The 224327-nt window shown below is 68.8% G+C and carries 216 protein-coding genes, 1 tRNA gene and 1 pseudogene (2 of these 218 cut by a window edge); 111 read left to right on the top strand and 107 right to left on the bottom strand.

Annotated features, from left to right (window positions below; genetic code table 11):
- From ACQ4LY_RS08675 to ACQ4LY_RS08700, 6 genes are all read left to right on the top strand, one after another.
- Positions 1 to 732: the 3' portion of a Gfo/Idh/MocA family protein gene (locus ACQ4LY_RS08675; protein ID WP_431075615.1), read on the top strand. Its footprint begins 432 nt before the window's first position; only the last 732 of its 1164 coding nucleotides appear in the window; its start codon lies off the left edge, out of view; its stop codon occupies positions 730 to 732.
- A 2-nt stretch (positions 733 to 734) separates the two neighbouring features.
- A complete protein-coding gene (locus ACQ4LY_RS08680; RefSeq protein WP_431075616.1) occupies positions 735 to 1907 on the top strand; it encodes a dihydrodipicolinate synthase family protein in 1173 nt (390 codons plus the stop codon).
- The gene (locus tag ACQ4LY_RS08685) at positions 1904 to 2767 is read left to right on the top strand and encodes a sugar phosphate isomerase/epimerase family protein (protein ID WP_431075617.1); all 864 of its coding nucleotides are present in this window, start codon (positions 1904 to 1906) and stop codon (positions 2765 to 2767) included. Before ACQ4LY_RS08680 ends, ACQ4LY_RS08685 begins: the two co-directional genes overlap by 4 nt.
- Before the next feature lie 182 nt (positions 2768 to 2949).
- The gene (locus ACQ4LY_RS08690) at positions 2950 to 3708 is read left to right on the top strand and encodes a sugar phosphate isomerase/epimerase family protein (protein ID WP_431075618.1); all 759 of its coding nucleotides are present in this window, start codon (positions 2950 to 2952) and stop codon (positions 3706 to 3708) included.
- Between the two features lie 84 nt (positions 3709 to 3792).
- Positions 3793 to 4851, top strand: a complete 1059-nt coding sequence (locus tag ACQ4LY_RS08695; RefSeq protein WP_431075619.1) for a LacI family DNA-binding transcriptional regulator — start codon at positions 3793 to 3795, stop codon at positions 4849 to 4851.
- Positions 4848 to 5948 carry a glycerate kinase gene (locus tag ACQ4LY_RS08700; protein WP_431075620.1) on the top strand — a complete coding sequence of 367 codons (1101 nt, stop codon included), beginning with the start codon at positions 4848 to 4850 and terminating at the stop codon, positions 5946 to 5948. Before ACQ4LY_RS08695 ends, ACQ4LY_RS08700 begins: the two co-directional genes overlap by 4 nt.
- 743 nt (positions 5949 to 6691) lie before the next feature.
- Here ACQ4LY_RS08700 and pgm read toward each other — a convergent pair.
- Positions 6692 to 8335, bottom strand: coding sequence for a phosphoglucomutase (alpha-D-glucose-1,6-bisphosphate-dependent) (gene pgm / locus ACQ4LY_RS08705; protein WP_431075621.1), 1644 nt, complete (start codon positions 8333 to 8335; stop codon positions 6692 to 6694).
- 62 nt (positions 8336 to 8397) lie between these two features.
- On the opposite strand from pgm, the gene pheA reads away from it, so the two are divergent.
- A complete protein-coding gene (pheA, locus tag ACQ4LY_RS08710; protein ID WP_431075622.1) occupies positions 8398 to 9348 on the top strand; it encodes a prephenate dehydratase in 951 nt (316 codons plus the stop codon).
- Between the two features lie 26 nt (positions 9349 to 9374).
- Here pheA and ACQ4LY_RS08715 read toward each other — a convergent pair whose 3' ends face one another.
- The 11 genes from ACQ4LY_RS08715 to ACQ4LY_RS08765 form a co-directional block, all read right to left on the bottom strand.
- Positions 9375 to 11483 carry a molybdopterin oxidoreductase family protein gene (locus ACQ4LY_RS08715; RefSeq protein WP_431075624.1) on the bottom strand — a complete coding sequence of 703 codons (2109 nt, stop codon included), beginning with the start codon at positions 11481 to 11483 and terminating at the stop codon, positions 9375 to 9377.
- A complete protein-coding gene (locus ACQ4LY_RS08720) occupies positions 11480 to 13024 on the bottom strand; it encodes an FAD-dependent oxidoreductase (protein WP_431075625.1) in 1545 nt (514 codons plus the stop codon). Before ACQ4LY_RS08720 ends, ACQ4LY_RS08715 begins: the two co-directional genes overlap by 4 nt.
- A gap of 2 nt (positions 13025 to 13026) precedes the next feature.
- A complete protein-coding gene (locus tag ACQ4LY_RS08725) occupies positions 13027 to 14418 on the bottom strand; it encodes an MFS transporter (RefSeq protein WP_431075626.1) in 1392 nt (463 codons plus the stop codon).
- A gap of 125 nt (positions 14419 to 14543) precedes the next feature.
- Entirely contained in the window at positions 14544 to 14828 is a 285-nt protein-coding gene (locus ACQ4LY_RS08730; RefSeq protein ID WP_431075627.1) for a DUF6457 domain-containing protein, read from the bottom strand.
- On the bottom strand, positions 14825 to 15679 hold the full coding sequence (mobA, locus tag ACQ4LY_RS08735) for a molybdenum cofactor guanylyltransferase (protein ID WP_431075628.1): 855 nt from the start codon (positions 15677 to 15679) through the stop codon (positions 14825 to 14827). The genes ACQ4LY_RS08730 and mobA overlap by 4 nt, the downstream gene beginning before the upstream one ends.
- Positions 15676 to 16941: a molybdopterin molybdotransferase MoeA gene (locus tag ACQ4LY_RS08740; RefSeq protein ID WP_431075629.1), complete on the bottom strand. Its 1266-nt coding sequence runs from the start codon at positions 16939 to 16941 to the stop codon at positions 15676 to 15678. Before ACQ4LY_RS08740 ends, mobA begins: the two co-directional genes overlap by 4 nt.
- 66 nt (positions 16942 to 17007) lie before the next feature.
- The gene (locus tag ACQ4LY_RS08745; protein ID WP_056313719.1) at positions 17008 to 17217 is read right to left on the bottom strand and encodes a hypothetical protein; all 210 of its coding nucleotides are present in this window, start codon (positions 17215 to 17217) and stop codon (positions 17008 to 17010) included.
- Between the two features lie 491 nt (positions 17218 to 17708).
- A complete protein-coding gene (locus tag ACQ4LY_RS08750) occupies positions 17709 to 18659 on the bottom strand; it encodes a hypothetical protein (RefSeq protein WP_431075630.1) in 951 nt (316 codons plus the stop codon).
- A gap of 398 nt (positions 18660 to 19057) precedes the next feature.
- Complete coding sequence (locus ACQ4LY_RS08755; RefSeq protein WP_431075631.1) at positions 19058 to 20098, bottom strand: LLM class flavin-dependent oxidoreductase; 1041 nt, start codon at positions 20096 to 20098, stop codon at positions 19058 to 19060.
- A gap of 59 nt (positions 20099 to 20157) precedes the next feature.
- Positions 20158 to 20394 (bottom strand): DUF2795 domain-containing protein, encoded by a 237-nt coding sequence (locus ACQ4LY_RS08760; RefSeq protein ID WP_431075632.1) that lies wholly within the window; start codon positions 20392 to 20394, stop codon positions 20158 to 20160.
- A 101-nt stretch (positions 20395 to 20495) separates the two neighbouring features.
- Positions 20496 to 20918, bottom strand: coding sequence for an Hsp20/alpha crystallin family protein (locus ACQ4LY_RS08765; protein ID WP_053097741.1), 423 nt, complete (start codon positions 20916 to 20918; stop codon positions 20496 to 20498).
- Between the two features lie 122 nt (positions 20919 to 21040).
- Here ACQ4LY_RS08765 and ACQ4LY_RS08770 point away from each other — a divergent pair, with 122 nt between their 5' ends.
- Positions 21041 to 21325, top strand: coding sequence for a MerR family transcriptional regulator (locus tag ACQ4LY_RS08770; protein ID WP_431075633.1), 285 nt, complete (start codon positions 21041 to 21043; stop codon positions 21323 to 21325).
- 62 nt (positions 21326 to 21387) lie between these two features.
- Entirely contained in the window at positions 21388 to 23118 is a 1731-nt protein-coding gene (locus ACQ4LY_RS08775; RefSeq protein WP_431075634.1) for a cation:proton antiporter, read from the top strand.
- Positions 23119 to 23221: 103 nt separating this feature from the next.
- Here the strand turns inward: ACQ4LY_RS08775 and ACQ4LY_RS08780 are convergent, their stop codons facing one another.
- Both ACQ4LY_RS08780 and ACQ4LY_RS08785 read right to left on the bottom strand, forming a co-directional pair.
- Positions 23222 to 24655 (bottom strand): dicarboxylate/amino acid:cation symporter, encoded by a 1434-nt coding sequence (locus ACQ4LY_RS08780; protein ID WP_431075635.1) that lies wholly within the window; start codon positions 24653 to 24655, stop codon positions 23222 to 23224.
- A gap of 143 nt (positions 24656 to 24798) precedes the next feature.
- The gene (locus ACQ4LY_RS08785) at positions 24799 to 25131 is read right to left on the bottom strand and encodes a hypothetical protein (RefSeq protein WP_431075636.1); all 333 of its coding nucleotides are present in this window, start codon (positions 25129 to 25131) and stop codon (positions 24799 to 24801) included.
- A 104-nt stretch (positions 25132 to 25235) separates the two neighbouring features.
- On the opposite strand from ACQ4LY_RS08785, the gene ACQ4LY_RS08790 reads away from it, so the two are divergent.
- Entirely contained in the window at positions 25236 to 25604 is a 369-nt protein-coding gene (locus ACQ4LY_RS08790; protein ID WP_431075637.1) for a YbjQ family protein, read from the top strand.
- 110 nt (positions 25605 to 25714) lie between these two features.
- Here ACQ4LY_RS08790 and ACQ4LY_RS08795 read toward each other — a convergent pair whose 3' ends face one another.
- Positions 25715 to 25945 carry a helix-turn-helix domain-containing protein gene (locus ACQ4LY_RS08795; RefSeq protein ID WP_431075638.1) on the bottom strand — a complete coding sequence of 77 codons (231 nt, stop codon included), beginning with the start codon at positions 25943 to 25945 and terminating at the stop codon, positions 25715 to 25717.
- Positions 25942 to 26583 (bottom strand): hypothetical protein, encoded by a 642-nt coding sequence (locus ACQ4LY_RS08800; protein WP_431075639.1) that lies wholly within the window; start codon positions 26581 to 26583, stop codon positions 25942 to 25944. Before ACQ4LY_RS08800 ends, ACQ4LY_RS08795 begins: the two co-directional genes overlap by 4 nt.
- Positions 26584 to 26821: 238 nt before the next feature.
- Between ACQ4LY_RS08800 and ACQ4LY_RS08805 the strand changes: the two genes are divergently transcribed.
- The 4 genes from ACQ4LY_RS08805 to ACQ4LY_RS08820 all read left to right on the top strand — a co-directional run bounded on the left by ACQ4LY_RS08805 (position 26822) and on the right by ACQ4LY_RS08820 (position 31429).
- Positions 26822 to 29347, top strand: a complete 2526-nt coding sequence (locus ACQ4LY_RS08805) for an ATP-dependent Clp protease ATP-binding subunit (RefSeq protein ID WP_056313341.1) — start codon at positions 26822 to 26824, stop codon at positions 29345 to 29347.
- A gap of 174 nt (positions 29348 to 29521) precedes the next feature.
- Positions 29522 to 30025, top strand: a complete 504-nt coding sequence (locus tag ACQ4LY_RS08810; RefSeq protein WP_056313339.1) for an amino-acid N-acetyltransferase — start codon at positions 29522 to 29524, stop codon at positions 30023 to 30025.
- Between the two features lie 9 nt (positions 30026 to 30034).
- A complete protein-coding gene (locus ACQ4LY_RS08815; RefSeq protein WP_431075640.1) occupies positions 30035 to 30694 on the top strand; it encodes a hypothetical protein in 660 nt (219 codons plus the stop codon).
- Between the two features lie 324 nt (positions 30695 to 31018).
- A complete protein-coding gene (locus ACQ4LY_RS08820; protein WP_056313335.1) occupies positions 31019 to 31429 on the top strand; it encodes a hypothetical protein in 411 nt (136 codons plus the stop codon).
- Positions 31430 to 31796: 367 nt separating this feature from the next.
- Here ACQ4LY_RS08820 and radA read toward each other — a convergent pair whose 3' ends face one another.
- On the bottom strand, positions 31797 to 33164 hold the full coding sequence (gene radA, locus ACQ4LY_RS08825) for a DNA repair protein RadA (protein ID WP_431075641.1): 1368 nt from the start codon (positions 33162 to 33164) through the stop codon (positions 31797 to 31799).
- A gap of 100 nt (positions 33165 to 33264) precedes the next feature.
- On the opposite strand from radA, the gene ACQ4LY_RS08830 reads away from it, so the two are divergent.
- The 5 genes from ACQ4LY_RS08830 (at position 33265) to cydC (ending at position 39922) form a co-directional block, all read left to right on the top strand.
- Positions 33265 to 33915, top strand: coding sequence for a helix-turn-helix transcriptional regulator (locus ACQ4LY_RS08830; protein WP_431075642.1), 651 nt, complete (start codon positions 33265 to 33267; stop codon positions 33913 to 33915).
- Between the two features lie 107 nt (positions 33916 to 34022).
- The gene (locus ACQ4LY_RS08835) at positions 34023 to 35438 is read left to right on the top strand and encodes a cytochrome ubiquinol oxidase subunit I (protein WP_431075643.1); all 1416 of its coding nucleotides are present in this window, start codon (positions 34023 to 34025) and stop codon (positions 35436 to 35438) included.
- A 14-nt stretch (positions 35439 to 35452) separates the two neighbouring features.
- The gene (gene cydB / locus ACQ4LY_RS08840; protein WP_431075644.1) at positions 35453 to 36475 is read left to right on the top strand and encodes a cytochrome d ubiquinol oxidase subunit II; all 1023 of its coding nucleotides are present in this window, start codon (positions 35453 to 35455) and stop codon (positions 36473 to 36475) included.
- A 109-nt stretch (positions 36476 to 36584) separates the two neighbouring features.
- A complete protein-coding gene (cydD, locus tag ACQ4LY_RS08845) occupies positions 36585 to 38252 on the top strand; it encodes a thiol reductant ABC exporter subunit CydD (RefSeq protein WP_431075645.1) in 1668 nt (555 codons plus the stop codon).
- Positions 38249 to 39922 (top strand): thiol reductant ABC exporter subunit CydC, encoded by a 1674-nt coding sequence (gene cydC, locus ACQ4LY_RS08850; RefSeq protein ID WP_431075646.1) that lies wholly within the window; start codon positions 38249 to 38251, stop codon positions 39920 to 39922. The genes cydD and cydC overlap by 4 nt, the downstream gene beginning before the upstream one ends.
- A 172-nt stretch (positions 39923 to 40094) precedes the next feature.
- On the opposite strand, the gene ACQ4LY_RS08855 is transcribed toward cydC, so the two are convergent.
- A complete protein-coding gene (locus tag ACQ4LY_RS08855; protein WP_431075647.1) occupies positions 40095 to 40871 on the bottom strand; it encodes a hypothetical protein in 777 nt (258 codons plus the stop codon).
- Between the two features lie 127 nt (positions 40872 to 40998).
- Between ACQ4LY_RS08855 and ACQ4LY_RS08860 the strand changes: the two genes are divergently transcribed.
- Both ACQ4LY_RS08860 and ACQ4LY_RS08865 read left to right on the top strand, forming a co-directional pair.
- Positions 40999 to 42045 carry a hypothetical protein gene (locus ACQ4LY_RS08860; RefSeq protein ID WP_431075648.1) on the top strand — a complete coding sequence of 349 codons (1047 nt, stop codon included), beginning with the start codon at positions 40999 to 41001 and terminating at the stop codon, positions 42043 to 42045.
- Positions 42046 to 42102: 57 nt separating this feature from the next.
- Positions 42103 to 42193 (top strand) — tRNA-Ser (locus ACQ4LY_RS08865).
- A gap of 172 nt (positions 42194 to 42365) precedes the next feature.
- Here the strand turns inward: ACQ4LY_RS08865 and ACQ4LY_RS08870 are convergent.
- The 5 genes from ACQ4LY_RS08870 to ACQ4LY_RS08890 all read right to left on the bottom strand — a co-directional run bounded on the left by ACQ4LY_RS08870 (position 42366) and on the right by ACQ4LY_RS08890 (position 51955).
- Positions 42366 to 44951 carry a family 78 glycoside hydrolase catalytic domain gene (locus ACQ4LY_RS08870; protein WP_431075650.1) on the bottom strand — a complete coding sequence of 862 codons (2586 nt, stop codon included), beginning with the start codon at positions 44949 to 44951 and terminating at the stop codon, positions 42366 to 42368.
- Complete coding sequence (locus ACQ4LY_RS08875; RefSeq protein ID WP_431075651.1) at positions 44948 to 48550, bottom strand: sugar-binding protein; 3603 nt, start codon at positions 48548 to 48550, stop codon at positions 44948 to 44950. The genes ACQ4LY_RS08870 and ACQ4LY_RS08875 overlap by 4 nt, the downstream gene beginning before the upstream one ends.
- 40 nt (positions 48551 to 48590) lie before the next feature.
- Positions 48591 to 49529, bottom strand: a complete 939-nt coding sequence (locus tag ACQ4LY_RS08880; RefSeq protein ID WP_431075652.1) for a carbohydrate ABC transporter permease — start codon at positions 49527 to 49529, stop codon at positions 48591 to 48593.
- Positions 49529 to 50479 (bottom strand): carbohydrate ABC transporter permease, encoded by a 951-nt coding sequence (locus tag ACQ4LY_RS08885; protein ID WP_431070688.1) that lies wholly within the window; start codon positions 50477 to 50479, stop codon positions 49529 to 49531. Before ACQ4LY_RS08885 ends, ACQ4LY_RS08880 begins: the two co-directional genes overlap by 1 nt.
- A gap of 72 nt (positions 50480 to 50551) precedes the next feature.
- Entirely contained in the window at positions 50552 to 51955 is a 1404-nt protein-coding gene (locus ACQ4LY_RS08890) for an ABC transporter substrate-binding protein (protein WP_431070690.1), read from the bottom strand.
- Between the two features lie 279 nt (positions 51956 to 52234).
- Here ACQ4LY_RS08890 and ACQ4LY_RS08895 point away from each other — a divergent pair, with 279 nt between their 5' ends.
- From ACQ4LY_RS08895 to ACQ4LY_RS08910, 4 genes are all read left to right on the top strand, one after another.
- A complete protein-coding gene (locus ACQ4LY_RS08895) occupies positions 52235 to 53293 on the top strand; it encodes a LacI family DNA-binding transcriptional regulator (protein WP_431070692.1) in 1059 nt (352 codons plus the stop codon).
- Between the two features lie 10 nt (positions 53294 to 53303).
- Positions 53304 to 55394, top strand: a complete 2091-nt coding sequence (locus ACQ4LY_RS08900; protein ID WP_431070694.1) for a glycoside hydrolase family 36 protein — start codon at positions 53304 to 53306, stop codon at positions 55392 to 55394.
- An 11-nt stretch (positions 55395 to 55405) separates the two neighbouring features.
- Positions 55406 to 56374: an acetylxylan esterase gene (locus ACQ4LY_RS08905; RefSeq protein WP_431070696.1), complete on the top strand. Its 969-nt coding sequence runs from the start codon at positions 55406 to 55408 to the stop codon at positions 56372 to 56374.
- 176 nt (positions 56375 to 56550) lie between these two features.
- A complete protein-coding gene (locus ACQ4LY_RS08910) occupies positions 56551 to 56907 on the top strand; it encodes a cupin domain-containing protein (RefSeq protein WP_431070698.1) in 357 nt (118 codons plus the stop codon).
- 126 nt (positions 56908 to 57033) lie between these two features.
- Here the strand turns inward: ACQ4LY_RS08910 and ACQ4LY_RS08915 are convergent, their stop codons facing one another.
- Positions 57034 to 57264, bottom strand: a complete 231-nt coding sequence (locus tag ACQ4LY_RS08915; RefSeq protein WP_431070700.1) for an alkyl sulfatase C-terminal domain-containing protein — start codon at positions 57262 to 57264, stop codon at positions 57034 to 57036.
- Positions 57254 to 58324, bottom strand: a complete 1071-nt coding sequence (locus tag ACQ4LY_RS08920; protein WP_431070702.1) for an MBL fold metallo-hydrolase — start codon at positions 58322 to 58324, stop codon at positions 57254 to 57256. The genes ACQ4LY_RS08915 and ACQ4LY_RS08920 overlap by 11 nt, the downstream gene beginning before the upstream one ends.
- Before the next feature lie 461 nt (positions 58325 to 58785).
- Here ACQ4LY_RS08920 and ACQ4LY_RS08925 point away from each other — a divergent pair, with 461 nt between their 5' ends.
- From ACQ4LY_RS08925 to ACQ4LY_RS08960, 8 genes are all read left to right on the top strand, one after another.
- Positions 58786 to 60216: an MFS transporter gene (locus tag ACQ4LY_RS08925; protein WP_431070704.1), complete on the top strand. Its 1431-nt coding sequence runs from the start codon at positions 58786 to 58788 to the stop codon at positions 60214 to 60216.
- Between the two features lie 211 nt (positions 60217 to 60427).
- Positions 60428 to 60640, top strand: a complete 213-nt coding sequence (locus ACQ4LY_RS08930) for a heavy-metal-associated domain-containing protein (RefSeq protein ID WP_431070706.1) — start codon at positions 60428 to 60430, stop codon at positions 60638 to 60640.
- Complete coding sequence (locus tag ACQ4LY_RS08935; RefSeq protein ID WP_431070708.1) at positions 60637 to 61602, top strand: heavy-metal-associated domain-containing protein; 966 nt, start codon at positions 60637 to 60639, stop codon at positions 61600 to 61602. Before ACQ4LY_RS08930 ends, ACQ4LY_RS08935 begins: the two co-directional genes overlap by 4 nt.
- A 72-nt stretch (positions 61603 to 61674) precedes the next feature.
- Positions 61675 to 63945 (top strand): heavy metal translocating P-type ATPase, encoded by a 2271-nt coding sequence (locus ACQ4LY_RS08940; RefSeq protein WP_431070710.1) that lies wholly within the window; start codon positions 61675 to 61677, stop codon positions 63943 to 63945.
- Positions 63946 to 63979: 34 nt separating this feature from the next.
- Complete coding sequence (locus ACQ4LY_RS08945; protein ID WP_431070712.1) at positions 63980 to 64255, top strand: YHS domain-containing protein; 276 nt, start codon at positions 63980 to 63982, stop codon at positions 64253 to 64255.
- A 238-nt stretch (positions 64256 to 64493) separates the two neighbouring features.
- Entirely contained in the window at positions 64494 to 66515 is a 2022-nt protein-coding gene (locus ACQ4LY_RS08950) for a heavy metal translocating P-type ATPase (RefSeq protein ID WP_431070714.1), read from the top strand.
- Positions 66516 to 66543: 28 nt separating this feature from the next.
- Positions 66544 to 66861: a metal-sensitive transcriptional regulator gene (locus tag ACQ4LY_RS08955; RefSeq protein WP_431070716.1), complete on the top strand. Its 318-nt coding sequence runs from the start codon at positions 66544 to 66546 to the stop codon at positions 66859 to 66861.
- 130 nt (positions 66862 to 66991) lie between these two features.
- Positions 66992 to 67432, top strand: coding sequence for a GNAT family N-acetyltransferase (locus tag ACQ4LY_RS08960; protein WP_431070718.1), 441 nt, complete (start codon positions 66992 to 66994; stop codon positions 67430 to 67432).
- A 73-nt stretch (positions 67433 to 67505) separates the two neighbouring features.
- Here ACQ4LY_RS08960 and ACQ4LY_RS08965 read toward each other — a convergent pair whose 3' ends face one another.
- The 6 genes from ACQ4LY_RS08965 to ACQ4LY_RS08990 form a co-directional block, all read right to left on the bottom strand.
- Positions 67506 to 68162: a hypothetical protein gene (locus ACQ4LY_RS08965; protein ID WP_431070720.1), complete on the bottom strand. Its 657-nt coding sequence runs from the start codon at positions 68160 to 68162 to the stop codon at positions 67506 to 67508.
- Positions 68163 to 68269: 107 nt separating this feature from the next.
- Entirely contained in the window at positions 68270 to 69898 is a 1629-nt protein-coding gene (locus tag ACQ4LY_RS08970) for an MFS transporter (RefSeq protein WP_431070722.1), read from the bottom strand.
- A gap of 161 nt (positions 69899 to 70059) precedes the next feature.
- Positions 70060 to 71427 carry a D-alanyl-D-alanine carboxypeptidase family protein gene (locus ACQ4LY_RS08975; protein ID WP_431070724.1) on the bottom strand — a complete coding sequence of 456 codons (1368 nt, stop codon included), beginning with the start codon at positions 71425 to 71427 and terminating at the stop codon, positions 70060 to 70062.
- 213 nt (positions 71428 to 71640) lie between these two features.
- Positions 71641 to 71991, bottom strand: coding sequence for a hypothetical protein (locus ACQ4LY_RS08980; protein ID WP_431070726.1), 351 nt, complete (start codon positions 71989 to 71991; stop codon positions 71641 to 71643).
- 122 nt (positions 71992 to 72113) lie between these two features.
- Positions 72114 to 72392 carry a hypothetical protein gene (locus ACQ4LY_RS08985; RefSeq protein WP_431070728.1) on the bottom strand — a complete coding sequence of 93 codons (279 nt, stop codon included), beginning with the start codon at positions 72390 to 72392 and terminating at the stop codon, positions 72114 to 72116.
- A gap of 234 nt (positions 72393 to 72626) precedes the next feature.
- On the bottom strand, positions 72627 to 73235 hold the full coding sequence (locus ACQ4LY_RS08990) for a TetR/AcrR family transcriptional regulator (protein WP_431070730.1): 609 nt from the start codon (positions 73233 to 73235) through the stop codon (positions 72627 to 72629).
- 90 nt (positions 73236 to 73325) lie between these two features.
- On the opposite strand from ACQ4LY_RS08990, the gene ACQ4LY_RS08995 reads away from it, so the two are divergent.
- Positions 73326 to 74159, top strand: coding sequence for an SDR family NAD(P)-dependent oxidoreductase (locus tag ACQ4LY_RS08995; protein ID WP_431070732.1), 834 nt, complete (start codon positions 73326 to 73328; stop codon positions 74157 to 74159).
- 20 nt (positions 74160 to 74179) lie between these two features.
- Here ACQ4LY_RS08995 and ACQ4LY_RS09000 read toward each other — a convergent pair whose 3' ends face one another.
- The 5 genes from ACQ4LY_RS09000 to aztB all read right to left on the bottom strand — a co-directional run bounded on the left by ACQ4LY_RS09000 (position 74180) and on the right by aztB (position 78874).
- Complete coding sequence (locus ACQ4LY_RS09000; protein WP_431070734.1) at positions 74180 to 74497, bottom strand: NIPSNAP family protein; 318 nt, start codon at positions 74495 to 74497, stop codon at positions 74180 to 74182.
- Between the two features lie 123 nt (positions 74498 to 74620).
- The gene (aztD, locus tag ACQ4LY_RS09005; protein WP_431070736.1) at positions 74621 to 75829 is read right to left on the bottom strand and encodes a zinc metallochaperone AztD; all 1209 of its coding nucleotides are present in this window, start codon (positions 75827 to 75829) and stop codon (positions 74621 to 74623) included.
- Between the two features lie 28 nt (positions 75830 to 75857).
- Positions 75858 to 76769 (bottom strand): zinc ABC transporter substrate-binding protein AztC, encoded by a 912-nt coding sequence (aztC, locus tag ACQ4LY_RS09010; RefSeq protein ID WP_431070738.1) that lies wholly within the window; start codon positions 76767 to 76769, stop codon positions 75858 to 75860.
- Position 76770: 1 nt separating this feature from the next.
- Positions 76771 to 78054, bottom strand: a complete 1284-nt coding sequence (locus ACQ4LY_RS09015) for an ABC transporter (RefSeq protein ID WP_431070740.1) — start codon at positions 78052 to 78054, stop codon at positions 76771 to 76773.
- A 28-nt stretch (positions 78055 to 78082) separates the two neighbouring features.
- The gene (gene aztB, locus ACQ4LY_RS09020) at positions 78083 to 78874 is read right to left on the bottom strand and encodes a zinc ABC transporter permease AztB (protein ID WP_431075659.1); all 792 of its coding nucleotides are present in this window, start codon (positions 78872 to 78874) and stop codon (positions 78083 to 78085) included.
- A 115-nt stretch (positions 78875 to 78989) separates the two neighbouring features.
- On the opposite strand from aztB, the gene aztA reads away from it, so the two are divergent.
- Positions 78990 to 79643, top strand: coding sequence for a zinc ABC transporter ATP-binding protein AztA (aztA, locus tag ACQ4LY_RS09025; protein WP_431070742.1), 654 nt, complete (start codon positions 78990 to 78992; stop codon positions 79641 to 79643).
- Between the two features lie 29 nt (positions 79644 to 79672).
- Here aztA and ACQ4LY_RS09030 read toward each other — a convergent pair whose 3' ends face one another.
- Positions 79673 to 80614: a LysR family transcriptional regulator gene (locus tag ACQ4LY_RS09030; protein WP_431070744.1), complete on the bottom strand. Its 942-nt coding sequence runs from the start codon at positions 80612 to 80614 to the stop codon at positions 79673 to 79675.
- 124 nt (positions 80615 to 80738) lie between these two features.
- On the opposite strand from ACQ4LY_RS09030, the gene ACQ4LY_RS09035 reads away from it, so the two are divergent.
- The 3 genes from ACQ4LY_RS09035 (at position 80739) to ACQ4LY_RS09045 (ending at position 83467) form a co-directional block, all read left to right on the top strand.
- The gene (locus ACQ4LY_RS09035; protein ID WP_431075661.1) at positions 80739 to 81767 is read left to right on the top strand and encodes a DUF1852 domain-containing protein; all 1029 of its coding nucleotides are present in this window, start codon (positions 80739 to 80741) and stop codon (positions 81765 to 81767) included.
- A 37-nt stretch (positions 81768 to 81804) separates the two neighbouring features.
- A complete protein-coding gene (locus ACQ4LY_RS09040) occupies positions 81805 to 82842 on the top strand; it encodes a methionine synthase (RefSeq protein ID WP_431070746.1) in 1038 nt (345 codons plus the stop codon).
- 298 nt (positions 82843 to 83140) lie between these two features.
- On the top strand, positions 83141 to 83467 hold the full coding sequence (locus ACQ4LY_RS09045) for a hypothetical protein (RefSeq protein ID WP_431070748.1): 327 nt from the start codon (positions 83141 to 83143) through the stop codon (positions 83465 to 83467).
- Between the two features lie 24 nt (positions 83468 to 83491).
- Here ACQ4LY_RS09045 and ACQ4LY_RS09050 read toward each other — a convergent pair whose 3' ends face one another.
- Positions 83492 to 84115 carry a cyclodeaminase/cyclohydrolase family protein gene (locus ACQ4LY_RS09050; RefSeq protein WP_431070750.1) on the bottom strand — a complete coding sequence of 208 codons (624 nt, stop codon included), beginning with the start codon at positions 84113 to 84115 and terminating at the stop codon, positions 83492 to 83494.
- 12 nt (positions 84116 to 84127) lie between these two features.
- Entirely contained in the window at positions 84128 to 84331 is a 204-nt protein-coding gene (locus tag ACQ4LY_RS09055; RefSeq protein ID WP_056313699.1) for a hypothetical protein, read from the bottom strand.
- Positions 84332 to 84418: 87 nt separating this feature from the next.
- Between ACQ4LY_RS09055 and ACQ4LY_RS09060 the strand changes: the two genes are divergently transcribed.
- The gene (locus tag ACQ4LY_RS09060; RefSeq protein ID WP_431070753.1) at positions 84419 to 84799 is read left to right on the top strand and encodes a thiol-disulfide oxidoreductase DCC family protein; all 381 of its coding nucleotides are present in this window, start codon (positions 84419 to 84421) and stop codon (positions 84797 to 84799) included.
- 39 nt (positions 84800 to 84838) lie between these two features.
- Here ACQ4LY_RS09060 and ACQ4LY_RS09065 read toward each other — a convergent pair whose 3' ends face one another.
- Positions 84839 to 85594 carry a class I SAM-dependent methyltransferase gene (locus tag ACQ4LY_RS09065; protein WP_431070755.1) on the bottom strand — a complete coding sequence of 252 codons (756 nt, stop codon included), beginning with the start codon at positions 85592 to 85594 and terminating at the stop codon, positions 84839 to 84841.
- Between the two features lie 117 nt (positions 85595 to 85711).
- Here ACQ4LY_RS09065 and ACQ4LY_RS09070 point away from each other — a divergent pair, with 117 nt between their 5' ends.
- Positions 85712 to 86005, top strand: coding sequence for a hypothetical protein (locus ACQ4LY_RS09070; RefSeq protein WP_056313178.1), 294 nt, complete (start codon positions 85712 to 85714; stop codon positions 86003 to 86005).
- On the opposite strand, the gene ACQ4LY_RS09075 is transcribed toward ACQ4LY_RS09070, so the two are convergent.
- Genes ACQ4LY_RS09075 through ACQ4LY_RS09085 form a run of 3 tightly spaced genes read right to left on the bottom strand, consistent with a single transcriptional unit; the run spans position 86006 to position 88257 of the window.
- Positions 86006 to 86287, bottom strand: a complete 282-nt coding sequence (locus ACQ4LY_RS09075) for a hypothetical protein (RefSeq protein ID WP_431070757.1) — start codon at positions 86285 to 86287, stop codon at positions 86006 to 86008. It lies immediately after the preceding gene.
- 60 nt (positions 86288 to 86347) lie between these two features.
- Complete coding sequence (gene dinB / locus ACQ4LY_RS09080; RefSeq protein ID WP_431070759.1) at positions 86348 to 87544, bottom strand: DNA polymerase IV; 1197 nt, start codon at positions 87542 to 87544, stop codon at positions 86348 to 86350.
- 50 nt (positions 87545 to 87594) lie between these two features.
- Positions 87595 to 88257 carry an ArsR family transcriptional regulator gene (locus tag ACQ4LY_RS09085; RefSeq protein ID WP_431070761.1) on the bottom strand — a complete coding sequence of 221 codons (663 nt, stop codon included), beginning with the start codon at positions 88255 to 88257 and terminating at the stop codon, positions 87595 to 87597.
- A 117-nt stretch (positions 88258 to 88374) separates the two neighbouring features.
- Between ACQ4LY_RS09085 and ACQ4LY_RS09090 the strand changes: the two genes are divergently transcribed.
- Genes ACQ4LY_RS09090 through ACQ4LY_RS09100 form a run of 3 tightly spaced genes read left to right on the top strand, consistent with a single transcriptional unit; the run spans position 88375 to position 90135 of the window.
- Positions 88375 to 88635 carry a DUF6458 family protein gene (locus ACQ4LY_RS09090; protein WP_056514962.1) on the top strand — a complete coding sequence of 87 codons (261 nt, stop codon included), beginning with the start codon at positions 88375 to 88377 and terminating at the stop codon, positions 88633 to 88635.
- A gap of 7 nt (positions 88636 to 88642) precedes the next feature.
- On the top strand, positions 88643 to 89326 hold the full coding sequence (locus tag ACQ4LY_RS09095) for a phosphatase PAP2 family protein (RefSeq protein ID WP_431070764.1): 684 nt from the start codon (positions 88643 to 88645) through the stop codon (positions 89324 to 89326).
- Positions 89323 to 90135 (top strand): DUF1206 domain-containing protein, encoded by an 813-nt coding sequence (locus tag ACQ4LY_RS09100; RefSeq protein WP_431070766.1) that lies wholly within the window; start codon positions 89323 to 89325, stop codon positions 90133 to 90135. Before ACQ4LY_RS09095 ends, ACQ4LY_RS09100 begins: the two co-directional genes overlap by 4 nt.
- A 14-nt stretch (positions 90136 to 90149) precedes the next feature.
- Here the strand turns inward: ACQ4LY_RS09100 and ACQ4LY_RS09105 are convergent, their stop codons facing one another.
- Positions 90150 to 91358: a multidrug effflux MFS transporter gene (locus ACQ4LY_RS09105; protein WP_431070768.1), complete on the bottom strand. Its 1209-nt coding sequence runs from the start codon at positions 91356 to 91358 to the stop codon at positions 90150 to 90152.
- Between the two features lie 101 nt (positions 91359 to 91459).
- Between ACQ4LY_RS09105 and ACQ4LY_RS09110 the strand changes: the two genes are divergently transcribed.
- The 9 genes from ACQ4LY_RS09110 (at position 91460) to ACQ4LY_RS09150 (ending at position 98848) form a co-directional block, all read left to right on the top strand.
- Positions 91460 to 92350 (top strand): helix-turn-helix transcriptional regulator, encoded by an 891-nt coding sequence (locus ACQ4LY_RS09110; protein ID WP_431070770.1) that lies wholly within the window; start codon positions 91460 to 91462, stop codon positions 92348 to 92350.
- Entirely contained in the window at positions 92350 to 93084 is a 735-nt protein-coding gene (locus ACQ4LY_RS09115; RefSeq protein WP_431070772.1) for an SDR family NAD(P)-dependent oxidoreductase, read from the top strand. The genes ACQ4LY_RS09110 and ACQ4LY_RS09115 overlap by 1 nt, the downstream gene beginning before the upstream one ends.
- A gap of 167 nt (positions 93085 to 93251) precedes the next feature.
- Positions 93252 to 94883 carry a DHA2 family efflux MFS transporter permease subunit gene (locus tag ACQ4LY_RS09120; RefSeq protein WP_431075662.1) on the top strand — a complete coding sequence of 544 codons (1632 nt, stop codon included), beginning with the start codon at positions 93252 to 93254 and terminating at the stop codon, positions 94881 to 94883.
- 1 nt (position 94884) lies between these two features.
- Positions 94885 to 95343 carry a MarR family winged helix-turn-helix transcriptional regulator gene (locus tag ACQ4LY_RS09125; protein WP_431070774.1) on the top strand — a complete coding sequence of 153 codons (459 nt, stop codon included), beginning with the start codon at positions 94885 to 94887 and terminating at the stop codon, positions 95341 to 95343.
- A gap of 74 nt (positions 95344 to 95417) precedes the next feature.
- A complete protein-coding gene (locus ACQ4LY_RS09130) occupies positions 95418 to 95993 on the top strand; it encodes a MarR family winged helix-turn-helix transcriptional regulator (protein ID WP_431070776.1) in 576 nt (191 codons plus the stop codon).
- Between the two features lie 39 nt (positions 95994 to 96032).
- The gene (locus tag ACQ4LY_RS09135; protein WP_431070778.1) at positions 96033 to 97121 is read left to right on the top strand and encodes an alkene reductase; all 1089 of its coding nucleotides are present in this window, start codon (positions 96033 to 96035) and stop codon (positions 97119 to 97121) included.
- Positions 97122 to 97205: 84 nt separating this feature from the next.
- Positions 97206 to 97781 (top strand): NADPH-dependent FMN reductase, encoded by a 576-nt coding sequence (locus tag ACQ4LY_RS09140; protein WP_431070780.1) that lies wholly within the window; start codon positions 97206 to 97208, stop codon positions 97779 to 97781.
- A 51-nt stretch (positions 97782 to 97832) separates the two neighbouring features.
- On the top strand, positions 97833 to 98177 hold the full coding sequence (locus tag ACQ4LY_RS09145) for a cytoplasmic protein (protein WP_431070782.1): 345 nt from the start codon (positions 97833 to 97835) through the stop codon (positions 98175 to 98177).
- Between the two features lie 35 nt (positions 98178 to 98212).
- Positions 98213 to 98848, top strand: a complete 636-nt coding sequence (locus ACQ4LY_RS09150) for a DUF1684 domain-containing protein (protein ID WP_431070784.1) — start codon at positions 98213 to 98215, stop codon at positions 98846 to 98848.
- A gap of 6 nt (positions 98849 to 98854) precedes the next feature.
- On the opposite strand, the gene ACQ4LY_RS09155 is transcribed toward ACQ4LY_RS09150, so the two are convergent.
- Both ACQ4LY_RS09155 and ACQ4LY_RS09160 read right to left on the bottom strand, forming a co-directional pair.
- On the bottom strand, positions 98855 to 100258 hold the full coding sequence (locus ACQ4LY_RS09155) for a threonine/serine ThrE exporter family protein (RefSeq protein ID WP_431070786.1): 1404 nt from the start codon (positions 100256 to 100258) through the stop codon (positions 98855 to 98857).
- 63 nt (positions 100259 to 100321) lie between these two features.
- Positions 100322 to 100666 carry an ATP-dependent DNA ligase gene (locus ACQ4LY_RS09160; RefSeq protein WP_431070788.1) on the bottom strand — a complete coding sequence of 115 codons (345 nt, stop codon included), beginning with the start codon at positions 100664 to 100666 and terminating at the stop codon, positions 100322 to 100324.
- Positions 100667 to 100863: 197 nt separating this feature from the next.
- On the opposite strand from ACQ4LY_RS09160, the gene ACQ4LY_RS09165 reads away from it, so the two are divergent.
- A complete protein-coding gene (locus ACQ4LY_RS09165) occupies positions 100864 to 102048 on the top strand; it encodes a zinc-dependent alcohol dehydrogenase (protein WP_431070790.1) in 1185 nt (394 codons plus the stop codon).
- Between the two features lie 19 nt (positions 102049 to 102067).
- On the opposite strand, the gene ACQ4LY_RS09170 is transcribed toward ACQ4LY_RS09165, so the two are convergent.
- A complete protein-coding gene (locus ACQ4LY_RS09170; protein ID WP_431070792.1) occupies positions 102068 to 102889 on the bottom strand; it encodes a lysostaphin resistance A-like protein in 822 nt (273 codons plus the stop codon).
- A 63-nt stretch (positions 102890 to 102952) separates the two neighbouring features.
- Positions 102953 to 103390, bottom strand: a complete 438-nt coding sequence (locus ACQ4LY_RS09175) for an SRPBCC family protein (protein WP_431070794.1) — start codon at positions 103388 to 103390, stop codon at positions 102953 to 102955.
- Between the two features lie 155 nt (positions 103391 to 103545).
- On the opposite strand from ACQ4LY_RS09175, the gene ACQ4LY_RS09180 reads away from it, so the two are divergent.
- Positions 103546 to 104889, top strand: a complete 1344-nt coding sequence (locus tag ACQ4LY_RS09180) for a cytochrome P450 (RefSeq protein WP_431070796.1) — start codon at positions 103546 to 103548, stop codon at positions 104887 to 104889.
- A gap of 4 nt (positions 104890 to 104893) precedes the next feature.
- On the opposite strand, the gene ACQ4LY_RS09185 is transcribed toward ACQ4LY_RS09180, so the two are convergent.
- Both ACQ4LY_RS09185 and ACQ4LY_RS09190 read right to left on the bottom strand, forming a co-directional pair.
- Entirely contained in the window at positions 104894 to 105874 is a 981-nt protein-coding gene (locus tag ACQ4LY_RS09185; RefSeq protein WP_431070798.1) for a cation transporter, read from the bottom strand.
- Positions 105871 to 106362 carry a hypothetical protein gene (locus tag ACQ4LY_RS09190; RefSeq protein ID WP_431070800.1) on the bottom strand — a complete coding sequence of 164 codons (492 nt, stop codon included), beginning with the start codon at positions 106360 to 106362 and terminating at the stop codon, positions 105871 to 105873. Before ACQ4LY_RS09190 ends, ACQ4LY_RS09185 begins: the two co-directional genes overlap by 4 nt.
- A gap of 179 nt (positions 106363 to 106541) precedes the next feature.
- On the opposite strand from ACQ4LY_RS09190, the gene ACQ4LY_RS09195 reads away from it, so the two are divergent.
- On the top strand, positions 106542 to 107825 hold the full coding sequence (locus tag ACQ4LY_RS09195; RefSeq protein ID WP_431070802.1) for a hypothetical protein: 1284 nt from the start codon (positions 106542 to 106544) through the stop codon (positions 107823 to 107825).
- Between the two features lie 350 nt (positions 107826 to 108175).
- On the opposite strand, the gene ACQ4LY_RS09200 is transcribed toward ACQ4LY_RS09195, so the two are convergent.
- From ACQ4LY_RS09200 to ACQ4LY_RS09215, 4 genes are read right to left on the bottom strand one after another with little or no spacing between them, the layout of a single operon-like run.
- Positions 108176 to 108733 carry a hypothetical protein gene (locus ACQ4LY_RS09200; protein ID WP_431070804.1) on the bottom strand — a complete coding sequence of 186 codons (558 nt, stop codon included), beginning with the start codon at positions 108731 to 108733 and terminating at the stop codon, positions 108176 to 108178.
- Positions 108730 to 109410 (bottom strand): hypothetical protein, encoded by a 681-nt coding sequence (locus ACQ4LY_RS09205; RefSeq protein WP_431070806.1) that lies wholly within the window; start codon positions 109408 to 109410, stop codon positions 108730 to 108732. The genes ACQ4LY_RS09200 and ACQ4LY_RS09205 overlap by 4 nt, the downstream gene beginning before the upstream one ends.
- 35 nt (positions 109411 to 109445) lie before the next feature.
- The gene (locus ACQ4LY_RS09210; RefSeq protein WP_431070808.1) at positions 109446 to 110858 is read right to left on the bottom strand and encodes an MFS transporter; all 1413 of its coding nucleotides are present in this window, start codon (positions 110856 to 110858) and stop codon (positions 109446 to 109448) included.
- Positions 110855 to 112300 (bottom strand): amidase, encoded by a 1446-nt coding sequence (locus tag ACQ4LY_RS09215; protein ID WP_431070810.1) that lies wholly within the window; start codon positions 112298 to 112300, stop codon positions 110855 to 110857. Before ACQ4LY_RS09215 ends, ACQ4LY_RS09210 begins: the two co-directional genes overlap by 4 nt.
- Positions 112301 to 112329: 29 nt before the next feature.
- Here ACQ4LY_RS09215 and ACQ4LY_RS09220 point away from each other — a divergent pair, with 29 nt between their 5' ends.
- Together ACQ4LY_RS09220 and ACQ4LY_RS09225 are read left to right on the top strand one after the other, a co-directional pair.
- On the top strand, positions 112330 to 112971 hold the full coding sequence (locus ACQ4LY_RS09220; RefSeq protein ID WP_431070812.1) for a TetR/AcrR family transcriptional regulator C-terminal domain-containing protein: 642 nt from the start codon (positions 112330 to 112332) through the stop codon (positions 112969 to 112971).
- A complete protein-coding gene (locus tag ACQ4LY_RS09225) occupies positions 112964 to 113830 on the top strand; it encodes an alpha/beta fold hydrolase (RefSeq protein WP_431070814.1) in 867 nt (288 codons plus the stop codon). Before ACQ4LY_RS09220 ends, ACQ4LY_RS09225 begins: the two co-directional genes overlap by 8 nt.
- A 61-nt stretch (positions 113831 to 113891) precedes the next feature.
- On the opposite strand, the gene ACQ4LY_RS09230 is transcribed toward ACQ4LY_RS09225, so the two are convergent.
- The 5 genes from ACQ4LY_RS09230 to ACQ4LY_RS09250 form a co-directional block, all read right to left on the bottom strand.
- Entirely contained in the window at positions 113892 to 114674 is a 783-nt protein-coding gene (locus ACQ4LY_RS09230) for an endo alpha-1,4 polygalactosaminidase (RefSeq protein ID WP_431070817.1), read from the bottom strand.
- Between the two features lie 29 nt (positions 114675 to 114703).
- Positions 114704 to 115399, bottom strand: a complete 696-nt coding sequence (locus tag ACQ4LY_RS09235; RefSeq protein ID WP_431070819.1) for a DUF899 domain-containing protein — start codon at positions 115397 to 115399, stop codon at positions 114704 to 114706.
- Between the two features lie 62 nt (positions 115400 to 115461).
- The gene (locus ACQ4LY_RS09240) at positions 115462 to 116868 is read right to left on the bottom strand and encodes an MFS transporter (protein WP_431070821.1); all 1407 of its coding nucleotides are present in this window, start codon (positions 116866 to 116868) and stop codon (positions 115462 to 115464) included.
- Between the two features lie 37 nt (positions 116869 to 116905).
- Positions 116906 to 117976 (bottom strand): carboxylate-amine ligase, encoded by a 1071-nt coding sequence (locus ACQ4LY_RS09245; protein WP_431070823.1) that lies wholly within the window; start codon positions 117974 to 117976, stop codon positions 116906 to 116908.
- An 11-nt stretch (positions 117977 to 117987) separates the two neighbouring features.
- Complete coding sequence (locus ACQ4LY_RS09250) at positions 117988 to 118254, bottom strand: DUF7218 family protein (protein ID WP_431070825.1); 267 nt, start codon at positions 118252 to 118254, stop codon at positions 117988 to 117990.
- Between the two features lie 124 nt (positions 118255 to 118378).
- Here ACQ4LY_RS09250 and ACQ4LY_RS09255 point away from each other — a divergent pair, with 124 nt between their 5' ends.
- Positions 118379 to 118543: a hypothetical protein gene (locus ACQ4LY_RS09255; protein WP_431070827.1), complete on the top strand. Its 165-nt coding sequence runs from the start codon at positions 118379 to 118381 to the stop codon at positions 118541 to 118543.
- Positions 118544 to 118589: 46 nt separating this feature from the next.
- Here the strand turns inward: ACQ4LY_RS09255 and ACQ4LY_RS09260 are convergent, their stop codons facing one another.
- A complete protein-coding gene (locus ACQ4LY_RS09260; RefSeq protein ID WP_056313104.1) occupies positions 118590 to 118796 on the bottom strand; it encodes a CsbD family protein in 207 nt (68 codons plus the stop codon).
- A gap of 205 nt (positions 118797 to 119001) precedes the next feature.
- On the opposite strand from ACQ4LY_RS09260, the gene ACQ4LY_RS09265 reads away from it, so the two are divergent.
- On the top strand, positions 119002 to 119403 hold the full coding sequence (locus ACQ4LY_RS09265) for a hypothetical protein (RefSeq protein ID WP_431070829.1): 402 nt from the start codon (positions 119002 to 119004) through the stop codon (positions 119401 to 119403).
- A gap of 120 nt (positions 119404 to 119523) precedes the next feature.
- Here ACQ4LY_RS09265 and ACQ4LY_RS09270 read toward each other — a convergent pair whose 3' ends face one another.
- On the bottom strand, positions 119524 to 119871 hold the full coding sequence (locus tag ACQ4LY_RS09270) for a hypothetical protein (protein WP_431070831.1): 348 nt from the start codon (positions 119869 to 119871) through the stop codon (positions 119524 to 119526).
- Positions 119872 to 120183: 312 nt separating this feature from the next.
- Between ACQ4LY_RS09270 and ACQ4LY_RS09275 the strand changes: the two genes are divergently transcribed.
- Complete coding sequence (locus ACQ4LY_RS09275; RefSeq protein ID WP_431070833.1) at positions 120184 to 120669, top strand: FBP domain-containing protein; 486 nt, start codon at positions 120184 to 120186, stop codon at positions 120667 to 120669.
- A gap of 6 nt (positions 120670 to 120675) precedes the next feature.
- Here the strand turns inward: ACQ4LY_RS09275 and ACQ4LY_RS09280 are convergent, their stop codons facing one another.
- Genes ACQ4LY_RS09280 through ACQ4LY_RS09295 form a run of 4 tightly spaced genes read right to left on the bottom strand, consistent with a single transcriptional unit; the run spans position 120676 to position 126223 of the window.
- The gene (locus ACQ4LY_RS09280; RefSeq protein WP_431070835.1) at positions 120676 to 122976 is read right to left on the bottom strand and encodes a beta-glucosidase family protein; all 2301 of its coding nucleotides are present in this window, start codon (positions 122974 to 122976) and stop codon (positions 120676 to 120678) included.
- A gap of 58 nt (positions 122977 to 123034) precedes the next feature.
- Positions 123035 to 123925: a carbohydrate ABC transporter permease gene (locus ACQ4LY_RS09285; protein ID WP_431070837.1), complete on the bottom strand. Its 891-nt coding sequence runs from the start codon at positions 123923 to 123925 to the stop codon at positions 123035 to 123037.
- Entirely contained in the window at positions 123922 to 124947 is a 1026-nt protein-coding gene (locus tag ACQ4LY_RS09290) for a carbohydrate ABC transporter permease (RefSeq protein WP_431070839.1), read from the bottom strand. Before ACQ4LY_RS09290 ends, ACQ4LY_RS09285 begins: the two co-directional genes overlap by 4 nt.
- Positions 124928 to 126223: an extracellular solute-binding protein gene (locus ACQ4LY_RS09295; RefSeq protein WP_431070841.1), complete on the bottom strand. Its 1296-nt coding sequence runs from the start codon at positions 126221 to 126223 to the stop codon at positions 124928 to 124930. The genes ACQ4LY_RS09290 and ACQ4LY_RS09295 overlap by 20 nt, the downstream gene beginning before the upstream one ends.
- Positions 126224 to 126386: 163 nt before the next feature.
- Between ACQ4LY_RS09295 and ACQ4LY_RS09300 the strand changes: the two genes are divergently transcribed.
- Positions 126387 to 127388, top strand: coding sequence for a LacI family DNA-binding transcriptional regulator (locus ACQ4LY_RS09300; RefSeq protein WP_431070843.1), 1002 nt, complete (start codon positions 126387 to 126389; stop codon positions 127386 to 127388).
- Here the strand turns inward: ACQ4LY_RS09300 and ACQ4LY_RS09305 are convergent.
- The 6 genes from ACQ4LY_RS09305 to ACQ4LY_RS09330 form a co-directional block, all read right to left on the bottom strand.
- The gene (locus ACQ4LY_RS09305; protein ID WP_431070845.1) at positions 127363 to 128238 is read right to left on the bottom strand and encodes a PaaX family transcriptional regulator; all 876 of its coding nucleotides are present in this window, start codon (positions 128236 to 128238) and stop codon (positions 127363 to 127365) included. The two genes, ACQ4LY_RS09300 and ACQ4LY_RS09305, sit on opposite strands and share 26 nt — an antisense overlap.
- Positions 128228 to 129481, bottom strand: coding sequence for a kynureninase (locus ACQ4LY_RS09310; RefSeq protein ID WP_431070847.1), 1254 nt, complete (start codon positions 129479 to 129481; stop codon positions 128228 to 128230). The genes ACQ4LY_RS09305 and ACQ4LY_RS09310 overlap by 11 nt, the downstream gene beginning before the upstream one ends.
- Position 129482: 1 nt before the next feature.
- Positions 129483 to 130604 (bottom strand): amidohydrolase family protein, encoded by a 1122-nt coding sequence (locus tag ACQ4LY_RS09315; RefSeq protein ID WP_431070849.1) that lies wholly within the window; start codon positions 130602 to 130604, stop codon positions 129483 to 129485.
- Complete coding sequence (locus ACQ4LY_RS09320) at positions 130604 to 131458, bottom strand: tryptophan 2,3-dioxygenase (RefSeq protein ID WP_341955236.1); 855 nt, start codon at positions 131456 to 131458, stop codon at positions 130604 to 130606. Before ACQ4LY_RS09320 ends, ACQ4LY_RS09315 begins: the two co-directional genes overlap by 1 nt.
- A gap of 89 nt (positions 131459 to 131547) precedes the next feature.
- The gene (locus ACQ4LY_RS09325) at positions 131548 to 133263 is read right to left on the bottom strand and encodes an amidase (RefSeq protein ID WP_431070852.1); all 1716 of its coding nucleotides are present in this window, start codon (positions 133261 to 133263) and stop codon (positions 131548 to 131550) included.
- The gene (locus ACQ4LY_RS09330; protein WP_431070854.1) at positions 133260 to 134300 is read right to left on the bottom strand and encodes an agmatine deiminase family protein; all 1041 of its coding nucleotides are present in this window, start codon (positions 134298 to 134300) and stop codon (positions 133260 to 133262) included. The genes ACQ4LY_RS09325 and ACQ4LY_RS09330 overlap by 4 nt, the downstream gene beginning before the upstream one ends.
- 92 nt (positions 134301 to 134392) lie before the next feature.
- On the opposite strand from ACQ4LY_RS09330, the gene ACQ4LY_RS09335 reads away from it, so the two are divergent.
- Together ACQ4LY_RS09335 and ACQ4LY_RS09340 are read left to right on the top strand one after the other, a co-directional pair.
- A complete protein-coding gene (locus ACQ4LY_RS09335; protein ID WP_431070856.1) occupies positions 134393 to 135058 on the top strand; it encodes a TetR/AcrR family transcriptional regulator in 666 nt (221 codons plus the stop codon).
- A 9-nt stretch (positions 135059 to 135067) separates the two neighbouring features.
- Positions 135068 to 136456, top strand: a complete 1389-nt coding sequence (locus tag ACQ4LY_RS09340) for a pyridoxal phosphate-dependent decarboxylase family protein (RefSeq protein ID WP_431070858.1) — start codon at positions 135068 to 135070, stop codon at positions 136454 to 136456.
- Positions 136457 to 136488: 32 nt separating this feature from the next.
- Here ACQ4LY_RS09340 and ACQ4LY_RS09345 read toward each other — a convergent pair whose 3' ends face one another.
- Positions 136489 to 137544 carry an alpha/beta hydrolase gene (locus ACQ4LY_RS09345; RefSeq protein WP_431070860.1) on the bottom strand — a complete coding sequence of 352 codons (1056 nt, stop codon included), beginning with the start codon at positions 137542 to 137544 and terminating at the stop codon, positions 136489 to 136491.
- 282 nt (positions 137545 to 137826) lie between these two features.
- Between ACQ4LY_RS09345 and ACQ4LY_RS09350 the strand changes: the two genes are divergently transcribed.
- Complete coding sequence (locus ACQ4LY_RS09350) at positions 137827 to 139443, top strand: ABC transporter transmembrane domain-containing protein (RefSeq protein WP_431070862.1); 1617 nt, start codon at positions 137827 to 137829, stop codon at positions 139441 to 139443.
- Positions 139440 to 141191, top strand: a complete 1752-nt coding sequence (locus ACQ4LY_RS09355; protein ID WP_431070864.1) for an ABC transporter ATP-binding protein — start codon at positions 139440 to 139442, stop codon at positions 141189 to 141191. The genes ACQ4LY_RS09350 and ACQ4LY_RS09355 overlap by 4 nt, the downstream gene beginning before the upstream one ends.
- A gap of 9 nt (positions 141192 to 141200) precedes the next feature.
- On the opposite strand, the gene ACQ4LY_RS09360 is transcribed toward ACQ4LY_RS09355, so the two are convergent.
- Positions 141201 to 141728 (bottom strand): TetR/AcrR family transcriptional regulator, encoded by a 528-nt coding sequence (locus tag ACQ4LY_RS09360; RefSeq protein WP_431070866.1) that lies wholly within the window; start codon positions 141726 to 141728, stop codon positions 141201 to 141203.
- Positions 141729 to 141812: 84 nt separating this feature from the next.
- Between ACQ4LY_RS09360 and ACQ4LY_RS09365 the strand changes: the two genes are divergently transcribed.
- Positions 141813 to 142520 (top strand): MBL fold metallo-hydrolase, encoded by a 708-nt coding sequence (locus tag ACQ4LY_RS09365; protein ID WP_431070868.1) that lies wholly within the window; start codon positions 141813 to 141815, stop codon positions 142518 to 142520.
- Positions 142521 to 142530: 10 nt separating this feature from the next.
- Here the strand turns inward: ACQ4LY_RS09365 and ACQ4LY_RS09370 are convergent, their stop codons facing one another.
- Genes ACQ4LY_RS09370 through ACQ4LY_RS09380 form a run of 3 tightly spaced genes read right to left on the bottom strand, consistent with a single transcriptional unit; the run spans position 142531 to position 145864 of the window.
- The gene (locus tag ACQ4LY_RS09370) at positions 142531 to 143103 is read right to left on the bottom strand and encodes a cysteine hydrolase family protein (protein WP_431070870.1); all 573 of its coding nucleotides are present in this window, start codon (positions 143101 to 143103) and stop codon (positions 142531 to 142533) included.
- Entirely contained in the window at positions 143100 to 144545 is a 1446-nt protein-coding gene (locus ACQ4LY_RS09375) for a purine-cytosine permease family protein (protein WP_431070872.1), read from the bottom strand. Before ACQ4LY_RS09375 ends, ACQ4LY_RS09370 begins: the two co-directional genes overlap by 4 nt.
- Positions 144546 to 144580: 35 nt before the next feature.
- Entirely contained in the window at positions 144581 to 145864 is a 1284-nt protein-coding gene (locus tag ACQ4LY_RS09380) for a M18 family aminopeptidase (protein ID WP_431070874.1), read from the bottom strand.
- A 241-nt stretch (positions 145865 to 146105) separates the two neighbouring features.
- Between ACQ4LY_RS09380 and ACQ4LY_RS09385 the strand changes: the two genes are divergently transcribed.
- From ACQ4LY_RS09385 to ACQ4LY_RS09400, 4 genes are all read left to right on the top strand, one after another.
- On the top strand, positions 146106 to 151655 hold the full coding sequence (locus ACQ4LY_RS09385) for a DUF7507 domain-containing protein (RefSeq protein WP_431070875.1): 5550 nt from the start codon (positions 146106 to 146108) through the stop codon (positions 151653 to 151655).
- A gap of 299 nt (positions 151656 to 151954) precedes the next feature.
- Entirely contained in the window at positions 151955 to 152821 is an 867-nt protein-coding gene (locus ACQ4LY_RS09390) for an EamA family transporter (RefSeq protein ID WP_431070877.1), read from the top strand.
- 119 nt (positions 152822 to 152940) lie between these two features.
- Positions 152941 to 153339 (top strand): GNAT family N-acetyltransferase, encoded by a 399-nt coding sequence (locus ACQ4LY_RS09395; protein WP_431070879.1) that lies wholly within the window; start codon positions 152941 to 152943, stop codon positions 153337 to 153339.
- 376 nt (positions 153340 to 153715) lie between these two features.
- Positions 153716 to 155383: a DUF222 domain-containing protein gene (locus ACQ4LY_RS09400; RefSeq protein ID WP_431070881.1), complete on the top strand. Its 1668-nt coding sequence runs from the start codon at positions 153716 to 153718 to the stop codon at positions 155381 to 155383.
- Positions 155384 to 155398: 15 nt separating this feature from the next.
- Here ACQ4LY_RS09400 and ACQ4LY_RS09405 read toward each other — a convergent pair whose 3' ends face one another.
- The gene (locus tag ACQ4LY_RS09405; protein ID WP_431070883.1) at positions 155399 to 156052 is read right to left on the bottom strand and encodes a response regulator; all 654 of its coding nucleotides are present in this window, start codon (positions 156050 to 156052) and stop codon (positions 155399 to 155401) included.
- Between the two features lie 226 nt (positions 156053 to 156278).
- On the opposite strand from ACQ4LY_RS09405, the gene ACQ4LY_RS09410 reads away from it, so the two are divergent.
- Positions 156279 to 157439: a sensor histidine kinase gene (locus ACQ4LY_RS09410; protein WP_431070885.1), complete on the top strand. Its 1161-nt coding sequence runs from the start codon at positions 156279 to 156281 to the stop codon at positions 157437 to 157439.
- 286 nt (positions 157440 to 157725) lie between these two features.
- Here ACQ4LY_RS09410 and ACQ4LY_RS09415 read toward each other — a convergent pair whose 3' ends face one another.
- A complete protein-coding gene (locus ACQ4LY_RS09415) occupies positions 157726 to 158469 on the bottom strand; it encodes a GntR family transcriptional regulator (RefSeq protein ID WP_431070887.1) in 744 nt (247 codons plus the stop codon).
- 170 nt (positions 158470 to 158639) lie between these two features.
- Between ACQ4LY_RS09415 and ACQ4LY_RS09420 the strand changes: the two genes are divergently transcribed.
- From ACQ4LY_RS09420 to ACQ4LY_RS09445, 6 genes are all read left to right on the top strand, one after another.
- Positions 158640 to 159569: a phosphate/phosphite/phosphonate ABC transporter substrate-binding protein gene (locus tag ACQ4LY_RS09420; protein WP_431070889.1), complete on the top strand. Its 930-nt coding sequence runs from the start codon at positions 158640 to 158642 to the stop codon at positions 159567 to 159569.
- A gap of 139 nt (positions 159570 to 159708) precedes the next feature.
- The gene (phnC, locus tag ACQ4LY_RS09425) at positions 159709 to 160581 is read left to right on the top strand and encodes a phosphonate ABC transporter ATP-binding protein (RefSeq protein ID WP_431070891.1); all 873 of its coding nucleotides are present in this window, start codon (positions 159709 to 159711) and stop codon (positions 160579 to 160581) included.
- Positions 160578 to 162326 (top strand): phosphonate ABC transporter, permease protein PhnE, encoded by a 1749-nt coding sequence (phnE, locus tag ACQ4LY_RS09430; protein WP_431070893.1) that lies wholly within the window; start codon positions 160578 to 160580, stop codon positions 162324 to 162326. The genes phnC and phnE overlap by 4 nt, the downstream gene beginning before the upstream one ends.
- Entirely contained in the window at positions 162323 to 163486 is a 1164-nt protein-coding gene (locus ACQ4LY_RS09435) for a TIGR03364 family FAD-dependent oxidoreductase (protein ID WP_431070895.1), read from the top strand. The genes phnE and ACQ4LY_RS09435 overlap by 4 nt, the downstream gene beginning before the upstream one ends.
- A complete protein-coding gene (locus ACQ4LY_RS09440) occupies positions 163483 to 164208 on the top strand; it encodes an HAD family hydrolase (RefSeq protein WP_431070897.1) in 726 nt (241 codons plus the stop codon). Before ACQ4LY_RS09435 ends, ACQ4LY_RS09440 begins: the two co-directional genes overlap by 4 nt.
- A 13-nt stretch (positions 164209 to 164221) precedes the next feature.
- Positions 164222 to 165310, top strand: coding sequence for an alcohol dehydrogenase catalytic domain-containing protein (locus ACQ4LY_RS09445; protein ID WP_431070899.1), 1089 nt, complete (start codon positions 164222 to 164224; stop codon positions 165308 to 165310).
- Positions 165311 to 165390: 80 nt separating this feature from the next.
- On the opposite strand, the gene ACQ4LY_RS09450 is transcribed toward ACQ4LY_RS09445, so the two are convergent.
- Both ACQ4LY_RS09450 and ACQ4LY_RS09455 read right to left on the bottom strand, forming a co-directional pair.
- Positions 165391 to 165888 (bottom strand): CinA family protein, encoded by a 498-nt coding sequence (locus ACQ4LY_RS09450; protein WP_431070901.1) that lies wholly within the window; start codon positions 165886 to 165888, stop codon positions 165391 to 165393.
- A gap of 17 nt (positions 165889 to 165905) precedes the next feature.
- Complete coding sequence (locus ACQ4LY_RS09455) at positions 165906 to 166427, bottom strand: FHA domain-containing protein (protein WP_431070903.1); 522 nt, start codon at positions 166425 to 166427, stop codon at positions 165906 to 165908.
- Positions 166428 to 166624: 197 nt separating this feature from the next.
- Between ACQ4LY_RS09455 and ACQ4LY_RS09460 the strand changes: the two genes are divergently transcribed.
- The 3 genes from ACQ4LY_RS09460 (at position 166625) to ACQ4LY_RS09470 (ending at position 168990) form a co-directional block, all read left to right on the top strand.
- Entirely contained in the window at positions 166625 to 166975 is a 351-nt protein-coding gene (locus tag ACQ4LY_RS09460) for an ATP-dependent DNA ligase (protein ID WP_431070905.1), read from the top strand.
- A 91-nt stretch (positions 166976 to 167066) separates the two neighbouring features.
- The gene (locus tag ACQ4LY_RS09465) at positions 167067 to 167951 is read left to right on the top strand and encodes an SDR family oxidoreductase (protein ID WP_431070907.1); all 885 of its coding nucleotides are present in this window, start codon (positions 167067 to 167069) and stop codon (positions 167949 to 167951) included.
- A 40-nt stretch (positions 167952 to 167991) separates the two neighbouring features.
- On the top strand, positions 167992 to 168990 hold the full coding sequence (locus ACQ4LY_RS09470) for an EamA family transporter (protein WP_431070909.1): 999 nt from the start codon (positions 167992 to 167994) through the stop codon (positions 168988 to 168990).
- 13 nt (positions 168991 to 169003) lie between these two features.
- On the opposite strand, the gene ACQ4LY_RS09475 is transcribed toward ACQ4LY_RS09470, so the two are convergent.
- Positions 169004 to 169765 (bottom strand): YidC/Oxa1 family membrane protein insertase, encoded by a 762-nt coding sequence (locus ACQ4LY_RS09475; protein WP_431070911.1) that lies wholly within the window; start codon positions 169763 to 169765, stop codon positions 169004 to 169006.
- Between the two features lie 62 nt (positions 169766 to 169827).
- Complete coding sequence (locus tag ACQ4LY_RS09480) at positions 169828 to 170100, bottom strand: DUF6412 domain-containing protein (protein ID WP_431070913.1); 273 nt, start codon at positions 170098 to 170100, stop codon at positions 169828 to 169830.
- Between the two features lie 98 nt (positions 170101 to 170198).
- Between ACQ4LY_RS09480 and ACQ4LY_RS09485 the strand changes: the two genes are divergently transcribed.
- Genes ACQ4LY_RS09485 through ACQ4LY_RS09495 form a run of 3 tightly spaced genes read left to right on the top strand, consistent with a single transcriptional unit; the run spans position 170199 to position 171942 of the window.
- Positions 170199 to 171245 (top strand): NAD(P)H-dependent flavin oxidoreductase, encoded by a 1047-nt coding sequence (locus ACQ4LY_RS09485; RefSeq protein WP_431070914.1) that lies wholly within the window; start codon positions 170199 to 170201, stop codon positions 171243 to 171245.
- Positions 171246 to 171295: 50 nt separating this feature from the next.
- The gene (locus tag ACQ4LY_RS09490; protein ID WP_120494232.1) at positions 171296 to 171553 is read left to right on the top strand and encodes a type II toxin-antitoxin system Phd/YefM family antitoxin; all 258 of its coding nucleotides are present in this window, start codon (positions 171296 to 171298) and stop codon (positions 171551 to 171553) included.
- Positions 171550 to 171942 carry a type II toxin-antitoxin system VapC family toxin gene (locus ACQ4LY_RS09495; RefSeq protein ID WP_431070917.1) on the top strand — a complete coding sequence of 131 codons (393 nt, stop codon included), beginning with the start codon at positions 171550 to 171552 and terminating at the stop codon, positions 171940 to 171942. The genes ACQ4LY_RS09490 and ACQ4LY_RS09495 overlap by 4 nt, the downstream gene beginning before the upstream one ends.
- 40 nt (positions 171943 to 171982) lie before the next feature.
- Here the strand turns inward: ACQ4LY_RS09495 and purU are convergent, their stop codons facing one another.
- Positions 171983 to 172834: a formyltetrahydrofolate deformylase gene (purU, locus tag ACQ4LY_RS09500; RefSeq protein WP_056313016.1), complete on the bottom strand. Its 852-nt coding sequence runs from the start codon at positions 172832 to 172834 to the stop codon at positions 171983 to 171985.
- Positions 172835 to 172920: 86 nt separating this feature from the next.
- On the opposite strand from purU, the gene ACQ4LY_RS09505 reads away from it, so the two are divergent.
- A complete protein-coding gene (locus ACQ4LY_RS09505) occupies positions 172921 to 174135 on the top strand; it encodes a cation:proton antiporter (protein ID WP_431070919.1) in 1215 nt (404 codons plus the stop codon).
- Positions 174132 to 174590, top strand: a complete 459-nt coding sequence (locus tag ACQ4LY_RS09510; protein ID WP_431070921.1) for a glutaminase — start codon at positions 174132 to 174134, stop codon at positions 174588 to 174590. The genes ACQ4LY_RS09505 and ACQ4LY_RS09510 overlap by 4 nt, the downstream gene beginning before the upstream one ends.
- A gap of 27 nt (positions 174591 to 174617) precedes the next feature.
- On the opposite strand, the gene ACQ4LY_RS09515 is transcribed toward ACQ4LY_RS09510, so the two are convergent.
- The 6 genes from ACQ4LY_RS09515 to ACQ4LY_RS09540 form a co-directional block, all read right to left on the bottom strand.
- A complete protein-coding gene (locus tag ACQ4LY_RS09515) occupies positions 174618 to 175340 on the bottom strand; it encodes a glutamine amidotransferase-related protein (protein ID WP_431070923.1) in 723 nt (240 codons plus the stop codon).
- A gap of 87 nt (positions 175341 to 175427) precedes the next feature.
- Positions 175428 to 176168 (bottom strand): LysR substrate-binding domain-containing protein, encoded by a 741-nt coding sequence (locus tag ACQ4LY_RS09520; protein ID WP_431070925.1) that lies wholly within the window; start codon positions 176166 to 176168, stop codon positions 175428 to 175430.
- Positions 176169 to 176235: 67 nt separating this feature from the next.
- A complete protein-coding gene (locus ACQ4LY_RS09525) occupies positions 176236 to 176643 on the bottom strand; it encodes a DapH/DapD/GlmU-related protein (RefSeq protein WP_056313010.1) in 408 nt (135 codons plus the stop codon).
- Between the two features lie 104 nt (positions 176644 to 176747).
- Positions 176748 to 177521, bottom strand: a complete 774-nt coding sequence (locus ACQ4LY_RS09530) for a DNA-formamidopyrimidine glycosylase family protein (protein ID WP_431070928.1) — start codon at positions 177519 to 177521, stop codon at positions 176748 to 176750.
- A complete protein-coding gene (locus tag ACQ4LY_RS09535; protein ID WP_431070930.1) occupies positions 177521 to 178306 on the bottom strand; it encodes an EI24 domain-containing protein in 786 nt (261 codons plus the stop codon). The genes ACQ4LY_RS09530 and ACQ4LY_RS09535 overlap by 1 nt, the downstream gene beginning before the upstream one ends.
- A gap of 34 nt (positions 178307 to 178340) precedes the next feature.
- Positions 178341 to 182963 (bottom strand): ATP-dependent helicase, encoded by a 4623-nt coding sequence (locus ACQ4LY_RS09540; RefSeq protein WP_431070932.1) that lies wholly within the window; start codon positions 182961 to 182963, stop codon positions 178341 to 178343.
- Positions 182964 to 183032: 69 nt separating this feature from the next.
- On the opposite strand from ACQ4LY_RS09540, the gene ACQ4LY_RS09545 reads away from it, so the two are divergent.
- From ACQ4LY_RS09545 to ACQ4LY_RS09560, 4 genes are all read left to right on the top strand, one after another.
- A complete protein-coding gene (locus ACQ4LY_RS09545) occupies positions 183033 to 183443 on the top strand; it encodes a DUF6157 family protein (protein WP_431070934.1) in 411 nt (136 codons plus the stop codon).
- Positions 183444 to 183597: 154 nt separating this feature from the next.
- Positions 183598 to 184353: a DUF998 domain-containing protein gene (locus ACQ4LY_RS09550; protein ID WP_431070936.1), complete on the top strand. Its 756-nt coding sequence runs from the start codon at positions 183598 to 183600 to the stop codon at positions 184351 to 184353.
- A gap of 26 nt (positions 184354 to 184379) precedes the next feature.
- Positions 184380 to 185651 (top strand): histidine kinase, encoded by a 1272-nt coding sequence (locus tag ACQ4LY_RS09555; RefSeq protein WP_431070938.1) that lies wholly within the window; start codon positions 184380 to 184382, stop codon positions 185649 to 185651.
- Positions 185648 to 186307, top strand: a complete 660-nt coding sequence (locus tag ACQ4LY_RS09560) for a response regulator (protein ID WP_431070940.1) — start codon at positions 185648 to 185650, stop codon at positions 186305 to 186307. The genes ACQ4LY_RS09555 and ACQ4LY_RS09560 overlap by 4 nt, the downstream gene beginning before the upstream one ends.
- Positions 186308 to 186317: 10 nt before the next feature.
- Here ACQ4LY_RS09560 and ACQ4LY_RS09565 read toward each other — a convergent pair whose 3' ends face one another.
- Both ACQ4LY_RS09565 and ACQ4LY_RS09570 read right to left on the bottom strand, forming a co-directional pair.
- On the bottom strand, positions 186318 to 188033 hold the full coding sequence (locus ACQ4LY_RS09565; protein WP_431070942.1) for an ABC-F family ATP-binding cassette domain-containing protein: 1716 nt from the start codon (positions 188031 to 188033) through the stop codon (positions 186318 to 186320).
- A gap of 266 nt (positions 188034 to 188299) precedes the next feature.
- Positions 188300 to 188965, bottom strand: coding sequence for an alpha/beta hydrolase (locus ACQ4LY_RS09570; RefSeq protein WP_431075663.1), 666 nt, complete (start codon positions 188963 to 188965; stop codon positions 188300 to 188302).
- A gap of 106 nt (positions 188966 to 189071) precedes the next feature.
- Here ACQ4LY_RS09570 and ACQ4LY_RS09575 point away from each other — a divergent pair, with 106 nt between their 5' ends.
- Positions 189072 to 189674: a DUF4916 domain-containing protein gene (locus ACQ4LY_RS09575; protein WP_431070944.1), complete on the top strand. Its 603-nt coding sequence runs from the start codon at positions 189072 to 189074 to the stop codon at positions 189672 to 189674.
- 89 nt (positions 189675 to 189763) lie between these two features.
- On the opposite strand, the gene ACQ4LY_RS09580 is transcribed toward ACQ4LY_RS09575, so the two are convergent.
- A complete protein-coding gene (locus ACQ4LY_RS09580) occupies positions 189764 to 190831 on the bottom strand; it encodes a threonine aldolase family protein (RefSeq protein WP_431070945.1) in 1068 nt (355 codons plus the stop codon).
- Positions 190832 to 190982: 151 nt separating this feature from the next.
- Between ACQ4LY_RS09580 and ACQ4LY_RS09585 the strand changes: the two genes are divergently transcribed.
- Positions 190983 to 192551 (top strand): MFS transporter, encoded by a 1569-nt coding sequence (locus ACQ4LY_RS09585; RefSeq protein ID WP_431070947.1) that lies wholly within the window; start codon positions 190983 to 190985, stop codon positions 192549 to 192551.
- A 34-nt stretch (positions 192552 to 192585) separates the two neighbouring features.
- Here the strand turns inward: ACQ4LY_RS09585 and ACQ4LY_RS09590 are convergent, their stop codons facing one another.
- A complete protein-coding gene (locus ACQ4LY_RS09590) occupies positions 192586 to 193254 on the bottom strand; it encodes an SDR family NAD(P)-dependent oxidoreductase (RefSeq protein WP_431070949.1) in 669 nt (222 codons plus the stop codon).
- A gap of 134 nt (positions 193255 to 193388) precedes the next feature.
- On the bottom strand, positions 193389 to 194828 hold the full coding sequence (locus tag ACQ4LY_RS09595; RefSeq protein ID WP_431070951.1) for a DUF6421 family protein: 1440 nt from the start codon (positions 194826 to 194828) through the stop codon (positions 193389 to 193391).
- 72 nt (positions 194829 to 194900) lie between these two features.
- On the opposite strand from ACQ4LY_RS09595, the gene ACQ4LY_RS09600 reads away from it, so the two are divergent.
- Complete coding sequence (locus ACQ4LY_RS09600) at positions 194901 to 195365, top strand: Lrp/AsnC family transcriptional regulator (RefSeq protein ID WP_056514350.1); 465 nt, start codon at positions 194901 to 194903, stop codon at positions 195363 to 195365.
- Positions 195366 to 195381: 16 nt separating this feature from the next.
- On the opposite strand, the gene ACQ4LY_RS09605 is transcribed toward ACQ4LY_RS09600, so the two are convergent.
- The gene (locus ACQ4LY_RS09605) at positions 195382 to 196425 is read right to left on the bottom strand and encodes a DUF5937 family protein (RefSeq protein ID WP_431070954.1); all 1044 of its coding nucleotides are present in this window, start codon (positions 196423 to 196425) and stop codon (positions 195382 to 195384) included.
- A gap of 45 nt (positions 196426 to 196470) precedes the next feature.
- On the opposite strand from ACQ4LY_RS09605, the gene ACQ4LY_RS09610 reads away from it, so the two are divergent.
- The 4 genes from ACQ4LY_RS09610 to ACQ4LY_RS09625 all read left to right on the top strand — a co-directional run bounded on the left by ACQ4LY_RS09610 (position 196471) and on the right by ACQ4LY_RS09625 (position 198934).
- A complete protein-coding gene (locus ACQ4LY_RS09610) occupies positions 196471 to 196833 on the top strand; it encodes a cupin domain-containing protein (RefSeq protein WP_431070956.1) in 363 nt (120 codons plus the stop codon).
- A 53-nt stretch (positions 196834 to 196886) separates the two neighbouring features.
- Complete coding sequence (locus ACQ4LY_RS09615; RefSeq protein WP_431070958.1) at positions 196887 to 197177, top strand: DUF4287 domain-containing protein; 291 nt, start codon at positions 196887 to 196889, stop codon at positions 197175 to 197177.
- A 33-nt stretch (positions 197178 to 197210) separates the two neighbouring features.
- On the top strand, positions 197211 to 197858 hold the full coding sequence (locus ACQ4LY_RS09620) for a dihydrofolate reductase family protein (RefSeq protein ID WP_431075664.1): 648 nt from the start codon (positions 197211 to 197213) through the stop codon (positions 197856 to 197858).
- Positions 197859 to 197956: 98 nt separating this feature from the next.
- Positions 197957 to 198934 carry a 1,4-dihydroxy-2-naphthoate polyprenyltransferase gene (locus tag ACQ4LY_RS09625; protein WP_431070960.1) on the top strand — a complete coding sequence of 326 codons (978 nt, stop codon included), beginning with the start codon at positions 197957 to 197959 and terminating at the stop codon, positions 198932 to 198934.
- 1 nt (position 198935) lies between these two features.
- Here the strand turns inward: ACQ4LY_RS09625 and ACQ4LY_RS09630 are convergent, their stop codons facing one another.
- Both ACQ4LY_RS09630 and ACQ4LY_RS09635 read right to left on the bottom strand, forming a co-directional pair.
- A complete protein-coding gene (locus tag ACQ4LY_RS09630) occupies positions 198936 to 199244 on the bottom strand; it encodes a DUF4229 domain-containing protein (protein WP_431070962.1) in 309 nt (102 codons plus the stop codon).
- 37 nt (positions 199245 to 199281) lie between these two features.
- On the bottom strand, positions 199282 to 200175 hold the full coding sequence (locus ACQ4LY_RS09635; RefSeq protein ID WP_431070964.1) for a hypothetical protein: 894 nt from the start codon (positions 200173 to 200175) through the stop codon (positions 199282 to 199284).
- Between the two features lie 125 nt (positions 200176 to 200300).
- Here ACQ4LY_RS09635 and ACQ4LY_RS09640 point away from each other — a divergent pair, with 125 nt between their 5' ends.
- The 5 genes from ACQ4LY_RS09640 to ACQ4LY_RS09660 all read left to right on the top strand — a co-directional run bounded on the left by ACQ4LY_RS09640 (position 200301) and on the right by ACQ4LY_RS09660 (position 206247).
- Positions 200301 to 201311 (top strand): glycosyltransferase family 2 protein, encoded by a 1011-nt coding sequence (locus tag ACQ4LY_RS09640; protein ID WP_431070966.1) that lies wholly within the window; start codon positions 200301 to 200303, stop codon positions 201309 to 201311.
- Positions 201308 to 202666 (top strand): polysialyltransferase family glycosyltransferase, encoded by a 1359-nt coding sequence (locus tag ACQ4LY_RS09645; RefSeq protein WP_431070968.1) that lies wholly within the window; start codon positions 201308 to 201310, stop codon positions 202664 to 202666. The genes ACQ4LY_RS09640 and ACQ4LY_RS09645 overlap by 4 nt, the downstream gene beginning before the upstream one ends.
- 14 nt (positions 202667 to 202680) lie before the next feature.
- Positions 202681 to 203871, top strand: coding sequence for a cytidylyltransferase domain-containing protein (locus ACQ4LY_RS09650; protein WP_431070970.1), 1191 nt, complete (start codon positions 202681 to 202683; stop codon positions 203869 to 203871).
- A gap of 85 nt (positions 203872 to 203956) precedes the next feature.
- On the top strand, positions 203957 to 204829 hold the full coding sequence (locus tag ACQ4LY_RS09655; RefSeq protein ID WP_431070972.1) for an N-acetylneuraminate synthase family protein: 873 nt from the start codon (positions 203957 to 203959) through the stop codon (positions 204827 to 204829).
- Positions 204826 to 206247 carry a DUF6716 putative glycosyltransferase gene (locus tag ACQ4LY_RS09660; RefSeq protein ID WP_431070974.1) on the top strand — a complete coding sequence of 474 codons (1422 nt, stop codon included), beginning with the start codon at positions 204826 to 204828 and terminating at the stop codon, positions 206245 to 206247. Before ACQ4LY_RS09655 ends, ACQ4LY_RS09660 begins: the two co-directional genes overlap by 4 nt.
- Positions 206248 to 206257: 10 nt before the next feature.
- On the opposite strand, the gene ACQ4LY_RS09665 is transcribed toward ACQ4LY_RS09660, so the two are convergent.
- Positions 206258 to 206860: a TetR/AcrR family transcriptional regulator gene (locus ACQ4LY_RS09665; RefSeq protein ID WP_431070976.1), complete on the bottom strand. Its 603-nt coding sequence runs from the start codon at positions 206858 to 206860 to the stop codon at positions 206258 to 206260.
- Positions 206861 to 206981: 121 nt separating this feature from the next.
- Here ACQ4LY_RS09665 and ACQ4LY_RS09670 point away from each other — a divergent pair, with 121 nt between their 5' ends.
- Both ACQ4LY_RS09670 and ACQ4LY_RS09675 read left to right on the top strand, forming a co-directional pair.
- On the top strand, positions 206982 to 207695 hold the full coding sequence (locus ACQ4LY_RS09670; protein WP_431070978.1) for an SDR family oxidoreductase: 714 nt from the start codon (positions 206982 to 206984) through the stop codon (positions 207693 to 207695).
- 31 nt (positions 207696 to 207726) lie between these two features.
- Positions 207727 to 208725: an NADP-dependent oxidoreductase gene (locus tag ACQ4LY_RS09675; protein ID WP_431075665.1), complete on the top strand. Its 999-nt coding sequence runs from the start codon at positions 207727 to 207729 to the stop codon at positions 208723 to 208725.
- A 68-nt stretch (positions 208726 to 208793) separates the two neighbouring features.
- Here the strand turns inward: ACQ4LY_RS09675 and ACQ4LY_RS09680 are convergent, their stop codons facing one another.
- A complete protein-coding gene (locus tag ACQ4LY_RS09680) occupies positions 208794 to 209588 on the bottom strand; it encodes an ABC transporter permease (RefSeq protein ID WP_431070980.1) in 795 nt (264 codons plus the stop codon).
- The gene (locus ACQ4LY_RS09685) at positions 209585 to 210637 is read right to left on the bottom strand and encodes an ATP-binding cassette domain-containing protein (protein WP_431070982.1); all 1053 of its coding nucleotides are present in this window, start codon (positions 210635 to 210637) and stop codon (positions 209585 to 209587) included. The genes ACQ4LY_RS09680 and ACQ4LY_RS09685 overlap by 4 nt, the downstream gene beginning before the upstream one ends.
- 61 nt (positions 210638 to 210698) lie before the next feature.
- On the opposite strand from ACQ4LY_RS09685, the gene ACQ4LY_RS09690 reads away from it, so the two are divergent.
- On the top strand, positions 210699 to 211685 hold the full coding sequence (locus ACQ4LY_RS09690; protein WP_431070984.1) for a helix-turn-helix transcriptional regulator: 987 nt from the start codon (positions 210699 to 210701) through the stop codon (positions 211683 to 211685).
- Here ACQ4LY_RS09690 and ACQ4LY_RS09695 read toward each other — a convergent pair.
- On the bottom strand, positions 211674 to 212615 hold the full coding sequence (locus ACQ4LY_RS09695; RefSeq protein ID WP_431070986.1) for a hypothetical protein: 942 nt from the start codon (positions 212613 to 212615) through the stop codon (positions 211674 to 211676). The two genes, ACQ4LY_RS09690 and ACQ4LY_RS09695, sit on opposite strands and share 12 nt — an antisense overlap.
- A 135-nt stretch (positions 212616 to 212750) precedes the next feature.
- Between ACQ4LY_RS09695 and ACQ4LY_RS09700 the strand changes: the two are divergent.
- Positions 212751 to 212826, top strand: a pseudogene (locus tag ACQ4LY_RS09700).
- Between the two features lie 14 nt (positions 212827 to 212840).
- On the opposite strand, the gene ACQ4LY_RS09705 reads toward ACQ4LY_RS09700, so the two are convergent.
- Complete coding sequence (locus tag ACQ4LY_RS09705; RefSeq protein ID WP_431070988.1) at positions 212841 to 213443, bottom strand: TetR/AcrR family transcriptional regulator; 603 nt, start codon at positions 213441 to 213443, stop codon at positions 212841 to 212843.
- Between the two features lie 69 nt (positions 213444 to 213512).
- Here ACQ4LY_RS09705 and ACQ4LY_RS09710 point away from each other — a divergent pair, with 69 nt between their 5' ends.
- Both ACQ4LY_RS09710 and arfB read left to right on the top strand, forming a co-directional pair.
- Positions 213513 to 214799, top strand: coding sequence for an MFS transporter (locus ACQ4LY_RS09710; protein ID WP_431070990.1), 1287 nt, complete (start codon positions 213513 to 213515; stop codon positions 214797 to 214799).
- 24 nt (positions 214800 to 214823) lie between these two features.
- Complete coding sequence (gene arfB / locus ACQ4LY_RS09715; RefSeq protein ID WP_431070992.1) at positions 214824 to 215264, top strand: alternative ribosome rescue aminoacyl-tRNA hydrolase ArfB; 441 nt, start codon at positions 214824 to 214826, stop codon at positions 215262 to 215264.
- A gap of 25 nt (positions 215265 to 215289) precedes the next feature.
- On the opposite strand, the gene ACQ4LY_RS09720 is transcribed toward arfB, so the two are convergent.
- Positions 215290 to 216237, bottom strand: a complete 948-nt coding sequence (locus tag ACQ4LY_RS09720; protein WP_431070994.1) for a DUF1214 domain-containing protein — start codon at positions 216235 to 216237, stop codon at positions 215290 to 215292.
- A 95-nt stretch (positions 216238 to 216332) separates the two neighbouring features.
- Positions 216333 to 218408, bottom strand: coding sequence for a bifunctional lysylphosphatidylglycerol flippase/synthetase MprF (locus ACQ4LY_RS09725; RefSeq protein WP_431070996.1), 2076 nt, complete (start codon positions 218406 to 218408; stop codon positions 216333 to 216335).
- A 209-nt stretch (positions 218409 to 218617) separates the two neighbouring features.
- On the opposite strand from ACQ4LY_RS09725, the gene ACQ4LY_RS09730 reads away from it, so the two are divergent.
- Positions 218618 to 219685 (top strand): PQQ-dependent sugar dehydrogenase, encoded by a 1068-nt coding sequence (locus ACQ4LY_RS09730; protein ID WP_431070998.1) that lies wholly within the window; start codon positions 218618 to 218620, stop codon positions 219683 to 219685.
- A 13-nt stretch (positions 219686 to 219698) separates the two neighbouring features.
- On the opposite strand, the gene ACQ4LY_RS09735 is transcribed toward ACQ4LY_RS09730, so the two are convergent.
- Positions 219699 to 220688 (bottom strand): oxidoreductase, encoded by a 990-nt coding sequence (locus tag ACQ4LY_RS09735; RefSeq protein ID WP_431071000.1) that lies wholly within the window; start codon positions 220686 to 220688, stop codon positions 219699 to 219701.
- 49 nt (positions 220689 to 220737) lie between these two features.
- Here ACQ4LY_RS09735 and ACQ4LY_RS09740 point away from each other — a divergent pair, with 49 nt between their 5' ends.
- Complete coding sequence (locus ACQ4LY_RS09740; protein ID WP_431071002.1) at positions 220738 to 221139, top strand: MerR family transcriptional regulator; 402 nt, start codon at positions 220738 to 220740, stop codon at positions 221137 to 221139.
- Here the strand turns inward: ACQ4LY_RS09740 and ACQ4LY_RS09745 are convergent, their stop codons facing one another.
- Positions 221140 to 221802 (bottom strand): thioredoxin domain-containing protein, encoded by a 663-nt coding sequence (locus ACQ4LY_RS09745; protein ID WP_431071004.1) that lies wholly within the window; start codon positions 221800 to 221802, stop codon positions 221140 to 221142.
- Positions 221803 to 221881: 79 nt separating this feature from the next.
- Positions 221882 to 222304 (bottom strand): hypothetical protein, encoded by a 423-nt coding sequence (locus ACQ4LY_RS09750; RefSeq protein WP_431071006.1) that lies wholly within the window; start codon positions 222302 to 222304, stop codon positions 221882 to 221884.
- Positions 222305 to 222404: 100 nt separating this feature from the next.
- Here ACQ4LY_RS09750 and ACQ4LY_RS09755 point away from each other — a divergent pair, with 100 nt between their 5' ends.
- Both ACQ4LY_RS09755 and menD read left to right on the top strand, forming a co-directional pair.
- Complete coding sequence (locus ACQ4LY_RS09755; protein WP_431071008.1) at positions 222405 to 222758, top strand: PLDc N-terminal domain-containing protein; 354 nt, start codon at positions 222405 to 222407, stop codon at positions 222756 to 222758.
- On the top strand, positions 222755 to 224327 hold the 5' portion of the coding sequence (gene menD / locus ACQ4LY_RS09760; RefSeq protein WP_431071010.1) for a 2-succinyl-5-enolpyruvyl-6-hydroxy-3-cyclohexene-1-carboxylic-acid synthase. Its footprint extends 92 nt past the window's final position; the window shows 1573 of its 1665 coding nt (coding positions 1–1573); the start codon lies at positions 222755 to 222757; the stop codon falls past the right edge of the window. The genes ACQ4LY_RS09755 and menD overlap by 4 nt, the downstream gene beginning before the upstream one ends.

Raw genomic sequence — 224327 nt, forward strand, 5'->3', positions numbered from 1 at the left:
AAGCTCTACCTGCCGGGCCTGCAGAAGCTCAAGCGCCTGATCGACTCGGGTTTCTTCGGCCGCATCCTGTCGGTGCGCGGCGAGTTCGGGTATTGGGTCTTCGAGGGTGACTGGCAGCCCGCCCAGCGCCCGAGCTGGAACTATCGCACAGAAGACGGCGGCGGCATCATCGTCGACATGTTCCCGCACTGGAACTACGTGCTCGAGAACCTGTTCGGCGAGGTCAAGAGCGTCTACGCGCAGGCCGCAGTGCACATCGCCGACCGCTGGGACGAGAACGGCGAGCACTACACCGCCACCGCCGAGGACGCCGCGTACGGCATCTTCGAGATCGAGGGCGGCATCGTCGCCGAGATCAACTCCAGCTGGACGGTGCGCGTGAACCGCGACGAGCTCGTCGAGTTCCAGGTCGACGGCACTCACGGGTCGGCCGTCGTCGGACTCTTCGGCGCCAAGATCCAGCCGCGCAACGCGACGCCGAAGCCCGTGTGGAACCCCGACCTCGAAGACAGCCACGACTACGACACCGACTGGCAGAAGGTGCCCACCAACGACGTCTTCATCAACGGCTTCCGCCAGCAGTGGGAGGAGTACCTGATCTCGTTCGTCGAGGGCACCAAGTACCCCTTCGACCTGCTCTCGGGTGCTCGTGGCGTGCAGTTCGCCGAGGCGGGTCTGACCTCCAGCGCCGAGGGCCGCAAGGTCGCTCTCTCTCCGCTGACGCTGGGCTGAGCATGACCACTCTCCGACTTCTCGACTCCGCAGGAGCGGTGACGGATGCCGAGCTGCGCGAGGGCGGCGGATACTCCCGCCCGGCCGCGCCGCTCGTGAGCCGTGTCGCCTATGCCGCAGCCCACGTGGTGCCCAAGGTGCACGCCGACAACACTCCGGGGCAACCTGCCGACATCGACTGGGACTCGACGCTCGCGTTCCGCCGCAACGTGTACTCGTGGGGTCTCGGCGTCGCCGACGCCATGGACACCGCGCAGCGCAACATGGGCCTCGACGCCGCCGCGACGCGTGAGCTCATCTCGCGCAGCGCCGAGGTCGCCCGTGAGGAGGGCGGCTCGGTCGTGGTCGGCGTCAACACCGATCACGTCGCCGAGTCGCACATCTCGCTCGACCAGGTCATCGATGCCTACAAGGAGCAGTTGCACTTCACTGAGGAGCAGGGGGCGGGCCCCGTGCTCATGGCCTCGCGCCATCTGGCCCGCGTCGCCGAGAACGCCGACGACTACCGTCGCGTGTACCGCGAGGTGCTCGGCTCCGCCACGGTGCCGGTCGTGCTGCACTGGCTCGGAACGGCGTTCGACCCGGAGCTCGCCGGCTACTTCGGAGCGGATGACTGGCAGACGGCATCCGCTGTGCTGCTCGACGTGATCGCCGAGAATCCCGACAAGGTCGCTGGCGTGAAGATGAGCCTGCTGAACGCGGAGTCCGAGATCTCGGTGCGAGAGCGGCTTCCGCAGGGCGTGCGGATGTTCACCGGAGACGACTTCAACTATGTCGGCCTGATCGGCGGCGACACGGTGGGGCAGGGCGACGCCCACTCCGACGCGCTGCTCGGCGCGTTCGCGGCGATCACCCCGGTGGCGTCCGCGGCGATCCAGGCTCTCGATGCCGGAGACCCCGCGCGCTACTTCGAGATCCTCGGACCTACCGAGGAGCTCAGCCGTCAGGTGTTCGCGGCTCCGACGTTCTATTACAAGACGGGCGTCGCTTTTCTCGCGTGGCTCAACGGGCACCAGCCCGCGTTCCAGATGGTCGGCGGACTGCACTCGGCGCGGAGCCTCGTGCACCTCAGCCGCATCGTCGAGCTGGCGAACGCCTCGCTCGCACTCGAGAACCCCGAGCTCGCGCGCGAGCGCTGGCACGGGATGCTGCGCCTGAACGGAGTGGGACTGTGACCGTCGATCCTCGCCTGTCGATCAACCAGGCGACGATCAAGCACGCTGATCTCGCGACCGCGCTGCGGGTGACGGCGGATGCCGGCATCCAGGCGATCGGTCTGTGGCGCGAGCCCGTGAACGAGGTCGGACTCGACGTCGCCGCGCGGATGCTCGCAGACTCGGGGCTGCGCTTCACGACGCATTGCCGCGGTGGCTTCTTCACCCTCCCCGAGGGGCCGGAGCGCGTCGCCGCACTCGACGACAACCGCCGCGCGATCGAGGAGACGGCGACGCTCGCCGCCGCGGGCGCCGACGGATCGACGGCTGTGCTCGTACTCGTCGCCGGGGGACTGCCTGTCGGCTCCCGCGACCTGATCGGCGCGCGCGAGCGGGTGCGCGATGCGATCGGCGTGCTCGCGACCGATGCGAAGGCGGCGGGCGTGACGCTCGCGATCGAGCCGCTGCATCCGATGTATGCGTCCGACCGTGCCGTCGTCGCGACTCTCGGGCAGGCGCTCGACATCGCCGCCGACTTCGATGCCGATGTCGTGGGCGCAGCAGTCGACACGTTCCACATCTGGTGGGATCCGCAGGTGCTCGAGCAGATCGCGCGCGCCGGCCGAGAGGGCCGCATCGCGACCTATCAGGTGTGCGACTGGAAGACCCCGCTCGCAGCCGACGTGCTGCTGTCGAGGCACTACACCGGCGACGGAGTGATCGACTTCGGCTCGCTCACGCGCGCCGTGATCGAGACGGGTTACGACCGCGACATCGAGGTCGAGATCTTCAACGCCGACATCTGGGCGGATGCTCCCGAGAACGTCGTGCGCCGCACTGCCGAGACCTTCGGCGCCGCGGTCTCGCCGCACCTGCGCTGACGGACGTGCCGGGGCTGACCGGGCGGCGGTCTCGGACTGCGCCCGGTCAGACCCCGGTCATCCGCGTGCCTCCGGCATCCGTGCTGTCTCTGGCACCACTGGGCGGAGATCGGCCAATAGGCGGAGATCGTCCGCAAGGCAACCCCCGAGACGCGCGTGCCGCCCCTTGAGAGGATGAATCCATGACGAAGATCCGACCCGGGCTCTGCTCGGTGACCTTCCGTTCGCTCGAGGCCGAGGAGGTCATCGGACTCGCAGCCGAGGCCGGGCTCGAGGTCATCGAGTGGGGTGCCGACGTGCACGTGCCGGTCGGCGACATCGAACGGGCAGCGCAGGTCGCCACCGAGACGGAGGATGCCGGGCTGACGTCGTGCTCGTACGGGTCGTACTTCCGGGCAGGGGCCGATGAGGAGCTCACGCCCGTCCTCGACAGCGCCGAGGCGCTCGGGGTCGACCGGGTGCGCGTGTGGGCGGGGCACCTCGGGTCATCGGAGGCGTCGGACGAGCACTGGGCAGACATCGTCGCTCGGCTGCGCGATGCGGCAGCCGAGGCGGAGGCGCGGAGCATCGGCCTGGCTCTCGAGTTCCACTCGGGCACGCTCGCCGACACGGCTCCGACCACGCTGCGACTGCTCGCCGACGTGAACAGCCCGGCACTCAGCACCTACTGGCAGCCGACGGTCGCTGCGACCGTCGACACCGTGCTCGGCGAGTATCGCGATCTCGCAGCGCACACGACCGCCGCCCACGTCTTCTCCTGGTGGCCCACGCAGGAGCGGCTGCCGCTTCGGGCGAGGGATGCGCTGTGGACGCGCTTCTTCGCCGAGGCGCTGGCATCCTCTCGGCCGCCCCGGGACGCACTGCTCGAGTTCGTCCCCGGTGACGACCCGGCGCTGCTGCGGGGCGAGGCCGCAGCTCTCCGCTCCTACCTGTCGATCTGAGGGCCCCGTGCCCGCCCTGACGCGCCGCTGCGCGATGCCCCTCCGTTCCCCGTTCTCGCGGTCCTCCCGCAGTATGCTCGGGGCATGAGCCAGCCGGAAAGCCCTTCCCGCGTGCGTCAGCCGCGCCACGCGCGAGGCGCCGCCCCGACCCTGCACGACGTCGCCCGCGAGGCCGGTGTCTCGCTCGCGACGGCATCCCGTGTCCTCAACGGGTCCGAGCGCAAGGTCGCCGAATCCTTCCGCGAGAAGGTCGAGCAGGCCGCCGCAGAGCTCGGCTACACGGCCAACGCATCCGCGCAGGCGACGGCCCGTGGCTCCTCTCCTGTGATCGCCCTGCTGGTCGCCGACATCGCCGACCCGTACTTCGGTCTGATCGCCGCGGGCGTGGCCCGCGGAGCCGACGAACAGGGGCTGGTCGTCACGATCGCGATCACCGAGCGAGATCCGGCCCGCGAGGCGCGCATCGTGCGGGCTCTCAGAGGACAACGACCGCAGGGACTCATCCTCGCCGCCTCCCGCACGAACGAACCCACCGACTCCGACACCGCGCGCGAACTGGCCGAGTACGCCCGCTTCGGCGGACGCGTCGTGACCTTCGGTGCGGGCAGCGCCGAGAACCGGCACGTCGAGATCGACAACCGCGCCGGAGCCGAGGAGCTCGGTCGGCGCATGGCGGCGCTCGGCTACCGCTCGGCCATCGCGATCGCTGCGGCCGAGGGCGTGCTGACCTCCGATGAGCGTCTCGCCGGATTCCGTGCCGGCTTCGAGTCCGGCGGCGGCGCGATCGACCGGGTGATACGCGGCGACTTCCGTCGCGAGTCGGGTGTGCAGGCCATGAGCGCCGCACTCGCCGACGGCGTCGAGCCGGGAACCCTCGTGTTCGGCATGAGCGACGTCGTCGCGATCGGCGCCATGTCGGCGATCCGTGACGCAGGACGCGAGATCGGCACCGATATCGCGGTGTGCGGCTTCGACGATGTCCCGTCGAGCAGCGATGTCACACCGGCGCTCACGACCGTGCGCGTGCCCCTGAGCGAGGTCGGCTACCAGGCCTTCCGGGCGACGGTCGACGCCGACTGGGAGCAGGCGGCACTGCCGCTCGAGGTGGCCGTGCGCGCGAGCACCCCGGGCATCGACCGATGACCCGAGTCGTGCTGGCTCCCGACAGCTTCAAGGGCACGATCACCGCGGCGGATGCTGCGGCATCCCTCGCCGAGGGCTGGGCGTCGGTCGATCCGACCGCGACGTTCGTGCACCGTCCGATGGCCGACGGAGGAGAGGGCACCGTCGCGGCGTTCGAGGCCGCGGTGCCCGGCGCTCGCCGTGTTCCGGTGGTCGTCGACGGCCCTGCAGGCGCCCGCATCGAGACGAGCTGGCTGCTGCTTCCTCCGACGAAGGATGCCCCCGCCGGCACTGCGGTCGTCGATCTGGCCTCGACCTCGGGCATCGAGCTGCTCGACGAGCTGCGCCCGTGGGACGCCGACACCACCGGCTTCGGCCAGGCCATCTCAGCGGCGCTCGACCACGGTGTCTCGCGTCTCGTCGTCGGCATCGGGTCGAGCGCGTCGACCGACGGCGGCACCGGGATGCTGTCGGCTCTCGGCGCCCGCTTCTTCGACGTCGCGGGCGACCCCGTTGCGCGCGGTGCGCGGGGCCTCGCTGATATCGCGTCCGTCGATCTCAGCGGTCTGCGCGCGGCACCTGAGGTGCGGGTGCTCACCGACGTGACGAATCCGCTCATCGGGCCGCGCGGTGCCGCGGCGGTGTTCGGCCCGCAGAAGGGCCTCACAGGCGACGACATCACCCAGGTGGATGCCGCGCTCGCGCGCCTCGCCGACCTGCTCGCCCTCGACCCCGCGGTTGCCGGCACGGGGGCTGCGGGGGGAACAGGCGGGGCACTGGTCGTGTGGGGTGCGATGCTCGCCCCGGGAGCCGCCGAAGTCGCAGAGCTCATAGGACTCTCTGAGGCGATCGCCGACGCCGACATCGTCGTCACCGGCGAAGGCTCGTACGACGGGCAGTCCGGCGACGGCAAGGTCCCCTCGTTCATCGCCGGCATCGCGGCGTCAGCGGGGGCGACGGCTCTGCTCGCCGCCGGACGCATCACGCCCGACTCCGACACGGCGCTGTTCGCGGCATCCGCGTCATTGACCGACATCGCGGGGTCGTCGGATGCCGCGCTCGCCGAACCCGCCCGCTGGCTGCGCGACGCCGGGGCGCTGCTCGCCCGGTCGGTCTGACCGGTCTCCACCAGCCGCATCCGCTCTCCGGGTCGGTCCTCGCGCAGCATCCGTTCGCGCTCGTCTGCGGTGGTCAAGAACGCATCCGAAATCGCGGTGTGCGGTGGTTCTTCGGCCCCGCACGTCTGTGCGACTGCGACTGCGACTGCGACTGCGGCTGCGACTGCGGGTAGCGGGCGGTCACGGTCTGCGGTGAGTCGGCGGTCACGGTCTGCGGTGGTCAAAAGCGCATCCGAAATTGCGGTGTGCGGTGGTTCTTCGGCCCCGCACGTCTGTGCGACTGCGGGTGGCGGGCGGCCACGGTCTGCGGTGGTCAAAAACGCATCCGAAATTGCGGTGTGCGGTGGTTCTTTGGCCCCGCACGTCTGTGCGACTGCGACTGCGGGTGCGGGTGGCGGGCGGTCACGGTCTGCGGTGGTCAAAGGCGCATCCGAAATCGCTGGTTCGGGTGCGTTTTTGACCCCGCACCCGCGCGGCGTGGGCGCTTGGACCCGGCATGCGCATGGTGTCGGCCAGCGGGGTCACTTTCGCACCGCGCCCGCCAGGCGGGGTCACTTTCGCGCCGTGTCCGCCAGGCGGGGTCACTTTCGCATCCGGATCGGCCGTTTCGGATGCGAAAGTGACCCCGCATCCACGGGATGCAGGAGGCGAAGAAGCGCTGCCCGGATGCGCGGGACCCCGGACGCACTTCTGCCCCCGCGCGGGCGACGTGCGGGGGCAGAAGACAGCGGAGGGATGCCGGGTCAGCCGCCGAGGGCGGCCGACACCACGGCTCGCGCCTCGGCCTGCACCTCGGCGAGGTGCTCGGGGCCGCGCAGGCTCTCGGCGTACAGCTTGTAGACGTCTTCGGTGCCCGACGGACGGGCGGCGAACCAGGCGTGCTCGGTCTGCACCTTGAGGCCGCCGATCGCCGCGCCGTTGCCGGGAGCGTGCGACAGCTTGGCGGTGATGTCCTCGCCCGCGAGGGTCGTCGCCGTGACGGCATCCGGAGCCAGCTTGCCCAGCGTCGCCTTCTGTGCGGGCGTCGCCGGCGCGTCGACGCGCTGGTAGGCGGAGGATCCGAACGCCTCCTCCAGCTCGGCGTAGCGCTCCGACGGCGTCTTGCCCGTCACGGCGATGATCTCGGCCGCGAGCAGGCACAGCAGGATGCCGTCCTTATCGGTCGACCAGACGGTGCCGTCCTTGCGCAGGAACGATGCCCCGGCCGACTCCTCGCCGCCGAATGCCACCGATCCGTCGAGCAGCCCCGGTACGAACCACTTGAAGCCGACAGGCACCTCGAGCAGACGGCGTCCGAGCGACTCGGCGACGCGGTCGATGATCATCGACGACACGAGGGTCTTGCCGATCGCGGCGTCACGCGGCCACTCGGCCCGGTGCGAGAACAGGTAGTCGATCGCGACCGCGAGGTAGTGATTCGGGTTCATCAGTCCGGCGTCGGGGGTGACGATGCCGTGGCGGTCGGCATCCGCGTCGTTGCCCGTGAGCACGTCGTAGTCGCCCTTCTTGGCGACGAGCGACGCCATCGCCGAGGGAGATGACGGATCCATCCGGATCTTCTCGTCCCAGTCGAGCGTCATGAAGCGCCATGTGGGGTCGACCTCGGGGTTCACGACGGTCAGGTCGAGGCCGTGCACCTCTTTGATGAGCGCCCAGTACTCGACCGAGGCTCCGCCGAGCGGGTCGGCGCCGATGCGCACGCCGGCGTTGCGGATCGCGTCGATGTCGATGATCGTCGCGAGGTCCCGCACGTAGGCGTCACGGAAGTCGTACCCGGGCACCGCATCCCAGTCGACATCGGCGAAGCGCTCGCGCTTGACGTCGACCAGTCCGCCGGCGATCAGCTCGTTGGCGCGGTCGGCGATCCAGCCCGTCGCGTCTGTATCGGCCGGTCCACCGTGCGGCGGGTTGTACTTGAAGCCGCCATCGCGGGGCGGGTTGTGCGACGGGGTGACGACGATGCCGTCGGCGCGGCCGGGAGCATCCGGGGCGAGGTCGCGGTTGAAGGTCAGGATCGCGTGGCTGAGCGCGGGCGTCGGCACCCACGAGTCACGGGAGTCCACCCGCACGTCGACGCCGTTCGCGACGAGCACCTCGATGGCGCTGCGCTCGGCCGGGAGCGACAGGGCGTGGGTGTCGCGACCGAGGAACAGCGGGCCGGTGATGCCCTGACCCGCGCGGTAGTCGACGATCGCCTGGGTGGTGGCCAGGATGTGGTTCTCGTTGAAGCTGTTCGAGAGGGACGAGCCGCGGTGCCCGCTGGTCCCGAAGGCGACGCGTTCGGCGGCGACCTCCGGATTCGGGACGCGGTCGTAATAGGCGGCGATCAGTTCGTCGACATCGATCAGATCGGATTCTTCGGCTGGTAGACCGGCACGGCTCGTCATGCAGACAGTCTGCCCCCATCTCGGCATCCGCGCATCTTCTTGCGCCCCACCGGTGCCCTAAGGTGAAACGCGTGACTGAACGCCGCACCTACAGCTATCTCGGCCCTGCCGGAACGTTCACCGAAGCGGCGCTCGAACAGGTCGCCGAAGCGCGGGGCCAGGACTGGCGCGCCGTGCACAACGTCGGCGAGGCGCTCGCCGACGTACTCGAGGGCCGTAGCGATGCCGCGATGATCGCGATCGAGAACTCGGTCGAGGGCGGCGTCTCGACCACTCAGGATGCATTGGCCACGCTGCCGGGCCTGCGGATCGTCGGCGAGTACCTGGTGCCGGTCAACTTCGTGCTCGTGGCGCCCCGCGGCACCACGCTGGCCGATGTGCAGGTCATCGCGGCGCACCCCGTCGCCTACGCGCAGTGCCACAGCTGGCTCGGCGAGCATCTGCCGACACACTCTCACGTGCCCGCGGCGAGCAATGTCGCCTCGGCGGTCGGCATGCTCGACGGCGTTCTTCCCGCGCAGGCGGCGATCGCCGCCCCCGGCGTCGTGAAGCACCTCGATGTCGATGTGCTGGCCGAGGACATCGGCGACAACGCCCAGGCGGTCACTCGCTTCGTGCTCGTCACCCGCACCACCACGGCACCGGCTCCGACCGGCGCCGACAAGACCTCGCTGATCGTCGAGCTGCCCAATGATCACCCGGGCTCCCTGCTCGAGATGCTCGAGCAGTTCTCGACCCGCGGCATCAACCTCTCGCTCATCCAGTCGCGTCCGATCGGCGACGAGCTCGGCCGGTACCGGTTCGTGCTCGACGCCGACGGGCACATCGAGCACGAGCGCATGGCCGACGCCCTGCTCGGCATCCGCCGTTTCAGCCCGCGCGTGGTGTTCCTCGGTTCGTACCCGCGGGCCGACCGGCAGATCGTGCAGTACCCCGAACGCTACGCCGACGACATCTTCGTCGAGGCGCGCGACTGGCTGCGCGGCATCCTCTCGGGCGAACCCGAAGCCTGACGTGGGCACGCCGGTCTCCGCCAGGTTCAGACCGCGCTGACCTGCACCAGTGCCCGCTTGAACTCCGGCATCGCCGAGTGCGGGTCCACGCTGTCGCTCGTGAGCAGGTTCGCGCTCTCCGCATCGGGGTAGTGGAACGGCAGGAACACCGTGTCGAGCCTGATGTCGTGGGTCAGCTCCGCGCGCGCCTGCAGTGCGCCGCGGGAGTTCGAGATGCGGATGCCGTCGCCCTCGCCGATCCCGTGCCGGCGTGCGGTGGCGGGGTGCAGCTGCGCCACGAGGGTCGGGCGCTTCTCGGTGAGCTCGGGGATGCGGCGGGTCTGCGCGCCGCTCTGATACTGCTCGAGCAGGCGTCCGGTGACGAGGTTCAGACGATCCGCGCCGGCGGTGGGATGCGAGCGCGCGCGCACGGCGACGAGCTTCGCCCGCCCGTCCGGATGTGCGAAGCGGTCGGCGAACAGGCGCGGGGTTCCGAGGCTGCCCACGGGGAAGGGCCAGTGCGCCTCGACGCCGAGGTCGAGCAGCGCGTGGCTGAGACCGGAGTAGTCGGCGCGGCCACCGGCGGAGGCGCGGGCGAGCTCGTCGAACACCTCTGACGGGTCGAGGCTCCAGGTGCCGGGGGCGTCGAGGCGTCGGGCGAGCTCGGCCATGATCCACAGCTCGCTGCGCGCTCCGGCGGGGGCATCCACGGCGCGGCGGCGACGCAGCACCCGGCCTTCGAGGTTGGTCATGGTGCCTTCCTCTTCGGCCCACTGCAGCACGGGGAGCACGATGTCGGCGGCCCTCGCGGTCTCGGAGAGGAAGAAATCCGACACGACGAGCAGGTCGAGTCGGCCGAGCGCCTCACGCACTGTGGCGACGTTCGGCGCCGAGACGAAGACGTTCGAGCCGTGCACGAGCAGTGCTCGCACGCCGCCGGGCAGCCCGGCGCTCTGCAGCAGCTCGACGGCCGGCACCCCCGGGCCTGGCAGCTCGCCTGGGTCGACACCCCACACGGCTGCGACGGACGCACGCGCGGCGGGGTCGCTGATCGATTGGTAGCCGGGCAGCTGGTCGGCCTTCTGCCCGTGTTCGCGCCCGCCCTGCCCGTTGCCCTGCCCCGTGAGCGTGCCGTAGCCGCAGCCGGGGGTGCCCGGCAGCCCGAGCAGCAGAGCGAGGTTGATGGCGGCCGTCGCGGTGTCGGTGCCGTCGACGTGCTGTTCGACGCCGCGACCGGTGAGGATGTACGTCGAGTCCGAGCGGGCCAGCGTGCGCGCGAGTTCGCGGATGCTCCGAGCCGGAACCCCTGTGACGGTCTCGGCACGCTCGGGCCACCACGCCGACACCGACTGGCGCAGCGCCTCGATGCCCGAGGTGCGCTGGCGCACATAGCCGTCGTCGAACAGCTCCTCGGCGATCACGACGTGGGTCAGCGCCAGCAGCAGGGCGAGGTCGGTGCCGGGCACGGGCTGCACGTGGATGCCCGCGCCGTCGGCGCACAGTCGGGCGGTGGAGCTGCGCCGCGGGTCGACGACGATGAGACCGCCTCGAGCCCTGGCACCCTGCAGGTGAGACACGAACGGAGGCATCGTGTCGCCCACGTTCGATCCGAGCAGCAGCACGGTCTCGGCGGTGTCGAGGTCTGTCAGGGGGAACGGCAGGCCGCGGTCGATGCCGAACGAGCGGTTGGCGGCCGCCGCAGCCGACGACATGCAGAAGCGGCCGTTGTAGTCGATGCGCGAGGTGCGCAGGGCGATCCGGGCGAATTTGCCGAGCTGGTAGGCCTTCTCGTTCGTGAGGCCGCCGCCCCCGAAGACGCCGATCGCGTCGGGGCCGTCTTCGGCGGCGATCCGGCGCAGCTGCGCGGCGATCAGGTCGAGCGTGGCATCCCACTCGGCAGGATGCAGCTCGCCGTCGTCGCCGCGCACCAGGGGAGTGGTGAGGCGCCCGGCGTCGGAGAGCAGCTCGGCCGAGGTCCAGCCCTTCTTGCACAGGCCGCCGCGGTTGGTGGGAAAGTCGCGCCCGGCGACGGTCACCGGCAGGGCGGTGCGGTCAGTGGTGGCGGTCGCGGCGGGCGTCGCGGAGGGCGTCGCGGCGGTCGGAGTCAACGTCATCGCGCACTGCAGCGCGCAGTAGGGGCAGTGGGTGTCGGTCATGCGACGGCCCCGGCATGGGCGTGCAGCAGCTCGGTGATGCGGGCCCGGCATCCACCGCATCCCGTGCCGGCGCGGGTGCAGTCGCCGACCGCGGCGACAGATGCGCAGCCGTCGTCGATCGCATCCTCGATCTGCCCCACGGTCACCGCGTTGCAGATGCACAGCGTCGCGTCGCGGCCGGCGGGTGCCACCGCGTCCGCGTTGGGGTCGTCGAGCCGCAGCAGCATCGACCGGTCGGCCGGCAGCTCGCCGCCCCGCAGATACAGCACGCTCAGTTCGGCGGCGGCCCGCGGCATCCCGACCGCCACGAATCCGGTGAGGATGCCGTCGCGCGTCGCCATCTTGACGTACGTGCCGTGCTCGGGATCGGCCCAGACCGCGACGCCGGGGGCGTCCTCCCCGGCGGGGACCGGCGCGAAGGGATCGGCTGACACGTCTCCGGCCGAGGCGATGTCGACCAGCTCGCCCTTGAGCACGACGACGCCGGGATGCTCGTCGGTGTACTCGCCCGGGTGCTCGTCGGCACCGTCGAGCTCGGCTGTGATCGATGCGGCCAGCCAGCTCGCCTGCCGCCATCCGGGCCCGACGAGGCCGGCGGGCCCACCCGGCACCTGGCGCTCGTGCAGAAACACGGCGGGGTCGGCGACATGCGCGCAGTCGCCGATCGCGTGGATGCGCGGATCCGACCACGAGCGCAGCGAGGCGTCGACGAGTACACCGTTGCCGACGCGCAGCCCCGCCGCCTCGGCGAGCTCGGTGCGCGCCCGCACTCCGCACGAGAGCACGAGCAGGTCTCCCTCGATGCGCTTGCCGTCGGAGCTGGCGAGCGCGCGGAACCGGCGGATGCCGTCGTCGCCCTCGACGCCGATCACTCCTTCGGCGCGGGTGTGCGGCACGAGCGTGACACCGGCCGCGGCCAACGCGGTCGACAGGATCGAGGCCGAGCCGCGATCGAGCTGGCGGGGCATCGGCATCGGACCGAAGTGCGCGACCGAGGGGATCGCGCCGGCGTCCGCGAGCAGCATCGCGAGCTCGATCCCGAGCACGCCGGCACCCAGCACCACGACACGGCCGCCGCGCTCGACCACCGCGCGCACCTGCTCGGCATCCGACAGGTCGCGCAGCACGCAGACGCCCGCGGTGAGACGGGTGTCGAGCCCGGTGGTGTCGGGGCCGAGCGTCTCGAGCCCGTCGAGGGAGGGGATGATCGAGCGCGCGCCCGTTGCGAAGACGAGACGGTCGTAGCCGATAGTCGATCCGTCGGCGAGTGCGACCGTCTGCGCATCTCGGTCGATCCGCACCACGCGGGCGCCCAGACGCAGATCCACCCCGGGCAGGGCGGATGCGGTCGCCAGGGTCAGCTCGGCGGCGGACGCTTCACCGACCGCCAGTTCGGCGATCAGCACCCGGTTGTACGGGTCTGCCGTCTCGGCGCCCAGCACGGTCACCGTCGTCCTGCCCTCGGCCACCAGGGGCAGGAGCTCCTCGGCGAACCGGATGCCGACGGGCCCTGCTCCGATGACGACGATGCGCTCGGGCATGATCAGATCCGGTGTCCGGCGAGGGAGGGGCGCGGGATCGCGTAGACGAAGATCGTGATCAGGAGCAGCACGATGTAGGCGGCGACGAATCCGCCGAAGGCCGGTGCGTACGAGCCGGTGCCGCTCTTCGCCGCGGCGAGCACCTGCGGGATCACGAATCCGCCGTAGGCCCCGATCGCCGAGATCAGACCGAGGGCGGCTGCGCCCTTGCGCTGGGTGCTGACAGCGAGCGCGTCACCCGCGGTCGCGGCGCCTCGGGCGGCGAAGACGTTGGGGATCATCCGGTACGTCGCGCCGTTGCCGACGCCTGCGGCGATGAACAGCAGCAGGAAGCATCCGAGGAACAGCGCGAAGCTGTTCGCCTCCAGGGTGACGAGCAGCGAGAGGGCCCCGACGATCATGAGCGTGAACGCGGCGATCGTCATGCGTGCTCCGCCGAAGCGATCGGCGAGCTTTCCGCCGTAGGGACGGGCGAGCGAGCCGACGAGAGCTCCGAGGAACGCGAGCGACAGCGATGCGCTGCCGATCTGGAAAGTGGAGAACTCGGGAAAGGTGTCGGCGATGAGCTTCGGGAAGACGCTCGAGAACCCGATGAACGAGCCGAAGGTGCCGATGTAGAGAAGCGACAGCACCCACAGGTGCGGTTCGCGCAGTGCTGCTGCCGCCCCGGCGAAGTCGGCCTTGGCGGACGACAGGTTGTCCATGTGGCGCCACGCGCCCCAGACGGCCACGACGATCAGCGGCACCCACATCCACCCCGCGAGCGAGAGGTTGAAGGTGAACGCGGCGGTGACCGAGACGACGATCGGCACCGCGAGCTGGGCGACGGAGGTGCCGAGGTTTCCGCCTGCGGCGTTGAGTCCGAGCGCCCATCCCTTCTCCTTCTGCGGGAAGAAGTAGGTGATGTTCGCCATCGAGCTCGCGAAGTTGCCGCCGCCGAAGCCGGCGAGGGCCGCCACCGCGAGCAGCACGCCGAACGGGGTCTCCGGGTCCTGCACGACGATGCCGAGCAGGACGGCGGGGATCAGCAGCAGCAGCGCCGAGACGATCGTCCAGTTGCGTCCGCCGAAGCGGGCGACGAGGAACGTGTACGGGAACCGCAGCGTCGCACCGACGAGGCTCGGAAGCGAGATCAGCCAGAACGACTCGGTGGTGCTCAGCGTGAAGCCGGCGGCGGGGAGCAGCACGACGACGATGCTCCAGAGCTGCCAGATGATGAACCCGAGGAACTCGGCGAAGATCGACCACCCGAGGTTGCGCCGGGCGATCGCCTTGCCCTCGGTGGCCCAGAAGGCCGAATCCTCGGGGTTCCACCCGTCGATCCACCGGCCGGGGCGGCGCGTGAGGGTCACGGCGTGGGTGTCGACGCTGCTTCTTCCGGTGATCTGGGACATCGCGGCTCCTGCGTTCGAGAGGTGAATGCTCTGAACGTAGGCGGCGGATGTTGCAGGGCCGCACGAGTGCGATTACCGGACGATTACTTCTCGATCACATCGGGGAGGTCGTCGATGAGAGAACTTCAGGAACCCTGGTCGTCGGCGCGCCAGGTCGAGGCGAGTGCGGTGATCGTCGCGGCTGCCGCGGCGGAGTCCTCGCGGCTGCCGCCGGCCCGGCCCGCCGCGAGTCCCGCGAGATAGGCGCTGAGCGGTGCCGCGGGGCGCGCGACGCCGTGCGCGACATCGCGGGCCAGGTCGAGGAGCAGCGCGATGTCGACCGACTCGCGGTCGATCTCGAGCGCTGCGCAGGCGGCGGTGGTCCAGTCCTCGAGGGCCTCGACCGGAAGATGCTGCGTGCTGTCTGTCATGTCGTCTCCTCGTCGGATGCGCTCGCGATCGCGTCGTCGCGGCGGTGCGTCGACATCATCGCGCGGGCACGTTCCAGATCGTCCCACGTGTCGACGTCCATCGCCAGGTCACCGGCCGCACGCGTCGTGAGGGCGAGGTCTGCGAGCAGCGCGCGCATCGAGGCACCCTGCCCTGAATCGGGAAGCGCGGCGACGGCCCTGCGCAGCGAAGCGGTGCGATAGCGGCCGAGCAGCCACTGCATCCGTCCCTCGGCGTCGGTCAGGCAGAGGCCGTCGTGGTTCTCGATCTCGTTCTCGTTGTCGTTGTCGTTCGCGGACGCGTTCCCGTTCGCGGACGCGCTCTCGTCGTCGTCAGGGGAGAGCGGCGGATGCTGTCGCAGCACCGCGACGGCCGCCTCGGCGTTCGGCAGGTCGGCGGCGAGGACGTAGACCTCGGCGCTGTCGATCAGGGCGAGGCCAGCGGCGATGCCCGCCACGGGGCCTCCGAAGGACGGCGTCTCCCGTGCCCACACGACATCGGCGTGCAGCGGCGAGGGCGGGCCCACCACGACGATCGGCTCGCAGTCGGCGACGGCGGCCACCGCCCGGTCGAGCAGGGTGCGTCCGTCGATGTCGAGCAGCGGCTTGGCGGCGCCGCCGAGGCGAGAGGCCCGGCCGCCCGCGAGGATGATCGCTGCGGCCTGTGGGTTTGCGGGCCGTGCGGCTGCGCGGTGTGGGGCCGCGGCCTGTGCGGGCGCGGGCCGTGCGGGTGCGGGCCGTGCGGGTGCGGGCTGCGCGGGTGCGGGATCCGTGGGGGTGGTCTCCGGGGTCGAGGCCTCCGAGGCCTCCGAGGCATCCGATGTCGGACTCACGCGAGCAGCATCACGTCGACGAGGCCGCCCGCTGTGACCGCCGAGACGTCCTCGGGAACGACGGCATAGGCATCCGCTCGCGCCAGCCCTGCGGCGAGGTGCGATCCGGACGACCCGTCCGCGGCGGCCGGGCGCACCGACCAGGCCGCCGGATCCGAGCGGTCGAGCGTCACGGGCACGTACTGCCGTCGCCCTGCCGGGCTGCGCCAGCCGGTTGTGGCGGCGAGGCGGAGCACGGGGCGGTGCAGCGGCTCGCGACCCTGAAGTGCGAGCAGAGCCGGACGCACGAAGGCCTCGAACGAGACGGCGACGCTGGCCGGATTGCCGGGGAGGCCGAAGACCAGGGTGTCGTCGAGGCGGCCGAACGCCTGCGGCCTGCCCGGTTGCATGCCCACGGCGACGAACTCGATGCGATCACGCAGCACGTTCTTGACGACCTCATGGGCGCCGGCGCTGACCCCACCCGAGGTGACCACGACGTCCGCGCGGGCCTGGGTGACCGCGCTTTCGAGCAGCGCCTCGAACGCGGCATCCTCGTCTTTCACCGTCTCGACCGAGACGACCTCGGCACCCGCCTGGGCGCACAGCGATGACAGGAGCACCGAGTTGGACTCGGGGATCTGGCCGTGCGCGAACGTCCCGCCGGCGGGCGCGAGCTCGCTGCCCGTCGAGATGACGGCGACGCGGGGCCGACGTCTCACGACGATGTGGTCGACCCCGACCACCGCGAAGGCCGTCATCTGTAGCGGGCCGACGACGGTGCCGGCGGCGGCGACTTCGGCATCCGCTCGCAGCTCTTCACCGCGGCGACGGATGTGCGCTCCCTCGCGGACGGGGGCCGTGGAGACCACCGCGGGAGCGTCGATGCCCTGCAGGCCGTCTCTGGTGTGCTCGAACGGGACCACCGCGGTCGCCGTGCGGGGAACAGGGGCACCGGTCATGATCCGGACCGCGTCGCCCGCGCCGAGCTCGGGCTCGGCGGTCGACCCGGCAGGCAGATCGGCGATCACCCGCAGTGCGACGGGATGCGCAGCTGTCGCCGCGGCCACGTCCGGGTATCGCACGGCGTATCCGTCCATCGCGGAGTTGTCGAACAGTGGTGCGTCGACTCGGGCGTGCACCGGCGCGGCGAGGGTTCGGCCCAGGGCGTCGTCGACCCGCACGGACTCCTCCGACAGTGCCACCGTCGCGGCGAGAACCATCGCGAGATGCTCGTCGACCGTCCGCATGGCGGCAGTCACGGCAAGAGGGGCGATACGCATGAAGTCAGCGTACGACGGTCGCGGGCGTGACCCCGCGACCGTTGCGCCCCGCCCTCCCCGTCTGGGTCAGTGCTCGCGGAACATGGGCCAGGCGCTGCCCGGCGACATGTGCGAGTGCAGCGCGCCCTTCGCCGACGCGAGATTCGGGTACGTACCCGTCGCCGCATCGGAACCCGCCATGACGACGGTGTACCCCTCATCGTCGTGTCGGATGCTGCCTGCGACACCGTTCGTGCCGTACGCCACCCAGAGTGCCAGGGTCTTGGTCGTGCTCATCATCGAACCCCTTCCGTTGCTCGTGACGCTACGCTCAGGCGCACCGGAATACCAGCCCTTGACGTGGGGGCGGGGGCGCGGGCATGCGGGGTGCGGGGTCACTTTCGCACCGCGCGCCTGTGCGGGGTCAAAAGCGCATCGTGAAGTGGTGACGAGGGTGCGGAAGTGACCCCGCGCACAAGACGAGATGCGGAACTGGCCCAACCGCAGGCCCTTGAGGATCGGGATGGGCGAGTTCGGGGCACCTTCGTGAGTGCCCTTGTCATCCGTGAGTGCGCCCACTACCTGTGCCGGGTTACTTTCGCATGGCACACGTGTGCGGGGTCACGTTCGCATGGCACACGTGTGCGGGGTCACTTTCGCATTGCTGGTGAGCGATTCCGGTGCGAAAGTGGCCCCGCCTGGGCGGAGGTGCACAAGTGGCCCCGCCTGGGCGCGTGCCGGCCCGCGGCCCCGGCTCGAGGTCGGCGAGGAAAAGGAGATGGTGAGGGTCAGCGGCGGGATGCCATCGCGCGACGGATGCGGTCCAGTAGCGGTCGTGCGTCATCCAGGTCGAGCTGGGTCACGCGGATGACGATCCATCCGTGGTCCTCGAGTTCGCGCTGTCGCTGGATGTCACGTCGCCACTGGTCGCGGCTCGTGCGGTGGCCGTCGCCCTCGTACTCGATCGCGATCTTGAGTTCGGGATAGGCCATGTCGCTCCGCGCGATGAGGAGGCCGTTCTCGTGGATCTCGTGCTGCACGACGGGTTCAGGAAGACCGTCGGCCACGATGAGCAGCCTCGTCTCGGTCTCCTTCGGAGACTCCACTCCTTCGCGCGCGCGGGAAAGCGCATCGCGGACTCGTCGGGAACCGGGGAAGCGGCCCCAATCCCGCAGGCGCTGCTCGATGTCGATCACGGTGAACGGCGGACGTGCCGCACGTAGACCGGGATAGTTGTCAGCCGCAGTGATCAGTGCATCGAGAGCGACGACGACCTGACCGTCGGTCAACGTCGCGGCGCACATGAACAGAGCCGCCACCGGATCGATGAGCGGGAGCTCGCCGATTCGCCAGGGATGGACTCGTCCCTCCGCCAGGCGTCGGCCGGTGACGCCGCGGCTGCGGACGCGCGCCGAACCCGTCGCCACCACCACGACGATCGGTGCCTCGACGTTCCAGATGCCGGGATGCGGATAGCCCCATACCCGCATCGCCGTCTCTCCGCCGATCAACTGACCACGGTGCAGACGGGGCGCGAACGCGGAGATCCGCTCGAGCGGTGTTTCCGCTGCCTCAACCGAGCGCACGCCGCGGAAAGGACGGTCGAGATCGCGTGCGGACACGCGACCCCGACCGATTCCCGCCGACGCGGCCTGCCGCACCGTGAAGTGGCGGCCGAGTTGGTCGGGGAGGAGTATCCGATGGCGCATGCGCTCAGGCTCGTCGATCGGATGTGCCATTCGGGCCTGATGGTCGCCGGGATCCCGAGAGATGTGGACAAGTCGCGCCGGTGGTCGGCATCCGCAGTGCAGGACGCCATCGCGAGCGGGGCCACTTCTGCATCCGGCGCCGCGGACGGGGCGACTTCTGCACCGCGGAGCCCTTTTCAGCCTGCGGAAGTGGCCCCGCCTGGAGAACGGATGCGGAAGTGGCCCAGCCTGGAGGAGGGGGGTGCCGAACTGGCCCCGACTGGGGGACGGGGCAGGACGGGGCAGGGTGGCGCAGGACGGGGCAGGGCGGCGCGGGGCAGGGCGGCGCGGCGCGGCGCGGTGCGGTGCAGGACGGGGCAGGGCGGCGCGGCGCGGGGCGGTGCGGGGCGGGGCAGGGCGGTGCGCTGCGGAGCGGGGCGGCGGGGAGGTCAGAGCGCCGCGGCGATCAGCTCCAGCGTCTGGGCGCGGCCGGCGGCGGAGTCGCGCGGCTCGGATTCGTACGCCCCCGCGACGGGCGACAGCATGACCTCGTCGACGCCCCACTTCGACGCGAAGGCACGCACCTCTTCGGCGACGGATTCGCCCGTGCCGACGAACCAGCGGGAGCGGGCAGCCTCGACGACCTGGTCGGTCGCGGCATCCGACTCGGCGGCCAGTGCCTCCTCGACCGTCTCGAGCGCGATCAGCGGCTTGTTCAGGCGCAGGCGCGACATCATGCGCAGCTGGGGGAGCGCGCGGGCCTCGGCCTCCTCCTGAGTGGGGGATGCCACGACGTTGACCGTCAGGAAGGTGCGGGGCTCGGGGTGCTCTTCGCTCGGCTGGTATCCGGTGCGGTACAGGTCGAGGGCACGCTCGAGGCCCTGCCCCGAGAAGTGGTTGGCGAAGACGTACGGCAGGCCGTGCGATGCGGCGAGCTGAGCGGAGTAGTCGCTGGATCCGAGCAGCCACACCTCGGGGCTGCCGGTGGCCGACGGCGTCGCGTGCACCGTGTACTCGCCGCCGGACGTGAAGCGCACGGTCGCGCCCTCACCCGAGATGAGAGCGGCGATGTCCTGAACGTTGCGGGGGAACTGCTCGACGTCGCTCGTCGTGCCCGACCCGCGCAGCAGCTGTGTGATCACGGGGTCGCTGCCGGGGGCCCGGCCGAGGCCCAGGTCGATGCGGCCGGGGGCGATGGCCTCGAGGGCGGCGAACTGCTCGGCGACGATCAGCGGAGCGTGGTTGGGCAGCATGACACCGCCCGAGCCCAGGCGGATCTGCGTCGTGCGCATCGCGGCTGCGGCGATCAGCACCGGAGGAGTGGTGGATGCCACAGCGGGCATGTTGTGGTGCTCGGCGAACCAGTAGCGGCGATAGCCGAGCCGGTCGGCGGTGGCCGCGAGGGACAGGGAGGCGGAGATCGCCTCGGCACTGGTCTGCCCGGTGCGAACCGGGACGAGGTCGAGAACGGAGAGCGCGGTGGAAGTCATCCCCGGATGCAACGGCTGGGGCGGGCGCGGCATTCCCGCCCGCCCCGGGCCGGTGCGTGTCAGGCCGCGGCGGGCGCTGCGGATGCCGAGGGGACGAGCTCCTCGGCGAGCGCATGGCGCGTGAGGTGGTAGCGGATGTGCCAGGCCGCGCTGAAGCTCTGCTCGGGAAGCTGCGCGAGTACGGCGCGGTCGTCGGGGCCGAGTCCGTCGCGGGCTGCTTCGCGGAGCAGATCGTCACGCGTCGCCGGATACTCCATTCCGCGGAGGAACCGGTCGAGCGCAGGGGAGGTGTGCATGAGGGAGTCCTTTCCGGATGAAGGGAGAGGTGGGCCGGGCTGCACCCGGCCCACCGGAATCGGACGGTGATCGTCAGGCGCCGATCGTCAGGCGCCGATCGTCAGGCGGTGATCGACTGCCGGTTGTCGCTCGATTCGACCTCGATCTTGCGGGGCTTGGCGCGCTCGCTGACAGGGATGATCACCGAGAGCACCCCGCTCTCGTACGAGGCGCTGATCGCGTCGAGGTCCACGCCGTCGCCGAGCGAGAACTGGCGGAGGAACGAACCGGCGCCGCGTTCGCGGGCGAGCCAGCGGACGCCTTCGCGACCGTCGGCCGTGCGCTGCGCACGGATCGTGAGCTGTCCGCCGTCGAGGTCGACGTCGATGGACCCAGGGTCGATGCCGGGAAGGTCCGCGTGCAGGATGTACCTGTCACCGTCGCGGTAGAGGTCCACCGGCATGAGACGGGGTGCGCGGACGGAGTCCAGCACGCTCGCAGCGAAACGGTCGAGCTGACTGAACGGATCGAAGGACATGGCCATGAGTATCTCCTTTCGAGTGGCCCGGGTGGGCGATGGGGATGCAGATTATCTGCACCGTTAGCTATAGATTTTTTATAGAACAAGGCGAGATAGAATGCAAGTTCTGAGAGAGGGAGATGCCGATGGCTGAACGCGATTCGAGCACACCGCTGTACGGCATCGCCGTCGCAGCGCAGCTCAGCGGCGTCCCGGAGGCCAGTCTGCGGCTCTTCGAAGCCAAGGGTCTCGTCGCTCCCGCGCGCAGCGACGGAGGCACGCGCCGCTACAGCGACGACGATCTCGAGCGCATTCGTCGGGTGACGGGGCTGCGCGTCGAGGGCATCAACATCGTCGGCATCCGACGGGTCCTCGATCTGGAAGACGAGAACGCCGGGCTCCGCGACGAGCTCGCCGACGACCGCGGCTGACCTCGTGCCTCGACTCGGGGTGCACATCGTGCGACGTCGAGGGAGGGCAGTACTTTAAAGGCATGGATGCCGAGATCTTCTACGTGCTCGTCGGTGCAGTGGTCGTGGCGGCGATCGCGCGATGGCGCGGCTGGCCTGCACCGCTGCTCGTGACGGTGGTCGCGCTCGCGGCATCCTTCCTGCCCTTCGTGCCCGACGTCGAGATCGACGGCCACCTGCTGCTCAACCTCGTGCTGCCTCCGCTGCTGTACTCGGCCGCGCTCGACGTGTCGTTCGTGGGCTTCAAACGCAGCCTGCCGCAGATCCGTCGGCTCGGGATCTGGCTCGTGCTGCTCACCGCGCTCGCCGTCGGTTTCATTGCGTGGTGGATCATGCCCTCTCTGACGCTGCCCGGCGCGCTGCTGCTCGGAGCGATCGTGGCGCCCCCGGATGCCGTCTCGGCTGCCGCGATCGGTCGCAAGCTCGGGCTGCCCCGCCGCATCATGACGGTGCTGTCGGGTGAGAGCCTGATCAACGACGCGACCTCGCTCACGCTCTACCGGGTGTTCGCCGCGATCCTCGCCGGAGCGACGGTGTCGGTGTGGGGCGGTGTCGGACAGTTCCTCCTCGCCGTGGCGGTCGGCGTCGCGATCGGACTCGTGTTCGGCATCCTGCTGCATCAGCTGCGCATGCGCGTCAGCGACCCCGTCGTGATCGGGACGTTCGGGCTGCTCGCCCCCTTCGGGGCATACGCGATCGCCGAGCACCTGCTCGGATCCGGAGTCCTCGCGGTCGTGGCGATGGGGCTGTATGTCGGATACAACTCCCCGCGCACCGACTACACGACCCGGCAACAGGAGAAGCCGCTGTGGCTGTCGGCGGACCTGCTGCTCGAGAGCTTCGTGTTCGCGTACATCGGTCTGCAGTTCCCGCGGGTGCTCAGCGACCTCGGCAGCGAGTCCGTCGAGCAGATCCTGCTGCTGTCCGGTGCGGTGCTGCTCGTCGTGCTCGTGGTGCGCCCGCTCTACATCTACCCGACCAGCGCGTGGGCGAACTTCCAGGACCGCAAGCGCCTCCAGCGCTGGGATCGCGGGGTGCAATCCGGGGAATTCGAGAAGCGCCACGAGAAGTCCCGACGCTGGGGCCAGTTCACCGCAGACGAGCTGCGCACGCACATCGTGCGCGACCAGATGGCCGGGCTGCAGCTCACCTGGAAGGACAGCGCCGTGATCTCGTGGGCCGGGATGAGGGGCGTCGTCACCCTGGCGATCGCGCTCGCCGCGGCTGACCTCGCGACGCTCGACTCCGAGGCCTCGCACGCGATCGTGGTGGTGGCGTTCGTCGTGACCGTGGGTACTCTGCTGCTGCAGGGGCTGACGCTGCCGATGCTGATCCGTCGCCTCGGGATCGAGGGTGACGTCGATCATGAGGAGGACGAGCGTTCGCTCGCCGCCGTCAAGGAGAAGAGCCGCGAGGCGGGCAAGGCGTTCCTGGCCGAGAAGCGCGTCGAGTGGGAGCAGAAGTACGGCGAGGTCGATCTCAGCGTCTTCGACGCCTTCACCAAGCGCATGACCCGGGTCGAGCGGGACACCGACGAGGCGCAGGAGGTCGAGGATGCCGTGGCGCGGCCCTCGTACGACGACCTCGTCGCCCTGTCGCGTGGGTGGCTGCAGGTACGCCGCGACATCCTGCTGGCCGAGCGTGACGCCGGCAATCTCGACGAGGAGCTCATGCGCGAGCTGATGACCGCCATGGATGCCGAGGAGCTGGCGCTCGACACGCGTGGTGCCACGCGGCAGCAGGGCCGCGCGTAGCGCCCGCTCAGGTCTCGAGCGCATCCCGCGGCCGCGGCAACACCCGGCGCACGCACGAACGCCCCGCCCCCGAGAAGGGGCGAGGCGCTCGGGTGCTGCGGGGTCAGCGGCTGCCGACCGGTTCCTTGTCGGCGTCCGCGGTGCCGGAGGTGTCCGCCTCGGGCGCGTCGTCGTCGGAGTCGTCGGCGAAGGGCAGGCCTTCGCGCGGGGCGTTGTAGAGCTCCTCGTCGAGGATGCCCTCGCGCTTGGCGACGATGGTCGGCACGAGCGCTTGCCCTGCGACGTTGACCGCCGTGCGGCCCATGTCGAGGATCGGGTCGATGGCGAGCAGCAGGCCGACGCCCTCGAGCGGCAGGCCCAGGGTCGACAGCGTCAGCGTGAGCATGACCGTCGCGCCGGTGGTGCCGGCGGTCGCGGCGGAGCCGACGACCGAGACGAGCACGATCAGCAGGTACTGCACGAGGTTCAGCTCGATGCCGAAGAACTGGGCGACGAAGATCGCGGCGATGGCCGGGTAGATGGCGGCGCAGCCGTCCATCTTGGTCGTCGCGCCGAACGGCACGGCGAACGAGGCGTACGAGCGGGGCACGCCGAGGTTGCGCTCGGTGACGCGCTCGGTCAGGGGCAGGGTGCCGATCGACGAGCGGCTGACGAACGCGAGCTGCACGGCCGGCCACACGCCCGAGAAGTACTGCTTGATCGACAGGCCGTTGGTCTTGACGAGGATCGGGTAGACGACGAACAGCACCAGCGCGAGGCCGATGTAGACCGCGATCGCGAACCAGCCGAGCGAGGCGAGCTTCTCCCAGCCGTACTTGACGACCGCCGCGCCGATCAGGCCGAAGGTGCCGAGCGGGGCGATGCGGATGATCCACCACAGCACCCGCTGGATGACCTTGAGCAGCGACTCGGTGAACGCGAGGAACGGCTCGGCCTTCTTGCCGGCCTTGAGTGCCGCGATCCCCACGGCGACCGCGATCACGATGATCTGCAGGATGTTGAAGTTCACGCTCGACGAGAACGTGCCCTCGGCGGCGCCGGGGTTGGTGCTGACGCTGAGGCCGAGGAAGTTCTGCGGGATCAGGCCGAGGAGGAAGTTCCACCACGTGCCCACCGTGTAGGGGTCGCTCGGCTCGAGCCCGTCGCCGGCGCGCGCACCGGGCTGGATGACGAGGCCGAGCGTGATGCCGATGATCACGGCGATGAACGCGGTGATCGCGAACCACAGCAGCGTCTGGCCGGCGAGGCGAGCGGCGTTCTGCACGCGCCGCAGGTTCGAGATGCTGGCGACGATCGCGGTGAAGATCAGCGGCACGACGGCGGTGCGCAGCAGCGTGACATACGAGCTGCCGATCGTGTCGAGCGTGGCCGAGAGGCCGTTGGGGCTGTCTGCCGTGGCGCCCAGCTGACGGGCGATCAGACCGGCGGCGATGCCGAGGACGAGGGCCGCGAGAATCTGGAAGCCGAACGACGTCAGCAGCTTCCGGACGGGTCCGCGGGTGTCTGGCGCCTTCGTGGCGCGGACGGTGGTGCTCATTGGATTGGGGACTCCAGAATCGATGCGCGCCGTGTGCGCGCTTCCGTCCACGCTAGGAGCCGGGCCGGAGTCCCGAGGCCGAGATGACGAAGGATGACGGATGCCGAAGCATCCGTCATCCTCGGTCTATCGGAGGGGGCGGGTCAGCCCGCGCACTCCTGGAGGTTGTCCTGCAGGATCTTCGTCGTCAGGGCCTTGTCCGCCTCGCTGGACTGCTTGTCCTCGCCGTTGGCGAGGAACGTGAGCGTCTCGTTGCTGAGCTCGGAGTCCACCAGGTAGCCGGCGAAGCACTCGGAGGCGCCGTCGGGCAGCTCCTGGCCCTGCGAGGTGAAGAACTCGTCGAGACCGGCGGCGACGTCGTCGGCGCTGGGGCGAGTGGAACCGCCGCAGGCGGCGAGCGAGAAGGCGAGTGCTGCGATGGGCAGCGCCATGAGGAGGCGGGAAGAGGTGCGCAGGTTCCGGTCGTTGAGCTTCATGCGCTCAACGCTATCGGCTCACAGCGAATCCATAGAAGGGCTTGTGCCGATTCGTCTCCCGCTGGTAGCCGGTGCATGCGGTCCTGGCATGGCACGATGTCCTCATGTTCATGGTGACGACGAACGACATCCCCGGCTACCGCATCACCCAGGTGCTCGGCGAAGTGATGGGACTGACAGTGCGCTCGACCGACTTCGGGCAGGGCTTCGCCGCCGGATTCCGCTCTCTCGGCGGCGGCGAGATCCCTGAGTACACGCAGGTCATGTACGAGGCGCGACAGGTCGTGATGGGCCGCATGTGGGCCGAGGCGCAGCAGCGCGGCGGCAATGCGATCGTCGCGATGCGCTTCGACGCCGGATCGATCCAGAACTTCACCGAGATCTGCGCGTACGGCACGGCCGTGGTGGTCGAACCCCTCGCCCCGGTCGCGCAGCCGCAGCCGCCCCAGCCTCCGCAGCCTCCGGTCGCCTGACAGCGCCCGGCGCCCGGGCCGCCGGTCCGGTCGCAGTTCGTGCCGCCACCGTCATGTTCCGACGGCACGAAGTGCGACGGGAATCGCCACACAGCGGTCGGCGCCAGAGCTCAGGCGAGGACGAGCAGGTCGCCGACCTCGCACTCGAGTGCGTCGCAGATCGCACGCAGCGTCGAGTATCGGATGGCCCGAGCCCTGTCGTTCTTCAGCACCGACAGGTTCACGATGCTGACGCCCACACGGGCGCTCAGCTCGGTCAGCGTCATCCCTCGTGCGGCGAGCAGCTCGTCGAGACGGCAGTGGATGCCGGTGAGCTCGTCGTCGTTCTCCGCCGGGCTCACACGAGACCCCGCGTCTCGTCCTCGAGGGTGGCCTTGTCGCGCTGCAGACGGTCGCCGATCACGAAGACCGTGCTGATGAGTGCGAGGACGAACGCCGCGAGGACGAACGTGAAGGGCTCGACGCTGATGACCGCGTTCTCGATGCCGTTGTCGGTGACGTGGGCGATGGTCGCATTGGCGAGCATGTTGTCGAAGAAGCGGACGGCGGCGAAGCCCAGGAGTCCGGTGATGCCCGCGGTCGAGACGAGGGCCGTGTTGCGGCGGCTGAAGACGCGGCCGGTGAGCACGCTGCGGGCCAGCAGGATGAGGCATCCGATCACGATGACGATCGTCAGGACCTGTGCGATCTGCCCGATGATGCCGGGCACCGCCGCGATCGCGGGCAGTTGAGGGGCTGTGATCACGGCACTGTCGAGACCGACGGAGATGGCGTCGCCGGTGCTGAGCGGCAGATCGACCGGGGTCTTCGAGCCGATGAACTCGGCCAGCACCGGGACGTCGACTCCGCGGGCGAGCTCGATGATCCGGATGATCGAGAACACCGTGATGTAGGCGGCGATCGCGACTCCGGCGATGCAGAAGCCGATCAGTGCTCCGGTGTCGCCGCGGGAGATCGTGCCGTTCTTCGTCGAGGTCATCATCCACTCCTTATCGATCTTCGTTATTACCGATAATCGTTAACATAACGACTGTCGATATGTTCGTCAACCCCACCCAGGCGAACGCGCCTGTCCCGCGCCCGTCGCCGGCCGTCACGGCACTATGCCGACGGCGAACACGGGCATACGTCCTCCGCACGGTGGTTACTCTCGATGTACAAGCGCTTCACGCGTCTTCGCCAGTGTCGAACAACACGTGCGAATAAGGAGTCACAGCATGTTCGAGAGATTCACGGACCGAGCCCGTCGAGTGGTCGTCCTCGCCCAAGAAGAGGCGAAGATGCTCAACCACAACTACATCGGCACCGAGCACATCCTGCTCGGCCTCATCCACGAGGGTGAGGGTGTCGCAGCCAAGGCGCTCGAGAGCCTCGGCATCTCGCTTGACGCCGTCCGCGAGCAGGTACAGGACATCATCGGCCAGGGTCAGCAGCAGCCGACCGGTCACATCCCGTTCACGCCGCGCGCCAAGAAGGTTCTCGAGCTGAGCCTCCGCGAGGCCCTCCAGCTCGGCCACAACTACATCGGCACCGAGCACATCCTGCTCGGTCTCATCCGCGAGGGTGAGGGCGTCGCCGCTCAGGTGCTCGTCAAGCTCGGCGCCGACCTGAACAAGGTCCGCCAGCAGGTCATCCAGCTGCTCTCCGGTGCACCCGGACGCGAGCCGGCAGCCGTCGGCGCGCAGTCGAACGACACCCCGAGCGCCCAGGGCGGCTCGCAGGTGCTCGACCAGTTCGGTCGCAACCTGACGCAGGCCGCACGCGACAACAAGCTCGACCCGGTCATCGGGCGCGAGAAGGAGATCGAGCGGGTCATGCAGATCCTGTCTCGCCGCTCCAAGAACAACCCCGTGCTGATCGGTGAGCCCGGCGTCGGCAAGACCGCCGTCGTCGAGGGTCTCGCCCAGGCGATCGTCAAGGGCGATGTGCCCGAGACGCTGAAGGACAAGCAGCTCTACTCGCTCGACCTCGGCTCTCTCATCGCCGGTTCCCGCTACCGCGGTGACTTCGAGGAGCGCCTGAAGAAGGTCACCAAAGAGATCCGCACGCGCGGGGACATCATCGTCTTCATCGACGAGATCCACACCCTCGTGGGTGCGGGTGCCGCTGAGGGCGCGATTGATGCGGCCAGCATCCTCAAGCCCCTCCTCGCCCGTGGTGAGCTGCAGACCATCGGTGCGACCACGCTCGACGAGTACCGCAAGCACTTCGAGAAGGATGCCGCTCTCGAGCGCCGCTTCCAGTCGATCCAGGTGAACGAGCCGAGCCTCCCTCACACGATCAACATCCTCAAGGGACTGCGCGACCGGTACGAGGCGCACCACAAGGTGCAGATCACCGACGGCGCGATCGTCGCGGCATCGAACCTCGCCGACCGCTACGTCTCCGACCGGTTCCTGCCCGACAAGGCCATCGACCTGATCGACGAGGCCGGCGCACGCCTGCGCCTCAGCATCCTGTCGAGCCCGCCCGAGCTGCGCGAATTCGACGAGAAGATCGCCAAGGTCCGCGAGCAGAAGGAAGTCGCGTCCGAGGACCAGGACTTCGAGAAGGCCGCATCGCTGCGCGACGAGGAGAAGAGCCTCCTCGCCGAGCGCCTGCGCCTCGAGAAGCAGTGGCGTTCGGGTGACGTCGCGACCCAGGCGGTCGTCGACGAGGGCCTGATCGCCGAGGTGCTCGCACAGGCCACCGGCATCCCGGTCTTCAAGCTGACGGAAGAGGAGTCCTCGCGACTCGTCTTCATGGAGAAGGCGCTGCACCAGCGCGTCATCGGTCAGGAAGAGGCCATCGCGGCGCTCTCCAAGACGATCCGTCGTCAGCGCGCAGGCCTCAAGGACCCGAAGCGTCCCTCGGGCTCGTTCATCTTCGCCGGCCCCACGGGTGTCGGAAAGACCGAGCTCGCCAAGGCGCTCGCCGAGTTCCTGTTCGACGACGAGGCTGCTCTCATCTCGCTCGACATGAGCGAGTTCGGTGAGAAGCACACCGTCTCGCGTCTGTTCGGTGCCCCTCCCGGATTCGTCGGATTCGAAGAGGGTGGCCAGCTCACCGAGAAGGTGCGTCGCAAGCCGTTCAGCGTGGTGCTGTTCGACGAGATCGAGAAGGCCCACCCTGACATCTTCAACTCGCTGCTGCAGATCCTCGAAGAGGGTCGTCTGACCGATGGTCAGGGCCGCGTGATCGACTTCAAGAACACCGTCATCATCATGACCACCAACCTCGGTGCTCGTGACATCGCCGGTGGTCCGGTCGGATTCCAGATCGAGGGCGTCAACTCGACGAACTACGAGCGGATGAAGGGCAAGGTCAACGAAGAGCTCAAGCGCAACTTCAAGCCCGAGTTCCTCAACCGTGTCGACGACATCATCGTGTTCCCGCAGCTGTCGAAGGACGAGCTCGTGCAGATCGTCGATCTGTTCACGAAGCGCCTCGGCGAGCGTCTGCTCGATCGCGACATGACGATCGAGCTCTCGCAGTCCGCCAAGGAGCGCCTCATCGAGATCGGGTTCGACCCGGCACTCGGTGCCCGACCGCTGCGTCGCGCGATGCAGCACGAGGTCGAGGACCGTCTGTCCGAGAAGATCCTGCACGGTGAGCTGAACCCCGGCGACCACGTCAAGGTCGACTCGAAGGACGGCGAGTTCCTCTTCGAGCACGGCCCGCGCGGTGAGCAGGTCGCGGTCGGCGTCAACACCGGTGGAGCGATCCCCGGCACCCCCGACCTGGCCATCGCCAGCGGAGAGTGACCTGATCGGAGAAGGGGCGGATGCTGAGGCATCCGCCCCTTCTGCGTGTCCGAGACTTTCGTTCGAATCACGCACCTTGCAGGTTTCGGGCCGGATTACCTGCAAAGTGAGCGATTCGAACGGGGTGGGGGCGCTTCAGCGTCTGTGGAGGTGACGGGTTCTAGGCTTGACGATGTGAGCGAGTACATCGTCCGGCCGGCCCGCAGCGCCGACATCATCGGCATCCGGAACCTTCTGCAGCCGATGGTCGAGCAGCGCATCCTCCTCGGCAAGGATCTCGCCGTGCTCTACGGCGCCGTGCAGGAGTTCGTGGTGGCCGAGGCAGACGGCGAACTGGTCGGATGCGGTGCACTCCACGTCTTCTGGGAGGACCTCGGCGAGGTGCGCACACTGATGGTCCGTGCCGACTGGCTGCATCACGGCGTCGGCGGCGCGATCGTCGGAGCCCTCGAGGAGCAGGCGAGGCAGCTCGGTCTCAGCCGACTGTTCTGCCTGACGTTCGAGGTCGACTTCTTCGGTCGACGCGGGTACTCGATCATCGGCGAGCAGGTCGTCGACCCCGACGTGTACTCGCAGCTGCTGCGCAGCGGTGACGCCGGTGTCGAGGAGTTCCTCGACCTCGCGCACGTCAAGCCGAACACGCTCGGCAACACCAGGATGCTGAAAAGGCTCAACTAACCTGGACTCATGCCCCGTCACTCCGCCGCCGTCTATCGTCGTCGGCGACTGGTGACCCTCGTCGCGCTGATCCTCTTCGTCGCGTTCATCGTGACGGCAGTGTGGCTGCTCGTGGCTCGGCCGTGGGCGAGTGCGACGGAGGCGACCCCGTCGCCGACACCCTCCGCCTCGGCGTCGTCGACTCCGACCGCGCCCGATCCGACCGCGGTCGAGTCGCCCGCACCCGAGCCCGAGCCGTCCACCGAGGAGACGCCGGGCATCGTGGCGTGCGAAGCGCAGGACGTCGAGGTCGCAGCCGTCACGGATGCCGACACGTATCAGGCGGGGGTTCTGCCGCAGCTGTCGATCTCGCTGACGAACCGCGGAGCCACGGACTGCGCGATCGATGTCGGGTCGACCACTCAGGTGCTCACGGTGTCGAGCGGGTCCGACGTGTGGTGGCGCTCGACCGACTGCCAGGAGAACCCGAGCAGCATGATCGCCACGTTGGCGGCCGGGGCGACCGTGACGAGCAAGGTTCCGGTGACCTGGGACCGCACGCGTTCGAGCGTCGAGACCTGCGCTCAGGAGAACCGTGCGCGTGCCCCCGGTGGGGGAGCGTCGTACCACGTGGCGGTCGAGATCGGCGGCTTCAAGGGCGCGACCACCAAGCAGATCCTGCTGTACTGAGTACGTCGCGCGCCGCCTGGGGGGAATCCGTCGGTCGCTCGTCGTATCGGCATTGGCCAAAGGTCTTGAATACAGACCTGCACTCAGTTTCGGTGCTGACAGCATCCGTTCTTTGGGATACCATTGAGGTGACCCTCGCAGACTTGCGGCGCATGCCATCCCCAGTGGCGTCGAGCACAGCGTCCCCAGCGCTTCGACATGCCGCCCGAGGGTCCGCGGGCCCTCTCGAGTACCCCAGTCCCCAATGGATGACTCGAGAGGGCCCTTTTCTTATCCGCTCCGGTTTCGGGCGAGACATCGGCGCAGGCTGAATATGCTGGATGCATGGCATCGAAGAAGGCGAAGTCCGCGAAGAACAAGCCCGCGCCCGAGGACTTCCGGTCGGATGCTCTCGCACAGGCCCTGGAGAAGCAGGACATCGCCGCGGTCGCCCTGGCTCTGCGTCATGGCACCACCGTCGTGCCGCTCGTGAAGCCCGGAGCTCGCGACAACCCGCTCGACAGCGGTGAGGTGTGGACCTACCGCGACCCGAAATCGGGTGACCTCGCGCTCTTGCTGTTCAGCGATGCGAAGAACAAACCTGACAACCTGCCACCGGGCGTGGGCATCTACACCGCCGACTGGCTGCGCAAGTTCCTGGTCGCGCATCCGATCACGACGGTCTTCCTCGACATCGCAGGGCCGCATCCGATGCAGGCCTCGCCCGACGAGCTGCTCAGGGCCCTCGACGCCTGAGCGCGGTGGCGCCCGTATCCGCCTCGTGCGGGGTCACTTTCGCATCCCTAGCCGGTGCGGGGTCACTTTCGCATCCCTATCGCCCGATTCGGATGCGGAACTGGCCCCGCTCGCCGATTCGGATGCGGAACTGGCCCCGCTCGGTGGCGCGGTGCAGAAGTGGCCCCGCTCGCCGATTCGGGTGCGGAACTGGCCCCGCTCGGTGGCGCGGTGCAGAGGTGGCCCCGCTCGGTGGCGCATCGCCCGATTCGGGTGCGGAACTGGCCCCGCCTGGAGGCGCACCGCACGGGGCGGAGGTGCATCGGATGCGGGCGCTACGGGTACTTTCTCAACCCGGGCTGGATGCGAACAGGCGGACGGCGCTGACTCAGAACGGCGGGATGTCGGCTTCGCTGCGCCGGGTGGTGTTGCGGGAGCGGACGTCGTTGAGTGCCGCACGCAGCGTCTTCGAACGGTCGTCGACGACCTGCTCATAGCCGAGTCGAGAGGCCTCCGAGCGGCGCTGCGCCGACTGCGTGACCGGCCGGATCTCACCGGCGAGGCTGAGCTCGCCGACCGCGGCGACCGTGCGAGGCACGGAGATCTGCTGGATCGAACCTGCCACGGCGATCGCGATCGCGAGGTCGGCGGCGGGTTCGGTGAAGCGCACACCGCCGACGGTCGAGACGTAGACGTCGAGATTGCTGGTCTTGATGTGCGCTCGTCGCTCGAGGATCGCCAGCACCATCGCCACACGGGAGGAGTCGAGTCCGTGCACGACACGGCGGGGGTTCGGCGCTGTGGTGTTGATGGTCAGCGCCTGCACCTCGACCGGGAGCGCCCTGCGGCCCTCGAGCGAGATGGCGACGCACGTGCCCGGCTCTGTCTCGCCCTGCGAGAGGAAGAGGCCCGAAGGGTCGGGTACCTCGGAGATGCCCGCACCCGTCATCTCGAAGCATCCGACCTCATCGGTGGGGCCGAATCGGTTCTTCAACGCCCGGATGAAACGCAGAGACGTCTGCCGGTCGCCCTCGAAGTGGCACACCACGTCGACCAGATGCTCGAGCACACGGGGCCCGGCCACGGTGCCGTCTTTCGTCACGTGGCCGACGAGGACGACGGGCAGCCCGCGGTCTTTCGCGACGCGGATCAGCGTCGCCGCGACCTCGCGCACCTGGCTCGGCTGGCCCGCCGCACCGTCGATCAGCGACGACGACACGGTCTGCACCGAGTCGACGATCACGAGCTGCGGTGCCACCTCGTCGATGTGCCCGAGAATCGTCGCGAGGTCGGTCTCGCTCGCGAGGTAGAGCTCGTCGTGCAGCGCTCCGGTGCGCTCCGCCCGCAGACGCACCTGCGCGGGCGACTCCTCGGCGCTGGCGTAGAGCACGCGACGGCCGGAGCGCGCGGCCTGAGCAGCGACCTCGAGCAGCAGCGTCGACTTGCCGACGCCGGGCTCGCCGCTCAGCAGGATCGCAGCCCCCGGCACGATGCCGCCACCCAGCACCCGGTCGAACTCGCCCACGCCGCTCGTGCGTCGGGGAGCGTCTTCGGTGGTGATCTGCGTGATCGGTCGTGCGGCCTTCGCCGCGGTCGGAGCGAGCGGAGTGATGCGGCTCAGGATGCCGGTCTGCGCGCCCTGCTCCTGCACAGTGCCCCACTGCTGGCATTCGGCGCAGCGACCCACCCACTTCGCCGTCGTCCACCCGCACTCGGTGCAGACGTACGCGGGAGGGGCAGGTTTTCGGGTGGCCATGCAGCCAGGCTATCGCCGAGATCAGACATCCCTATCGCCTGGGGCATTATTCACGGCCGAACCACCCCATGGCGCTGAACGCCCACGGGATACTGGAGTCATGGCCAATGGCGGGCCCGTCTGCGGGCCGATCTCGACGTTCTCACGGGTGCAGCTCCTGCACCTGCTCTTCGAAGCGAGCGCGGTGCAGACGCGTTCGGAGCGCACGATCGGCGAGCTGTGCGACGCCACGGGACTTCATCCCAACACGGTGCGCGAGCACCTGCAGCGCCTGATCGAGGGCGGCTACGTCATCCAGGCCAGCGAGCACCGCACCACCCGCGGCCGTCCGCGCACGCTCTACAGCGCCGCGACCGGCACCGCGGAAGCATCCAGCCCCATCGCCCGCGACAAGGCCAAGGCCGCAGCCGAGCGCGGCGACCTGCTGCGTCGCGTGCTGCCCGCATCCGCATCCGCATCCGCCCTGGGCCGCGACGCGACCTACCAGCTGGACGCCCTGATCGAACACTTGGAGGAGAGCGGCTTCGAGCCCGTCGTCGATGACGAGCAGCTCACCGTCGATCTCAGCCCGTGCCCGCATGCCGCGGGTCGCGCCGAAGACCGTCCGATGCTGTGCACCGTGCACCTCGGTCTCATGCAGGGGGTGCTCACCGAAGCCGGTGGACCGCTCGCTGCCGAGACCGTTCGCACCACCGCCCTCCCGGCGGACTGCACCGTACAGCTGCGCCTGACGGAGATGACCGCCGCCTAGGCGAGCATCTGTCTTATCCACGGTCTACTGCCCCGCGGGGCAGCGGGCTCGTCGTCAGCGTGACACCCGGGGCACAGAGGACCAAGGGCACGAAGAAGGAGTGGCACATGGAATGGCTAGACCCGCTGGTCCTGTCTCGATGGCAGTTCGGTCTGACGACCGTCTACCACTACCTCTTCGTGCCGCTGACGATCGGTATGGCACTGGTCGCCGCGATCTTCCAGACCGCATGGGTGCGCACCGGCAAGGTGCAGTACCTGCATCTGACCCGATTCTTCGGCAAGATCTTCCTGATCAACTTCGCCATGGGGGTCGTGACCGGCATCGTGCAGGAGTTCCAGTTCGGCATGAACTGGTCGGACTACTCCCGCTTCGTCGGTGACGTCTTCGGCGCCCCGCTCGCCTTCGAGGGACTGCTCGCCTTCTTCTTCGAGGCGACGTTCATCGGCCTCTGGATCTTCGGCTGGGACAAGCTGCCGCAGAAGCTCCACCTCGCCACGATCTGGTGCGTCTCGATCGGCAGCATCCTGTCGGCGTACTTCATCATCGCCGCCAACGCGTTCATGCAGAACCCGGTCGGCTACGTCTTCAACCCCGAGACGAACCGCGCCGAGCTCACCGACTTCTGGGCGCTGCTGACGAACCCGGTCGCGCTCGCCGCCTTCCCGCACACGATCTTCGGTGCGCTGATGTTCGCCGCCGGTGTCGTGATCTCGGTATCGGCCTGGCACCTCGCTCGCGGCCAGCACTTCGACACGATGCGCATCTCGCTGAAGTTCGGACTCTGGGCGATGATCGTCTCGACCGCAGGCGTCGTGCTCACAGGCGACCAGCTGGGACTCGCGATGTACGCGGCGCAGCCGATGAAGATGGCGGCGGCGGAAGCCACGTTCAACACGGTCTGCGGCTACGACGCCTCTTTCAGCATCTTCACGCTGGGTACCCCGGACGGCAGCTCCGAGCTGTTCTCGATCCGGGTGCCCTATCTGCTCTCGCTGCTGTCGACCCACTCGTTCGACGCCTGTGTGCACGGCATCAACGACCTCAACGCCGAGTACGCCACGACCTTCGCCGACACCGGGCTCACCGAGTTCGCCCCGATCCTCTGGGTCACGTACTGGGCGTTCCGCTGGATGATCGGCCTCGGCATCGCCGCAGCCCTCGTCGCCGTCGTCGGCCTGTGGCTGACCCGCAAGGGCGCCAAGAAGCCGCCGGCGCAGTGGATGTGGAAGCTCGCGATCTGGTCGTTCCCCCTCGCGCTCGCCGCCAACATCATGGGCTGGGTCTTCACCGAGATGGGCAGGCAGCCCTGGATCGTCTTCGGGCTCATGACAACTCAAGACGGCGTCTCGCCGGGTGTCAGCGGGCTCGAGGTGCTCATCTCGCTGATCGCCTTCACCGCGATCTACGCGGCGCTGGCCGTGGTCGAGATCCGCCTCATCATCAAGGCCGCGCAGAAGGGCCCTGACACCGACGAACAACCCCACGAGGAGACGGCCCAGCTGCCGTCCGTCGTGTACTGAGAAAGGGATCAGTCATGGAATACATGTGGTTCTGGATCGTCGCCTTCCTCTTCGTCGGCTACTTCGTGCTCGACGGGTTCGACTTCGGCGTGGGCATGTCGCTGCCGTTCCTCGGCAAGAACGACGTCTCGCGTCGCCAGGTGATCAACACGATCGGCCCGATCTGGGATCTCAACGAGACCTGGGTCATCGTCGCGGGCGCCTGCCTGTTCGCGTCGTTCCCCGAGTGGTACGCGACGCTGTTCAGCGGGTTCTACCTGCCGCTGCTGCTGATCCTGCTCGCACTGATCCTGCGAGGGGTGTCGTTCGAGTACCGGCACCAGCGCGAGTCGGCGAAGTGGAAGCGCGGCTTCGACCGGATGATCGTGATCGGCTCGGCCGTGCCGGCGCTGCTGTGGGGTGTCGCCTTCGGCAACATCGTGCAGGGGGTGGCGATCGATGAGAACCACGTCTACGTGGGCGGCTTCTTCGCGCTGCTGAACCCGTACTCGCTGCTCGTCGGCGTCACGACGCTGCTGCTCTTCTTCCTGCACGGCGTGCTGTTCGTCTCGCTCAAGACCGACGGGCAGGTGCACACGGATGCTCGTCGCCTGGTGAAGCTCGCGGCGGGGCCCACTGTGCTCGCTGCGGCCGGCACCGTGCTCTGGACGATCGGCATCGCCTGGGACCGCGAGTCTCCGCTCATGCTGATGGTCATCGGATGCGGGCTCGTCGCCGCCCTCGCCCTGATCGCATCGGTGCTGTTCTCGCTGCGCGGCCGCGACGGTCGGGCCTTCACCGCGGGCGCTGTGACCGTGGCATCCGCTGTGGTGATGCTGTTCGCGGCGCTGTTCCCCTTCGTCATGCCGTCGACGATCGACCCGGCCTTCAGCCTCACGATCGAGAACGCATCGAGCACGCCGTATACGCTGACGATCATGAGTTGGACCGCGCTGATCGCCCTGCCCCTCGTGCTGGCGTACCAGACGTGGACCTACTGGATCTTCCGCAAGCGGGTCACCCGCAGCTCGATCGAGGGGGCTCCGGCGCACGCGTGAGACACGGTTTCTGCTCCGGTCGCAGTTCGTGCCGTCTTCCTGATCGGGGAGCGGCACGAACTGCGACCGGAGCGACCTCTCTCGGGTCTGCGGCGTGGGAGGGTCGCGCGTGAAGCCGGTCGACATCCGCCTGCTGCGCTATGCGAGCGCCGCCCGCGGGTTCCTGCTGCTGTCGGGCGTGATCGGCGTCGCGCAGACGGCGGTGACGATCGCATTCGCCTGGATGCTGACGGATGCCGTGACCGGCGCGCTCGCCGGACGCGACGTCACGACGACACTGCTGTGGCTGCTCGGGCTCGCGGCGCTGCGTGGAGTGCTGATCGCCGCGTCGGATGCCGCGGGAACCCGCGCTGCCGCGAAGACCGGGATGCAGCTGCGGGCCGCTCTGATCGCCGCCGTCGGGCGTCTCGGACCCGCGTGGCTCGCGCAGCGCAATCAGGCAGGGCTCGCCGTGACGGCAGGTCACGGGCTCGAAGCGCTCGACGCGTACTTCGCCCGATACATCCCGCAGCTCGTGCTCACGGTCATCGCGACGCCGGTGCTGCTCGCGGTGATGTGGTGGCAGGACTGGCCGAGCGGACTGACGGCGCTCATCACGCTGCCGCTGATCCCGCTGTTCCTGATCCTGATCGGCATCGCGACCCGTACGGTGCAGCGCAGGCAGTGGCAGACGCTGCAACGGCTCGCGGCGCGGTTCGCCGACACCGTGCAGGGACTCTCGACGTTGCGCCTGTTCGGGCGCGAGCGCCGAGCCGCCGCGCAGATCGAGGCCACGGCCGACGAGTACCGCCGCGAGACCATGAAGGTGCTGCGGTTCTCGTTCCTCTCGGGCTTCGCGATGGAGCTGCTGGCATCGCTCGCCGTGGCGCTGATCGCGGTCGCGGTCGGATTCCGGCTGCTGTCGGGCGACCTGTCGCTCGAGGTCGGTCTGTTCGTGCTGCTGCTCGCGCCCGAGACGTTCCTGCCGATCCGGCAGGTCGGGGTGCAGTTCCACGCCGCGTCCGAGGGCGTCGCGGCGACGGAAGACGTGTTCGAGGTCCTGGATGCGGCCGAGGCTCGGGCGGGCGGTGTTCACGATTCAGCACGAGATGCCGGCACCGGGTCGTCTGGTGGGCTGGCAGCCGGTCGTGACGACATCCATGCTGAATCGCGAACCGCGAACGCGCGAGATCTGGTCGTCACCGACCTGCGGGTGCGCGATCTGCCGCCGGTCTCGTTCACCGCGGCCCCCGGAACCATCACCCTGATCGAGGGGCCGAGCGGCGCGGGCAAGTCGAGTCTGCTCGCGGCTCTGCGGGGTGCGGTCGAGTTCGAGGGGACTGCAACCGTCGGCGGCGTCGATGCGCGCGAGGTCGCACCATGGGAGTGGCTGGCCTGGAGCGGACAGCGTCCCCAGCTGAGCCGCGGCACGATCGCGGCCAATGTGGCGCTGGGCGATGAGGCGCCGGATGCCGACGGCATCCGCCATGCCCTCGATGACGCCTGCGCGAACGACCTCGACCCGGGGCTCGAGCTCGGCGTGCAGGGGAGCGGGCTGTCGGGCGGCCAGGCGCAGCGCGTCGCGGTCGCGCGGGCACTGTATCGGCAGGCCGCGCGGCCCGACGCGGTGCTGGCGCTCGACGAGCCCTCCAGCGCGCTGGACTCCGACACCGAAGAGCGGCTCTGGGCGTCGCTGCGCGCACGGGCGGATGCCGGGGCCATGATCCTCCTCGTCTCGCACCGCCGCTCGGCCAGGGCGATCGCCGACCACGTCGTCGAGCTGGGGGTGAGCGTATGAGCGGTGCCGGTACTGCGGAGCGCGTGCGCGGCATCCTTCGTCCCGCGCAGCCGCCGCTTCGCCGCTTCCTGCCCGGGGCGATCTGGGGCTTCCTGTCGGCGGGCGCTGCCGTGAGCCTCCTCGCCGTGAGCGGCTGGCTGATCGTCAGCGCCTCGATCGTCGACTCGCTCGTGCCGCTGTCGATTGCCGTCGTGGGGGTGCGGTTCTTCGCGGTGTCGCGTGCCGTCACCCGCTACCTCGAACGGCTGAGCGGACATGACGCGGCGCTGCGTCAGCTCGCATCGACCCGTGCCGACATGGTGAGGCGGCTGACTCCTCTGTCGCCTGCGGGGCTCGGACGCACCGACCACGGTCGGGTGCAGTCCGCGCTCGTCGATGACGTCGAGAATCTGCAGAATCTGCCGCTGCGGGTGGTGCAGCCGCTCGCGGTGTCGGGGCTCGTCGCACTCGGAGCGGTGGGATTCCTGCTGTTCGTGTCGGTGCCGGCGGCGCTCACTCTCGCCGCATGCCTGGTGATCGCTGCCGCTGCGGCGATCGGTCTGGGGTGGCTCTTCGGATCCCGCGCCGAGGCCGCTGTCTCTCGCCGCCGAGGCGACCTCTCGGCCGCGCTGACCGACTACTTCGGCGCGCTCGATGTGCTGCTCGCCTATGGAGCCGAACCGCAGGCGCGCGAGCGCGTGCGACAGGCGGATGCCGACCTGCGCCGCGCCGTCAGCAGGGCCTCGCTCGCGCAGGCGATCGCGGCGGGCGTGGTCTCGGCCGTGGCGGGCGCCGCGTCGGTGTGGGCGCTCGCTGTCGCGGCTCCCGGCCTCGCGACGGGTGCGATCGACGGGCCGTGGCTGGCGGTCGCCGTGCTGGTGCCGATGGTCGTGTTCGAGGTCTTCGGTGCTGTGCCGATCGCGGCAGCATCCTGGCGGAGCGTGCGGTCGAGCGCGGAGCGCATCGTCGACGTGCTGCCCTCCGAGGTGCCGGCCGAGCTGCGGTCGGACGAGGGTGACGACGCCGAGATCGTCGGCGTTCCGACGCTGCGACTGCGGAGCGTGCGGGCGTGGTGGCCTGGTGGGGCACCCGCGCTGCGCGGAGTGGATCTCGACCTGAATCCGGGCGAACGTGTGCTGGTATCGGGTCCGAGCGGTGCAGGCAAGAGCTCGCTGGCCGCGGCGCTCGTCGGATTCCTGCGCGTCGAGGGTGAGTATTCCGTCGGCGGCATGGATGCTGCGTCGCTGTCGGGCCCGGCGCTGCGCCGCACGATCGGACTGTGCGAGCAGCGTCCGCAGCTGTTCGATGAGGACATCCGCCAAAATCTGCTCTTCGCCCGTGACTCGGCGACTGACGACGAGCTGCTCGCCGTGCTCGATCGGGTGGGTCTCGGTGCCTGGGTGCGCGAGCGGGGTGGCCTCGATGCGCGAGTCGGCGATCGAGGCGGACTCGTCTCCGGCGGGCAGGCGCAGCGCATCGCTCTGGCGCGGGCACTGCTTCGCGGCTTCCCGGTGCTGGTGCTCGACGAGCCCACGGCCGGCGTCGACCCCGACGCATCCGACGCGCTGCTGCGCGACTTGCTGCAGGCGGCAGGGGATCAGTCGGTGCTCCTGATCTCGCACGTCGCCCCGCCGGCCGGGACGGTCGACCGGGTCGTCCGGTTGAAAGACGGGCGCACGGTTTCGGCGTAGTCGGGTGGCGCGTTTCGTCTCGCTTCGCTCGCTCAACGACCGGATGTGGTTCGTTCGTCGAGTGAGGGCGCAGCGGGGCGTTTCCGGTCGTTGAGCGAGGAGCGCAGCGGGGCGTTTCCGGTCGTTGAGTGAGGAGCGCAGCGACGAGACGAATCGGGGCGAGGCGCCGAGGTCAGACGTTGAGGTCGGCGCGGGGCTCCATGACGATGCCCTGGGCCTCGAAGGCGCGACGGCGCTCTTCGATGCGGCGGTGCAGCTCGACCTGCGCGTCGTCGACGAGGCGCGGATCGAGGTCGACGGTCTCAGGGTGCGGGTCGCCGTGATTGGCCTCGATGTAGGCGTCGAGCTCGGGTCCCGAGGTCCACGACGTGATCAGCGCGTAGCGAGGGGCGACCCCGCGATGCCAGACCGCGTGCCAGAAGCGTTGGGTGTCGACGATGATCCGCGACCCCTCGCGCAGCGGCAGCCGGATCTCGGTCGCCGGATCGAACCGGTCGGAGCGCAGAAGCAGCAGTGAGTCGGAGTCGTCCGAGAGGTTGTAGTAGCCGCGTACGACCCAGCCGGTGCCGTCTTCATTGAGGCGGTTGTTGTCGTCCTGGTGCAGGTTGTAGACGGCATCCGCGTACTCATTGGGCTGCAGCTCGATCACGCGGCAACGGCCGACCCCGGCGCCCGGTTCGAGCGCTCGGCGCTGCAGGGTCGGCGCGATCGCGACCTGTGAGGCGACCCACACTCCGTCTTTGTCGGTGCGGGGCGGGGTGTGGTTCCAGAAGCCGTTGCATTCGATCTCGCCGGCGTAGCTCGCGAGCGGGGCGAAGCGAGTGACGCCGGATGAGCGCCAGCCGATGTAGTCGAGGTCGAGCCACTCGGCGGGGTCGGATGCCTGGTCGTGGTCGTCGAGCACGACGTAGCCGGTCTCTGCCAGCGCCTCTGATGTGATGAAGGCCATTGCGTCCCCTCCGTGCCTCGACTCCGCGGCTCATCCCTGACGGAATGCCTTAGGCCATCCTAACCAGCGGGGCTGATGCCTGACGGGGGCACCACCGGAGAAAAGGGCCCGGCGATACCCTGGATGCATGACTCAGCCGCAGGGCGCCCTCCTCGTGGGCAGTGTGAACTTCGACGACGCCGAGACCACGATCCGCACGGCAGCGGAGGTGCTCGGCCCGCTGCTGCGCCGCATCCCCGACGGCGAGGTCGGCAGGCGATTTCACTGGATCATGTTCCAGCCCGACGTGCTCGCAGAGGCTGACGGCATCGAGCGCATCGGCAATGAGCCCATCCCGTTCAGAGCAGGTATCGACGCCCGCCCGTTGCGCATCGCCGACGGGGTGGACGCGGCGAGCATCCAGCTCCCGCCGCTCGGATACGCGGATGCCGCGATCGAGTCGTACGCGATCTTCCGGCGGCTGCGGGACGAGGGCGTCGTGCCTGCCACGACCCGCTTTCAGGTCTCGCTCCCGACCACGGTCGCGGTCGTCTCGTCGTTCTTCTTCGGCGATGACCGCGCCGCCATCGACCCGGTCTACACCGCGGCGCTGCTGCGCGAGGTCGACCGCATCCTCGCGGCGATCCCACATGACGACCTTGCGATCCAGTGGGACGTCGCCAGCGAGATGGGCGTGATCGAGGCGGCGCCCGCGTTCGGGCGGGTCATGGACGTGTGGTGGGAGGGTGACCCGTTCCCCGGACTCGTCTCGCGACTGACGGCGTTCATCGACGCCGTGCCGGCGGACGTCGAGGTCGGCGTGCACCTCTGCTACGGCGACGTCGCCGAGAAGCACTTCTTCGAGCCGACGGATGCCGCGAACGTCGTCCGCTACGCGAACGCCGTCACCGCAGCATCCACTCGGGAGCTGACCTGGCTGCACCTGCCCGTGCCGATCGCGCGCGACGACGAGGCGTACTACGCACCGCTCGCCGGACTCGAGTACGACGGCGAGCTGTACCTCGGGCTCGTGCACCGCGAAGACGGCGCCGAGGGAGCAGAGCGTCGCATCGCGGTCGCGCAGCGCTTCGCACCCGAGTTCGGCGTCGCCACCGAGTGCGGCATCGGGCGTGCTCCCGAGGGAACGACCGACGCGATCCTGCGCACGCACGCGGAGGTCGCCGCTGCCTGGTGATCCGGTGCTGACACGCTCGATTCGCGCCGTGGCGCGGGTTGTCGTAAGCTAGTCCGCGGTGACGTGTCCGAGCGGCCGAAGGTGCAACTCTCGAAAAGTTGTGTAGGGTAACCCCCTACCGTGGGTTCAAATCCCACCGTCACCGCCACCACGAAGGCCCCGAATCCCTTGCAAACACTGGGATGCGGGGCCTTTGTCATGTGCTGAGCGATGTCAGCAGTAAGGCAGCGGTAACAGATTCTCGAGTGGTGATCCGCCCCGACTCTCCCCGGTTGCTCGTGCGCACCGACCACTCACTGCCCTTGCGACCAGTGTCAGTGTCACACCGAAGTAGCGAGTGCAGCCACAGTGCGAGTACCGCTTACCAACGGAACCTCTTGCCCGCCCAGGCGGGCAACTCCAGTCATCCCGGGCGGCAGCGTCGCTGAGAGGAGGATCTCGTCGCCTACGCGTTCCCATCGGGTGCTGACCTCGCCGCGAGTCGTCTGCAGACGGGCATTGACCCAATCGAGTCGAGAGTCGATGTGAGGCGCGATCACGACCTCATCGAAGCCGGTCGAGGTCTCTGTCTGGGCGATCCCTGCGACATCCGAGTAGATCCATTGACCGACGGATCCGAGGCTGTAGTGGTTGAAGGAGTTCATCTCGGGCGTCTGGAAGCCGGCATCGGGAGTCCATCCATCCCACCGCTCCCAGATCGTCGTGGCGCCGTTGTCGATCGAGAATCCCCATGATGGGAAGTCTCGCTGGAAGAGCAAGTCGTAAGCGAGATCCGCGCGGCCGAATCTCGAGAGTGTCGGGCACAGGAGCGCCACTCCGTGGAACCCGGTGGTGAGGCGCGCGCCGCGGCCCTCGATCTTCTCGACGAGACGGGCGAAGAGCGCGTCCCGCTGATCTTCGGGAGCGAGATCCCACGCGAGGGTCATGAGATACCCGGTCTGCGAATCCCCGCGAACCCGGCCCGGCACGTCGAGGAACGACGCGACGAACGCCGTGCGCGCGAGCGATGCCCGCGTCTCGAGGGCTGCCTTCGATTCGTGCTCGCCGAGGACCCCTGCGATGCGCGCCGCGACGGCCGTCGCGTGCGCGTGGTACGCCGTCGCGACCACCTCTTTGGGGGTGTGCTCGTCGACCGAGAGCCAGTCGCCGTAATCGTTGCCGCGACCCGAGCGCCACAGCCCGTCGGGGTTGCGCACCGCGACGTAGTCGAGCCATCGCCGCATCGGCTCGAACATCGCCCGCAGCACGTCGACGTCTCCGTAGGTGCGGTAGAGGGTCCATGGCACGAGCACGATCGCATCTCCCCAGCCCGGCGCGCCGTAGTCGAACAGCGTGGTGCCGGGGGAGCGCGGGATGACATCGGGCACCGATCCGTTGGGCAACTGCGCCGCGACGAGGTCATCGAGCCACCGGCGCAGGAGCGCCTGCAGGTCGGCATTGAGTGTCGCCGTCGGGGCGAACACCTGCACGTCCGCAGTCCAGCCGAGCCGCTCGTCGCGTTGAGGACAGTCGGTCGGCACCGAGACGAAGTTGCCGAGCTGACCCCAGCGGATGTTGTCGATGAGCCGATTGAGGAACGGAGACGACGTGGTGACCTCGCCCGTCCACTCGACGTCACTCGACAGCACGACGGCGCGCACCTGTGCGGGGTCGACGTCGGCTCCACTCAGCTCGGCATAACGGAAGCCGTGGAACGTGAAGACCGGCTCGGCCGGCGTCGTGGTGCGCAGGTGATCCGTGGCCTCGGCCGAGCGGAGGTTGTCGGTGTAGAGTTCGCCGTCCGCATCGAGCACCTCTCCGTGCCGCACCCGGAGCGCGTGATCGGGGCTCGCGGGCAAGCGCAGCCGTCCCACCAGGTTCTGTCCGAAGTCGATGATCGTGCGCGTCGCGCTCCGGTCGATCGCCACCGGGGCGAGCTCGTCGACCACGCGCACCGGCTCGTCTCGCTGCCCGATCAGCGGGCCGGGGTCCGCGTCGAGGATGCGCGCCGATCGCCAGGCGGAGTCGTCGAAGCCGCGCCCCGTCCATCCGGGAGTGCCGTGTGCGCTGTCGATGTACTCGCCCATGAGCAGGTCTGCCCATCGCCGCTGACCTTCGTGCTCGCGCCAGTCCTCGTCGGTGCAGATCGCCGTCCGTCCGCCGTCGGCGTCGTCGATCACGAGGCGTCCGAGCAGCTGTGGCGCCGTGCCGTAGTGGTGGGCGTGGTGGCGGTGGTCGAATCCGACGAACCCCGACCACCAGCCCTCGCCCACCTCGGCCGCGACGACGTTCTCGCCCTCATGCAGCAGCGCGGTGACGTCGAAGGTCCGGTACTGGATGCGCGTGCGGTAGTCCGTCCACCCCGGCAGCAGCTCGTCGTCGCCGACCCGCGTGCCGTTCACGTACGGCACGACGAGTCCGCGAGCTGTCACGGTCAGACGAGCGCGCTCGGGCACGGCGGTCGTGTGGAAGGCGCGGCGCAGCTGCAGAGGCGGCTTCAGATCGTTCGTGCGCAGCGTCGGCCGCACGGGGGGCTCGCTGTCGCGGTCGCTCGCGTCGATCGCGCCGTTCGGCTCGGGATCGCGACCGATCCAGGCGACCCCGGACCAGTCCGCGATGCCCGTCTCGAACAACGACTCGGCTGCGACTCGCTTACCTTTCTGGTCCTCGACCTCCACCGTCCAGATGAAGGTCGTCTCCGGACTCAGCGCCGGACCGTCGTATCGCAGGCGGGTCGAGGAGCCGTGTCGAGCGCCGCTGTCCCAGAGCACGGCCGTGTCATCGACCCTCCGCACAGTCACCCGATGGCTGACGGCGACGGTGCCATCGGCGTCGCTGCGCAGCGCCCAGGACAGCTCGGGGTTCACGACGTCGACCTCTCGAGGCTCGACACGGGCCTCGACCCGCAGGCGATACGGTTCGATCATTCGCAGGTCACGCTCCCGCCATCCATCTCGAACGAGCGTGTGCCGGCCTCGGCCGCCACCACGGTGAGCGATGTCCCGCCGCTCACCGTGGTGCTGTCCGGCCGGAACGCGTGGTACCCGCCCGTCGCCGCGGCGAGGTCGTGCACCACGTGGTCGCCGAGCGGAGTCGAGAACCGCACATCGACGGCGGCTGCCGAGTCGTTCCACGCGTAGGCGGCCAGCGCGGCACCGTCGCCCCAGCACTGGGCTCGCACGTTCGAGGAACCTGCGACCGCGCCGGCCGCGTCGTCCGCGAAGATCACCGGTTCGAACAGCTCGCTGTCCTTCGCCGTCGTGATCCCGCCGCCCCACTGCACCCATCCGCGAGTGCCGTCGCCGTCACTGTCGTTCGCCACGATCGAGAGTGAGGCGGCCGAGGCCGGAGTCACCCCGATCGGTTCCAGTAGCGTCCACGGCACAGCCGCTTCGTACACCGTGGTCTTCGCCGTGTCATCGCGGACCGCCGCGACATCCGCCGTGGTGAGGTGTCCGCTCACCGCGCCCGAGGCGTACCGGTAGAGCTGTGGCCCCTGCGGCGTGAGTGCGAAGCCGAACTCGATCCTCTCCTGGATCTCGGGGCGCAGATCGGTCTCTCCGGGCCAGTTCGGTGCGACGGCGAACTGCAGTCCGTCGGCCTGCCAGGTGGCGTTGCCCGTGAAGGGCTGGATGTGGATGTCGTCCGCCACCTCGGCGGTGAGATACAGGTTCTCCTCGTCCCATGTGAACCAGGTCTCGGCGGCGAGGCTGTCGCCGTCGACGCCCGGTGCCATGAGGGTCGTTGACTCCAGGTCGCTTAGATCGTCGCGCACGCCGTCGATCTCGATCGTGCGCTGCGGCACGCGGGGCACGTCGAGCCACGCGAGAGCCGACAGGGTGCCGCTGGCCGACACCTCGCCGACCCCGTCGATCGTGAGCCCGGCGGTGTATTCCACCTCGCCGACCCCCGCAGGTCCAGGTGTCGAGAGCAGCGTCGCAGTGGTGCCGGGGGCGACATCGACGTCTGCATCCGTCGTGTTGACGTCTTCGCCGAACGTCCACGATGCGCTCGAGATGTGCTGCACGGCATCCGTCGTGTTCGTATACGTAGCCTTCACCACGTCGTCGGCGCCGTCGATGACGTGCTCGACCGTCAGCGAGGCCGTGCGCGGACGGAGCTCGGCCACCGCGGGCGACGATGTCTCGCCGTCGACCGTGGCCACGAGAGTGAGGTCTGCGATCGTCTGACGAAGGTCGGCCCCCGCGGTGATCTCGAGCGTCACGTCGCTCTTGCCGCCAGCGGGGATCGTCACGGTCTGATCGCCGCCGCCGATCTGCCAGCCGCCCGCGGCGGTCGCCGCGATCTGCGCCGTGACCTCGATGTCGTTGAAGTTGTATACCTCGACTGTGACCGCCGTGGTCGATCCTGCGTCGAGGCCGTAGCCGTACAGCTGGGAGTTCTTCGACGTCTCGGCATCGAAGACCGGCTGGATGACGACGCGCTCGGCCGCGCTGAAGTCCGCGGCGTCGAGCGGCGCGGCGGGTTCGTCGACCGCTGGCGCCTCATCGAGCCCGGGGAAGCCAGTGGTCGACAGGTACACCGGGTCGGGGCCCACCGTGAACGTCGCGCTGCCGGTCGACGCAGAGACGTCGCAGTCGCGCCCCATGAGGTCGACGAGCGAGGCATCGCCCTCGACCGGCACCGTCACCTCGGTGTCCGTCGCCGCCCAGAGCACAGCGGCCGGGCCGTCACCGGTGTCGAACACGTATGCCGAGACGCCTGCAGGCAGGCCTGACAGCGCGCCGATGTACTGTCCCTCACCGAGTTCCCTGGTCATGACCGACTGAGCCGCGAGCGCGGCCATCGGCTCATCCGGACTCCGGTACATGCTCCAGTACGAGGCGCCCTCGCGATACGGCGCCGCGATGAAGAAGAACTGCTTGGTCGAGCCCTGCGCGAGCGACTCGGCCGCCGAGCTGACGATGTACCGCGCCTGCAGCATTTCCTGCGTGGCGGTCGGCAGCTGATTCACATCGGCGGTGTTGAGGGCTATGCCGCTCTCGGTGACCCATCGTCCCTTCCCGTCGCCGCCGTACGGCTGCGCCGCCTCGAGCTGCGAAGAGAAGTCGGGGTGCGCGTTGACCGAGGCCGATGGATTCACGGTGGTGTGCGTGTGATACGCGTACGCGTCGAGGTAATCGAGGATGCCGTTGCGGAACTGCCACTGCGCATAGTGCGGATCGACGCCCGCGAGGCCGCCGTTCACGAGCAGCGCGTCGGTGCCGGAATCGAGGAGTCCGAGGGCCGCCGCCTTCATGACGGCGGCATACCGGTCTGCGCCCTCCGACTCCAGGGCGAACTTGCGGTTCTGCTCGTTCCACAGTTGCCACGCGTCGACGAGACTGTCGTAGTGCTCGCCGGCCGCCAGGGCGAAGCCGTAGATGTCGCGGAGATCCTGCGGCAGCTCGCGCGTGGGCGTCCGGGTCCAGGCCGGGCCGTCGTGGAACGACGAGAGCGTCTTGAGGCCGGCGGCGTCGGCCGCCTGCAACCAGTTCAGCGGCTGCTGCTCACCCGAGAAGTCGATGGTTCCCGGCTCGGGGTTGATGACGTCGTTCCATCGCTGCCGGTCGCGGATCCAGTCGACACCGGTGAGCGAGAGCACGTGGGCGAAAGCCTCGGCATCGTCCGTCGCGATGAGCTTCGATCCGTAGACGTCGACTGCGAAAGGACTGTCGTCGACGTCGGGCCGGGAAGAGGAATCGGGCAGCACCGCGAAAGCGCCCTCGACGGAGGCTTCCGATCCGGTGATGTGGGCGGTCACACGATAGGCGCCTGTGTCGAGACCGGTGCCGAGTTCGATGCTGGCGGCAGAGGTTCCCGTCTCCACAGTCGATTCGCCCTCTGCCACCACTGCGCCGCCGTAGTCGGTGACGCTCCAGGTCACGGGCACGGCGGAAGGCGCTTCGGCGTTGATGGCCGCATCGAGCACGACGGCCTCGCCCTGCTCGAACACGCCGAAGCGGCCGGGTGCCGTCACGGAGTCGAGCGTGACCTCGACGGGCGTGAGCGTGAAGGCGTCGAGGAACAGCGTGTAGTTCGTGTTCGGCGACACCCGACGCTCGGTGACCTGGAACTCTACGGTGTTGAACCCGGCATCCAGAGCGAGGGTCGCGAACTCGTAGCGGCGCAGCTCGTTCGTGACGGTCGAGAGCTGACGGGCGTCGCTGCTCTCATGCCACGCGTCGTCATTCGCCCGCACGCGGAACGGGGAGGCCCAGTCCACGCCCGTCGGGATCGTCGTGGCGTCGAGACGGTACAGGGATGCCTCGTCGACCTCGATCTCGTAGGTCGCGACGTATCCGCCGTCGGGGGCGTCGGCCGCCGTGTACAGGCGCAGCGACGATCCGCCGCTCGCGCCGGTCTGCGCGGCGGCACCCGGGATCATGTTCGTGGAGGTGGGGCTCTCTCCCTCGATCGTGAGGGGCACGGCGCCCTGGGCGGGCGCCGATACGAGAAGGCTCGCGGCGAGCGTGACGACGGCTGCGGCGGCTATGCCGAGCGCGCGATGACGGGGTGCGGACACAGAGATCTCCTTCGATCAGCGGTGCGGATGAGCGGTGTGGTCAGCCCTTGAGGGCGCCGGCGGATCCGGCACCCGTGAGGAACTGCTTCTGGAAGATCGCGAACACAGCGATCGGGATCAGGACGGCGATGAACATGCCGGCCATGAGCACGGCGAGGTCTGCCTGTGGCGCGACCGTCGCGAGTCCCACCGACAACGGCTGCTTGTCGGGCGAGGGGAGGGCGAGGAGCGGCCAGAGGAAGTCCTTCCACGACGCGACGAACGCCAGAAGGGCGACGACGCCGATGATCGGACGCGCCATCGGCAGCACGATCGACCACAGGATGCGGAGCGGGCCCGCTCCATCGACCCTCGCCGCTTCGAAGAGCTCGCGGGGGATCGTCTGGAAGTACTGCTTCATGATGAGCACGTTGAACGCGCTCACCCCGTTCGTCAGCCACAGCGCTGCGTAGCTGTCGAGCAGCCCGAGGTCGATCACGGTGAGGTACAGCGGGATGAGCGAGATGACACCGGGGATGAACAGCGTCGCCATGATCGCTGCGTTGAGAACGGGCCCGTACTTCGGCCGGAGCACCGCGAGCACGTAGCCGAGGGTCACGGCGGAGAACACCGCTACCACGACCTCGCCGCTCGTGATGATGAGGGAATTCGCGGTGAAACGGCCGATCTGGATCTGGTTCCACGCATCGGCGAGGTTCTGCCACTGGATGCCGGAGGGCCACAGGGCGAACGGGTCGCGGAGGATGTCCTGCGTGGTCGATACGGCGGACTTGGCGAGCCAGAGGAGGGGGCCCGCAGAGACCACCACGAGCAGTGCGACGACCACGCCGATGACGACGCGGAAGGTGAACCGGGTGCTGGCCTTGGAGAGATCGGAATCCGAGATGTTGGAGCGCTCGAGTGAGCGGTTCGCCGAGCTGCGTCGACGCGATGAGCCGGTCACAGCTGTCAGCGTGCGGGTCGATCCAGTGAGGGCCATCACTTGCTCCATTTCCGAGAGAGCCACAGATAGATCGCGGCGAAGACGCTGAGCGCGGCGGCGAGCATGAGGCTCAGCGCGGCTGCCTGGCCGAAGTTGCCGTAGATGAACGCGTAGCGGTAGATGAGCATGAGAAGCGTCACGGTGCTGTTGTTCGGTCCGCCGCCGGTGAGCAGGAACGGCTCGGTGAACACCTGGAAGGTGCCGATCAGCTGCAGGAGCAGCAGGAGCAGGATGGTGCCGCGCATCTGGGGGAGTGTGATGTGCCAGATGCGGCGGAAGATGCCGGCGCCGTCGATCTCGGCCGCTTCGTACAACTGGGTGTCGATCGAGAGCACGGTCGCGAGGTAGATGATCGTGGTCGAGCCGAAGGCGCCCCAGGTCGCGACGAGGACGATCGACAGCATCGCGGTCGAGGGAGACTGCAGCCAGGGGAGCGGGTCGATGCCCACCGCGCCGAGGATCGAGTTGAAGAGACCGCGCGTGCTCGGATCGTAGAAGACCTGCCAGAGCAGGATCGAGACGACCGGCGGGATCACGGTGGGCAGGAAGACGAGGAAGCTCGAGATGCGGCGCGACCGCCGCATCTCGGCGAGCATCACGGCGAAGAAGATCGGTACGGGGAAGCCGATCAGCAGCGCGAGCCCCGCGTAGAGCGCGGTGTTGGCGAGCGCCTGCCCGAGCAGCGGGTCGGCGAGAACGCGCTGGAAGTTCTCGATGCCGATCCAGCTGGTGGTGATCAGGTTGGTCTTCTGGAACGCGATCACGAGTCCGCGGAGGATCGGCCACCACGAGAAGAGGGCGAACAGGACGACGGCCGGGAGCAGGATGAGCGCCGTGCTGATCCCGCCTCGTCTCAGGAGGGGGCGCCGACGGTGCGGCGCGGGCGGAATGACCTCCTCTCCGGCTGCCACGGGTGGCACGAGCGGCGGGGACGTGACCGACGTCATACGGACTCCTCAATCGGTTCGGTGTGGGAAGGCGGATGCGGGCAGGGGCGCGGAGGCGCCCCTGCCCGCATCTCACTCGGCCTGGGCGTCGGCGACGATGGTCTCGGCCTGGCTCTGCGCCTGGGCGAGGAGAGCCTCGATGTCGGCGTTCTCATCCGTGAACACGGCCTGGAGCACGGTGTCGAGCAGGCCGTAGATCTGCTGCGCCTCGACCGGCGGCTCGGTCACGACCGAGAAGTCGGGCGACTCGGTGGCGGTGTAGTAGGTCTCGAGGTTCTGCAGCGGGACATTGATGCTGGGCTCGATCGCGTCGAGGTAGGCGGTGTAGGCCTCGGGCGCGACGAGCGGCAGGCCGACGCGCGGAACGGTGCCTCCGTCTGCGGCCATGCCCTCGGCCTCCTCCGCCGCGAACTCGAGATCGGAGAAGCGGTCGAGGTAGTAGAAGTTCGTCCACTTCACGCCGGCTGCGGTCTCGGCGTCGGTGGCATCGGCGCGGATGATCGAGACTGACCCTCCGCCCAGCGAACCGAGGCCGCCCGCCTCCTGAGGCAGGGGGAAGAGTCCGTACGACTCCGGAGCCATCCCGAAGTTGCGCACGAGGGGGTTGTACCACTCGGAGGCGCCGACCATCATGCCGTACTGGCCGGACGCGAAGGCGGGACCGGCCGCATCGAAGTCGAGCAGGAAGTTGCTACCCAGCACGTCCTCGTTCCAGCGCAGATCCGACAGGTATTCGAGAGCGGCCACTGTGGCCTCGTTGTCGAGGTTCGCGGTCGTCTCGCCGCCCTCCGTCTCTTCGACGAGTCCGCCGAACGCGGCGCTGAGCGCGGTGAGGGTCCATCCACCCTGGTTGGTCGTGGTGAGCTGGCCGAGGCCGGCAGCATCCGTCCTCTCGGTGATCGTCGCCGCGGCCGCGGCGATGTCGTCCCAGGTCTCGAGAGTCTCGTCGGGGTCGAGGCCCGCCTGTTCGAACACATCGCGGTTGACGAGCACGGCGAGGGTGAACGCCGAGACGGGGATGCCGTAGTAGGCGCCGTCCGTGCCCTGCACGTTGGCGGTGACCGATTCGTTGAGATTCTTCAGCACGTCCTCCGACTCGAAGTACGAGCTGATGTCTTTGAGCTGTTCGCGGTTGATCAGAGACTGGATCTCGGTGACGGGGATGCCCATCACGACGGGCAGGGTGCCGCCGGCGAGCTGCGCGGCGAAGGTCTGCGGGTCGTAGACGACCTCGCTGCCCTCGATGGTGATGTCGGGGTTCTCCTCTTCGAACTGAGCGATCTTCTCGTCCCAGAGGGCGAGAGCCGCTTCGTCCGTGGCCTGGGGCTTGCCGCCGACCGTGAGCGTGACCTCTCCCGAGTCGCCGGCGTCGCCGGAGTCGTCGGTGGGCGTTCCGCCGCAGGCGGTGAGGACGAGTGCCGAGGCGGCCATCGAGGCGATGAGACCGACAGCAACGCGGCGCGGGTGTCGTGCCATGTTTCTTACTCCTTTGTAAAAGACGTCGTTCCGCGTCGTCAGAGTCGCGGATCTTCGGGTGCAGGGCTCCGGGATATGCCGGTGCGATAGCGAACGTACCTGAATTGGATCGGTTCAACAAGGGTCAATCCTGTGGCCACTGCGTTTGCGTCCGGCCTCCGAATAGACGCATAATTATGCTCATCCCGATAAGAGCGCGACACGGGTTGTCAAAAATGGATCACTCCAATCCACCCGGCGCGTACGCTCGATCAGGCATGAACGAAAGGGACCCGAGCGATGAAGCGAGTGGCCATCACCGATGTCGCGGAGGCGGCCGAGGTGTCGAGATCGACGGTGTCGAACTACCTCAATCGCCCCGAGATCCTCTCCCCGACGACGCGGGAGCGGATCGCCAGGGCGATCGATGAACTCGGCTTCGTGCCCAGCGATGCGGCGCGCAAGATCAGTTCGGGAGACACCCGCACGATCGGCTACGTCGCATTCGAGTTCACGAACCCGTTCTCCGGCGTCATCGCCGATGCGATCGAAAGGCGGGCCGCCGAGACCGGCCGCACGGTGATGATCGGCAATTCGGCAGGCTCCACTGCGCGTCAGCTGGAGTACCTCGAGCTGTTCGAGCGCAAGCGCGTCTCGGGAATCATCATCGCCACCCTCGATGAACTCGAACCGCGCCTGGCCGAAATGCGTCGCCGCGGGACCCCCAGTGTCGTGACGGGGCGCCGGGCGACCACCGACGATCAGGCATCCGTGTCGGCGGCCGACGCGACGGGCGGCTACCTCGCGGCGAAGCACCTGCTCGACATCGGGCGTCGGCGCTTGGCCTTCGTGGGCGGGCCGTTCGGGGTCAAGCAGGTCAGCGAACGCTTCGACGGCGCCGGTCGGGCCGTGCGGGAGGTGCCGGGCGCGAGCCTCTCGGTGCTCCGCGCCGACGACCGCAGTATGAACGCCGGTTTCGCAGCGGGCGTCGAGATGGCCTCGCAGCACGATCAGCTGCCCGACGGAGTGTTCGCCGTGAACGACATGGTGGGTCTCGGCGTGGTCCGCGGGCTGACGTCGTTCGGCATCGAGGTGCCGCGCGACGTGGCGGTGATCGGCTTCGACGGCGACGAGATCGCCTCGGTCGCGGCCATCCCCCTGTCGACCATCAGCACCCCCGGAGAGGCGATCGGCGAGACGGCGTACGACCTGCTCCTCTCAGAGCTGGGCGAGCCCGTGCGCGAGTTCGCCTCACGCCAGCACATCGTCGACCCCGAGCTTATCGTGCGGGCATCGACCGTCGGTGATGCCGCGGACGCCGCGCACGGCGACGATCTGCAGCACACCCGACCCGCCTGACGATCCCAGGATGCACACGTTGACTGCTCTCACCGCACCGCGCCAGTACGAGCTCGAGCGTGACGGGGTCTCGATCACCGTCACGCTTGCCGACGGCGGCCCCGCGACCTTCGATGCGTTCCGGGTGGACGGCGGGGCCAGTGTCGTGCGACCCCATCCGCTCGTCGAGGTGCTCACGGCGCACGAGCGACACGACCGCATGACGCTGGGGTACGTCGGCACCACCGTCGGGGCGCGGCTGCGCGTCGAGTCGGCGAGCGAATCCGACGGGTGCCTCGAGGTCTCTCAGCGAGACGAGACGACCGGATTGCGGGTCGTGACGACTCTCAGCCTCGTCGGTGGCGGCTTGCGCGTGGTGCACGAGGCGATCAACAGCGGCGTGGCCGACATCGTGCTGTTCGCATTGCCGACGCTGAGCGTGCGCACGGCCGCCGAACCCGGCGAGCTTCGGCTCGCCAGCGGACGCAGCGAGTGGTTGGGCGAGGGGCGCTGGAGCGAAGACTCGGTCGCCTCGCTGCTTCCTGAACTCGGCTTCGCGAAGGTGGTGCAGCCCGATCGCACGGGATACGGGCAGTCGAGCTCGGGCGGCTGGTCGACCGGGAGCAAGCTGCCGGTCGGGGTGCTGTCCACGGCGCAGAGCGGTCTGGCCTGGCAGATCGAGTCATCGGCGGGGTGGCAATGGTCACTCTCGCGGGGCGATGGCGGAGTCGTTCTGAGTGCCGGCGGCCCGACCGAGAGAGAGCATCAGGCCGAGGTGGTCCTGCGTCCCGGCGAGGCATTCACGACGGTCGCCGCCGGACTCGCCGTGGGCGACGGGTGTGACGGAGCGTTCGCGGCGCTCACTCGCCTCCGCCGCGCTCTGCGGCCGCCGCGCGACGTCGAGAGCACTCTGCCGATCGTCTACAACGACTACATGAACACGCTCATGGGGCAGCCGTCGACCGAAGCGCTGCTGCCTCTGATCGAGGCGGCGTCGCGCGCCGGCGCCGAGTACTTCTGCATCGACGCGGGCTGGTTCACCGACAGTTGCGACTACTGGGGTGAGATCGGCGAGTGGCAGGATGCGCCGACGCGCTTCACGGGAGGACTCGCCCATGTGATCGCGGCGATCCGCGACGCGGGGATGACGCCGGGCATCTGGCTGGAACCCGAGGCCGTCGGCCTGGATTCCCCGATGTCCGACAGGCTGCCGGCCGACGCGTTCTTCCAGAGACACGGTGCGCCGGTGGTGGAGCAGCGCCGCAAGCACCTCGACCTGCGGCATCCCGCAGCTCGCGCGCATCTCGACGCCGTCGTCGACAGGCTGGTCGACGAACACGGGATCGGCTTCCTGAAGCTCGACTACAACATCGAGCCGGGGTCGGGTACCGATGCCGGCGGTCTCGCCCCCGGCATCGGTCTGCTCGCTCACACACGGGCGCTGCGCGAATGGCTCGAGGGTCTGCAGCGCAGGCATCCGCAGCTTCTGCTCGAGAACTGCGCGTCGGGGGCGATGCGCAGCGACTACCACCTGCTCGCCGTCACCCACCTGCAGTCGACGAGCGATCAGCAAAACGCGCTACGGTATGCCGCGATCGCCGCCTCCGCACCCGCGACCGTGCTGCCCGAGCAGTCCGGCAACTGGGCGTATCCGGCCGCCGACATGAGCGCCGGCGAGCTGGCGACGACTCTGGTCTCGGGTCTCTCCGGACGCCTCTACCTGGCCGGATTCCTCGATCAGCTCGCTCCCGATGCCTTCGCCCGAGTCGTCGATGCGGTCACCTGGGCCAAGGCTCATCGCGACCGTCTCGTCGATGTCGTGCCGTTCTGGCCGATGGGCCTGCCGCACTGGGACGACTCGCTGCTCGTGCTCGGACACCGGATCGTCGACGACGTCGACGACTCCGCCGCACTCTTCGTGTGGTCTCGAGGCGGGGGTACCACACTCGAGTTCGCCGCCGACGCCGAGGTCGAGCTCGCATTCGACGGTGCGGGGAGCTGGCAGATCATGCACGACCCGGATGCCGTGCGGGTGACCGTGCCTGCCGGCCCGGATGCCGCCGTGCTGCGGATCCGCGGCGATATCCTCGCCATGGTGACGAACGACGTCGAGAACGACTGATCAGGAGCGACATGGCCTTCTTCGACATGCCCGAGGCCGAGCTGCGGCGCTACCGCCCCGAGATCGCCGAGCCCGCCGACTTCGACGAGTTCTGGCAGCACACGCTCCGAGAGTCGCGCGCCGTCGGCTCGGAGCCGCTCGTCACGCTGGTGGCGTCACCGTTCACGCACGTGCGCGTCTTCGACGTGCGCTTCAGCGGATTCGGCGGCGATCCCGTCGGCGCGTGGCTTCTGCTGCCTCCGGGTGAGGCGCCTGCGCCCGGGATCGTGCAATTCCAGGGTTACGGGGGAGGCCGCGGGCTGCCCCATGAGTGGCTCGCCTGGGTGAACGCGGGATACGCGACACTGGTGGTCGACACGCGGGGGCAGGGTGCGCACCGTGACTCGGGCAGCGGCACCCCCGACCCGGCCGGCTCGGAGCCGTCCGTTCCCGGTTTCATGACCCGCGGCATCCGCGATCCCGAGACGTACTACTACCGCCGCGTGTTCACCGATGCCGTGCGCGCCGTCGACTTCCTCCTCGCCCGTCCCGAGATCGACGCGAGCCGAGTAGTCGTAGCGGGGGGCAGCCAGGGCGGAGGGATCGCTCTCGCCGCAGCGGGCCTGCACGAGGGTGTCGCCGCGTGCCTAGCCGATGTGCCGTTCCTCTGCCACTTCGAGCGGGCTGTCGGACTCACCGAATCCGATCCCTACGCGGAGATCGTCCGTTACCTACGCGCGCATCGCGGTGATGCGGAGACGGTGGCGCGCACGCTGTCATACGTCGATGGAGTCTCGTTCGCCTCACGGGCCCGAGGTGCCGGCCTGTTCTCCGTCGCACTTCACGACGTGGTGTGTCCGCCATCGACCGTCTTCGCCGCATTCAACGCCTATGCCGCGGATGACAAGGAGATCATCGTCTGGCCGTTCAACGGACATGAAGGGGGAGGGGCCGATCAGTGGGAGCGGCAAGTGGACTTCCTCGCTCGCACCTGGTCTTGACTGGGCATCCACAGGGGTTCGCGCCGATAGTCCGGATAAGTGGTCTTATCGTGCCCAATGGGCCAGACGTTGAAGTGAGATGGGGCTGAGTAGGTATCTGGCGTTTGAGCAGTGCTCGAGCGGGATCGCGAGGGTGCGAACGCCTGCAAAGTAGATACGTCTGCGAGGATCGAAGAATGCCCGAACCTGTCGATGTCACCAATGCTGATCACTACGTGTGGGGCGAGGTCTCCGACGGGTGGCGACTGCTCGACAGCCCCGGGTTGTCGGTGATCGAGGAGCGAGTACCGGCCGGCGCCGGCGAAGAGTGGCACGTGCACGACACCGCGACCCAGTTCTTCTACGTGCTAGAAGGAACCGCCCAGATGCAGACCGCCGACGGCAACGTCGACCTCGAGGCCAGGCAGGGAGTCGAGGTCCCGCCTGGGCTCGCGCACCGATTCTTCAACCCGGGTGCCGCAGAGACGCGGTTTCTCGTGATCAGCACCCCGAACACCCGAGGAGACCGACGCCCCGTCGACGTCGCAGTCTGAGGCGTGCGCCTCGGATAGCGTGGCCGAGTACGGTCCAAACACCGTGCCGGGGTGGTGCGGGTGCTCCAGGCGGCTCTCGGGGTCAGTGTGAGGCTGTGGCGTCCTCGGCGATGGGTGTCCGTGCCGTCAGGGCGTGACTATGTTGAAGTTCGGATCGAACTCGTCCATGACGTCTGCCAGTTCGTTCAGGACCGCGGCGTCGCCGTCGAGTTGGACGTGTCCATCGTCGGCGAGCTGGTGCCCGGTCCCAGGCTTCAGCACGACGCCCACCAGTGCAGTTTTCGGTCCGGAGACGGTCAGCTGCGCGTCGGGTGAGGCGCCGAGGCGGGCGTTGAGCACGCCGCGCTTAACCCACACGGTCCACGTCTGGTCGATGTCGAGGAACTGCGCGATATTCTCGTTGCCCCACACCGGCCAGGAGTGGGGCCCGTAGTGCACCTCGGCCTGGTCGCCCCACCGCTCGAGAGTCTCGTCGAGGTAGCGGGCGAAGTTGCGGGCATCGCGTGTGCAGGCTCCCCGCAGCGTCTGGATGTTGTGGAGGCAGTGGTTGGCGTTCTCGGCGCAGGTGAGGGCTTTTGAGCTCGGGGATCCAGATGTGCATCTCTTCCGGAGCCTCAGTGTCGGGGGCATAGAGGAACTCGAAGGTCAGCCCGGCAATGGTGCGGGTCTGCCCGGTCTCCGTGATCGGATCGGTCGGGGAGATGTACGAGATCGTCATCCCGTGCTTGCCGTTGCCGATGCCCGCGCCGAGCGTGACGAACTGGTGCGGCTCTCGATCGAGGAGGTTCCCGAATGCGTACTGGGCGCGCCGGGACATCGCGTTGCCGGCGATGACGTTCTCACCGATCGCGAACTTGTCGAACGATGCGATCGTTCCCGGAGCGATGATCGCGACTTTGCCGGATGCGACATCGGCTGCGTCGACCACGCCTTTGACGCCGCCGTAGTGATCGACGTGGGTGTGAGTGTAGATGACCGCCGCGACCGGCTTGTCTGCCACGTGCTCCCGGAATAGGGCCATTCCTTGTGCGGCAGCTTCGACGCTGGTGGAGCAGTCGATCACGATCACAACGTCGTCGCCCTCGACGATCGTGAGGTTGGCGATGTCGTTGTTACGGACCTGGTAAATCCGGTCCACCACCTTGTACAGCCCGCCTTCGTGGATGACTTGAGAGGTGCGCCACAGACTGGCGTCGACCGTGTCCGGGCGAGGTGCATCGTCAGTCAGGTAGGCGAAGTCGCCCAGATCGAAGACGACGACACCGTCGTCGTTGAGCACCTTTCCGTCCGGGACCGGAGCGACGAGGTTCAGCCGCGCATCGTGGAAATCATGCCGATCATGCAGAGGGTAGAACGACTCGCCTGCCTTGTTGATCGACGCAGTGACCGGGGTTGCTTCCTTCGGACGGTAGGACATTTCGTGTGGTCTCCCTGTGTGATGCCGACGTGAAGCACTGGCCGGGACCCATCGTTCGGCCACCCGAACCAAGACGAGGCTCGCGATAGCGCTGCCGCTACCGATAGCTCGATGAGCGAACAAGGCATACTCACCCAATCGGTGCGAGCCCAAGGAGGGGGCATTCGCTGGCTGAGACACAGGTAGCCCGGCGAGATTGCGTACCCGGGAAAGACCGGTCCACCGCTCGGATGCGCTCGATAGCTGGGGGTCTCTGTCGAAGCGCGCCCGCAATCGAGCGCACGGGAGCGCACGACTTCCGCGAGATTCCGCGGAAGTCGAAACACGGGTCATAAGCGGTCGGTGACCCGCAGGGACGTCTTCAGCGCTCTGACATGTCCATCGACGTACTCATACCCCCTACAGGTATAGGCTACACCGCGACCGGACAGTCCGGCGCAGCATCCTAGGAGGAACGAAACATGTCCACACCCCCATCCATGTCGCGAGGGAAGCGATGGCTCGGCCTCGTGCTCATAGCCACCGCACAGTTCGTGGTCATCATGGACACCTCGATCATCGGCGTAGCCCTGCCGGACATTCAGCGCGCGCTCGGCTTCACCCCGGAATCACTGTCCTGGGTGTTCAACGCCTACGTGGTCGCGTTCGGTGGACTGCTGCTGCTGGGCGGCCGCCTGGCTGACGCGTTCGGGGCGCGCAAGATCTTCGTCCTCGGCTGGCTGGTTCTGATCGCCGGCTCGATCATGGCGGGGGCTGCCGGCAACGTCGGTGTCGAGATCGCCGGTCGTGCGATCCAAGGCGCAGGCTCCGCGATGATCGCTCCTGCCGCACTGACGTTGCTGATGATGCTGTTCGGCGGCACCTCTGATCTTCCCAAGGCGTTCGCCGTCTACGGAGCGGCTGCCCCGATCGGCGGAACCGCCGGCGTCTTCCTCGGCGGAGTTCTCACCGAGTACGTGAGCTGGCCGTGGGTGTTCTACGTCACTGTGCCGATCGCGCTGTTCGTGCTCGCTTTCACTGCGACATCCCTCCCTCGCACCGTCCGGGGAGCCACGGGCTCGATCGATATCGCCGGGGCTGTCACGGTCACCGTCGGACTGGCCGCCGTCGTGTACGCGGTCGTCAACGCTCCAGAGGTCGGTTGGCTCACGTGGACGACTCTCGGCATGCTCGCCGCGGGAGTCGCCTTGCTGGCGATCTTCTTCGTCATCCAGGCACGTAGCCGCAGTCCACTGCTGCGCCTCGGCCTGCTCCGTGCGCCTCTGCTGGGAGCCGCGAACGGCGCTCAGCTGATGCTCGGCGCCGCCTGGGTGTCGATGTGGTTCTTCCTCAACCTCTACCTGCAGCAGGTTCTCGGCGCGAGTGCCTTCGCCGCGGGCGCGGCATTGCTTCCGATGACCGGCCTGGTCGTCCTCGTGATGATCGCTCTGGCGCCCCGTCTTCAGGAGCGATTCGGCGCGAAGTCCCTCATCGTGACCGGCCTTCTGCTGTTGGCGGGAGGTCTGGCATGGCTCGCTTTTGTTCGTCCGGACGGCGACTACGTGGTCGATGTACTGCCCGCGTCGCTCCTGGCGGCGCTCGGCATGTCGCTCGCCTTCGTCCCGTCGCTCGGCACAGCCATCAACGCGGCGCCTCCGGCGGAGACCGGCGTCGCCTCCGGTCTCGTGAGCACCAGCTACCAGATCGGCTCCGCACTCGGACTCGCCGTGCTCACGGCGATCGTCTACGGCGTCGCCGGCGCCGACCCCTCGAAGGTCGAACTCACCCAGGGCTACTCGGCCGCGTTCGTCGGCGCGGCGATCCTTGCGCTCCTCGGCGCGATCATCACTGCCATCACCATGACGAAGCCCCGGTCGCCTGTGGCCGCCACCGACGAGTCGATCAGCGTCTAGTCGCCGACCGGATCTGACGTGCAGCCATGCGCGACAGATCCGGCGGCGGGCTCCCTGCTCGCGGTCGTCCGGTCGGGACCCGCGCGGTTCGAATGACGCACGGCTCTGGAGAGACTTCTTCACGGCGAGAGCCAGTGGTCGGGAATACCCTGCGTGGGTATACGCTTAGTACATATACCCCCTAGGGGTAGCAAATCGAGAAGGAGAGATCATGACGACGAACGAGTTTCAGGTGACCGGGATGACCTGTGGGCACTGCGAGATGTCGATCCGTGAGGAAGTGGCCGAGGTGCCCGGTGTCGACGACATCCAGGTGAGCGCCCAGACCGGCACGCTCGTCGTGACCGGCTCGGATTCCCTCGACGACGCGCAGATCCTTGCCGCCGTAGCGGAAGCAGGATATTCGGCGGTGCGGACGGTATGAACGCCGGCGGACGACTCGCCGTCTACGGCCTCGGGCTGGTCGTGGCCTTCGGCGGGGCCTTCGGCCTCGCGCAGATCATCGTGCCGACGAGCGTCGTCGGCGATTGGACGAAAGGTGCAGAGATGAAGGATCACGACGCCCATGGGGCGCCGGCGACAGCGACCGATGATTCGGCAGGCGTGGCCGCGACTGCCCTGAAGGGGCTTTCGCTCAGCATCGACGGATATGTGCTGTCGCCGGTCGACGCGCCGGCCGAGGTAGGAGTGGCCGGTGAGCTGAGCTTCCAGATCCAGGACCCCGCGGGAACACCGATCACTGAATACGCCACGGCGCACGACAAGGATCTCCACCTCATCGTGGCGCGTTCGGACGGGAGCGAATTCCGCCACGTCCACCCGACACTCGACGAGTCCACCGGTACGTGGTCGTTGCCGTGGGAATGGACCGAGGCCGGCACGTACCGTGTCTTCGCGGACTTCACGCCGGCAGGCGCGGACGCGCCCTCACTCACCTTGACTCGCACCGTCCAGGTGGCAGGCGACTTCAGTCCTGTGGCGCCGCAACCTACTCGGGTCGCAGAGGTCGATGGCTTCACGGTCTCCCTCGACGGCGATCTCGAAGCAGGGGCGGCACGCGATCTCGTCCTCACCGTCACGCGCGACGGTGACCCCGTCACTGAATTGGAACCGTATCTGGGGGCGTTCGGACACCTGGTCGCGCTCCGCGAGGGTGACCTCGCTTACCTGCACGTGCACGCCGAGGGCGACGAACCAGAAGCCGGAGAGACATCCGGACCGGAGATCGCCTTCGCCGCAGAAGCCCCCACCGCGGGGCGCTACCTGCTGTACCTCGACTTCCAGGTCGACGGCCAGGTGCACACCGCCGAATTCGTCCTCGAGGCCGCGCACCACGATGACGGCGCGACGGAGTCCGACAGCGGGTCGCACGACGACGGGCACTGACCAGCCCGGTCCCGTCTCCGCTGCGGCTGACAGCTGCAGCCTCCTCCATCAGAGCCACGAGAAGGAAAGCACATGAGTACATCGGCACCCCCGAACGTGGGGTCAGGGGTCGAGTTGGAGATCGGCGGGATGACGTGCGCGTCCTGCGCGATGCGGATCGAGAAGAAGCTGAACAAGCTCGAGGGTGTCGTGGCCACGGTCAACTACGCGACGGAGAAGGCGAAGGTCACGGTCCCGGACGGCTACGACCCGGCACTGTTGATTGCCGAGGTCGAGAAGACAGGGTACTCCGCAGCGTTGCCTGCCCCGAAGGGCCGCAAGAAGGACTCGGGGATGGCCGGTGACACCGACGGCGCGGATCCGGAACTGCTGTCGCTGCGCAACAGGCTGATCGGCGCGATCGTGCTGACGGTGCCCGTGATCGCGATGGCGATGATCCCCGCGTTGCAGTTCACCTACTGGCAGTGGGCTTCGCTGGCCCTCGCCGCTCCCGTGATCCTCTGGGCCGCCTGGCCGTTCCACAAGGCCGCATGGACGAACCTCAAGCGCGGCACCGCGACGATGGACACTCTGATCTCGATGGGCACCTCGGTCGCGTTCCTGTGGTCGCTGTACGCATTGTTCTTCGGCACCGCGGGGATGCCGGGGATGACGCACCCGTTCGAGTTCGCGTTGGCGCCTTCCGACGGGGCGGCGAACATCTACCTCGAGGTGGGCGCCGGGGTGACGATGTTCATCCTCGCCGGCCGGTACTTCGAGAAGCGCTCCAAGAAGCAGGCCGGCGCGGCCTTGCGCGCGCTCCTCGAGCTCGGTGCGAAAGAGGTCGCCGTGCTGCGTGCAGGGAAAGAGACGAAGATTCCCGTCGAAGATCTGCAGGTGGGTGATGAGTTCATCGTGCGCCCAGGGGAGAAGATCGCCACCGATGGTGTCGTCGTCTCCGGCACGTCAGCCGTCGACGCGTCCATGCTCACTGGCGAGGCAGTGCCGGTCGAGGTCGCCGAGGGAGACGCAGTGACGGGGGCCACGACGAACGTCGGCGGCCGGCTCATGATCCGCGCGACCCGGATCGGCTCCGACACGCAGCTGGCGCAGATGGCTCAGCTCGTCGAAGACGCACAGACCGGGAAGGCGGAGGTGCAGCGGCTCGCTGACCGGATCTCGGGGGTGTTCGTGCCGATCGTCATCGTGATCGCCTTCGTCGCACTCGGCGGCTGGCTCGGCGCCGGATTTCCGGTGACCGCAGCATTCACAGCAGCGGTCGCCGTCCTCGTGATCGCGTGCCCCTGCGCTCTGGGGCTCGCGACCCCCACCGCACTGCTGGTCGGCACCGGACGCGGCGCGCAGATGGGGATTCTCATCAAGGGTCCGGAGGTTCTGGAATCCACCCGCAAGATCGACACCGTCGTACTGGACAAGACCGGTACCGTCACCACGGGCAAGATGACGCTCGTCGGCGTTTTCACGGAGGACCGCACGGATCGTGCGGAGCTGCTGCGACTGGCGGGTGCGCTGGAGGATGCCTCCGAACACCCGATCGCGCAGGCGATCGCCAAGGGTGCGACCCAAGAAGTCGGCGCGCTGCCCACGCCGGAGGACTTCGCGAACATCGAAGGCAAGGGAGTCCAGGGCATCGTCGACGGCCATGCCGTCCTCGTCGGTCGTGATTCGCTCCTTGCCGAGTGGTCACAGAAGTTGAGTCGAGAGCTCGCGGCGACGAAGGCCCGCGCCGAGGGCGAGGGCAAAACCGTCGTCGCAGTCGGGTGGGACGGGCAGGCCCGCGGCATCCTCGTCGTGGCCGACACCGTCAAGCCCAGCAGCGCCGAGGCGATCGCCCGGTTCAAAGAGATCGGCTTGACCCCCATCCTGCTCACCGGCGACAACGAAGCAGTGGCCCGCCAGATCGCCGCGGAAGTGGGGATCGAGGAGGTCATCGCCGAGGTCCTCCCCAAGGACAAGGTCGACGTCGTCACCCGCCTGCAGCGCGAAGGAAAGACGGTAGCGATGATCGGGGACGGCGTCAACGACGCCCCCGCCCTCGCCCAGGCCGATCTCGGATTGGCGATGGGGACGGGAGCGGATGTGGCGATTGAAGCATCCGACATCACCCTGGTGCGCGGGGATCTCCGAAGTGCGGTCGATGCGATCCGGTTGTCGCGCAAGACCCTCGGAACCATCAAGACCAACCTGTTCTGGGCGTTCGCCTACAACGTCGCGGCGATCCCCGTCGCCGCCCTCGGCATGCTCAACCCCATGCTCGCCGGCGCAGCGATGGCGCTGTCCAGCGTCTTCGTCGTCGGCAACAGCCTGCGCTTGCGCGGGTTCAAGAGTGTCGCCAAGCAGTGACGCACCCCGAGAAACAAGAAAGGAACCACCCAGCATGACGAATGACACCGAGGCCCCCGCCAGCTGTTGCAGCACCACCGCACCCAACCCTGCCGCGGCAGGAAACGGACGTGAGAACCTGCTCGCCGGCGGCTCCAGCGACGACTTGACGACCTGCCCGGTCATGGTCGGAAGTCCCGTCAGCAAGAAGGCCGCCGAAGCCGTGGGACTCTTCCGAGACCATGAGGGCGAGCGCTACTACTTCTGCTGCGCCGGATGCGGGCCGGCCTTCGACTCCGACCCCGCCAAGTACGCCGCCAACATGGCCTGACGCGCGCACGGGGTTCACGGCCCTCCGTGCTGCGAACCCCGCCAAACCTGGACGATATACCCCATCGGGGTATATCGTGAACGGGTGTCACAACTGCAGGTGATGATGAGAGGACGGCTCATGCCACTGCTGACGACGCTGGCGACAGGACGACCCGCTCGATCGGCAGCCCCTGAGGGCTTCACGATCGAAAGCTCAGGGAAGACATCTCGTGTCTGAGCCGCACATGCACGATGACATGTCCGCATCCCCCGAGCATGCCGGTCATGCCGGTCATGCCGGTCATGGTGATCATGTCGGGCAGTTCCGACGTCTGTTCTGGATCAATCTCGTCATCGCGGTACCCGTGGTGGCGTTTTCGCCCATGTTCGCGATGATCTTCGGATACGACGTGCCCGGGTGGGCTCGGTTCATCGCACCGGTGCTGGGCACGGTCATGTACGTGTGGGGCGGTTGGCCGTTCCTCACCGCTGCGGTCAGCGAGCTCAAGACGCGCAAGCCCGGGATGATGCTCCTCATCGGACTCGCCATCACGGTCGCGTTCCTCGCCTCGTGGGGCGCGACGCTGGGGCTGCTCCATCACGAGCTCGAGTTCTGGTGGGAGCTCGCCCTCCTGATCGTGATCATGCTCCTCGGGCATTGGATTGAGATGCGCTCGCTCGCGCAGACCACGTCCGCACTCGACTCGCTCGCCGCTCTGCTGCCGGACGAAGCTGAGCGCGTCGAGGGTGACACGGTCGAGAAGGTCTCGCCCGCCGATCTCGTCGTCGGCGATGTCGTCGTCGTCCGCCCTGGCGGAAGCGTTCCCGCCGACGGCCGCATCACAGACGGCACCGCCGCGATGGACGAATCCATGGTGACGGGCGAATCACGTCCGGTCACTCGCGCCTCAGGCGACACCGTGACGGCAGGAACCGTCGCCACCGACTCGGGCCTGCGCGTCGAGATCACGGCTGTCGGTGACGACACCGCCCTCGCCGGCATCCAGCGTCTGGTCACCGAGGCGCAGAACTCGTCTTCACGGGCACAGCGCATCGCCGATCGCGCCGCCGCGCTGCTGTTCTGGTTCGCCCTGCTCTCGGCAGCGCTCACCGCTGTGATCTGGACCGTGGTCGGCAACCCGGATGCCGCGGTCGTGCGAAGCATCACCGTCCTGGTCATCGCTTGCCCCCATGCCCTCGGCCTCGCGATCCCGTTGGTCGTGTCGATCGCCACCGAGCGCGCCGCCCGCGGAGGCGTCCTCATCAAGGATCGCCTCGCGCTGGAGAGCATGCGCACGGTCGACGCCATCCTGTTCGACAAGACCGGAACCCTCACCAAGGGGGCGCCGACCGTAACTGCCATCGAGCCCACCGGCGACATCGACGCCGAACGCCTGCTACTGCTCGCCGCATCCGCCGAGGCGGACAGCGAGCACCCTCTCGCCCGTGCGATCGTCCGTGCGGCCGAAGAGAAGAGTGTCGCTCTCGCGAAGGCATCCGGCTTCACCTCGTCGCCCGCTGTCGGCGTGACGGCGACGGTCGACGGCCGGGAGGTCCGCGTCGGCGGCCCGAAGCTCCTCGACGAGGTCGGCGGGCACGAGATCGCGGCCGCCGACGCGTGGCGCGATGAAGGCGCAATCATCCTGCACGTCGTCGTCGACGGGCAGGTCGTGGGCGGGCTGAAACTCGCCGACGAGGTACGGCCAGAATCGCAGCAGGCCGTTGACGCCCTGCACCGGCTCGGCATCGAGGTCGTCATGATCACCGGCGACGCCCACGCCGTGGCCGAGTCGGTCGCCAAGGAGCTCGGCATCGACCGCGTGTTCGCCGGCGTGCGTCCCGAAGACAAGTCGGCCAAAGTCAAAGAGCTGCAGGCCGAGGGCAAGAAAGTGGCGATGGTGGGCGACGGGGTCAACGACGCACCGGCTCTCGCCCAGGCCGACGTCGGCATCGCCATCGGCGCGGGAACCGACGTCGCCATCGCTTCCGCCGGCGTGATCCTTGCGAGCTCGGATCCGAGGTCCGTGGTCTCCGTGATCGAACTGTCCCGCGCTGCCTATCGCAAGATGACACAGAACCTCTGGTGGGCAGCCGGCTACAACCTCCTATCAGTTCCGCTTGCCGCCGGCGTGCTCGCCCCGGTCGGCTTCGTCCTGCCGATGTCGGTCGGCGCTATCCTGATGTCTCTGTCGACCGTCGTCGTCGCCCTCAACGCCCAGTTGTTGCGACGCATCGACCTCACGCCCGATGCAAGCACCCGGTCAGTCCTCAACCGTTGACGCTGACCGCAGAATGAAGGATCTGGACATGGCCACTGACACGACGACCGCTGACCACGCGCACTCCCACGGCTACATCACTGACAAGGCAAAGTATCTGAACCGCATGAGCCGCATCGAGGGCCAGGCACGCGGAATCACGAAGATGGTCGACGAGGAAAAGTACTGCATCGACATCCTCACCCAGATCAGCGCACTCACAAGCGCCCTCCAGGCGGTGGCCGTCGGACTTCTCGACGACCACCTCAAGCACTGCGTTCTTGATGCCGCCCGTATGGACAGTGCCAGCGCCGACGCGAAGATCAAAGAAGCTACTGACGCCATCACGCGTCTCGTTCGTTCCTGAAGGATCGGGTCGTCCGAACGTTCGGATAGTTGAGGATGGCGTGGCTCCGTGGGTTCCACCGCCGTGCACGCACGGGGTGAGGTCCCGGTTCCGTCAGGTGGAGGAGCAGTGGAATGTGCTGACGCGAAGATTGACCGCAGATGAAGTGCGCAGTCACGCGCCGCGCCTCCTCGAGCTTCAGCACGAGGCGTACGCTGTCGAGGCTCGGCTGATCGGTGACGACCGCATTCCGCCGCTCCATGAGACGGCGTCCGACCTGCTCTCGGCTGGCTTGGAGTGGCTGGTCTGCGTCGACGAGAATCACCAGATCGCCGGAGCGGTGGGATACGTGATCGAGAATGACGTCGTCGACCTCGACCGCCTCATGATCGACCCCACCCATCACCGGAAAGGCCTGGGCGCCGCGTTAGTGGGGCAGGTCGTGCCGCTTGCGTCCCAGACGGTCGTCGCGACCGGGCGCGACAATGCGCCAGCTCGAGCGTTGTACGAATCCCTCGGCTTCGTGCACCAGTCGGATGCCGAGCCGGTTCCCGGCCTCTGGGTCAGTCGCTACTCTCGCCCCCGAGCGTGAAAGAGTTCGAGGCTGGGGCGGCTCATCATTTCGCCCGCCCGCGACTCCGGAGGGTCCGGCCTGGCGGCCGCGCTCACGCGCAGGATTCGTATGGCGGCTCGTCGAGGGTCGTCGCCGTCACTCCCCAGATGATGTCGGTCCCGGCGGTGTAGGTCAGGAAGACCGAACCGGGGCCGGCTTCCGCCTCGAGCGCGAGATACCGGCGATCGCCGACGCTCTCGACTTCGACCGCGTCGGGGTAGACCGCCAGCGCCTGGTCGAGACGGGAACCGAGACCGATTCCCTCAGCGGTCAGCGGGCCGACGGCCGGCTTGCCTTCGAGGTCGACGGGCGAGGCGGAGACCTGCACGAGGTCGACCACCGCGGGGTCCTGTTCCGAGACCTCGGGGCGCTGAACGGTGAGCATGTATCCGTCGGCCTCCGTGGACGCGAGCCACGGGCAGGCTTCAACCGGAGTCGCACCCGCAGCGGTCACGGCTTCGTCGTAGGGCGCGCCGAGTTCCACGTCTCCGATGCCCGATCCGCTGACGCCCGCGGGCGGGGTGGAGGATGCGCTGGGCGACGGGCTCGGCGAGGGATCGGCGGATGCCGTCACCGTCTGCGTGACCGTCGGGGTGGGTGACGCGGGGGCGGCGCATCCGGCCAGCAGTGCAGCGGTGACGGCCATGCCGAACAGGGGCGAGAGGATGCGTGCACGGCGAACCGGTGGTCGTCTGGTGTCGATATCCATGCTTCGACGCTATCGGCGCGGTCATGACCGGCCCGTCGATTCTCACGGGATTCCCAGATGCCCCGGCATTCGAAGGCGGATGCCGGCGGCGCCCCCTCGAACCCTGTTCAGCGCTGAGGTCGGGATCGCCTGCGGGGCGGCGGCGGCTCTGGAAAGTAGTGCTTCTCGCGGGGCTCGCCTTCGGTGTGCGCCCGGGCAGTCGCCTGGATCTCACGGTCGCGACCGGTCAACCTCTGGGTCTGTTGCCGTCGGTACTCTCCCCAGGAGGGGACCATGAAGGACTCGAGCAGCTGGTCCTGCTCTTCGCCGCTGCGGAGAAGCATCCATCGGTACCCGCCGGTCCGCCGGCGGGAACTCTCCACGAGTCGCATGGATTCACGGAACGCGTCGACGTCATCAGGCCTCACGGTGTAGGTGATCTGCACGAGAACGGGGCCGTCGGTCGGCTGGGGGTCGAGGACGAGGGTCGGGGTGGGCCACGACATCGAGACGGTGCGGTCGACGGTGCTGGTGCCCGGCAGAAGCGGCAGCCACATCACACTGGCTGCGATGACGACGAGCAGCGCCGCGGCCACCGCCAGCGATGTCGCCGTGCCGACTGCCCCGGCCAGAGCGCCCCAGCCGAACGACCCGACGGCCATCGTTCCCATGAAGACGAGGATGTAGATCGATGCTCCTCGCGACCGCACCCACTGCGGGAGAGTCAACTGGAGTGCAGCATTCAGCACGGTGAGCGTGCCGATCCAGGCGACCCCGGCAAGGACGAGCAGCAGCAGCAGGGGGACGAACGGCAGCCACGCCGCGGCGAGCGTGCCGGCCGCGAACAGCAGAGCGCTCACGGCGATCACCGCGTTGTCCGAGAATCTCTTGCGGGCGACGGGCAGAACGAAGATGCCGACCACGGCGCCCGCACCGAGCGCTCCGAGCAGGAAGCCGTATCCGCTCGCTGTGAGGTCGAGCCGCTTGGCGGTCACGGGAAGCAGCGCCCACAGCGCGCTGGCGGGCAGGGCGAAGAGAGCGGACCTCAGAAGGATGCGGCGCACGAGGTGCGCGGATGCGATGTACCGGACGCCTGCGCGCAGCGCGGCCGTGAACGGTTCCCTGTCGTCGAGTCCGCTCTGCGGCGGCCGTCGCCACCACAGGAGGGCGACGACTGCTCCGATGAAGCTGAGCGCGTTGATGCCGAAGACCACGGGGGCACCGAACAGCGACAGCAGCACGCCAGCAAGCGCAGGGCCGACGGCGCGGGCACCGTTCACCGTGACGCCGCCGAGCGCGGAGGACGCGCCGATGAGCGGGCGGGGCACGAGTTCCGGTTGGATCGCCTGCCAGGCCGGGGACGTCAGCGTGGACGTGATCCCGAGCAGGAAGGTGAAGCCGAGGATCGTCCACGGAGTGAGCTCGTTCAGGGCGGCGATGACGGTCAGCGCCGCGGCGATCACGGCGCTCGCCACCGAACCCCAGATCAGCAGTCTGCGGCGGTCGAGGGAGTCGGCGAGCACGCCCGCGGGGAGGGAGAACAGCACGGCCGGTGCCAGACTCGCTGTCTGCACGAGGGCGATGATGGTCGCGCTCGCCGCGGCGTCGACGAGGTACCACTGGGCGCCGACGGTCTGCATCCAGGTGCCGATGTTGCTGCCCAGCTGCGCGAACCACAGCACCCGGAATGCCGGGATGGCCAACGGTGCCCAGGCGGAGCCGGCGCCGGGCTTCGGCGCATCGGCTGAGGAGGTCATCGGGTCCGCTGACATATCCGGCTGTCCTTCCGCACATCACATCGGGCTTGGCGCCTCGATGCAGATCGTATAGCCGGAGAACGCGGGGCGAAGCCGATCGGCCGATGTTTCGACTTTCGTCCGAAGGGCGCAGGCGGGGTTCGATGCGCGGTCGAGCAGCGTCAGCCCCAGGCGTCCCACAGCGGGCCGAGCTCGGACGGGTGGGTGAGCCGCCACCACTCGGTGGGCGGTTCGATGCTCCCCATGATCTTCACGGGAGCGGTGACGGTGTTCGGCCCAGCGGTCCAGGTGACGGCTCCCACGACCGTGCCGTCGCGGTACGTGGGCGGGGTCTCGATGTCCATCGACACTTCGATCGGTGTGTCCGACCAGGTGAAGATCGACGCGGTCTCGGCGATGACCAGCGTGGCGGTGGATCCCCAGGGCGTCGAGATCGATCCGACCTCCTGGCCGGCGGTCGCGACGGGCACCTGGTGGAAGCCGGAGCGGATGCTCTCGAGTGCGCCGACGACCGTGAGGTTCACCGACTCGCGTGACGCTCCTCCGAGGACGACGCCGGTGACCGAGAGCGGAGCTCCCGCGCCCACGTCGAGTGTCGCCGTGTACAGGAGGCTGTGCGTGCCCTCTCCCAGATTTCCGGTCTTCAGCCCCGTGATCCCGGCGGTGCCGAGGAGGCCGTTGGTGTTGTACAGCTGGCCGGCCCCGGGGATCGAGACCGAGGGGGTCGCGGCGATCTGAGCGATCGCCGGATTCGCGGTGGCGAGCTTCGCGATGGCCAGCAGGTCGGCGGGCGTGCTCGTGTTGCTCGGGCTGATGCCCGTGGGCTCCGTGATCGTCGTTCCTGTGAGCCCGTGAGAGGCGAGCCAGGCACGCGTCGCGCCGAGGAACGCGCCCTGTGATCCGAAGATCTGCCGTGACAGCGCCTCGGCGTAGTTGCTCGCCGAAGGGATGAGCATGGCGGCCAGGGCATCGTGCAGCGACATCGACGTGCCGGTGGGCATCGGGGCGATGGTCGCGCCCTGCACGTAGTACACGTCGTAGAGATCGTGGTCGGCCTTGCTGAACGTGATGGTCGGCCCTGGATCATCCGCGGAGGCGAGCGGCGACGCGTCGAGGATGACGAGGGCGGTGATCAGCTTGGTGATGCTCGCGATCGGGAACGGCTCACCCGTGCCCGTCGCCGACCAGGTCGCGCTCGCCGTCTCACCCAGATAGGCGTCGGCGCCGGCGATGCTGATCGCCGATGCCGCGACCGGAGGTGTGGCGAGGGCGACCGCGGCGCCGACCGGCACCTCTGGTGTGCGGGTGGTCACCGCCGGCGGATTCACCGGCGCCGTGAGAGCCCACCCGATGTAGCCTCCGGTCACGGCCAGCAGCAGGACGAGGCAGACGGCGGTGATGATGAGCCCTCGTCGCCTGCGCGTTCTGCGCACCACAGGGTCGATCCCATCGCCGACGAACTCCGGCTCGTGCGCCATGAGCTCCGCGAAATCGGACAGCCCGTCCACCGGCTGACTGGGTGTCGTCATCGAGAGCCCCTCATCGAGCCCCGCCCGGCGCTCACATCCTCGGAAAAGGCCATCCTCGCGCATGTCCGCAGTCGCCGGTATCGGCCGTTCGGGGGACACGCGTGCGGCAGTGCGATCGCAGAGGTTTGCAGGTCGACACGGAGGAGCATCCGCTGTCGCACCGCGCAGCGACGGTGCCCCGCGTCGCGAGGGCGGGCAGATGACGGCGAGCTATCAGCTGTCGGCGTCGATCAGCTCGAGGAGCTTGCGCAGCTCGTCGCGGATCTCAAGATGGTCATACTGCCCTGCACGGCTCTCACCCGAGATGACCCCCGATCGACGCACCGAGCGGAGATCGCCGAACGGGAAGGAGTACGCCTTCTTCGTCTCGGGATTCTCGGCTTTGTCGATGCCGAGGTGCCAATGAGAGAACTCGGTCCATCCGTGCTGCTCGATGAAGCTGTTCTCGTCATCTGCGCTGGGGGCGGCCTCTGACCAGTCGTCGCGCTCGTCACGGACGACTTTGCCGTCGCGGACCAGCGCGCGAGCGTGCCTGAGGGCAGGGTGGTTCAGTTCGATAGCCATGCGCAGACGCTAGGTCGCGGAGCGGAGTCGTCGAACCCCCTTGACGCGCAGCCTCAGAGCATCCTGGTCAGTGCGGGTCGCCGGTGACACGCATCCGGCTCCTGGCCCACCACCTCATGAGGTCACGCCGTCGCCAGCGGGGGCAGGTGCGGGATCACGATCGGAGCGGTGGTGCGATCCGGGACCGCGTAGAACCGCTGGAGGTCGGCGAGGACATCGTCGGCTGCCATGTAGCAGTTCGCCAGCGGGAGGTCCCGCATCCAGACCACATCGACCTCGACGCCATCGACCTGGTAGATGCATGCGACCGTCTGACGTGCATCGTGAGCCGCGTACTTGTGGTCGAGGATCAGCCACTCGGTCTCGGTGACTCTGCGAAGTTCGAAACGGGGATCGGACATTGCGGGACTCCACTCTCATAGAACCGGTTCCTGGTCGGGGAGAGAAGCATTGCGAGCGCGTGGGGGACGCGACTCGACCGAACGGGCTACTCGTCGTCCGCCAGATCTTCGACCACGTTAAGAGTGTCCGAAATATTGGTCTAGGCCCTTGAATTCCGCACGCTCAGAAGCTAGTCCTGAGTGCTCACTGAGAGCTACCGTCACGGCTTTCGAGCGGCTGTGGTCGTCGTCCGTTCAGGAGGTCGTCGGCTGCAGGCCGCGCCAGAAGATCTCGCTCGCGACGCCGACGAGGTCTTCGGCGGGGACCCCGTCGAGCAGCCCGCCCGAGGCGAGCGTCGCCACCCCGTGGAAGGTGGCGAACGCGGTGAGCGCGATCCGCTGCGGGTCTCCGGGGCCGATCGCTCCGATGCGCTGGGCCGCGTCGACGACCCGCATCGTGAGCTCCATCGACGAATGTCCCGCTTCGATGAGTTCTGCACGGGCATCCGGGGCGTGCTTGAGTCCGAACATGAGGGTCAGCAGCGTCGGCTGAGCGAGCGCGAAGGCCACGTATCCGCCGGCGAGCGCATCGAATCGACGCCGCGCCTCGTCGGCGGTCGACACCTCGCCCTCGATCATTTCGCCGAGCGCGGCGGTCAGGCGGTGGAAGCCGTCCTCGGCGAGCGCATCGAGCAGGGCCTGCTTGTCGCGGAAGTGCCGACCGGGCGCCGCGTGGCTCACGCCGGCATCTCGAGCGAGCTGGCGCAGCGACAGCGCCTGGACCCCGTCGGTCTCGATGCTCGACCGTGCGGCTTCGAGGAGCGTGCGGCGGAGATCGCCGTGATGATAGCGCTGTTCGGGCACCCGACCATCGTAGCGATTCGATGTAGACATTGACAACACCCAGGGATGCGCGCACAATGATGTCACTGACAACATACGAGAGGCAACATCATGACGTTGGACCTACGCGGAGGCACCGCACTCATCACCGGAGCGAGCTCGGGGCTCGGTGTCAAGTTCGCTCGACGTTTCGCCGCGCGGGGCTCGAACCTGGTGCTCGTCGCCCGACGCGTCGATCGCCTCGACCAGCTCGCCACCGAACTGCGCACGACCGCAGGGGTCGAGGTGGATGTCGTGCCGGCTGACCTCGGCATCCCCGGAGCCGCCGCGGCTCTGCACCGCGAGATCGCCGAGCGGGACATCCGCGTCACCTCGCTCGTGAACAACGCCGGCTTCGGCTCGCATGTCGCTTTCGATCACGCCGACCCCGCGCGTATGACCGGAGAGATCCAGCTGAACGTGCTCACCCTCGTCGAGCTTTCTCGCGCCTTCCTGCCGCAGCTGCTGCAGGGGAGTGGCGCACTCGTCACCGTCGCGAGCACCGCGGCGTATCAGCCGACTCCAGGCATGGCCGTCTACGGCGCGACCAAGGCCTTCGTGCTGAGCTTCACCGAGGCGCTCTGGGCCGAGGCCCGCGGCACCGGGCTGCGCGTGCTCGCCGTGAGCCCGGGGTCGACGAAGACGGAGTTCTTCGACGTGGTCGGCACCGAGGCGGCATCCGTCGGTCGTCAGCAGACCGCCGAACAGGTGATCGACACTGCCTTCCGCGAGCTGGATCGCGCCAACGGCAAGCCCAGCGTCGTCTCGGGCGTCAGGAACCAACTGCTCGCTCTCGGCACCCGCCTGCTCTCGCGGCGTGCGCTCGCGCAGACGAGCGCCCGCCTCCTCGGTGACGTCCGCCTGGGACAGACAGAGAAGGTCGCGGACGCAGCGGAGCGCCCGTGACGACCCGCGAGGATCTCTCTTCAGTCGGCGTCGGCTGAGAAGACGGGACTGAGGAAGCGACGCTCGTAACGGCGGATGCATTGGGTTCTGCGTGCGAGCTCGAAGGCCTCCACGCACTCGGGGTCGGTCCTCGAGGCCGTGCGGTAGACCTCGTACTCGGCGAGCGAGGGGAATGTGAACAGCGCGAACGCTTCGTCGCTGTCTCCTTCGCTCGGCATGAAGTAGCCGTGGTGGGTTCCGCCGTGCTTCGCCACCAGCCGGATCCATGCGCGGCCGTACTCGGTGAAGTCGTCGAGCTTGTCCGGGTCGATCTCGTAGCGCAGGTGAACGGTGATCATGTCGTTCATCCTGTCAGAGCACCGAGGCAGAGACGCGTGTCAGCCGAGCCCCCGTGGGGGTGCCAGATGCCGGGAAGAGAGGGGCCGGAGCGATCGCTCCGGCCCCTCTCACTGCGCGTCGTCTCAGCCCGCGGCGGGGGCGATCTCGTTCGGCGTCACGTCGAGCTCGGTGCTGACGAGCACCTCACCCGTGGTCAGGTCGACCGCGTGCACGCTGTTCGAGGCAGGCTCGGTGACGTAGGCGATGTTCCCTGCGACGACGATCGCGGGGTGGGCGTCCTGCCACTCGGCCGGGCCCTCCCACGCCTCGACGACGGGGAAGCTGTCGGTGATCTCGCCGGTCTCCGGGTCGAGCACGTGGATCGCGCCGTCGCTGCTGAGGATGTAGGCGAGGTCCTCCGGTCCGCGGACGATGTCACGGAAGGTGTACTCGACGCCTGCGGGCAGGTCGACGACCTCGAGTGTCTTGGCCTCGGTGTCGATGAGGGTCACGGCGCTGAGCAGGTATCCCTCGGCATCGACATCGTTCTTGTAGTCGCCGACGATGATCGGGCTGGTCTCGCTGACGTAGGCGTTGCCCATGCGTCCGTACGGCTGGTCGGGCGCGTCGACCTTGGTGATCTCGCCGTCCTGGTAGATCAGTGCGCCGTTCTCGCAGCCGAACACCACGGCCTCGTCCTTCGCGGTGCCCTCGCCGTGCACGCCGGGGCACTGGTCGGACGAGACGATCTCGGCGCCCTCGGCATCTTTCGCCACGATGCCGTTGCGACCGTCGGCGTTGCCGACGGTGGTCAGGAAAGTGCCGTCCTCGAGCACGACCGAGACGCCGTGGTGCGCCTCGACGCCCGGAATGGTCTCGACCTCGGGCAGGCCGTCGGCACTCGCGAGGTCTGCGGTCTCGAAGATCGTCGTGTCGCTCGTGCCGTCGGCGTAGAGCACGGTCTTGTCTGCGTGACGCACGACGTGACCGGGGGTGTCGGCCTCGAAGACCGTGTCGGTGAGCTCGGGCTCATCGGTCGTACCGGCCGCTGTGTCGAGAACCTGGAAGCCCTCGCTCATCGTGACCATGACGTGGCGTCCGTCGCCGGCGGCGTTGAGACGCGTGAACGGCTCGGACTCGAAATCGGCGACCGTCTCGAGCGTCTCGCCGTCGAGCACGAGGATGCCGCCCTCATAGGCGACCGCGACGCGAGCGCCCGCCTGCGTGTCGGAGTCGCTGGCATCGGAGGTGGATGCCGGCGCGGTCGAGCCGCCGGCGCATGACGCCAGGGTGACGACGGCGCCGAGAGCCGCGGCGCTGATCAGCGCACGCCGGAAGGGGGAGGTTCGCATGTGCATTCCTCTTTCTCTTGGTGGGGTCTCAGGAGCTGAGACCGGTGGTGATGCGCTCGGTGTTGATGCGCATCATGGTCAGGTAGTCGGGGGCGCCCCCATCAGGGCCGGTGAGCGATTCGGTGAAGAGCTCGATGACGTCGACCTCCACGTCCGCCTCGCTCGCGAGCGCCTGGACCAGGCGGTCGGGTGACGACGACTCGGCGAAGATCGCGGGCACGCCGGTCTCGTGGATCGCGTCGACGAGATCGGCCAGATCGGATGCCGAGGGCGCGGCGAGCGTCGTGCCGCCGGGGATCACTGCGCCGACGATCTCGAAGTCGAAGCGTTCCGCCAGGTAGCCGAACACATGGTGGTTGGTGACGAGAGCGCGGCGCTCGTCGGGGATCGTGGCGAACGCCTCGGTCATCTCCGCGTCGAGCGCCTGAAGCTGCCCGCGGTAGTCCTCGACCGTCGCGTCGAGCGCCTCGGCGTCGATGCCCTCGACCTCCGCGAGCGCGGGTTCGATGGCGTCGACCACGTCGATCATGCGCTCGGGATCGGTCCAGAAGTGCGAGTCGGGCATCCCTGCGGCATCGCCGTCGCTGTAGTCGAGGACCTCGATCATGTCTCCGGCGACGAATGCAGGCACGGTGTCGGCGGCGTCGAGGTGCTGCTGCAGCCCCTCTTCGAGGCCGAGGCCGTTCGACACCAGCAGATCGGCGCTGCGCAGAGTGGCGGCCTGCTGGGCGGAGATCTCGAACGAGTGCGGGTCTGCGTCGGGCTTCATGAGCGTGACGACCTGCGCCTGCTCGCCGACCAGCTCTTCGACGACGTCGCCCAGGATGTTGGTCGAGACGACGATGGTCGGGCGGGGGTCTTCCGCCGTCGCACAGGCGGTGAGGCCGATGCCGGCGAGTGCGCTCACGGCGAAGGTGGCGAAGATCCGTGGGGCACGCATGTCAGCGTCCTGTCTCGGCGATGAACGCCGGTTCGGTGAGGGTCTCGAACGTGCGCGCGATGCGAGCGGCATCCGCGTAGTCGATCTCGTACAGTCGGCGCTCGCTCGGCGCGCTCAGATAGGCGCGGTGCTGATCGGCGATGAGTGTCGGCTCGGCGCCCGAAGACAGAGACTGCGCCGCGAGCGGTGCCGTCTCGGCGAGCACCGATCCGTCGTCGCCGTTCAGCACGAGCACCCGACCGTCCTGCGTGAGCGCGAGCAGGTGGCCGTCTTCGTCGTCGACCGCGGTCACGTGTGCGAGCGGGGCGGGGGAGGGGAGGAGGGTCCACGCCCGCGCGCGAGTGTCGAGCATCCAGATCCCTTGGGAGCCGGCGAGACCCGCGACGGTGGGGCGTCCTTCGCGGTTGTCGAACGATGTGGCGGCAGGTGCCGTCGTCCCGGCAGGGTAGGGGATGCGCTCGACCTGCAGCTCGTCGCCGTCGACGTGCGCGAGCAGGGCGCCGTCCTGGCATCCGATGACCGCGCCGACCCGTGTCGTGATGGTGCCGGCCGGAGCGATGCACGGCTCGTCGAGACCGGTCTCCTCACCACCTGCCGTGTATCCGCGCACGGTCGTGGCGATGCCGTCGGACGCCTCGGTGACGAGCGCGAACGAGCCGACCGGCACGACGAGACCCTCGTGCGGTTCGCGCTCGATGCGGAACAGCTCGCTGATCTCGCCCTTCGACAGTGCCTGCGTGTCGAGCAGCACGGCATCGCCCGAGTCGTGGAACGAGATGCCGGTGCCGCCGGTCGTCGACAGATTGGTCGTCGCGACTGCCGCCGTGCCCTCGCCGTGAACCGTCCCGAGCACGGCCGGATCCGCCCGGTAGTAGTGGAAATGATCGACGTGGTCCCAGGTCCACACCCCGCTGTCGACGATCTCGATTCCGTCGTCGGTCTGTGCGAACAGGTAGCGCCCGTCGGTGGTCAGAGCGCTCGGCGAAGAGACCTCGCCGATCTCTGTGACGCTCTCGTCGAGCAGGTCCAGATGGCGTACGGTGCCGTCGGCGTCGATCGAGGTCAGCCCGAGTTGCGGCTCGGCCACTTCCTCCGCGCCGGCGACCGCGCCGTGTCCGTCATCCGAGGAATCACCGGACGACCGATCGACGGGGCTCGAGCTGCAGGCGACCAAGGAGAAGGTGAGGGCGCCGGTGAGGGCGAAGAGGGGGATGCGGGAGCGCACGGGGTCCTTTCCTGCCGTGAGTCGTGAGTCGTGAGTCGTGAGTCGTGGGTCGTGGGTCATGCGGGGTCGCGTCGTCGTGACAGAGGGTTCAGGCGCGTCGCACCCGTGACCCGAGGGAGTCGGTCGCTGTTCGCGCCGCCCACGAGAGGCAGGCGAGCAGGATCGCGGATGCTGCGACCGATGCCCCCGCGGCCGTCGCCGCGTACCACGAGGCGAGCAGGCCGAGGATGACCGCGGTGATGCCGAAGAGCGCGGCGAGCGCCATGCGGGTCGGGATGCGAGTGGTCCAGTGGCCTGCGGCGACGGCCGGTGCGAGCAGCAGACCGACGACGAGCATCGATCCGACGGCCTGATACGACGCGACGACCGCGAGGGTGACGAGTCCGACGAGCGCGGCCTGAGCGATCTGCGGGCGGAGCCCCAGCACCGAGGCGATCCGTGCATCGAGCGACAGGGCGACGAACGAGCGGTGGAGCACGGCGGCGGTGATCAGCCCGATGGTCGCTGCCGCGGCGAGCAGTGCGAGGTCGGCCTCGCTGATCGCCAGGATGTCTCCGAACAGGATCGCTGTCGCGTCGGTGGCGAAGCTGCCGGAGTGAGAGATGACGATGACCCCGAGGGCCAGCATCGAGACGAACAGCAGCCCGATGCTCGTGTCGTACGACAGCCGTGCTCGGCGCTGCAGCGCGCCGATGCCGAGGCTCATCGCGATGGCGCTGAGAGCGCCGCCGACCAGCACCGGCAGCGAGAGCACGGTGGCGAGTGCGACCCCGGGGAGCATGCCGTGCGCCAGCGCTTCGCCGAGGAAAGCCATGCCGCGGATGACCACCCAGGTGCCGACGACGGCGCAGAGCACCGCGACGAGAGCGCCGCCGAGCATCCCGCGCTGCAGGAAGTCGAGGGCGAAGGGGGCGAGCACGCCGGCGGGATGGGAGGTCACGTTCAGTGAGCCTAGGGCTTTTTGAGAATGATTATCAAACTCATATGATGAAGGGGTGCTCGACCTTCCCCCCACCCCACGTGCCACCGCTGATCTCACCGGCGTCCATGTCTCGTTCGGAGATCGGGCGGCGCTCGCCGGTGTCTATGTCTCGATACGCTCCGGCGCGGTCACCGTCATCACCGGGCCGAACGGTGCCGGCAAATCGACTCTTCTCGAGGTGCTCGCGGGAACCCGGGCTATGACCTCCGGCATCCGCACCGTGCGTGGTGCTGTGGCGTTCGTGCCGCAGCGCGCCGCCATTCCCGACGGGCTCCCCGTGTCGGTGAGAGACGTTGTCAGCGTCGGTGCATGGGGCAGGCTGGGGCTGTGGCGGCGCATGGATGCCGCCGCGCGCGAGCTCGTCGAGAGCGCGATGGAGCGCCTCGAGATCCGATCGCTCGCACGCGAGCCGTTCTCCTCGCTCTCGGGGGGTCAGCAGCAGCGGGCTCTGCTCGCCCAGGGGCTGGCGCGGGATGCAGACCTTCTGCTGCTCGACGAGCCGACGACCGGCCTCGATGTGTCGAGCGCCCTGCGGATCCGTGCGGTCATGCGCGAGGAATCCGCACGCGGGGTCGCGGTCGTCTGCGTCTCGCACGACCCCGCCGTGATCGGCGATGCAGAGCACACGATCCCGCTGGTCGAAGGGCGCGTGCGCGAGACCGCCTAGCGTCGCCGGCGTGCGCCCCGGTGCCGCGCTCAGCCGAGCAGCGTCACCCCGAACCCCGAGACGACCGTTCGCAGTTCGGCGAGATAGCGCTGGGCCTGCTCGGTCAGCGGAATCGCGGAGTGGCCGATCCAGCCGATCTCGATGCGCTCGTCGACGTCGAGCGGGATGGCGACGATCTCGGGATCGAGGTCGTCGCTGATGATGCCTGTCGAGATGGTGTACCCGTCGAGTCCGATCATGAGGTTGAAGATGGTCGCGCGGTCCGAGACGCGGATCTCCTGCGGGCTCGAGAGGGTGGAGAGGATCTCCTCGGCGAAGTAGAAGGAGTTGTTCGCGCCCTGGTCGAAGGTGAGACGTGGCACTTCGGCGAGATCGTCGAGGGTCACGCGAGCCCGGGACGCCAGAGGATTCTTGCGCGAGATGAAGATGTGCGGTTCGGCGACGAAGAGCGGGCGGAAGGCGAGCCCGGAATCCCGGAGCAGCTTGTCGATGACGTTGCGGTTGAAGTCGTTTCGGTACAGGATGCCCAGTTCGCTGCGAAGGGTGCGGACGTCCTCGATGATGTCCCACGTGCGCGTCTCCCGCAGCGAGAACTCGTATTCCGCGGCCGAGGTCGCCTTCACCATCCGCACCAGTGCGTCGACGGCGAACGAGTAGTGCTGCGTCGACACCCCGAGCAGGCGTCGTGACGGCGGACGGCCGAGGTAGCGCTGTTCGAGGAGCGCGACCTGTTCGACGACCTGCCTGGCGTACCCGAGGAACTCCACGCCGTCGGTGGTGAGCGTCACGCCGCGGGCGGAGCGGAGGAGGAGGACGCGCCCCACGCGGCTCTCGAGGTCTTTCATCGCCGCCGACATGGTGGGCTGCGCGACGTAGAGCAGGTCTGCCGCAGCACTGATCGATCCCTCTGCGGCGACCTCGATGTAATACGTGAGCTGCTGCAGGGTGATCCCGCTCGATCGTCTGGCCATAGGCACAGACTATGCCATCTCATAGTCGTGGAGCATTACCCGATGGAGGTGCTCTCGGCGCACCATGGAGGCATCCCCTTTCGCGAGGCCGAGCCCGGCCGATCAGCCCACCGATTGGCACCTCATGGCCCACGACTTCACGTTCCGCATCACGACGACCCGCTTCGACGAGGACTATTCGCCGTCGCACGATTCCCGGATCACCACGAACTTCGCGAACCTCGCGCGGGGCGAGCATCGGCAGCAGAACCTGCGCAACGCCCTGACGATGATCGACCGTCGGTTCAACGACCTGGCCCGCTGGGACAATCCAGGCGGCGACCGCTACACGCTCGAACTCGAGATCATCTCGGTCGCGGTGCAGTTCGCCGCGGAGGGCGAGGACCGGGAGTTCCCCCTGCTCGAGGTTCTGGACCTCCAGATCGTCGACCGTCTCACGGGCAAGCGCACCCACGGGATCGTCGGCAACAACTTCTCGTCGTACGTGCGCGACTACGACTTCAGTGTGCGACTGCCGGCCGCCAGCGAAGCCGCGGGTCGATTCGCCCTTCCCGACGACTTCGGCGATCTGCACGGCAAGCTCTTCCAGCACTTCCTCGACTCCGAGGCCTACCAGGAGCGGTTCTCCCTCTCGCCGGTGATCTGCATCAGCGTCTCGACGAGCAAGACGTACCGTCGCACCGACAACCATCACCCGGTCCTCGGGGTCGAGTATGAGCAGAAGGACTCGTCGCTGACCGATGCGTACTTCGCCAAGATGGGTCTCTCGGTTCGGTACTTCATGCCGCGCGGCAGCGTCGCGCCGCTGGCGTTCTACTTCCGCGGCGATTTGCTGAACGACTACACGAACCTCCAGCTCATCGGCACGATCAGCACGATGGAGACGTTCCAGAAGATCTACCGCCCGGAGGTCTACAACGCGAACTCGGCCGCGGCGGGCATCTATCAGCCGAGCCTCGAGCAGCAGGACTACTCGGTGACCAAGATCGCGTACGACCGCGACGAGCGGAGTCGACTTGCAGCCGAGCAGGGCAGGTTCACGGACGAGCACCTGATGCAGCCGCACGGCGACCTTCTCGAGCAGTGGGCCGCCAGTTACGGCGACACGGCCGACGACCGTGTGCCTGCCGACGACCTCGCCCCCGTCGCCTGACCATCTTTCTCGCCCGACCGACGGAGAACTCCACACCATGACCACGCTTCTTCCCACGTCGATCGTCGGCAGTCTTCCCAAGCCGTCCTGGCTCGCCCAGCCCGAGACCCTCTGGTCGCCCTGGAAGCTGGAGGGCGATGCTCTGGTCGAGGGCGTGCAGGATGCTCTGCGCATCACCGTCGAGGAGCAGCATCAGGCCGGCCTCGACATCATCAGCGACGGCGAGCAGAGCCGCCAGCACTTCGTCACGACGTTCATCGAGCATCTCTCCGGCGTCGATTTCGACCAGCGGGAGACCGTTCGGATCCGCGACCGATACGACGCCAGCGTGCCGACCGTCGTGGGAGCTGTGAGCCGCGAGAAGCCCGTGTTCGTCGAGGATGCCAAGTTCCTCCGCCAGCAGACCGATCAGCCGATCAAGTGGGCCCTGCCCGGCCCGATGACGATGATCGACACTCTGTACGACCGTCACTACAAGAGCCGCGAGAAGCTGGCCTGGGAGTTCGCGACGATCCTCAACCAGGAGGCCAGGGAGCTCGAGGCCGCGGGGGTCGACATCATCCAATTCGATGAGCCGGCATTCAACGTCTTCTTCGACGACGTGAAGGACTGGGGCATCGCGGTTCTCGAGAGGGCGGCCGAAGGACTGCGTGCCGAGACCGTGGTGCACATCTGCTACGGCTACGGGATCAAGGCGAACACCGACTGGAAGGCGACCCTCGGCGCGGAATGGCGGCAGTACGAGACCTCGTTCCCGTTGCTCCAGCGGTCGAGCATCGACACCATCTCGCTGGAGAGCCACCATTCGCAGGTCCCGCTGGACCTCATCGAGCTCATCCGGGGCAAGAAGGTCATGCTCGGAGCCATCGATGTCGCCAGCGACACGATCGAGACCCCCGAAGAGGTCGCCGACACCCTTCGGAACGCCCTCCACTTCGTCGACGCGGACAAGCTGATCGCGAGCACGAACTGCGGCTTGGCGCCGCTGCCTCGTGACGTCGCGCGCGGCAAGCTGCGTGCGCTCAGCGCAGGGGCCGCGCTGCTCCGAGAAGAGCTCGCTGCGTCTACGAGCTGACTGCGCAGATCGTCGCCACCCACAGTGGAGGGACTCTCTCTCGGCGGGCTTTTCGCAACCGTCGGCACAGAGCCCCTCGACCGGAGCCACTCCGGGGGCGATCCCCATGACGCCTACGGCGCCGGCTCTCAGGGCGTGACGATACGCGCGATCGGTCGGTTACGGCATCCCATGGCGGATGGTCTCGAGTGGGCGTACCCTTTTTCTCGTCTCCGGACGGCCGGAGCGGTCGATAGCATCCGCCGGGCGAGCGGGCAAGGGGCGTGGGTTTTCGGCCGCGAGCGCCTAGACCAGCACTATGCAATCGATCCTCTATGGCGGCGACGAGTTCCTGACCGGTGACGACATCGCGGATGCTCTGCTGGCGTACGGGCGGGCACTGGGCGATGAGGAGCGTGCCGAGATCGTCGAGATACCGGTGCGGGAGCACGACGGCACCGTCGTGACGGCGAAGTTCCTGATCGGTCCGGCCAGCCAGATCGTGTCGAAGGAGGTCGCCGTCAGCGGGCCGGAGCCCGAAGACCCCGAGTTGGTCCGTCGGCTGCAGACGCTCACCCGTGGTGTCGAATCGCCGTCGGGGCAGCCTCTCGAGGCCCCCGAAGGCCAGGAGTACGAGCTCGATTAGACCGTCCCGACACCGGCTCGAGGATCAGTCGTCGAACTCCGCGGAGAGCTCTGCCGCGATCCGCGTGGCGCTCTGCTGCGACTCAGCCAGCCGCGCGGCGCCGACGTGCAGCTCGGCCAGCGCTGCTGCCGGCGCATGATGCGCTCGAGCAGTTCGGAGGTTCGCACGAAGGTTGATGGAGCACCCCGAAAGACCCGCGGCGAGTGCTCCTGCTGCCACGGCGAGATCCGCCGACAGGCTTCGATTCCCGATCTCGCGCATCACCCGCAGCTCACGCAGCAGCACTGCCCCTGATGATCCGAGTCGCGCCGCCGACTCCGCCGCGCGCGCGGCTGCAGCGCGCACCCGGGCGTCGCGATCCGGGTCGTCGGCGGGAAGAGCGAGCGCGGCGCCGAACTCGGCGGAGAGGACTCCGTCGCTCTCCGTGCCCTGCAGCGCCTCGCCGCGCAGCCGGGCCACTCGGCGCCCGCACTCCGCTGCACGCGGATCATCGGGCGTATAGGCGGCGACCATGCTGAGCAGGGATGCCGCGATGCCGAGCATCACGCCGGCCGCGGCACCGCCTCCCGGCGCTCCGGTGGACTGGCCGAGCTTCGCGAGCCAGTCGTCCAGCGGGATCGACGTCGGGACGTCGGCGGGCGGCTCCATATCGCCGAGCACTCAGCGCGACGTCGGCGGAAGCTTGTCGACGCCGTGGCGGTTCGGCTTGTCGGGCTCCGCAGCCGTCTCGGGCGATGCGTGCGCGGGGCCCGTCGGTGCCTCGGAGGTCGGATAGCTCGGCTCGTCGATGTCGATCGCCTTGTCTCGCTCATCGAGCGGCGGCAGATGGTCGAGTGGCTGCTTGATGTCGTCGGGGTGGCTCATGCCGACAGACTCCGACATGGCCTCGCCCAGGAACAGGGGGTTGAGATCGTGAGAGTCCTGTGGTTCGGGGAGCGTAGTGTCGGAGCCATGCCCACCGAACCGCTGCTCGTCTTCGACGGAGACTGCGCCTTCTGCACGACGTGGGTGCGGCGACTCGAGAACGCACTCGACAGATTTCCGGACGCGCAGCCGTGGCAGTGGCTCGACCTGGAGCAGCTCGCACTCAGCCGCGACGATGTGACCCACTACGTCTGGCTCCTGGCGGGCGGGCGGCGATTCCGTGGCCACGCGGCGTTCGCCGCCCTGCTGCAGACGCAACCGCAGGGGATTCTGCGGTTCCTCGGACATCTGCTCGTGACTCCGCCGTTCTCGTGGGCCGCACCGCTCGGCTATTCGTTGATCGCACGCTTCCGGCATCGCCTCCCCGGCGGCACCGCGGCGTGTGCGATGCCGCGCGCGGCCGGCTGATCCGGCTGATCAGGCACGGTCCGCCGGGCTGAGGTCGGCTCAGCGCCGACGTGCGTCGATCAGATGCCTGGTCGAGTGGGCGACGAACGGGCCTTCTGCCTGGATGAGCTCGTGCAGTTCGCGGAGCCGGTCGAGGTGCGTCTCGACGGTGAAGCCGGGAACCCACCAGATCACCTTGCGCAGCAGATAGACCACCGCTGCGACGTCGTGGATCTCGATCCGCATTCTCGCGGTGCGGAGATCGACGACCTCCAGCCCTGCGGCTTCGGCCGCGGCGACCTCGTCGTCGTGGTGTCGCCCGCGGCGGGCCTCCGGCTGCGGCCCGAGGAAGAACTCGATCAGCTCGAAGGCGCTCGCAGGCCCCACGTGCTGCGCGAGATAGGTGCCGCCGGGGCTGAGCACACGCGAGATCTCGTCCCACCAGATCGTGGCGGGGTGGCGGCTCGTGAGCAGATCGAAGGCGGCATCGGCGAACGGCAGCGGTGGCTCGTCCTGATCGGCGACGACGACCACGCCTCGCGGATGCAGCAGGTGTGTGGCGCGCGCGATGTTCGGCGGCGAGGACTCGGTCGCGACGGCCACGGGCGGGAACGACGCGGCTTCGGACAGCACCTCGCCGCCGCCGGTCTGGATATCGAGGGAGGCTGACGCGGTGCTCAGACGCTCGCCGAGCAGGCGCGCATAGCCCCACGGCGGTCGCTCCTCGGTCGCCCGCCCGTCGAGCCAGGAGAAGTCCCAACCAGAGACATCTGCTGTGGACCCCGCCTCGATCTGCGCCTCGAACGAATCAGTCATCCCTCGATTCTGTCATCGCGGAACCGTCCGATTCCGTCCGTGGCTGAGCCCCGTGACCGTGCCCCGGGACGTGGAGGAGGGAGGTGAACGCCGCCGACCCCGCGTACAGTTCTCGATATGGGAACACTGGAGTACAACAGCTCGCGCCCCGCGATCGACATCGAGGATGTCACTCTGGCGCACCTGAAGATCGTCATCGGGACGAAGCTGCGCCGCAACGAGAGTTTCATGATGACCTGGCTGCCCAAGCCCGAGGTGCCGTCGGGTCGGCTGACGATCTGGGTGCATCCGAGCATCCCGCTGGTGCTGGAGTTCGACCAGCCGACGGTGGCGACGATCGATCCGAAGCGCGTGACGCACATGATGGAGCAGCTGAACTCGCGCGGCGAGCTCGTGCTCGATCAGCTCTGATCAGATTCCGTCGAAGAACCCGCCGTACGGGAAGTCGACGTCTCCGGTGTCGCGCGAGTCGAAGAGCACCGTCGACACGCTGATGGTCACCCGGGAGTACGGGGTGATGAGTACGCTCACCTCGCGGTTGCCGACGACGACGAAGTCGACGAACCTGCCGGAGCTCTTCACCGCCTCCTCGATGCGACGCTTCACGTCGCCGAGATCCTGTAGCTGCGCGAGGAGATAGCTCTCTCCGTCGAGCACCATCTCGGTCCGCATCATGGTCTCTGGTCCTGCCATGTACACCACCCTAAGATCCGGGCGCCGGTTCTTCCAAAGAGACGCCAGGGGTCACGCCGATCACTCGTGCTCGGGGAGGATCGGACTCGACCACCCGGGATCGCGGCCGAGCTGCGCTGCGCGCGACACGGATGCCGCGCCGAAGCGATCGCGCAGCGAGTCGAGCACGGTGTCGAGGCGCCGCTCGTCGCCCCAGTCGATCGGCAGCTCGGGCTGCACGCTGTCGGCCTGGGCGAGCTGCGACAGGGAGACGCCGATCAATGTGATGCCCCGCTCGGCGATCTCGGGCCGGGCGGCGCCGAGCAGCGTCTGCGCGACCGTGAGCAGGATCGCGGTGCGGTCGGTCGGAGAGCCGAGGGTGCGAGACCGGGTGGCCTTCGCGAAGTCGCCGAAGCGCAGGCGCAGGACGACCGTGCGGCATACCCGGTCGCCGTCGCGCAGACGCCTGGCCAGTCGGTCGACGATCTGGGTGAGGATGAGATCGAGCTCTTCGCTCGACCGCGGTCGGCTGCCGAGTGCGCGCTGGGAGCCGATCGACCCTCGGCGCCGCGTCGTGTCGACGGGGCGAGGGCCGCGCAGCCGGGCCAGGGCATGCAGATGCGAGCCGACGGCCCTGCCCAGCATCCGCTCGGCCGTCGCTGCCTCGAGCTCCGCCAGCTGGCCGACCGTTCGCACGCCATAGCGGTGCAGCTTCTCGGCGGTCACCGCGCCGACGCCCCACAGCCGTTCGACCGGCAGGGGGAGGAGGAACTCCTCTTCTCGCTCCGGTTCGACCACGAGCAGCCCGTCGGGTTTGCCGACCGCGCTCGCGACCTTGGCGAGGAACTTCGTGCGGGCGACGCCCACCGAGATCGCGAGTCCGACCTCGGCGCGCACCCGTTCACGCAGCCGCACCGCGACCTGCTCTGGCGTGCCGACGATGTGCCGGAGCCCGCCGACCTCGAGGAAGGCCTCGTCGATCGAGAGACCCTCCACGAGCGGCGTCGTGTCGCGGAAGATCGCGAACACCTCTTTGCTCGCCGCGGAGTACGCCTCCATGCGCGGAGGCATGACCACGGCATCCGGACAGAGCTCGAGAGCCTGGCGGCCGCCCATCGCGGTGCGCACCCCACGGGCCTTGGCCTCATAGCTCGCGGCGAGCACCACTCCGCCGCCCACGATCACCGGTCTGCCCCGCAGCTCGGGGGCATCGCGCTGTTCGACAGAGGCGTAGAAAGCGTCGAGATCGGCGTGCATCACGGTCGCTTCGCCCCGCATCCCGTCCTCCCGTCGACGTGCAGATGATCGCACGGGCCGGGGACATCGGCTCAGGCGGCGATGAGTCGAGACGACAGGGCGCGGATCCGCTGGAACAGGGTGTCGAAGGCGGCGTCGAACGCGGCGGGGGTGCCGATGCGGGCGGGGTCGCGGATCGACCAGTGCAGATCGTCGCGAATGGGCAGCCGCTCGTGCGCGTCGTCGCACACCGTGATGACGAGATCGCCGTCGCTGCGCACGTCGTCCACGTGACGGGGAGGGCGTGCTTCGTCGATCGCCAATCCGTGTCGGGCGGCGGCCGCAGAGGCCTCGGGGTTCACGACCGCAGCCGGGAGGGTGCCCGCGGATGCGGCGTCGATGACGCTCATGTCGCGCCAGATGACCTCGGCGAGCTGCGAGCGCGCGGAGTTCGCCGTGCACACGAACAGCACCCGGCGAGGGGGCGTCACGCTCGTCGGCGCGAGAGTGTCGAACACCTCGGGGCGCAGGCCGATGTAGCTGCGGCGCTTGTCGAACTCCGACCGCGTGCGCGAGACGATCTGGGCGGATTCGAGCACGCCGAGGTGGTGGGCGATCAGATTCGACCGCAGGTCGAGTGCCGTCCCGATCTCGGAGGAGGAGAGATCTCCGAGGGTGAGGAGGTCGACGATCCGCAGTCGCGTCTGTTCGGCGAGGGCCGCGAAGATCCCCGCACGTCTCTCGAGCTCAGTCATCGTCTTCATCCATACCATGCACCGGCGGTTGTGTCCACGGCTATTGACTCAACGGTCATTGACCCTATCGTTGTCGACGCGAGACCGCAGGGGCGGTCTCGGAGAGGAACGGACAACATGGGTATCGGCAGCGGAATCGCGCTCTTCGTCATCGGAGCGATCCTCGTCTTCGCGATCAACATCGACACCGGCGGCTACGTCGATCTCGACCTCATCGGCTACATCCTCATGGGCGCGGGCGTCGTCGTGTTCCTGATCAGCCTCGTTCTCGTGATGCGCAGCCGTCGCACCGAGACCGTCGACCGCACGGCCGTGGACCCGGCCACCGGTGAGCGAGTGACGCGACGCAGCATCCGCAACAACGACCCGATCGCCTGACCCGCGCGTGGTCGGCGCCGCACGATCCACCTCGGTTCTGATCGCGGGCGCCTCGGCGACCGTCGCCTTCGTGGTGCTCCGCACCTTCGTGGCGATGGGCGGACACGAGCCGCTCGCGGTCGACGTCTGGTGGCACGACCTCGTGGTGTCATCGACCGGCGACGCGTGGCTCGTCGTGGCCTGGGTGCCCGCCATCGTCGGCGGCACCCTGGGCATGATCGTGATCGGCGCCGCTCTGATCGCGTGGCTGGTGTGGCGCAAGCGCCGGTGGGATGCCGCGACGCTGGCGATCGCCCTGGTCGCCGTCGTCGCGATCGGCGCCACCATGGCGGCCGTGATCGGCCGCACCCGCCCCGAGGACTCGCTCGCCGAGAGCGTGGCGACGTCCTTCCCATCGGGGCACACCGCCGTGGCGACCACGGTCGCGGTGATCCTCGCGCTGACCTTCCGTCGCTGGTACGTGTGGGCGCTGGGAGCAGTCTGGGTCGTCACGATGATGTGGAGCCGCACGTACCTGCACGCGCACTGGCTCAGCGATGTAGTGGCGGGCCTGCTCGAAGGCATAGCCGTCGCCTGCTTCGTGTGGGTGTGCGTCGACTCGGCCAGGGCACGACACGTCAGCAGAGCCACAACGGAATCGGCCGGCGAATCGGCCGGTGAAAAGACGATCGAAAGCAGTGCGACCCCATGAACACCCGAAACTCCGCAGCCTCGGCAGCCAACGCCGCGCAGGACTCCACGACCTTCCGAGTCCTCGCCCGGATCGGCTATGTCGTGCTCGGCATCCTGCATCTGCTCATCGGCGGCATCGCGATCTCGATCGCGTCCGGCGGTGGTGGCGAGAACGCCGACCAGGGCGGGGCCATGGAGCAGATCCAGCAGTCGCCCGCCGGCGTCTTCCTGCTCTGGATCATCGTGCTCGGGCTGCTGGCGCTCGCGGTCTGGCAGATCGCGGAAGCCGTGATCGAGCGCGACCCCGATGCGAAGAAGAAATGGGCGCATCGGGTCAAGTTCCTCGGCACGGCCGCCGCATATCTCGCGATCGGCGCCACCGCCCTCGTCTACGCCCTCGGCGGTCAGTCGCAGTCCTCAGAGTCGTCGCAGTCGTTCAGTGCAAAGCTCCTCGCGGCGCCCGCAGGCGTCGCGCTGCTGGTGCTCGTGGGCCTGATCGTCGCCGCGATCGGCATCGCCTTCATCGTGCGCGGCATCACCCAGAAGTTCATGAAGAACCTCTCGGCGCCCGGGGGAGCGGCGCAGTCGGGCATCGTCGCGTTCGGCGTCGCCGGCTACATCGCCAAGGGCATCGCCGTCGGAGTCGCAGGGGTGCTGTTCGTGATCGCCGCGCTCACGCACGACCCCGAGACGGCAGGCGGCCTCGATTCGGCGCTTCGCGCACTGGCCGGGTTGCCCTTCGGCGTCGTCATCTTGTGGGTCGTCGGTGCGGGGCTCGTGCTCTACGGACTGTTCTGCTTCGCCCGCGCGCGTTACGCCCGCATGTGATCCTCCGGTCGCGTTCACACCCGAACGTGGGCGCGTGCGGCGCGCAGGGTGAAGAGCAGGGCGCCGGCCGCGAGGACTGCAGCCGCGACGGTGACGACCCCGAGCGGAAGGATGCTGAGAGAGCCGGCGACGCCGACCAGCGGGGCGGCCACACCGCCGAAGCCGAAGCGGATCATGCCGAGCAGCGACGATGCCGTTCCGGCGATCTGCGGGTACCCGACGAGCGCGAGCGTCGTCGCCGGAGGGGAGGAGATCGACACTCCCGCGGCCAGGGCGAACAGGGATGCGAGTACCGCCCAGAGCGGCATCGGGGCGAGTCCCGCCACCAGCAGACCCGCGGCACCGAGCGCGACGACCAGTACACCGACCGCGAGGGTGGCCCGCACATGGTCGTGCTCCGACGCCTTGCCCGCGAGATGGCCGAAGACCATGAAGCCTGCCGAGTTCACCCCGAAGGCGAGCGCGTACTCGAGCGGCGAGAGCCCGTAGATGTCCTGCAGCACGAACGTCGCGCCGGACAGATACGCGAACAGTGCCCCATACAGGAAGCCCTGGTTGAGGATCGCACCGACGAAGATCCGGTCGCTCAGCAGCGTGCGGTAATCGTGGAGCAGGCGGGTCAGCCCGCCGGTCGTGCGGTGCTCGGCGGGCAGGGTCTCTCCGAAGCGCTGCAGCGTCAGGGCCAGGATGCCGGCGCCGACGATCGCGAGGAAGACGAACAGCCCTCGCCAGTCGACCACGGTGTTGAGCAGACCGCCGAGCAGCGGACCCACGACCGCCGCGAAGCCGCCGACGACCGTCAGGCGGGCGTAGAAGCGGATGAGGTACCGGCCTGCGAAGACGTCGCGACCGGCCGCCTGGGCGATCACCATGCCGACGCCACCGGCGAGCCCCTGCACGAAGCGCGCGGCGATCAGGAGCTCTACCGTCGGGCTCGCTGCGCAGAGCAGCGACATCGCGATGTACGCGACGATGCCGATGAGCAGGATGCCGCGGCGTCCGTGCCTGTCGGAGACCGGGCCGGCGACCAATTGCCCCGCGGCGAGGCCGATGAGGCACGCAGTCACGGTGAGCTGCGCCACAGAGGTGGCAGCGCCCAGCTCGGCCGTGAGCGCGGGCAGCGCCGGCAGATAGAGATCCATCGAGATCGGGCCGAACACGGTCAGCAGAAGGAGAAGCGCGGGAAGCGCCTTGCTGGCGGGGTGCTGGGTGGCGGTGGTCATGCATCCAGCGTCCGCCAGCCCGGCAGTCCGGGGGAGTCCCTGGTGAGAGGTGTACTGCGAGAGCCTCCCCCGCGGCTCCTCTGCGGGGTAGCGTCCTCATCATGGACAACAGATCCGAGGTCCGGGAGTTCCTGATGAGCCGGCGCGCGCGCGTCACCCCGGAGGCGGTGGGGCTCGTCGGTGGTGCCAACAGGCGCGTCGAGGGACTGCGACGCAGCGAGGTGGCGGCGCTCGCCCGAGTAAGCGTCGAGTACTACGCGAAGCTCGAGCGCGGCGCGATCGCCGGTGCCTCCGCCGCGGTGCTCGACTCCCTGGCATCCGCTCTCCAGCTCGATGACGCCGAGCGTGCGCATCTGCTCGACCTCGCCCGGGCCGCCGACGGCATCCCCTCCAGCGGCCGCACTCGTCGCCGCACCACGAAGCCCGAGCTCACCAGGCCCAGCCTGCAGTGGGCGTTGGCCTCGATCACCGATGCCGTGGCGTTCGTGCGAGACCCTCGACAGAACCTCGTCGCGGTGAACGATCTGGGCCGTGCGTTCTATTCGCCCCTGATCGGCGAAGCCGGGCGCACGCCGAACCTCGCCCGGTTCCAGTTCCTCGACCCCGCGTCGCACGACTTCTATCCCGACTGGGATCTGTTCGCCGAGATGTGCGTCGCGATCATGCGCGCCGAGGCCGGGCGCGACCCGCACGACAAGGGGCTGCAGGATCTCGTCGGCGAGCTGTCGACGCGCAGCGAGACGTTCCGGCACCTCTGGGCGGCGCACGACGTGCGCGTCCACGGCGCGGGGACGAAGAGGTTCCAGCATCCGCTCGTCGGCGAGCTGACCCTGGCGTACGAAGAGCTGGCGATCACCGCAGAGCCGGGCAACGTGCTGCTGATCTACTCGGCGGAGCCGGGGTCCCCCTCTGCCGAGCGTCTCTCGCTGCTCGCGTCGTGGGTCGCAGATCGCTCGGGTGCGGCGGCACTCTCCGAGGGGAGCACCGGCTGATGGCGCTGGTGCTCGTCACCGGTGCCTCGTCTGGGATCGGCCGGCTCGCGGCGGAGGGCCTGGCTCGGGCCGGACACGATGTGGTGGTCCACGCGCGCAGCGCCGACAGGCTTCCCGGCGGTCTCGTGCGCGTCGGTGAAGTGATCGGGGACCTGTCTGAGGCGGATGCCGTCAGAGGCGTCGCTGAGGGCGCAGACAGGTTCGGAGCCTTCGATGCGGTGATCCACAATGCCGGGGTGATCGACGGCCCTGACGTCTTCGCGGTGAACGTGGTCGCACCGTATCTTCTCAGCGCCCTCATGGTGCCGCCCTGGCGGACGATCGTCATCAGCAGCTCCATGCACCGATCCGGGACGCCGGATCTCGCGAACCTGGACTTTGCACGTCCGGAGGTCCGGACGCGTCCCTACGACGATTCGAAGCTGTTCGTCACCGCCTTGGCCCTGCACCTGGCCGTCGTGCGATCGGCTGCGCTCGTGCACGCCGTCGACCCCGGATGGGTGCCGACACGAATGGGTGGAGTCCACGCGTCTGACAGCCTCGACGAGGGGAGTCGCACGCAGGAGTGGCTGGCGACCGCGCCTGTGGAGCAGATCGATCCGCGTACGGGTGGCTACTGGTTCCATCGCCGCACGCAGAGCCCGCATCCCGCAACGCTGGATCCCGCATTCCGAACGGAGCTGATCGAGATGCTCGCCGACCACACGGGAGTCGTGCTGCCCCAGGATGGTTGACCCGGGTCGATAGTTGCACTTTGGCAACCATAAGCGTATAGTTGACAGTAATCAACTTTCTACGCAGGAGTTCTTCCACTGTGACTACGCCTTCTTCTTCCTCCATCGCTGAGCCTGTGCGCTCACCGCGCGAGGTCTTCACTGCGATCTCCGGCCTCGTCGTCGGCATGTTCGTCGCTGTGCTCTCGGGCACCGTGGTGTCGACCTCGATGCCCGTCATCATCGCCGACCTCGGCGGCACGCAGTCCCAGTACACCTGGGTCATCACCGCGAGCCTTCTGGCGACCGCCGTCTCGACGCCCATCTGGGGCAAGCTCGCCGACCTCGTCGATCGCAAGATCCTCGTGCAGCTGTCGCTCATCATCTTCACGGTCGGCACCGTGATCGCGGGCTTCTCGACCGACACCAACATGCTCATCGCCGTCCGTGTCATCCAGGGCATCGGCGTCGGCGGTCTGATGTCGCTCGTGATGATCGCCGTCGCCCTCATCATCTCGCCGCGTGAGCGCGGCAAGTACATGGGTGTCGTCGGTGGCATCATGGCCCTCGGCACCATCGGCGGCCCGCTGCTCGGCGGTCTCCTGACCGACGTCTGGGGCTGGCGCTCCAACTTCTTCGTCGGCGTGCCCTTCGCGATCCTCGCCATCGTGCTGCTGCAGTTCACCCTGCACCTGCCCAAGCCCCAGCGCGGCACCAAGGTGTCGATCGACTACTTCGGCATCGTGCTCCTCGCCGTCGGCGTCTCGACCCTGCTCATCTGGGTCTCGATGGGCGGCAGCCAGTTCGACTGGGACTCCTCGACGAGCATCATGCTCGCCGTCACCGCAGGTGTCGCGATCGCCGCTTTCATCACCGTCGAGTTCTTCGTCAAGGAACCGATCGTGCCGATGTCGCTGTTCCGCAACCGCACCTTCACCCTGTCGGTCATCGCCTCGATCGCCATCGGCGTCTCGATGTTCGCGACCTCGGTGTTCCTCGCGCAGTACTTCCAGCTCGCGCGTGGCGCCACACCCACCGAGTCGGGCCTGATGACCATCCCGATGATCATCGGTCAGATGGGCGCGTCGATCATCATCGGTCAGCTCGTCAGCCGGTTCGGCAAGTGGAAGGGCTGGATGCTCACCGGCTCCGTCCTGACCACGGTCGGCGTCTCGCTCATGGCGACGCTGCGCTACGACACCCCGTTCCCGCTGGTGGCGACCTACATGTTCGTCCTCGGCGCGGGTCTCGGCATGGTCATGCAGAACCTCACCCTCATCGTGCAGAACGACACCGCACCGCAGCAGCTGGGCGCGGCCTCGTCGAACGTCAACTTCTTCCGCACGATCGCCGGCACCATCGGCGTCACGGTCATGGGTGCCTCGCTCTCGACGAGCGTCGGCAACTACATCTCCGACTCGCTCGAGGGATTCACGCCGACCACCCCCGAAGAGGTCGACGCTCTGAAGCACCTCGCCTCGGGTGATGTGCCGAAGGTCACGCAGCTCCCCGACACGATCCGCGCGATCGTCGAGGGCGCCTACGGCCACGGCATCGCCGACGCGTTCATCATCGCCATCCCGCTGGCCGTGATCGCCATCCTCGCGATCGCGTTCATCAAGAACAAGCCGCTCTCGACGAAGAACGCCGCCGAGCAGCTGCGCGAGCAGGCCGAGGAATCGGTTCTCGAGGTCTCTGAAGCAGAGGTCGGTGCGACGATGTCGACCGGCACGATCCGGATCTCGGGCGTCGAGTCCGCGTCGCCGACCACGAACTCGGTGACCGTGCTCGAGCGCGAGGACCCGGACTCGAGGCGCTGACATGGTCACCTCGGACGCGGTGGCGACGTCTCCCGACGTCGACACCGCGCTCGGTGATCTCCAGACGCACCTGAACCTCATCTTCGCGAGGACCAGGACGCTCTGGAAGGAGTCGGCCGCGCGGATCGATCCCGAGCTGCAGGTGGGCGGCTACAAGCTGCTCACCTTCATCGAGCGGGCCGAGACGGCCAATGCGCATGAGCTCGCCGAGCGGTTCGAGATGGACAAGTCGGTCATCAGCCGGCAAGTGCGGATGCTCGAGGACCTGGGCCTGATCGAGTCGCGGCCGGATGAGCGCGACGGACGGCTTCGGGTGCTGACTCCGACACCGGCCGCCTGCGCCGCGCTCGTCGAGCTTCGCCGTGACCACGCCTCGCGCCTGCGCACGGTCGTCGCCGAGCTCACCCCCGACGAGATCCAAGCCGCATCGAAAGTCTTCCGGCTTCTCGCCGAAGTCTGATCCCGCACCCGAGTCCCTCGGTCCGAGCCCCGCCGTCTCCTCTGACGGCGGGGCTTCGCCGTAAGCTGGCCACCATGAGCGCCCCGTCCGACGAACCCGCCCGCACGGGCGAGCCCGCCGCTGCGTCCGACGGCGACACGCCGCCGGACATCGACGAGGCGGTGCCGGACATCGACGAGGCGGTGCCGGACATCGACGAGGCGGTGGCCAGGGTCGAGCACGAACTGGGGCGCCTCTTCGCCCGCATCCGCGTCAGCTGGCGTGAGGCCGCGCAGACCGTGCATCCCGATCTGCAACCTCTCGGCTACCAGGTGCTGACATCCATCGCGACGGGCAAAGCGACCTCGGCCGGAGCGATCATCGAGCGGCTGCAGACCGACAAGACCGCCGTCAGTCGGCAGGTGCGACAGCTCGAACAGCTGGGCCTCGTCGAGAGCGTGCGCGACCCGGATGATCGTCGAGCGCGCGTTCTCGTCGCCACCGACCTCGCGCAGGAGAGGGTCACGGCCGCACGCTCGCGCTACGAAGCGAGATTGGCCGAGCGGCTCAGTCGCTGGTCGCAGGCAGACCTCGACCGCTTCGCCGAGATGCTCTCGGAGCTCGGCGGCGGAGCATCCGATCGCGCAGACGGCAAGCCTGCGGCATCCTGACGGGGAATACGCGACGAGCTGGGAGCCTTACCCCTCACTGTGAGTCTTTACGAGCCCGCCGCCTTCGGCGCCCTTTCGCTGTCCAACCGCGTCGTCATGGCGCCGCTCACCCGCACGCGTGCAGACGACGCGGGTGTGCCCACCGAGACGATGGTGGAGTACTACCGTCAGCGCGCGGGCCAGGGTCTCATCATCACCGAGGGCACGTGGCCTGCGGCCGAGGGCAAGTCGTACCCGGGGCAGCCGGGCATCGTGACGCCCGCGCAGATCGAGGGCTGGCGTCGCATCGCCGACGCCGTGCACGAAGAGGGCGGCACGATCGTGATGCAGCTCATGCACGGCGGCCGGGTCTCGCACCCTGCGATCTCCGGAGAGCCCCGCGTCGTGGCACCCAGTGCGCTCGCGGCTCCCGGTCAGACGCACACGCCCGACGGCAAGGCCGACATGCCGGTCGCGCACGCCCTGACGCTCGACGAGATCCCCGAGGTCATCGAGCAGTTCGTGCAGGCAGCGCGCAATGCGATCGCGGCCGGTCTCGACGGCGTCGAGGTGCACGGCGCCAACGGCTACCTCGTGCAGGAGTTCCTCTCGCCCGTGTCGAACGTCCGCGACGACCGGTACGGCGGATCGCCCGAGAACCGTGCGCGCTTCGCGATCGAGGTCACGACCGCCGTCGCCGAGGCGGTCGGCGGCGACCGCACGAGCATCCGTCTGTCGCCGCAGCACAACATCCAGGGCGTCCTCGAAGAGGACGACGCAGACGCGCTCGCCACCTACCTCGCCGTAGCCGAAGGGCTCCGTCCGCTGAACCTGGCCTTCGTCGACATCCTGAACGCCGCGCCGACGAGCGAGCTCGTGCAGCGCATCCGTCGCACGCTGGGTGCGCCCCTGATCATCAACTCCGGTTTCGGCGTCGCCACGAGCCGGGAAGAGGCCGAGGGCCTCGTCGCAGACGGATGGGCGGATGCCGTCGCAGCCGGTCGCCCCGTCATCGCCAACCCCGACCTGGTCGAGCGCTGGCGTCAGGATGCCGAACTCAACGAGCCGCGGCCCGCGCTGTTCTACGGCCGCACCGCCGAGGGCTACACCGACTACCCCTCGCTCGAGACGGTGCGCGCCGGGGCCTGAGCGCAGACGGCACTGGACTCCGGTGGTCGGCGCGACGAGACTGAAACCAGCGTCGCTGGAGACGCCACACGAGAAGGGAAAGTCATGACCTATCGAGTCGGCTACTTCGTCGGAAGTCTCTCGTCCACCTCGATCAACCGCATCCTCGCGACAGCGTTGATCGGTCTGGCGCCGGACGACCTCGAGTTCTTCGAGATCCCCATCCGCGATCTCCCGCTCTACAGCCAGGACTACGACGATGACTATCCGCCGGTCGCGGTGGCCCTGAAGGAGGCCATCGACTCGGCGGATGCGGTGCTGTTCGTCACTCCTGAGTACAACCGATCTATCCCGGGCGGACTCAAGAACGCGATCGACTGGGCGTCTCGCCCGTGGGGGCAGAACTCGTTCGACCACATTCCCGCCGCGGTGATCGGTGCATCTGTCGGCGCGATCGGCACGGCGGTCGCGCAGCAGAGCCTGCGCGGTGTGCTGAGCTTCTGCAACGCCCGACAGATGACAGCCCCCGAGGCGTACATCCAGTTCGTCCCCGACGACTACGCCGAAGACGGCACGGTGAAGAACGCGGGTACCGCGACGTTCCTGCGCGACTACATGGCGGAGTTCCGTGATCACATCGAACGTGTGCTCACCGTCCTGCCGCGATCGACCGACGGCTGAGCGTCGCAAGACCCCCTGTCGGGGTGGGAACGCCGGGCGTACTGTGTGCCCATGGTCACCGACGATCCCACCCTGACGAATCCCGATCACTACCGCACGCTCTGGGAGAACGACTTCGTGCGGGTGCTCGACTACACAGATGAGCCGGGCGACAGCACCACCCCGCACGACCACCCGAACAGCGTCATGGTCGCGCTCAGCGACTTCTCGCGTCGGCTCTCTGCGGGGGAGCGGGTCTTCGACACGGCGTTGACGGCCGGGCAGGTGGTGTGGTTGGCCGCGCAGCGGCATTCGGGGGAGAACACCGGGACCACGCCCACGCACACGATCCTCATCGAGTTGAAGGGCGATGCCGCAGGCGAGGCGGACCCCTCTGCCCTCGGGCCGCGAACCTGAGCTGGCAGGCAGGTCCAGGCGCGTAGCCTGAACCCATGACGCTCACGAAAGCCCGTGCCGCCGCCGAGGTCGTCGATTGGCGACGTCGCGTGTTCGCTCTCTACGACGCCGTCCGTCAGGCGGAATCTCCGGAGGAGGCGCACGAACTCTGGCGCATCGAGCGGGACGACCTGATGCTGCACCACCCCGCGACTCCGCTGCTGCCGGGCGACAAGGCCCTGTTCGAGGGGCTGCCCATCGCCTCGTACGATCCGCAGTGGCGTTTCGAGCTGCCGATCCTTCCCGCTGAACCAGGTGGCTTCGACTTCGCGACCGGAACCGACGGGGTCGTGCCCTTCGAGCGCGTCGGCAGGGTCGAGATCCCCGACACCGGGTCGCTCGACGTCTGGCGTCTGACGACCTACGGCGGGGGACTGTTCATCCCGGTGCGCGACGCCCTCGCCGGGCGCCCCGGCGGCACCTACGGCGGTGGCCGCTACCTGATCGACACGATCAAGGGAGCGGACCTCGGATCGGATGCCGAGCGCGGCACGATCGTGCTCGACTTCAACTTCGCCTACAACCCGTCGTGCGCCTACGACCCGGCGTGGGCGTGCCCTCTGGCGCAACCCGGCAACGTACTGCAGGTGGCGGTGCCGGTGGGGGAGACGTACTCGGGCGGGCCGGCCTGATCGACCTCAGCGACGGACGGCGCGCGCCCGCGTCTTCGCGACGCTGCTGAGGGTGGCGCGTACGGGCGTGCCGAGGTAGAGGCCGAGCGACGCCCCGGAGGCGAGACCGATGCCGATGACCACCGCGTCGACGAGCGATCCGCCGATTCCGACGACGCCGGCCGTGGAACCCGCGGAGTGGATCATCTCGAGAAGCCCCTGGAACACGGCGACACCCGGCACGAGCGGGACGATCGCCGCGGTCGTCACCGCGACCGACGGCACATGGAGGTTCACCGCGATCAGCATCCCGATGAAGCTCGCGAGCAGCGCGCCGCTCGCGCTCGCCGCGGCCGGATGCAGGTTGAGGCCGACCATGAACGAGTACCCGGCGATCGTGACGGCGCTGAGCAGCGCGCTCACGAGGATGATCCGGATGCCGGCGCCGTTGAACACGGCGACGGCTACCGCGATGATGATCGCTCCCGCGAACTGGTTCAGGAGGGGGCCGAAAGGGGCGGGATCGTCGGGCAGCCCCATCGTGAATCCGAGCACGCTGCCGAGTTCGAGTCCGACGAGGATGCCGATCACGACGCCGAACGTCTGCATCGTCAGATCGAGGATGCGCCCGCCCGCGGTGAGTGCGAACCCGTCGATCGCATCCTGGGCCGCGCCGACCACCGTGAGGCCGGCGAGCATGAGCACGATTCCCGAGGCCACGATGATCGAGGGCCGGATGCCGACGAAAGGCTCGATCCCGGCGGAGCCGAGTGCCGTCACCGCGACGGCGACGACCGTCGTGACGAAGCCTCCCGCGATCTGGCTGAAGAACAGCGGCACCCGTGCGCGGGCGAGACCCGCCTGGGTCAGGGCTGCGCAGAGTGCGGCGACGAAGGTGAGGCCCACGATGATCGGCGAGGCGCCGAGCATGATGCTGACGCCGACAGCGAGCAGCGCGCGGGCGACGACGACGACCGGCTGCTGATACCGGAAGGGCACGCGTCGGAGCACGCGGAACGCGGTGCGCGCCGACTCGAGGTCGAGCCCGTCGTCGATGTCGGCGACGAGTGCCTGCACGCGCTGCAGCTTCGCGTGGTCGGGAGCCGCGACACGGACGACGCGTACGAGGGTCTCGGGCCAGACCTCTCCGCTCAGGTGGAACGAGACGGTGATCGAGTTGTAGGTGACGTCGACCTGCACGTCGCGCATCCCGTACGCCGAGCACACGCGCGTGATGGCGAGCGTGACCTCGTGCGCCGAGGCGCCGACCGCGAACATCGATTCGCCGATGCGGGTCGCGAGGTCGAGCACTCGCGGCACCGTGCGCTCGTCGATGACGGGCATGGCCTCGGTGTGGGCGACGGTCGACGGATCGGTGTGCAGGATCCTGCGCACGGAGGCGAGCAGTCGCCGCTGGGGATTCGGGGACATCTCCCCATTCTCCCTGAGTCCGGCGTGCGCGGAGTCAGGCGTGCGCGGAGTCAGTGCGCAGAGTCAGGCCTGCGCGGGGACGTCCAGGCGCTCAGCAGGAGGCGCAGTGCCCTCGGCGGGCTCGTGCACGAGGTACAGCCCGCTCGGAGCGCTCGCCGTGAACGCCAGGGCTTCGACCCAGGCGCGGTTGATCGAGGGCTGCCGGCTGCCGCTGTACTTGAAGACCAGGGAGCTTCCCGCGTGGACCCAGACGGTCGTGCGGCCGCCGCCGACGCTCATGTCCTCACGCCAGGTGAAGGCGAAGGGTTCGCCTCGACGCAGCTTCGCGGTCATGACCAGCTGCAGGTGCGTGAGAGCGCGGTCCTCGATTTCGGCCTTGACGCTTCCTTCGTAGACGAGCTTTCCCATGATGATCTCCTCAGTTCGCCACGAACCCGTGAAGAGGCGCGATCGGATGATCATCGGTGGTGTGTCCAGTTTCCCATATATCGGTGCGGTTCAGCATGCCTTGCCGTCTGCATCCGCTCCCGCTCGTCTGTCAACCCTCTGCCATCTGCGGATCGCACGGTGGAGGGTGGCCACTCGAGACCAACGAGGAGGAGAAGATGAAGGCACTCACCTGGCAGGGCACGCGCAACGTGACGGTCGAGGAGGTCCCAGACCCGACGATCGAGCACCCGACGGACGCCATCGTGCGGATCACCTCGTCGGCGATCTGCGGCTCGGACCTGCATCTGTACGAGCTCCTCGGCCCGTTCCTCGACAAGGGAGACATCCTCGGCCATGAGCCCATGGGCGTCGTCGTAGAGGTGGGCGAGGCGGTGCGGGACCTGAAGGTCGGAGACCGTGTGGTCGTGCCGTTCAACATCTCGTGCGGTCACTGCTTCTTCTGCCTGCGCGGTCTGCAGTCGCAGTGCGAGACGACCCAGGTCAAGGAGTACGGCAGCGGTGCATCCCTCTTCGGCTACACGAAGCTCTACGGGCAGGTGCCCGGGGGCCAGGCCGAGTTCCTGCGGGTTCCGCTCGCGGACTACAACCACATCAAGATCGCCGCAGATCTTCCCGACGAGCGCTACCTCTTCCTCAGCGACATCCTGCCGACGGCGTGGCAGGGAGTGGAATACGCGAACGTCCCCGACGGCGGCACGCTCGCCGTCATGGGCCTCGGTCCGGTCGGACAGTTCGTCGCTCGGGTCGGTGCACACCGCGGCTACCGGGTGCTCGCAGTGGATCCGGTCGCCGAGCGTCGCGAGATGGCAGCACGGCACGGCGCAGAGGTCTTCGACCTCACCGACGACGTCGTCGACGAGCTGCGTGATCTCACCGGAGGTCGAGGAGCGGATGCCGTCGTCGACGCCGTGGGCATGGAGGCGCACGGCAACCCTGGCATCAAGCTCGTACAACGGGCTGTCGGTCTGCTGCCCGATCCCGCGGCCCGACAGGTCTTCGACAAGGCGGGCATCGATCGCCTGGCCGCGCTGTACGCGTCGATCGACGTCGTGCGCCGTGGCGGCACGGTGTCGTTGAGCGGTGTCTACGCCGGCGACGCCGACATCATGCCCATGAAGACCCTGTTCGACAAGCAGGTGAGCATCCGCATGGGGCAGTGCAATGTGAAGCGCTGGATCGACGACCTGATGCCCTTGGTCGAGGACCTCAGCGATCCGCTGGGCGTCATGGATCTCACGACCCACACCGCGCCGCTCGAGGATGCGCCGGAACTCTACGAGACGTTCCAGCGCAAAGACGACGGCTGCATCAAGGTCGTGCTGCAGCCGTCGCGTGTCTGAGTCTTAGCGTGTGTGAGTCTCAGCGGGTCGCGTCGAACTGCGGAGCGGTCGAGGTTGGCTGGACCCGGCCGCGGATGAAGAACAGCAGGACGATGCCCACGATGATCACGACGGGGTTGCCGAGCCCCGCGAGCGACCCGAACGCGCTCTCCGCCGGGTACGCGGTGTGCAGGAAGATGCTCGGGTCGGTGCTGGCGTGCAGCAGGATCGGGGCGATGATCGTTCCGGTCACCCGCATCGCGAGGTACATGCAGATGCCGTACCCGAACGTGTAGACCAGCTGGATCGCCGTGGCGAGCGGCGACTGTCCCGTGAGCAGGTTGCCCGCATGCAGGAGGGCGAACAGCGCGGAAGAGATCGCCGCGACGGCGATCTCGCGCTGCCCCGCCTTGCGGAGCAGGTTGACCACGAGGCCGCGCGTCAGGACCTCTTCGGCGAAGCCGATGAACACGCCGGCGAGCAGCCAGGTCGCGACGACCTCGAACCCGGCAGCGCCGTAGTCGATCGACAGCAGGTGCAGCACGTTGAAGAGCAGGACCACGGCGATCGCGATCCACATCCATCCGCGTCCGCGGATGGGCTGGGGGCCGAAGATCTCGCGCATCCAACCGACGGAGAGAGCGAAGGCCACGAGGAGCAGGCAGCCGACGAAGATCGGGATGACGTAGAAGACGAGGATCGCTTCCGCGCTCTGCGGATCGGTGATCTGCTCTGCCAGAGGCGTCAGCAGCAGCGACAGGCCGTTGTAGAGGACGAAGTAGACGACGACGAGGACGAGCGCGCGCCACCAGCCGCCCTTCTCCCAGAACGTTCTCCAGCCGGACTGCGTCATATCGGTCATCGTGCATCCCTCCGCATCCGCGAAGGTCGCGGCACCTGACCAATATATGGGCGAAGGGTCGCGTCAGGAGGCGTGCCCCTCGGCGAGATAGGCGAGCCGATGCAGAGTCTCGGCGTTGCGCACGCGCAGGATCGGCGCGGTCAGAATGCTCGGCAGCAGAGCTGCCGGGCCGGTGACGGGCTCCTCGTCGATGCGGACCATGGTGCCGCCGTCGTACGAACGCACTCGGATCGTCACCCGCGCTTCTCCGATCGGCCAGCCTCTCGCCCTCATGACCATGCGATTCGGTGGCGACCATTCCTCGACCACGGTGGTGTCGTCGAGGAGGGCCGGCCAGACGCCGACCGAGTGATGGAGCTCGGCGTCGGGTTGCGGCCAGGTCGCATCGACGTCGCGCATGCGCGACGCTCCGACGACCCACGCCGGGTAGAGCCACCCGTTCGCGAGAACCTGGAACACGTCGTCGGGGTGGCAGCTCATCGTGCGGACGTTCTTCGCCATGTCGGCCTCCTTCTCGTTCATGCATCGTCGCGCCCCAGGGGCGAACCGCCCAGGGGCTTGACGCGGACGGATGCGAGGATGCTGAGGCATTACCACACACACTGCATCCGCGCCTCCCCCTGGAAGGGCGGCGGCGTCTCTGCGAACGTCGCCTCATGGCACTCATCGACCTCCCCGCGCGCGCCGCGCACCGCCTCGGCGCCCTCGCACGCGACGACGCCCCCGCCCTGCTCACCCGCGGCTACGGCTTCGGCCCGCGTATCTGGCGCCGGGTGCGGCCGGGCGCGCGATCGGCGCCGATGGCCCTGCTCGGCGACGACGCGGTGCTGGTGCGCGGGATCGAAGGTGTGGAGCTGTTCTACGACGAGAGTCGCATCGCGCGCTCCGGAGCCATGCCCCGGATCGTGCAGGAGAGTCTGTTCGGACACGGCTCCGTCCACAGCCTCGACGGCGACGAGCACAAGCACCGCAAGGCCACGTTCGTCGAGGTCGCGTACGACGACGAGCAGGTCGCGCGCCTGATGCCATGGCTCGAGCGGGAATGGGAGAGCGAGCGGCAGGCCTGGCTCGACGGCGGCACGCGCAGCGCCTACGACGCGGCCGTCGGCGCGCTGGGACGGGCGATCATGGGGTGGGCAGGCGTGCCGGGCACCCCTGACGCGAAGACCCGGTGGGCGGGTCGACTCGCTCAGATCGTCGACGGGTTCGGGTCACCGTACTCGCCGGAATACCTCGCGGCTCTGACCAACCGCTGGTGGTCTGACCGGCACTCGGCTCGACTCATCGAGGCCGTGCGCCACGGAGCGCTGAGTGCAGAACCGGGCACCGCCCTCGAGCAGTGGGCGCACCATCGCGATCAGCACGGCGAGCTTCTCCCCGCCCGCATCGCGGGCGTCGAACTGCAGAACAGCATCCGTCCGATGATCGCGGTCGCGCGCTTCGTCGCTTTCGCGGCGAAGGAGCTGCACGAGCGCCCCGACTGGCGTGAACGGATCGCCGCCGAGGCCGCCGAGCGGGGCTCGATCGTCGGGGGACCGCTGTCGGTCATGTTCGCTCAGGAGATCCGGCGCACCTCCCCGTTCGTCCCGATGCTCCCCGGCTGGGCGATCGCCGACATCGAGATCGACGGACAGAGGGTGGATGCCGGTGGACGCGTCGTCCTCGACATCCTCGGTACCGACACCGACGAGCGCTTCTGGGCCCGCCCTCAGCGATTCGACCCCGAACGGTTCCGTGATGTCGGAGCCGACTACGAGGCGCTCGCCGCATTCATCCCGCACGGTGGTGCCGGTGTTGCGACCGGCCACCGCTGCCCGGGCGAGAAGCTCGCGATCGCCGGCCTCGCCGCCGCGATCACGGTGCTGAGCGACCCTGGCCTGCGAATCCTCGACGAAGGACTCGGCGTCGACCGCCGCCGACTCCCGACCAAGCCCCGTTCGGGCGGAAAGGTGCGGTCGGCGTCTGCGCCGGCGTCCGGTGGGTGTCCCTTCCACTGGTAGTCGGTCACTCCCGCCCTGAGGTGTCGACGCCGTCGGGGAACTCCTCGACCGGCACGATCACCACGTCCTGCACCTTCCAGTCGAGGTCGGTGATGCGCTCCGCCAGGTCGGTGGTGTCGCTCAGGGAGACCTTGCCCCGGTGCGGCACGACGAACGCCTCGATATGGAACACCTGGCCCTGATCCCGCATCCGCACTCCCGCGTCCTTCACCCACGGGCGGGAGCGCATGGTCGAGATCACATCGCCGGCGAGCGGATGCGGGTGGGTACTGTCGTAGGTCCTGGCTCGCTGATCCATGAGATCGATCACGGCGGTCTTCGTGTTGCGCCAGCCGTCCCATACGATCCCGAGCGAGATCACGAGAGCTGCAGCGCCGTCGAGCCACCACACGCCGGCACCCACACCGAGCACGCCGACGATCGAGGCGACGGTCGTCTGCCAGTCGGCCTTGGCCATATCGGCGTCGGCGAAGAGCAGCTTGTTGTGCAGCACGGGGGCGAGCTTGGCCTTGGCCGGTCCGTAGAAGAAGACGGGCCCGACTATGACCACGGCCATCACGGCGACCATCAGCCACCCGAGCCAGATCGTCTGCCCGAACAGCTGCACGGTGCCGATCGTCGGGTGCTCTCGGGTGATGAGTCCTGTGACGGCCTCGACCGCCAGGTTGAGTCCGACGGCCAGGAGTGCGACTCCCGCGACGAGGTGTCCGATGCCCATCACCCGGTGCAGCCCGTACGGATGCTTCACAGACGGGCGCTTGCGGATGAAGATCAGCGCGATGAGAAAGGCGATCTGCGGGATCAGCGACAGCATGTCCTCGATCCACGCGGTGCGCATCGCCTGCGAATTGCCGACCACGAGCGCGATCACCGCGATCGTCACCGAGGTGTAGGCGATGGTGAACCACTCCCAACCGATCGCTCGGCGGAGCGCCGTGCGCTGCTCGTCGGGCAGCTCGGTGCGGCCGATCCGCTGTACCGTCATCGCGAGCCCACCGTCTCGTCGAGGTGGCGTTCGAGAGCGCTGAGGAACGCATTCTCACCGAGCGGAACGAGCATGACGATCTCGCGACCGTCCGCACCGTCGATCTCCGGATAGCCGCGGGTGACACCCGCTTTGTCGATCCAGGGGGTGTCAGAGGTGAAGCCGCCCGCCACGAGGTCGAGGTCGCCGCGTTCGAGCATCCGGACCAGCGTCTCCTCCGAGCCGTAGGTCCAGTCGATCTCGGCGTCGATGCTGGCGGCGAAGCCCGTCACGAGATCGAGAATGCTGCCCGTGGGGGTGCCGCGATCGGTGTCGACCAGCCCGGGATCGGCCGAGAGGCCGACCCGCAGTTCGGAGCCGGTCGCAGACTCCAGTGTGCCGTCCGGATCAGCCGGGATGGTCAGGCCGCATCCCGAGAGCACGGCGGCGAGCAGCAGTGCGGCCGCGGCCGAGACCGCGCGGCGGGGAGACCTCGTCGATGCGTTCACGACGCCATGCTGCCGCGCAGTGCCGCGGACGAGAACCGGGTTGACGGTCGATGTGCCGCGGAGTAGAGCCGCAGGGTGGGTGACCGGCGGCATCGTCGCGCCGGGTCGCTGCGCCGGATCATCGCGCCGGATCGCCGAGCCGGATCATCGAGGGCGAGCGACCGGCTACGGTAGGGCACATGTCTCAGGCCCTCACGACGTTCGGGCGCATCGTCGCCAGGCACTGGCCTGCGCTCATGGCCTGGTACCTCGGCGGTGAGGCCCTGCATCGCGTGCTCGTCGAGCTCGCCGGCTTCGTCGGGGGCCACACCACCCTCGGTGGTCTGCTGCTGCTGCCGCTCGCGGTCGCCGCTCGACTCGTCTCATACGTGGCGATGTATCTCACGGTTCGGCCGTCGCTGCCGCACAGCCGCAGAGAGGATGCCGGCGGCATCCGCGAGTTCGGCTCCGCCACGCTCGCGGCGATCCTGCCCTTCTTCGCGTTCTACACGGCGTGGGGTCTGCTCGACGTCGATCAGATCGACTTCTTTCGGATCGCGAGTGCGATCGCGTTGGCCGATTCGGGGTACGACCTCGCGCAGATCGGCGACCGCGGCGGTCTGATCGCCGTGGGCGTGCTGCCGGTGACGGTTCTCGTCGTCGCCCTGATCGCCCGCCTGCTCTTCACCCGTTTCGCCGACCGCCTGCCGAGGTGGACAGTCATCCTCGCCACCTACGCCGAGGTGCTGTGGACCTTCATGCTCTTCACGATGGTCGCCCGGTGGTGGAACGGCGTTCTCGCCTGGTTCGCGGATCGCGAGGCGGTCGGCTGGCTTCAGGCGTTCGGAGACTGGTTCGCGGTCAACCTCCAGCCCGTGGCCACGATCTGGGAGGGTGCGACCTGGCTCTTCGGCATCCTCGTCGCGGCCCTCATCGTGCCCGCCGCGTGGCTGACGGTCGCCGGTGTGATCTTCGGCACGACCTTCGACTCCACCCCATCGTTCGGCCGCTGGGGCGGGGGAGCGGCGCGCGGCGCCGCGATGAGCGTCGCCCGCACTCTCGTGATGCGGCTCGAGGGCCTCTGGGCCGCCGTCACCGTGATCTGGCGGGGCGGCCCGCTGCTCTTCGGCGCCTACGCGCTGGCGTATGCCGCCTGGGGGTTCGCGGAACAGGCGGGCACCCGCGGCGCGCTGCTGCTCGTGGGTGGGCACGAGTCGGCTTTCTGGGCCGGATTCTTCCCGCTCGTCACCGTCGCGGTCGCCGCGCTGGCAGAGCCGCTGCGGGTCGCGATCGTCGCGACAGCCTACGACGGCGTGATCGGGCGACCGCAGGCCGGTCTCGACACGCGTCCGTCAGGGCTCGATGACGAAGCGGGCGACGTCGGCGTCGCTCCCTTCGATATCGAGGCGGAAAGGCCCGTCGGCGTCATCCGGCACCAGGAAGACGAGCAGGATCCGGTACGGATCCGACTCGATGGTGCATGAGCTCTCGCCCTCGTCGTAGGACACGTCGAGGCCCGATCGCGAACTGACCCACGTGCGAGACGAGTCGGTCTCGGTGAGGGTCGCCGGGCCGCACACCGAGGCGTCGAACCCTCCGGTGGAGCTCAGACGGACGCTGAGGGTGCGCGATCCCCGCGGAGCCTCGAACTCGCCCCATTCGGAGGGGCCCAGCGAGAGCGTCTGCCCAGCGATGTCGACAGTCGACTCGGCCTCGATGACCCGGTCGGTCGGTCGGATGCTCGGAACGACGTCGAGCCACACGGTCGCCGCGACCACGGCGACGGCCGCGATCACGAGAGCGATGAGCGCCGTGCGCTGCTCGCGCCACCACGTCACGGGGCGACCAGCTCGGAGTCGGTGAGCTCGAGGCTCGGTGTGCGGGGCAGATCGTCGAGGGAGAACGGGATCGCGACGAGGTCGTCGAGTTCGGTCGTGAAGTACGACGTCGTCAACCGCAGCTCTGCCGTTCCCGAGTCCACATCCGGCGGCAATTCGAATGCGAGCATGCCGATCGTGTCGATTCCGACGCGCAGCGGGGTGGCTATGAGCGATGCCGACGGTCGTTCGCTGGCCTGGAACACCCGATCGCCGACCACCAGGGTCGCGAGGGGGATCGCGGCATCGACCTCGGTGGTCGGCGCAGAGGCGACGACCGTCACGACGAGCCAGTTGCCCTCGGCGCTCCAGTCGGAGGAGGGCACGGCCACCTCGTCGGCGAAGGTCGCCTCGGATGCCGTTGCGATGAGGGTGCGCGATCCGATCGCGTCGCCGAAGGAGCCACGCTGGACTGTCGGCCCGACCAGCGACTCGTCGTCAGGCGTCACGGCGGTGACCGCACCCGCGGCGATCACGAGCACGCCGCCGATCACCCAGGGCAGGGCACGTCTCATGGCGCCTCCGTCGGAGTCACGCTGATGCGCGCGAACGCCTCTGTCGCGCGCCACGTGACGACGCTCGACGACAGGATGACCGCGCCGCGACGGATCTCCACCTCGTGGAGGTCGAGCGAGACGACGCCATCGGGGAAGGCGTCATCCGGCACGGTCCAGGCGAGCATGACCTCGCTCGGGACGCCGGGCTGCAGGATGACCTGGCCCGAGGAGCCGTCGGCGCGCCAGATCGACACCGAGTCCGTCGCACTGGCTCCGGTGAGCTCGATCAGCGGGTTGTCGGTGTTGACGAGCCCGGCCTTCGTGCGGTCGGCCGTGGTGCCGACGCCGATCGGGGCATCGGACAGGTTCTCCATGCGCATCGTCATGACGAGCAGCTTCTCTCCGGGGTCGGCCTCGAGGTATTCGGACTCGACCTCGTCGGTGAACTCGGCGTCGAGCACGGTGACGGCATAGACGGAGGCGCGCGCCTCGTCGTCCGCACCGAGCTCGGTCGGAGCCGTCTGCGCCTGCGCGAAACCGCCGATCGCGACCACGACGAGGACCAGGGCGATGAGGGCGGCCGCGGCGATCCAGATCCAGCGGGGAACCTCGGCGAGCGAACGCCCCCAACGAGACACGATCGCACGCACGGCGATCTTCGGCGCGGCGCGCTCGTGATCCCCCGTCTTGCTCACGAGGCCAGCCTAGCGAGCGTGTTTCCCGCGTCGGATCAGAAGTGAGCGCCGGTCACCTCCGCGCGCTCTCGGGGCATCAGCCAGAAGGCGACCCCGGCGCCCGCGAGCGAGATCGCCGCGGCGATTCCGAACGCCACCTGGAAGGTCACGAAGGCGGGTGCCCCGTCGGCCGTGATCAGCGACGCGACCACCTGGGTCGCGAGTGCGCCTCCGACGGCTCGGGCGATCGTGATCAGCGCGGTCGAGACGCCGACTTCGTGTGCCTCCGCACCGATCGCGGCCGACGCGTAGACGACGGTGGATGCTGCTGCCGCGCCGACACCGGCGAGCAGCAGCATCAGCACGAGAGAGACGGGCGCCGAGGAGAGAACGGCGATGATCGAGCCGAGCGCGAGGATCACCATCGCGACGACGCCGACGGGGCGGAGCCCCATGGTGCGTGCCGCGCGTCCGGCGAGCACCGACGAGATCACACCGGCGGCGTATGCGACGGCGAGGAACAGTCCGGTCTGGCTCGCGGTGGCGCCCAGTCCGTATCCGGTGTCCGTCGGCTGAGCGATCAGCTGGGGCACGAGGAAGACGATCGGCGCGTAGCCGGCGCCGATCGCGACACCCACGGCCACTGCTCCTCCGACCGATCGGGAGCGCAGAGAGGCCACGTCGATCATGGGCTGCGCGACCCTGCTCTCGATCCAGATCCACACCGCGAGCAGGGCGACGGCGGCGGCGAAGAGCACGAGCGTGGGGAGGGCGAGCCAGCCCGCAGACGACGTGCTCGCGAGGGCGACGACGAGCACGACGAGCGCCACGGCGAAGACGCCCGCTCCGAGCCAGTCGACGCCGGTGGGGGCATCGGGGTCGCGGCGCTGCAGCCCCGGCCGCGCCGCGAAGAACAGGACCGCGCCGAGAGCGACCACACCGGTGGGAACCGCGTAGAGCACAGCCCTCGAGGTCGCCTCGATGATCGGGCCCGCCGTGAGCACGCCGAGGCCGGCGCCGGCCACGCTCATCGCCACGAGGACTCCGGACGCAGTCTTGATCGACTCCGCGCGGAAGAGGTGCCTCAGCACCACGAACCCCACCGGGATGATCCCGAGCGCGAAGCCCTGCAGCGCCTGGCCCACGATGAAGACGGCGAAGTCGGGGGCGAAGGCGCTGGTGAGGCCTCCGGCGATCACGATCGCGACGAGTCCGGCGAGTGTGCGGCCGGCGCCGTAGACGTCGGCGAGCCGGCCGGCGAGCGGGGTGACGATCACGGTGATGACGGTCGGCACGACGCTCGCGAGAGCGCCGGTGGCCGCATCCACCCCGAAGTCCTGCTGGAGCCGCGGGAGCGCAGGGAGGACGAACCCTTCCAGGGAGGCGGCGGCGAGCACGATCACGGCCAGGCCGGTCAGTGCCCAGCGGCGGTTGCGGGTGGCGGCCGCGATGTCGGTGCGAGTGGTCATGCGATTCCTTCGGGGTGAGGATGCTGCGAGACGAGCGTGCGAGCAAGGTGGTGACGCCAGGGCGCCGCGCGCTCGAGCTGTGCGCTGAGTGCGAGGAGCAGGTCGTCGCAGCCCCAGCGGGCCGTGAGCATGACGCCGATCGGGACGCCGTCGTCGGTCCAGCCGAGCGGAAGGCTGATCGCGGGGAACCCTGTCGCGTTCGCGAGGATCGTGTTGCCGGTGAACGCTGTCATGGCAGCGAGCTCGCCGGCGGGGTCGCCATCGTCGCGGAGTTCGCCGACGTATGCCGGAAGACGTGTGATGGTCGGTTGCACGACGACGTCGGCGTCGCGGAACCGCTCGGCCCACTGCCCGGCGGAGGCCTGGACCGTCAGGGCGGATGCTGCCAATGCTCCGCCGTCGAGGCCACGGCCGCGCGCCCTCAGGTATCGCACGATCGGCCGGAGCCGCGCTTCGTCGTCTGCGGGCACCGGCTTCGCGGCGGCGAGTGCGCTGAACAGGTCGGAGAACGCCTCGACGAAGACCGAATCCGCGGGTTGGCTCACGGTGCTGACGGTGTGGCCGAGAGTGGAGAGCAGCGCGGCGGTGTCCTCGACCGCGGCCGCGACCAGCGGGTCGATCGCGCCTCCCGAGACCGATTCGACGGCGACCGCGATGCGCAGTCGAGGAACCTGCTCGTCGCAGGCGGCGAGGAAGCCGGTGCGCCGTGGCGGATGGATCGACCCGACCGGTGGGGCGTCGGCCAGCACATCGAGCAGCGCCGCCGCATCGCGGACCGACAGCGCGAGCGGGCCTTTTGTGGAGAGCCCCAGTCCGTCATGCCCGGCCAGGCCGCCCGTGAGCAGCCCGCGACTGGGCTTGAGGCCGACGATCCCGCACGCGCTCGCCGGAGAACGCAGCGACCCTGCGGTGTCGCTGCCCTGCGAGAGCGGGACGACTCGCGCGGCCACGGCAGCCGCCGCGCCGCCGCTCGACCCCGCGGCCGAACGCTCGAGGTCGTGCGGCGAACGGCTCGGCGCCGCCCCCTCGGGTTCGGTGTAGCAAGCGGCTCCGAGCTCGGGGACGGCGGTCTTGCCGATCCAGACGAGGCCGGCGCCGTCGATGCTCTCGACCACGACATCGTCGACATCGGGCACCCACGCGGCGAACACCGCGGAGCCGAGGGTGGTGCGTACGCCTCTGGTCGGCTCCAGGTCCTTGATCGCCGTAGGCACACCCGTCAGGACGGCGCCCTCGTGGCGGTCGATGCGGCGCTGAGCGGTCTCGGCGCGCGCGAGGGCGCGTTCCGGAGCGAGAGTCGTGAACGCGCCGACTGCCGCGCCGACCGTCTCGGCACGGGAGAGTGCGAGCGTGGTGACCTCGACGACGCCGAGCTCACGTCGTCGGAAGGCCGACGCGAGTTCGAGGCCCGTGAGGTCGACGAGGGGATCCATGGGTTCCATTTCGTTACGTGTAACGGTATTGTCGAGTCATGGTAGCGGAATCGACGAAGCGCGCAAGACCCGGTCGTCCGACGGCCGTCGATCAGACAGCTCTGCTCGACGCGGCCACGCGTCTGGCCGACGACCGAGGGCTCGAGTCGGTGACCTTCCGTGCGTTGGCCGATGCGCTCGGTGTCTCCGCGATGGCGGTGCACCGCGCGAGCGGCGGCATCGATGCGCTGCGCCACCGCCTCATCGCCGTCGTCGTAGACGAGGCGATCGAGGACATCGCCTGGCCCGAGGGCGACTGGCGCGCCACGGTCGGGACGTTCGCCCGCGGTCTGCGTGACCTGCTGCTGCGGCATCCGCTCGTTCTCGAGGCCCACAGTCGGGCGGCGCTCGACACCCCGGCCGCCGACGACGTCGCGCACCGCGTCGTGGCGGCGCTGCGCGAGGCGGGTCTGGATGCCGAGACGGCGGCGTACGGCTACGCCGCCGTGCACGATTTCGTGACCGGGCACGTCGCCATCCGGCTGGGACGCGGCGAACTCGAGCTCATCGACATCGCGCCCGAGCGACGGGCGGCATCCGTGTTCGACAGGTTCCACGACGTCGACCGCCGCTTCGTGATCGGGCTCGATCTGCTGCTCGATGGTCTCGCGTCGTCGGCCGAGCGGCGAGCACGTGGCTGAGTCCCCGGTCGTGGCGCTTCCGCCCACTCGTACGCTCTCGACAGGGCAGCGGGAGATCGCCTACTGCGAGCTCGGCGACCCGCACGGAACGCCCGTCATCGCGGCGCACGGCTCTCCCGGATCCCGCTATCAGCTGTTGCCGCTGCACGATGCTGCGCTGGCGGCCGGCGTGCGCCTCATCGCCCCGGATCGCCCAGGGGTCGGTGCCACGTCGCCTTCGCGGGATCGCGGATTCGACACCGGGGGTGACGACGCCGTCGCTCTGCTCGACGCGCTCGGCGTCGAGCAGGCCGCGGCTCTCGGCTTCTCCGGCGGTGCAGGGTATTCGCTGGCCCTGGCCCTCGCGCATCCCGACCGCATCGACCGCGTCGTGCTCGCCTGCGGCATGATCCCCGGGGCTCCTCGCTCAGCGCTCGACGACCGCATCCCGGTCGTCTCCACCCTGTACCTCGTCGCGCGCTTCGCGCCGCGACTCGCGACGGTCATGCTCGAAGGGCGAGGACCGTTCGCGCGCACCCGCGCCGCAAACGTCGATGCCTGGCCGGCTGCGGATCGCGCGATCATGGCGGATCCGGAGCTGCAGGCGCGGATCGCCCCGGACGCCGCCGAGGGGATGCGTCAGGGAGCGCGCGCTGCGGTCGATGACCTGCGGCGCTACTCGACGGGCATCGCCCTCGGCGACATTCGCCAGGAGGTGCGTCTCGTGCACGGCGACGCCGACGGCAACGTGCCGATCGGTGTCGCGCGCTGGGCGCGCACGCAGCTGTCGAACGCTCACCTGCGGGAGCTCGAGGAGCAGGGGCACTATTTCGCCGCGACGCGGCCTGAGACCATCATCGAGGCTGTTCTCGGCGAGTGATCGTGCTCGGCAGGTGATCGTGCTCGGCGAGTGATCCGCCCCCACATCGACGACCTCGCGGTCAGTGGCACGTCTCGAAGACATACTCCTCATGCCCCGGCGTGACGAGATCGCGATCGCGCAGCGCCATGGATGCGGGGGAGTCGTCGTCGGAGCACATCTCGGCGAACGTGCGAGGAAGCTCGTCGGAGTACTCGATGTCGATCACGGCGTCGCCGTAGACGTCGGTGAACGCGGCGCACTCCTCGTATGCGGCGCACTCCTCGACCAGGGCGAAGTCGAACCCGGCGCGCTCGTGCAGCATGGCAGCATCTTCAGCCGCGTTCTTCTGCCCGGCGGCGAGACCCGAGTCGTGGGCGACGTCGACGAGGAGTGCCGCGAGGGCCAGGTTGTCGTCGAGGGTCAGCGCGTCGTCGGAGCGCGTGTACGAGTCGAGGTTGTCGAACTCGACCGCGTCGAAACCGGCATCCGCACAGCCCTCGATCCATGGCGTTACCATCTCGGCGACGCGGTCGCGGCGGTCGTCGGTCGACGTGTCGAGCAGTGCCTCATCGGGCCAGTCGGGGTCGAAGACGGTCTCGCCGTCACGCTGCAGCAGCAGGTCGGTCGGCCAGGCATCGAGCTCGCCGGGCTGGGTCTGGAACCCGTTCACGTAGCAGATCGAGTAGAGCCCCTCTGCGGGCTCGTCCGACCGGTCCCGGCCGACGATGCCGATGCCGTCGGCCGGATCATAGGCGCCGCCGAGCTGATAATCGGGGGTTGCACCGGCCGGTGGCAGCACGAAGGTCGAGGTGGCGTCGGAGGCGGTCGTGGCACACCCGGAGACCGCCAGAGTCAGGAGCACCGTCGCGGCGAGTGCGACCGTCGCCCGTCTCAGCTGCGCGCCCCGTACAGTGCGGCGATCTCTTTCGAACCCATCCCCTGATCGTAGGTGCCGTGCTGCGGCCAGCCTGCCGGCGAGTCCTCCCACGCCTCTTGACGGCCGTAGGGGAGCAGGTCGACGAGCCCTTGCAGCTGGCTCATCCGCTCGGTGCCCCGCCCGTTCGTATGCCACGTGCGGTAGACCGTGTCGCCGTCGCGCAGGAACACGTTCACGCCGAAGCCCTCGTTCGGACCCGCATCCATGTCGGCCCCGAACGAGCTGTCGGCGCTCGAGTACCAGGTCATCCGGTTGCCCACCCGATCCCGGTAGGCCAGCGCCTCGTCGATCGGCCCGTTCGTGACGATCACGAACCGCGCGTCGTAGTACCTCTCGAGAAAGTCGAGGCGGGTGAACTGCGAGGTGAAGCCGGTGCACCCGGGGCACTGCCACTCGTTGCCGTCGGTCCACATGTGGTTGTAGACGATGAGCTGCGGGTGGCCGTCGAACATCTCGGAGAGGCGCACCGGTCCGTCTTCGCCGACCAGCGTGTACTCGGGCAGCTCGACCATCGGCAGCCGTCGGCGCTCGGCCGCGATCGCATCGAGCTCTCGCGTCGCGGCCTTCTCGCGCACGCGGAGTGCGTCGAGCTCACGCCGCCAGGTGTCGGCGTCGACGACGGGCGGGAGAGGCGTCTGGGTCGTGCTCACGGGTGGACCTCCGGATGCTCGGTAGGACGATGCCCCCAGTGTGCGCCCGACCGCCGACATCGTCAACCGATCGGCGAGGGTGCGCCGTCGACCGTCTCCGGCGCCGGGTCCTCTGCAGGGTTGCGCCGGATGCCGATCCACGACACGACCCCACCGAGCACGAGCAGTGCCGCCGTCACCCACGCGGCGTTGTGGAAGCCCGCGAGGTCGAGCGTGCCGCCGATGATGGTCGACAGCATGGCCACGACCAGCAGGCCCGCGACACGGGAGACGGCGTTGTTCACGGCGGATGCGATGCCCGAGCGCGACTCGTCGATCGCACCGAGGATCGCCGAGGTGAGAGGGGCGACCGTGAGCGAGAGGCCGAGGCCCAGCACGATCATGGCGGGGAGCACCTGCCACCAGTAGTCGAAGTCCTCGCCGACGAGCAGGAGCATGAGGGCACCCACGGCCATGATCAGCGGACCGACGGTCATGAAGATGCGCGGCCCGAAGCGCCCGGCCCACGAACCCGCGCGCGAGCTCACCAGGATCATCAGGATCGTCATCGGCAGGCTCGCGAGGCCGGCGGCGGTGGCGCTGAGGCCGGCACCCTGCTGCAGGTAGACGCCGACGACGAAACCGTTGAGCGACAGTGCGGCATAGACGAAGAGGGTCGCGAGGTTGCCCCAGGCGAAGTCGCGCACGCGGAACAGCGACAGCGGCATGAGCGGCGCCGACGACCGCTGCTGACGCACCAGGAACCAGGCGAACAAGGCGGCGCCGACGATGCCCGGCAGCCAGATCGCGGGAGACTGCCAGCCCATGTTCGGCTGCTCGATCAGCGCGAAGACCACGGCGCCGAGTCCGATCGCGCACAGTGCGCCGCTCATCCAGTCGACTCGCACGCCGCTCGGATGCTCCTTCAGCTTCAGACGGGAGAGCAGGAGGAGGGTCACCGCGATCGGGACCACGTTGATGAGGAAGACGAATCGCCACGACAGGAAGTCGACGAAGAGACCGCCGAGCAGGGGTCCGACGAGCTGCGCGGCGGTCGTGAACGCAGTCCAGACGCCGATAGCCCGCGACTGCACGTCTGCGCGCATCGTCGCTGTGATCAGGGCGAGAGAGCTCGGCACCAGCAGCGCGCCTGCCGCGCCCTGTGCTGCGCGGGCGATGATCAGGATCAGCGGATCGGGAGCAGCGGCCACGGCGACGGACGCCACACCGAAGGCGATGAGGCCGACGCGCATCACGAGTACGCGCCCGTAGGCGTCCGACAGCGAACCCGCGAGCAGGATGAGCGCGCTGAGGGTGATGAGGTAGGCGTCGACGACCCACTGCTGGGTGGTGATGCCGCCGCCGAGCTCCCGACTGATGGCAGGGAGGGCGACGGTCACGACGGTGCCGTCGAGGAAGGTCACGAAGGACGCGAGGACGGCGACCGAGATCACGAGCCGCTGCAGGGGTGCGAAACGAGAGGATGCCACAGGCCGACACTACTGCCGTCTGAGGGCGCGCGGGCGGTCAGGCGGTTGCGGTGCTCGCGCGGTACAGCTCGCGGAGGCCCGCCGTTCCCTTCTCGGCATACGCATCGCGCTGGCGCTGGGCGCCGGAGCCCTCGGTGCGGATGCGCGCGATCCTCTCCATGACGAAGTCCTCGTCGCCCAGGTGCGCGAGCGTCGGGCGCAGTCGCCGGAGAAGATCGTCGGCGATCGTCCAGGTCGGAGCCGTGCCCCCGCTCGAGGGGTCGACGAGCAGCGCCTCGGGTCCGTACCTCGCAGCCGTCCACAGTGAGGCGTCGACCGCGTCGAGGCCGAGCTCGGGCAGACCGTCGAGCGCGTCGCTCACGATGAGTGCGCGAGTGAGGGCAGCGGCGAGAAGGGTGTCGTCGACGGTCAGCTGCGCATCGAACACCCTGACCTCCACGGTGGGGAATCGCTCGGACAGGCGCACCGTCCACGACAGCGAGCTCGCCTCGGCGATCGCTCCCATGGCGGCGAGTTGCGCGATGTGCGCCTGGTAGTCGTCGAGATCGCGGAAGCGCGGCGGACTCCATGACGACGGGAGTCGGCGGATGAGGATGCTGCGCCAGCTCGCGAAGCCCGAATCCCTGCCGTGCGCGAACGGCGAATTGCCGGTGAGGGCGAGCAGCGTCGGCAGCCAGGCGCTGACACGGTTGAGCACGCGCACCCGCTCCTCGTCGTCGGTGACCTCGACGTGGACGTGCAGGCCGTTGACCTCGTGCTCGCGGGTGATCTCGACGAGCTGGGCGGAGACGGCGTCGTAGTGCGCCGATGACGACACCGTGAAGCGGTTGGGGGAGATGAACGGCGTGCCGATGGCGCCGATGATCGCGTCCTGATCGGCGGCATAGGTGCCGAGAAGGCGGCGTGTGCGGCGCAACTGCGCCTCGGCATCCGCTCTGCTCTCGATCGGCTCGGTCGCGGACTCGAGCTGGCAGGTCAGGTATTCGGGGGTGAGGCCTGCGCCCGCCTCGTCTGCGAGGCGCTGTCGGGTGGAGGTGCTCATGGCCGACGGGACGAGAGTCTGCTCATCGAGGAGGACGAACTCCTCTTCGATGCCGAACCTGGCCACGGAGGGCGGCCCTAATGGTCGCGCAGCGCCGAGATGAGCTCGGCCTTGCGCTTGCCGCTGTACCCGGTGAGGCCGAGTTCCTTGGCGCGCTTGCGCAGTTCTTCGACGGTCCAGTCGTCGTAGTCGCCGTGCTCTCCGCCTCGGCGGCCTACAGTGCTACGACCTTCTTTCGCCGCGGCGTTCGAGATGCGCGCGGCCTTCTCCTTCGAGGCTCCGTCGTCACGGAGCTCTTCGTACAGCTCCGGGTCCTTCAGAGAGTTGTTCCTGCGTCCTGGCATGTCCTGTGCTCCTCTCGCACGTCGGGAACCCCCACGTCAAGGGGCTCTGGGTCGCGGGCGGCGCGGGTCTAGGTTGATTGACCGTAGACGGGCGCCCCCCTGCGTCCTCAAGAAGGGAAATCCGATGAACATCCTGCTGATCATCGTCATCGTCGTCGCCATCATTCTGGCGATCACCGGCGGACTGGTTCAGTCCCTGCAGTTCCTGCTGTGGGTCGGACTGGTGCTGCTGGCCATCGCGGTCATCGCCTGGTTGATCCGATCGATCTCCGGCAGCCGCACCCGCTGACCCTCGCAGTGAGGCCCGCTTCGGCGGGCCTCACTCCGTTTCGGGATCAGTCCCTGGAAGCGTCCCGCAGGCCGTCGCCGACATTGCGAGCGGCGTCCTTGACGTTCTCCCCGGCCTGCTTGACCGAAGCCTTCGTCTGGTCGGCGCGACCCTCGGCTTCGAGGCTCTCGTTGTCGGTCGCCTTTCCGACGCCCTCCTTGATCTTTCCGCCCGCCTTCTCGGCTGCGTTCTTGACGTCGTCTGCACCACTCATGGGGAGATTCCTTTCATCCGTCGATCAATGGATGACCACCGTCGCACGGGCCCGGAATCCTGCACACGGGATTGACAACGACGACCGCGCGTGACAGGACGTGACCGAGCATCGACGCGGGCCATCACGAGGGCTACCCTGGCCTCAGGCGGGTGGTCCTGCCCGCTCTCACCTCGGCTGCGGCCGACGACGGAGGCGGTACGAGATGGATTCGATGATGATGGGCGCGATGCGCTCGAACATGATGTCGATGCCCGACATGGCGACGATGGACATGTCCGTCATGCAGGCGTGCATGGATGCGTGCTCGGCCTGCGAGCAGGCGTGCACGGTGTGCTCGACGCAGATGATTGACTGCTCCCCGGCATGCATGAACTGCGCCGACATGTGCAACACGATGATGCGCTCGATGATGCGGATGCAGGGCATGACGCCTGCGTCGATGATGGCGATGCTCGACGCCTGCATCGCCATGTGTCAGACCTGCATGGACGAGTGCATGCAGCACGCCGACCACAGCGAGGTCTGCAAGATGTGCGCGCAGGCCTGCAAGGACTGCATGGACGCCTGCATGGCCGTCAAGAACATGATGATGGCGACCGCCTGAGCAGCTGCCCCGGTCGTCGAGCGAGGAGCGCAGCGACGATCCCCCTGGTCGTTGAGTGAGGAGCGCAGCGACGATCCCCTGGTCGTTGAGCGAGGAGCGCAGCGACGAGACGAAACGCGATCAGGAGACCGCGACGTTGAACTGCGTGCGGCCGACGGCCAGCACGCCGTAACGCACGTGCAGAGCGATCGGTGTGCCCGCCGGTGCCTCGAGAGGTGCGCCCGCACCGTTCCACAGCGCGTGGGCGGTGCCGTCGAGCGTGCGAACGATCAGGTCGCCTGACATCGCATCGGCGTGCTCGACGATCGCGTCCGTCCACTCGGCCGGCGTCGCAGAGGCGATGCGCGCCTGGATCAGGTGCAGCGCGTGACCCGCGGCGAACGAGGAGCAGGCGAAGCCGTGACGGCACATGCACGCAGAACGCTCACGCACCGAGAGGGGCGAAAGGTGGTTCAGCGGCGTGGACACGGTGGTCTCCTTCGTGAGCGGACGTTCCGGCAAGAGTAGGTCGAGGTCGCGCGAGAGGAAACCCGCACCGACACGGTGTGAAACAAACGGGCGTAGACTCGCCGGGTGCTGTTGTCGATGAGCGCTCTCCGGATGCCGGATCGAGCGCGGAATGGAGCCGTGGGCGCGTTCAGCGCCACGGACAGAGGCTGACGATCGGCCGGAGGCGGAACATCCCGTCCCCGGAGATACGTCGTACCCCGGCATCCGTTCGGATGCCGTCTCCTCTTCTCCTTCCGCCGCACTCGCGGCCTTCACGAAAGCACTCTCCTCATGCGTCCCATCGATGAGCGCACCCTGCGCGCCTCCTTCCTCAACGCCTCCCGCAAAGAGGTCTCCGACCTCACGCTGCCGCCCGGTCTCGCCGACGTCGACTTCGAAAAGCTCGACTACCTCGGCTGGGTCGACCCGAAGCTGCCTCGTCGCTCGTACGTCGTCGCGTGGGTCGACGACGTGCTCACCGGCGTGATGCTTCAGCGTGCAGAGCAGCGCGTCATCGCCAGGGCTCAGTGCTCGTGGTGCGAAGACGTCACGCTGCGCAACGACGTGCAGCTGTACGTCGCCCGCAAGGCGGGTCCGGCCGGACGCAAGGGCGACACCATCGGCACCCTCGTGTGCACGGAATTCGGATGCTCGAAGAACGTCCGGGTGCTGCCGCCCCTCGCCTACGACGGGTACGACCGCGAGCTCGCTCGCGAGATGCGGATCGTCAAGCTGCAGGAACACGTCGCCGCGTTCATCGCCGCAGTGAAGGGCTGACTCTCCTCACACGATCTCGAGCCGAGTCACGGTCTCCTCGTCGTCGCAGGCGCCGCCGACCCAGAGGCGGATCGTCCCCGGCTCGACACGCTTCACTCCGTCGCGGCCGGTGAAGGCGAGCCGGTCGATCGGCACGTCGAACTCGACCAGGGTCTCGGAGCCGGGTGCGAGCGTGACCCTTCGGAAGTCCAGCAGCTGGGCGACCGGGCGGGTCACGCTCGCGACCTCGTCGTTCGCGTAGAGCTGCACGACATCCGCTGCCTCCACGTCTCCGGTGTTGCGCACGTGCACCGTCGCCCGGAAGTGCTCGCCCGAGGTGACGGACGCGGGTGCGGTGAGCTGGTCGTGAGCGAATGTCGTGTAGCTGAGACCGAAGCCGAAGGGCCGCACGGGTGTCGAGTCGGCGCTCGTGACATCCGTGAGCCCGCCCAGCACGGGATGCAGATACGAGTACGGCTGCGCTCCCGCCGATCGAGGCAGCGAGACCGGCAGACGCCCCGACGGCGCGCACCGACCGCTCAGCAGCCGCGCGATCGCGGGGCCGCCCTCCTCGCCGGGGAAGAACGTCTGCAGCACAGCCGCAGGGATGCCGGCGGCGGCCTCGTCCGCCTCGGTCGACGCGTCGACCGCGCCGAGGCCGGTCATGGTGCCGGCGGCGCCGGCGCGAGTCGGCAGCGCCCAGTCGAGGACGTACGGACGTCCGGTCATGGTGATCAGGATCACGGGAGTGCCGGTCGCGACGACCGCCTCGACGAGCTCGCGCTGGATGCCGGGGAGCTCGAGGTCCTCGACGTCGTTGCCCTCGCCGACCGTGCCTCGTCCGAACAGGCCCGCACGATCACCCACCACGACGATCGCGACATCCGCTGCCCTGGCGGCATCGACCGCAGCGGGGATGCCGGAGCGATCGGCGCCCTCGACATCGCATCCGATCGTCGAGGTGATCTCGGCACAGGGGAACTCGGCGCGCAGAGCTTCGACCACGGTCGGCAGCTCGATCCCCGCGGGCGTGCCGGGGTGATGTGCGAGCACATGGTTGACGAACGAGTAGCAGCCCATCAGCGCTTCGGAGCTGTCGGCATTCGGACCGATCACGGCGATCCTCGCGGTGGTCGAGGGCGCGAGCGGCAGGGAGCCGTCGTTGCTCAGCAGCACGATCGACTCCTCGGCCAGGCGACGCGCGAGCGCACGGTGCTCGGCCGGATCCAGGTCGATCGCCGTCGGAGGGGCGTCGAAGTCGGCATCCAGCAGCCCGAGATCCTCCTTCTGCGCGAGCACCCGCCCCACGGCCCTGTCGAGGATCTCGACCGGGAGCCGACCGTCGCGCACCTGATCGGCGAGCGTGACGAAGGCGTCGGGTGAGGGCAGCTCGACATCGATTCCGGCCATGAGCGCGAGCCTGGCGGCGTCGGCCGAGTCGGCGGCGGCCCGGTGCATGCTGTAGAGGAAGTCGACCGCGAAGTAGTCCGACACGACCACGCCGTCGAACCCCCAGCGATCGCGCAGGACGCCGGTCAGGTAGCGCGCGTCTGCGGTGACGGGAACGCCGTCGATGTCGACGTACGAGTTCATCACGCTGCGGGCGCCACCCTCGTGGATCGCCATCTCGAACGGCGGCAGCAGCACGTCCTCTATCTCTCGCAGGCCTGCGCTCACGGGCGCATGGTTGCGTCCTGCCTTCGACGCGGAGTATCCGATGAAGTGCTTCAGAGTCGCATGCACGCCCTCGGCCTGCAGTCCGCGGACATACGCCGTGCCCACGCGGCCGACGACCAACGGGTCCTCGGCGATGCACTCGTCGACGCGACCCCAGCGGGGGTCGCGGATGACGTCGAGCACGGGAGCGAGGCCCTGATGAACGCCGAGTGCGCTCATCGACGAGCCGACCGCCCGGCCGACCTCCTCGACGAGATCGGGGTCGAACGAAGCGCCCCAGGCGAGCGGCGTCGGGAAGGTCGCGGCCTTCCACGCGGCGAGACCCGTCAGGCACTCTTCGTGCACGATGGCGGGGATGCCGAGCCGGGTCTCCTGCTGAAGGCGGCGCTGCTCCGCCCACAACCACTCGGCGCGCTCCACCGGGTCGACCGGACGCGTGCCGTACACCCGGGTGAGATGGCCGATCCCGTGCTCGGACGCGTCCTCATAGCGGGTCGAGCTCTTCTTCTCGCCCGACATCGGCGCGACGACCTCGACGCCCTGGTCCACCCAGTAGCCGACGAGTTGGGCCTGCTTCTCCTCGAGCGTCATTCGGGCGAGGAGCGCCTCGACGCGGGGGGAGTGCGGCACGGGACCTGCGGACTGCGACATCGTGTTCTCTTTCTCATTCTCTATCTCGTCGACGCGGGGTGACGCGACGGAGACCGCATCAGCCCTTGACAGCACCGGTCAGCCCTCCCACGATTCGCCGTTCGAACAGGCTGAAGAAGATCAGCGCCGGGATCATCGACAGCGAGGTGAAGGCGAGCACTTTCGCGGTGTCGACCGAATACTGCGAGGCGAACGACTGCACCCCGAGTGGCAGCGTGAAAGCGGAGGCGTCGTTGAGGATGAACAACGGCAGCAGGTATCCGTTCCAGCTGCCGATGAACGCCAGGATGCCGGTCGTGATGACCCCCGGCAAGGAGAGTGGCAGCACCATCCGCCAGAAGAATCCGATGCGGCTGCATCCGTCGATGAACGCGGCCTCCTCGATCTCGTCGGGGATCGCCCGGAGGAACGGCACCAGGATGATGATGGTCGTCGGGAGGGCGAAGGCGATCTGAGGCAGGATGACGCCACCGAGCGAATTCATCAGTCCGAGGCTGCGCACCACGATGTACAGCGGCGTGATCGCGACCGTCAGGGGGAACATGAGCCCCGCGGCGAAGAACGCGTAGAGCACGCCGCGGCCGGCGAACCGGTAACGCGCGAGTACGTATGCCGCCATCAGCGCCAGCGCCACGGTGCCCACCGTGGTCGCGAGGGCGACGATCGTCGAGTTGCCCACGAGCCGCCAGAACACGTCTCCGGTGAGGACGTCGAGATAGTTCGACACCACCCACGGAGACGGGAACCCCGACGGGTCGGTCGTGATCTGCGCGTTCGTGCGGAACCCGCCGGTGATGATGTACGCGATGGGTGCGAGCATCAGCCCGACGGCGATCAGCGCGACGAAGTACACGGTCGGATGCGCCCACGGCAGCCGTGGCTTGGCGTTGCGACCCGAGCGTCCGAGACGGGAGGGGCGCTGGGTGACGAGCACCGAGGTGGCGGTCATCGGACGTACTCCTTCTGTGTGGTGGCGTCTGCGTCCGCGACGGCGTCTGCGCCGGCATCCTGCGGGACGGCGTCCTGCGATGTACGCGATCGAGAGCCGCGCCTGCGACCGGAGGTGCCGGTGAGCGCGCCGTCGGTGTCCTTGCGCAGCACCGCACGCTGATAGATGAGAGCGACCACGAGCGAGATGAGGAAGAGCACGACGGCGACCGCATTGCCGTAGCCGTAGTTGCCGGCGTTGCGCCCCTCAGAGACCATGTACGTCGCCATGGTCGAGGTGCCGGCGGTGGACGCGATGTACTGCCCCCAGATGATGTAGACGAGGTCGAACAGCTGCAGCGAGCCGATGATCGACAGGAACGCCCAGATGCGCAGGGTCGGCGCGAGCAGAGGCAGGGTGATGCGCCACTGGATCTGCCAGTAGGACGCGCCATCGATCGCCGCCGCCTCGTGCAGCTCCTCGGGGATGCCCTGGAGCCCGGCGAGGAACAGGATGACCGCGAAGCCGATGTACTTCCACGTGATGATGGCCATCAGTGTCCAGATCGCGATGCCGGGGTCCGAGAGCCAGTCGGTGGCGAGGAACCCGAGGCCCATGTTCGTCAGCATCGCGTTGATCGCGCCGTTGGTCTGCAGCATCAGGCTCCACCCGGTGCCCACGACGACCTCGGAGATCACGTACGGCACGAAGATCAGCACGCGGATCAGCGACTGGCCGCGCATCTTGCGGTTGAGCAGGAGTGCGAGCACGATCGCGATCGGCCCCTGGAGCACGAGGGAGAACACCAGGATGAAGCCGTTGTGCGCGAGCGCATCGTGGAACAGCGGATCCTGGAGGATCGTGAGGTAGTTCTTCAGGCCGACGAAGTCGGTGGGCGGGCCGTAGCCCTGCCAGCTGAAGAACCCGTAGTACGCCGCCATCAGCACCGGGAAGATGACGAAGGCGAGGAAGACGAGCAGGGCGGGCCCGGCCAGAAGGATCACTTCCAGCCGGGCACGCGTGTCACGCTTTCGCTGCGGCATCCTGCACAGCCTTGACGAGGTCCTCGGCATTGCTGTTGCCCGCGAGCAGGTCGACCACTGCGACGTTCAGCGCGTTGCCGACGTTCTGTCCGTAGACGGTGTCGAGCCACTGCGTCGCGTACGGAGCAGCGTTGTACGCCGCGAGGATGTCCTGCAGGTACGGCTCGGTGACGGCCTCCTGGGCGACGGTGTTGACCGGCGGGGCGTTGAAGGCCTTGTAGTACTCGGTCTGCACCGCCGAGGTGCCGAGGTAGTTCAGGAAGTCGACGCAGGCATCCGGCGCATCGACCGAGCACGAGTACCCGTCGACGCCGCCCATCATCGAACCCGGCTCGCCGTCACCGCCCTCGATCTCGGGGAACGGGAACCAGCTGAGGTCGGCCAGCGGCTTCTCATCGGGGGTCAGCGATCCGATCACGCCGGGGTTCCAGGCGCCCATCAGCTCCATGGCGGCCTGGTGGTTGGCGATCAGGCCCGCGGAGCTGCCGGCACCCTGCTGAGCGGGTGTCGTGAGGAAGCCGGAGTTGAACGGCTCGGTCTCGGCGAACGTCTGCAGGTCCTCGCCCGCGCGCACCCAGCAGTCGTCGCTGAAGTCCATCTCGTCGGCTGCCGCGGCGAGCGTGTCCGGGCTGCATTCGCGCAGAGCGAGCCAGTAGTACCAGTGCGCGGCGGGCCAGGCATCCTTCGCTCCGAGGGCGATCGGGTCGATGCCCGCGGACTTCAGCGCCTCGGTGGCGTCCTCGAGCTCGGTGAGAGTGGTCGGGTTCTCGGTGATGCCTGCCTGGTCGAAGAGATCCTGGCTGTAGAACAGGCCGCCGGGAAGCACCGCGACCGGCATCGCGTAGATCTTGCCGTCGAGGCTGTTGGCCGAGTATGCGGCATCCGGGATCTCGTCCTTCGCCCCTCCGGTGATGACGTCTGTGAGGTCCTTGAGCTGACCGGCCTTGACCATCGCGGCCATCTTGCCGCCGCCCCGCTGCAGGAAGATGTCGGGGGCGTCGCCGGAGTTGAGCGCCGTCTGCAGCTTGCCGTCGAGGTCTTCATTCTGGATCGACTGGATCTCGATCGTGACTCCGGGGTTGTCACCCTCGAAGTCGGCGACCGTCTTCTCCCAGAACTCCACTCCGGGGCCGGTCGTCGAGTTGTGCCACAGGGTCATCGTGGTGTCGCCGCCGTCGCCGGTGCCGGACGAGTCCGGGGTGCAGCCCGAGAGCGCGAGTGCTCCGACGGCCAATGCTGCGACCGCGGAGGCGAGGGGGAGCCTTCTGCTGTTCATGTGATCGTTCTCCTCATCGAGTTGCGCGCCGCGTCACTGCGGGGCGCCTGCGGCAGCTCGGGTGAGACCGCAGTGGCATGAGTCTTCAGTCGGGGCACTCGATCGTCAAACGTTTTCGAAAACAGTTTCCATGGCCGCGAGCACACGGCTACGCTGGCGTCTCATGGGGGCTCGGACAACGATCCATGACGTCGCGCGCGCGGCCGGCGTCTCGGTGTCGACCGTCTCGAAAGCGGTCAACGGCCGGTACGGGATCGCGGACGCGACGGTGCAGCGCGTGCTCGACACCGTCAAGGCTCTCGGATACGAGTCGAGCCTCGTCGCGAGCAGCATGCGAGCGCGTCGCACCGGCGTGATCGGGGTGCTCCTCGCCGACTTCGAGCCGTTCAGCGCCGAGATCCTCAAGGGCGTCGGCGCGGCCATGCACGACATGGGATTCGACCTCCTCGCGTATGCGGGTTCGCACCACGGTGCGAGCGACGGCTGGGAGCGCAGGTCGCTCAGCCGCCTGTCCGGCACGCTGATCGATGCGGCGATCATGGTGACGCCCACGGTGGTGAGCGCGGGGGCAGAGATCCCCGTCGTCGCCGTCGACCCGCACACCGGTCGGGCAGACCTGCCGACCGTCGAGTCCGACAGCTTCGGCGGTGCGCTCGCCGCCACCAGGCACCTGATCGAACTCGGGCACCGCCGCATCGGATTCCTCGCCGGACGCCCCGATCTGCGATCGGCGGGGCTGCGTGACGCCGGCTACCGGCGCGCTCTCGCCGACGCCGGGATCCCGCTCGATCCGTCTCTCATCGGCATCGGACGCTACGAGCTGGAGGCGACGCGCGACTCCGCACGGGTCATGCTGAGCTCCGACTCGCGTCCGACCGCGGTGTTCGCCGCGAACGACCTCTCGGCGATCGCGGTGATCGACGTCGCGCACCAGCTCGGCCTGCGGGTGCCCGCGGATCTCTCGGTCGTCGGATTCGACGACGTGCCGGAGGCCACCCGCCGTGCGCTGCCGCTCACGACCATCCAGCAGCCGATGCGCCGGCTCGGGGCGGTCGCCGCAGAGATGGTCTTCACGCTGCTCTCCGGCCGGGAGGTCGACGAGATGCACGTGATACTCCCGACCCGACTCATCGTGAGGGCTACGACCGCCGCGCCACCTCGGTGACCTCGCGGACGTGCCGCCAGGCTGCATCCGCCAGAGTCTGGGACAACCGGGCGAACTCGGCGAAGCTGCGCCCGCCAGGCCAGTCGTCCGGGAGCATCGACGGCGGAAGGCCCGGGTCTATGTAGGGCAGCACGCGCCAGCTGTCGATCAGTCGCACATAGGCGGCGAACGGTTCGTCGGGAAGCATCGTCAGCGACTGCTGGAAGGCGAGGTGCTCGGCGCGCAGCGCGTCGAGATCCCACCATTCGGCGGCAGCCTCTGGCAGGGGCTTCGGGGTCGTCGGGGTGCCGGCCCGGAACAGGGTCACCCATTCGCGGGCGTCGAGGTCGGCGACGATCTCCCAGGCCTCGTCCTGCAGATGGCCGGGGCAGATCCACAGCGCGGGCGACACGACTCCCGCCCCGATCCACTGCAGCCGGCGTCGCAGCTGGTGGCGGATGCTGCGTGCGCTCTCGGGGATCGAGAACGAGATGAGGCACCAGCTGTCGGCATCCGTCATCTCGCGCATCTCGAAGATCCGCCGATCGCCTCGTTCGAGCATCGTGGTGGCATCCGGGTTCAGCCGATACCCGATCGCGTTCCTGCGCTCGGCGAGCAGCAGGCCCTTCTGCTTGAGGCGGGTGATTCCGGTGCGCGCCTGGGCGGCGGGGATGCTGAGGGCGCCGGCGAGCGACACGATGTCGGCGGCCGAGATCCATCCGTCGAGCGGACGCAGGTACAGGCCGACGATCGTGCGGAGGAGGGATGCGGTGCTTCCAGGATGCGCGTCGATGTCGTCGAGCACGGGGCCGACGGTGTCTTCCGATGGCGGGGCCGGGGCCGCCGGGGATGCGCGAGGATCAGCGATCATGCGACTCCAGCGCATCGCGCACAGCGAGCACGCCGGTGAGCGTCTCGGCGTGCGAGGTGCTGAGCGGCGAGAGTCCCAGGCGGATGCCGTCGGGGAAGCGGAAGTCGGGGATGATGCCGTCCGCCCACAGTCGCTGCGTCACGGCGCGGAAATCCGGGTGCCCGATCGTCACGTGGCCCCCGCGGAGCTCGGCGTCGCGCGGGCTGAGCAGCCGCACGTCGAGCGGGGCGAGCAGCTCGTCATATGCGCGAACGGCGAAGTCGGTGAGGGAGACGGCCTTCGCCCGCACGCCCTCTATCGACGCCTGCTCGATCAGGTCGAGCATCCCCTGCATCGCGAGCATCGAGGTGATGGGCGGGGTGCCGCTGAGAAGCTGGCGGATGTCGCCCGCGGGAACGTACTCGGGGCCCATCGCGAAGATGTCGGCGGCGCTCCACCACCCCTGGATCGGCTGGCGAAGCACACCCTGGTGCTCTCGCCGCAGATACGCGAACGCGGGGGAGCCCGGCCCGCCGTTGAGGTACTTGTACGTGCATCCGACGGCCATGTCCACGCCCCAGGCGTCGAGCTGCATCGGGATGATCCCGGCCGAATGGCAGAGGTCCCACATCATGAGGGCGCCGACCTCGTGCACGGCATCCGTGATCCCCGGCATGTCGGCCAGGGCGCCGGAACGGTAGTCGACGTGGCTGAGCGAGACGAGGGCCGTCTTCTCGGAGATCGCGGCGATCACATCGGCGATCTGCACGCCGAGCACCGGGTCGGGTTCGATCCAGCGCACCGTCATCCCGGTCTCGGCGGCCACACCCTCGGCCATGAACCGGTCGGTCGGGAAGTTGCCCGCCTCGATCACGAGCTCGGTGCGGCGCTCATCGGCGGTCGCCGCGGCGCGCATCAGCTTGTAGATGAGCACGCTCGTCGAGTCGGCGACGACGGTCTGACCGGCGGCCGCGCCGAGAGTGAGCTCGGCGATGCGATCGCCGAGCTGCGTCGGCAACGCCATCCACTGCTCGTCCCACGAGCGGATCAGCCGGGTCCCCCAGTCGTCGCGCACGAATGCGGCGAGCTTCTCGGGGATGTCGCGCAGCGGACGTCCGAGCGAATTGCCGTCGAGATAGGCGCCGACGCCCGGTGCGTCGGCGAACGCGTCGAGATGGGCGCGGAGCGGATCGGCGGCGTCGAGAGCATAGGCGGTCTCGAACAGGCCGGAGTCGAGGCGGGTGGAGTCGCGGGCGTCGGTCATGTCATGCCTTCAGATCAGCGCTGGTCAGCGGGCGGGCGAGTGCCGGGTCGGAGTCGGTGCCGGGGAGTCGGAGAAGAGCGGATGCGGCGTCGCGGGGGTCCTGCGGCGCGAGAGCGCGGAGCAGAGCGGTGCCGCTGATCCCGGCGTCTCGGAGAGCGGCGAGCTCGTTCGGGTTCAGACCGACGGGCGTAGGGCCGTTGCCCATATCGGTGCCGTAGAGCACGGTTCCGCCGGATGCGTGGAAGCGCCGGACGTTGTCGACCGCGGTGACGAGCGTCTCGCCGTCGTGGATCGAGAGGGTCGAGATCCAGGCGACCGATGCGGCCTGCACCGTGATCTCGGCGTCGCCGAGACGTTCGGTGAACGGGGCATGTGCCAGTCGGGCGGTACCGAGGCGCGCGACGCGCTGGGCCTCTCCGCCGCCCTGGGCGTGGGCGACGACGGGGAGTCCGCGGCCGGAGGCTGTGTCGACGATCGCGCGGAACAGGTCGTCGGTGAAGACGGGCCCGGCGTCGGCGTTGCTCGCGACCTTGATGCAGGATGCTCCGGCATCCGCCATCTCGGCCACGGCGGCGCCCGCTGACGCAGTATCGGCGATCTCGCGGAAGGATCCGGCGGGTGCCCAGTCGCGGTCGCTCGGGTAACCGCCGACGGGGGTGAGGAATGCACCGGCGAACTCGACCGCGATGGGGTGCGTGGTCGGGTGCGTGGTCGGGCGCGGGGTCGTCCCGTGCGGGGCCGTCGTCCCGTGCGGGGTCAAAAACGCACCGGAGAACGTCGATTCGGAAGCGTTTTTGGCCCCGCGGGGATCAGCGGGTGCGTTTCTGGCCCCGTCCGAGTTCTCGCACGTGTTCTCGGCCCCGCGCATCTTCGCCGAGAGGGCGGCGACGACGGTCGGGTTCGCGCCTAGATCTGCGACGCGACCGAGCGTCGACCCGTGCAGCAGAGTGTGGTCGACCAGCTGAAGGTGCACGTGGTGGTCGGTGAACCCGCCGACGATCACGCCGTCGAGGCGGGGCAGGTCGCGTGTGGGGCTCTCGTCGCGCAGCAGCATCCGTCCGTCGACGAGGTCGATGATGCCGTCGCGCCATCCTTCGCCGTCGAAGTAGGTCGCCGCGTGCATCAGCCGCCGATCTCCGTGCGCACGGTGTACAGCTCGGGGAAGAACGTCAGATCGAGCGCGCGCTGCAGGAAGCCCACGCCGCTCGAGCCCCCGGTGCCGACCTTCATGCCGATCGTGCGGGCGACGGTCTTGAGGTGGCGGAAGCGCCAGAACTGGAAGTTGTCTTCGAGGTCGACCAGATCTTCGCAGGCTTCGTAGAGGTCCCAGTGCTGCTGGTGGTTCTGGTAGATCTCGCGGATCGCGGGCACCAGCTCGGGGGTCTCGCGATAGGGGAGCCGCACGTCCCGGTCGAGGATCTCGGCAGGGACCGGCAGGCCGCGGCGAGAGGCATAGCGCAGGAACTCGTCGTAGAGCGTGGGCTTGTGCCATTCGGCGGTGAGCAGCGCGAGGTTGGCGGGGTGATCGCTGAAGACGCTCAGCATCTTCTCGTTCTTGTTGCCGAGCGCGAATTCGACAGCGCGATACTGCACCGACTGGAATCCCGAGGAGTTGCCGAGCGCTCCACGGAACTGTGCGTACTCGGTGGGGGTGAGAGTGGCGAGGATCGACCACTGCTGGGTCATGACGTCTTGGATGCGCTTCACGCGCGCGACGCGCTTCAGGGCCTCACGCAGATCGTCGCTCGCGAGCAGCTCGCGGGCGGACGACAGTTCGTGCAGCAGCTGCTTGAGCCAGAGTTCGGTCGTCTGGTGCTGGATGATGAACAGCAGTTCATCGTGGTGCTCGGGAACGCTCACCGGATTCTGCGCGGTGAGCAGCTGATCGAGCGACAGATACGACCCGTAGGTCATGCGTCCGGACAGATCGGTGACGATGCCGGCCTCGAGCTCGCGCTCGTTGTTCTCGGTGCTCATGGGTGGCTTCCTGTCGTGACGGACAGGCTAAACATATAACAATCGTGGCGAGCGTCACAATAGTGAAATGTCCTGTGAGGCTTGCTGCGTCACAGCCTCGGCGTGCGTGGGGGAGCGGTGCGACGTTCTCCGGCCTCTCCCGTCGCCTCGAATGCCGCGGCGAGGCGCAGCAGTGCGGAGTCGTCATAGGCGCGGCCGGCGAAGGTCAGGCCGATCGGCATGCCGATGTCTGCCATGAGGCCCATCGGCACCGTGACGGTCGGGATGCCGAGGTGACGCACGGTCAGGTTGCCGTTGGCGATCCAGGTGCCGTTGCGCCAGCCGAGATCGGCGGACGCGACGTTCACGTCCATGTCGGCGGGCCCCACGTCGGCGACGGCAGGGAAGACGACGGCATCGAGCTCGTTCTCATCCATCCACTCCTCGAGGTCGATGCGACGGGTCTCTTCGAGCCCGCGCAGTCCGTCGGGGAGCTCGGACATGTCCTCGAATCCGACGCCCGGATTGTCGCGCACCCAGCCCGGATACTCGGCGATGTCGTCGTCGAAGCCGGTGTAGCGGTCGGGGAGTGCTCCGTCGGGATGCGGGAAGATCGCCGCTCCGTCGACCTCTGCGAGCGTGTGCAGCTGCGGATCGCCGTTCGCCTGCAGGAAGTCCTCCCAGCCCCACGCCGACAGGTCGACGATCTCGCGCTGCAGATACTCCGGAGACACGAGTCCGCGCGTCGAGATGGTGGGAGCGCCGGGTCGGTCGCCTTCGTAGTTCGACACCACGGGGAAGTCGACCTCGACCACCGTGGCACCGGCGGCCTCAAGGTCGCGGCGCGCAGCCTCCCAGCGCGCGATCACCGAGGCGCGGGTCACGATGCGCTGGCCGGTGGGGCCGCCGATTCCGGGCTCGTCGGCCGTGCCGGCATCCGGATCGGCATTGATGTACATGCGGGGGATGCCGATGCGAGCACCCCGGAGTCCTGCCCCCGCGCCGTCGGCCAGAGCGGCGTACGATGCCGGGCGCACCTCGGACGACGCGGGCAGCGTCACCCACGGCTGCGCTCGCCAGAAGTCGCCGCGCACCTCGGCGTCGTCGGCGACGATCACGTCGAGGACCACGAGCAGGTCGGCCATCGTGCGGGCGTGGGGCACGACGACGTCCATGGTCGGCACGAGCGGCCAGTTGCCGCGGGTCGAGATCACGCCGCGCGAGGGTGTGTAGGCGCAGAGGGCGTTGTTGGTCGCGGGCCCACGGCCGCTCGACCAGGTCTCCTCCCCCAGGCCGAACGCCGCGAAGCTCGCCGCGGTGGCGGTGCCCGAGCCGTTCGACGATCCGGACGCGAAGGGCGCGGTGAGGAACTCGGCGTTGTAGGGGCTCTCGGCGCGCCCGTAGACACCGCGCTGCATCCCGCCGTTCGCCATCGGAGGCATGTTCGTCAGCCCGAGGCAGATCGCGCCGCCCGCACGCAGGCGTTCGATCGTGAACGCGTCGCGCTGCGCGATGAGGTCGGCGAACGCGGGGCTGCCGGCGGCGGCGGTGAGTCCACGCACCAGGTAGCTGTCCTTCGCCGTGTACGGGATCCCGTCGAGCGGGCCGAGCGTCTCGCCGCGTGCCCGACGGGCGTCCGATGCCGCGGCCTCGACGTGCGCATCAGGATTCGCGACGACGACCGCATTCAGCGCGGTCGCGGTGTCGGGGCCGTCGTAGGCGGCGATGCGCGCCAGGTAGGCGTCGACGAGCTCGACCGCGGTGGCTGCGCCGGTCTCGAGCGCTCGCCGCAGGTCGGCGATGGAGGTCTCGACGACGTCGATCACGAGTGCACCGCCACGCTCGGCTGCTGCTGGGTGATGCAGTGGATGCCGCCGCCGCGGTCGAACAGCGGGCGGGCGTCGACGGTGACGACGCGGCGACCCGGATACGCATCGGCGAGGATCTCTCTCGCCGTGGCGTCGGCCTGTTCATCGCCGAAGCCGCAGGCGACGACGCCGTCGTTTGTGACCAGGTGGTTGACGTAGCTCCAGTCGACGAAGCCCTCGTCGTCGCGCAGGGTCGCGGGTGCGGGCAGGTCGATGATCTCGAATCGGCGGCCGGCGGCATCCGTCTGCTGTGCGAGGTGCGCGCGCAGCTCGCGTGTCACGGCATGGTCGGGATGGTCGGGGTTCGGCTGGTCGTGGAGCAGCAGTCTGCCGGGAGAGACGAGGGTGGCGACGATGTCGACGTGCCCGTTCGTGCCGAAGTCGTCGTAGTCGCGGGTGAGTCCGCGGGGCAGCCACACGGCCTTGGTCGCGCCGATCGTGCGGGCCATCTCGGCCTCGACGCGCTGCCGGTCGGCGAACGGATTGCGCCGCGGATCGAGCTGCACGGTGTCGGTGAGCAGCACGGTGCCCTCGCCGTCGACATGGATGCCGCCGCCCTCGTTGACGAGCGTCGAGCTGACGAGCTCTGCGCCGACCGCACCGGCGATGATGCGCGCATGCTGCGCCGCCTTCTGCCACTGCGCCCAGGCGGGGGCGCCCCAGCCGTTGAAGATCCAGTCGACGGCGCCGAGGACGCCGGGGCGGTGGTCGTCGATCACGAAGGTCGGGCCGGAGTCGCGCATCCAGAATTCATCGACGGGCGCCTCGACGATGTCGATGCCGCTGCCCAGCATGCGCCGGGCGCGGGAGAGCTCGGCGGGGTCGACGATCATCGTGACCGGCTCGAACTCGGCCACCGCGTGGGCGACGGCCGCCCAGGTGGCATAGCCCTCTTCGCGCTCGGCGGAGGACTCGCCCAGGGTCGGACCCTCGGCGGGGAATGCCATCCAGGTGCGGTCGTGCGGTGCGGTCTCGGCGGGCATGTGCCAGGCCATGATTGTCTCCCTCGCTGCTGATCCCGACCTCGCGGACGAGGAGTCGTGATCGCTATTGAACACGTGTCCAACGGGTGATACGGTAGCCCGTGATGAAGACGACGTCAAGAGCTGCCGCACCTCGCCGGCTGCCGCCCGAGGAGCGTGAGCGCTCGATCCTCGACGGCGCCGTGGCGCTGGCCTCCGAGAGCGGGCTCGAAGCCCTGACCGTGCGTGCGGTCGCCGCCCGAGTGGGCGTGACGCCCGCCCTCGTCGCGCACTACCGGCCCGTGATGGAGTCATTCGTCGCCGAGGTGTTCACCGCGATCGTCGCCGCCGAGCGCGACGAGGTCATAGCCGCGTACGACGACGCCGTCGACCTGCGCGCGAACCTGCTGCGACTCATCGAGACGCTGCTCGACGACTCGCGCGACGACGTCGCCATGGTGTGGGTGCAGTCCTGGGCGCTCGGAGCGCGCAACGAGGCTCTCGGTGCCCGAGTGCGGGCTGAGATGGATCTCTGGCACAGCGCCCTCGAAGACCTCATCGCGCGCGCCATCGCCGAAGACCCGGCGCTGCGGGTGGACGCCGGATCCTCGGCGTGGATGCTGTTGGCCATGGTCGACGGCATGAGCGCGCACTCTCTGGTGCACTGGGCGCCGCGCGACCGGGCCGACCTCGCACGCCGCACCCTCTCGGCGGTGCTCGACGTGCCGGTCGAGGCGCCGACCATCCCTCTTTCACTCGAGACGACACCGCTCGCAGAGAGCCACAGGTAAGGACAGCTCATGGGAGCAGAACGCATGCACGCGGCCTCGGCCGAATCGACGGCGATCGTCGACGCCGTGCTCGACTACTCACGACGAAGGATGCTCGCGGCCGACGTGCCGCTCGACAAGCCGCAGACCCCGGCCGAGCTCAACAGGCTGGTCGGCACCACGATCACCGATGCAGGGCTCGGCTCGCAGCGCGCGCTGAGCGTGTTCGAGCACATCCTCGCCCCGGCGTGCCTGACGACGAGCCACCCGTCGTATCTGTCGTTCATCCCCACCGCGCCGACGATCGCCTCGATCGCCTTCGACCTCGTGGTCTCGGCATCCGGCCTCTACGGCGGAAGCTGGCTCGAAGGAGCGGGCGCCGTCCACGCCGAGAACGAGGTGCTCTCCTTCCTCGCCTCCGAGTTCGGGCTCCCCGACACCGCAGGCGGAGTGTTCGTGCAGGGCGGCACGATCGGCAACCTGTCGGCGCTGGTCGCCGCGCGCGAGGCTGCGAAGGCGAAGCTGCTCGAGGCTGGCAAAGAGCTGCCTCAGCGGTGGAAGATCGTGTGCAGCGTCGAGGCGCACTCCTCGAACAGATCGGCGGCGAAGGTCATGGATGCCGATGTGCTGCTCGTGCCCGCGGGAGACGACGGCGTGCTGCGGGCCGATGCCGTGCGCGAGGCGCTGAGCGAGCACGGCGACGAGATCTGCGCTGTCGTGGCGACCGGCGGATCCACGAACTTCGGAATCGTCGACGACATCGCCGGCATCGCCGCCCTCAAGGACGAGTTCGACTTCTGGCTGCACATCGATGGGGCCTACGGCCTCACAGCGATGCTCGCCCCCGAGGCTCGCAGCATCTTCGCGGGAGTGGAACGCGCTGACTCGGTCATCGTCGATCCGCACAAGTGGCTGTTCGCGCCGTTCGACTGCTGTGCGCTGATCTACCGCGACCCCGATGCGGGTCGCCGTGCGCACACGCAGCACGCCGAGTATCTCGACACCCTCACAGACGCGGGCGACTTCAGCCCGTCGGACTACTCGATCCAGTTGACTCGGCGCCCTCGCGGGCTGCCGCTCTGGTTCTCTCTCGCGACCTACGGCGTGACCGCCTATCGCGAGGCGGTGAGCGCGACGCTCACCCTCACGAAGACGATCGCAGCCGAGATCTCCGCCCGCCCCGAGCTGCGACTCGTGCGGGATCCTCAGCTCTCGGTCGTCGTGTTCGAGCGTGAGGGGTGGGAGCGCGAGGACTACGACCGGTGGTCCGACGAGCTGCTCGACTCGCAACGGGCGTTCGTCGTGCCGAGCTCGCATCGCGGTCGCCCCAACACGCGGTTCGCGATCCTCAACCCGCTCACGACCTTCGACGACCTCGTCGGCATCCTTGACACGATGAAGCTCGACGCCACGAAGTAAGACGGCGCGTCCGGTAAGACGACGGGCCGCTCTCAGCGCGTGGTGTGCGCGTTCAGGAAGTCGATCGTCTTCTGCAGCGCGGTCTGCGCGTCGGGCATGTCGAGGTGGAACTGGTACTCGTGAGGCAGCGCGGGCTCGTGCGGCGCGGGCCAGAACAGGGTCGTCACGTCCACCCCGAGCTCGTCGAGGCGCTTCGCCATCGGAATGGACTGCAGCCAGGTGAGTCCGTCGCCGTTGCCGCCCGAGATGTAGGTCGTCGGGAAGTCCTCGGTGACCCAGTCGATCGTCGACATCGTGGAGCCCGTCGAGTCCTCCGCCCACGTCTTTGTTCCCGCGTACGCCCACATCGACGTCTTGAGTCCCCAGCCGACCACCCCGTCGAGGGCGGCGAGGGCCGCAAGGTCGTAGACGCCGCAGTTGAGCACGGTCGCCACCACCTGGTCCTTCGTCAGCGCGGGGGTGATGTCCAGGATCTCGGCGTAGTCGGGGCTCGTCATGAGCGTCGCCATCTGGCTGGCGAGCTGGCCGCCGGCAGAGTCCCCGGCGAGCACGATCTGGTTCGGGTCGACGCCGAGCTCGTCGGCGTTCTTGTCGATGTAGGCGAGCGCGTCGTTGAGCTGGTGCACCGCGAGCGGGTACACGCCTTCCGGCCCGATCGTGTAGTTGACGGCGATGGTCGTGTAGCCCTCGGCGGCGAGGATGCGCATGTACGGGTCGACGTTCTCCTTCGATCCCGAGATCCACGCGCCACCGTGGATCCAGACGACCGTCGGCAGCGGGCCGGAGGCGGATGCCGGTGTGAAGACGTCCATCGTGGTGTCGGCGCCGCCGTCGGCGTAAGCGACATCGCGCTGCTCGGTGAGCTTCGTGTCAGGCACGTGCTTGTCCATCTCGGCGGCGGTCTCGTCGCCGCCCTTCGTGAACACGGCGCGGATCAGCATGGCGGACGGCCAGGGCGTGAGCGCGCCGATGATGGCGATCACCGCGGTGACGGCGACGATCAGCGCGAGAGCGACTTTCGTCCGGTGCCACGGCCGACGGGCCCTCTTCGGGTGGACGGACTCGACTTCGGGCGCACTGGTGGTCACGGAAACCCCTCTCCGCGCCTCATCTTGGCAGTATTCCGGTCGGATTCGGCGTAGGCCCGGCACAGCCCGTCCGCTGCGCGACATCGCGTTCGCTTATGTTGAATCAGGGTGCTCACGGCGATCGCACGTGGCCCCTCGATCGTCTCTGGAGTCCCTGATGTCCCCCTTCGCCGCTGCGCGCCGCGTCTCTGCGCGCCCCGCCCCTGCGCGTTCCGTCTCAGCGTGCCCCCGGTTCCGCGTGCCCCATACGGGCGCCGGTCACCGGAGAACGGCGACGGTCCGGTGACCGCGACCGTCGGAAGGGTCTTCCGCGAGGGCGTCTGGGGTCGAGGCCGTCGGGCACGCGCCGCCGCCTCGATCGCCGGATTCTGCGGGCATCAGCTCGCCGAGGTCATGGTCCCCGTGGCTGTCGGCGTCGTGATCGACCGCGCGATCGCGCCGGGCGACCCGGGGGCCTTCGGGTGGGCGCTCGCGTTCCTCGTCGTCGTGTTCGCGGTGCTCATCGTCTCGTGGCAGCTCGGAGATCGGGCCGGCACCAAGGTCTATGCGCAGGGTGAGCATGTGCTGCGTCAGGGCATCCTCGGTCTCGCGCTGCGCCGACGCACCCGTCGACCCGCCGGCGAGGTGCTCACGATCTCCTCCTCGGACGCAGGGGAGACGGCGGGCTTCTTCTGGGTCATCGCCGAGCAGGCCGCCGCCGCGACCGCCGTGCTCGTCGCCTGCATCACCCTGCTCGTGATCGCCTGGCCGCTCGCCGTCGCCGTCGTGATCGGCACGCTCGTGCAGGCCCTGCTCGTGCATCTCGTGAGCGACGGGCTGCGACGCCGAGGCTACGAGGCGCAGAAGCAGGCCGCACGACTGGATGCGGTCAGCACCGACTTCGCCACCGGTCTGCGCGTTCTCGGTGCCCTCGGTGGCGCGTCGCGGGCGGCCGATCGGTACGTCGCCGAGAGCGCTGTCGCCGCCGAGGCCGCGTATCGCGCCGAGAAGGCCGCGGCGGGCCTCACGGCCCTGAATCTGCTCATCAGCGGTCTCGCCTTCACCGGCATCGCTGTGCTCGGCGGCTGGCTGGCGCTCGACGGCATCATCACGATCGGCGGCTTCGTCACCGCTATGGGCCTGGCGCAGACCATCCGCGGCCCCCTGCAGTCGCTCGGCTACCTGCCCGCGCAGATCGCTTCGAAGCACGGTTCGGCGACCCGCATCGCGGAGTTCTCGACGGAGGCGGGCGCCGTGACGGATGCTGTCGCGACGCCGGCTTCCGAGACGATCAGTGAGCAGGCGGCGGCGGGCACACCGACCCGCGGCGATTCCGCCATCGTGGCCCGCTTGTCGGTCGAGGGAACGACGATCGACATCGCGCGCGGCCAGGTGACCGGCATCCGTGCCGACCCCGATCGGATCGTGGATCTCGCTCGTCTGTTCGGTGGGCTCCGAACGCCCGCGGCGGGCGAGCTCGTCATCGGCGACATCGATGCGACCCGCCTCGGTCACGACGGCCTGCGTGTCGAGGTCTTCGCCCCTCCGCACGATGCGGCCGTGTTCACCGGAACCGCGGCTGAGAACATCTCGGAGCGGATCGATCACGCGCACCTCGAAGCCGCAGCCTTCGACGAGGTCGTGCACCGATTGCCCGACGGGCTCGACGAGAAGGTGGGCGAGCGCGGGCTGCGGCTCTCGGGCGGTCAGCGCCAGCGCCTGCTGCTCGCACGCGCCTTGCATCAGCCGCAGCGGCTGCTGGTGCTGCACGAGCCGACCACCGCGATCGACCCGATCACCGAGGCCCAGGTGGCCGCGGGGCTCGCGTCCGAGGGGCGCACGATCGTGCTGCTCACCGATCGGGCCTCACTGCTGTCGAGCTGTCACCGCGTGCACGACCTGAGGGGAGTGGGCGCATGAGTGACTCGAAGCTGCCCATCGCGACGCGTCGAGACACGGCCCGCGGTCTGCTCGCCGCACTCGGCCATCGACGCGCGCTCGCCGTGTTCGCCGTTCTGACCCTGTGCGCGGGAGTCGGCGCCGCGCTCGTCGCGCCGTGGATCATCGGCCTGATGGTCGACGACATCGTGGTCGGAGGCGCATCGATGCTGCCGTTCGGGCTGGCGTTGACCGCGTCGATCGCAGCCGGAGCCGGATTGACCTGGGCGGGCCGTGTGCTGCTCGCGCGACTCGGACAGGGCACGATCCGCGAGGTTCGCGAGGCGGCATTCCGCACGGCGCTCGCCCAGCCGACGGCGCGCATCGAGGCAGCGGGCACCGGCGACCTGGTCGCACGGCTCTCGGGCGACGTGCGAGCGGTCGGACAGGTCGTCGAAGAGGCGCTCCCCGCGTTCCTCTCGGCGCTGTTCAGCATCGTGCTGAGCCTGCTCGGCATGGGACTGATGGACTGGCGCTTCGCGCTCGCCGCGCTCGTCGCAGCTCCCATCCAGTACTTCTCGCTCCGTCGGTTCCTGCGCCGCTCGGCGCCGGTCTACCGCGAGCACCGCGTCGTCGTGGCCGAGCGCAGCCAGCGCACGATCGAGGCCGTGCGGGGAGTCGACACCGTCCGCGCTCTGCGCACCGAGGAGCGACACCTCGAGCGCATCGGCGAGGCGAGTGAGCAGGCCATCGCGCTCGAAGTGCGAGCCACCAGGGTGCGCAACGACTTCAACGTGTTCCTGAACGGCGCCGAGCTGGTGGGACTCTCGGCCGTGCTCGTGGTCGGGTATCTGCTGGTGACCGGCGGGCAGGTCGAGCTGGGCGCGGCGACCGCGGCGTCGCTGTACTTCCTCGGGCTGTTCGGGCCGATGGGCGCTCTGCTCTTCCGCATCGACGAGCTGCAGGATGCCGGAGCCAGCCTCGCGCGCCTCTTCGGCGTCATCGGCATGCCGTCACCGGGTCCGCGCGAGGTGGGCGCGTCGGAGTCCGAGGCCGCAGTGGCGCGCCGAGGAGCGATCGAGGTCGACAGGCTCGGCTTCGCGCACCGCCCCGACCAGCGGGACCTCGACGCGGTGTCGTTGTCGGCCGCCGCCGGCGAGAGGATCGCGATCGTGGGTGCGAGCGGCGCGGGCAAGACGACGCTCGCCCGCGTGCTCGCCGGCGCGCTCCCGGTGGGCGAGGGGGCCGTGCGCCACGACGGGATCGGTATAGAGCACTGGCATCCGCATGACCTGCGCGATGCCGTCGTGATGCTCAGCCAGGAGCCGCACGTCTTCGCAGGCACCGTCCGAGGCGACCTCGCGCTGTTCAGCGATGCCGACGACGAGCGGATGCGGGCCGTGATCACGCAGCTCGGCGCGGAATGGATCCTGCGGCTGCCCGAGGGCCTCGACACCGAGATCGGCGAGGCAGGGCATCCGCTCACTCCAGGGCAGTCGCAGCACCTCGCCCTCGTGCGGGTGGCGCTGTCGGCGGCATCCGTCGTGATCCTCGATGAGGCGACGGCCGAGGCCGGCTCCGCGGACTCGGAGGTGCTCGACGAGGCGTCGTCGGGTGCTATCGGCGACCGCACAGGCATCGTGATCGCGCACCGGCTGAGTCAGGCCATGACCGCTGACAGGATCCTCGTGATGAGCGACGGGCGGGTCGTGCAGTCCGGAACCCACGACGATCTCGTCGCGACGGCTGGTCCGTACGCCGAGCTGTGGAAGGCGTGGACCGCCTGGTGAGGGCGGCGATCAGGCGGTGGTCAGCCCGACGATGATGCGGTCCAGCGCGTAGTCGAACGCGCTGTCCACGTCTCCGCCCAGACGGAAGGCGCCCGCGAGCTCCATCTGCAGGAATCCGGTCGCCCAGGCGGTGAACAGTCGGGCGGCGTCCAGTGCGTGCTCGGGGCCGACGAGGTGGGTGCAGGCGCGCAGAACCGGTGCGGAGGTGCGATGCAGCGACTCTTCGGGGGCAGCAGTGGTGAAGAGCAGACGGAACGACTCCGGATGCTCGTGAGCGAAGCCGCGGTAGACGGCGGCGAGCGTGGCGAGTTCGTCGCCGGCATTCTCCAGGCGGCTCGTGAGCTCGTCGGCAGATGCCTCAGCGACCGCGGACATCAGCGCGTCACGATCTCGAATCCGCTTGTAGAGCGACGGTGCCCGCACGCCCACGCGCTCTGCGACCGCCTGCATCGTGAGGCCCGCGGGGCCTCTGGATTCGAGGATTTCGCGGCCGGCGGCGACGATGGCGACGAGTGAGGTTCGTTCGGGCGTCGGCATCCTGATCTCCTTGATAGCTATTGACACTAGCCATGATAGCTACGTAAAGTAGCCATCGTCAATCGTCCTTCGGAAGGAACGGTCATGAAGCTCGCACCGCACCTGTATCGGCTCGGCAACGACATCGTCGCGTCGTACCTGATCGACCTGCCCGAGGGGATCACGCTCGTCGACGCCGGTCTGCCGGGCCACTGGAACGACCTGCGGCGGACGCTGGCAGAGCTCGGCCGCCCGCTGTCCGACATCCGAGGGCTCGTCCTCACGCACGGCGACAGCGACCATATCGGGTTCGCCGAGCGGCTGCGCAGCGAAGCGGGGGTGCCGGTCTTCATCCACGCAGCCGACGCGCACCGGGTGCGCACGGGGGAGAAGCCGAAGACTCCGATGGGGCCCGCCCGGATCGGTCCGATGCTGGGCTTCCTCGCGTACGGGGTGCGCAAGAACGCGCTGCGCACCCGTCACGTCTCGGAGGTCGTGGAGGTCGAGGACGGGCAGATCCTCGCTCTGCCCGGATCGCCCGTCCTCATTGGGATGCCGGGGCATTCGCCCGGGAGCATCGCCGTGCACGTTCCCGGGGCGGACGCGGTCTTCGTCGGCGATGCGCTGACCACCCGCCACGTGCTGACGGGGCGGGTCGGTGCTCAACCCGCACCGTTCACGGATGAGCCCGAACGGGCGCTCGCCTCCCTCGACAGGCTGGCAGGTGTCTCGGCGTCGTGGGTGCTGCCGGGGCACGGAGCGCCGTGGAACGGGTCGCCCGCCGACATCGCCGCGGCCGTGCGCGCGGTCTAGGTCGGCTCGGTCAGCGTGCCGCCAGCACCGTAGTCGTGTCGCTGACGGCCAGCTGCGGTGGGTAGAGCCCCATGACCTGCATCGCGGCGTCGTGATTCGATGCCGTCGAACCGGCGCACGCGTCGGCGACGATCGTGACGTGCGCTCCGGCATCCGCTGCGGCCAGCGCCGTCGAGATGACGCAGCAGTCCGTCGAGACGCCGGCCAGCACGACGTGGGCGCCACGACCGACGATCGCCTCGATGTCGCTGCCCCACTTGCCGAACGTCGGCAGATCGAGCGTCGGATGCGGCGACAGACCGACCGCGTCGGGAACGAGATCGAACAGAGGATCGTCAGCGGGCTGATCCGCGAACGGCCAGGCGGCGAAGTAGTCGCCCCACGAGGTCGAGCGGTCAGCGGTCGGCATCCACCGGGTCACGATCACCCGATCGCCGAAAGACGCGGCGAGCTCGCGGATGCGGGGGATCACGTCGGAGAAGAACGGCGATCCCCACGCCGAGTCGGGCGACGCGAAGATCACCTGGGGGTCGATCACGACCAGCCAGGGCCCCTCACCCGACTCGGTTGTGCAGATGGTCACGCGGTCTGCTCCTGGCGACGGATCGTGCCGGCGCGGGCGAACCAGGTCACGACGAACGACAGCACCAGCGCGAAGAAGACCCCGAGGTTCGCATACGCCCAGTCGCCGTCGACTCCGCCGACGAGGCCGAGCAGGTACCCCTGCCAGTTGTTCCAGGGGGCGGCGTCGGCGAAGCCGTTGAGCACGAAGCCCCAGCCGATCACGCTGGCTGCCACCATGGTGCCGATCGAAGTCCAGTCCCAGGCTCCGTAGCGACCCCGACTGTCGAACAGGGCCTCGTCGTCATAGTCCTTCCTGCGACGCAGGATGTCGGCGATCAGGATGCCGGCCCATGACGCGAGTGGCACGCCCAGCGTGATCAGGAAGCTCTGGAACGGGCCGAGGAAGTCGGTGGCGAAGAACACGACATAGATCGTGCCGATGGTCAGGATCACACCGTCGATCGCCGCGGCGGACGGGCGGGGGATACGGATACCGAGGCTCAGCAGGGTGAGGCCCGACGAATAGATGCCGAGCACGGCGCCGGAGACGAGCGCGAGCACGGCGGTGAGCAGGAACGGCACGAGGACCCAGATGGGCAGGATCGTCGCGAGCGCGCCGATCGGGTCGGCGGCGATGGCCGCGCTGAGCTCGTCGTCGGAACCGGCGAGCAGCAGCCCGAACACCACGAGGATCACCGGGGCGACGGAGCCGCCGATCGTGTTCCACGCGACGATCGCCCTGTCGGATGCCGTGCGCTTCTGGTAGCGCGACCAGTCGGCGGCGATGTTGATCCAGCCGAGGCCGAACCCGGTCATCACCATGACGAGCGCGCCGATGACCTGTCCGATGCCGCCGTCGGGCCGGGCCATGACGGCGGCGATGTCGATGCTCGGGGCGGCGAGGATGATGTAGAGGATCGTCACGGCGCCGGTGACCCAGGTGAGCACCGACTGCAGCTTCATGATCGTGTGATATCCGAGCACCGAGGCCGCGACGATGAGGGCCGCGACGATGACGGTCGCGGTGATCTTCAGCGCGATGCTGTCGCCGTCGCCGCCGAGCTGGGTGATGACGGTGGCCGTGGCGAGAACGGCCATGATCGCGAGGAACGTCTCCCAGCCGATGGACGTCAGCCACGAGACGATGCCCGGCACCTTCTGACCCTGCACGCCGAAGGCGGCACGGGAGAGCACCATGGTCGGCGCGGAACCGCGCTTGCCCGCGATCGCGATCAGGCCGCACAGCAGGAACGACACGACGATGCCGATGATCGACACGACGGTCGCCTGCCAGAACGAGATCCCGAAGCCGAGCACGAACGATCCGTACGACATGCCGAACACCGACACGTTGGCCGCGAACCACGGCCAGAACAGGTCGCTCGGCTTCGCCGTGCGCTCGGATTCAGGGATGATCTCGATGCCCGCGCGCTCGATGAGAGCAGGCTTGATGTCCGTCATGCCATCATCCTGGCACTGCGGATGCCCTGCAGGGCTCAGCCGGCGAAGAATGCTCCCGCGACGCGGGCGAGGTCGTGCAGGTCCGAGACTCCGGCGAGCTCGCGCGCCGAATGCATCGACAGGATCGGGATGCCGACGTCGACCGTGCGGATGCCGAGGCGTGTCGCCGTGATCGGGCCGATCGTCGAGCCGCAGCGCACGTTGTTGTTCGAGACGAACTCCTGCGTGACGACGTCGGCCGCGTCGCACCAGTCGCGCCACGCGGCGGAGCCGACGGCATCCGTCGCGTACCGCTGGTTGGCGTTGAGCTTGAGGATCGGCCCTGAGCCGAGCACGGGCTGTACGACGGGATCGTGCTTGTGCACGTAGTTGGGGTGCACCGAGTGGCCCACGTCGCTGGACAGGCACCACGACGCCGAGAAGGCGCGGCGACGTTCGGAGGCGTCGGCGCCGAGCGCGTCATACACACGTCCGAGGATGTCTTCGAGGAACGGCCCTGCCGCACCGGAGCGCGAGTTGGAACCCAGTTCTTCGTGGTCGAAGGCGGCGAGGATGGCGATGGGGCCGGTCGAGGGGGTGCCGAGAGCCTCGAGCGCCACGACCCCCGCGTGTACGGAGGCGAGGTCGTCGAGCCGACCGGAGGCGAAGAAGGCGTCGTCCTTGCCGAACACCGCGCCGCGAGCGGTATCGGCGATCACGACGTCGTAGCCGCGGATGTCGGATGCCGCGACGCCGGCCGAGTCCGCGAGCTCCGCCAGGATGTCCTCCTGGGTCGGGTCGCCGAGGCCCCAGACGGGCTGCGTCTGGAACTGCTTGTCGAGCGCCAGACCGCTGTTCGCCTCGCGGTCGAGGTGCACGGCGAGCTGCGGAAGGCGCAGGAGCGCACCGGTGTCGGCCAGCACGACGCGGCCGTCGGCGAGGGCGAGGCGTCCGGCGAGGCGCAGCTCGCGGTCGAGCCAGGAGTTCAGCAGCGGGCCGCCGTAGACCTCGACGGCGGCCTGCAGCCAGCCCTTCGACCCGGTGGTCGGCTGCGGCTTGAGCTTGAATCCGGGGGAGTCCGTGTGCGCGCCGAGCACGTGCGCGGGGGTGACGGCCGTCGCATCCGCCGGAATCGTCCACGCGATGGTGGCACCGTCGCGGACGACGAGGTAGCGGCCCCCGGGCGTGACGTCCCACGCGTCCTCCTCGGCGAGGGGTGCGAATCCGGCATCCTCCAGGCGCCTGGCCACCTCGGCGGCGGCGTGGTAGCTCGAGGGAGAGGCGGCGACGAAGTCGGCGAGGTCCTCGGCGTGGGCGAGTGCATCCGGGGTGACGGGCATGAGCGGCCTTCCTGAAGGGGGTCCTTCGATCGTAATCGGCTCGGTCGGCCGCAGATCCCGGCCGTCCGGTCGCCGGGGCCACCCCCTCCCATCCAATATGACCGGAATACCGGTATCGATTCGATATCGGCGCCCGATACGCGACCGAATCGAAGCGACCCCCGCGGATAGGGTCGGAGCGCGAGGTGTGTCGTTCCGAACGATGCGGGGAGACCTCGGGGGAGAAAAGCAGGGTTCAGCTGTGTCATCACACGCTCACTCATCCATTCGGCGCGCCCTGGCGGGGGCGACGGCAGCACTTCTGATCGCGGTCGGACTCACGGTGGTCACAGACACCGTGGCGCCGACATCGGCGTCGGCGGCGCAGAACCCGACGCAGTGCGCGGACTCCGTGTCGCTGACGAACGGCGGTTTCGAGGCACCCGCGATCGGCAACGCGACGTACCGACTCGTTCCCGAGGCGCAGGTGCCGGGGTGGGGGACCAACGACAGTCAGAGTCAGATCGAGATCTGGAGCAGTGGATTCCAGGGTGTTCCGGCGACTGCCGGGCGGCAATTCGCCGAACTGAATGCGAACAGCGCGAGCCGGCTCTTTCAGGACGTGGCGACGACGCCCGGTCAGACCCTCTACTGGTCGCTCAAGCACCGAGGTCGCAGCGGTACCGACACCATGCGTGTCCTGATCGGCTCACCGTCGGGAGCTCTCGTTCAGAGCGGCCCCAACCTGACTGACGGAACCGCCGCGTGGGGCAGCCACGCAGGTACCTACACTGTTCCCGCAGGTCAGACCACGACGCGCTTCGGGTTCGAGGCGGTGAGTGCGGCCGGCGGTTCCACACAGGGAAACTTCCTTGACGACATCTCCTTCGGCACCGGGCCCTGCCTCATCTCGACCAAGTCGGTCGCCAACCTCACCCGGGGCGGCAGCTCGGCCGAGATCGGTGACACGCTGCGCTACACCGTCACCACTCGCAATGACGGCGGAAACCCCGCGCTCCAGTCGGTCTCGACCGACGTCCTCCCCGCCGGAATCGACTTCGTGCCCGGCTCCATCCGCATCGTGAGCGGTGCCGGCGCAGGCGCCCTGACCGACGCCACGGGCGACGATCGTGGCGAGTACGCGAGCGGGACGCGCACGCTGAGGGTGCGCCTCGGCGACGGCGGCACCGCCACGGCCGGTGGATCGGTCGGCGTCGACGCAGTCACGTCGTACACGTTCGACGCCAAGGTGAGAACCGAGGCCGCGGGCACGACCATCGTCAACGAGGCGCGGGTCGCGTTCCGCGAGCCGGTCACCAACATCGACCGCACGTCGACCACGCAGGAGGCCCTGACGCCGGTGAACCAGGCGGCGGATCTCGCGATCACCAAGACGCTCGCCACGAGTCCGCTGGTCGCGGGCCGGCCTGCGACCTTCACGATCGGGGTCACGAACAACGGACCCCAGACCGGCACGGGGGTCACCGTGACAGATGCCGTGCCTGCCGGCTTCACCGCGGTGCAGGCCACGCCGAGCGGCGGATCCTGCACGGTCGGCGGCACGATCACGTGTGCCCTTCCCGACCTCGCGGTCGGGGCCAGCGCGACGATCACCGTGACCGGAACGGTCTCGCCCTCGTTCGAACCCGGTGCCGCACTCACGAACACCGCGTCGGTCTCGGGATCGCGCTTCGACGTCAATCTCGCCAACAACACCGCGACCGCGTCCGGCACCCTGACTGCGCTCAGCGATGTGTCGGTGACCAAGTCGTTCGCACCGGCCGATCCCGTCGCAGGGCAGAACGTCACCTACACGCTCATCACCCGCAACGACGGCCCGTCCGAGGCTCGGAATGTGCGGCTCACGGATCCGCTCGACCCCGAGACCACCTTCGTGAGCGTCGTGTCCGATCAGGGCGAGTGCGCCGTCGATCTCGGCGTCGTCGAGTGCAGTATCGGCACACTCGCGCCGGGCGCCACAGTGAACACGACGATCGTCGTCTCGATCAGCCCTGCTGCAGCCGTCGTGCAGAACTCGGCGAGCGTCACGAGCAGCACCCCCGACTCCGACCCGACGAACAACGTCGACTCCACCAGCTTCCAGCCTGACATCGTCGCCGATCTCGCGGTGACGAAGACACCGTCGGTGCCGCAGGTCGCGGCCGGAGGTGCCGTCGACTTCACGATCACTGTGACCAACAAGGGCGACTCGGATGCCGTCAACGCGGTGCTCGACGACACCGTGCCTACCGGCTTCACCGTGACCGGCGTCACTACGCCGGCCGGGGCCGACTGCTCGTTCACCGACGTCACGGTTCGCTGCACCTGGGCGGACCTCGCCGATGAGGCCACCGCCACCGTCGTCGTGTCGACCGTGGTCGCGGCCGACGCCCCGGCGGGCACCACCATCAACACCGCCTCTGTCGCATCGCCGGCAGAAGACGTCGACACGACGGACAACTCCGCCTCGGCAGTGGTCGAGATCGTGCAGAGCGCCGACCTCAGCATCGCGAAGACCGCGCCGGCCACAGGCACGCCGGGCAGCGGTTTCACGTACTCGATCGAGGTCGCGAACAACGGCCCGTCCGTCGCGCGTGCGGTGACGATCACCGACACGCTCCCTGCAGGTTTCACCGTCGAGTCGATCAATCCGGGCTGCACCATCGGCGGCGGCACGGTGAACTGCGCCGTGGGCGACCTCGCGCCCGGTGCGACGGCCTCGGTGAACATCGTCGGCACGTGGGCGGCGACGGCCTCCGGCACGATCCGCAACACGGCGACGACCACCTCGCCGACACCCGACCCGGTCACGCCCAACAACACCTCCAGCGTCGATGTGGCGCTCACCCCGAGCGCGGATGTCAGCGTCGTGAAGACGACGTCGACTCCGAGCATCCCCCTGGGCGGCGTGGCGAGCTTCGTGATCACGGTGCGCAACGACGGGCCGTCCGCCGCGGCAGGCGTCGTCGTGACCGAGGTCGCGCCGGCCGGACTCGAGGTCACGGCTGCCACTCCGACCGCGGGTGCCTGGTCGCCCGCCGATCACCAGTGGACCGTCGGCACCCTGCTCCCCGGCGAATCGGCGACGCTGACCGTCACCGCGACCGCGACCGCGGTCGGCACGCTGACCAACAACGCCACGGCGACGTCGCCGACTCCCGATCCGGATCCCTCCGACAACACCGGCACCTCGACCGTCGTCGTGACGCCGTCGGCCGACCTGTCGGTCGTCAAGACGAGCTCGGCGAGCCCTGCTCCGGTGAACGGACCGATCACGTACACGATCGTCGTGACCAACAACGGTCCGAGCCCGGCATCCGCGGTCGCGATCTCGGATGCCCTCCCGGCAGGGCTGCGCACCCCGACGACGCCGACTGCCGGCTGCACGATCACCGCAGCGCAGCTCGACTGCGCGGTCGGCACGCTCGCCGTCGGCGCGACCTTCACCGCGACGGTCAGCGGCACGGTCGACCCGGCGATCGCGACGCCCACCCTGTCGAACACGGCGACCGTGACGTCGACGACGCCGGACCCCGATCCGTCTGACAACACCTCGACGGTCGAGGTCCCCGTGTCGGGCACCCCGCAGGTCGAGCTCGTGAAGACGGCAGGTGCCCCTGTCGACGCGAACGGCAACGGACGCACCGACGTCGGCGACACCGTCGCCTACACGTTCACGGTGCGCAACACCGGCACCGTCACACTCACGAGTGCAGCGATCACCGACCCGCTGCTCGGGGGAGCGGTGGCCTGCGCGGCATTCGGCGCACCCCTCGCACCCGGTGCCTCGGTGACCTGTGCGCCGGTGGTCTATGCGCTCACGCAGCAGGACATCGATGAGGGCACGGTGCACAACGAGGCATCCGTCACCGCCCAGTCCGCTCTGGGCACGGCGACCGACGGCGCGGAGGCCGACGTGACGGTTCCCGCCGTGAACAGCATCGTGCTGACCAAGTCGCCGAGCACGGTGATCGACGTCGACGGTGGTGCGCAGGTGACGTCCGGCGACACCATCGCCTACACGTTCACCGTCACGAACACCGGCACCACGACCCTGACGAACGCCCAGATCACCGACCCGATGCTGGGCGGACCGGTCGTGTGCGCAGCTCTCACGGGGGCCTCGCTGGCTCCGGGGGCATCCATGACCTGCGCGCCGGTCGAGTACACGCTGACTCAGGACGACATCGACGCGGGGATCGTGCGCAACACGGCATCGGTCACGGCCGACGCCCCGGTCGGAACGGTGTCTGACACGGCATCCGCCTCCGCCGACATCGATCAGACCGCCGGCATCGACCTGCAGAAGAACGTCGGCCTGGTGCAGGACGCGACCGGCGACGGGTTCATCGGCGCAGGTGACACCGTCGAGTACACGTTCACGACGAGCAACACGGGCAACACGACCCTCAGCGACGTCGAGATCACCGACCCGCTGCTCGGTGCCGGAGTGCTGTGCACGATCGATGAGCTCGGCGTCGGCGCCTCCAGCGACTGCGGGCCGTTCACGTACACGCTCACGCAGGCGGACATCGAGAACGGCAGCCGTCCGAACACGGCCACCGCGACCGGCACCGGACCACTGGGTGCCGTGAGCGACGAGGCCTCCGCCGAGGTGCTGTTCGCCGGCACGCCTGGTATCTCGCTGACGAAGACTCCGGGCGAGCCGGTCGACGCGAACGACGACGGGATGATCGGGGCCGGCGACACGGTCGCCTACTCGTTCCGGATCAGCAACACCGGCACGACCGTCCTGACCGACATCGTGCTCGACGACCCGCTGCTCGGCGGCGTCGTGGACTGCGCCGCGCTCGACGGTCTCGCACTCGTGCCGACCGACGACGTCGACTGCGGACCCGTCGAGTACGTGCTCACGCAGGACGACGTCGACGCCGGCATCGTGCGCAACACTGCGACGGTGACCGCTCAGTCGGTCGCCGGCAGCGCCGAGGGCACGGATGACGCGGACGTGGTCGTGGTCGGCACCGATGCGCTCACGCTGCTGAAGTCGGCGGCTGCCGTGCTCGATGTGAACGGCAACGGACGGACGGATGCAGGCGACACGATCGCCTACACGTTCACCGTCACCAACACGGGTACGACGACGTTGACTCGCGTCTCGGTGTCGGATCCGCGACTGAGTGGCGCGGTCGTCTGCGACACGACCGACCTCGCCCCTGGTGCGTCGGCGCTGTGCGACGGACCTGCCGCGGTGCTGACCCAAGCCGAGATCGACGCAGGTCAGATCATCAACACGGCCACGGCGACGGGCACGGGAACGGGCACCGGCGTCACCGAGGAGCCGCCGACCGATGAGGACACGGTGGTCACGCCTCTCGAGGCGCAGCCGGCGATCGCGCTTGCGAAGACCGGTGGCGAGTACGCTGACGCCAACGGCAACGGCAAGGTCGATGCCGGCGACACGGTGCAGTTCCGCTTCACCGTGACCAACACCGGGGCGCGCACGCTGACGTCGATCGCGATCGACGATCCGAAGCTCGGAGGCATGCTCGCGTGCGACGTGCCCGACCTCGCGCCCGGTGACACCGCGGCCTGCGGCCCGATCGGCTACACGCTGACGACGGCCGACGTGGCGAACGGCCGGGTCGTGAACGTCGCCACGGTGAGCGGTGCCTCGGGCACTGTGGTCGTCACGGCAGCCGCGACGGCGACGGTCGATCTCGACGTCCTGGCGACGACCGGTGGCGTCATCACCGGCCTGGGGTGGGCGCTCGCACTGCTGGCGGTCGGTGCGCTCGTGCTGCTGATCTCGCGCGTGCGTCGTCGGGAGACCGCGGGTCTGGTGGGCTGAGAGAGGATGCCAGGCGCCCGGCACGGATCCCGTGTCGGGCGCTTCGCTGCTCATCCGGCATCCGATGCGGGCTCGCGCGATGCGGGTGCTCGTGCGATGCGCGGGTGCTCGCCCGCTGTTCACCTGCCGGTCACCATCGCCGGGTACCGTGGGTGCCGATAGCGCCTAGGGTTCCGGGGTTCGTCCCGTCTGGTCCGAGCGGCGCCACGGTGCCCCTCCGCAGGGGCGCCGTCATCTGACAGGACAAAAGCCCGGAGGACCCTGTTCGTCGCGCCTCGCGATGGACGGAAGGGTCTCGTATGTCCGCTCTCGCCTTCGCCCTCGTCTTCGCCGCCGCGATCACCCATGCGGCGTGGAACGTCATCGCCCACGGGGTGAGCAAGGCGGGCATGCCGTTCCTGTGGTGGGGCGCCGTCGGAGGCACGGCCGTGTGGATCGGGGTCATCCCGTTCACCGGCGGGCTCGGCACTGACGATCTGCGCGGCTTCCTGTGGGGCGTCGGGGTGTCCGCGGTGCTCCATGTCATCTACATGGCGGTGCTTCAGCGCGGATACCGCGAGGGCAACCTCTCGACCGTCTACGCGACTGCGAGGGGCACAGGGCCGTTCCTGTCGGTCATCATCGCCGTGCTGCTGCTGGGGGAGCGCCCGTCCGCTCTCGCTCTCGTCGGAGTCGCGGCGATCATCCTCGGAGTGGTCGCGATCGGGCTCGTCGACCGTGGACGCTCGTCCAGTTCGCGGAGAAGACTCGATCCGGGGCTCCTGTTCGGCCTTCTCACCGGCGTCGCGATCGCGGTCTACACGATCTGGGACGCGAACGCCGTGCGCACGTGGAACCTCTCACCCGTCGCGTTCATGGTGGGCACCATGCTGCTCGAGATCCCGTTCTACTCGGTCGGCGTCCGCGGCCGGTGGAAGGCCGTCCGCACGCTCGGCCGCACCCAGTGGAGGCGCATCGTGGCGTTCAGCATCCTTTCTCCGCTGTCGTACATCCTGGTGCTCACCGCCATCCAGATCGCGCCCGTCGCCCTCGTCGCCCCGCTGCGCGAGGTCAGCGTCGTGCTGGTCTCTCTGTTCGGCGTCTTCGTGCTGAAAGAGAGCAGGCCGGGGTGGCGGATCGCCGCATCCGCCGTCGTCGCCGCCGGGATCGTGCTGCTCGCGCTGTAGGGACTCGGATCGCGCTTGCCAGGATGCGGAGGAGCGCAGCAGGCGAATCGGGTGATTGTATGGATGCTGTGTCAGTCGGGTGGAGTCTTCGAGCGAGCAGTCCGTCGGATGCGCCGTGGATGGCGGAACTGCGGGCGATCGTGATGCGCCCCGATCTGGAGCGCCTGGGCCGGTACGACCCTGTGCGCGTGCGGCAGCGGTTCCTCGACGCGTTCGCTCCGGAGAACACGAGGGTGATCGTCGTGGACGGAGAGGATGCCGGGCTCATCGCAGTCCGGGATGAGACCGACGCCGTGTGGATCGAGCACTTCTACCTCACCCCGGACTCGCAGGGCCGCGGGCTGGGTTCTGCGGTGCTCGCTGAGGTCTTGGCGGAGCGGGGTGCGTCAGGGCGGCTGTTCCGTCTCAACGTGCTGCAGGGGAGTCCGGCGCGCCGGCTGTATGAGAGGCACGGCTTCGTGCTCGAGAGCGAGGATGCCGTCGACGTGTTCCTGAAGGCGGAGACCGCACGAGGCTGATCCTGCTCACCGGTTCCAGCCCCGTCGATCCTGGCTCCGACGGGCTTGCCGATCGGTCTCACTTCTGCTCCCATCCACTGTCTCGCCGACGGGTCCGGTCCACGGTGTCGCCGACGGGTCCGGTCCACTGTGTCGCCGACGGGCCCGGTCCACTGTGTCGCCGACGGGCCCGGTCCACTGTGTCGCCGACGGGTCCCATCCACCGTCTCACCGACCACTCGGGACCGTGGCGCCAGCCTTGTCTTGTCTCGTTCCGACGCTCCGCAGATTCCGCTTCGTCGCACAATTCCGGGAGATCGGAATATGACTCTGATCTGGGGTAAAACGGGGTGGTTTCGGGTCTTGAATGTCGGTGGTCCCGTGTTGACTTAGGGGTATGAACAGCACCACGGAGCTTCTGGATCGGGTCATCGTCGATCTCGACACGATGCTGTCCGATGATGCGTTGGCCGGGTTGACGGACGCGGATCGGGTCATGGTGTTGCAGGGCGCGGGGGCGGTGTTCCGCCGGGCCGAGGCGGTGATCGTGGAGACCATCGCGACGGGTGATCCGGGTGACTTCCCGCACTCGGCGGGGTGCCGGGGTCTGAACGAGTTGTTGCAGCGGACGGTGCGGGTAGACGTACGGGGAGCGACACGGGTCGACAGGGTGGTTGACCTCGTGCGGCGGCCGGTGAGCCTGGCGGGGGAGCGGATGCCCGCGCGGTGGTCGGAGTTGCGTCTGGCGTTGTTGGATGGGGTGGTCGGTGTGGCGGGGTTTCTCGCGGCGACGGGTCCGATCGAGAAGGTGTGGGATCGGCTCACGGTCGATCAACGCCTGGCAGCGGATGTCGCGTTGGCCGGGTGCGCCCGCGGGCACGGTGTCGATATGGGCGTCGAGGATGATCCGGACGCTGACGCCGACTCAGATCCCGAGGGTGACGAGGATGCACCGGGTCCGGCGCCGACAGCGCAGGATCTGACGGCTCTCGCGGAGGATCTCGCGTCGATGTTCGACCCGGACGGGGAAGGACCGAAGGATGAGGACTCGAAGCGTCGGCGGGGCATCACGATCGGTCGGTTGAAGGATGGCGTGCATGCGATCCGCGGGTATCTGACTCCCGAGGTCGCGGCGCAGTTGCAGCTCATCATCGATGCGATCTTGAACCCTAAAGGGGATGGCCCGCCCATGCCCGGCGTGCACTTCACACCCAGCGACGGTGCCGATGCCGGCACTGACTCTGACGTTGATGTCGATGCCGATGCCGATGCCGATGCCGACGCCGACATCGATGCCGACGCCGACGCCGACATCGATGCGGATGCGGATGCGGACGCCGGCGTTGACGGTGCCGATGCGGATCCGTTCAATTCCGATCCGCGGTGCGTGCTCGATGACCGCACCGCGTCGCAGAAGCGCCACGACGCGCTCGCGATGGTGCTCGCGATCGCGGCCCGCCACAACGACATGCCCACCCTCGGTGGAGCGGCACCGGTCCTGGTCGTGAAGGTCGACGCGAAAGACCTCGCCGCCCACATCGGTCACGGCGCCGGCGCTGCGTTCGGCAACGCCGCGTCGGGAACGGGCGCGAACTCCGGCAATGGTGGGTGGGCGACGATTCCCGGTTCCGGTGCCCACCTGCCCGTCTCCGTCGCCGCGCACATCGGATGCGCCGGCACGATTCAACGGGTGTTGTTCGATGAGGGGCGGATCATCGGCATCACGACCACCGACCGCGTCTTCAGCGTGCATCAACGCCGCGCGATCGTCGCCCGTGACAAGGAATGCCTGATCCCCGGATGCCACGTCCCGGCGTCGTGGTGCGAGATCCACCACGTGACGGAGCATGCGAGGGGTGGTCCGACCCATACGGACAACGGGGTGCCGTTGTGCTGGTGGCACCACCGATCCCTCGGAACGTCCGGGTGGGAGATCCGGATGGACGAGGGTCTCCCGCAGGTGCGAGGCCCGCGGTGGTGGGACCCCGAGCAACGATGGCGCACCCCACGACTCAGCCTCCCGCAGATACGCCACGGATCGCTGAAGCTCGCTCCCACCGGCTGAGAGCCGCGAATCGGATCAGCGGAACTCGACCAGGCCGGCGTGCGCTGCGGTGACAAGGATCTGCACGCGATCGCGCACGTGCCACTTCGACATGATGCGACCGAGGTGAGCCTTCACTGTGCCCTCCGAGACGATGAGCGTCCGCGCGATCTCGGCGTTCGACATGCCCTGAGCGAGACGCTGCAGCACCTCCTGCTCACGGTCGGTGAGCACCTCGAGCGTGCCGTCACTGCCCACAGGTTCGGTATCGCGCACATGCTTGATCAGCAGCGACGCGATCCGCGGAGACAGCGAGCTCGCACCGCTGTACACCTCGCGCACGCCCTCGAGGATGCTGGCAGCGCTCGAATCCTTCAGCAGATAGCCGGACGCGCCAGCACTGAGCATCGGAAGCACCGTATCGCTGCCATCCAGCGTGGTCACGGCCAGGATCTTGATCTCCGGCCAGCGCTCGCTGATGACGGCAGTCGCCTCGATCCCGTTCATCTCCGGCATCTGCACGTCCATCATCACGACGTCAGGACGCTCGCGTTCCACCACCTCGATGCCCTCCAGCCCTGACTCGGCCTCGGCGATCACCGTGATCTCGGGGTCTCGCGAGACGAAGTGGGAGAGCGCGGAGCGCACCAGGGGATCGTCATCGACGATCACAACGCGGATTTGCGACATGCAGGAAGCCTAACCGGGGGAGACCTCAGACGCGATGTATTGGACTTTTGGCTAGCGAGGTCTAGACGAGAGACAGATGTGCGGCGTGCAGATCACCGAGAAGATGAATACATCGCTAGTCAAAAGTGCAATAAAGGAGGTGAATCTATATGTCTTTCTGGAACCAGGTCGGACTCTTCTTTGGCTTCTACCGTTAATATAACTGGCGGAAAGGAGATACTGAAGTATGGCTTCAAGTCTTTCTGCGGGTGATCGCACAGACGTCACCCGACTCGGCAAGGGCGAGAAGCTCAGCACGATCGAACGGATCGCCGTACTGGTGGTCATCGGGACGATCTTCATCTTCGACGTCGTCGGACTGTTCCTCCCTCCGGGGTTGGAGCCACTCACGGCGGCACTCGGGATCGCATCCACAGCGGTCCTGGCTCTGTATCTCTGGTCAGCACTGATCGCGACATACGCCCTCGGCGTCGTGTTCGCACTCTCTTTCATCCCCGGCATCGAAGCTCAGGTGCTCACGGTCGCCGCTTTCGCGGCAGGCTTGATCGTGCGTCTGGGGTGGACCTCCTTGGTCCTGTCCTATGCCGGCGTCTTCCTTCTCGCATCCGCACTGGTCGTCACGGGCGGCTCGAGGGATGCCTTCAACATCGCGATCTTCCTCGTCGGCGCCGCAGTATCCGGTGCCGTCGGCTTCGCACTTCGCATCGCGTTCGCCCGAGGGCGGACTCTCGAAGTGCAGCTGGCCGAGAAGGCCGAGCAGGAGCGCCAAGCAGTACTCGCCGAGCGACGTTGGATCGCCGGCGAGCTGCACGACAGCATCGCGCACCACCTCACCGTGGTGTCGCTGCACGTGCAGATGCTCGATGACGATCGCACCAGCACCGATTCGCAAGAGGCGATCCGGATCGCCGCCCGCAAGGCGATGACCGATCTCCGCTTCGTGATCGACCTCGCCGACGACGGCCCCCGCTCCGAGGGCATGCCGACCGGTGACCTCGCCGAATCTATCGATGAGGCGAAGCAGGAATTCGAATCCGCCGGGCACTCTGTACTGCTCGACGGCGACCCCGCGGACGAGCGCATCCCCCGCGCAGCCGAGATCATCTTCGCGCGCATCATGCGCGAATCAGCCACCAACGTGCTCAAGTACGCCGGTCAGGGCGAGATCGAGATCAGACTCGATGTCGACGACGACATGGCGCGGATGAGCGTGAGCAGCCCGCTGTCGGTGACGCCGCGTCGCGAGCTGTCCTCCAGCCGCACCGGAATCGGCCGCATGGCCGAGCGCGTGCTCGGCGCGAGCGGCGAGTTCAATGCCGGAGAAGTCGATGGTCGGTGGGTCGTGACCGCACGTCTACCGATCGCCCGATCGGTCGCGAAGCCCTGACGAACGAGCACTCGCGAGCTCTTCCGGCGCCAGAGATATACCGGCACTCGCCCTGAGAAGGCGCGGAAATCCGGGCCTCGATCGCTAAACACTAGACGAAGGTCTAAGTGAGGTCTCGACATTAGGCCGTGTTCGATGGTGTAGCCGGACGCTTACATTGGGTATACCCCAGAAATAGCGCATCCCCAGCGCTGTGATCGCGAGCGCGGTCCTTGGAATCTGATCCCCATCGCGCTCGCGATCGGCTTCTCTCCCCCACGGATGAGAAGCCGGCTGCCCCGGGCTCCTAGCCGCCCACTGCACGCATGTAGTGACCGTCCGTCGAAATCCCGGACGCCGCGACCGTGAAGCGAACGACCTCGCTCAGGTAGCGATCCTCCGAAGCCTCGAAGATGCGTCCGTCCGCGTCGCGCGAGATGCGGCTCAGCCGAAGGATCGGCGTCCCCTGAGGGACCCGCAGCAATGCGGCATCCTGCTCGTCCGCGGCGACCGCATCGATCTGGTGCTCGAGCCCGACGATGGGATGCCCGACAGAGCCGAGGTACTCGGTGATCGAGATCTCGTCGGTGTTCACATCGAGCAGTCGGCGCCCGACCTCCTCGGTGTAGAAGAGCCGCTCGAGCATCGTCGGTCGGCCGTCGAGCAGGCGAAGCCGCACGACGCCGACGATGATGTCGTCCGCCGCGACGCCCAGCATGTCTGCGCGATCACCCGCACGGCGCAGGCTCAGCTCCTGGGTCTGTGCCCCCGGGGTGACCCCGAGATCCCGTGCCCATCGTGTGAAAGGCACCGACATGTCGACCGCCTGGCTCGCCTTGCGCGCGACCACGCGCGCGGGACGGCCGCGGCTGGTCTCGATCAGGCCTTCGCGCTTCAGTGCCGCCAGCGCATTGCGGATGGGGCCGCGCGACGTCTGCCACCGCGCCGCGAGGTCCGCCTCGGTCGGCACATCATCGCCGGGGCGCAGAGAGCCCGCGGCGATCTGGGAGCGCAGGTCGTCGGCGATCTGGGTGTATACAGCTTCGGCCACATAGGCATACTACTTGGCACGCCGATGCGACTCGCGACAGTTCCGTGCGTGTTCATCCGGGGAAATCAAGGATGAACGACGCCTGAACTCTTCCGAGTTAGGTACATATCTCGACGCTCGGACTGTCAGAGTTGCTCACGGATCACCCCCTCCCACCGTGAAAGGTCCTCATGAAGCTCCGCGCTCTCCCCGTACTCGCCGGCGCCGCGATCCTCGCGCTCGGCCTCGCCGCCTGTTCCGGCTCCGCAGAGGCCACCGGCTCGTCCGGTGCCGACGAGTCGTCCACCGCCAGCGGTTTCGCAGTCGACGAGAACACCCTCGTCTTCGGCGTCGTACCCGACTCGGTCGACACCGAGACGAACTACCAGCCGCTGATGGACTACATCGCCGACCTCACCGGCAAGACCGTCGAGTACCACGAGTCCACCGACTACGCGGCTCTCATCGAGGCCGCCGTCGCCGGCAAGGTCGACGTCGCCTCGTTCTCGGGCTTCACCTACGTCACCGCGACCAACAACGGCGCGAAGCTCACTCCGATCTCTTCGATCGTGACCGAAGAGGGGCAGGAGCCGGGCTACTACTCGCAGGCGATCGTCCCCGCCGACAGCGACATCTCGAGCATCGAGGATTTCGCGGGCAAGAAGGTCTGCTTCGTCGACCCGTCGTCGACGTCGGGCTATCTCTTCCCGTCGTACAACCTGCTCGAAGCCGGCATCGACCCCAAGACCGACATCACCCCGGTCTTCGCGGGCAAGCACGACGTCAGCGTGCAGAAGGTCGGGGAGGGCGTCGAGTGCGAGGTCGGCTTCGCGGAGGACTCGGAGGTCGAGAAGTCGGATGCCGTCAAGGTCGTCGACGAGACGATGGTCCCCGGTGCCCCGCTCGTCTACTCCTCGACTCTTCCCGATGACGTTTCGAAGAAGCTCATCGACGGACTCTCCGAGATCACGATCGACGACATCATCGCCGCGGGCATCGACAGCGCAGACACCGACTCGTTCCGCAGCGTCTTCTACGCCACGAAGCCGGTCGACGACGCGTATTACGACCTGATCCGCGACATCTGCAAGGAGACCGAAGCGGAGCAGTGCCAGGGCTGACGCCCGGCGTCCGCTTCGCTCCCTTTCGTTGAGCGAGGGAGCGGAGCGAGCGAGACGAGACGCGCTGAAGACTCACTGCGTTTCGTCTCGCTTCGCTCGCTCAACGTTCCGACTTCAGAGAATCACGAGGAGAACTGAGATGAACCCGGCATTCGATGCCCTGATCCGCCTGGCGGACGTGACCAAGAACTTCGGTTCGACGACGGCGCTCAAGGGTGTGTCGCTGCAGGTGTCGCGCGGTGAGATCGTCGTGCTGCTCGGCCTGTCGGGCTCGGGAAAGTCGACGCTGCTGCGGCACCTCGACGGCCTCGAGACGCCGACCTCCGGTGACATCGAAGTGCTGGGCGCCCACGTCCCCGCGCTCAAGGGCAAGGCTCTTCGCCGGCTCCGCAGTCGGGTGGGCTTCATCTTCCAGCAGTTCGAGCTGGTGCCTTCGCTCACCGTTCTCGAGAACGTGCTCACCGGATCGCTGTCGGAGGTCCGCGGACCCCGACTCGGTCTGTGGGGATACTCGAAAGCTGCCAAGCTCCGCGCCCTCGGTCACCTCGACCGGGTCGGTCTGCTCGATCGCGCCTACCAGCGCAGCGACACCCTCTCGGGCGGCCAGCAGCAGCGCGTGGCGATCGCCCGCGCACTGATGCAGAAGCCCGACATCCTGCTCGCTGACGAGCCGGTCGCATCACTCGATCCCGAATCGAGCGACCAGGTCATGGCGCTGATCCGCGAGATCGCCGCCGACGAGGGCCTCACAGTGGTCTGCAGTCTGCACCAGGTCGACCTCGCGATCTCGTGGGCCGACCGCATCGTGGGTCTGAGGCACGGCGAGGTCGTACTCGACATGCCCACCACCGACCTGACGAAGTCCGAGGTCATGGAGATCTACGGACGTGTTGCGACGACGACCGCCGAGATTCAGGCAGTGCGGGCGGAGCTCACCGACATCACGGCGGATGTCGTCGTCGAAGCGGCCGAGATCGACGCCGCGCTGACCGAGAAGGCGCGCGTCTCGTGACTCTGCTCTCCGGTCCACCGACCGCGCGTTCGGCATCCGGCGCCTCCCCGGCCACCGCGGGCGTCGGCGACCGCGCTCCCCGACGTCCCGTCTCGCCCGAGCGCATCGCCGCCGGTCTCACGTTGCTCGCACTGCTGGTGCTCGGCGTTCTCGCGGTGAACGAGGTCGGCATCTCGATCCCCGCGATGGTGCAGAGCTGGGGCAACGCCGAGAACTTCATGGCCCGCGTCGGCGGGCTCACCTTCCCGGAGCCGGGCGATCTCGCCTGGCTGATCGCCCTCACCGTAGGACTCGTACTGGTCGGCACGCTGCTCGCTGCGGTGCTCTCGGTGCCGATCGCGTACCTCGCCGCATCCAACACGACCCCGGGCAACGGATGGCGTGCCGCAGCACGATTCGTGGGCGTGCTCACCCGCGCGCTTCCCGATGTCGTGCTCGCCATGGCGTTCGTGCTCATGTTCTCGCTCGGTACTCTGCCCGGCATCCTGGCGATCGGGATCCACTCGATCGGCATGATCTCGAAGATGTTCGCCGATGCGATCGAGCAGATCGACGAGGGGCCACGGCTCGCGATCCGTGCCGCGGGCGGGTCGAAGATGCAGGAGTTCGCCTCCGGCATCCTGCCGCAGGTGCTCCCGAGCTGGGTCGCGACCGTGCTGCACCGCAACGACATCAACCTGCGCGGCAGCGTCGTGCTCGGCTACGTCGGCGTCGCAGGTCTCGGACTCGAGATGTCGTATGCGTTCAAGGCGCTCAACTACGGCAAGGGCCTCGGCATCGCGCTGGTCATCTTCATCCTGTGCGTCGTGATGGAGATCGTCTCGAGCATGGTGCGTGGCGCGATGCTCGGACAGCAGAAGCACACCCGCTCATGGATCGACCGGATCATCCACCCCCGCCTCGGCGACCGGGCGGGTGACGCAGCGAGCATGAGCCCCGCGTGGGCGGCCTCTCCGCAGACCGCCGTGCGCCGGCCGTGGACTGCCGAGCGCGTGCGCAACACCGCAGGGGTCGTGATCGCCGTGCTCGTCGTGATCGGCAGCGTCGTGGTCAGCCAGATCAACTGGATGGACTTCTTCACGTTCTGGGCCAAGCTCCCCGAGGTCGCCGCCAAGTTCTGGCCGCCGTCGTTCGGCAGCTACGACGCCTCGGCGATGCTCACCGCCATGCGCGACACCGTCGCGATCGCGCTCGCCGCCACCGTGCTCACCCTGCTGCCCTCGCTGATCCTCGGGTCGCTGGCCGCGAGCAACGTCGCACCGAGTGCGGGTGCACGCGGCGTGGCGCGATTCCTGCTCGTCGGCATCCGCGGCATTCCCGAGCTCATCCTCGCGATCGTGCTCGTCGTGATCACCGGACTCGGTGCACAGGCCGGGGTCATCGCCCTCGCGATCGGCGGCATCGGACTGCTCGGCAAGCTGATCGCCGACTCATTCGAAGAGGTGGATCGAGGGCCGGAGCGTGCGCTCCGCGCGGTCGGCGCCACACGCCTGCAGACCTACACCTCGGCCACCGTGCCGCAGGGCATGCAGGCGCTCATCGGGCACAGCTTCTACATGCTCGACACGAACATCCGCGCGGCGACGATCCTCGGCATCGTCGGTGGCGGCGGGGTCGGCTACTACCTGCTCAACGCCAGCCAGGGATCCCGCTACGAGACGGTCACCGCGATCGTGCTGATGATCCTCGCGACGGTGCTGATCGTCGAAGGGCTCGCGATGTGGATGCGCAAGGTGTTCCGATGACCGGCGCTGCGCTCACCGATGCGTCGAACACGGCGAACACTGCGGATGTCGTGGTCGTCGGCTCCGGCATCGTCGGTCTCGGCGCCGCATATGCGGCCGCGCGGCGAGGTCTGCGCGTCATCGTCCTCGACAGAGCGGATGCTCCGATCGGCGCGACGATCCGCAACTTCGGCCACCTCTGCATCGGGGCGCAGGCGGGGGAGGCGCGCCGCTATGCGGATGCCTCCCGTGACCTGTGGCTGCGCCTGTCGCGCGACGCCGGCTTCTGGCTGCGCGAATCCGGCACCCTGGTCGCTGCCCGTCACGCCGACGAGATCGCGGTGCTCGAACGGGCGGCGGTCGATGGCGGCATCCGCATGCTCGAGGCCGACGAGCTGCTGCGACTGGCACCGCTCCGCGCAGACGGACTGATGGGCGGAGGCCATATCGAGACCGATCTGCAGACCGACCCTCGTGCCGCGGCTTCGGCGATCGTCCGCCACCTCGCGCGCCTGGGTGTCGAGTTCCGCTTCCGCACCGCGGTGACCGCGGTGTCGGGAGGACGCGTCGACACGACCAGGGGCGCGATCACGGCCGGTGGCGTCGTCGTCGCAGTCAACCACGACATCGACCAGCTGCTGCCCGAGGTCGCCGAGCGCGTCGGGGTGGTCCGATGCGCGCTCGACATGATGCGCGCTGCGGTGACGTTCCGGCATCCGCTCTCGGCGCCACTGCTCACGGGCTGGTCGCTCGTGCGGTACGGGCGCTTCGCGGATGGCGACGCGACGGCCGCACTGCGAGAACGCCTGCATGCCGAGCGCCCCGATCTCGCGGCCCTGGACCTCAACCAGATGTACACGCAGCTGCCGGACGGCACGCTCATCATCGGCGACTCTCACGCCACGTCGACGGCGCCTGCGCCCTTCCAGCCCGAAGCTGCATTCGCCGCGCTCCTCGCCGAGGCGGAAGCGCTCTTCGACATGCCGGCACCGCGCGTGCTGGAGCGCTGGCAGGGCGTCTACGCCAAGGCGTCGAAGGACTTCCTCATCGACAGGGGCGATGAGGGGGTGCTGGTGCTCGCCGCGACCACCGGCATCGGAATGACCACGGGGCTGGGGCTCGCTGAAGAGAATCTCACCACCGCCTTCGGGTGGACACCCGCAATGGAAGGAACACCATGACCACTCTGAGCGACGCACCGCGTGCACTCGAACTCGTCGTCCTCGACATGGCCGGCACGACCGTGATCGATGACGGGGTGGTGGAGACCGCCTTCCAGCGCGCAGCCGAGCGCACCGGAGTCGCCGATCGGATGCCGTGGGACGACGCCCTCGCCCACGTGCGCGCGACGATGGGGCAGTCGAAGATCGACGTGTTCACGCATCTCGCCGGCGGAGATCGCCTCGCTGCGGAGCGCGCCACGGCCGCGTTCGAAGGAGCGTATGCCGAGATCGTCGCCGAGCAGGGGGTCAGCGAGATCCCCGGGGCGGCCGACGCGATCCAGGGTCTGAAGGATGCAGGTCTCACCGTCGTGCTCACGACGGGATTCGCACCCGTGACGCGGGATGCGCTGATCGACGGTCTCGGATGGAACGGTCTGGTCGATCTCGCGCTGTCGCCGGTCGATGCCGGACGAGGGCGCCCTGCGCCCGACCTCGTGCTCACCGCTGTGATCCGCACGCAGACCTCGTCGGTCGCAGCCGTCGCGGTGGCGGGCGACACCGTCAGCGACGTCGAATCCGGCCGCCGTGCCGGGGCGGGGTTCGTCGCGGGCGTGCTCACCGGTGCTCACGATCTCCGCGCGCTCACCGAGGCCGGGGCCGACGCGGTTCTCGCCGATGTGACACGACTTCACGGCGCATTCGCCGAGCGCGGTCTGCTGCCCCTCGTCGCCGCCGTCTGAGTCGGGCGACGACATGGGTACGCTGCTGATCCGTCCTCCCGGCCACCGCCGGGACGTCGCCCTGCGCCCGGCCGCGACCGCGATGGTGTGGATCGGCGAGGGGCACGCCCACGAGATGATCGCGGTGCCCGGCGTCGCCTTGGCCGAGCACGATGTGCTCGTGGCGGTGGAGATGTCGACGATCTGCGGCTCGGACGTGCACACCGTGCAGGGTCGGCGGTCGGCTCCCGTGCCGCTGGTGCTCGGTCACGAGAGCGTCGGGCGGGTGATCGCGACGGGCGATGCGGGCGCGACCGCGGTCGACGGCACTCCGCTGCGCATCGGGGATCGTGTCGTCTGGTCGGTGACGATCTCGTGCGGCACGTGCGATCGCTGCTCGAGCGGTCTCACGCAGAAGTGCCGCACCCTCGGCAAGTACGGCCACGACCGGATCGGCGTGCACGGAGACCTCACCGGCGCCTTCGGCACCCACGTGCAGGTGCGAGCCGGCACCGCGATCGTGCGAGTGCCCGAGTCGCTGCCGGCATCCGTGCTCGCACCCGCCTCGTGCGCGACCGCCACCGCCTGGGCCGCCGTGGCCAGAGCCGCGCGTGACCACGACCTCGATGGAGCCACCGTGCGCATCCACGGTGCCGGCCTCGTCGGGCTCTCCGCCGCGGCGATCGCGGTGGAGCGCGGCGCGACCGTCGAAGTACTCGATCCCGCGCCCGCCCGTCTCGCGCTCGCCGCCCGGTTCGGAGCGGGGCAGCTCGACCGCGATCCCGACATCGTGATCGAAGCATCGGGGCACGCGGTGTCCGAAGCGCTCGCCGGCGTGGGCACCGGAGGGACGGTTGTGCTCGTCGGCAGCGTGTTCCCCGCAGACCCCGTGCCCTTCGACGCCGAGAGCATCGTGCGGCGTCTCGTCACTGTCACCGGGGTGCACAACTACACGGGGGCCGAGCTGGCAGAGGCCGTGGCCTTCCTCGCCGGTCGAGGGCGCGCCTATCCGTTCGCAGACGCAGTCGGCGAGGTGCGTCAGCTGGCGGCGATCGACGAGGCGATCACGGCCGCATCCGCGCCCGGCGCTCCGTTGCGGATCGGCCTCGTGCCGGGGCGCTGAGCGGGGTCTGCTCCGCGATCGGGCACAGCCGAACTCCGCAGCGCCCGTGCGCGGCCGGGCTCAGACGACGGACGCCGGGCTCAGACGACGGACGCCGCAGCCGACCCCGCGCGACGGGGACCCGCGGGGCGGATCCCCTCGGCGTGGAAGGCGAGAAGCCGCGTAGCGGTGTCGACAGCCCCATCGAGGATCTCCTGAGGGTCGCCGGAGAGCGCCAGCAAACGGTGGCCGACGCCGTCGCTCGTCGCCCACCCGACGTACACGGTTCCGGGCTCATGCCCTCCCTCGGCATCCGGACCGCCGACACCGGTGGTCGAGACGCACAGGTCGGCGTCGAAGAGGCGCCGTGCGCTCTCTGCGAGATGCTCGGCGCACTCGGCCGAGCACGGGTCCGTCCCGGGGGTCAGACCGAGCAGACTCTCCTTCACATCGGTGAGGTAGGCGACGATGCCGCCGGCGAACCACTCGCCCGCATCGTCACCCGCGCCGATCGTGCTGGCGAGTCGTCCTGATGTGAGCGACTCGACGACGCAGACGCGCAGTCCGCGCTCCGCGGCGACCTCGCTCAGGCGATCCACCGCCGACTGTTCCGCCGTCACTTCTCTTCGGCGGAGTCGGCGTGCGTCGGCGCATCCGTCTCGACGCTCGCCGCGTCGTCGTAGTCGGGACGGGGAGGCTGCAGCGGCTGATCCGAGTATTCGCCGCCCTTTCGTCCGCCGTACGGACGTCCGTGATCGGCGAACTCATCGCGCGCGAACACGAGCTCCCACGGTCCGACCGTGAAGCGCGCACCCGTGCGGAGTGTCTGCTTGCGCTCGCCGGGGTGAGTGGCATCCGCGTCCGGGTTGGTGTTCATCTCACCTTCGCCGTGCAGCTCGAGGACGTACTCGTCGCGGTCGTCGTGCGTGATCGTGGCGTGGACGGGATCGGACTCGTCCAGGCGCAGCTCGTTGCCGGCGGCGGAGCCGATGCGCACCACGTCGACCTCGAGCGCGAACTCCGAGCGCAGGTCGTCGCGCGAGACGCGCAGCCGCGGGTTGCCCTCGCCGAACTCCGCGTGGGTCGTGGTGGGGGTGTACCCCTCGTCGGATCGGTCGTCGATGTGTCGTGCGTTCATGGTGCCGCCTCCTCGCAATCGACACCAGAATAGGCGGGCTCGATGAAGCACGCGGAGGGGGTTGACTTCGGGTGCCCGCGCCCGCAAGCTCACCCAGGGACGAGCCGTGGTCATGATCCGACCGTCCGGTGGGATCGCGTCATTCCATCCCCTTATGATCGATGCGATGCACCTGGAATTCGGGAGGAGAGGGCTGCATGGGCAAGTTCATCTACGAGGGCAGCGTGAAGACCGAGATCGAGGATCGCGCGCTCACTCACCTGCAGCTCGTCATCACGGCGAAGCTGCGCAGGGCCGAGCCCTTCCCCTTCAGCTGGCGTGAGGACTCCAGCGTCGGTGGCGGACGCACGACCGTGTGGGTGCAGCCGGGCAGCTCGCTCGTCTTCAAGTACTTCGGCAGCAGGCAGCCCTCGATCAACCGGGCGTGGATCGAGGCCTTGGCCTTCACAGCCAATGCCCCGAGCGGCCTGTACCTCGTGCCCGAGCCGCAGGATGCGAGCGGTTCGGCTCCGGGAGCCGACGAGGCGCCCCCGGGGCCGCTGGTCTGACACTCGAACAGCCGTCGTATTCCCCTCGCTGAACGAGGCGCGAGTTGTCAACCCCCTGCCGAGCCGCGGCGGTCGCCGCGAGTCTCGAGGGATGGCAGAGAACATCGCAGACCCCCGCGACCAGCACCGCCAGGACGGCTTTCCCGCGCAGCGGCAGGACCAGCCAGGACTGACCGAGCAGACGCGTCCCGTTCCTGATCACGGTGAGGAATCGTACGTCGGCCACGGCCGCCTCGAGGGCCGTCGTGCCCTGATCACGGGTGGTGACTCGGGCATCGGACGAGCCGTGGCGATCGCTTTCGCCCGAGAGGGCGCCGACGTCGCGATCGTCCACATGCCCGAAGAGCAGCACGATGCCGACGAGACGATCGAACTCGTCCGCGCCGAGGGACGGCAGGGTGTGACCCTCGCCGGAGACCTTCGTGACGAGTCCTTCGCCACTGACGTGGTGTCCCAGACCCGCAGCGCGTTGGGTGGGCTCGATGTGCTCGTTCTGAATGCGGCGTACCAGCACGACATCGACGGCTTCGAGAATCTCAAGACCGAGAAGCTGCGTCGCGTCTTCGAGACGAACCTCTTCGGTCTCCTCTACTCGGCCCGTGCGGCGTATCCGCACCTCGAAGCCGGAGCGAGCATCATCGTGACGGCCTCCGTGCAGGCTTTCGAGCCGTCGCCGGGTCTCATCGACTACGCGATGACGAAGGCCGCGCAGGTGGCCTTCGTCAAGGCGTTGGCCGAAGAGGCGGGGGAGCGCGGCATCCGGGTGAACGCCGTCGCTCCCGGTCCGATCTGGACGCCGCTCATCCCTGCGACCGGATGGGATGCGGAACGGCTGAACACCTTCGGCGCCGACACGCCTCTGGGGCGGGCGGGGCAGCCCTCGGAGCTCGCCGGTGCGTACGTCTACCTCGCCTCCGCGGAGGCGTCGTACACCTCCGGGGCCGTGCTCGCGGTCACAGGAGGCAAGCACCTCTGACCTGCGGGTTCGCGACCTGACCGGCCTCTAGGCTGGGTGGGTGCAGCAGTCCGCGTCGTCCCGCCCTCTCGTGGGCGTCGCTCTCGTCGTCTGCTCCTGCCTCTCGCTGCCGTTCGGCGCCGCCGTCGCAGCTCAGCTCTTCCCCGTGCTCGGGCCGTGGGGCGTGACGTCGTTGCGCGTCGCGATCGCCGCTCTGCTCCTGGTCGTCATCGTTCGGCCGCGTCCGATCCGTTGGAACCGGTCGCAGTGGCTCGCCGCCGTGTTCTTCGGGTTGTCGCTCGCGGGCATGAACGGGTTCTTCTACGCCGCGATCGACCGCATCCCGCTGGGGCCCGCCGTCGCGATCGAGTTCCTCGGCCCTCTCGTGCTCGCCGCCGTGCTCGCTCGACGTCTCGCGGATGCCGCCTGGGTCGGCGTCGCTCTGCTCGGCATGGTGCTGCTGGGCGTCGACGGACTGATCGGCTCCGAGCCGCTGGATCCGCTCGGCCTCGTGTTCATCCTGATCGCGGCCGGCTTCTGGGCCATGTACATCCGGATGAGTGCCCGTGTGGGCGCGATCATCCCCGGCAGCAGCGGCCTCGCGGTGGGGCTCGTCGTGGCCGCTGTGCTGCTGATCCCGGTCGGCGTTCCCGCGGCCGTCACGGTCGCCGGCGACATGCAGCTGCTGCTCCTCGCCGCGGTCACCGCCGTGCTGTCGTCGGTCATTCCCTACAGCTTCGAGCTCGCCGCACTGCGCCGTCTGCCGCAGCGCGTGTTCGGCGTGCTGCTGAGCCTCGAGCCCGCGTTCGCGACGCTCGCCGGTTGGCTGATCCTCGGGCAGAGCGCGACACCGCTGCGGATGCTCGCGATCGCCCTCGTGGTCGCGGCCAGCGTCGGCACCACCCTCGGAGTGCGTCGACAGCGACGCCGAGCGGATGCCGCGTCCGAACGCGATGGGACGGACCGCGACGGGACGGACCGCCACGGGACGGATCGCTACGCGATGGATCCCGACGACGAGACCGGGCCGTTCACGGCGCCGATCCCGCTGCCGGACTGACTGTGGTGGCGCCTCAGGCCGCGACTGTCGCAGATACCGGCAGAGGGTAGCGGCGGCGCAGCAGCGTGCGCTGCACGAGGGTCCACACGACCGTGACCGTGAGGTAGAGCGCCGCGGCGAGCGGCACGAACACCGCGAACACCGCCGTCAGATAGTGCAGCGCGCTCGTGACGCGCAGCATGGTCGGCGAGTTCAGCGGAGAGTCGCCCTCGACCGGCGCCGGTGTGAAGACGCGACGCGTGATGTCCGCGACGACGAGCATGATGACGATCAGCACGCCGAGCACCAGCAGCGTCGACGGCGACGCGGTGCCGCCGAACACGGATGAGACGAGGCTCGTGCCCAGTGGAGCGCCGAACAGGTCATGCGTCAACAGGTCGTTGGGGTGCCCGGCGATCTCGGGCCGGATGAAGAGCGTGTACAGCAGGCCCACGACCGGCGCCTGCGCGAGCACCGGCAGCATGCCGGCGAACGGAGACGTGTTCTCGGAGCGGTAGAGCTCGAGCATCTCCTTCTGCAGCCGCTCGGGGTTCTTCTTGTGGCGTCGCTGCAGCTCGCGCAGTCGAGGCGCGATTCGCGCTCTCGTCTGCTCCGCCCTGGCCTGCGAGAACCCCACGGGGATCAGCACGGCGCGCACGAGGAGGGTGACGAGCACCACGGCGAGGGCGGCGGAGGATGCGCCCGCGAGGGGTTCGAGGAAGGAAGCGAGTCCGGCGAGGGCGCCGTAGGCGGCATCGAGGAGGGCGGTCAGGGGAGGGAAGGCGAAGATGTCCATGGGTGTCCGTTCGTGTGTCGGGAAGGGTCGGCGAAAGCCGCGCAGTCCCGTACGAGGACGGACTACGCGGGAACGGCGACTCCCGGCGCACGAGGGCGCGGGTGACCGGCGGCGTCAGGATCGCTCTGGGCGAGCAGCGTCGATGCGTCGATCGCCCGCAGCGGGTGCGGAGCGGTGCTCGGCGTGGGCGGAGCGACGCTCAGCGCGACGACGATGGTGAGCGTCGTCAGGGCGATCAGCGCGATCGCGAGACCGAGGGCGGCGGCATCCGGCACCGCGATGATCCCGAGCGCGGACGCGACGAAGGCGAGCATCTGCCCGAACCACTCGCTCATGCGCGCCTCCTTCACAGCGAGCGTAACACCGGGATCCGGGAGCAGGATCGACTGTTCGCACCTGCCCTGGGGCGTCCGGGCGGCGATAGCCTCGAAGCATGACTGGCCTGCGTGAGCTGCTCGGCGTCGAGCATCCGATCTTCCTCGGCCCGTTCGGCGGGTTGTCCTCGGTCGCCCTGACCTCGGCGGTCAGCGAAGCCGGAGGGCTCGGCGGCTACGGCCTCTACGGCTATGACGGCGACCGCATCCGCTCGACCGTCACCGCTCTGCGCGAGGCGACGTCGCGTCCGTTCGCGGTCAACATCTGGCTGCCCACCGGCGACGAGGTCGCACCCAACCCGCAGCACACCGTGTTCGCCCAGGCGCTCGAGCCCTTCTACGAGGCCGTGGGCGTCGAGGTCCCGAGCCGGCCGGAGCGCTACCTGCCCCCGCTCGATGAGCAGCTCGACGCCATCTGGGAGTCGGCTCCGCCCGTGCTCAGCACTGTGTTCGGCGTGCCCTCGATCGAGCTCGTCGATGAGGCGCACCGCCGCGGCATCCGGGTCGTCGGCACAGCCACGACCGTCGCCGAAGCCACGGCTCTCGCCGAGGGCGGCGTCGATGCCGTCGTCGCGACCGGGTTGGAGGCCGGAGGGCATCGGGTCTCGTTCCTGCGACCGCCCGAGGAATCGCTCGTGGGGACGTTCGCTCTCATTCCGCAGGTCGTCGACGCCGTCGACGTGCCCGTGATCGCCGCCGGCGGGATCGCCGACAGGCGCGGTGTCGCCGCGGCGTTCGCGCTCGGTGCCTCGGGCGTGCAGGTGGGCACCGCGTTCCTGGCGACGGCGGAATCGGCTGCGAACGACGTGCACCGAGCGGCCATCCGATCCACCGCCGCCGACGGCACCGTGCTCACTCGGGCGATGAGCGGACGTCTCGCCCGCGGTGCCCGCAACAGGGTGGTGCGCGCTATCGAGGCCGGCGGCATGATCGCCCCGTTCCCGATGCAGAACTGGCTCACCGGGCAGTTCCGCACGGCCGCAGGGCAGCAGAACCTCGGCGAGCTGCAGTCGCTGTGGATGGGGCAGGGGGCACCGCTCACCGACTATCCGACGGCCGCTGAGGCGTTCGCCGAGCTGCTCGCGGGAGTGCCCGAAGGCCCTTGAGCCGGGTCCTGACCGTTGAACCTGGCTAGGAACCTGGCTAGAATGGCCTCATGTCAACGCACAACGTGTTGGAGGCCCGGAACAGCCTCTCCCGGCTGATCGCCGAATCGCAGGCCGGGGCAGACGTCGTCATCACCAAGCGGGGAACACCCGTGGCCAGAATCGTTCCTGTCGGTCCGGTCGACCTGGTGCGAAGTGGACGGCTTCTCGTCGAATGGATCGAAGAGAATCCCCTTCCGGAGCGACTCAGCCGTGCAGCGTCCGAGCTCGATGCTCAGATCGATGACAGCCGGGACTCCTGGGAATGATCTATCTGGACTCGTGCATACTCATCTATGCTCTCGAGGACTTCGGGCCACGCGGAGACGCGGTGAGAAAGGCGCTCACCGCGGTCGACTCGCCGGTGGCATCCAGCCCGCTCGCCCTGCAGGAATGTCTCGTCGGACCTCTGCGCGAACGCAACCTCGAGGTGCGGGATCGCTACCTGGCGCTGTTCGAACGGATCGAGGTCGTCGATCTCGATGGGGCCGTGTTCGTCCGGGCCGCTGAGCTGCGCGCCGACTTCAGGCTCAAGACGCCCGATGCGGTGCATCTCGCCGCCGCTCAGCTCTCCGAGTGCACGGAACTCTGGACGAACGACAAGCGACTGGCGACCGCTTCGCGCGGGCTCGCTGTCGACGTGATCGGCTCGGTGTGACGCAGCGCCGCAGCGACGCAGCGACGCCTGCTCCGGTTCGCTAGAGGATCACGGTCGAGCGCCCGTGCACGATCACACGGTCCTCGGCATGCCACTGCACGGCGCGCGCGAGCACCAGGCGCTCGACGTCGGCGCCGCGGCTCTGCAGGTCGGCCGCCGACTCGGAGTGAGTGACGCGGGTCACGTCCTGCTCGATGATCGGACCCTCGTCGAGATCGGCCGTCGCGTAGTGCGCGGTCGCCCCGATCAGCTTGACTCCGCGGTCCTTCGCACGGGCGTAAGGGTTCGCGCCGATGAAGGCGGGCAGGAACGAGTGGTGGATGTTGATGACCGGTGCGCCGAGCCCCTCGATGAAGCCGTCGGTGAGGATCTGCATGTACCGCGCGAGCACCACGAGGTCGACGTTGCCGCGCAGCAGGTCGAGCTGACGCTGCTCCATCGTCTCCTTGTCGCCCGAGGGGATGTGCACGAACGGCACCCCGAACGAGCGCACCGACTCGGCGAGGTCGGGGTGGTTGGAGACGACCATGGTGATGTCGATGTCGAGCTGGCCGCGCTGGGTGCGCCACAGGAGCTCCATCAGGCAGTGGTCGTACTTCGACACGAAGATCGCGACACGCTTGCGCCGTGCGGTGTCGTGCAGTGACCACTCCATGCCGAAGCGCTCGCCGACCTGCGCGAGGTCGGCCTCGAGAGCGACGCGGGCGGCGGAGAGCCCGGGCAGGTGGATCACGGTGCGCTGGAAGAACCGACCACCCTCGGAGTCGGTCGAGTGCTGGTCGAGCGAGATGATGTTCGCGCCGTGCGCTGCCAGCACGCCGGCGACGGCGGCGACGATGCCGGGCTGATCGTCGCAGGCGATGAGCAGGCGGGCGGTGTCGGGCTGAGACATGGGGGCTCCTCGGGGGTGTGCATCGATTCTGCCGTGCATGCGACCACCGGGGCGAATCGCGGGCGCACTCTCGCTACTCTGAGACTGTGAACGCGGGCGATCTCGGACTGGTGCTGATCCCGCTGCTCGCTGTGGCAGCGCCGCTGCTCGCGCGCGGCATCCGACCCGTGATCCGCGTGCCGATCATCGTCTTCGAGCTCATCCTCGGGATTCTCGTGGGCCCGGCCGTGCTCGGCTGGGTCGAGCCGACGGAGATCCTCGAGAAGCTCAGCGACTTCGGTCTGGCGCTGCTGTTCTTCGTGGCAGGGTCGGAGATCGACTTCCGGGCGGTGGCAGGCAGACCGCTGGCGCGCGCCTCGATCGGGTGGGTCATCAGCGTGGTGCTCGGCCTCGTCATCGGGTTCGCCCTCGCCCCGGGTGAGGGGACAGTCGTGATCGCGATCGCCCTCAGCTCCACGGCGCTCGGCACCCTGATGCCGATCCTGCGCGATGCGAAGGAGACCGACACACCGTTCGGCCGCGCGGTCACCGTGATCGGTGCGACCGGTGAGTTCCTGCCGCTGATCGCGATCTCGCTCTTCCTCAGCACGCGCACCACCCCTCTCGCCACGGCGGTGCTGCTCGCCTTCGTGGTTCTCGCGGGTCTCGCGGTGTTCATGGCGCACCGCGTGCCGCACGGCCGTCTGCACGCGTTCGTGCGCGCGACGCTGCACACCTCCGACCAGTTCGGCGTGCGGTTCGTGCTGCTGCTCGTCGCCGCCTTGGTCGGCCTCAGCGTCATGCTCGATCTCGACATGCTCCTCGGGGCCTTCGTCGCCGGTGCCATCTGGAGGATCATCATGGCTCGCGCTCCGAAGAAGGATGCCGAGGCGATGGAGACCAAGATCGAGGCGATCGCCTTCGGCTTCCTGGTGCCGATCTTCTTCCTGTACACCGGAGTGAACTTCGACCTTCACGCACTCGTGACCTCGTCGTCGGCGATGCTGATGCTGCCTCTCTTCGTCGTCGCGCTGCTCGTGCTCCGCGGATCGACGGCGCAGCTCTCCGCGCCACCAGGGGTGACCGTGAAGGACCGCACAGCGCTCGGACTGCTGGCCGCCACCGGCCTGCCGATCATCGTCGCGGTGACGGCGATCGGCGTGGACCACGACATGATCGACACCGGCACCGCGGCCGCTCTCGTCGGGGCGGGGATGCTGTCGGTGCTCCTGTTCCCACTGATCGGCATGCTGATCCGGGGCGATGAGGCCCGGCTCGTCGACCCGAAGCTGGTCCGAGACACACCCCAGGGGAAGCTGTGACGACGGCATCCGCACTGCTCGCGCAGGCCGCGACCGACCTGGCGGGCCTGCCGAAGGAAGGACTCGGTGAGGAGCGGGACTCGCGCTGGCGCGGTCAGCGGATCGTCCGCGTCGGCGAAGCCTGGCACCTCGGCGTGCTGCTGCTCACCGAGACCCACGCCCTCGCGACTGCCGAGGTGCTGCGGGCAGCCGACCCCGGTCGGCGCGGATACACGGCGGAGTCCGCACGCGAGCGGGCCGCGCGGCGGGCACTCGCGCTGCGCGGCGGCTTCGGCGAGGGAGAGGTCGCGCACATCGGTTGGTCAGTGATCGATGTGGATGCCGTCGACGCGGGCGGCGAGTCCGGACCCCTGAAGCTGATCGGCGGCGTGCCGTCGGTGCACTGGAGCACCGCCGGCGGGTGGATGCCGTTGGAGGCGTACCTGCGCGAGCGCGTCGAGCTGCTGCGGGGCTAGACCAGGGGACCGAGGGCTGGGCCGCGTCTAGGCCGTGGCGAAGGTCTGCGCGAACCGGCGCAGGAGCGCCGCGCCCTCGGTGACGGATGCCGAGAGCACCTGGCCCTGCACGAGGTCGAACTCATCGGGGTCGAAGTATCCGGTGGTGCGGTAGAACGTCATGCGGTCGGCGAAGTCGCGCGGCGTGGGCTCGGGGTGGAACTGCGCCGTGTAGAGGTGCGTGCCCACCCGGTAGGCCTGCACGGGACAGGTGGCGTTCGTGGCGAGCAGCACTGCGCCCTCGGGCACGGCGGCCGCGCTCTCCTTGTGTGCCGTGAACACGGTGAGCGCAGGGGCGCTCGGCCCGAACACCGGATCGGCGGCGCCTGCGGCGGTCGTCGAGATCACGGTGGCGCTCGCGGACTCGGGGGTGTCCGAGGTGACCTCGCCGCCGAGCATCCGCGTCACGACGCCGATGCTGAAGCAGGTGAAGAAGGCCGCGATCTCCCCGGCGATCGACCGTCGGGCGATCTGCTCGAGGTCGGCCTCGACGCGCAACTGCACGGGAGACTTGTGCTCGTCGCTGACGTTGAAGGGCGAGCCGCCGACCACGACGCCGCTGTAGCGCGCGAGGCGGGCCGCATCGAGGCGTTCGGTGAGCAGATCCAGGCGGTCGACGACGTCGACGCCGAGCGCCCGTCGGAACGAGGCGTGCTCGGCATCCGCCGCCCCGAGTTCGGGGCGCACACAGACGTAGAGAAGCGAGACCACCACGAGAGTCTAACGACGACGCGACGGGGTCGATGTCGCCGGCGTCACACTGCGGTCACGGACTCGTGCCGTGTCATCGCAGCACCGTCACCGGGACGAGTTCGTCGTGCGGCCGCGGACGATCCCGATGAAGGTCTCGACGTCTGGCGTCGTGTGCTCGCGACGCCAGGCGAGTGCCACGGTCGACAGCGGGCCGTCGGCGAGCGGGCGCTGGTCGGCATCCTTGCGATGATGCAGCCGTGCCAGCGACATCGGGACGATCACGATGCCCGTGCCGGCGGCCGCGGTGGCGATGGCGTCAGCCACCGGAAGCGGTGCGAAGGTCGGTGCGATGGCACCGGGGATGTCGAGTGGACCGAGCGGATCGTCGATCGGGGTCATCACGACCTCGCCGGCGAGATCCGCGATGGTCAGCTCGTCGGCCGCGAGCAGGTGCGACTCGATGGACGCCACGACGACCGGCACCTCGTCGTAGAGCGAGATCAGATGCAGCGAGTCGTCATCCAGGGGGAGACGTACGATCGCGGCGTCGAGGTCGCCGAGAGCCTCGGACTGGGTCGCGATCTCGATCGGCACGAGCTCGAGTGGAACGTGCGGCATCCGACGCTTCCATGCGTCGATCCACTTGCCGGGCGTCGCCCCCGGTACGACGCCGAGGCGGAAGGTGCGGGGCTCCTCGGGTTCGGCCTCCGGAGCGTCGAAGACCACCTTGGCGGTCTTCTTCGGCGGCTTGGGAGGCGGGAAACGCTGAGCCGGTGCTGCCCTGTTGCGGCGCACGGGCGAACCCTTGCCGGCGCGTCCAGCCGGTCGTCGTCCCTGAGTCGCCATGTGCTCCAGGGTACCCGCCGGATGCTGCGCGCCAGAGGTCGGCGTCGCTGTCGCCGACGCAGCGGGGTCAGGCGGCGAGCCAGAGCCCCTTCTGATTGGTGGCCACGGTCAACCCGGCGGCGACCGTCTCGTCGTCGCCGATGCGTGCGCCGCGGACGATGCGTGCGCCGGCTCCGACCTCGGTGCGGACGCCGATGTGCGCGCCGTCACCGACTGCGGCACCCTGGCCGATGTGTGCGTGCGCGTCGACGTGCGCACCCTCGCCGATCACGGCGTCCGGTTCGATCCAGGCGCCGCGGGCGATGGTCGCGCCTGCGCCGATGCGAGCACCGGGTTCGATGTACGCACCCGCTTCGATGTGCGCCTTCGGATGGACCTTCGCGCCATGCGCGACGAGACCGCGGCCGTTCGCGTGCTTGCGGTACCGCAGCGTCGCGCCCTGGTCGTTCTCGATGTCGACGTAGTTCTTGCCCACGATTCCTCCCCGTGTTCCGGAGTTCCCCGGATATATCAACAACCACAGGACCGCTCGATTCATTCCCCAGCATGGATACGGGTCTTGCCGAGCATGGATTCGGGTCAGCGCTGGCAGACAGGGCACCAGAAGGTGATGCGTTCGCGGGTCGGATCCGCGCCCTGCTCGCCGCGGAGGATGAGGGTGCCGCACCGCCGGCAGGGGCGCCCAGCACGGCCGTAGACCCACGTCCCCTGGCCTGGGCGGTCGACGCCTGTGAAGGTGCGATGCCGGCGGTCCCGGTTGGTGCGGATCGTGCGCACGCCGAGGTCGAGGAGGGCCGCGACGTCGACCTCAGGGGTGGGCGTCGTCGGCAGGATTCCGCGGAGGAACAGGAGCTCCGCCGCATACTCGTTGCCGAAGCCGGCCACGTTCCGCTGATCGAGCAGGGCGACGTGGATGCTGCGCTCGTCTGCGCTCAGTCGTCGCGCTGCCTCGGCCGCATCCCAGTCCGGACCGAGCGGGTCGGGGCCCAGATATCCGACGAGCTCGTCTTCGTCGCGCGTCGGTACGACCTCGATCTCGGCGAGGTCGATGCCCACGGCCTCGCGCTCGGCTGTTCCGACGATCGCCCGCACCTTGAACGCCGGATGCCGCCACTTCTCGCCTGCGCGGTAGACGAGCCACGCGCCGTCCATGCGCAGGTGGGAATGCAGGGTGCTGTCGCCGATGCGCAGCAGCAGGTGCTTGCCCCGCGCGATCGACGAGAGGATCGGCTGGCCGGTCAGATCGAGGGTCGCGAAGCGGGGAATGCGGAGGTCGAAACGGGTGACCTCGCCGCCGACCAGGGCCTCGTCGAGACGTCTGGCGGCGCGGAAGACGGTGTCGCCCTCGGGCATCAGACGCGTCCTGATCCTGGAGGCGGGGGAGTCGCGGATCCGATCGTCTGCAGCGGTGTGCGCTGCAGCATGGTGCGGGCGAGGGTCGTCGCTCCGGCCACTGCGGCCGGCATCACCGCCACCGCGCCGCCGGGGACCAGGAAGCACAGCTGTGTCGCGACGCCGAATCCGAGCACCCGCGCCCTGCTGCCTCGGAACAGCGCCGCGCGGTCGGCGGGGGTGAGGTCGCGAGCGTCAAAGGCCCGACTCGTGAGCTCGCGCGCCAGCATCCGGCCGGAGAGCACGACGCCCGTAACCGCCGCGAGGAATCCGCCGACGAGCGGGACGAGTCCCAGGAGCAGCACGAAGAGCGCGATCAGGATGCCGAGGACCACCAGGCGCAGGCCCTCGCCCACCGCCATCCAGAAGCCGCCGCCGTCCGTGGCGGGGGCGTCGCCGAGATCCGTCTCGACTGCTCGCCAGATGCGCTGATAGAACGGGTCGCCGATCGCCAGGGCGAGAGCACTGAACACGGCGCTCGTGAGCGCGAGCGCCGCGACGAAGACGACGACGCCGACGGCCGCCCGGAGCGCGGAGCGCCAGGCGGGGATCCACCCGTCGGCGAACGGCGTCAGCGCATCGGCGATCGTGGGGAGCGAGAAAGCGAGCGGGATGAGGGCCGCCAGCAGTACGGCGCCGGCGATGACTCCGGGCACGAGGCCCAGCGCCATGAGCCCAGGACGTCGCCGCCAGGTGCCGAAGCCGCGCAGCAGGGTGAGGATGCCGTCGAAGAACTCCCGGATCATGCGTCCAGCCTAGGAGCAGCGGTCACGGGCACCGTCAGATCGCCTTGCGGAGCGTGTAGCCGCGCGGGGTCGCGACGAACCCGGCCTCTTGCAGCGCCAGCGCGAGATCGGTGCCGTAGACGCCCTCGCCGTTGACCTTCTCGACCGTGAGGGTGTCGAGGCGTCGCGCGCGGGCGGTCGCGGCCAGATCCGTCGCCGCGGCGCGAAGCACCTCGGTGTCATCGGTGAAGCACAGCACCGTGCGTCCGCCGCGTTCGAGGTAGAGCACGAGCGATCCGTCGACGAGCACGACCAGGCCGCCGGCCTTCCGCCCCGGGCGGTGCGACACGTCGTCGCGCTTGGGCCATCCGAGTGCGGCGCCGTAGGGATTGGCGGGGTCGGTCGCGGCGAGCGTGACGGCCTTGCGGGGCGGCGGGTCTGCGAGGCCGGCGAACGTGCGAAGTCGGTCGACGGTGGCGGATGCCGCGAACTGCGCCGCCCCGAGTCGTTCGATCACGTAGCCGCGGCGGCAGTGCCCCGCCTCCTCGAAACCGGCGAGCACGCGGTAGGTCTGGGCGAAGCCGCCGGGCACACCCTCGGCCTGCACGGCGCCGCGCGTCACGACGCCGTAGCGGTCGAGAAGCAGACCGGCGGTGACGGTGGCTCGGCGAGCAGCATCCGTCTCGACGGAGGGGAGCAGCGACCAGCGTCCGCCGATCGAGGACGGGCGCGGCGCGGTTCGGGCGAGCGACATGCCCCGGTAGGCGCGCGTGCGCGGGGCGCGCCGCGTGACCCGATGCGCCTGCGACCCTCCGGCGAGCAGCGACCGGATCGGGGCGAAGGTGTCGTTCGTCACTCGTCCTGCCCAGGTGAGTGTCCACAGTGCTTCGAGCACGGACTGCTCGTTCTCGGCAGCGACCATGTCTTTGAGCTGTGCCGCGAAGTAGGCGCCACCGGCCTCGAGCGCCGCGAGCACTCGCGCCTCGAGAGATTCGGCGGCGACCTCGTCGTCGGGCTCGGGGAGGGTGAAGGGCGCGAGGTCGGCGGGGTGCAGCGACACCCAGCCGTCGCGACCGGGCAGTGTGCCGTGGCCCGACCAGATCACCTCGCCTGCGGCAGTCAGCTCATCGAGCAATGCGGGGGAGTAATCGCGCACGCGTGACGGCAGAACCAGGGACTCCCAGGCGCTTGCGGGGATCGGAACCCCGGCGAACTGCTCGATCACTGTGAGGACGCCGTCGAGTCCTTCCAAGGGGCGCCCCAGGTGCTGCCAGTCGGGGAGGAAACGCGCATACGCCTCGGGTGAGACGGGCTCGACGCTGCCGCGGATCGCGGCGAGCGACCGCATCCGCAGGCGGCGCAGCACCTCGGTGTCGCACCACTCGGTCTCGTTGCCGGAGCCTGAGGCCTCGGGAAGGAAGTAGCCGCTGGTGAGGCGCCCCGAGTGCTCGAGTCGTTGCAGGGTGTGGCGCGCGACGGCGGCGCCGAGCCCGAAGCGCGCAGCGACGGCATCCGTCGTGAACGGGCCATGCGTGCGGGCGTATCGCGCGACCAGGTCGCCGAGCGGGTCGGCGAGCGGCTCGAGGAACGCGACCGGGATGCCGGTGGGCAGAGCCGCGCCGAGCGCATCGCGCAGACGGCCGGCGTCTTCGATCGCGGCGACTCTGGTGGTGCCGGCGACCGTGACCGGGATCGCGCGTCGTGCGGCGATCAGCGCGTCGAGGTGGTCGGCGCCCGACCCCGTCTCGGGATCGAGCCGCGCGTCGATCTCGGCGGCGTCCATGGGGCCGAGCATCCGCAGCAGGTCGGCGACGCCCTCGAGACCGCGTGCGCGGCGCTCAGGGTCGAGCCGCTGCGCCTCGCGCTCGAACTGGGCGATGACCTCGGGGTCGAGGAGCTCGCGCAGCTCGACCGTGCCGAGCAGCTCGCCGAGAAGCGCGGGGTCGACCGACAGCGCGGCCGCACGGCGCTCGGCGAGCGGAGAATCGCCCTCGTACATGAACGCGCCCACGTACCCGAACAGCAGGTCGCGTGCGTAGGGCGAGGGCTGCGCCGGCTGGGTCTCGATCAGTCGGATGCGGCGGTCGGCGATCGACACCGCGAGCTTGCGGAGCGAGGGGAGGTCGTAGACGTCCTGCAGCACCTCGCGGAGCGTCTCGAGGATCACCGGGAAGGTCGGGTGCCGACGGGCGACCTCGAGCAGCTGCGCCGACCGTTGGCGCTGCTGCCAGAGCGGTGTGCGACGGTTCGGGTTCGTGCGCGGCATCAGCAGCGCGCGGGCGGCGCACTCGCGGAATCGCGAGGCGAACAGCGCGGATCCGCCGACCTCCTGCGTGACCAGCTGCTCGAGCTCGTCGGGGTCGAACACGAACAGCTCGGCGCCGGGCGGCTCGGCCTCGGCATCCGGGATGCGGACGATGATGCCGTCGTCGCTCGCCACGGCCGAACCCTCGACTCCGAGGCGCTCGCGTATGCGTGCGTTGATCGCCAGAGCCCAGGGCGCGTGCACCTTCATGCCGTATGGGGAATGCAGGATGACCCGCCAGTCGCCGACCTCGTCGTGGCCTCGCTCGACCGTGAGGGTGCGGTCGGTCGGCAGCGTGCCCGTCGCCTCGCGCTGCTCGGTCAGGTGCGCCATGAGGTTCATCCGCGCCTGCTCGTCGAGTCCTGCCTCGATCAGCCGCTGCGCCGCCTTCTCGGGTGTCGCCGCCGACACCTCGCGCGAGAACTTCCCGAGCGCCTCTCCGAGCTCGAACGGACGCCCGATGCCGTCGCCGTGCCAGAACGGCACCTTGCCCGGTTGCCCGTACGCGGGAATGACGTTGACCCTGTCGTGCGTGATCTCGGCGATCCGCCAGCTCGTCGTGCCGAGGGTGAACACGTCGCCGACCCTCGACTCGTAGACCATCTCCTCGTCGAGCTCGCCGACGCGGGCGCCGGTCGATTCGCCGGCCACGAACACCCCGAACAGTCCGCGGTCGGGGATCGTGCCACCGCTCGTGACGGCGATGCGCTGTGCGCCGGGGCGCCCTGTGAGGGTGCCGGCATCTCTGTCCCAGACGAGACGCGGGCGCAGCTCGGCGAACTCGTCGGAGGGGAAGCGCCCCGCGAGCAGATCGAGAGTCGCTTCATACGCCGACCGGGGGAGGGACTGGAACGGTGCGGAGCGCCGCACGGTCTCGAACCACTCCTCGACGCCGATCTCGCCGAGGGCGCTGGCCGCGACGGTCTGCTGGGCGAGGATGTCGAGCGGATTGCGAGGCACCTGGATCGCCTCGATCTTGCCCGCCAGCATGCGCTCGGTGACGATCGCGGTGTGCAGCACGTCGCCGCGGTGCTTGGGGAAGAGCGCCGCACGGCTGATCTCGCCGACCTGGTGGCCCGCTCGTCCGACGCGCTGCAGCCCGGATGCGGCAGACGGCGGGGCCTCGACCTGGATCACCAGATCGACCGCGCCCATGTCGATGCCGAGCTCGAGACTGCTCGTCGCGACGACGCAGCGCAGCACGCCGGATTTGAGCTCTTCTTCGACCTGGGCGCGCTGCTCCTTCGACACCGAGCCGTGGTGGGCCTTGGCGAGCACGGGCTCGGCTCCGGCGGTGGCACCGGCCTGTGCCATCATCGCTGCCGGGACCGATGCCTCGGGCAGTGCGACGCCGATGCGCTCGGAGTAGATCTCGTTCAGGCGTCCGGTGAGACGCTCGGCGAGGCGTCGCGAGTTCGAGAACACGATGGTCGACTTGTTCTGCAGGATGCGATCGACGATCGCCTCCTCCACGTGCGGCCAGACTGACCCGGTGACCTCCGTGTACTCGGCGTCCGCGGAGTCGCCGGAATCCTTCGGCGCGCCGGGAGGCGGCGGCGGGTTCGTCATGTCGTCCATCGGCACGACGACACCGAGCTCGAACGTCTTCGATGCGGGCGGGGCGACGATCTCGACCGGGGCGGCACCGCCGAGGAAGCGCGCGACCTCGTCGATCGGGCGCACCGTCGCCGACAGTCCGATGCGCTGTGCGGCCGTTTCGTGGCCGTGCGAGCGGCGCAGTGCGTCGAGTCGCTCGAGGCTCACCGCGAGGTGGGCCCCTCGTTTGGTCGCGGCGACCGCGTGCACCTCGTCGATGATGACCGTGTGAACGTCGCGCAGGGTCTCGCCCGCGCGGCTCGTGAGCATCAGGTAAAGCGACTCGGGGGTCGTGATGAGGATGTCGGGAGGATCGGCGACGAGCTTGCGGCGATCGCTCGAGGTCGTATCGCCCGAGCGCACGCCGACCGTCACAGCCGGGGCCTCGACGCCGAGACGCCGCGCGGACTGCCCGATGCCGATGAGAGGCGATCGCAGGTTGCGCTCGACGTCGACGCCGAGTGCCTTCAACGGCGAGATGTAGAGGATGCGGGTGCGGGAGCCGTCTTTCTCCCGGTCGGTCTTCCGCTCGTTCTTCGCTGCGCGCCCGGTGCCCCCCGTGCGCTCGATGCTCGCCGTGCGCTCGCGGAAGACGCTGTCGATGGCCCAGAGGAACGCCGAGAGGGTCTTGCCCGATCCCGTGGGTGCGACGACGAGCGCGTGCTTGCCGGCCGAGATGGCGTTCCACGCTCCGACCTGGGCTGGCGTGGGTGCGGGAAAGGCACCCCGGAACCAGTCTTGCGTGGCGGGGGTGAAGCGGTCGAGCACGTCGCTCATCCCTCCATCATCACCTGTGCCACCGACATCGGGGTCGCCATTGTCGGAGGGCGAGTGCATGCTGTAGGCATGGCAGCGCACACCACCGACTACGTGAGCACCTTCATAGAGGTCGCAGAGGACTGCCCGGTCGACCACGCCGAAGAGCCGCCGATGGGTGAGAAGCCGACGATCGCGGCTCTCCACTACAGCTTGATCGCGCAGGAGCCGTATGCGCACACCTCCGACGACGTGATCTTCACGACCCATGCGCTGCGCAATGGACTCGATCCCGACGACGCGGCGGCGCGAGAGACGTTCTTCTCGAAGGGTCAGCCGTGCCTGCGGTCGTCACCGCTCGGCAAGCGCTACGGCTGGGGCATCGCCCACGACGGCGAGGGGCGGGTCGCACTCGTGCCCCGCGACTCCGAGGACTACGCACTGCTCGCCGCCGACCCCGCGATCGCGCACACTCGGGCGATGAGGAGCCGGCGCGCCTGAGTTCAGACCGCCGCGAGCGACGGTTGTCGCCGGACGCACGAGGAGACCGGCCGACGGCCATGCCCTGAGGGGGTCATCCTCAAGTACGACACCGCCCGGAAGGGGGTATCCCAGGCCGACGCGGCGAGTGGGGGCGCGATTTTAGCGTCGCAGTATGTCCTCCACCGATACCTCCAGCCTCTCCGTCCCGTCCACTTTCGTCGTCACCCGAGCGGCCGCCGCGATCGTCGGCAGCGTACTCGTCGGAGTCGCCCTCGGGCTCATCTGGCTCGCCCGTCTGAGCACCGACAGGACTCTGTACGTGAGCGGCCTCGGAGCGGACGGGGAACCCACCGCCGGTGCATTCGAGATCGCGCTGATACTGCTCGCCGTCGGCGGGTTCGCTGTCGCATGGGCGGCTCGCGGACTCCGCTCGACCGTCCCGGTGCTCAGCCTGTGGACGCCGGCCCTCTCCATCGCGATCGCCTCGTCGCTGTTCCTCCTCGCCTCCCAGGTGCCGTGCACCTCGGGGTGCCCGCTGCCGGTGGGAGACACCTTCACCTGGCAGGATCTCGTGCACACCACGGCCGCGGTGCTCGCGTTCGCGCTCGCCGCAGTGGCGATGCTCCAGGCGTCCTTCATCGACGGTCGCCCTGTGCTGCGCAGGCTATCGCTCGGGGCAGGCATCTCCACGGCCGTGATCGCCGGGGTGGGCGGCATCCTCTCGCTGCTCCAGTTCCGCACCGACGTCGGAAGCATTCTCGAGCTCGTCGCCACGACGATCGGGATGGGCTGGCTCATGATCCTCGGATTCGCGACCGCGCATGCGGTCGGACTCGATGCCGCCGACATGTCGACACGCCCTCTCGCGGCGCAGCCCGAGGCGATCGGCGCACACGTGGATGAGCGCTCGCTCGTCTCGATGCACTGATCCGGTGGGGTGCGTAGAGTCGTTGCATGGCAGAGTCACCGTCGGGCTCCGAGGCGACCGCCGCCCTCCCACGGCCCGCAGGAGCGGTTCGCCGCTTCTGGAACGGGCATCCCTGGCTCGTCGACTCCGTGGTGGCCGGTGTCTATCTGATCCTCGCGATGTTCGCGGCGGTGCTCACGCCCCTGTCGTCGGGTGTCTGGACACCGAGCGTCGACGTCGTGTTCCCGGCGGCAGCCGCGATTGTCGGCAGCGTCTCGCTGATGTTCCGGCGCCGCAACCCCTGGGCCGCAGTGGCGGTCTTCGGGGCGATCGCGGTCGTCTCGATCATCCTCGGAGTCGTCGCGGAACCTCTGGGGGCGGCGCTCGCGCTCTACGCGGTCTTCGTCTACCGATCGAGTCGCAGTGGCTGGATCGCCTTCAGCATCCTGACGCTCGTCATCGCACTGCTCGCGCCGTTCGTGGATGGGCTGCTGCGCGACCGTCCTGCCTTCCTGTTCGGCCCCATCGACCTCATCTCCTTCGTCTTCCTGTTGATCGCGGCCTTGATGGGGATCACCGTGGGTGACCGGAGACGCTACATCGGGGCGATCGTCGATCGCGCGAATCAGCTCGCCCGTGAGCGCGATCAGCAGGCGCGGCTCGCGACACTTGCCGAGCGGGCCCGCATCACCCGCGAGATCCACGACGTCGTCGCGCACAGCCTGTCCGTGATGGTGTCGTTGGCGGACGGGGCGGGCGCGCTCGTGGAGAAGGATCCGCAGCGCTCCCGGAGCGCGATCGGCGAGATCGGCGACGTCGGGAGGCAATCCCTCGGAGAGATGCGTCAGCTTCTCGGCGCACTCGGAGATGATCCGCAGCCGGGGGAGGAGACCGATCCGCTCCGTCCGAATCCGGGCCTGCAGGAGATCCCGGCACTGGTCGAGACCTTCCGTTCGGCGGGGCTGCCGGTGTCCGTGCGCTCGCTCGGATCTGCTCCCTCCTCGCCCGCGCTCCAGAACGCGATCCACCGGATCGTGCAGGAGGCGCTCACCAACGCCCTCCGCTATGCGAGAGAGCCGCGCGAGGTCGTCGTCACCCTGGACTTCGCCGGATCTGACGTGGTGATCGACGTGACCGACGACGGGCAGCCCGGCCCCGCAGCGGTGTCGGTCGGTTCCGGCCGAGGGCTCATCGGCATCCGTGAGAGGGTACGGCTCTACGAGGGCACGGTCGAGACGGGGCCGCTCCAGGGCGGCGGCTGGCGTGTGCGTGCCGTGATCCCCGAGCAGGGTGGACCCGAACAAGAGGAGCAGCGATGAACCCGCAGCCCATCCGAGTGCTGATCGTCGACGACCACGAGCTGATCCGACGCGGCATGCGCATGGTGTTCGACGCAGAATCCGAGATGCAGGTCGTCGGAGAGGCCGCTTCCGGCGCGGAAGCCGTGCATCTCGCGGCCGAACTGACTCCCGATGTCATCCTGATGGACATCCGGATGCCCGAGATGGACGGCATCGAGGCGACGCGACGCATCGTCCGCAGCTCTCCCGGCAGCCGGGTTCTGGTGCTCACGACATTCGATCTCGACGAGTACGCGTTCGGAAGCCTGCGCGCGGGAGCGAGCGGATTCCTGCTCAAGAACACGCCTCCGGCTCAACTGATGACCGCGATCCGCTCGATAGCCGCGGGGGATGCACTCGTCTCTCCGCGCGTCACCAGGGCGATGCTCGACCTGTTCGCGGCCCAGCTGCCCCGGGAGACCGAGCCGGACGACGAGCGGGTGAGCATCCTCACCGATCGCGAGCAGGATGTCCTGCTCGCGATCGCGAAAGGGCTCAGCAACGCCGAGATCGGAGAGACCCTCTTCGTGTCGGAATCGACGGTGAAGACCCATGTCGGCCGCATCCTGCACAAGCTCGATCTGCGCGACCGCGTGCAGGCGGTGATCTTCGCCTACGAGGCGGGCCTCGTCTGATCCTCGCTCCTCACCCCACCTCCCTCAGTGCGCCCTCGCCGTCCGACTGGACCTCGAGTGTGAGGTCCAGATCGAGCCTGGCGAGGAACGCGTCGTCGTGACTCACGACGAGCACGGCCCCGCGGTAGGCGCGCAACGCCTCGACGAGCTGATCGACGGTGTCGATGTCGAGGTTGTTCGTCGGCTCGTCGAGCACCACGAGATGCGGTGCCGGATCAGAGAGCAGCAGCTTCGCCAGTGCCACCCGGAAGCGCTCGCCGCCGGACAGCGCGGCGACCGGCCTCTCTGCGGTGGCCCCTCTGATCAGGAACCTCGCCAGTCGGTTGCGGAGCTCCTTCTCGGGCACCTGTGGTGCGGCATCCGCGATGTTCTCGAACACCGACCGGTTCTCGTCGAGCCCGTCGACGCGCTGCGGCAGGTAGCCGATGCGATCGGTGAGAGCCGTCGCCGTCAGCGCCGGACGTTCCGTGCTGGTCGCCGGCTGTTCCGTATTCAGCGGGGATTCCTCGAGCGTGCCCTCCGGGCCGTCATCCGGCCGGATCAGCGGAATGGGTGCTGAATCGTGAACGCTGCCGGCGGCATCCGCCACGAGCCGTTCGAGCAGCGTCGTCTTGCCTGCGCCGTTGCGCCCGACCAGCGCGACGCGTTCCGGACCCTGGATGATCCACGAGTGCTCACCGTCGCCGATCGTCGCGATGCGACGACTTCGTGACACCTGCGGATCGGGCAGCTCGATCTTCATCGACGCGTCCGAACGCAGACGGCGTCCGGCTTCATCGAGGGCTGTGCGCGCGGCATCCTCCTTCGCGCCGACCTCTGTGCGGAGCTTTCCCGCCGACACCTCGGCCGCCATCTTGCGGCCGTGGGCGATGATCTTCGGCACCCGCTTCTCGATCTCGGCCTTCTTCGCCGTGCGCGAGCGGTGAGCGAGCTTCACCTCCGCCTCGATGCGCTGACGCTTCTCTTTGCGGAACTCCTGCTTCGCGGTGACCTCGGCCTGCCTCGCCGCCTCCTGCTCGGCGTCCAACCAGGCCCGCCATTCGGAGTACGGTCCGCCGAAGACGTTCAGCGTCTGGGCGTAGAGCTCGGCGGTGTCATCCATGAGCTCGAGCAGCGACAGATCGTGGCTGACCACGATCAGCGTGCCCTTCCACGAGCTCACCATCGTCGCCAGCTTCGCGCGGGCGTCACGGTCGAGGTTGTTGGTCGGCTCGTCGAGCAGGGTGATCGGCGCTCGCCGCAGGCGAATGCCGGCGATCGCGACGAGCACCGCCTCGCCTCCGGACAGCTCGCCGACCCTGCGGTCGAGGAACTCGGGGTCGAGGCCTGCTTCTCCCAGGGACATCTCGGCGCGGGCCTCGATGTCCCAGTCGTCGCCGACCGCATCGAAATGCGCCTGGTCGACATCGCCGGCTCCGATCGCCCTGACGGCGTCCAGCGGCACGGCGACTCCGAGGAGGTCGGCGACCCTGCGGTCGACGTCGAGCGTGAGCTGCTGTGGGAGGTAGGCGACCTCACCGGACGCTGTGAGGAACCCCGAGGTCGGGGTGAGCTCGCCCGCCATCAGTCGCAGCAGGGTGGACTTGCCCGCACCGTTGCGGCCGACGAGTCCGGTGCGACCCGTGCCGAAGGATCCGGACACGGCGTCGAGCGCGGTCGTGCCGTCGGGCCAGGTGAACGTGAGACGGTCGAGAGTGACCGAGGAGTGAAGAGTGGGGACTGACATGGTGTCTCCTGTCGAGTGCGAGGGTGCACTGACACCGGTCGCCCGGGACCCCGTCTGAGCGGGATGCCGTCGCGAAGGACAGCGGGCGATGGTCTGCCGTGGAGTCGGCGATCGTCGGGTCAGCGCGCGAGAGGATGAGCGCGGAGGCGACGGATCAGATCAAAGGACTTCCAGACACGGCGGACAGGACTCCACGACGATACCCGGGCGTGTCGGGGTTTGGCAACCCCGGGCGTGTCGTGCGCGAGAGCGGTCCGATGTACGTCTCAGCTCTTCGCTCTGCGGCTCAGCCACTTCGTGAGGAAGGCGTGCACGTCGCCGAGCTCGTCTTCCGAGATGCTGTGCGTGAGCCCGGTGTAGACGCGCCCCGACAGCTCGGAGTGCGCGGGCAGCCACTGCGCGGTGTGCGCGACGCGGGCCTCGGGGATCACCTGGTCGTTCGTGCCCCGACCCCAGAACACATGCGGTTTCCGCTCGGTCAGGGACTCGTCGTTCGGCAGCTCTCCCGAGGCGACGTATCCGCTGAGCGCGACGACCGTGTCGACCCGTTCGGGGGCGAGGCGCATGGCCTGGAGAGCGACGGCAGCGCCCTGTGAGAAGCCGAGGAGAGCCAGGGTCGGAGCATCCGCAGCGGCCTCGTCGAGCCAGTGCAGGAACGCCTCGGCGGCGGCGGCCACGGCGTCGGAGCTGCGTCCGTCGAGTCCTTCGATCGCGTACCAGGATCGGCCGGGCATCGGCCAGGGCGGTGCGAGAGGGGCGGCGACGGATGCCACGGCGACGCCGTCCGGCAGATACGGCGTCAGCCCGAAGAGGTCGTGCTCGTCGGCTCCATAGCCGTGCAGCAGCACCAGCAGCGGCATCCCTGCCCGATCCGCGGTGGACCAGCGGGTGAGGGTGCCGTCGATCGTCAGTTCTTCGCTCACCTGCACCATCCTGCCAGCGGGGGCGGACACGCGCCCGGTCGGCCGGACGAATCGTATGCCGGCGTGGGATGTCAAGTCAGTGTCGGGTCGAAGGTGCGGCTGGTAGAAAGGACACATGGCCGTCCGCACACCTGATCCCGACCCCGAGCCCGACGACGGGATCGAGGGCTTCGGCGACGCTCAGCCTCCTGCTCGAGACACGAACCCGGGCTGGCTGAGCGAGTTCGAGCTCGAAGAGGCGCGTCGTCATCTGCCGATGCTCTACGTCGAGGCGATTCCGGTGCGCACCGACGGATCTGGGCAGGTGACCGAGATCGGCATCCTGCTGCGCTCCACCCCGATGGGCGAGATGACGCGCACGATCGTGTCGGGGCGCGTGCGCTTCGGCGAGACGATCCGCGACGCGCTGTTCCGCCACGTCGAGAACGACCTCGGGCCCATGGCGTTCCCGCTGCTGCCGCCGCAGCCGCTGCCGTTCACGGTCGCCGAGTACTTCCCGATCCCCGGCGTCAGCGCCTACCACGACGACCGGCAGCACGCCGTCTCATTGGCGTTCGTGGTGCCGGTGACGGGCACGTGCGAGCCGCGACAGGACGCGCTCGAGGTCACCTGGTTCTCGGCCGAGGCCGCAGGGTCTGACGCGGTGGCCGCCGAGATGGAGGGCGGGCGAGGCACGCTCATCCGTCTGGCGCTCGCCAACCTCGGACTGATGCGCTAGCAGACGATCCCCGTCGAACGCGAGAGACCCACCGTCACGAGATCTGACGGTGGGTCTCCTCGTGTGTCGCAGGCGCCGCGACCGGAATATCAGCGCGAGGTGAGACGGGCGAGCTCGGCGACGAACTCGTCGACGTCGGACTCTTCGGTGTCGAAGCCGCACATCCAGCGGACCTCGTTGCGAGCGGCATCCCAGTCGTAGAAACGGAACGACTCGCGCAGCTGGTCGGCAACTCCCGCAGGCAGCTGCGCGAAGACGCCGTTCGCCTGGGTCGGCTGGGTGAACGAGACGCCGTTGATCGCGCCGTCGGCGATGCCGGTCTCGATGGTGCCGCGCAGGCGCTGGGCCATCGCGTTCGCGTGCCGGGCGTTGCGCAGCCACAGGTCGCCCTCGAGCAGCGCGATCAGCTGCGCAGACACGAAGCGCATCTTCGACGACAGCTGCATGTTGAACTTGCGCGAGTACTGCAGCCCGTTCGATGCCTCGGGGTTCAGCACCACGATGGCCTCGCCGAGCATGGCGCCGTTCTTGGTGCCTCCGAAGCTGAGCACGTCGACGCCGGCGTCGCGGGTGAACGCACGCAGCGGCACGTCGAGGGCCGCGGCCGCGTTCGAGATGCGCGCCCCGTCGAGGTGCAGGGTCATCCCGCGCTCGTGCGCGTGGTCGGCCAGCGCACGGATCTCGTCGACCGAGTACAGGGTGCCGAGCTCGGTCGACTGCGTGATCGAGACCACGAGCGGCTGCGCACGGTGCTCGTCGCCCCAGCCCCAGGCCTCGCGGTCGACGAGCTCGGGGGTGAGCTTGCCGTCATCCGTCGGCACGGCGAGGATCTTGAAGCCGCCGATCTTCTCGGGGGCACCGCCCTCGTCGACGTTGATGTGCGCGGAGGATGCCGCGATCACGGCGCCCCACCGGGGCAGCATCGACTGCAGGCCGGTCACGTTCGCGCCGGTGCCGTTGAACACCGGGAACGCCTGGACGCCGTCGCCGAACTGCGCGCGGAAGACCTCCTGCAGGCGCTCGGTGTAGGCATCCTCGCCGTACGCGACCTGATGGCCGCCGTTCGCCGCCGCGATGGCCGCGAGGACCTCGGGGTGGACGCCGGAATAGTTGTCGCTGGCGAAGCCCCGGACGGCGGGGTCATGCTGAATAGTCACCGGACAAGCCTACGGGGGCGAGTCGGTCCCGATCCGCGGAGCGCGTCCCGATCTGCGGACTGTTCCGCCGGATTCGCCCGCGGTTCGGGGTCGAGTCCGCAGATCGGGACTGCCCTACCGAATGTCGGATGCTCCGCCTACCCTCTAATTCATGGAGCGCACCGCAGCGAAGACCGCCTTCGCCAACGTCCTCGTCAACACGCTCATCGCGAACGTGACGACGAGCTTCCTGTGGTTCGCTCTCACGTTCTGGGTCTACATCGAGACGCAGTCGGTGCTGGCGACCGGCGTCATCGGCGGCGCGTACATGCTGTTCATCGCCTTCTTCGCGATGATCTTCGGCACGATCGTCGACCGCAACCGCAAGCACACGGTGATGCTGCTCTCAAGCGTCATCTCGGCCGTCGCCTTCCTGGTCGCCGGAGCGCTCTACGTCTGGCAGCCCGAAGCGGCGCTGCTCGACCTCGGCGGCCCGTGGTTCTGGGTGTTCTCGGCCGTCATCCTTTTCGGCGGCGTCATCGAGCAGTTGCGAAACATCGCGCTCTCCACCACCGTCACCCTTCTCGTGCCCGAAGACCGCCGGGCCAACGCCAACGGCCTCGTCGGCACCGTGCAGGGCCTCGCGTTCCTCGTGACGAGCGTGTTCTCCGGCCTGTCGATCGGGTTCCTCGGCATGGGGTGGACGCTCGCGATCGCCATCGGTGCCATGGTGCTCACTTTCGTGCACCTGCTCTTCATCCGCATCCCCGAGGGTGCCCCGAAGCCCGACCCCGATGCCACGAGCGCGCTCGACTTCCGCGGCAGCGTGAAGGCCATCCGGCTCGCACCTGGGCTCTTCGCGCTCATCATCTTCTCGACCTTCAACAACCTCATCGGCGGCGTCTACATGGCGTTGATGGATCCCTACGGCCTCACCCTGTTCGATGCCCAGATGTGGGGGTTCGCTCTCGCGTTCGCCTCGACGGGCTTCCTGATCGGCGGTGGCCTGGTCGCGAAGTTCGGGCTCGGCGCGAAGCCCATGCGCACGTTGCTGCTCGTCGTGATCGCGATGGGGTTGCTCGGGTCGGTGTTCATGCTGCGCGAATGGTGGCCGCTGTACGTGATCGGCATGTGGATCTACATGGCACTCGTGCCCCCTGTCGAGGCAGCCGAGCAGACGATCATCCAGAAGGTCGTCCGCTATGACCGGCAGGGCCGGGTGTTCGGAGTGGCCGCCGCGATGGAGGCCGCGGCCGCACCGATCACGGCGTTCCTGATCGCGCCGATCGCCGAGTTCCTGATCATCCCGTATATGAGGACCGACACCGGTCAGCAGCAGTGGGAGTGGCTGCTCGGTGAGGGAGAGGCCAGGGGCATCGCCCTGATCTGCCTCTTCGCCGGCATCATCATGGTGATCGCGGGAACACTGGCGTTCTTCACGAAGTCGTACCGCAAGCTCACGGAGCTCTACGCGAACGCGCCGGAGCAGGATCCGAACGGCGAGGGCGCAGACGAGAACGCCGGCGACAACGCCGGCGAGACCGATGCGACAGAACAGGCCGCGGGTGCGGATACAGGCCCCGACCGGCACTCCGATGCTGATGCCGCGGCTGAAGCCGATGCCGCGATTGATACCGATGCCGCGGTTGATGTCGATGCGCACAGCGTCGAGCGACGGCTCGTGGACTCACCACCGCCGTTGCGCGGTCTACCACCCGATATACCGGAGGCTCGACGCTGACTGCGAGCGGTGCGCTCTGTCGCGACCGACGCCGTCAGTCGAGCGTGATGATCTGGTCGTTGAGGTCGGCGGCGTCGGTGTCCCAGAGCGCCAGCGCTCGGGACGCGAGGGATGTCGGATCGAGGGCCTTCGCACGGAAGACGACGGATGCCGCGCGCAGCGGCTCCCCGGAATCCCGCGCGGCCTTCGCGAAGCCCTGCGCCACCGCCCGCGTCCACGCCTCGCTCGCCGCCTTCACCGCCGCATAGTTCGCGCCACCCGCGAGAGGGCGACCGACGGCGGTCGACGAGACGATCGCGAAGCGACCGGCATCCGATGCGCGCAGCGCGCTGTCGAACGCGCGGCTGGTCGCCCTGACCGCCTCGAGGGCGGGAAGGAGGGCGGCGAAGTCGGCATCGGTCTGTCCGGCGAGTCCTCCGCCACCGCGCCATCCGCCGACCAGCGGCACGACGGCATCCACACTCTCGATCCGTGTGGCAAGCGCGGTCATCTCGTCGAGCGAAGTCGCATCGGCAAGCTCCACCTGCGCACCGGCATCCGCCAGCTCCTGCAAGCGCTCGGACGAGCGGCCGGTCGCGATGATGTGTGCGCCGGCGGCGTGCAGCGCGCGCGTCACGGCGAGGCCGGCCGCGCTCGTCGCTCCCGCCAGCAGCACGGTGCGTCCGGAGAGATCCGTCGTGGCGGAGTCCAGGTGATTGCTCATGTCACTCACTTTCGCGGATGGAAGACGCTTCTGCGGCCAGAACCGGCGGAGTGATCCGCAATAAGTGGTTCTGGCCGCAGAAGTATGCGCCCCAGCGCCGCATGTCGCATGCGCGCGCTGCGCGTTCATTCGAGTCAGTCGTCGGTGCCCCGGATGCCGACGGTCGACTCGATGACCGCTTTCATCTTCTTGTCGAGGGTCTCGAAGAACATCGACAGCGGGAACTCGTCGTCCATCACCGCATCCGTGTACCCCTTCGGCGCGCCTGCGAGGATCTCGTCCGAGAGGCCGCGGGACCACTGCGACGCCGGGTGCGGCGTGAGCGTTCCGCGCACGAGGTCGTACGCGGCGAGCCAGTGGGCGACCTTCGGGCGGTCGATCGAGTGCCAGTACAGGTCGTCGATCGCGTCGCCCAGAGCCACGACGGCATCCGGCACGTTGTCCCAGTCGAAGGCGAGAGCGGTGTCGGTCCAGTGCAGAACTCCGCGCTGATGCAGCCAGGCGAAGAGCAGCTGTCCGCCGACGGCGTCGTAGTTGCGCGTGCGGGTGCCGGTGATCGAGAAGCGGAAGATCCGGTCGAAGATCACCGCGTACTGCACGAGGTGCGCGTAGTCGTGCGTCTCCTGCTCGGTCTCGGTGAGTTCCTCACCCGCGGCGATGCGGGCAGCGAGGGCCCGCTCGATCTTCACCGACTCGCGGAACGCCGTCATGTCGCAGCGCATCTCCTCGAGCGAGTAGAGGAAGAACGGCATCCGCTGCTTGATCATGAACGGGTCGAAAGGCAGGTCGCCGCGCATGTGAGTGCGGTCGTGGATGATGTCCCACATGACGAAGGTCTTCTCGGCCACCTGCTGGTCGTCGAGCATCGCGCTCGCGCGCTCCGGCAGGTCGAGGTTGGTGATCGCGGCGGCGGCGCGGGTGACCCGACGGTAGCGGGCGCCCTCGCGGTCCTGGAAGATCGCGCCCCACGTGAACGACGGGATCTCGCGCATCGCGACCGTCTCGGGGAACAGCACGGCCGAGTTCGTGTCGTAGCCGGGCGTGAAGTCGACCAGGCGCAGCGAGACGAACAGCTTGTTGCCGTAGTCGCCGGCCTCGAGGGCGGCGATGAATTCGGGCCAGATCGTCTCGACGATGAGCGCCTCGACGAGTCGATCGCTCGAGCCGTTCTGCGTGTACATCGGGAAGACGACCAGGTGACGGATGCCGTCGACACGGTGCTGCTGCGGCTGGAAGGCCATGAGCGAATCGAGGAAGTCCGGCACGCCGAAGTCCGAGGCGACCCAGCGGTCGAAGTCGACCACGGAGGCGGCGAGGTACTCGGCGTCGTGCGGGAAGGCGGGGGCGAGAGCGCGGATGCCGGCGGTGATCGCGGCGACGAGCTCACGGGCGGCGGCGTGGTGCGCGGCATCCGGGATCGAGCCGTCCTTGATCTGCATCTCGCGGATCGCGATGGCGGCGTCCTTGACCTGTGCCCAGGCGGCGCTCTGCTCGGCGATCGATGCGTCCTCGACGACCTCGGGTTCGCCGACGATGGCCTGAACAGCGGTGCTGTGGGCGGAAATGATGGACATCGGGACCTCCGATCGGAGAGTTTGACGGAAAGATTCCGGCATATACGGAATCCTGACGATAATCTTACATCCATGGATGATTCTGTCGACCGCGCGATCTTGGCCGCGATCTCTCGAGACGGCCGGGCGACGCTCTCTCAGTTGTCGGATGCCGTGGGCCTGTCGGTGTCGGCCGTGCAGTCGCGACTCCGCCGCCTCGAGACCCGCGGAGTCATCACCGGATACCGGGCGATCCTCGACCCCGAACTCGTCGGTACCCCGCTCTCGGCATTCATCGAGATCACCCCTCTCGACCCCGCCCAGCCCGACAACGCGCCGGAGCTTCTCGAGCACCTCGACGCGATCGAGGCGTGCCACTCGATCGCCGGCGACGCGAGCTACATGCTGTTCGTGCGCGTCGCCTCGCCCCGCGCGCTCGAAGAGCTCGTCCGCGACATCCGCCTGGCCGCGAACGTGAGCACCCGCACGACGGTCGTGCTGCAGACCTACTACGAGCACCGACCGATCATCGCCGTCGCACCGGAGTCATCCGAGTAGCAAGGGCGCCGGGCGGCTAGAGCAGCGCGCCGACCATCGCCTCGCCGAGAGGCGTGCGCAGATGCATCATCCGGGCGCCGTCTCGTCGGCTCGAGACGAGCCCGGCATCGCGGAGGACCGTGAGGTGGTGGGATGCCGTGGACGCGGCGATCCCCGCATCCTGCGCCACCTGCGATGTGGTGCGCTCGGCACCGGCCGCGAGCAGGATCGCTGCGCGGACATGGCCGAGCAGCGCTCCGAGCGCGTCGGCGATCTCCTGGGACTCGCGCGCCCACCCCGAGGTCACACCCCGTGCCGGGTAGAAGAGCGTCGGCTGCGCCGGCGGCTCGGTGAGCACCATGCATCCCCATGACGACATGACCGAGGGGACGAGCACGAGCCCGCTCCCGCGGCAGTCGACCTGCTCGCTGTGTCTGCGCAGCGAGACCCGCACGGCTCCGTCGCCCCAGCTCACCGTGGAGTGCAGAGCTCCTGACATTCCTGCGAGGCCGGACGTCGCGATGACGCGCGCTCGCACCGAGACATCGGCACGCAGGAGTCGCTCGATCTGGGGCCACACCGGCGCGAGAGCGGCATCCCACACCTCTGACCACGCGGAGGCGATCATCTCGCGCGCTCGAACCGGGTGCTCCTGCATCTCCCGCAGTGCCTGCTGACGGGACCCGGACGAGCGGAGCACCATCTTGCCGAGATCGACCCGCATCGGCTCGAGGGCAGTGTCTCGGAGCGCAGCGAGCTCGGCATCCGGAGTCATGTCCCACCGTGGCGTCGCTGTGAGGAAGTCCGGCAGATAGCCGTCATCGCCGATGACGGCGGCGAGCAGCCGGAAGCTCTCACGTGGCAGCCGATCCCGCACGGCGCGCAGCCACCCCCACTGCAGCGGATGCTGCTCGGGGCGCAGCAGGATGCGCACTGCATGCGCCAGCTCGTGGCCGGGCGAGATGCCGAACCGCACCGCCTGGATGTCACCAGGGCTCAGATGGAACTCGACTCGGTGGCCCGGATGCTCGACACCCTCGACCGGCGCATCCGCACGCTCGCGAGGTATGTTTCGATCCACATCGAAACTCTAGGGCGAGGCTCCGTCTCTGTCGAGACTGGGCTCATGAACACCATCTCCTCAACGCTCGAGGCCGTGGCCGCAGCGGACATCCGCATCGGTGCCGGCAGAAGCCGCAGGTTCGTCGGTGCCGAGCACGGTGCAGGGATCTCGTACTTCTACGTCGAGAACCAGCCGGGCGAGGGGCCCGGGCTGCACTGGCATCCGTACCCCGAGACCTGGGTGGTGCTCGAGGGGACGGCGCGCATCACGGTCGGCGACGAGACGCTCGTCGCGGCAGCGGGCGACACCGCGACGGGTCCCGCTTTCGTGCCACACTGCTTCACGAACGTCGGCGACGGCATGCTGCGCATCATCGGCATCCATGCGTCGACCACGATCATCCAGACGTTCCTCTCCGACGATTGACGCACTCTCGCCCACGATCGTCCTCTTCATACCGACACCCCCCAGGAGCATCCATGTCCTTCCAGGCATACCTCGACAAGGTCGAGACCCAGACCGGCCTCACCCCTCGGCAGTTCATCGAGCTCGCCAAGGAGCAGGGGTTCGACGAGACCACGAAGTCGACGGTGGTGCTCAACTGGCTCAAGGAGGAGTACAGCCTCGGTCACGGCCATGCCCAGGCGATGGTGCACGTGATCCTCAAGGGGCCGAAGATCAGCGACAAGCACGTCGGCAAGGGCGGTGCGCACGGCGATGCGTCCGACATGCTCTGGCTCGACGGCAAGGACAGCAACCCGAACGCCTGACCCGCATCATCCGGCACCTGCAGAAGAGAGAGCATCATGGCAGTCCGCGTCGATCTCAACATCTCCCTCGACGGATTCGCGACCACCACCGATCAGACACCTGAGAAGCCGTTCGGCGACGACTGGCCGCGGCTGGTCGCGGCGTATGCGGCCACGCGCACGTTCCGCACCCGTGTGCTGGGCGACGACTCGGGTGCCGGCACGACGGGGGTCGACGAGAAGTACGCCCACGCGTACTTCGAAGGCATCGGCGCCGAGATCATGGGTGCGGGCATGTTCGGGCTGCACCAGAACCCGGATGACCCGGAGTGGCGCGGCTGGTGGGGCGACGAGCCGCCGTTCCATGTGCCGGTCTTCGTGCTCACGCACACTCGCCGGGACTCGATCGAGTTCGCGAACGGCACGGTCTTCCATTTCGTCGATGCGGCGCCGGAAGAGATCCTGCCGCGCGCGATCGAGGCGGCCGGCAGCGACGACGTGCGCATCGGCGGTGGCATCGACGTCGTGAGGCAGTTCCTCCGCGCGGGGCTCGTCGACCGGGTGCACCTCGCCGTCGCTCCGCTCGTCCTGGGCAGCGGGGAGCGCATCTGGGACGGCCTCCGAGGCATCGAGAACGGCTACGACGTCGCGTCGGAGGTCGCCGAGTCCGGCGTCACGCACCTCACGTTCCGCCGCGACTGACAGCCGCAGCCGATCAGGCGTCAATCGGGAGAACCGCACAGGCCTCCATCGGGACAACCGCACAGGCGTCCATCGGGCGCCCCAGTAGGATTCCCTGCGTGGCAGCATCCTCGAAGCGCAAGAAGAACCAGACCCGCGTGAGCGGCAACCCCGCGAAGCGGGCGAGCGGCAACCCGGCGACCCAGACCGTCATCGACGCGGCTCCCGTCACCCTCGGCGACTGGATCGGCGCCGCTCGAGTGCGCACCCTTCCGCTCGCGATCGCGCCGGTCGTGATCGGCACCGGCGCCGCGCGCAGCACGGGCCCGGAGTTCCACTGGGTCATCGCTCTCGCGTGCCTCGCGGTCGCGGTGCTGCTGCAGATCGGCGTGAACTTCGCGAACGACTACAGCGACGGCATCCGCGGCACGGATGCTGTGCGCGTGGGCCCTGCCCGCCTCACGGCATCGGGTCGCGTCAAGCCACGCACCGTGCTCATCGCGGCGCTCGTGTTCTTCGGCCTCGCCGCGGCTGTCGGCATTGCGATCGTCATCCGCACGGAGCAGTGGTGGATGCTGGCGATCGGCGCGGCCTGCATCGTCGCCGCCTGGTTCTACACCGGGGGCAAGCGCCCCTACGGATACAACGCTCTCGGCGAGGTCTTCGTCTTCATCTTCTTCGGACTCGTCGCGACCCTCGGCACCACCTGGGTGCAGGCCTTCACGCTGCCGCAGCAGGCCTGGCTCGGAGCCATCGCCGCAGGGCTGTTCGCCTGCGCGGTGCTGCTCGCCAACAACCTGCGCGACATCGATCAGGACCGTGTGGTCGGCAAGCGCACCCTGACCGTCCTGATCGGCAGGCGTGCGACGCAGGTGCTGTTCACGCTGTTCGTGCTGGCGCCCTTCGGCATCCTCGCCTTCATCGCCCTGCTGTACCCGATCGCGTGGATCGGCCTGCTGGCGCTGCTCTCGGGGCTCCCGGCGATCCTGATCGTCTGGACCTACCGCCAGGCGAAGGAGCTGGTCATCGCGCTCGCGCTGACCTCGCTGACCGCGCTGCTCTACGCCGGAGCGTTCTTCTGGGCGCTCGCCGGCTGAGTCAGTCTTCGCGGCGGGTGGCGGTGCCGCCGGCTGCGGATCCGTCGATCGCCTGATCCTCGGCATCCGCGTCGGCCTGCTCTGCGTCGCTGCGTCCGCCCCGGCGCTCGACCAGCCGCGCGGACGCATCGGTCAGCGGTGCGCGCAGGAAGAGCATCGAGATGCTGACGCCGATGAGGGCGGCGAAGATCGCGGCCAGCCACCAGAACTCGCGGAAGATCGGGAAGAAGAACCACAGGATCGCGAGCGGCACGAGGAATGCCAGCAGTCGGAGCACGGTGTAGACGAGGAAAGGTGCACGGTTCTTCACCCGGACAGTCTACGTTCGCGACCTGAGGCGTCTGCTGTCAGCCGTCGAGGCCGAGCGCGGCGAACGGGATGCCCCGCACCACCCGATGCCAGGGATGCTCTCCTAGCGACCACAGCAGCTTCGCGTCGAGATCGAGGGCGAGGTCCTCGCATCCGACCGGAAGAGGCACCCGGTCGCGCACCAGGGCGTCGCGGCCGCCGCTCCACAGGATGCCGGGATGCATGCGGTCGGACTGCGAGATGAAGTGCCGGTCGCCCCAGCGCACCGCGCCCTGCATGTGCCGGATGCCGGGAGTGAAGCGGCTCTCCTCGTGAAAGCCGTCGTCGTCGGACTCCGGGAGGGAGAACTCTGCGACGCGCCCCTGGTCGTCCTTCGTGTACTCGCCGATCAGGACGCGGCGCAACGGTGTGCCGTCGTCGTCGAACACACGGCCGAGGTACGAGCAGCGGATGTCGACGGGATGCACGCGGGTGCGCACCGCGACGAGTGCGGTCGCGCGCATGCCGCGACCACCGGCACCCGCGAGGCGCCGCGCGTCTGCGCTTCGGACGCGGTGGATGCGGGCGAGGTCGAACTCCCAGATGCCCTTGCCGGTCGCTGCGACGAAGAGGCGGTCGTCGAACCAGGCAAGGCCCCCGGCGTGGATCCGCGCGGGCTGCAGCTCGCCGTCCTCGTCGACCGCGAGCAGCACGTCGAGGTGCCGTGACCGATCGAGGTCGACGAATGCGACCCGCGACGCCAGGTGGTGCCCGTCGAGCTGCTGACGGAACCAGCTCACGGCGAGGGTGCGACGACCGTGCCACAGTCCGAGGTCGACGCCCTGCGGGTACCAGCGGCGCGTCCATGTGCGCGCGCTCAGCCAGCGCAGGTCCACTGTGCCGCGGCGCTTCTGCCGCACCGGGCGCCATGTCGTTCCGAACGGCCAGAGCATTGACCCATCGTCGCCGATCGCCGACCGAGGCGCGAATCCGCCATGCCAGCTCTCAGCGGACGCATCGGGCCGCGTCACCGCCCGTTCACCCGCACGTCCCCGATCGGCAACGATCGCCTGCGACCATGCCGAGACCGTCGACCCGGGGGAGTTCTGTGCGCACACCGCTCGTCACCGTCATCCTGCCCGCGAAGGACGCGGGCGCGTACATCGGCACGACGCTCGAGACGCTGACCCGCCAGTTCGACGATCCCGGCGCGCTCAAGCTCGTCGCGATCGACGACGGATCCCGCGACGACACCGGCACGCTGATGCGGCGCTTCGCCGAGCGCTTTCCGCACTCGATCGTCATCGAGAACCCGCAGCCCCAGGGGCTCGCGAGCGCCCGCAACCAGGGACTCGCGCATGTCGAGGGCGACGCCTTCTGCTTCCTCGACGGCGACGACTGGATGCAGCCGCAGCGGCTCGACCTGCTGACGCGTCGTCTGCGCGACCTGGACTGCGACTTCCTGCGCACGGATCACGTGACCGTGAAGGCGGGCGTGCGGACGCTCGTGCCGGCCCCGTATCCGTGGCGCGAGCGCGTGGGCTCGCCTCGCGAGGCGATCCTGCCCGAGAACGAGCCGACCATGGTCGACTACCCCTTCGCGTGGGCGGGGATCCTGCATCGCCGGCTGATCGATGACGGTCTCGCCACGTTCACCCCCGGGCTCTTCACCGCCGAAGACCGCCCGTGGATCTGGCGCCTGCACCTGCAGGCCCGCTCGTTCGCGGTGGTGGATGCTCCCGCCTTGCTCTATCGCCGAGGGGTGTCGACCTCGCTCACTCAGGTGCGCGATCGGCGGCAGCTCGACTTCGTGCGGGCCATGGATGAGGTGCTCGACATCGCGGCAGCGGATGCCGAGGCCGGCCGCTTCCTGCCGAAGGCGGTGTGGACGGTGCTGGCGCTGAGTTCGCGGCACCTTGTGCGGGCGCGGCGGATGACGCCGTCGCTGCGCGCGGAGATGCGCGCGGGCATCCGCGGACTGCTCGCACGGCTGCCCGAGACCGAGTCTGCAGCGGTGCTGGCGCGACTCGACGGTCCGCGGCGGCGCGTGCTCGCCCCGCTGCTGCGCACAGTCGGTCGTGCCGCATGACCCAGCTCTTCGCGCTGCACAGCGCCTACGGACTCGCGACGGCCGCGGCGGCGCTCGACGGGGGACTCCTCGGGGAGCACGGCGAGCGCATCCTCGTGCCGTTCGTGTCGTCACGGGTGCCGGAGACGTCGGTGGGCATCCTCGCCGACCCCGCGCTCGCGAGCCTTCGGGATCGGTTCGATCGGGTCGAGGACCTGGGCGCGCTGCTCGGCCCGTTGCATCCGAGCTCGTGGAAGCCCGAGGCCGCCGATCTGCCGCTGCTGCGCAGGCTCTTCACTCGTGCGTGGGGCATCGACGCGAACGACCTCGAGGTGTTGGTGCAGAGCCCGCAGGTCGCACCCGCTCGCACCCTGATGCTGTTGTTTCCGCACGCCCGGCTCACGATCATCGGCGACGGGCTGATGACCTATTCGCCCATGCGCGTGCGTCTGCCCCACACGGTGACCGCCCGGATCGGCCGCGTGGTGCACGCCGACGTCGTGCCGGGGGTGACGCCGCTGGTCGGTTCTCCCGCCGCGACGGCGGCGCCCGTCTCTGCCGGACTGTTCCGCGCGGTGCTCGCCGAGACAGCAGCGGGGGTGGATGACACGACCGATCTCGTCAGCACGCTCGAGGGGGAGCCGACCGTGCTCGTCCTCGGCCAGTACCTGTCTGCGCTCGGGCTCGTGAGCGAGAGCGAGGAGGTCGCGTTGCAGACCGGGATGATCGACCGGGCGGCGGACCTCAGACCCGCGCACATCGTCTTCAAGCCGCATCCTGCCGCGCCGCCTCGGCTGAGCGACGCGCTGCGCGATCACGCGGCGGTGCACGGCGTCGTCTTCCACGAGTACCGCGGCGCGCTCGCTGCGGAGATGCTGGCCGAGCGGATGGACGCGCGCGCCGTCATCGCAGGTTTCTCGACCGCACTGCCCACGGTGCAGGCGGTGTTCGGCAGAGAGATCGAGGCGGTCGGCGCCGACGCCGTGCTCTCTCGGCTGACCCCGTACGAGAACGGCAACCGCGTGCCCGCCACGATCGTCGATGCGCTCACCAGGCGGGACTCGCCGTATCGGGAGCCCGAACGGATGCAGCTGCTGATCGACGCGGTCGGCTATGCCATGCAGCCGGTCGTCGCCGGACACCTGCGGGGCCGCGCGGAGGAGCTGCTGAGGAGCATGCGGCCCTCCGACCGCGACAGGTACTTCGCTCCTGAGCGGTTGTCGGAGCTGCGGCTGCCGGGGGCGCCGCCGGAGACTGCGGTGCGCCGTGCGCTGCGTCCGGCCGGCGGAATCGGTCGGGTCGAACAGCTGCGGCTGACGGCGCTGGGTGCGCGGCGACGGATCGGGCGCGCGTGGCGCGCACTCAGAGGAAGATGAGGGAGTCGACGACGATGTCGCACGAGAATCACGAGGAGACCCCTCCCCGGGTGGTCGCGATCATCCCCGCACGGGGTGGGTCGAAGGGCGTGCCTCGCAAGAACGTGCGACGGGTCGGCGGCGTACCGCTGATCGAGCGGGCAGTGCGCAGTGCGCAGGCAGCCGACGGTGTCGACCTGGTGGTCGTGTCGACGGACGACGACGAGATCGCTGCGGTGAGCGCGGCTGCCGGGGCGCGGGTCGTGCGGCGGCCTGCCGAGATCTCCGGTGACACGGCGTCATCCGAGAGCGCGATCCTGCACGCGCTCGACGAACTCGACAGGTCGGGCGACGGGGCCGACGTGGTGGCCTTTCTGCAGGCGACCTCGCCGTTCATTCCCCGCAGAGTGCTCGCCGATGCGGTGCGTGAGGTGCGCGAGGGCAGCGCAGACAGTGTGTTCTCGGCTCACGAGACGTATGGGTTCCTGTGGCGTCGCGCCGACGCGGAGCAGGCGGATGCCGGCGCGGCCGTGGCGCTGAATCATGACGCCGCCCACCGGCCGCGGCGACAGGACCGCGAGCCGCACTTCCTCGAGACGGGCGCGTTCTACGTGTTCCGGGCCGACGGCTTCCGCGAGGCGAAGCACCGCTTCTTCGGGCGCATCCGCATCGCCGAGGTGCCCGAGTGGACGGCCATCGAGATCGACGACGAACAGCAGCTGCGGATCGCGCGTGCCCTCGCCGCCCTGCACGAGACGCCCGAGCGGATTCCGGTGCGGGCCATCGTGACCGACTTCGACGGGGTGCACACCGATGACACCGCGAGCGTCGATGCCGACGGCGTCGAACGCGTGCGGGTCAGCCGGGAGGACGGCATGGGGGTGTCGCTGCTGCGCCGTGCCGGCATCCCGATGCTGATCCTGTCGACCGAGGTCAATCCCGTCGTGCGGGCGCGGGCCGACAAGCTCCGCGTGCCGGTGCTGCACGGCATCGACGACAAGGAGTCGGCGCTTCGCGGATGGGCGGAGGAGAACGGCATCCCGCTCGCCGAGATCGCGTACCTCGGCAACGACGTCAACGACCTGCCGGCGCTGCGCGTCGTCGGCTGGCCCATCGCCGTCGCGAACGCGCATCCGCTCGTCCTCGAAGCCGCCCGCGTCGTGCTGACCAGAACGGGCGGCCACGGGGCCGTGCGCGAGCTGATCGAACGGGTGTTGCCGGCCTGACCGACTCCGGTAACCCTCCTGTCGCTCGCAGTTCACCCCCGGCGCGTACTCAGGGGAGAAGGCCATTTCGACGACCGGAGGAACCATGACTGTCAGCATCGGCTCACGCGTGATCGGCGGCGGCCACCCCGCCTATCTCATCGCGGAGATCGGCCTCAATCACAACGGCGACGTCGACATCGCCAAGCGTCTGATCGACGTGGCCGCCAAGGCGGGTGCCGACGCCGTGAAGTTCCAGAAGCGCACACCCGAGATCTCGACCCCCGAGCACATGCGTGACGTCCCTCGCGAGACCCCGTGGGGCACCATGAGCTACCTCGACTACCGCCGCCGCGTCGAGTTCGGCCGCGACGAGTACATCGCGATCGGCGACCACGCCACGATGCTCGGCCTCGACTGGTTCGCCTCCCCGTGGGACGTGCCCAGCGTCGACTTCCTCGAAGACCTCAACGTCGTGGCGCACAAGGTCGCCTCGGCCAGCCTCACCGACACCGAGCTGCTCGTCGCGCTGCGTGAGACGGGCAAGCCGATCATCCTCTCGACCGGGATGTCGACGATCGAGCAGATCGACCGCGCGCTCGCCACGCTCGGCACCGACCGGGTCGTGCTCATGCACGCCACATCGACGTATCCGCTCGAGCCCGAAGAGGCCAACCTCCGGGCGATCGCCACGCTGCGCGACCGCTACCCCGGGGTGCCGGTCGGATATTCGGGCCACGAGCGCGGGCTGCAGATCTCGCTCGCGGCCGTTGCGATCGGTGCGGTCGCGGTCGAGCGCCACATCACTCTCGACCGCACGATGTGGGGCTCCGATCACGCGGCCTCGCTCGAGCCGACCGGCCTCGAGCACCTCGTGCGCGACATCCGCGTGATCGAGGCGGCGCTCGGTGACGGCGTCAAGCGCGTGTTCGACGGCGAGCGCGCGCCGATGGCGAAGCTGCGTCGCGTCTCCGCATGATCGGACCGGGCATGAGCGGATCGGGTGCGCTCCGGGTCGTCGCGATCGCGGACGCCGACTCGTTCGTGAAGTGGTCGGCGTCGCTGCTCGGCAGCGTGCCCGGCATCCGGCCGCACCTGCTGCTGGTGCAGACGCCCCTGACGGCCAGCGTCGACCAGCAGCGCACGGCGCTGACCGGCACCGGGATGCTGCCGGAGAACGTCACCCGGGTGAGCTTCGGGCAGGCCGCGGGGTGGCTCGAGGGACAACGACCCGACGTCGTCCTGCTCGCCGGTCGAGGTCCGTTCGTACGGCTCATGGGCAGGATGATCGACGGCCTCACCCGTCGCCCGGTCGTCGTGGCCGGGCTCCCCGGCATGGCGATCCCGGCCCAGCGCGGAGCCCTGGAGTATCGCCGCCACGCCGACCTGCTCGTCGTGCACTCGCATCGGGAGGAGCGGGCGTTCGCCGAGCTCGGACGCCGCATCGGGGTGCAGGTGCCGACAGCGCTCGCGACCCTGCCGTTCGCCCGGTCGAGATCCCGGATGCTCGCGCATGATCGTGCGCGAGTGCTCGCCGCCGACCAGGCCGGCACATCGGGAACGCTCGTCGCCGAACGGCCCATGCCGTCGGAGCCGCAGCAGGAGCGCCCTGTGCGGATGCCCGCCACCGACATCGTGTTCGCCGCGCAGGCGCTGGTGCCGGTCGGTCGCGATGAGCGCGCGGAGATCGCGGCGACCCTCGTGCGGGCGGCCGAGGCCGACCCCCATCGCCGTGTCGTCGTGAAGCTGCGTTCGCGGCCGGGAGAGTCCGAGACCCACCTCGAACGCGATCCGTACCTCGATCTGCTGCCGCCACGGCTGCCCGACAACCTCGTGGTGTCGTACGGCTCCATGGCTCGGGCGCTGTCGACGGCTGCGGGGCTCGTGACCGTGAGTTCGACCGCAGCTGTCGAGGCGGTGGCCCTCGGCGTGCCCGTGATCGCACTCGACTCGTTCGGGGTGAGCAAGAGCCTGCTGAACACGGTGTTCGTCGGCAGCGGTCTGCTCGGCGGGCGCAGCGAGGTCGTGGCCGGGCGCTTCCGGCATCCGCATCCCGACTGGCTGCGCGACAACTACTTCCATCCCTCGGTCGAGTCGACGTGGTGGGAGCACGTCGAGCAGCTCGTCGCGCTGCGCCGGGCGGGCGCGCTGCCTGCCAGGCAGGTGCCCGCCGCGCGGGGAGGGGCGATGCACGAGGCATGGCACCGCGCGAGCGTGCTGGGGGCGGAAGATCGCACGCTCAGCGGTACGACTGCCCTCGCCTTCGGGGCTCCCGCGACGAAGGCGATCGCAGCGCTCCGTCACCGACGGGCACCGGTCGGCGGCGGCACCTGGGCGGACGCGTCGACCGATTTCACGCTCGAGCCGAACCCGTTCCACGATTCGATCAGGCGCTGAGCACCGGGTCTCACCGATCGAGCAGGGCGCCGACCTGGGTCCTGACAGCGTCGGCGATCTCGTCGATGCTCGCTTCGGCGTTGACGCTCGCCGCCATCGTGACGAACATCGCAGCCGAGACGATGCGGGCGAGTGTCAGGGCGCGGTGCTCGTCGATCTGCGGATCGCGGCTCAGGATGCCGGTGAGCGCCGTCTCGGTGTCGCCGACGATCCGCAGTGCCTCGGCGTGATGCGAGTCGGCAGGGTTGCCGAACACCATCTCGCGGAGGTACGTGCGGCCGTTCTCGACCTGCACCCGATTGCACTCGATGATCGGGCGGAGAAGGGCCATGGTCGCGTCGAGAGTGTCATGCGTCGCCGCGGCCGCCGTGCGTCCGCTCTCCAGCGCCACGGCGTAGTGCGCGTTCTGCACGAGCAGAAGCAGTTCGCCCTTCGTCTTGGCGTAGAGAAAGAGCGTCCCTGTGCCGACATCCGCCTTCTCGGCGATCTGCTGGGTCGTGACCTCGTCGATGCCGTGGGCGGCGAAGAGCTCGGCTGCGGCCGCCGTGATCCTCTCGAGCTTCTGCTGCTTGTTCCGCTCGCGGCGCCCGAGAGGTGCGGCCTGGTTCGACATGCGTGATCCCCTCGGAATAGAAACTGAGTACAGTCGGTTATGACTGGAGTCGCTAGTGCATACGCTCAGCGATGTCCCCTCATTGTCGCAAGAAGAAGTCGCAAAGAAGAAAGAGCGGTCCATGCCTTCACTCAACGGAGCTGTCGTCCTCGTCACCGGCGCGAACGGAGGCATCGGCACCCAGTTCGTGCACCAGGCGCTCGAACGGGGGGCTGCGAAGGTCTACGCCAGCGCCCGCACGCCGCGCGAGTGGGAAGACGCTCGGGTCGTTCCTCTGACGCTCGACGTCACCGACGCGCAGTCGATCCGCGACGCCGTGGAGGTGGCATCCGACGTGACCGTGCTGATCAACAACGCGGGCGCCTCCGTGCCGACGGCAGGGATACTCACGCATACGGACGACGAGATCCGTCGCAACGTCGAGACCAACTTCCTCGGCCCGCTGTTCCTGACACGGGCGTACGCCCCGCTGCTGTCGGGCCGCGACGGAGCCACGGTCATCGACATCCATTCGGCCCTCGCGTGGTTCGCGGTCGGCGGCATCTACAGCGCCACGAAGGCGGCACTGTGGTCGGCGACCAACTCGCTGCGTCTCGAGTTGGCACCCGCGGGAGTGCACGTCGTCGGCGTACACGTCGGGTATGTCGACACGGCGATGGCCGAGCACGTATCGGACCCCAAGACCGACCCGGCCGACCTCGTGCGGGCGATCCTCGACGCGACCGAGCGGGGCGAGTACGAGGTGCTCGCGGATGAGATCTCGGTGCAGCTCAAGGCGGGGCTCAGCGCGCCGCTCGACGCGGTCTATCCGCAGCTGCGCACCTCGACCCGCTGACCGGGCCGGCGAGAGAACAGAGGGAACGATGATGCGCGCATTCGTGCTCACGAAGTACAAGCAGCCGCTCGAGCTGCGGGAGACCGCTGAACCCGACGTCGGTGACCGAGACGTCCTGATTCGGGTGGAGGCCGTCGGCCTCAATCAGCTCGACGAGAAGATCCGCCTCGGCGAGTTCGCGCAGATCCTCCCGTACTCGCTGCCGGTCGTGCTCGGCAACGATGTCGCCGGCACCGTGATCCGCGTCGGCCGACTCGTCGAGTCGTTCCGCCCAGGGGATCGGGTGTTCGCCCGACCCGACGAGCGCCGCATGGGGGCGTTCGCCGAGCGCATCGCCGTCGCCGAGTCGGATCTCGCTCTCGCGCCGACGCGCATCACGGCGGCAGAGGCGGCATCCCTGCCGCTCGTAGCGCTCACAGCCTGGCAGGCGCTGGTCGAGCGGGGCCGGGTCGAACCCGGTCAGAAGGTTCTGATCCACGCGGGCGCGGGTGGCGTGGGGTCGATCGCGATCCAGCTCGCGAAGCATCTCGGAGCGACCGTGGCCACGACCGCGAGCGCGGCCAACGGCGATTTCGTCCGCCGTCTCGGCGCTGATGTCGTGATCGACTACCGCGCTGAGAACTTCGACGAGGTTCTCTCGGACTACGACCTCGTACTCGACAGCCTCGGCGGGGAGAATCTCGAGAGATCACTGCGGGTGCTGAAGCCGGGCGGCCTCGCGATCGGCATCTCGGGGCCGCCCGACCCCGCGTTCGCGAAGCGCAAGAAACTCAACGCCGTGGTGCGTCTCGCCATCGCCGCGCTGAGTCGAAAGATCCGGCGCCAGGCGAAGCGCCTCGGGGTCACCTACGAGTTCCTGTTCATGCGGGCCGACGGTCAGCAGCTGAGCACTCTCGCCGCGCTGGTGGATGACGGGGTGATCACGCCCGTCGTCTCGAAGTCCTACGCGTTCGAGCAGCTCCCGTCAGCGCTCGCCGATCTCGCGTCCGGCGGTGGTCGAGGCAAGATCGTCGCCACGCTCGAAGTCTGAACGAGACGCCGGCTCCGCGCCTCCCGCCCGAATCCGGTGGGGAGGCGCGGGGCCGATGCCGAGTCGTCTCAGCTGCTGCGGCGGATGGCCCGCACTCCGACGACGAGTCCGATCGCGGCGACGGCCAGCGCCGAGACCCAGCCCCACAGCACGGTCGCATCGCCGAGGTCGCCCGCGAAGAGCGCCCGTTCAGCCTGCACGACCCAGTTGACCGGGTTTACGGCGGCGACCGCGCGCATCCACGCGGGGCCGTCGTCGAGCGGCAGCAGCATGCCCGACAGGATCAGCAGCGGGAAGATCAGCGACTGCTGCACTCCCCAGAACAGCCACTCGCGGTCTTTCGTGGCCAGCGCCAGCGAGTATGACAGCGAGCCGAGTCCGACGCCGAAGACCGCCAGCAGGGCGAGCCCGATGAGTAGCCCCACGATGTCGATCGCGAATCCGAATGGCCAGGCGATCAGCACGATCACCAGCGCCTGCACGACGATCGGCGCGATCTCCTTGAGCGCCCGTCCGACGAGCAGCGATGAGCGGGCCAGGGGAGCGACCAGGGTGCGCTCGTGCGAGCCGGTCATCATCTCGTACTGCAGGTTCGACCCCGTCGCGCCGGTGCCGAACAGCACGATCATCACGAGCACACCGGGCACGAACCAGGCCAGCGTCTCGGCGGCCGGCTGACCCGAGCCGCCGATCAGCAGCGGCGCGAACAGCCCCAGGAAGACGAGCGGCTGCAGCAGGCTGAAGATCAGCGTGAACGGATCGCGCAGCACGGGCTTGAGTTCACGGGTGAGCACGTTCTTCGTGTCGCGCGCGAGGTTCGGTCGCACGAGGGTGTCGTTGTGGGGAAGGCTCGTGGTGGTCATGCGAGGACTCCTGTCTTGTCGGTCTCGCTGCTGCCGGGGTCGGCTTCGGTTTCTGATGCGGCGTCGGATTCACCGGCGCCGCCCTCTCCTGCTTCGCGCAGCGTGCGCCCGGTGAGGGCGAGGAACACGTCGTCGAGCGTGGGAGGGACCCCGGTCGCCCGACGGACGAGGATGCCGGCGGCGTCCAGCTCGCGGACGATCACCGGCAGCAGCTGATCGCCGTCGGGAACGGCCAGCGACACCGAGTCGGCGTCGAGGGTCGCGTCGGCCGTGCTGAGCCGTGCGATGACGGGGCGAGCGCTCGCCGCATCCGCCTCGCTCGCGAATCCGAAGGTGAGCACGTCTCCGGCGAGGGTCGCCTTCAGTGACGACGCGTCGTCATCGGCGATGATCCGCCCCTTGTCCATGACCATCACGCGCTCGGCATAGCGGTCGGCCTCTTCGAGGTAGTGCGTCGTGAGGAACACCGTCGTGCCGTGCTGCGTGCGGAGGTCGAGGATGTGCTCCCAGAGGTTCGCTCGGCTCTGCGGGTCGAGCCCGGTCGACGGCTCGTCGAGGAAGATCAGCGGCGGGGCGTGCATGAGTCCGAGCGCGATGTCGAGCCGCCGTTTCTGCCCGCCGCTGAGCTGCTGCACCGTGCGGGTCGCGAACGATGTGAGGTCGAGCGACTCGATCAGCTCGTCGGCGCGACGGATGCTGTCGCGTCGGGTCATGCCGTAGAACGCGCCCTGGCTCAGCAGTTCGTCGCGGACCCGCTGCGAGAAGCTTCCGCTCGTGAGCTGGCCGACATAGCCGATGCGGGCGCGCACCCCGGCGGCATCCGTGTGGATGTCGTGGCCGACCACCCTGGCGGTGCCGGAGGTCGGGGGGATCAGTGTCGTCAGCATCCGCAGGCTCGTGGACTTGCCCGCGCCGTTCGGGCCGAGGAACGCGACGAGTTCGCCTCGGACCGCGGTGAAGGAGAGGTCGGTGACTGCATGGACCGGCGTCTTCTTGACGGTGAAGACCTTGGTCAGGCCTTCTGTTTCGATGATGGATTCGTTCGACATGACTCGAGAGTAGAAAAGAACCAGGACAGATCCTGTCCGCAATATCTGGCACTCTGAAGTCATGTCCGACACCACGACTCGCGCTCTCGCACTGCTCAACCTGCTGCAGACGCACCGGCATTGGCCTGGCACCGAACTCGCCGGACGCCTCGGGGTCACCGAGCGCACCGTGCGCCGCGACGTCGACCGACTGCGCGAGCTCGGGTACCGGGTCGAGTCGACTCCGGGAGCGGCAGGCGGCTATCGCCTCGAGGCCGGCAGCGCAGTGCCGCCGCTGCTGCTCACCGACGACGAGGCCGTCACGATGGCCATCGGGCTGCGCGTCGCGGCGACGCAGCAGCTCGTCGGCGGGGCGGAGGTCACCCTCACCGCACTCGCCAAGCTCGAGCAGGTGCTGCCGTCGGCGCTGCGGCAGCGGGTGAACGCGCTCGCCGCCTCCGTGCAGCCTCCGCGGATCGGTGACGGGCCGGTCGTGTCACCGGCGGTGCTGGGTGAGATCGCGATGGCGACGCGCGATCACGAGCGACTGCGCATGCGGTACGTCGACGGGGCGGGTGTCGAGAGCATCCGACGGGTCGAGCCGCACGCCCTCGCTCCCTCCGGACGCAAGTGGTTCCTGCTGTGCTGGGACCTCGATCGTGACGACTGGCGGACCTTCCGCGTCGACCGCATCGTCTCGGTCGAGCACACGCGAGTGCTGTTCACCCGTCGCCAGATCAGCGAGGAGGAGATCGAGGAGCGGGTGCTGATCGCCGCATCGTGGACTCCGCAGAAGGTCGAGGCGGATGCCGTGATGGAGCTGTCGCTGCCTGTCATGGAGGGTATGTTCGGGCCGTGGTCGGAGGGGGCGACGGCCGAGGATGCCGGCCGCACCCGCTGGCCGTTCGGCGGGTCGGACTGGCGGGAGGCGATGTATGCGCTGCTCTGGATTCCCGAGGGAGTCGAGTACACGACGAGCTTCCCCGAGCCGCATCGCGCGGAGCTCAGGGAATCGCTGGAGCGCCTGCTGCGGGCCCTCGACGCACCGGCTCCCCGCTCACGCGGGTAGCGACTGGCGCGCGACGATCGAGGGTGGGTTCGGGTCATTCCAGCGCTGGAACGTCTGCACGCACCAGAACAGGGCGAACAGGATCAGGGCGACCGCCTCGCCGAAGAGCACGACCGGGGTCTCGCCGAACGTCTGGCGGAAGAGCAGAGCCACGACGAGCAGCAGGAGGTCGACGATCAGGAGGCCTGCGATCCAGCGGTAGATAGATCGCTGGCGAGGAGTGGGCGGGGTCTCGCCCGGTTCCAGCGGGCCGCCGGCGTAGAGGATCGGCACCGCGGCGAACACCCCGAAGAACACGAGCGTCACCGCGAAGTGGATGCTGGCCACGGGCCAGAAGTTGAACGGGAAGGTCTCATTGAGCGCGGGCCAGAAGGCGAGGGCCACCATGACGGCGGCCGTCACGAGCGCGATGATCGACACGAGCCGGGCTGAGGGATTCGGCGTGCGGGTGCGGGTGCGGTGGCGGATCACCGCCATCGTGATGACCACCGCCACGACCACCACAGCGTAGACGGCGATCCCCGCCTTGGCAGTGCCGATGTCCTCCGCCGGAATGCAGTCCACCAGGATCGGGCAGGGAAGGTGGCCGACCGCACGGGTGTCGGCGAGACCGGTCGGCACGATCGCGATGAGTGGCGCGAACACCGCGCACACATCGAGGAGGGTCGTCGCGCGGCTTCGGCCGGAGAGGGCGAGGAGCACGACGGATGCCGCGAGCAGCGCTCCGACGAAGATGTCGCGCCCGGCGGTGTAGAACGTGTGGCTGATCGAGGCGAGCGGGTGCCAACCGAACATGAGCGGCTCCCACGTCACGACGATGCTCTGCACGACGACACTGACGAGCAGCGTGAAGACTATGAGCACCAGAGAGAGTCGCAGGTAGCGGTGGGTCTTCTGGGGGGTCGTCGCGGGGGAGTCTGCGGCTGCCATGAGGCGAACGTACACTGCTGGCCGTACGGAGTCGGATGACGCGGCGTGACGACTCTCGTCATCGTCGGACTCACTATGTCAATCCCCGCAACGATCCTGGTCTTCCGGATCACGGCGAGGTAACGTCATCCCCATCGCGGCGATCCGGGCGGTCCCGGGCCTCAGCTCATATCTGACGGCGTTGCGGGTTCGACTCCCGCCGTCGCGTCCACTGCGGTCACACGACTACGCGAGGGCCGCCTCGACCGGAGCCCAGCCGTTCTCGAGCACGGCGAAGCCGGCTGCGAGGGTCCCCAGCTGATCGTCACTCGCGTTGACGAGCAGCTGAATCTGCAGGACGAAACGCGAGTACACGCGGATCTCGGGGGTGGCCCTGGTGAGTCCGAGCTCGTCTGCGATCGCGTCCGACAGTGCGTCTTCATGGCGGAGCCACATCTTGGCGGCGTACTCGCGCAGTGCGGGCGTCTCGTTGAGGAATCGGGAGAACACCTGCGACACGTCCACGCCGTGCTCGTCGATGTTCGCGCCGACCTCGACCGTGTAGAAGTCGCGGATCGCCCGATTGATCGTGACGCCCTCAGCGCGGTCTCGGACGGCCGAGACGAGGCGATCGCGCTGCTCGTCGTCCTCATCGAACACGAGCGCCTCTTTCTGGGGGAAGTGCGCGAACACCGTCGTGGGGGAGACATCGGCGGCATCCGCCACCTCGCGGATGCTGACGTTGTCGAAGCCCCGCTCGAGGAACATCATCGTCGCCACGTCGGAGATGTTCTTGCGCGTCGCCGCCTTCTTGCGTTCGCGGCGTCCGAGCGGCTCAGAGTTCGTCATGCCTCCACGATATCCGAATTCGATACAAAACCGGCTTGACAACAAAACTGGTATTGATACAGTTTCGGAGTGACTTCACTTATGAACCCGCCTGCGCGCAGCGAAAAGCGTGCCTGGATCATGCTCATCGTGCTGACGATGCTCACCGTCATCGGCATGACCGTCGTCCTCCCCGTCCTGCCCTTCGTCGTGCTGCAATACGTGTCGCACGAAGGCGATCTCGCGATCTGGGTCGGTGTGCTCGAAGCGATCAACGGCCTCTGCGCCTTCCTGGTCGCCCCCTTCCTCGGCCGACTCTCCGATCGCTTCGGCCGTCGCCCTGTCATCATCGGTGCAGCATTCGGCGCCGCGTTCGCCATGACCCTGTTCGGCATCGGCGGAGCGATCTGGGTGCTCGTCCTCGCCCGTGTCATCCAGGGCCTCACCGCCGGTGACCTGCCCGCCCTCTTCGCCTATCTCGCCGACATCACCCCACCCGAGAAGCGCGCTCAGCGGTTCGGACTGCTCGGCGCTCTGTCGGGGATCGGCATGATGATCGGCCCGGCGATCGGCGGTCTCCTCGCCGCTGTCAGCCTGCAGCTCCCGGTCTTCCTCACCGCGGCCGTCGGGCTGATCATCGCGATCCTCAGCATCTTCCTGCTCCCGGAGAGCCTGAAGCCCGAGAACCGCATCCCTCGCATCGCCGTGCGCGACCTGCAGCCGTTCGCCGTCTTCAAGGACGCCTTCAGCCGCAAGGAACTCCGGGGTCTCATGATCGGCTTCGGTCTTCTGGCGCTGCCGTTCGGCTTCTTCGTCAACAACTTCAGCGTTCTCGCCCTCGACTCGATCCAGTGGGGTCCCACCCAGATCGGTCTGCTCACGGCAGGGGTCGGCATCATCGACATCGTCATCCAGGGTGTGCTGCTCGGCATCCTGCTGCCGCGCATCGGAGAACGCGGCGTGATCGTGAGCGGCATCGTCGCACAGATGATCGGCCTGATCGGCCTCGCGGTCGTCGCCTCGATCTTCGCGCAGCCATGGGTGTTCATCGTCGGTGCGCTTCTGCTCGCCGCCGGCCAGGGCGCCTCGCAGGCCGCGCTCGACGGAGCGATGTCGAACGCGGTCGGCGACGACGAGCAGGGCTGGTTGGGAGGTGCGACCCAGTCGCTCGCCGCGGCGATGAACACCGTCGCACCGCTGATCGCGGGTGCTCTCTACGTCCTTGTCAGCCACGCGGCTCCGTACTGGGTGGGTGCGGCGATCATGGTCGTCGCCGCGATCGTCGTCGGCCGCGCGCATATCGCGAACACCGCGAAGCGCGGGCCGATCGACGAGGATGCTGTCGTGCCGACGGAGCTCGCGCGCGCCGACGACTGACCGGGCGGGAGGGATGATGGATGCATGCCGTCATCCCACCGTCCAGGGCTCCGGGTCTCATCAGGTCTGACGATCCCCGAGTCCGAGCTGACGTGGCGTTTCTCGCGCTCGTCGGGGCCCGGTGGGCAGGGTGTGAACACGGCGGATTCCCGAGTGGAGCTCGTGTGGGATGTCGCGAACAGCATCGTGCTCACGCCGCACCAGCGCGACCGCATCGTCGACCGCCTGAGCGGTCGCCTCGTGAACGGGGTGCTCACGATCGCCGCATCGGAGCATCGCGCCCAGCTGCGAAACCGCGACGCCGCACGTGAACGACTCGTGGCATTGGTCGCCGAGGCGCTGCGCCCACCGGCTCCTCAGCGTCGGGCGACCAAGCCGAGTCGCGGATCGAAGGAGCGGCGATTGACCGCCAAGAAGCGGCGCACCGACGTCAAGAAGATGCGCAGGCCACCCCGCGACGGCTGAAGAGGTCGAGGCGGCACCCGTCGCGTCAGGATGCCCGAAGGCTCGGGAACGACCACGTGCCGTCGATCACCTCGGGTCTTGGACGGTAGAGGCGCACCAGGTAGTTCCACCCCTCAGGGAGCGGCAGCGCGTTCGGCAGATCGAGATCACCGCCGAATCGGATCGTGATCGAGCCGTCGGAGTCCCTCACCCCGGTCACGCTGTTGACGCTGTACGCCCCCTCCTCGTTCGCCGCGAAATACCCGTCGCCGTCGTACAGCGACACCGACCAGAAGCCGTCGACGGGCACATCGCCGACGTGCAGCGTGTACTCGCCGAGGGGCAGGCGCGGGTCGACGTTGATGTAGAACGCCTCAGACTCGGGCAGGCCGCCCCAGGCTGACGCCGCGGCGAGGAGATGGCGGATGGGATCCACGGCGTCGGCACGACCGAAGCACCGGTCGAGTCCCCCGAGTCCCTTCGCCAACGTCAGCAGTGCTGCTCTGGTCTCGGCGAAGCTCTCCTCGTCGTAGACCGGGGCGGGGAACTCGCCGCCTGCGACCGACGTCAACGCGAACCGGTCCTGCAGAGCGTTCACCACGGCGACGTCGTCAGCATCCTCGGAATCCACCAGCACGCGCACCGCTGCGAGGACGTGATCGGATCCGAGGTCCTCCGCCGACAGCTCGTGGGTGCCGGGGTCGTGGAGCACGCGGTTGATGTAGTGATCCTCGTTCACGAGCATCACCGAGACGTACCTGTCGCCGGCGTCGGGGATCGTGATGGTCGCGCCGCGCGAGACGTCGATGATCGCGGCGCTGTACAGAGTGTCGCGGTTCATCCTGATCACGGTCTGCTGGTCGATCGGGGTGGGCACGCGATAGTGGTTCCATCGATTCGACCCGCCGGCGGCGGAGGCGATCGCATCGAACATGCGAGCGCTCTCGATACGGGCGAAGTTCGCGAAAGTGACGGGCGCAGGAGTGTCGGTCATCGTGGTTCCTTCCTCGACGGTGCCTTCATCCTGGCCGCGAGATCCGGGCGGCGCACTCGAGCTCACCCTTCGCGGGTGAGGTCGCAGGGCCGGGGTCAGTCCTTGTTGCCTCTGACCAACTCCAGCCCTGCGCCCGCGAACTGCCGCAGCGTCGCATCCGGCAGGAACGCCCGAGTCAGAGCCGTGCCGATCGCTGCGAGGTCGGCCTCGTCGCGGAACAGCAGGTACATGGTCTCGTAGCGCGGGTGGAACTTCTGCTTGAAGCGATGCAGCGATCCGAACCCGTACACCGGCTCGAGCGCCTCGGCGAGGCGGTCGCTCAGCGCGGCGATCATGCCGGCATCCGGTGGGTAGTCGTGAGCGAGGGGTGCTCCCGACAGCGACATGATCTCGGCACCCTCCTCCGAGAACTGCCGGGCGGATGACCCGATCAGGTACTCCATGACCGGGGCGAAGCCGCCCTCCCGCCGACGCATGAGGTCGAGCGTCCACCCGCGCACGGTGCCGCCGTCGCCGTAGACGGGAAGCCACGACAGGAATCCGTCGACGTCGCCGTTCGGAGCCAGTGCCAGAGCGAGACGCACCTCCGGATCCTCTGCCTCCTCCAGCGTTCCGAGCGTGAAGCGCATCTCTGGCAGGTCCTTGTCGCCGACCCACGCCTCCGAGATCGCCCGCAGCTGCTGCTGCACGCCCCACGACTCGGCCTTCAGGTGCGTCATCTTGAACGTCATCTCGTCACGACCCGCGCGGTTCAGCGAGGTCCGAACCGAGTTCCAGCGCTTGCCCGTGAACTCGAGCCCCGGCAGGTCGACGATCGTGTCGTCCGCGACGACGATGCTCCGCCAGGTCGACGGCACAGCCTGGCGGGTGGCATCGTCCGCGCTGAAGAAGCACGGCACGAGGCCCGCGTTCTCCGCGGTGCGGACGAAGTCCGTCACGGCGTCTGTGCGAGCATCCGCGGGTCCGATCGGATCCGCGAGCGCGAGCGCGACGCCGGCCCGCCGCTGATACGCCACGATCCCCGCGGCGCTGCGCGCGTAGCTGTTGCCCTCCCACGTCGTCATCCACGACAGGGTGCCGCCGCCGTGCTCGCGCAGCGCGGTCTTCACGTCGTCGACCGAGGGAGCAGGCTGGATGCCGAGGAGAGACTTCCGCTTCGCCCGGAAGGCCCGTCGCACAGCGATCAGATAGACGAGCAGGATCAGCCAGAGGAAGCCGTTCGCGAGAGCGAGTTCGGTCTCGCCGTCCCAGCGCAGATCGATGTCGGCCTGCGAGAAGACGGTGATCAGCGTGAGGACGAGCGCTCCGATCAGGATGTTGAAGAGTCCGAGCAGGATCACCAGCACCCACGACCAGCGCCGCCCGCGCAGAAGGCCGTTCACGAGCACGACGATGACGACGAGGTCGATCGCCAGATCGATGAACCCGCCCGATGCGGGTTCTGTCGGGCCGAACGGACCGTCGGTCGCCACCAGCGTCGTGATGATCTCCACTGCGCCCAGCACCAACAGCGCGATGACCGCGATGAGGCGCTGCTCGCGCACGGTGGTCCGCTGCACGCGCAGGGTGCGGTCGGCGAACAGGATCAGCAGCACCGCGAGCAGGTGCTCGAGGTCGGCGAGTGCGCCCCAGAACAGCATCGCGATGAAGACGAATCCGAGCAGGATGAGCCAGCCGCGCACGCGCCACGGTGGGCGGAACAGCCCGACGGCGGCCGCGATGCACGCCATGGTTCCCCCGGAGGCGCCGACGTCGAGCGCGTGGGCCTGGGCTTCGGCCCACGCCCACGGCAGTTGCGACGCGAAGGCGAGCACCAGAGCGGTCGCGAACATCGCGAAGAGCTGTCCGACCCAGTAGTAGGCGAGCGCGACGCGGGATCCTCGACGGAACTCGAGGTACGCCATGCCCCAGAATCCCGAGATCGTGAAGACGTAGACCCAGGGTGCATTGACGAAGAAGGTGCCAGTGAAAGGAGTCCACCACTTGCCGTCGAGGAAGTTCGGCAGGCCGTAGGCGACGTCCGCGAACAGGTCGGTCTTCTCGAACGGACTCCACAGCCCCTGCCATGCCACGCCGACGACAAGTATCAGCGCGACCATCGTGAGGGTCGCCGGTATCCGCCGCAGAACTGCGACAGCGGGGTGAGATGTGGGGGTGCTCGCCTCGGTCATGCGCTCAGCGTAGCGAGCGCGGGTCGCTCTCCGGGGTCGAACGTTCCTGTCGCAGTTCGTGCCGCTTCCGGATCGTCCGGTCGCACTTCGAGTCGTCAGCGCGCCGTTACGACGGCACAAAGTGCGACCGGAGGCGGCAGGGGTGAGGCGGATGCGGCAGGGGTGGCGCGGTAGTGGCGGTGCGACAGGACATCACTTTGAATGGAGTCATGCCCGCGTATCGACCACTCCGCTCCTCGATGGCACGACGGCGCGCATCGCTGGCGCTCGCGGCTGCGTCCGTCGCCGTGCTCGCGGCCTGCACATCACCGCCGACCTCGGTCTCGGCGCCGGCGGCCGACTCCTTCGTCGAAGGTCTCGACGCGCCCTGGTCGATCGCCTTCCACGACGGCGTCGCGCTGGTGAGTGAGCGAGACAGCGCGCGGGTGCTCGAGATCGCCGACGACGGCGAGACCCGGGAGGTCGCCGTGATCGACGGCGTCGCACCCGCCGGCGAGGGCGGGCTGCTCGGACTCGCGGTGCACGACGGCGAGCTGTTCACCTACTTCACCGCTCAGGACGAGAACCGTGTCGAGCGGCGCGAGATCACCGGAGAGGCGGGGGAGATCTCGCTCGGCGAGCCGACCACGGTGATCGACGGCATCCCGGCAGCGGGCAACCACAACGGCGGACGCATCGCGTTCGGACCCGACGGGATGCTGTACGTCACGACCGGCGACGCCGGTGACCGCGACAGCGCCCAGCACGTAGATGCCCTGTCGGGCAAGATCCTGCGACTCACACCAGAGGGCGACATCCCCGACGACAACCCGTTCGACGACTCGCCCGTGTTCAGCTACGGGCACCGGAATCCGCAGGGCATCGCCTGGGATGCCGAGGGCACGATGTACGCGAGCGAGTTCGGTCAGGACACCTGGGACGAGCTCAACGTGATCGAGCCGGGCGGCAACTACGGCTGGCCCGAGGTCGAGGGGATCGCCGACGACGACGTCTTCATCGACCCTGTGCAGCAGTGGTCGCCGGAAGATGCGAGCCCGAGCGGCATCGCGGTCACCGGATCCGACATCCTCATCGCCAACCTGCGCGGCGAGCGCCTGCGCGTCGTGCCGCTCGACGACCTTGAGACCGGCACCGAGCGGTTCGTGGGCGAGCTGGGCCGCCTGCGCGACGTGGTCACAGATCCTGATGGCGTGCCCTGGGTCCTCACGAACAACACCGACGGACGCGGCAGCCCCGGGCCAGGGGACGACCGCATCCTGCGCCTCGACGTCGATTGACTGCAGGCGTGGATCAGGCGAAGCCGTCCACGCCGGTGGCCGTGACCGAGAGTGCCCACAGCCGCTCGGCCGCCTCAGGATCGATCGCCCACTCCTTCACCCCGCCCGTCGTCATGTCGGTGTGCTCGGGCGGAACGGTGCCCTTGATCGAGCAGTCCTCGCAGTACGCTCCGCTGCGATCGACCAGCTCCGGCGCCGTCGCTGCCCAGAGTCCTGTGGAGGCTCCCTCGGACGGCGTCTTGAACCGCGGGTTCGGGGTTCCGTCCTCATCGATCCAGCCGCGGGAGATCAGCTCCTCGCGGGGCACGTGCCGCTGCAGGTCGGTCATGATGCCGCCGGGGTGCACGGAGAAGGCGAGGAGACCGCGGTCCGCGCCACGACGGGCGAGACCGACGGCGAACAGCGCGTTCGCAGTCTTCGACTGCCCGTAGGCGACCCACGGGTCGTAGGGCGTGGTCGCGAAGTCGATGTCGTCGAAGCGCACAGGGGAGCGGAAGTGACCTCCGGAGGAGTACGAGACGACGCGCGCCCCCTCGGGCAGCAGGTCGGCGATCCCCCCGACCAGGGCGAAGTGGCCCAGGTGGTTGGTCCCGAACTGCGACTCGAAGCCCTGCGCCGTGTGGTTGAACGGGGTGGCCATGATGCCGGCGACGTCGAGCACGAGATCGATCGGGTGCGCGTCGCGCCGCACGGACTCGGTGAATGCCGCCACCGAGTCGAGATCGCCGAGGTCGGCGCTGCGCACCTCGACCGCGTCGAGTCCCTCGAGAGCCGCCGCGGCCGCATCGAGACGGCGCGCGGGCACGATCACGCGCACGCCTGCATCCGAGAGTGCGCGCACCGTCTCGAGGCCGAGTCCTGAGTATCCGCCCGAGACGATCGCGGTCTTGCCCGAGAGATCGGCCCCAGCGATCACCTCGGCCGCTGTCGTCCGGTACCCGAAATCCGAGGCCAGGGGCTGCTGGCGGGCGATCATGTCGAGAGGGGGGAGTGCATCTGTCATGCTCCGACCGTACGATCTAGAGTGCACTCGAAGTCAAGGAGGAGTCCCGGTGGACGACGTGATCGACACTGCTCGTACTTTCAGCATCGGCGAGCTCGCCCGTCTGGCCGGCGTGAGCGTGCACACGCTGCGCTGGTACGAGGCAGAAGGGCTGTTCCCTCGCGACGTGCCCCGCACTCCCGGCGGTCGGCGGATATACGGCCACGACTCGCTCGCATGGCTCGCGCTGCTGGCGCGATTGCGTGAGTCCGGCGCACCCATCGCGGTGCTGCGGGAGTACGCGGCCCTGGTCCGCGCAGGCAGCGGCAATGAGGCCGAGCGTCTCGCACTGCTGCGCGCGCACGAGCGCTCCCTCGACGCGCAGATCGAGACGTTGATCGCCTGCCGTGAGGTGGTGACGGCCAAGGCCGGCGCATATCAGGAGGCGCTTCTCGCCCGCGGGCTCCTCTGACTAGTCAGAGACGGCCTTCTCGATCGCCGTCTCGAGGTCGCCCCAGGCTTCCAGCACGACGGGCTCGCCGTCGATGAAGAAGCTGGGAGTGCTGCGCACGCCGAGCTTCTCGCCGTCGCTCTTGTCGGCCTGCACTCGCTCGAGCGTCGCCGGATCCGCGACGGCTGCATCGTAGGCCGTCATGTCGAAGCCGAGGTCTGCGGCGAATCCGCGGAACACCTCAGGCGTCTCCTGAGACTGCTCGCCCCACTGCGACTGCGTCTCGAACAGGCGGTGATACATGTCCTCGAACCGGTCCTGCTGCGCCGCGGCCTCAGCAGCGAGCGCGGCCTGCGTGGAGTTGATGTGACCGGGCAGGGGGAAGTACCGCACGACGTAGGTGATGTCGCCGGCGTACTGCTCTCGCAGGTCTTCGACGATCGGGTAGAACGCGCCGCACGCCTCGCACTCGAAGTCGAGGAACTCGACGACGGTCAGAGCATCCGCTCCTCCCTGGTCGAGTATGTGCGAGTCGGTGCGGACGGTCTGCAGCTTCTCGCCTTCGAGCGGAGCCGGTGCCGCGGCGCGCTGCGACATGGCGTAGACGATGCCGACGATGCCGACGATGGCGAGGACGATGGCGACGGCGATGGCGATCAGTGTCGCCTTGACAGGGGTCTTCATGGAGTTCTCCAACGGGTGATATCAGGCAGGGGTGGGATGCCGCGGTGCGGCCGGGTCGCCGAAAGACGGCGTGCCTGATTCAGGTGCGGGAGAGGGAGAGCTGGGTGAGCGTGAGCGCGGGGACGTGCAGGCGAGGGCCGGCGTGTGTCGGAGCGGATGCCACGAACCCGCGGCTCCCCACGAGGAGGCGCGCGGTGCGACCGAAGCGCAGGAGGAGCAGCACGAGCAGGATGCAGCATAGGGCGGCGACGGCAGTCGTTCCGGCGTCGGACGACACCGCGTCCACGACCGTGACTCCGCCGTCGTGATGGCCGGAGGTCGACGTCGCGGCAGCGGAGACACCGGGCGCGAGGCACAGCGTGGCATGCGCATCGGCTTTGCCGTGCGACGTCGACCATGCGCCGATGACCAGCAGCAGGGCGAGGCCGAGGGCGAGAGCGATCCTCAGGATCAGCATCCGCTCGGCGCCGGGCTGTCGCACGCGCATCGACGGGGTGGGCATGATCCGCGCAGTCTAACAATCGGGTGTCGGAACGGGCTCTGAGCGCTCGTCACGCCGCCGTGGCCGATCCACCTCCCGTTCACCCGCCTACACTGGAGGGGTGGCGAGACTGTTGATCGTAGGCGGGTTCCTGGCAGCCATCTTCTGGGTGTACAGCATCGTCGACTGCGCCGTCCAGCCGCCCTCCCGCCATCGTGGAGTGCGCAAGGCGATCTGGATCGTCATCGTCATCCTCATCCCGGTCATCGGCGGGATCCTCTGGTTCACGATCGGCCGCCGCCGCGCGAACGACAACGGCGGCGAGATCCGCATCGTCGCTCCCGACGACGACCCCCAGTTCCTCCGCAGCATCAGCAAGAGCGAGCAGGATGCCCGCATCCGCCGCCTCGAAGAGGAGCTCGCCCGGCTCGAGGACGAGACCGACGACGGCCCCGCGTCGGACCCGCGTCCGTGACGGCATCGCCGGCGACGGATGCTGCGGCATCCCTGATCGCCGAGCTCGTCGCCCACGGAGTGCGCGATCTGGTGCTCTCGCCCGGCTCCCGTTCGCAGGCGCTCGCGCTCGCCGCGGTGCACGCCGCGAACCAGGGGCACCTGCGCGTGCATGTGCGCATCGACGAGCGCGTCGCGGGATTCACCGCCCTCGGCCTCTCGCGTGAGACCGGGGTGCCCACTCCGGTGCTCTGCACTTCGGGCACCGCCGCCGCGAACCTGCTGCCTGCCGCGATGGAGGCCTTCCATTCCGGGGTGCCGCTGCTGCTGCTGACCGCCGACCGGCCGCCCGAGCTCCGCGGCGTCGGCGCGAACCAGGCGACGATCCAGCCCGGCCTGTTCGGCGCCTGGGTCCGCGAGCAGATCGACGCCCCGGTGCCCGGCGACGGCGAATGGACGGGTCTCGCCGAGCGTGCCGTCGCGGTGGCGCTGGGGGCGGATGCCGCACGCGGCCTCCCCGGAGTCGCCGGCCCGGTGCACCTGAACCTGCCCTCGCGCGAACCGCTCTCCGGCGAGATCCCCGCGCTCGAGATCACCCCCGGCGATGCGCCCCGGGCCTCTGTCAGCGAGCCGCTCGTTCTCGATCGTGGCCCACGCACAGTCGTGATCGCCGGCGCGGACGCGGGTGCCGATGCCGAGGAGATCGCCCACGCAGGGTCGTGGCCGCTGATCGCCGAGATCGTGAGCGGCGCCCGCTTCGGTCGTCAGATCGTGCACGGCTATCGCGCGCTGTTGAGCGACGACGCCCTGGGAGGGCGTATCGAGCGCGCTGTCGTGCTCGGGCATCCGACGCTCAGCCGTGAGGTGACCCGCCTGCTCTCACGCGCCGATGTCGACGTGATCGCGGTCCGTCGCGGCGGTGAGGCGCTGAACCTCAACGGACGCACGACGCCCGCGGCATCGGTCTCCGTCGCCCCCGGAACCGCGGATCGCGAATGGCTCGGCGCCTGGCTCACGGCATCCGCAGCTCGCACCGTCGACCTCAGCGAGCGCGCACCTGACCAGGACGGACTCGCCTCCAGCGACTTCAGCGCTCGTCGCGATGCCGTGAAGGCCGAGCTCGAAGCCGTGCGTCGACCTCTCGACCGCGCGCTGCTCGCCGACGCCGTCTGGCGGGCGACGTGGCCGCACGATCGCCTCGTGTTCGGCTCGTCCCGGCTGGTCAGGGTCGCCGATGCGGTGCTCGGCGGCAAGAAGGTGCCGGTGCATGCCAACCGCGGACTCGCGGGGATCGACGGCACGATCGCCACCGCGACGGGCATCGCCCTGGCGAGTCAGGCGGGCGGGTCTCCCGGAATCACCCGCGTGCTGCTGGGCGATCTCGCGTTCCTCCACGATGTGGGAGCTCTGCTGCTGCCGCCCGACGAAGACGAGCCGCGCCTGCAGGTCATCGTCGGCAACGACGGCGGCGGCACCATCTTCGACGGGCTCGAGGTGGCCGCCACGGCTGATCGGACCGACCTCGACCGAGCGTTCTACACACCGCACACTGTGCGACTCGAGAAGCTCGCCCTCGCCTACGGCTGGGAGT

Source organism: Microbacterium phyllosphaerae (assembly GCF_050628115.1).
GTDB classification, from domain to species: domain Bacteria; phylum Actinomycetota; class Actinomycetes; order Actinomycetales; family Microbacteriaceae; genus Microbacterium; species Microbacterium phyllosphaerae_A.

Bases quoted from the DNA above. Each gene is read 5' to 3' on its own strand.
- ACQ4LY_RS09175 (WP_431070794.1), bottom strand. From the start codon at position 103,390: ATGGCGAAGAACGTCCGCACGATGAGCTGCCACCCCGACGACGTGTTC.
- ACQ4LY_RS09690 (WP_431070984.1), top strand. From the start codon at position 210,699: ATGTCCGACACCACGACTCGCGCTCTCGCACTGCTCAACCTGCTGCAG.
- ACQ4LY_RS09445 (WP_431070899.1), top strand. From the start codon at position 164,222: ATGGGTACGCTGCTGATCCGTCCTCCCGGCCACCGCCGGGACGTCGCC.
- ACQ4LY_RS09105 (WP_431070768.1), bottom strand. From the start codon at position 91,358: ATGACCACCGCCACCCAGCACCCCGCCAGCAAGGCGCTTCCCGCGCTT.
- ACQ4LY_RS08930 (WP_431070706.1), top strand. From the start codon at position 60,428: ATGACGACGAACGAGTTTCAGGTGACCGGGATGACCTGTGGGCACTGC.
- ACQ4LY_RS09705 (WP_431070988.1), bottom strand. From the start codon at position 213,443: ATGACGAACTCTGAGCCGCTCGGACGCCGCGAACGCAAGAAGGCGGCG.
- ACQ4LY_RS09355 (WP_431070864.1), top strand. From the start codon at position 139,440: ATGAGTGACTCGAAGCTGCCCATCGCGACGCGTCGAGACACGGCCCGC.
- ACQ4LY_RS09645 (WP_431070968.1), top strand. From the start codon at position 201,308: ATGACCCAGCTCTTCGCGCTGCACAGCGCCTACGGACTCGCGACGGCC.
- ACQ4LY_RS08820 (WP_056313335.1), top strand. From the start codon at position 31,019: ATGGCATCGAAGAAGGCGAAGTCCGCGAAGAACAAGCCCGCGCCCGAG.
- ACQ4LY_RS08720 (WP_431075625.1), bottom strand. From the start codon at position 13,024: ATGCCCGAGCGCATCGTCGTCATCGGAGCAGGGCCCGTCGGCATCCGG.
- ACQ4LY_RS08695 (WP_431075619.1), top strand. From the start codon at position 3,793: ATGAGCCAGCCGGAAAGCCCTTCCCGCGTGCGTCAGCCGCGCCACGCG.
- ACQ4LY_RS09305 (WP_431070845.1), bottom strand. From the start codon at position 128,238: ATGATCGCTGATCCTCGCGCATCCCCGGCGGCCCCGGCCCCGCCATCG.
- ACQ4LY_RS09665 (WP_431070976.1), bottom strand. From the start codon at position 206,860: ATGTCGAACCAGGCCGCACCTCTCGGGCGCCGCGAGCGGAACAAGCAG.
- ACQ4LY_RS09440 (WP_431070897.1), top strand. From the start codon at position 163,483: ATGACCACTCTGAGCGACGCACCGCGTGCACTCGAACTCGTCGTCCTC.
- ACQ4LY_RS09255 (WP_431070827.1), top strand. From the start codon at position 118,379: ATGAACATCCTGCTGATCATCGTCATCGTCGTCGCCATCATTCTGGCG.
- ACQ4LY_RS09570 (WP_431075663.1), bottom strand. From the start codon at position 188,965: ATGGTGCAGGTGAGCGAAGAACTGACGATCGACGGCACCCTCACCCGC.
- ACQ4LY_RS08790 (WP_431075637.1), top strand. From the start codon at position 25,236: ATGTTCATGGTGACGACGAACGACATCCCCGGCTACCGCATCACCCAG.
- arfB (WP_431070992.1), top strand. From the start codon at position 214,824: ATGCCGTCATCCCACCGTCCAGGGCTCCGGGTCTCATCAGGTCTGACG.
- ACQ4LY_RS09590 (WP_431070949.1), bottom strand. From the start codon at position 193,254: ATGAGCAATCACCTGGACTCCGCCACGACGGATCTCTCCGGACGCACC.
- ACQ4LY_RS08900 (WP_431070694.1), top strand. From the start codon at position 53,304: ATGCACACGTTGACTGCTCTCACCGCACCGCGCCAGTACGAGCTCGAG.
- dinB (WP_431070759.1), bottom strand. From the start codon at position 87,544: ATGCGGGGCGAAGCGACCGTGATGCACGCCGATCTCGACGCTTTCTAC.
- ACQ4LY_RS08830 (WP_431075642.1), top strand. From the start codon at position 33,265: ATGGCCAATGGCGGGCCCGTCTGCGGGCCGATCTCGACGTTCTCACGG.
- ACQ4LY_RS08870 (WP_431075650.1), bottom strand. From the start codon at position 44,951: ATGATCGAACCGTATCGCCTGCGGGTCGAGGCCCGTGTCGAGCCTCGA.
- ACQ4LY_RS09390 (WP_431070877.1), top strand. From the start codon at position 151,955: ATGTCCGCTCTCGCCTTCGCCCTCGTCTTCGCCGCCGCGATCACCCAT.
- pgm (WP_431075621.1), bottom strand. From the start codon at position 8,335: ATGACGAGCCGTGCCGGTCTACCAGCCGAAGAATCCGATCTGATCGAT.
- ACQ4LY_RS08985 (WP_431070728.1), bottom strand. From the start codon at position 72,392: ATGTCCGATCCCCGTTTCGAACTTCGCAGAGTCACCGAGACCGAGTGG.
- ACQ4LY_RS09310 (WP_431070847.1), bottom strand. From the start codon at position 129,481: ATGACCGACGCCCGCGACTCCACCCGCCTCGACTCCGGCCTGTTCGAG.
- ACQ4LY_RS09530 (WP_431070928.1), bottom strand. From the start codon at position 177,521: ATGCCCGAGGGCGACACCGTCTTCCGCGCCGCCAGACGTCTCGACGAG.
- ACQ4LY_RS09735 (WP_431071000.1), bottom strand. From the start codon at position 220,688: ATGACAGATGCACTCCCCCCTCTCGACATGATCGCCCGCCAGCAGCCC.
- ACQ4LY_RS09075 (WP_431070757.1), bottom strand. From the start codon at position 86,287: ATGGCAGGACCAGAGACCATGATGCGGACCGAGATGGTGCTCGACGGA.
- ACQ4LY_RS09480 (WP_431070913.1), bottom strand. From the start codon at position 170,100: ATGAGCGAGTGGTTCGGGCAGATGCTCGCCTTCGTCGCGTCCGCGCTC.
- ACQ4LY_RS09060 (WP_431070753.1), top strand. From the start codon at position 84,419: ATGCCCACCGAACCGCTGCTCGTCTTCGACGGAGACTGCGCCTTCTGC.
- ACQ4LY_RS09725 (WP_431070996.1), bottom strand. From the start codon at position 218,408: ATGACCGAGGCGAGCACCCCCACATCTCACCCCGCTGTCGCAGTTCTG.
- ACQ4LY_RS09475 (WP_431070911.1), bottom strand. From the start codon at position 169,765: ATGGACATCTTCGCCTTCCCTCCCCTGACCGCCCTCCTCGATGCCGCC.
- ACQ4LY_RS09200 (WP_431070804.1), bottom strand. From the start codon at position 108,733: ATGAGACGTGCCCTGCCCTGGGTGATCGGCGGCGTGCTCGTGATCGCC.
- ACQ4LY_RS09575 (WP_431070944.1), top strand. From the start codon at position 189,072: ATGGCCGTCCGCACACCTGATCCCGACCCCGAGCCCGACGACGGGATC.
- ACQ4LY_RS09285 (WP_431070837.1), bottom strand. From the start codon at position 123,925: ATGACCGCCACCTCGGTGCTCGTCACCCAGCGCCCCTCCCGTCTCGGA.
- ACQ4LY_RS09670 (WP_431070978.1), top strand. From the start codon at position 206,982: ATGCCTTCACTCAACGGAGCTGTCGTCCTCGTCACCGGCGCGAACGGA.
- ACQ4LY_RS08690 (WP_431075618.1), top strand. From the start codon at position 2,950: ATGACGAAGATCCGACCCGGGCTCTGCTCGGTGACCTTCCGTTCGCTC.
- ACQ4LY_RS09465 (WP_431070907.1), top strand. From the start codon at position 167,067: ATGGCAGAGAACATCGCAGACCCCCGCGACCAGCACCGCCAGGACGGC.
- ACQ4LY_RS09065 (WP_431070755.1), bottom strand. From the start codon at position 85,594: ATGACTGATTCGTTCGAGGCGCAGATCGAGGCGGGGTCCACAGCAGAT.
- purU (WP_056313016.1), bottom strand. From the start codon at position 172,834: ATGTCTCAGCCCGACACCGCCCGCCTGCTCATCGCCTGCGACGATCAG.
- ACQ4LY_RS09250 (WP_431070825.1), bottom strand. From the start codon at position 118,254: ATGCCAGGACGCAGGAACAACTCTCTGAAGGACCCGGAGCTGTACGAA.
- ACQ4LY_RS09115 (WP_431070772.1), top strand. From the start codon at position 92,350: ATGGCGCTGGTGCTCGTCACCGGTGCCTCGTCTGGGATCGGCCGGCTC.
- ACQ4LY_RS09170 (WP_431070792.1), bottom strand. From the start codon at position 102,889: ATGACCGATATGACGCAGTCCGGCTGGAGAACGTTCTGGGAGAAGGGC.
- ACQ4LY_RS08905 (WP_431070696.1), top strand. From the start codon at position 55,406: ATGGCCTTCTTCGACATGCCCGAGGCCGAGCTGCGGCGCTACCGCCCC.
- ACQ4LY_RS08935 (WP_431070708.1), top strand. From the start codon at position 60,637: ATGAACGCCGGCGGACGACTCGCCGTCTACGGCCTCGGGCTGGTCGTG.
- ACQ4LY_RS08945 (WP_431070712.1), top strand. From the start codon at position 63,980: ATGACGAATGACACCGAGGCCCCCGCCAGCTGTTGCAGCACCACCGCA.
- phnC (WP_431070891.1), top strand. From the start codon at position 159,709: ATGAACCCGGCATTCGATGCCCTGATCCGCCTGGCGGACGTGACCAAG.
- ACQ4LY_RS08975 (WP_431070724.1), bottom strand. From the start codon at position 71,427: ATGACGACACCCAGTCAGCCGGTGGACGGGCTGTCCGATTTCGCGGAG.
- ACQ4LY_RS09110 (WP_431070770.1), top strand. From the start codon at position 91,460: ATGGACAACAGATCCGAGGTCCGGGAGTTCCTGATGAGCCGGCGCGCG.
- ACQ4LY_RS09100 (WP_431070766.1), top strand. From the start codon at position 89,323: ATGAACACCCGAAACTCCGCAGCCTCGGCAGCCAACGCCGCGCAGGAC.
- ACQ4LY_RS09640 (WP_431070966.1), top strand. From the start codon at position 200,301: ATGCCGAGACCGTCGACCCGGGGGAGTTCTGTGCGCACACCGCTCGTC.
- ACQ4LY_RS09000 (WP_431070734.1), bottom strand. From the start codon at position 74,497: ATGATCACCGTTCACCTGCGCTACGAGATCGACCCGGACAAGCTCGAC.
- ACQ4LY_RS08750 (WP_431075630.1), bottom strand. From the start codon at position 18,659: ATGGCACATCCGATCGACGAGCCTGAGCGCATGCGCCATCGGATACTC.
- ACQ4LY_RS09290 (WP_431070839.1), bottom strand. From the start codon at position 124,947: ATGCCGCAGCGAAAGCGTGACACGCGTGCCCGGCTGGAAGTGATCCTT.
- ACQ4LY_RS09215 (WP_431070810.1), bottom strand. From the start codon at position 112,300: ATGGAACCCATGGATCCCCTCGTCGACCTCACGGGCCTCGAACTCGCG.
- ACQ4LY_RS09090 (WP_056514962.1), top strand. From the start codon at position 88,375: ATGGGTATCGGCAGCGGAATCGCGCTCTTCGTCATCGGAGCGATCCTC.
- ACQ4LY_RS09555 (WP_431070938.1), top strand. From the start codon at position 184,380: ATGGCAGAGTCACCGTCGGGCTCCGAGGCGACCGCCGCCCTCCCACGG.
- ACQ4LY_RS08955 (WP_431070716.1), top strand. From the start codon at position 66,544: ATGGCCACTGACACGACGACCGCTGACCACGCGCACTCCCACGGCTAC.
- ACQ4LY_RS08890 (WP_431070690.1), bottom strand. From the start codon at position 51,955: ATGGCACGACACCCGCGCCGCGTTGCTGTCGGTCTCATCGCCTCGATG.
- ACQ4LY_RS09565 (WP_431070942.1), bottom strand. From the start codon at position 188,033: ATGTCAGTCCCCACTCTTCACTCCTCGGTCACTCTCGACCGTCTCACG.
- ACQ4LY_RS09610 (WP_431070956.1), top strand. From the start codon at position 196,471: ATGAACACCATCTCCTCAACGCTCGAGGCCGTGGCCGCAGCGGACATC.
- ACQ4LY_RS09695 (WP_431070986.1), bottom strand. From the start codon at position 212,615: ATGGCAGCCGCAGACTCCCCCGCGACGACCCCCCAGAAGACCCACCGC.
- ACQ4LY_RS09660 (WP_431070974.1), top strand. From the start codon at position 204,826: ATGATCGGACCGGGCATGAGCGGATCGGGTGCGCTCCGGGTCGTCGCG.
- ACQ4LY_RS09150 (WP_431070784.1), top strand. From the start codon at position 98,213: ATGACGCTCACGAAAGCCCGTGCCGCCGCCGAGGTCGTCGATTGGCGA.
- ACQ4LY_RS09595 (WP_431070951.1), bottom strand. From the start codon at position 194,828: ATGTCCATCATTTCCGCCCACAGCACCGCTGTTCAGGCCATCGTCGGC.
- ACQ4LY_RS09520 (WP_431070925.1), bottom strand. From the start codon at position 176,168: ATGGCGACTCAGGGACGACGACCGGCTGGACGCGCCGGCAAGGGTTCG.
- ACQ4LY_RS09495 (WP_431070917.1), top strand. From the start codon at position 171,550: ATGATCTATCTGGACTCGTGCATACTCATCTATGCTCTCGAGGACTTC.
- ACQ4LY_RS09280 (WP_431070835.1), bottom strand. From the start codon at position 122,976: ATGTCGCAGTCCGCAGGTCCCGTGCCGCACTCCCCCCGCGTCGAGGCG.
- ACQ4LY_RS09040 (WP_431070746.1), top strand. From the start codon at position 81,805: ATGACCACGCTTCTTCCCACGTCGATCGTCGGCAGTCTTCCCAAGCCG.
- radA (WP_431075641.1), bottom strand. From the start codon at position 33,164: ATGGCCACCCGAAAACCTGCCCCTCCCGCGTACGTCTGCACCGAGTGC.
- ACQ4LY_RS08765 (WP_053097741.1), bottom strand. From the start codon at position 20,918: ATGGCCATGTCCTTCGATCCGTTCAGTCAGCTCGACCGTTTCGCTGCG.
- ACQ4LY_RS09185 (WP_431070798.1), bottom strand. From the start codon at position 105,874: ATGACGGTACAGCGGATCGGCCGCACCGAGCTGCCCGACGAGCAGCGC.
- ACQ4LY_RS09155 (WP_431070786.1), bottom strand. From the start codon at position 100,258: ATGTCCCCGAATCCCCAGCGGCGACTGCTCGCCTCCGTGCGCAGGATC.
- ACQ4LY_RS09750 (WP_431071006.1), bottom strand. From the start codon at position 222,304: ATGCCCACCCCGTCGATGCGCGTGCGACAGCCCGGCGCCGAGCGGATG.
- ACQ4LY_RS08725 (WP_431075626.1), bottom strand. From the start codon at position 14,418: ATGTCCCAGATCACCGGAAGAAGCAGCGTCGACACCCACGCCGTGACC.
- ACQ4LY_RS08925 (WP_431070704.1), top strand. From the start codon at position 58,786: ATGTCCACACCCCCATCCATGTCGCGAGGGAAGCGATGGCTCGGCCTC.
- ACQ4LY_RS09600 (WP_056514350.1), top strand. From the start codon at position 194,901: ATGGATGATTCTGTCGACCGCGCGATCTTGGCCGCGATCTCTCGAGAC.
- ACQ4LY_RS09585 (WP_431070947.1), top strand. From the start codon at position 190,983: ATGGAGCGCACCGCAGCGAAGACCGCCTTCGCCAACGTCCTCGTCAAC.
- ACQ4LY_RS08895 (WP_431070692.1), top strand. From the start codon at position 52,235: ATGAAGCGAGTGGCCATCACCGATGTCGCGGAGGCGGCCGAGGTGTCG.
- ACQ4LY_RS09730 (WP_431070998.1), top strand. From the start codon at position 218,618: ATGCCCGCGTATCGACCACTCCGCTCCTCGATGGCACGACGGCGCGCA.
- ACQ4LY_RS09410 (WP_431070885.1), top strand. From the start codon at position 156,279: ATGGCTTCAAGTCTTTCTGCGGGTGATCGCACAGACGTCACCCGACTC.
- ACQ4LY_RS09220 (WP_431070812.1), top strand. From the start codon at position 112,330: ATGGTAGCGGAATCGACGAAGCGCGCAAGACCCGGTCGTCCGACGGCC.
- ACQ4LY_RS08995 (WP_431070732.1), top strand. From the start codon at position 73,326: ATGACGTTGGACCTACGCGGAGGCACCGCACTCATCACCGGAGCGAGC.
- ACQ4LY_RS09635 (WP_431070964.1), bottom strand. From the start codon at position 200,175: ATGCTCTGGCCGTTCGGAACGACATGGCGCCCGGTGCGGCAGAAGCGC.
- ACQ4LY_RS09070 (WP_056313178.1), top strand. From the start codon at position 85,712: ATGGGAACACTGGAGTACAACAGCTCGCGCCCCGCGATCGACATCGAG.
- ACQ4LY_RS08940 (WP_431070710.1), top strand. From the start codon at position 61,675: ATGAGTACATCGGCACCCCCGAACGTGGGGTCAGGGGTCGAGTTGGAG.
- cydC (WP_431075646.1), top strand. From the start codon at position 38,249: ATGAGCGGTGCCGGTACTGCGGAGCGCGTGCGCGGCATCCTTCGTCCC.
- ACQ4LY_RS09550 (WP_431070936.1), top strand. From the start codon at position 183,598: ATGTCCTCCACCGATACCTCCAGCCTCTCCGTCCCGTCCACTTTCGTC.
- ACQ4LY_RS09365 (WP_431070868.1), top strand. From the start codon at position 141,813: ATGAAGCTCGCACCGCACCTGTATCGGCTCGGCAACGACATCGTCGCG.
- ACQ4LY_RS08755 (WP_431075631.1), bottom strand. From the start codon at position 20,098: ATGACTTCCACCGCGCTCTCCGTTCTCGACCTCGTCCCGGTTCGCACC.
- ACQ4LY_RS09315 (WP_431070849.1), bottom strand. From the start codon at position 130,604: ATGCACGCGGCGACCTACTTCGACGGCGAAGGATGGCGCGACGGCATC.
- ACQ4LY_RS08970 (WP_431070722.1), bottom strand. From the start codon at position 69,898: ATGACCTCCTCAGCCGATGCGCCGAAGCCCGGCGCCGGCTCCGCCTGG.
- ACQ4LY_RS08780 (WP_431075635.1), bottom strand. From the start codon at position 24,655: ATGAGCACCACCGTCCGCGCCACGAAGGCGCCAGACACCCGCGGACCC.
- ACQ4LY_RS09675 (WP_431075665.1), top strand. From the start codon at position 207,727: ATGCGCGCATTCGTGCTCACGAAGTACAAGCAGCCGCTCGAGCTGCGG.
- ACQ4LY_RS08800 (WP_431075639.1), bottom strand. From the start codon at position 26,583: ATGACCTCGACGAAGAACGGCACGATCTCCCGCGGCGACACCGGAGCA.
- ACQ4LY_RS09335 (WP_431070856.1), top strand. From the start codon at position 134,393: ATGAAGACGACGTCAAGAGCTGCCGCACCTCGCCGGCTGCCGCCCGAG.
- ACQ4LY_RS09720 (WP_431070994.1), bottom strand. From the start codon at position 216,237: ATGACCGACACTCCTGCGCCCGTCACTTTCGCGAACTTCGCCCGTATC.
- ACQ4LY_RS09180 (WP_431070796.1), top strand. From the start codon at position 103,546: ATGGCACTCATCGACCTCCCCGCGCGCGCCGCGCACCGCCTCGGCGCC.
- ACQ4LY_RS09035 (WP_431075661.1), top strand. From the start codon at position 80,739: ATGGCCCACGACTTCACGTTCCGCATCACGACGACCCGCTTCGACGAG.
- ACQ4LY_RS09540 (WP_431070932.1), bottom strand. From the start codon at position 182,963: ATGAGCGACGTGCTCGACCGCTTCACCCCCGCCACGCAAGACTGGTTC.
- ACQ4LY_RS08785 (WP_431075636.1), bottom strand. From the start codon at position 25,131: ATGAAGCTCAACGACCGGAACCTGCGCACCTCTTCCCGCCTCCTCATG.
- ACQ4LY_RS08965 (WP_431070720.1), bottom strand. From the start codon at position 68,162: ATGGATATCGACACCAGACGACCACCGGTTCGCCGTGCACGCATCCTC.
- ACQ4LY_RS09030 (WP_431070744.1), bottom strand. From the start codon at position 80,614: ATGGCCAGACGATCGAGCGGGATCACCCTGCAGCAGCTCACGTATTAC.
- ACQ4LY_RS09320 (WP_341955236.1), bottom strand. From the start codon at position 131,458: ATGAGCACCGAGAACAACGAGCGCGAGCTCGAGGCCGGCATCGTCACC.
- ACQ4LY_RS09745 (WP_431071004.1), bottom strand. From the start codon at position 221,802: ATGAAGACCCCTGTCAAGGCGACACTGATCGCCATCGCCGTCGCCATC.
- ACQ4LY_RS09545 (WP_431070934.1), top strand. From the start codon at position 183,033: ATGGCAGCGCACACCACCGACTACGTGAGCACCTTCATAGAGGTCGCA.
- ACQ4LY_RS08885 (WP_431070688.1), bottom strand. From the start codon at position 50,479: ATGACGTCGGTCACGTCCCCGCCGCTCGTGCCACCCGTGGCAGCCGGA.
- ACQ4LY_RS09295 (WP_431070841.1), bottom strand. From the start codon at position 126,223: ATGAACAGCAGAAGGCTCCCCCTCGCCTCCGCGGTCGCAGCATTGGCC.
- ACQ4LY_RS09265 (WP_431070829.1), top strand. From the start codon at position 119,002: ATGGATTCGATGATGATGGGCGCGATGCGCTCGAACATGATGTCGATG.
- ACQ4LY_RS08910 (WP_431070698.1), top strand. From the start codon at position 56,551: ATGCCCGAACCTGTCGATGTCACCAATGCTGATCACTACGTGTGGGGC.
- ACQ4LY_RS08680 (WP_431075616.1), top strand. From the start codon at position 735: ATGACCACTCTCCGACTTCTCGACTCCGCAGGAGCGGTGACGGATGCC.
- ACQ4LY_RS09360 (WP_431070866.1), bottom strand. From the start codon at position 141,728: ATGCCGACGCCCGAACGAACCTCACTCGTCGCCATCGTCGCCGCCGGC.
- ACQ4LY_RS08855 (WP_431075647.1), bottom strand. From the start codon at position 40,871: ATGGCCTTCATCACATCAGAGGCGCTGGCAGAGACCGGCTACGTCGTG.
- ACQ4LY_RS08745 (WP_056313719.1), bottom strand. From the start codon at position 17,217: ATGAGCACGACCAAGACCCTGGCACTCTGGGTGGCGTACGGCACGAAC.
- aztD (WP_431070736.1), bottom strand. From the start codon at position 75,829: ATGCGAACCTCCCCCTTCCGGCGTGCGCTGATCAGCGCCGCGGCTCTC.
- ACQ4LY_RS09055 (WP_056313699.1), bottom strand. From the start codon at position 84,331: ATGAGCCACCCCGACGACATCAAGCAGCCACTCGACCATCTGCCGCCG.
- ACQ4LY_RS09560 (WP_431070940.1), top strand. From the start codon at position 185,648: ATGAACCCGCAGCCCATCCGAGTGCTGATCGTCGACGACCACGAGCTG.
- ACQ4LY_RS08860 (WP_431075648.1), top strand. From the start codon at position 40,999: ATGACTCAGCCGCAGGGCGCCCTCCTCGTGGGCAGTGTGAACTTCGAC.
- aztC (WP_431070738.1), bottom strand. From the start codon at position 76,769: ATGCGTGCCCCACGGATCTTCGCCACCTTCGCCGTGAGCGCACTCGCC.
- ACQ4LY_RS09535 (WP_431070930.1), bottom strand. From the start codon at position 178,306: ATGATCCGGGAGTTCTTCGACGGCATCCTCACCCTGCTGCGCGGCTTC.
- ACQ4LY_RS09125 (WP_431070774.1), top strand. From the start codon at position 94,885: ATGGTCACCTCGGACGCGGTGGCGACGTCTCCCGACGTCGACACCGCG.
- ACQ4LY_RS09145 (WP_431070782.1), top strand. From the start codon at position 97,833: ATGGTCACCGACGATCCCACCCTGACGAATCCCGATCACTACCGCACG.
- cydB (WP_431075644.1), top strand. From the start codon at position 35,453: ATGGAATACATGTGGTTCTGGATCGTCGCCTTCCTCTTCGTCGGCTAC.
- ACQ4LY_RS09405 (WP_431070883.1), bottom strand. From the start codon at position 156,052: ATGTCGCAAATCCGCGTTGTGATCGTCGATGACGATCCCCTGGTGCGC.
- ACQ4LY_RS09045 (WP_431070748.1), top strand. From the start codon at position 83,141: ATGCAATCGATCCTCTATGGCGGCGACGAGTTCCTGACCGGTGACGAC.
- ACQ4LY_RS08775 (WP_431075634.1), top strand. From the start codon at position 21,388: ATGGATGCCGAGATCTTCTACGTGCTCGTCGGTGCAGTGGTCGTGGCG.
- ACQ4LY_RS09485 (WP_431070914.1), top strand. From the start codon at position 170,199: ATGACTGGCCTGCGTGAGCTGCTCGGCGTCGAGCATCCGATCTTCCTC.
- ACQ4LY_RS08950 (WP_431070714.1), top strand. From the start codon at position 64,494: ATGTCCGCATCCCCCGAGCATGCCGGTCATGCCGGTCATGCCGGTCAT.
- ACQ4LY_RS09435 (WP_431070895.1), top strand. From the start codon at position 162,323: ATGACCGGCGCTGCGCTCACCGATGCGTCGAACACGGCGAACACTGCG.
- ACQ4LY_RS09615 (WP_431070958.1), top strand. From the start codon at position 196,887: ATGTCCTTCCAGGCATACCTCGACAAGGTCGAGACCCAGACCGGCCTC.
- ACQ4LY_RS08835 (WP_431075643.1), top strand. From the start codon at position 34,023: ATGGAATGGCTAGACCCGCTGGTCCTGTCTCGATGGCAGTTCGGTCTG.
- ACQ4LY_RS08700 (WP_431075620.1), top strand. From the start codon at position 4,848: ATGACCCGAGTCGTGCTGGCTCCCGACAGCTTCAAGGGCACGATCACC.
- ACQ4LY_RS08730 (WP_431075627.1), bottom strand. From the start codon at position 14,828: ATGACAGACAGCACGCAGCATCTTCCGGTCGAGGCCCTCGAGGACTGG.
- ACQ4LY_RS08805 (WP_056313341.1), top strand. From the start codon at position 26,822: ATGTTCGAGAGATTCACGGACCGAGCCCGTCGAGTGGTCGTCCTCGCC.
- ACQ4LY_RS09165 (WP_431070790.1), top strand. From the start codon at position 100,864: ATGAAGGCACTCACCTGGCAGGGCACGCGCAACGTGACGGTCGAGGAG.
- ACQ4LY_RS09400 (WP_431070881.1), top strand. From the start codon at position 153,716: ATGAACAGCACCACGGAGCTTCTGGATCGGGTCATCGTCGATCTCGAC.
- ACQ4LY_RS09160 (WP_431070788.1), bottom strand. From the start codon at position 100,666: ATGGGAAAGCTCGTCTACGAAGGAAGCGTCAAGGCCGAAATCGAGGAC.
- ACQ4LY_RS09655 (WP_431070972.1), top strand. From the start codon at position 203,957: ATGACTGTCAGCATCGGCTCACGCGTGATCGGCGGCGGCCACCCCGCC.
- ACQ4LY_RS09460 (WP_431070905.1), top strand. From the start codon at position 166,625: ATGGGCAAGTTCATCTACGAGGGCAGCGTGAAGACCGAGATCGAGGAT.
- ACQ4LY_RS09300 (WP_431070843.1), top strand. From the start codon at position 126,387: ATGGGGGCTCGGACAACGATCCATGACGTCGCGCGCGCGGCCGGCGTC.
- ACQ4LY_RS08815 (WP_431075640.1), top strand. From the start codon at position 30,035: ATGCCCCGTCACTCCGCCGCCGTCTATCGTCGTCGGCGACTGGTGACC.
- ACQ4LY_RS08740 (WP_431075629.1), bottom strand. From the start codon at position 16,941: ATGCGTATCGCCCCTCTTGCCGTGACTGCCGCCATGCGGACGGTCGAC.
- ACQ4LY_RS09380 (WP_431070874.1), bottom strand. From the start codon at position 145,864: ATGCCCGTCACCCCGGATGCACTCGCCCACGCCGAGGACCTCGCCGAC.
- ACQ4LY_RS09395 (WP_431070879.1), top strand. From the start codon at position 152,941: ATGGCGGAACTGCGGGCGATCGTGATGCGCCCCGATCTGGAGCGCCTG.
- ACQ4LY_RS09195 (WP_431070802.1), top strand. From the start codon at position 106,542: ATGTCTCAGGCCCTCACGACGTTCGGGCGCATCGTCGCCAGGCACTGG.
- aztB (WP_431075659.1), bottom strand. From the start codon at position 78,874: ATGCTCGGCGGCGCTCTCGTCGCGGTGCTCTGCGCCGTCGTCGGCACC.
- ACQ4LY_RS09375 (WP_431070872.1), bottom strand. From the start codon at position 144,545: ATGACGGACATCAAGCCTGCTCTCATCGAGCGCGCGGGCATCGAGATC.
- ACQ4LY_RS09085 (WP_431070761.1), bottom strand. From the start codon at position 88,257: ATGACTGAGCTCGAGAGACGTGCGGGGATCTTCGCGGCCCTCGCCGAA.
- ACQ4LY_RS08760 (WP_431075632.1), bottom strand. From the start codon at position 20,394: ATGCACACCTCCCCTGCGCTCGACCGGTTCCTCCGCGGAATGGAGTAT.
- ACQ4LY_RS09260 (WP_056313104.1), bottom strand. From the start codon at position 118,796: ATGAGTGGTGCAGACGACGTCAAGAACGCAGCCGAGAAGGCGGGCGGA.
- ACQ4LY_RS09680 (WP_431070980.1), bottom strand. From the start codon at position 209,588: ATGACCACCACGAGCCTTCCCCACAACGACACCCTCGTGCGACCGAAC.
- ACQ4LY_RS09140 (WP_431070780.1), top strand. From the start codon at position 97,206: ATGACCTATCGAGTCGGCTACTTCGTCGGAAGTCTCTCGTCCACCTCG.
- ACQ4LY_RS09275 (WP_431070833.1), top strand. From the start codon at position 120,184: ATGCGTCCCATCGATGAGCGCACCCTGCGCGCCTCCTTCCTCAACGCC.
- ACQ4LY_RS09650 (WP_431070970.1), top strand. From the start codon at position 202,681: ATGTCGCACGAGAATCACGAGGAGACCCCTCCCCGGGTGGTCGCGATC.
- ACQ4LY_RS09015 (WP_431070740.1), bottom strand. From the start codon at position 78,054: ATGACCCACGACCCACGACTCACGACTCACGACTCACGACTCACGGCA.
- ACQ4LY_RS09340 (WP_431070858.1), top strand. From the start codon at position 135,068: ATGGGAGCAGAACGCATGCACGCGGCCTCGGCCGAATCGACGGCGATC.
- ACQ4LY_RS09330 (WP_431070854.1), bottom strand. From the start codon at position 134,300: ATGGCCTGGCACATGCCCGCCGAGACCGCACCGCACGACCGCACCTGG.
- ACQ4LY_RS09420 (WP_431070889.1), top strand. From the start codon at position 158,640: ATGAAGCTCCGCGCTCTCCCCGTACTCGCCGGCGCCGCGATCCTCGCG.
- ACQ4LY_RS08880 (WP_431075652.1), bottom strand. From the start codon at position 49,529: ATGGCCCTCACTGGATCGACCCGCACGCTGACAGCTGTGACCGGCTCA.
- ACQ4LY_RS08770 (WP_431075633.1), top strand. From the start codon at position 21,041: ATGGCTGAACGCGATTCGAGCACACCGCTGTACGGCATCGCCGTCGCA.
- ACQ4LY_RS09455 (WP_431070903.1), bottom strand. From the start codon at position 166,427: ATGAACGCACGACACATCGACGACCGATCCGACGAGGGGTACACCCCC.
- ACQ4LY_RS09210 (WP_431070808.1), bottom strand. From the start codon at position 110,858: ATGACCACTCGCACCGACATCGCGGCCGCCACCCGCAACCGCCGCTGG.
- ACQ4LY_RS09490 (WP_120494232.1), top strand. From the start codon at position 171,296: ATGTCAACGCACAACGTGTTGGAGGCCCGGAACAGCCTCTCCCGGCTG.
- ACQ4LY_RS08980 (WP_431070726.1), bottom strand. From the start codon at position 71,991: ATGGCTATCGAACTGAACCACCCTGCCCTCAGGCACGCTCGCGCGCTG.
- ACQ4LY_RS08715 (WP_431075624.1), bottom strand. From the start codon at position 11,483: ATGACCGACACCCACTGCCCCTACTGCGCGCTGCAGTGCGCGATGACG.
- ACQ4LY_RS09685 (WP_431070982.1), bottom strand. From the start codon at position 210,637: ATGTCGAACGAATCCATCATCGAAACAGAAGGCCTGACCAAGGTCTTC.
- ACQ4LY_RS09120 (WP_431075662.1), top strand. From the start codon at position 93,252: ATGTTCGTCGCTGTGCTCTCGGGCACCGTGGTGTCGACCTCGATGCCC.
- ACQ4LY_RS09130 (WP_431070776.1), top strand. From the start codon at position 95,418: ATGAGCGCCCCGTCCGACGAACCCGCCCGCACGGGCGAGCCCGCCGCT.
- ACQ4LY_RS09050 (WP_431070750.1), bottom strand. From the start codon at position 84,115: ATGGAGCCGCCCGCCGACGTCCCGACGTCGATCCCGCTGGACGACTGG.
- ACQ4LY_RS08920 (WP_431070702.1), bottom strand. From the start codon at position 58,324: ATGTCCTACCGTCCGAAGGAAGCAACCCCGGTCACTGCGTCGATCAAC.